At 55.7% G+C, this 229,407-nt stretch carries 232 protein-coding genes, 1 other RNA gene and 1 pseudogene (1 of these 234 only partly in view); 124 read left to right on the forward strand and 110 right to left on the reverse strand.

The window, feature by feature from the left end; genetic code table 11:
* From tuf to J7395_RS12395, 34 genes and pseudogenes are all read left to right on the forward strand, one after another.
* A pseudogene (tuf, locus tag J7395_RS12230) lies at positions 1-155 on the forward strand (elongation factor Tu); the annotation flags it as partial.
* A 118-nt stretch (positions 156-273) separates the two neighbouring features.
* Positions 274-582 (forward strand): 30S ribosomal protein S10, encoded by a 309-nt coding sequence (gene rpsJ, locus J7395_RS12235; protein ID WP_007091508.1) that lies wholly within the window; start codon positions 274-276, stop codon positions 580-582.
* Between the two features lie 16 nt (positions 583-598).
* Positions 599-1,318, forward strand: a complete 720-nt coding sequence (rplC, locus tag J7395_RS12240) for a 50S ribosomal protein L3 (RefSeq protein ID WP_062952329.1) — start codon at positions 599-601, stop codon at positions 1,316-1,318.
* A gap of 5 nt (positions 1,319-1,323) precedes the next feature.
* Positions 1,324-1,944 carry a 50S ribosomal protein L4 gene (gene rplD / locus J7395_RS12245; protein ID WP_062952330.1) on the forward strand — a complete coding sequence of 207 codons (621 nt, stop codon included), beginning with the start codon at positions 1,324-1,326 and terminating at the stop codon, positions 1,942-1,944.
* Positions 1,941-2,243, forward strand: a complete 303-nt coding sequence (locus tag J7395_RS12250) for a 50S ribosomal protein L23 (protein WP_007091505.1) — start codon at positions 1,941-1,943, stop codon at positions 2,241-2,243. Before rplD ends, J7395_RS12250 begins: the two co-directional genes overlap by 4 nt.
* A 3-nt stretch (positions 2,244-2,246) precedes the next feature.
* Positions 2,247-3,074 (forward strand): 50S ribosomal protein L2, encoded by an 828-nt coding sequence (gene rplB / locus J7395_RS12255; RefSeq protein ID WP_062952331.1) that lies wholly within the window; start codon positions 2,247-2,249, stop codon positions 3,072-3,074.
* Between the two features lie 16 nt (positions 3,075-3,090).
* On the forward strand, positions 3,091-3,369 hold the full coding sequence (gene rpsS / locus J7395_RS12260; protein ID WP_007091503.1) for a 30S ribosomal protein S19: 279 nt from the start codon (positions 3,091-3,093) through the stop codon (positions 3,367-3,369).
* 2 nt (positions 3,370-3,371) lie between these two features.
* On the forward strand, positions 3,372-3,752 hold the full coding sequence (gene rplV / locus J7395_RS12265) for a 50S ribosomal protein L22 (protein WP_062952332.1): 381 nt from the start codon (positions 3,372-3,374) through the stop codon (positions 3,750-3,752).
* On the forward strand, positions 3,752-4,438 hold the full coding sequence (gene rpsC, locus J7395_RS12270) for a 30S ribosomal protein S3 (RefSeq protein WP_062952333.1): 687 nt from the start codon (positions 3,752-3,754) through the stop codon (positions 4,436-4,438). Before rplV ends, rpsC begins: the two co-directional genes overlap by 1 nt.
* Positions 4,439-4,450: 12 nt before the next feature.
* Complete coding sequence (gene rplP, locus J7395_RS12275; RefSeq protein ID WP_007091500.1) at positions 4,451-4,870, forward strand: 50S ribosomal protein L16; 420 nt, start codon at positions 4,451-4,453, stop codon at positions 4,868-4,870.
* 6 nt (positions 4,871-4,876) lie between these two features.
* Entirely contained in the window at positions 4,877-5,077 is a 201-nt protein-coding gene (gene rpmC, locus J7395_RS12280) for a 50S ribosomal protein L29 (protein ID WP_007091499.1), read from the forward strand.
* Positions 5,078-5,103: 26 nt separating this feature from the next.
* Positions 5,104-5,337 (forward strand): 30S ribosomal protein S17, encoded by a 234-nt coding sequence (gene rpsQ / locus J7395_RS12285; protein WP_007091498.1) that lies wholly within the window; start codon positions 5,104-5,106, stop codon positions 5,335-5,337.
* A gap of 34 nt (positions 5,338-5,371) precedes the next feature.
* Entirely contained in the window at positions 5,372-5,740 is a 369-nt protein-coding gene (gene rplN, locus J7395_RS12290; protein WP_007091497.1) for a 50S ribosomal protein L14, read from the forward strand.
* On the forward strand, positions 5,740-6,057 hold the full coding sequence (gene rplX / locus J7395_RS12295; protein WP_007091496.1) for a 50S ribosomal protein L24: 318 nt from the start codon (positions 5,740-5,742) through the stop codon (positions 6,055-6,057). Before rplN ends, rplX begins: the two co-directional genes overlap by 1 nt.
* 11 nt (positions 6,058-6,068) lie before the next feature.
* Positions 6,069-6,608, forward strand: a complete 540-nt coding sequence (gene rplE, locus J7395_RS12300; RefSeq protein WP_062952334.1) for a 50S ribosomal protein L5 — start codon at positions 6,069-6,071, stop codon at positions 6,606-6,608.
* Positions 6,609-6,622: 14 nt separating this feature from the next.
* Entirely contained in the window at positions 6,623-6,928 is a 306-nt protein-coding gene (rpsN, locus tag J7395_RS12305; RefSeq protein WP_062952335.1) for a 30S ribosomal protein S14, read from the forward strand.
* 12 nt (positions 6,929-6,940) lie between these two features.
* Positions 6,941-7,339, forward strand: coding sequence for a 30S ribosomal protein S8 (rpsH, locus tag J7395_RS12310; protein ID WP_062952336.1), 399 nt, complete (start codon positions 6,941-6,943; stop codon positions 7,337-7,339).
* A gap of 12 nt (positions 7,340-7,351) precedes the next feature.
* Positions 7,352-7,885: a 50S ribosomal protein L6 gene (rplF, locus tag J7395_RS12315; RefSeq protein WP_062952337.1), complete on the forward strand. Its 534-nt coding sequence runs from the start codon at positions 7,352-7,354 to the stop codon at positions 7,883-7,885.
* A gap of 11 nt (positions 7,886-7,896) precedes the next feature.
* Positions 7,897-8,250 (forward strand): 50S ribosomal protein L18, encoded by a 354-nt coding sequence (gene rplR, locus J7395_RS12320; protein ID WP_062952338.1) that lies wholly within the window; start codon positions 7,897-7,899, stop codon positions 8,248-8,250.
* A gap of 11 nt (positions 8,251-8,261) precedes the next feature.
* The gene (gene rpsE, locus J7395_RS12325; RefSeq protein ID WP_007091490.1) at positions 8,262-8,843 is read left to right on the forward strand and encodes a 30S ribosomal protein S5; all 582 of its coding nucleotides are present in this window, start codon (positions 8,262-8,264) and stop codon (positions 8,841-8,843) included.
* Between the two features lie 6 nt (positions 8,844-8,849).
* A complete protein-coding gene (rpmD, locus tag J7395_RS12330) occupies positions 8,850-9,044 on the forward strand; it encodes a 50S ribosomal protein L30 (protein ID WP_007091489.1) in 195 nt (64 codons plus the stop codon).
* 30 nt (positions 9,045-9,074) lie between these two features.
* A complete protein-coding gene (rplO, locus tag J7395_RS12335) occupies positions 9,075-9,560 on the forward strand; it encodes a 50S ribosomal protein L15 (RefSeq protein WP_062952339.1) in 486 nt (161 codons plus the stop codon).
* Positions 9,561-9,641: 81 nt separating this feature from the next.
* The gene (gene secY, locus J7395_RS12340; protein ID WP_062952340.1) at positions 9,642-10,988 is read left to right on the forward strand and encodes a preprotein translocase subunit SecY; all 1,347 of its coding nucleotides are present in this window, start codon (positions 9,642-9,644) and stop codon (positions 10,986-10,988) included.
* A gap of 33 nt (positions 10,989-11,021) precedes the next feature.
* Positions 11,022-11,666, forward strand: coding sequence for an adenylate kinase (locus J7395_RS12345; RefSeq protein WP_037990968.1), 645 nt, complete (start codon positions 11,022-11,024; stop codon positions 11,664-11,666).
* Between the two features lie 120 nt (positions 11,667-11,786).
* The gene (gene rpsM / locus J7395_RS12350; protein WP_007091485.1) at positions 11,787-12,155 is read left to right on the forward strand and encodes a 30S ribosomal protein S13; all 369 of its coding nucleotides are present in this window, start codon (positions 11,787-11,789) and stop codon (positions 12,153-12,155) included.
* A gap of 15 nt (positions 12,156-12,170) precedes the next feature.
* Positions 12,171-12,563 (forward strand): 30S ribosomal protein S11, encoded by a 393-nt coding sequence (rpsK, locus tag J7395_RS12355; protein ID WP_062952341.1) that lies wholly within the window; start codon positions 12,171-12,173, stop codon positions 12,561-12,563.
* Between the two features lie 120 nt (positions 12,564-12,683).
* The gene (locus J7395_RS12360) at positions 12,684-13,700 is read left to right on the forward strand and encodes a DNA-directed RNA polymerase subunit alpha (protein ID WP_007091483.1); all 1,017 of its coding nucleotides are present in this window, start codon (positions 12,684-12,686) and stop codon (positions 13,698-13,700) included.
* Between the two features lie 196 nt (positions 13,701-13,896).
* The gene (gene rplQ, locus J7395_RS12365; RefSeq protein WP_007091482.1) at positions 13,897-14,328 is read left to right on the forward strand and encodes a 50S ribosomal protein L17; all 432 of its coding nucleotides are present in this window, start codon (positions 13,897-13,899) and stop codon (positions 14,326-14,328) included.
* A 235-nt stretch (positions 14,329-14,563) separates the two neighbouring features.
* Positions 14,564-16,039, forward strand: coding sequence for a DegQ family serine endoprotease (locus J7395_RS12370; protein ID WP_247742104.1), 1,476 nt, complete (start codon positions 14,564-14,566; stop codon positions 16,037-16,039).
* A gap of 39 nt (positions 16,040-16,078) precedes the next feature.
* Positions 16,079-17,389: a replication-associated recombination protein A gene (locus tag J7395_RS12375; RefSeq protein WP_062958921.1), complete on the forward strand. Its 1,311-nt coding sequence runs from the start codon at positions 16,079-16,081 to the stop codon at positions 17,387-17,389.
* A 119-nt stretch (positions 17,390-17,508) separates the two neighbouring features.
* Entirely contained in the window at positions 17,509-18,114 is a 606-nt protein-coding gene (locus J7395_RS12380; RefSeq protein WP_062952344.1) for an NAD(P)H-dependent oxidoreductase, read from the forward strand.
* A 200-nt stretch (positions 18,115-18,314) separates the two neighbouring features.
* Complete coding sequence (locus J7395_RS12385) at positions 18,315-18,842, forward strand: DUF1499 domain-containing protein (RefSeq protein WP_209221640.1); 528 nt, start codon at positions 18,315-18,317, stop codon at positions 18,840-18,842.
* Positions 18,843-18,944: 102 nt separating this feature from the next.
* Positions 18,945-19,337 (forward strand): fluoride efflux transporter CrcB, encoded by a 393-nt coding sequence (crcB, locus tag J7395_RS12390; protein ID WP_062958923.1) that lies wholly within the window; start codon positions 18,945-18,947, stop codon positions 19,335-19,337.
* Entirely contained in the window at positions 19,334-20,425 is a 1,092-nt protein-coding gene (locus J7395_RS12395; protein ID WP_062952347.1) for an RluA family pseudouridine synthase, read from the forward strand. The genes crcB and J7395_RS12395 overlap by 4 nt, the downstream gene beginning before the upstream one ends.
* 90 nt (positions 20,426-20,515) lie before the next feature.
* Here the strand turns inward: J7395_RS12395 and J7395_RS12400 are convergent, their stop codons facing one another.
* Complete coding sequence (locus J7395_RS12400; RefSeq protein WP_062952348.1) at positions 20,516-20,788, reverse strand: hypothetical protein; 273 nt, start codon at positions 20,786-20,788, stop codon at positions 20,516-20,518.
* A gap of 202 nt (positions 20,789-20,990) precedes the next feature.
* Here J7395_RS12400 and J7395_RS12405 point away from each other — a divergent pair, with 202 nt between their 5' ends.
* Both J7395_RS12405 and J7395_RS12410 read left to right on the forward strand, forming a co-directional pair.
* On the forward strand, positions 20,991-21,689 hold the full coding sequence (locus J7395_RS12405) for an HAD-IA family hydrolase (protein WP_062958924.1): 699 nt from the start codon (positions 20,991-20,993) through the stop codon (positions 21,687-21,689).
* Positions 21,679-22,164 carry an SRPBCC domain-containing protein gene (locus J7395_RS12410; protein WP_062952350.1) on the forward strand — a complete coding sequence of 162 codons (486 nt, stop codon included), beginning with the start codon at positions 21,679-21,681 and terminating at the stop codon, positions 22,162-22,164. Before J7395_RS12405 ends, J7395_RS12410 begins: the two co-directional genes overlap by 11 nt.
* A 68-nt stretch (positions 22,165-22,232) precedes the next feature.
* Here J7395_RS12410 and J7395_RS12415 read toward each other — a convergent pair whose 3' ends face one another.
* Entirely contained in the window at positions 22,233-22,847 is a 615-nt protein-coding gene (locus tag J7395_RS12415) for an HAD family phosphatase (RefSeq protein WP_209221641.1), read from the reverse strand.
* Positions 22,848-23,128: 281 nt separating this feature from the next.
* On the opposite strand from J7395_RS12415, the gene J7395_RS12420 reads away from it, so the two are divergent.
* The gene (locus J7395_RS12420; RefSeq protein ID WP_209221642.1) at positions 23,129-23,953 is read left to right on the forward strand and encodes a dienelactone hydrolase family protein; all 825 of its coding nucleotides are present in this window, start codon (positions 23,129-23,131) and stop codon (positions 23,951-23,953) included.
* Positions 23,954-24,029: 76 nt separating this feature from the next.
* On the opposite strand, the gene J7395_RS12425 is transcribed toward J7395_RS12420, so the two are convergent.
* From J7395_RS12425 to J7395_RS12435, 3 genes are all read right to left on the reverse strand, one after another.
* Complete coding sequence (locus J7395_RS12425; RefSeq protein WP_062958928.1) at positions 24,030-24,800, reverse strand: ABC transporter permease; 771 nt, start codon at positions 24,798-24,800, stop codon at positions 24,030-24,032.
* A gap of 16 nt (positions 24,801-24,816) precedes the next feature.
* The gene (locus J7395_RS12430; RefSeq protein ID WP_062958929.1) at positions 24,817-25,602 is read right to left on the reverse strand and encodes an ABC transporter ATP-binding protein; all 786 of its coding nucleotides are present in this window, start codon (positions 25,600-25,602) and stop codon (positions 24,817-24,819) included.
* Between the two features lie 90 nt (positions 25,603-25,692).
* Positions 25,693-26,715, reverse strand: a complete 1,023-nt coding sequence (locus tag J7395_RS12435) for an ABC transporter substrate-binding protein (protein WP_062952355.1) — start codon at positions 26,713-26,715, stop codon at positions 25,693-25,695.
* A 265-nt stretch (positions 26,716-26,980) separates the two neighbouring features.
* On the opposite strand from J7395_RS12435, the gene J7395_RS12440 reads away from it, so the two are divergent.
* The gene (locus tag J7395_RS12440; RefSeq protein ID WP_247742105.1) at positions 26,981-27,700 is read left to right on the forward strand and encodes an ATP12 family protein; all 720 of its coding nucleotides are present in this window, start codon (positions 26,981-26,983) and stop codon (positions 27,698-27,700) included.
* A gap of 16 nt (positions 27,701-27,716) precedes the next feature.
* Here J7395_RS12440 and J7395_RS12445 read toward each other — a convergent pair whose 3' ends face one another.
* Entirely contained in the window at positions 27,717-28,694 is a 978-nt protein-coding gene (locus J7395_RS12445; RefSeq protein ID WP_209221644.1) for an ABC transporter ATP-binding protein, read from the reverse strand.
* A 307-nt stretch (positions 28,695-29,001) separates the two neighbouring features.
* On the opposite strand from J7395_RS12445, the gene J7395_RS12450 reads away from it, so the two are divergent.
* The 7 genes from J7395_RS12450 to J7395_RS12480 all read left to right on the forward strand — a co-directional run bounded on the left by J7395_RS12450 (position 29,002) and on the right by J7395_RS12480 (position 36,372).
* On the forward strand, positions 29,002-30,534 hold the full coding sequence (locus J7395_RS12450) for an acyl-CoA carboxylase subunit beta (protein ID WP_062958932.1): 1,533 nt from the start codon (positions 29,002-29,004) through the stop codon (positions 30,532-30,534).
* 29 nt (positions 30,535-30,563) lie between these two features.
* Entirely contained in the window at positions 30,564-32,570 is a 2,007-nt protein-coding gene (locus tag J7395_RS12455) for an acetyl/propionyl/methylcrotonyl-CoA carboxylase subunit alpha (RefSeq protein WP_209221645.1), read from the forward strand.
* 241 nt (positions 32,571-32,811) lie between these two features.
* Entirely contained in the window at positions 32,812-33,561 is a 750-nt protein-coding gene (locus J7395_RS12460) for an HAD family hydrolase (protein ID WP_209221646.1), read from the forward strand.
* A 16-nt stretch (positions 33,562-33,577) separates the two neighbouring features.
* On the forward strand, positions 33,578-33,937 hold the full coding sequence (locus tag J7395_RS12465) for a DUF1244 domain-containing protein (protein ID WP_062952521.1): 360 nt from the start codon (positions 33,578-33,580) through the stop codon (positions 33,935-33,937).
* Positions 33,938-33,974: 37 nt separating this feature from the next.
* Positions 33,975-34,289: an acylphosphatase gene (locus tag J7395_RS12470; RefSeq protein ID WP_097051454.1), complete on the forward strand. Its 315-nt coding sequence runs from the start codon at positions 33,975-33,977 to the stop codon at positions 34,287-34,289.
* A gap of 192 nt (positions 34,290-34,481) precedes the next feature.
* On the forward strand, positions 34,482-35,336 hold the full coding sequence (locus tag J7395_RS12475) for an HAD family acid phosphatase (protein WP_209221647.1): 855 nt from the start codon (positions 34,482-34,484) through the stop codon (positions 35,334-35,336).
* A 121-nt stretch (positions 35,337-35,457) separates the two neighbouring features.
* A complete protein-coding gene (locus J7395_RS12480) occupies positions 35,458-36,372 on the forward strand; it encodes a DMT family transporter (RefSeq protein WP_209221648.1) in 915 nt (304 codons plus the stop codon).
* A gap of 16 nt (positions 36,373-36,388) precedes the next feature.
* Here J7395_RS12480 and J7395_RS12485 read toward each other — a convergent pair whose 3' ends face one another.
* From J7395_RS12485 to J7395_RS12495, 3 genes are read right to left on the reverse strand one after another with little or no spacing between them, the layout of a single operon-like run.
* Positions 36,389-37,138: a DUF4336 domain-containing protein gene (locus tag J7395_RS12485; RefSeq protein WP_209221649.1), complete on the reverse strand. Its 750-nt coding sequence runs from the start codon at positions 37,136-37,138 to the stop codon at positions 36,389-36,391.
* Between the two features lie 38 nt (positions 37,139-37,176).
* Entirely contained in the window at positions 37,177-38,592 is a 1,416-nt protein-coding gene (locus tag J7395_RS12490) for an FAD-binding oxidoreductase (RefSeq protein WP_209221650.1), read from the reverse strand.
* A gap of 34 nt (positions 38,593-38,626) precedes the next feature.
* On the reverse strand, positions 38,627-39,622 hold the full coding sequence (locus tag J7395_RS12495; protein WP_209221651.1) for an L-threonylcarbamoyladenylate synthase: 996 nt from the start codon (positions 39,620-39,622) through the stop codon (positions 38,627-38,629).
* 259 nt (positions 39,623-39,881) lie between these two features.
* Here J7395_RS12495 and J7395_RS12500 point away from each other — a divergent pair, with 259 nt between their 5' ends.
* Positions 39,882-41,051 carry an MFS transporter gene (locus J7395_RS12500; protein WP_209221652.1) on the forward strand — a complete coding sequence of 390 codons (1,170 nt, stop codon included), beginning with the start codon at positions 39,882-39,884 and terminating at the stop codon, positions 41,049-41,051.
* Positions 41,052-41,352: 301 nt separating this feature from the next.
* Here J7395_RS12500 and cysQ read toward each other — a convergent pair whose 3' ends face one another.
* Both cysQ and ftrA read right to left on the reverse strand, forming a co-directional pair.
* Positions 41,353-42,174 (reverse strand): 3'(2'),5'-bisphosphate nucleotidase CysQ, encoded by an 822-nt coding sequence (cysQ, locus tag J7395_RS12505; RefSeq protein ID WP_209221653.1) that lies wholly within the window; start codon positions 42,172-42,174, stop codon positions 41,353-41,355.
* A gap of 153 nt (positions 42,175-42,327) precedes the next feature.
* Positions 42,328-43,323: a transcriptional regulator FtrA gene (gene ftrA / locus J7395_RS12510; protein WP_209221654.1), complete on the reverse strand. Its 996-nt coding sequence runs from the start codon at positions 43,321-43,323 to the stop codon at positions 42,328-42,330.
* A 134-nt stretch (positions 43,324-43,457) separates the two neighbouring features.
* On the opposite strand from ftrA, the gene J7395_RS12515 reads away from it, so the two are divergent.
* Both J7395_RS12515 and J7395_RS12520 read left to right on the forward strand, forming a co-directional pair.
* On the forward strand, positions 43,458-43,859 hold the full coding sequence (locus J7395_RS12515) for a rhodanese-like domain-containing protein (protein WP_209221655.1): 402 nt from the start codon (positions 43,458-43,460) through the stop codon (positions 43,857-43,859).
* 86 nt (positions 43,860-43,945) lie between these two features.
* The gene (locus J7395_RS12520) at positions 43,946-44,428 is read left to right on the forward strand and encodes a GNAT family N-acetyltransferase (RefSeq protein WP_209221656.1); all 483 of its coding nucleotides are present in this window, start codon (positions 43,946-43,948) and stop codon (positions 44,426-44,428) included.
* On the opposite strand, the gene J7395_RS12525 is transcribed toward J7395_RS12520, so the two are convergent.
* Together J7395_RS12525 and amrB are read right to left on the reverse strand one after the other, a co-directional pair.
* The gene (locus J7395_RS12525; RefSeq protein WP_209221657.1) at positions 44,418-44,798 is read right to left on the reverse strand and encodes a DUF2750 domain-containing protein; all 381 of its coding nucleotides are present in this window, start codon (positions 44,796-44,798) and stop codon (positions 44,418-44,420) included. The two genes, J7395_RS12520 and J7395_RS12525, sit on opposite strands and share 11 nt — an antisense overlap.
* Positions 44,795-46,282, reverse strand: a complete 1,488-nt coding sequence (gene amrB / locus J7395_RS12530) for an AmmeMemoRadiSam system protein B (RefSeq protein WP_209221658.1) — start codon at positions 46,280-46,282, stop codon at positions 44,795-44,797. The genes J7395_RS12525 and amrB overlap by 4 nt, the downstream gene beginning before the upstream one ends.
* A 103-nt stretch (positions 46,283-46,385) precedes the next feature.
* Here amrB and amrS point away from each other — a divergent pair, with 103 nt between their 5' ends.
* Positions 46,386-47,504, forward strand: coding sequence for an AmmeMemoRadiSam system radical SAM enzyme (gene amrS / locus J7395_RS12535; protein ID WP_209221659.1), 1,119 nt, complete (start codon positions 46,386-46,388; stop codon positions 47,502-47,504).
* A 73-nt stretch (positions 47,505-47,577) separates the two neighbouring features.
* Positions 47,578-48,042, forward strand: a complete 465-nt coding sequence (locus J7395_RS12540) for a GNAT family N-acetyltransferase (RefSeq protein ID WP_209221660.1) — start codon at positions 47,578-47,580, stop codon at positions 48,040-48,042.
* 13 nt (positions 48,043-48,055) lie between these two features.
* Here J7395_RS12540 and J7395_RS12545 read toward each other — a convergent pair whose 3' ends face one another.
* Positions 48,056-48,925 (reverse strand): LysR family transcriptional regulator, encoded by an 870-nt coding sequence (locus J7395_RS12545; protein ID WP_209221661.1) that lies wholly within the window; start codon positions 48,923-48,925, stop codon positions 48,056-48,058.
* A gap of 118 nt (positions 48,926-49,043) precedes the next feature.
* Between J7395_RS12545 and J7395_RS12550 the strand changes: the two genes are divergently transcribed.
* Positions 49,044-50,015 (forward strand): quinone oxidoreductase, encoded by a 972-nt coding sequence (locus tag J7395_RS12550; protein ID WP_209221662.1) that lies wholly within the window; start codon positions 49,044-49,046, stop codon positions 50,013-50,015.
* A 37-nt stretch (positions 50,016-50,052) separates the two neighbouring features.
* Here the strand turns inward: J7395_RS12550 and J7395_RS12555 are convergent, their stop codons facing one another.
* The gene (locus J7395_RS12555; RefSeq protein ID WP_247742106.1) at positions 50,053-51,318 is read right to left on the reverse strand and encodes an NnrS family protein; all 1,266 of its coding nucleotides are present in this window, start codon (positions 51,316-51,318) and stop codon (positions 50,053-50,055) included.
* Positions 51,319-51,539: 221 nt separating this feature from the next.
* Here J7395_RS12555 and J7395_RS12560 point away from each other — a divergent pair, with 221 nt between their 5' ends.
* Both J7395_RS12560 and J7395_RS12565 read left to right on the forward strand, forming a co-directional pair.
* Complete coding sequence (locus tag J7395_RS12560) at positions 51,540-53,009, forward strand: leucyl aminopeptidase (RefSeq protein ID WP_209221663.1); 1,470 nt, start codon at positions 51,540-51,542, stop codon at positions 53,007-53,009.
* Between the two features lie 83 nt (positions 53,010-53,092).
* On the forward strand, positions 53,093-53,548 hold the full coding sequence (locus J7395_RS12565) for a DNA polymerase III subunit chi (protein ID WP_209221664.1): 456 nt from the start codon (positions 53,093-53,095) through the stop codon (positions 53,546-53,548).
* Positions 53,549-53,564: 16 nt separating this feature from the next.
* Here J7395_RS12565 and J7395_RS12570 read toward each other — a convergent pair whose 3' ends face one another.
* From J7395_RS12570 to J7395_RS12580, 3 genes are read right to left on the reverse strand one after another with little or no spacing between them, the layout of a single operon-like run.
* On the reverse strand, positions 53,565-54,185 hold the full coding sequence (locus J7395_RS12570) for a hypothetical protein (RefSeq protein ID WP_247742107.1): 621 nt from the start codon (positions 54,183-54,185) through the stop codon (positions 53,565-53,567).
* Positions 54,186-54,212: 27 nt separating this feature from the next.
* Complete coding sequence (locus J7395_RS12575) at positions 54,213-56,540, reverse strand: protein-arginine deiminase family protein (RefSeq protein ID WP_209221665.1); 2,328 nt, start codon at positions 56,538-56,540, stop codon at positions 54,213-54,215.
* Between the two features lie 7 nt (positions 56,541-56,547).
* A complete protein-coding gene (locus J7395_RS12580; protein ID WP_209221666.1) occupies positions 56,548-57,387 on the reverse strand; it encodes a hypothetical protein in 840 nt (279 codons plus the stop codon).
* Positions 57,388-57,700: 313 nt separating this feature from the next.
* Here J7395_RS12580 and J7395_RS12585 point away from each other — a divergent pair, with 313 nt between their 5' ends.
* The 3 genes from J7395_RS12585 to J7395_RS12595 all read left to right on the forward strand — a co-directional run bounded on the left by J7395_RS12585 (position 57,701) and on the right by J7395_RS12595 (position 60,032).
* On the forward strand, positions 57,701-58,501 hold the full coding sequence (locus J7395_RS12585) for an ATP-binding cassette domain-containing protein (RefSeq protein WP_209221667.1): 801 nt from the start codon (positions 57,701-57,703) through the stop codon (positions 58,499-58,501).
* A gap of 2 nt (positions 58,502-58,503) precedes the next feature.
* Positions 58,504-59,163 carry a methionine ABC transporter permease gene (locus J7395_RS12590; protein ID WP_062952387.1) on the forward strand — a complete coding sequence of 220 codons (660 nt, stop codon included), beginning with the start codon at positions 58,504-58,506 and terminating at the stop codon, positions 59,161-59,163.
* Positions 59,164-59,231: 68 nt separating this feature from the next.
* Positions 59,232-60,032: a MetQ/NlpA family ABC transporter substrate-binding protein gene (locus J7395_RS12595; RefSeq protein ID WP_114116175.1), complete on the forward strand. Its 801-nt coding sequence runs from the start codon at positions 59,232-59,234 to the stop codon at positions 60,030-60,032.
* A 97-nt stretch (positions 60,033-60,129) separates the two neighbouring features.
* On the opposite strand, the gene J7395_RS12600 is transcribed toward J7395_RS12595, so the two are convergent.
* From J7395_RS12600 to J7395_RS12645, 10 genes are all read right to left on the reverse strand, one after another.
* Positions 60,130-60,861: a thioredoxin family protein gene (locus J7395_RS12600; protein ID WP_247742108.1), complete on the reverse strand. Its 732-nt coding sequence runs from the start codon at positions 60,859-60,861 to the stop codon at positions 60,130-60,132.
* Between the two features lie 124 nt (positions 60,862-60,985).
* Positions 60,986-61,681: a GNAT family protein gene (locus tag J7395_RS12605; RefSeq protein WP_209221668.1), complete on the reverse strand. Its 696-nt coding sequence runs from the start codon at positions 61,679-61,681 to the stop codon at positions 60,986-60,988.
* A gap of 5 nt (positions 61,682-61,686) precedes the next feature.
* Positions 61,687-63,354 (reverse strand): MFS transporter, encoded by a 1,668-nt coding sequence (locus J7395_RS12610; protein WP_209221669.1) that lies wholly within the window; start codon positions 63,352-63,354, stop codon positions 61,687-61,689.
* A 139-nt stretch (positions 63,355-63,493) separates the two neighbouring features.
* Positions 63,494-63,952 carry an SRPBCC domain-containing protein gene (locus J7395_RS12615; protein WP_209221670.1) on the reverse strand — a complete coding sequence of 153 codons (459 nt, stop codon included), beginning with the start codon at positions 63,950-63,952 and terminating at the stop codon, positions 63,494-63,496.
* A gap of 11 nt (positions 63,953-63,963) precedes the next feature.
* On the reverse strand, positions 63,964-64,332 hold the full coding sequence (locus tag J7395_RS12620; protein WP_062952391.1) for a metalloregulator ArsR/SmtB family transcription factor: 369 nt from the start codon (positions 64,330-64,332) through the stop codon (positions 63,964-63,966).
* A 37-nt stretch (positions 64,333-64,369) separates the two neighbouring features.
* Positions 64,370-65,017, reverse strand: a complete 648-nt coding sequence (locus tag J7395_RS12625; RefSeq protein ID WP_062952392.1) for a LysE family translocator — start codon at positions 65,015-65,017, stop codon at positions 64,370-64,372.
* A 100-nt stretch (positions 65,018-65,117) separates the two neighbouring features.
* Positions 65,118-66,887, reverse strand: a complete 1,770-nt coding sequence (locus J7395_RS12630; protein ID WP_209221671.1) for an ATP-dependent helicase — start codon at positions 66,885-66,887, stop codon at positions 65,118-65,120.
* On the reverse strand, positions 66,884-68,692 hold the full coding sequence (locus J7395_RS12635; protein ID WP_209221672.1) for an AAA family ATPase: 1,809 nt from the start codon (positions 68,690-68,692) through the stop codon (positions 66,884-66,886). Before J7395_RS12635 ends, J7395_RS12630 begins: the two co-directional genes overlap by 4 nt.
* Before the next feature lie 190 nt (positions 68,693-68,882).
* On the reverse strand, positions 68,883-69,296 hold the full coding sequence (locus tag J7395_RS12640) for a DUF1801 domain-containing protein (RefSeq protein WP_209221673.1): 414 nt from the start codon (positions 69,294-69,296) through the stop codon (positions 68,883-68,885).
* 118 nt (positions 69,297-69,414) lie between these two features.
* Positions 69,415-70,701, reverse strand: a complete 1,287-nt coding sequence (locus tag J7395_RS12645; RefSeq protein ID WP_209221674.1) for a calcium-binding protein — start codon at positions 70,699-70,701, stop codon at positions 69,415-69,417.
* Between the two features lie 159 nt (positions 70,702-70,860).
* Here J7395_RS12645 and J7395_RS12650 point away from each other — a divergent pair, with 159 nt between their 5' ends.
* The gene (locus J7395_RS12650) at positions 70,861-71,262 is read left to right on the forward strand and encodes a MerR family transcriptional regulator (protein ID WP_209221675.1); all 402 of its coding nucleotides are present in this window, start codon (positions 70,861-70,863) and stop codon (positions 71,260-71,262) included.
* A gap of 106 nt (positions 71,263-71,368) precedes the next feature.
* Positions 71,369-72,121: an SDR family oxidoreductase gene (locus J7395_RS12655; RefSeq protein WP_209221676.1), complete on the forward strand. Its 753-nt coding sequence runs from the start codon at positions 71,369-71,371 to the stop codon at positions 72,119-72,121.
* Positions 72,122-72,163: 42 nt separating this feature from the next.
* Here the strand turns inward: J7395_RS12655 and J7395_RS12660 are convergent, their stop codons facing one another.
* Complete coding sequence (locus J7395_RS12660) at positions 72,164-74,074, reverse strand: ABC-F family ATP-binding cassette domain-containing protein (RefSeq protein ID WP_062952396.1); 1,911 nt, start codon at positions 74,072-74,074, stop codon at positions 72,164-72,166.
* 376 nt (positions 74,075-74,450) lie between these two features.
* Here J7395_RS12660 and ndk point away from each other — a divergent pair, with 376 nt between their 5' ends.
* Positions 74,451-74,873, forward strand: coding sequence for a nucleoside-diphosphate kinase (gene ndk / locus J7395_RS12665; protein ID WP_007091418.1), 423 nt, complete (start codon positions 74,451-74,453; stop codon positions 74,871-74,873).
* A 115-nt stretch (positions 74,874-74,988) separates the two neighbouring features.
* Here ndk and J7395_RS12670 read toward each other — a convergent pair whose 3' ends face one another.
* The 8 genes from J7395_RS12670 to purM form a co-directional block, all read right to left on the reverse strand.
* A complete protein-coding gene (locus J7395_RS12670; RefSeq protein WP_082824789.1) occupies positions 74,989-75,123 on the reverse strand; it encodes an aa3-type cytochrome c oxidase subunit IV in 135 nt (44 codons plus the stop codon).
* A 179-nt stretch (positions 75,124-75,302) separates the two neighbouring features.
* Complete coding sequence (locus J7395_RS12675; protein ID WP_082824790.1) at positions 75,303-75,431, reverse strand: aa3-type cytochrome c oxidase subunit IV; 129 nt, start codon at positions 75,429-75,431, stop codon at positions 75,303-75,305.
* Positions 75,432-75,535: 104 nt separating this feature from the next.
* Positions 75,536-75,919: a hypothetical protein gene (locus J7395_RS12680; protein WP_209221677.1), complete on the reverse strand. Its 384-nt coding sequence runs from the start codon at positions 75,917-75,919 to the stop codon at positions 75,536-75,538.
* Between the two features lie 85 nt (positions 75,920-76,004).
* Positions 76,005-76,988: a formylglycine-generating enzyme family protein gene (locus tag J7395_RS12685; protein WP_209221678.1), complete on the reverse strand. Its 984-nt coding sequence runs from the start codon at positions 76,986-76,988 to the stop codon at positions 76,005-76,007.
* Between the two features lie 89 nt (positions 76,989-77,077).
* On the reverse strand, positions 77,078-78,076 hold the full coding sequence (locus J7395_RS12690; RefSeq protein ID WP_209221679.1) for an HAD family hydrolase: 999 nt from the start codon (positions 78,074-78,076) through the stop codon (positions 77,078-77,080).
* A gap of 81 nt (positions 78,077-78,157) precedes the next feature.
* On the reverse strand, positions 78,158-79,804 hold the full coding sequence (locus J7395_RS12695; RefSeq protein WP_209221680.1) for an arylsulfatase: 1,647 nt from the start codon (positions 79,802-79,804) through the stop codon (positions 78,158-78,160).
* 428 nt (positions 79,805-80,232) lie between these two features.
* On the reverse strand, positions 80,233-80,907 hold the full coding sequence (gene purN, locus J7395_RS12700) for a phosphoribosylglycinamide formyltransferase (RefSeq protein ID WP_209221681.1): 675 nt from the start codon (positions 80,905-80,907) through the stop codon (positions 80,233-80,235).
* Positions 80,895-81,968, reverse strand: a complete 1,074-nt coding sequence (purM, locus tag J7395_RS12705; protein ID WP_209221682.1) for a phosphoribosylformylglycinamidine cyclo-ligase — start codon at positions 81,966-81,968, stop codon at positions 80,895-80,897. Before purM ends, purN begins: the two co-directional genes overlap by 13 nt.
* A 346-nt stretch (positions 81,969-82,314) precedes the next feature.
* Here purM and J7395_RS12710 point away from each other — a divergent pair, with 346 nt between their 5' ends.
* From J7395_RS12710 to rnd, 7 genes are all read left to right on the forward strand, one after another.
* A complete protein-coding gene (locus J7395_RS12710; RefSeq protein ID WP_231858305.1) occupies positions 82,315-83,439 on the forward strand; it encodes a DUF2066 domain-containing protein in 1,125 nt (374 codons plus the stop codon).
* A 99-nt stretch (positions 83,440-83,538) separates the two neighbouring features.
* A complete protein-coding gene (locus tag J7395_RS12715) occupies positions 83,539-84,636 on the forward strand; it encodes an AI-2E family transporter (RefSeq protein ID WP_097050684.1) in 1,098 nt (365 codons plus the stop codon).
* A 7-nt stretch (positions 84,637-84,643) separates the two neighbouring features.
* Positions 84,644-85,390, forward strand: coding sequence for a DnaA/Hda family protein (locus J7395_RS12720; RefSeq protein ID WP_082832684.1), 747 nt, complete (start codon positions 84,644-84,646; stop codon positions 85,388-85,390).
* Between the two features lie 89 nt (positions 85,391-85,479).
* On the forward strand, positions 85,480-86,016 hold the full coding sequence (locus J7395_RS12725) for a RimK/LysX family protein (protein ID WP_062952403.1): 537 nt from the start codon (positions 85,480-85,482) through the stop codon (positions 86,014-86,016).
* 61 nt (positions 86,017-86,077) lie between these two features.
* Positions 86,078-86,983 (forward strand): 30S ribosomal protein S6--L-glutamate ligase, encoded by a 906-nt coding sequence (gene rimK, locus J7395_RS12730; RefSeq protein ID WP_062952404.1) that lies wholly within the window; start codon positions 86,078-86,080, stop codon positions 86,981-86,983.
* A 3-nt stretch (positions 86,984-86,986) separates the two neighbouring features.
* A complete protein-coding gene (locus J7395_RS12735; protein ID WP_082824792.1) occupies positions 86,987-88,075 on the forward strand; it encodes a succinylglutamate desuccinylase/aspartoacylase family protein in 1,089 nt (362 codons plus the stop codon).
* 89 nt (positions 88,076-88,164) lie between these two features.
* A complete protein-coding gene (gene rnd / locus J7395_RS12740; RefSeq protein WP_114111509.1) occupies positions 88,165-89,334 on the forward strand; it encodes a ribonuclease D in 1,170 nt (389 codons plus the stop codon).
* 82 nt (positions 89,335-89,416) lie between these two features.
* On the opposite strand, the gene J7395_RS12745 is transcribed toward rnd, so the two are convergent.
* Complete coding sequence (locus tag J7395_RS12745) at positions 89,417-90,277, reverse strand: SDR family oxidoreductase (RefSeq protein WP_209221683.1); 861 nt, start codon at positions 90,275-90,277, stop codon at positions 89,417-89,419.
* A 106-nt stretch (positions 90,278-90,383) separates the two neighbouring features.
* Here J7395_RS12745 and J7395_RS12750 point away from each other — a divergent pair, with 106 nt between their 5' ends.
* On the forward strand, positions 90,384-91,298 hold the full coding sequence (locus J7395_RS12750) for a LysR family transcriptional regulator (RefSeq protein ID WP_209221684.1): 915 nt from the start codon (positions 90,384-90,386) through the stop codon (positions 91,296-91,298).
* Here the strand turns inward: J7395_RS12750 and J7395_RS12755 are convergent.
* The 3 genes from J7395_RS12755 to J7395_RS12765 form a co-directional block, all read right to left on the reverse strand.
* Complete coding sequence (locus J7395_RS12755; protein ID WP_209221685.1) at positions 91,295-92,539, reverse strand: DUF1835 domain-containing protein; 1,245 nt, start codon at positions 92,537-92,539, stop codon at positions 91,295-91,297. The genes J7395_RS12750 and J7395_RS12755 overlap by 4 nt on opposite strands.
* Positions 92,540-92,675: 136 nt before the next feature.
* Positions 92,676-94,172, reverse strand: a complete 1,497-nt coding sequence (gene ppx, locus J7395_RS12760; protein WP_062952413.1) for an exopolyphosphatase — start codon at positions 94,170-94,172, stop codon at positions 92,676-92,678.
* A 33-nt stretch (positions 94,173-94,205) separates the two neighbouring features.
* A complete protein-coding gene (locus J7395_RS12765; protein WP_114111506.1) occupies positions 94,206-96,353 on the reverse strand; it encodes an RNA degradosome polyphosphate kinase in 2,148 nt (715 codons plus the stop codon).
* A gap of 194 nt (positions 96,354-96,547) precedes the next feature.
* Between J7395_RS12765 and J7395_RS12770 the strand changes: the two genes are divergently transcribed.
* The 4 genes from J7395_RS12770 (at position 96,548) to J7395_RS12785 (ending at position 101,078) form a co-directional block, all read left to right on the forward strand.
* On the forward strand, positions 96,548-97,084 hold the full coding sequence (locus tag J7395_RS12770) for a histidine phosphatase family protein (protein WP_062952415.1): 537 nt from the start codon (positions 96,548-96,550) through the stop codon (positions 97,082-97,084).
* A gap of 246 nt (positions 97,085-97,330) precedes the next feature.
* A complete protein-coding gene (gene aspS, locus J7395_RS12775; RefSeq protein WP_209221686.1) occupies positions 97,331-99,118 on the forward strand; it encodes an aspartate--tRNA ligase in 1,788 nt (595 codons plus the stop codon).
* 143 nt (positions 99,119-99,261) lie between these two features.
* Entirely contained in the window at positions 99,262-100,182 is a 921-nt protein-coding gene (locus J7395_RS12780) for an SPOR domain-containing protein (protein WP_209221687.1), read from the forward strand.
* A gap of 2 nt (positions 100,183-100,184) precedes the next feature.
* On the forward strand, positions 100,185-101,078 hold the full coding sequence (locus J7395_RS12785) for a DUF1849 family protein (RefSeq protein WP_062958972.1): 894 nt from the start codon (positions 100,185-100,187) through the stop codon (positions 101,076-101,078).
* 83 nt (positions 101,079-101,161) lie between these two features.
* On the opposite strand, the gene J7395_RS12790 is transcribed toward J7395_RS12785, so the two are convergent.
* Positions 101,162-101,479 carry a metalloregulator ArsR/SmtB family transcription factor gene (locus J7395_RS12790; protein ID WP_062952419.1) on the reverse strand — a complete coding sequence of 106 codons (318 nt, stop codon included), beginning with the start codon at positions 101,477-101,479 and terminating at the stop codon, positions 101,162-101,164.
* Positions 101,480-101,946: 467 nt separating this feature from the next.
* Between J7395_RS12790 and J7395_RS12795 the strand changes: the two genes are divergently transcribed.
* Positions 101,947-102,876: a histone deacetylase family protein gene (locus tag J7395_RS12795; protein ID WP_209221688.1), complete on the forward strand. Its 930-nt coding sequence runs from the start codon at positions 101,947-101,949 to the stop codon at positions 102,874-102,876.
* Positions 102,877-102,878: 2 nt separating this feature from the next.
* On the opposite strand, the gene J7395_RS12800 is transcribed toward J7395_RS12795, so the two are convergent.
* Entirely contained in the window at positions 102,879-104,063 is a 1,185-nt protein-coding gene (locus tag J7395_RS12800; RefSeq protein WP_209221689.1) for an O-antigen ligase family protein, read from the reverse strand.
* On the reverse strand, positions 104,050-105,081 hold the full coding sequence (locus J7395_RS12805) for a glycosyltransferase (protein ID WP_209221690.1): 1,032 nt from the start codon (positions 105,079-105,081) through the stop codon (positions 104,050-104,052). The genes J7395_RS12800 and J7395_RS12805 overlap by 14 nt, the downstream gene beginning before the upstream one ends.
* Before the next feature lie 230 nt (positions 105,082-105,311).
* On the opposite strand from J7395_RS12805, the gene J7395_RS12810 reads away from it, so the two are divergent.
* The 4 genes from J7395_RS12810 to dxs all read left to right on the forward strand — a co-directional run bounded on the left by J7395_RS12810 (position 105,312) and on the right by dxs (position 109,503).
* Positions 105,312-105,575, forward strand: a complete 264-nt coding sequence (locus J7395_RS12810) for an exodeoxyribonuclease VII small subunit (protein WP_097050669.1) — start codon at positions 105,312-105,314, stop codon at positions 105,573-105,575.
* Between the two features lie 14 nt (positions 105,576-105,589).
* Positions 105,590-106,486: a polyprenyl synthetase family protein gene (locus tag J7395_RS12815; protein ID WP_062952422.1), complete on the forward strand. Its 897-nt coding sequence runs from the start codon at positions 105,590-105,592 to the stop codon at positions 106,484-106,486.
* A 15-nt stretch (positions 106,487-106,501) separates the two neighbouring features.
* Positions 106,502-107,470: an alpha/beta fold hydrolase gene (locus J7395_RS12820; RefSeq protein ID WP_209221691.1), complete on the forward strand. Its 969-nt coding sequence runs from the start codon at positions 106,502-106,504 to the stop codon at positions 107,468-107,470.
* Between the two features lie 113 nt (positions 107,471-107,583).
* On the forward strand, positions 107,584-109,503 hold the full coding sequence (dxs, locus tag J7395_RS12825) for a 1-deoxy-D-xylulose-5-phosphate synthase (protein ID WP_209221692.1): 1,920 nt from the start codon (positions 107,584-107,586) through the stop codon (positions 109,501-109,503).
* 74 nt (positions 109,504-109,577) lie between these two features.
* Here the strand turns inward: dxs and J7395_RS12830 are convergent, their stop codons facing one another.
* From J7395_RS12830 to dctP, 9 genes are all read right to left on the reverse strand, one after another.
* Positions 109,578-111,887, reverse strand: a complete 2,310-nt coding sequence (locus tag J7395_RS12830) for a TonB-dependent siderophore receptor (protein WP_209221693.1) — start codon at positions 111,885-111,887, stop codon at positions 109,578-109,580.
* Positions 111,888-112,104: 217 nt separating this feature from the next.
* Complete coding sequence (locus tag J7395_RS12835) at positions 112,105-112,887, reverse strand: glucose 1-dehydrogenase (protein ID WP_114122567.1); 783 nt, start codon at positions 112,885-112,887, stop codon at positions 112,105-112,107.
* Positions 112,888-112,984: 97 nt separating this feature from the next.
* Positions 112,985-113,698, reverse strand: a complete 714-nt coding sequence (locus J7395_RS12840) for a YkgJ family cysteine cluster protein (protein ID WP_247742110.1) — start codon at positions 113,696-113,698, stop codon at positions 112,985-112,987.
* A gap of 73 nt (positions 113,699-113,771) precedes the next feature.
* Complete coding sequence (locus J7395_RS12845; protein WP_209221694.1) at positions 113,772-113,966, reverse strand: hypothetical protein; 195 nt, start codon at positions 113,964-113,966, stop codon at positions 113,772-113,774.
* A 1,070-nt stretch (positions 113,967-115,036) separates the two neighbouring features.
* Positions 115,037-116,578: a malonyl-CoA synthase gene (locus tag J7395_RS12850; RefSeq protein WP_209221695.1), complete on the reverse strand. Its 1,542-nt coding sequence runs from the start codon at positions 116,576-116,578 to the stop codon at positions 115,037-115,039.
* Positions 116,579-116,587: 9 nt separating this feature from the next.
* Positions 116,588-117,904: a malonyl-CoA decarboxylase gene (locus tag J7395_RS12855; RefSeq protein ID WP_209221696.1), complete on the reverse strand. Its 1,317-nt coding sequence runs from the start codon at positions 117,902-117,904 to the stop codon at positions 116,588-116,590.
* A 1-nt stretch (position 117,905) separates the two neighbouring features.
* Complete coding sequence (locus J7395_RS12860; RefSeq protein ID WP_062952432.1) at positions 117,906-119,222, reverse strand: TRAP transporter large permease; 1,317 nt, start codon at positions 119,220-119,222, stop codon at positions 117,906-117,908.
* Between the two features lie 12 nt (positions 119,223-119,234).
* Complete coding sequence (locus J7395_RS12865) at positions 119,235-119,933, reverse strand: TRAP transporter small permease (protein WP_209221697.1); 699 nt, start codon at positions 119,931-119,933, stop codon at positions 119,235-119,237.
* 90 nt (positions 119,934-120,023) lie between these two features.
* Positions 120,024-121,031: a TRAP transporter substrate-binding protein DctP gene (gene dctP / locus J7395_RS12870; RefSeq protein WP_062952433.1), complete on the reverse strand. Its 1,008-nt coding sequence runs from the start codon at positions 121,029-121,031 to the stop codon at positions 120,024-120,026.
* Positions 121,032-121,350: 319 nt separating this feature from the next.
* On the opposite strand from dctP, the gene J7395_RS12875 reads away from it, so the two are divergent.
* Together J7395_RS12875 and J7395_RS12880 are read left to right on the forward strand one after the other, a co-directional pair.
* Entirely contained in the window at positions 121,351-122,028 is a 678-nt protein-coding gene (locus tag J7395_RS12875; protein WP_209221698.1) for a GntR family transcriptional regulator, read from the forward strand.
* A 32-nt stretch (positions 122,029-122,060) separates the two neighbouring features.
* Positions 122,061-122,801 carry a TlyA family RNA methyltransferase gene (locus tag J7395_RS12880; RefSeq protein ID WP_209221699.1) on the forward strand — a complete coding sequence of 247 codons (741 nt, stop codon included), beginning with the start codon at positions 122,061-122,063 and terminating at the stop codon, positions 122,799-122,801.
* Positions 122,802-122,832: 31 nt separating this feature from the next.
* Here J7395_RS12880 and J7395_RS12885 read toward each other — a convergent pair whose 3' ends face one another.
* Positions 122,833-123,261, reverse strand: a complete 429-nt coding sequence (locus tag J7395_RS12885) for a heme-binding protein (RefSeq protein WP_062952436.1) — start codon at positions 123,259-123,261, stop codon at positions 122,833-122,835.
* A 96-nt stretch (positions 123,262-123,357) separates the two neighbouring features.
* Entirely contained in the window at positions 123,358-124,287 is a 930-nt protein-coding gene (locus J7395_RS12890) for a LysR family transcriptional regulator (protein WP_209221700.1), read from the reverse strand.
* Between the two features lie 232 nt (positions 124,288-124,519).
* Between J7395_RS12890 and J7395_RS12895 the strand changes: the two genes are divergently transcribed.
* Positions 124,520-125,416, forward strand: a complete 897-nt coding sequence (locus J7395_RS12895) for a DMT family transporter (protein ID WP_209221701.1) — start codon at positions 124,520-124,522, stop codon at positions 125,414-125,416.
* A 51-nt stretch (positions 125,417-125,467) separates the two neighbouring features.
* Here the strand turns inward: J7395_RS12895 and J7395_RS12900 are convergent, their stop codons facing one another.
* The 8 genes from J7395_RS12900 to fabI form a co-directional block, all read right to left on the reverse strand.
* Positions 125,468-126,424: a hypothetical protein gene (locus J7395_RS12900; RefSeq protein ID WP_209221704.1), complete on the reverse strand. Its 957-nt coding sequence runs from the start codon at positions 126,422-126,424 to the stop codon at positions 125,468-125,470.
* 2 nt (positions 126,425-126,426) lie between these two features.
* On the reverse strand, positions 126,427-127,938 hold the full coding sequence (locus tag J7395_RS12905; RefSeq protein WP_209221705.1) for a DUF3696 domain-containing protein: 1,512 nt from the start codon (positions 127,936-127,938) through the stop codon (positions 126,427-126,429).
* A 132-nt stretch (positions 127,939-128,070) separates the two neighbouring features.
* Positions 128,071-128,538 (reverse strand): DUF2269 family protein, encoded by a 468-nt coding sequence (locus J7395_RS12910; protein ID WP_209221707.1) that lies wholly within the window; start codon positions 128,536-128,538, stop codon positions 128,071-128,073.
* A 32-nt stretch (positions 128,539-128,570) separates the two neighbouring features.
* Positions 128,571-129,209: a TetR/AcrR family transcriptional regulator gene (locus J7395_RS12915; protein ID WP_247742111.1), complete on the reverse strand. Its 639-nt coding sequence runs from the start codon at positions 129,207-129,209 to the stop codon at positions 128,571-128,573.
* A 103-nt stretch (positions 129,210-129,312) separates the two neighbouring features.
* Positions 129,313-129,945, reverse strand: coding sequence for an intradiol ring-cleavage dioxygenase (locus J7395_RS12920; protein WP_247742112.1), 633 nt, complete (start codon positions 129,943-129,945; stop codon positions 129,313-129,315).
* Positions 129,946-130,081: 136 nt separating this feature from the next.
* On the reverse strand, positions 130,082-131,104 hold the full coding sequence (locus tag J7395_RS12925; protein ID WP_209221708.1) for a hypothetical protein: 1,023 nt from the start codon (positions 131,102-131,104) through the stop codon (positions 130,082-130,084).
* Between the two features lie 94 nt (positions 131,105-131,198).
* Positions 131,199-132,290 (reverse strand): chorismate synthase, encoded by a 1,092-nt coding sequence (gene aroC, locus J7395_RS12930; protein ID WP_097050651.1) that lies wholly within the window; start codon positions 132,288-132,290, stop codon positions 131,199-131,201.
* Between the two features lie 80 nt (positions 132,291-132,370).
* Complete coding sequence (fabI, locus tag J7395_RS12935) at positions 132,371-133,201, reverse strand: enoyl-ACP reductase FabI (protein WP_062952450.1); 831 nt, start codon at positions 133,199-133,201, stop codon at positions 132,371-132,373.
* 202 nt (positions 133,202-133,403) lie between these two features.
* On the opposite strand from fabI, the gene J7395_RS12940 reads away from it, so the two are divergent.
* Positions 133,404-134,762, forward strand: a complete 1,359-nt coding sequence (locus J7395_RS12940; protein WP_062952451.1) for a YihY family inner membrane protein — start codon at positions 133,404-133,406, stop codon at positions 134,760-134,762.
* On the opposite strand, the gene J7395_RS12945 is transcribed toward J7395_RS12940, so the two are convergent.
* Entirely contained in the window at positions 134,759-136,120 is a 1,362-nt protein-coding gene (locus tag J7395_RS12945; protein ID WP_209221714.1) for a mechanosensitive ion channel domain-containing protein, read from the reverse strand. The genes J7395_RS12940 and J7395_RS12945 overlap by 4 nt on opposite strands.
* Positions 136,121-136,311: 191 nt before the next feature.
* Between J7395_RS12945 and slyA the strand changes: the two genes are divergently transcribed.
* Positions 136,312-136,812: a transcriptional regulator SlyA gene (gene slyA, locus J7395_RS12950; protein ID WP_209221716.1), complete on the forward strand. Its 501-nt coding sequence runs from the start codon at positions 136,312-136,314 to the stop codon at positions 136,810-136,812.
* 21 nt (positions 136,813-136,833) lie between these two features.
* Here slyA and J7395_RS12955 read toward each other — a convergent pair whose 3' ends face one another.
* From J7395_RS12955 to J7395_RS12970, 4 genes are all read right to left on the reverse strand, one after another.
* Positions 136,834-137,088, reverse strand: coding sequence for a hypothetical protein (locus J7395_RS12955; protein ID WP_209221718.1), 255 nt, complete (start codon positions 137,086-137,088; stop codon positions 136,834-136,836).
* The gene (locus J7395_RS12960; RefSeq protein WP_209221720.1) at positions 137,085-137,501 is read right to left on the reverse strand and encodes a DUF411 domain-containing protein; all 417 of its coding nucleotides are present in this window, start codon (positions 137,499-137,501) and stop codon (positions 137,085-137,087) included. Before J7395_RS12960 ends, J7395_RS12955 begins: the two co-directional genes overlap by 4 nt.
* 111 nt (positions 137,502-137,612) lie before the next feature.
* Positions 137,613-138,533, reverse strand: a complete 921-nt coding sequence (locus J7395_RS12965; protein ID WP_062958999.1) for a DnaJ C-terminal domain-containing protein — start codon at positions 138,531-138,533, stop codon at positions 137,613-137,615.
* Positions 138,534-138,703: 170 nt separating this feature from the next.
* Entirely contained in the window at positions 138,704-139,180 is a 477-nt protein-coding gene (locus tag J7395_RS12970) for an RT0821/Lpp0805 family surface protein (RefSeq protein WP_062952457.1), read from the reverse strand.
* A 148-nt stretch (positions 139,181-139,328) separates the two neighbouring features.
* Between J7395_RS12970 and pdxH the strand changes: the two genes are divergently transcribed.
* Positions 139,329-139,949 (forward strand): pyridoxamine 5'-phosphate oxidase, encoded by a 621-nt coding sequence (gene pdxH, locus J7395_RS12975; protein WP_114111488.1) that lies wholly within the window; start codon positions 139,329-139,331, stop codon positions 139,947-139,949.
* Positions 139,950-140,030: 81 nt separating this feature from the next.
* Here pdxH and J7395_RS12980 read toward each other — a convergent pair whose 3' ends face one another.
* Positions 140,031-140,336, reverse strand: a complete 306-nt coding sequence (locus J7395_RS12980; protein WP_062952459.1) for a metalloregulator ArsR/SmtB family transcription factor — start codon at positions 140,334-140,336, stop codon at positions 140,031-140,033.
* A 322-nt stretch (positions 140,337-140,658) separates the two neighbouring features.
* Here J7395_RS12980 and J7395_RS12985 point away from each other — a divergent pair, with 322 nt between their 5' ends.
* Positions 140,659-141,516, forward strand: coding sequence for a universal stress protein (locus J7395_RS12985; RefSeq protein ID WP_062952460.1), 858 nt, complete (start codon positions 140,659-140,661; stop codon positions 141,514-141,516).
* 214 nt (positions 141,517-141,730) lie between these two features.
* The gene (locus tag J7395_RS12990) at positions 141,731-141,919 is read left to right on the forward strand and encodes a hypothetical protein (protein WP_209221722.1); all 189 of its coding nucleotides are present in this window, start codon (positions 141,731-141,733) and stop codon (positions 141,917-141,919) included.
* 24 nt (positions 141,920-141,943) lie between these two features.
* Here J7395_RS12990 and J7395_RS12995 read toward each other — a convergent pair whose 3' ends face one another.
* Positions 141,944-142,636: an SOS response-associated peptidase gene (locus tag J7395_RS12995; protein WP_209221724.1), complete on the reverse strand. Its 693-nt coding sequence runs from the start codon at positions 142,634-142,636 to the stop codon at positions 141,944-141,946.
* Positions 142,637-142,815: 179 nt separating this feature from the next.
* Here J7395_RS12995 and J7395_RS13000 point away from each other — a divergent pair, with 179 nt between their 5' ends.
* Positions 142,816-143,559, forward strand: coding sequence for an SDR family oxidoreductase (locus J7395_RS13000; RefSeq protein WP_209221725.1), 744 nt, complete (start codon positions 142,816-142,818; stop codon positions 143,557-143,559).
* Between the two features lie 92 nt (positions 143,560-143,651).
* Here J7395_RS13000 and J7395_RS13005 read toward each other — a convergent pair whose 3' ends face one another.
* The 8 genes from J7395_RS13005 to J7395_RS13040 all read right to left on the reverse strand — a co-directional run bounded on the left by J7395_RS13005 (position 143,652) and on the right by J7395_RS13040 (position 151,861).
* Positions 143,652-144,158, reverse strand: a complete 507-nt coding sequence (locus J7395_RS13005; RefSeq protein WP_062952464.1) for an N-acetyltransferase — start codon at positions 144,156-144,158, stop codon at positions 143,652-143,654.
* A gap of 76 nt (positions 144,159-144,234) precedes the next feature.
* Positions 144,235-144,774, reverse strand: coding sequence for a hypothetical protein (locus tag J7395_RS13010; protein WP_209221726.1), 540 nt, complete (start codon positions 144,772-144,774; stop codon positions 144,235-144,237).
* A 268-nt stretch (positions 144,775-145,042) separates the two neighbouring features.
* On the reverse strand, positions 145,043-146,260 hold the full coding sequence (gene hemA, locus J7395_RS13015; protein ID WP_209221728.1) for a 5-aminolevulinate synthase: 1,218 nt from the start codon (positions 146,258-146,260) through the stop codon (positions 145,043-145,045).
* A 527-nt stretch (positions 146,261-146,787) separates the two neighbouring features.
* Positions 146,788-148,194 (reverse strand): aspartate aminotransferase family protein, encoded by a 1,407-nt coding sequence (locus J7395_RS13020; protein WP_209221730.1) that lies wholly within the window; start codon positions 148,192-148,194, stop codon positions 146,788-146,790.
* Positions 148,195-148,389: 195 nt separating this feature from the next.
* Complete coding sequence (locus tag J7395_RS13025; RefSeq protein ID WP_062952468.1) at positions 148,390-149,232, reverse strand: universal stress protein; 843 nt, start codon at positions 149,230-149,232, stop codon at positions 148,390-148,392.
* 200 nt (positions 149,233-149,432) lie between these two features.
* Entirely contained in the window at positions 149,433-150,521 is a 1,089-nt protein-coding gene (locus tag J7395_RS13030) for a DUF4062 domain-containing protein (protein WP_209221732.1), read from the reverse strand.
* 76 nt (positions 150,522-150,597) lie between these two features.
* Positions 150,598-151,128 carry a hypothetical protein gene (locus J7395_RS13035; protein WP_209221733.1) on the reverse strand — a complete coding sequence of 177 codons (531 nt, stop codon included), beginning with the start codon at positions 151,126-151,128 and terminating at the stop codon, positions 150,598-150,600.
* 154 nt (positions 151,129-151,282) lie between these two features.
* Positions 151,283-151,861: a TetR/AcrR family transcriptional regulator gene (locus J7395_RS13040; protein WP_247742114.1), complete on the reverse strand. Its 579-nt coding sequence runs from the start codon at positions 151,859-151,861 to the stop codon at positions 151,283-151,285.
* Positions 151,862-152,005: 144 nt separating this feature from the next.
* On the opposite strand from J7395_RS13040, the gene J7395_RS13045 reads away from it, so the two are divergent.
* The gene (locus tag J7395_RS13045) at positions 152,006-152,626 is read left to right on the forward strand and encodes an NAD(P)H-dependent oxidoreductase (RefSeq protein ID WP_209221744.1); all 621 of its coding nucleotides are present in this window, start codon (positions 152,006-152,008) and stop codon (positions 152,624-152,626) included.
* An 80-nt stretch (positions 152,627-152,706) separates the two neighbouring features.
* Here J7395_RS13045 and J7395_RS13050 read toward each other — a convergent pair whose 3' ends face one another.
* Entirely contained in the window at positions 152,707-153,396 is a 690-nt protein-coding gene (locus J7395_RS13050; RefSeq protein WP_209221746.1) for an orotate phosphoribosyltransferase, read from the reverse strand.
* Between the two features lie 259 nt (positions 153,397-153,655).
* On the opposite strand from J7395_RS13050, the gene J7395_RS13055 reads away from it, so the two are divergent.
* The 3 genes from J7395_RS13055 (at position 153,656) to J7395_RS13065 (ending at position 156,655) form a co-directional block, all read left to right on the forward strand.
* Positions 153,656-153,943 (forward strand): helix-turn-helix transcriptional regulator, encoded by a 288-nt coding sequence (locus tag J7395_RS13055; protein WP_209221748.1) that lies wholly within the window; start codon positions 153,656-153,658, stop codon positions 153,941-153,943.
* A gap of 77 nt (positions 153,944-154,020) precedes the next feature.
* Positions 154,021-155,754, forward strand: a complete 1,734-nt coding sequence (locus J7395_RS13060; protein ID WP_209221750.1) for a SulP family inorganic anion transporter — start codon at positions 154,021-154,023, stop codon at positions 155,752-155,754.
* 112 nt (positions 155,755-155,866) lie between these two features.
* Complete coding sequence (locus tag J7395_RS13065) at positions 155,867-156,655, forward strand: enoyl-CoA hydratase-related protein (RefSeq protein WP_209221752.1); 789 nt, start codon at positions 155,867-155,869, stop codon at positions 156,653-156,655.
* Between the two features lie 8 nt (positions 156,656-156,663).
* On the opposite strand, the gene J7395_RS13070 is transcribed toward J7395_RS13065, so the two are convergent.
* The 7 genes from J7395_RS13070 to J7395_RS13100 form a co-directional block, all read right to left on the reverse strand.
* Positions 156,664-157,173, reverse strand: coding sequence for a DinB family protein (locus tag J7395_RS13070; protein ID WP_062952479.1), 510 nt, complete (start codon positions 157,171-157,173; stop codon positions 156,664-156,666).
* 37 nt (positions 157,174-157,210) lie between these two features.
* A complete protein-coding gene (locus J7395_RS13075) occupies positions 157,211-158,467 on the reverse strand; it encodes a multidrug effflux MFS transporter (protein WP_209221754.1) in 1,257 nt (418 codons plus the stop codon).
* Positions 158,468-158,868: 401 nt separating this feature from the next.
* Positions 158,869-160,275: a TRAP transporter large permease subunit gene (locus J7395_RS13080; protein WP_062952482.1), complete on the reverse strand. Its 1,407-nt coding sequence runs from the start codon at positions 160,273-160,275 to the stop codon at positions 158,869-158,871.
* Between the two features lie 19 nt (positions 160,276-160,294).
* Positions 160,295-160,870, reverse strand: coding sequence for a TRAP transporter small permease (locus J7395_RS13085; RefSeq protein ID WP_062959017.1), 576 nt, complete (start codon positions 160,868-160,870; stop codon positions 160,295-160,297).
* A gap of 29 nt (positions 160,871-160,899) precedes the next feature.
* Positions 160,900-161,895, reverse strand: a complete 996-nt coding sequence (locus J7395_RS13090; protein WP_082824795.1) for a TRAP transporter substrate-binding protein — start codon at positions 161,893-161,895, stop codon at positions 160,900-160,902.
* Between the two features lie 410 nt (positions 161,896-162,305).
* Positions 162,306-163,661: a sigma-54 dependent transcriptional regulator gene (locus J7395_RS13095; RefSeq protein WP_209221756.1), complete on the reverse strand. Its 1,356-nt coding sequence runs from the start codon at positions 163,659-163,661 to the stop codon at positions 162,306-162,308.
* A 28-nt stretch (positions 163,662-163,689) separates the two neighbouring features.
* Entirely contained in the window at positions 163,690-165,729 is a 2,040-nt protein-coding gene (locus J7395_RS13100; protein WP_209221758.1) for an ATP-binding protein, read from the reverse strand.
* 205 nt (positions 165,730-165,934) lie between these two features.
* Here J7395_RS13100 and J7395_RS13105 point away from each other — a divergent pair, with 205 nt between their 5' ends.
* Positions 165,935-166,930 (forward strand): mitochondrial fission ELM1 family protein, encoded by a 996-nt coding sequence (locus J7395_RS13105; protein WP_209221760.1) that lies wholly within the window; start codon positions 165,935-165,937, stop codon positions 166,928-166,930.
* 13 nt (positions 166,931-166,943) lie between these two features.
* Here the strand turns inward: J7395_RS13105 and J7395_RS13110 are convergent, their stop codons facing one another.
* A complete protein-coding gene (locus tag J7395_RS13110) occupies positions 166,944-167,867 on the reverse strand; it encodes a LysR family transcriptional regulator (protein WP_209221762.1) in 924 nt (307 codons plus the stop codon).
* 160 nt (positions 167,868-168,027) lie between these two features.
* On the opposite strand from J7395_RS13110, the gene J7395_RS13115 reads away from it, so the two are divergent.
* From J7395_RS13115 to J7395_RS13125, 3 genes are all read left to right on the forward strand, one after another.
* Positions 168,028-169,209, forward strand: a complete 1,182-nt coding sequence (locus J7395_RS13115) for an MFS transporter (protein WP_209221764.1) — start codon at positions 168,028-168,030, stop codon at positions 169,207-169,209.
* A 117-nt stretch (positions 169,210-169,326) separates the two neighbouring features.
* Positions 169,327-170,262, forward strand: coding sequence for a DMT family transporter (locus tag J7395_RS13120; protein ID WP_247742115.1), 936 nt, complete (start codon positions 169,327-169,329; stop codon positions 170,260-170,262).
* A 76-nt stretch (positions 170,263-170,338) separates the two neighbouring features.
* Positions 170,339-171,163 (forward strand): aldo/keto reductase, encoded by an 825-nt coding sequence (locus J7395_RS13125; protein ID WP_209221768.1) that lies wholly within the window; start codon positions 170,339-170,341, stop codon positions 171,161-171,163.
* A 1,070-nt stretch (positions 171,164-172,233) separates the two neighbouring features.
* Here J7395_RS13125 and hemN read toward each other — a convergent pair.
* The 3 genes from hemN to J7395_RS13140 all read right to left on the reverse strand — a co-directional run bounded on the left by hemN (position 172,234) and on the right by J7395_RS13140 (position 174,531).
* Positions 172,234-173,589: an oxygen-independent coproporphyrinogen III oxidase gene (gene hemN / locus J7395_RS13130; RefSeq protein ID WP_209221770.1), complete on the reverse strand. Its 1,356-nt coding sequence runs from the start codon at positions 173,587-173,589 to the stop codon at positions 172,234-172,236.
* A gap of 92 nt (positions 173,590-173,681) precedes the next feature.
* Positions 173,682-174,038: a DUF3088 domain-containing protein gene (locus tag J7395_RS13135; protein ID WP_209221772.1), complete on the reverse strand. Its 357-nt coding sequence runs from the start codon at positions 174,036-174,038 to the stop codon at positions 173,682-173,684.
* A 64-nt stretch (positions 174,039-174,102) separates the two neighbouring features.
* On the reverse strand, positions 174,103-174,531 hold the full coding sequence (locus J7395_RS13140; protein ID WP_209221774.1) for an HIT family protein: 429 nt from the start codon (positions 174,529-174,531) through the stop codon (positions 174,103-174,105).
* Between the two features lie 187 nt (positions 174,532-174,718).
* Here J7395_RS13140 and J7395_RS13145 point away from each other — a divergent pair, with 187 nt between their 5' ends.
* Positions 174,719-176,077: an NAD(P)/FAD-dependent oxidoreductase gene (locus J7395_RS13145; RefSeq protein ID WP_247742116.1), complete on the forward strand. Its 1,359-nt coding sequence runs from the start codon at positions 174,719-174,721 to the stop codon at positions 176,075-176,077.
* A 17-nt stretch (positions 176,078-176,094) separates the two neighbouring features.
* On the opposite strand, the gene J7395_RS13150 is transcribed toward J7395_RS13145, so the two are convergent.
* Positions 176,095-176,796: an NAD(P)H-dependent oxidoreductase gene (locus J7395_RS13150; protein ID WP_209221776.1), complete on the reverse strand. Its 702-nt coding sequence runs from the start codon at positions 176,794-176,796 to the stop codon at positions 176,095-176,097.
* Between the two features lie 130 nt (positions 176,797-176,926).
* Here J7395_RS13150 and gcvA point away from each other — a divergent pair, with 130 nt between their 5' ends.
* The 3 genes from gcvA (at position 176,927) to J7395_RS13165 (ending at position 179,857) form a co-directional block, all read left to right on the forward strand.
* Positions 176,927-177,817 (forward strand): transcriptional regulator GcvA, encoded by an 891-nt coding sequence (gcvA, locus tag J7395_RS13155; protein ID WP_209221779.1) that lies wholly within the window; start codon positions 176,927-176,929, stop codon positions 177,815-177,817.
* A gap of 96 nt (positions 177,818-177,913) precedes the next feature.
* The gene (otnI, locus tag J7395_RS13160) at positions 177,914-178,702 is read left to right on the forward strand and encodes a 2-oxo-tetronate isomerase (RefSeq protein ID WP_209221780.1); all 789 of its coding nucleotides are present in this window, start codon (positions 177,914-177,916) and stop codon (positions 178,700-178,702) included.
* A gap of 243 nt (positions 178,703-178,945) precedes the next feature.
* The gene (locus tag J7395_RS13165; RefSeq protein WP_085645634.1) at positions 178,946-179,857 is read left to right on the forward strand and encodes an AraC family transcriptional regulator; all 912 of its coding nucleotides are present in this window, start codon (positions 178,946-178,948) and stop codon (positions 179,855-179,857) included.
* A 55-nt stretch (positions 179,858-179,912) separates the two neighbouring features.
* Here the strand turns inward: J7395_RS13165 and J7395_RS13170 are convergent, their stop codons facing one another.
* The 5 genes from J7395_RS13170 to J7395_RS13190 form a co-directional block, all read right to left on the reverse strand.
* A complete protein-coding gene (locus tag J7395_RS13170; RefSeq protein WP_209221781.1) occupies positions 179,913-182,141 on the reverse strand; it encodes a molybdopterin cofactor-binding domain-containing protein in 2,229 nt (742 codons plus the stop codon).
* Between the two features lie 3 nt (positions 182,142-182,144).
* Positions 182,145-182,597: a (2Fe-2S)-binding protein gene (locus J7395_RS13175; RefSeq protein ID WP_085645632.1), complete on the reverse strand. Its 453-nt coding sequence runs from the start codon at positions 182,595-182,597 to the stop codon at positions 182,145-182,147.
* 62 nt (positions 182,598-182,659) lie between these two features.
* Complete coding sequence (locus J7395_RS13180; protein ID WP_209221782.1) at positions 182,660-183,631, reverse strand: XdhC/CoxI family protein; 972 nt, start codon at positions 183,629-183,631, stop codon at positions 182,660-182,662.
* Positions 183,632-184,034: 403 nt separating this feature from the next.
* Positions 184,035-185,297 carry a glycerate kinase gene (locus J7395_RS13185; RefSeq protein ID WP_209221783.1) on the reverse strand — a complete coding sequence of 421 codons (1,263 nt, stop codon included), beginning with the start codon at positions 185,295-185,297 and terminating at the stop codon, positions 184,035-184,037.
* 55 nt (positions 185,298-185,352) lie between these two features.
* Positions 185,353-186,102 (reverse strand): FadR/GntR family transcriptional regulator, encoded by a 750-nt coding sequence (locus J7395_RS13190; protein WP_062952497.1) that lies wholly within the window; start codon positions 186,100-186,102, stop codon positions 185,353-185,355.
* Positions 186,103-186,344: 242 nt separating this feature from the next.
* On the opposite strand from J7395_RS13190, the gene J7395_RS13195 reads away from it, so the two are divergent.
* From J7395_RS13195 to J7395_RS13225, 7 genes are all read left to right on the forward strand, one after another.
* On the forward strand, positions 186,345-187,145 hold the full coding sequence (locus J7395_RS13195) for an N-formylglutamate amidohydrolase (protein WP_209221784.1): 801 nt from the start codon (positions 186,345-186,347) through the stop codon (positions 187,143-187,145).
* A gap of 1 nt (position 187,146) precedes the next feature.
* Positions 187,147-188,316, forward strand: coding sequence for a carboxylate-amine ligase (locus J7395_RS13200; RefSeq protein WP_209221785.1), 1,170 nt, complete (start codon positions 187,147-187,149; stop codon positions 188,314-188,316).
* A gap of 125 nt (positions 188,317-188,441) precedes the next feature.
* Complete coding sequence (locus J7395_RS13205; RefSeq protein WP_007090950.1) at positions 188,442-188,687, forward strand: DUF2312 domain-containing protein; 246 nt, start codon at positions 188,442-188,444, stop codon at positions 188,685-188,687.
* A gap of 28 nt (positions 188,688-188,715) precedes the next feature.
* The gene (locus J7395_RS13210; RefSeq protein WP_247742117.1) at positions 188,716-189,216 is read left to right on the forward strand and encodes an MmcB family DNA repair protein; all 501 of its coding nucleotides are present in this window, start codon (positions 188,716-188,718) and stop codon (positions 189,214-189,216) included.
* A gap of 673 nt (positions 189,217-189,889) precedes the next feature.
* Complete coding sequence (locus tag J7395_RS13215) at positions 189,890-191,590, forward strand: methyl-accepting chemotaxis protein (RefSeq protein WP_062960108.1); 1,701 nt, start codon at positions 189,890-189,892, stop codon at positions 191,588-191,590.
* Between the two features lie 48 nt (positions 191,591-191,638).
* Positions 191,639-192,103, forward strand: a complete 465-nt coding sequence (locus tag J7395_RS13220; protein ID WP_209221786.1) for a cache domain-containing protein — start codon at positions 191,639-191,641, stop codon at positions 192,101-192,103.
* Positions 192,104-192,485: 382 nt separating this feature from the next.
* The gene (locus tag J7395_RS13225) at positions 192,486-193,676 is read left to right on the forward strand and encodes a patatin-like phospholipase family protein (RefSeq protein WP_085645623.1); all 1,191 of its coding nucleotides are present in this window, start codon (positions 192,486-192,488) and stop codon (positions 193,674-193,676) included.
* A gap of 68 nt (positions 193,677-193,744) precedes the next feature.
* Here J7395_RS13225 and J7395_RS13230 read toward each other — a convergent pair whose 3' ends face one another.
* A complete protein-coding gene (locus J7395_RS13230; RefSeq protein ID WP_209221787.1) occupies positions 193,745-197,227 on the reverse strand; it encodes an indolepyruvate ferredoxin oxidoreductase family protein in 3,483 nt (1,160 codons plus the stop codon).
* A 432-nt stretch (positions 197,228-197,659) separates the two neighbouring features.
* Between J7395_RS13230 and J7395_RS13235 the strand changes: the two genes are divergently transcribed.
* Positions 197,660-198,100: a VOC family protein gene (locus J7395_RS13235; protein WP_209221788.1), complete on the forward strand. Its 441-nt coding sequence runs from the start codon at positions 197,660-197,662 to the stop codon at positions 198,098-198,100.
* A 56-nt stretch (positions 198,101-198,156) separates the two neighbouring features.
* On the opposite strand, the gene J7395_RS13240 is transcribed toward J7395_RS13235, so the two are convergent.
* The 11 genes from J7395_RS13240 to tkt form a co-directional block, all read right to left on the reverse strand.
* Entirely contained in the window at positions 198,157-199,341 is a 1,185-nt protein-coding gene (locus J7395_RS13240) for a benzoate/H(+) symporter BenE family transporter (protein WP_209221789.1), read from the reverse strand.
* 175 nt (positions 199,342-199,516) lie between these two features.
* A complete protein-coding gene (locus J7395_RS13245) occupies positions 199,517-200,092 on the reverse strand; it encodes a hypothetical protein (RefSeq protein WP_209221790.1) in 576 nt (191 codons plus the stop codon).
* A gap of 151 nt (positions 200,093-200,243) precedes the next feature.
* A complete protein-coding gene (locus J7395_RS13250) occupies positions 200,244-201,407 on the reverse strand; it encodes a peptidoglycan -binding protein (RefSeq protein WP_209221791.1) in 1,164 nt (387 codons plus the stop codon).
* Between the two features lie 4 nt (positions 201,408-201,411).
* Positions 201,412-202,596, reverse strand: a complete 1,185-nt coding sequence (locus J7395_RS13255; protein WP_062952509.1) for a hypothetical protein — start codon at positions 202,594-202,596, stop codon at positions 201,412-201,414.
* A 12-nt stretch (positions 202,597-202,608) separates the two neighbouring features.
* Positions 202,609-203,850 carry an OmpA family protein gene (locus J7395_RS13260; RefSeq protein ID WP_209221792.1) on the reverse strand — a complete coding sequence of 414 codons (1,242 nt, stop codon included), beginning with the start codon at positions 203,848-203,850 and terminating at the stop codon, positions 202,609-202,611.
* Between the two features lie 267 nt (positions 203,851-204,117).
* Entirely contained in the window at positions 204,118-204,927 is an 810-nt protein-coding gene (locus J7395_RS13265; RefSeq protein WP_197467397.1) for an inositol monophosphatase family protein, read from the reverse strand.
* Positions 204,928-204,981: 54 nt separating this feature from the next.
* On the reverse strand, positions 204,982-205,548 hold the full coding sequence (gene efp / locus J7395_RS13270) for an elongation factor P (protein ID WP_062952511.1): 567 nt from the start codon (positions 205,546-205,548) through the stop codon (positions 204,982-204,984).
* A gap of 195 nt (positions 205,549-205,743) precedes the next feature.
* Positions 205,744-206,394 carry a thiamine phosphate synthase gene (gene thiE, locus J7395_RS13275; protein WP_062952512.1) on the reverse strand — a complete coding sequence of 217 codons (651 nt, stop codon included), beginning with the start codon at positions 206,392-206,394 and terminating at the stop codon, positions 205,744-205,746.
* Positions 206,395-206,444: 50 nt separating this feature from the next.
* Positions 206,445-206,891 (reverse strand): hypothetical protein, encoded by a 447-nt coding sequence (locus tag J7395_RS13280; protein WP_209221793.1) that lies wholly within the window; start codon positions 206,889-206,891, stop codon positions 206,445-206,447.
* 90 nt (positions 206,892-206,981) lie between these two features.
* Complete coding sequence (gene gap, locus J7395_RS13285) at positions 206,982-207,989, reverse strand: type I glyceraldehyde-3-phosphate dehydrogenase (protein WP_114124041.1); 1,008 nt, start codon at positions 207,987-207,989, stop codon at positions 206,982-206,984.
* 112 nt (positions 207,990-208,101) lie between these two features.
* Positions 208,102-210,084, reverse strand: a complete 1,983-nt coding sequence (gene tkt / locus J7395_RS13290) for a transketolase (protein ID WP_062960097.1) — start codon at positions 210,082-210,084, stop codon at positions 208,102-208,104.
* Positions 210,085-210,562: 478 nt separating this feature from the next.
* On the opposite strand from tkt, the gene J7395_RS13295 reads away from it, so the two are divergent.
* The 6 genes from J7395_RS13295 (at position 210,563) to J7395_RS13320 (ending at position 213,339) form a co-directional block, all read left to right on the forward strand.
* Positions 210,563-210,829 carry a hypothetical protein gene (locus J7395_RS13295; RefSeq protein ID WP_097050605.1) on the forward strand — a complete coding sequence of 89 codons (267 nt, stop codon included), beginning with the start codon at positions 210,563-210,565 and terminating at the stop codon, positions 210,827-210,829.
* 5 nt (positions 210,830-210,834) lie between these two features.
* Positions 210,835-211,176, forward strand: a complete 342-nt coding sequence (zapA, locus tag J7395_RS13300; RefSeq protein ID WP_209221794.1) for a cell division protein ZapA — start codon at positions 210,835-210,837, stop codon at positions 211,174-211,176.
* A 59-nt stretch (positions 211,177-211,235) separates the two neighbouring features.
* A non-coding RNA gene (ssrS, locus tag J7395_RS13305) (6S RNA) lies at positions 211,236-211,396 on the forward strand.
* Positions 211,397-211,506: 110 nt separating this feature from the next.
* Positions 211,507-212,322 carry a TIGR00282 family metallophosphoesterase gene (locus J7395_RS13310; RefSeq protein WP_062952518.1) on the forward strand — a complete coding sequence of 272 codons (816 nt, stop codon included), beginning with the start codon at positions 211,507-211,509 and terminating at the stop codon, positions 212,320-212,322.
* 122 nt (positions 212,323-212,444) lie between these two features.
* Positions 212,445-212,783 carry a metalloregulator ArsR/SmtB family transcription factor gene (locus J7395_RS13315; protein ID WP_062960093.1) on the forward strand — a complete coding sequence of 113 codons (339 nt, stop codon included), beginning with the start codon at positions 212,445-212,447 and terminating at the stop codon, positions 212,781-212,783.
* A gap of 58 nt (positions 212,784-212,841) precedes the next feature.
* A complete protein-coding gene (locus J7395_RS13320) occupies positions 212,842-213,339 on the forward strand; it encodes an SRPBCC family protein (protein ID WP_209221795.1) in 498 nt (165 codons plus the stop codon).
* Between the two features lie 71 nt (positions 213,340-213,410).
* Here the strand turns inward: J7395_RS13320 and J7395_RS13325 are convergent, their stop codons facing one another.
* A complete protein-coding gene (locus J7395_RS13325; RefSeq protein ID WP_209221796.1) occupies positions 213,411-215,630 on the reverse strand; it encodes a methyl-accepting chemotaxis protein in 2,220 nt (739 codons plus the stop codon).
* Between the two features lie 351 nt (positions 215,631-215,981).
* Positions 215,982-218,153 (reverse strand): methyl-accepting chemotaxis protein, encoded by a 2,172-nt coding sequence (locus J7395_RS13330; RefSeq protein WP_209221797.1) that lies wholly within the window; start codon positions 218,151-218,153, stop codon positions 215,982-215,984.
* Positions 218,154-218,644: 491 nt separating this feature from the next.
* On the opposite strand from J7395_RS13330, the gene J7395_RS13335 reads away from it, so the two are divergent.
* The 13 genes from J7395_RS13335 to ftsH form a co-directional block, all read left to right on the forward strand.
* Positions 218,645-219,391, forward strand: a complete 747-nt coding sequence (locus J7395_RS13335; RefSeq protein ID WP_062951676.1) for a YebC/PmpR family DNA-binding transcriptional regulator — start codon at positions 218,645-218,647, stop codon at positions 219,389-219,391.
* A gap of 79 nt (positions 219,392-219,470) precedes the next feature.
* Entirely contained in the window at positions 219,471-219,989 is a 519-nt protein-coding gene (gene ruvC / locus J7395_RS13340) for a crossover junction endodeoxyribonuclease RuvC (protein WP_062951677.1), read from the forward strand.
* Positions 219,986-220,684: a Holliday junction branch migration protein RuvA gene (gene ruvA, locus J7395_RS13345; RefSeq protein ID WP_114110536.1), complete on the forward strand. Its 699-nt coding sequence runs from the start codon at positions 219,986-219,988 to the stop codon at positions 220,682-220,684. The genes ruvC and ruvA overlap by 4 nt, the downstream gene beginning before the upstream one ends.
* Positions 220,681-221,757 carry a Holliday junction branch migration DNA helicase RuvB gene (gene ruvB, locus J7395_RS13350; RefSeq protein ID WP_062951679.1) on the forward strand — a complete coding sequence of 359 codons (1,077 nt, stop codon included), beginning with the start codon at positions 220,681-220,683 and terminating at the stop codon, positions 221,755-221,757. The genes ruvA and ruvB overlap by 4 nt, the downstream gene beginning before the upstream one ends.
* Positions 221,754-222,215, forward strand: a complete 462-nt coding sequence (locus J7395_RS13355; RefSeq protein WP_280634653.1) for a YbgC/FadM family acyl-CoA thioesterase — start codon at positions 221,754-221,756, stop codon at positions 222,213-222,215. The genes ruvB and J7395_RS13355 overlap by 4 nt, the downstream gene beginning before the upstream one ends.
* Positions 222,216-222,222: 7 nt before the next feature.
* Entirely contained in the window at positions 222,223-222,954 is a 732-nt protein-coding gene (gene tolQ / locus J7395_RS13360) for a protein TolQ (RefSeq protein ID WP_062951681.1), read from the forward strand.
* A 1-nt stretch (position 222,955) separates the two neighbouring features.
* Positions 222,956-223,408, forward strand: coding sequence for a protein TolR (tolR, locus tag J7395_RS13365; RefSeq protein ID WP_062951682.1), 453 nt, complete (start codon positions 222,956-222,958; stop codon positions 223,406-223,408).
* A 6-nt stretch (positions 223,409-223,414) separates the two neighbouring features.
* Positions 223,415-224,371, forward strand: coding sequence for a hypothetical protein (locus J7395_RS13370; RefSeq protein ID WP_062951683.1), 957 nt, complete (start codon positions 223,415-223,417; stop codon positions 224,369-224,371).
* A gap of 49 nt (positions 224,372-224,420) precedes the next feature.
* A complete protein-coding gene (gene tolB / locus J7395_RS13375) occupies positions 224,421-225,791 on the forward strand; it encodes a Tol-Pal system beta propeller repeat protein TolB (protein WP_062951684.1) in 1,371 nt (456 codons plus the stop codon).
* Between the two features lie 129 nt (positions 225,792-225,920).
* Positions 225,921-226,418: a peptidoglycan-associated lipoprotein Pal gene (gene pal / locus J7395_RS13380; RefSeq protein ID WP_097050595.1), complete on the forward strand. Its 498-nt coding sequence runs from the start codon at positions 225,921-225,923 to the stop codon at positions 226,416-226,418.
* 147 nt (positions 226,419-226,565) lie between these two features.
* Positions 226,566-227,708, forward strand: coding sequence for a tol-pal system protein YbgF (gene ybgF, locus J7395_RS13385; protein WP_247742120.1), 1,143 nt, complete (start codon positions 226,566-226,568; stop codon positions 227,706-227,708).
* A 10-nt stretch (positions 227,709-227,718) separates the two neighbouring features.
* Entirely contained in the window at positions 227,719-229,194 is a 1,476-nt protein-coding gene (tilS, locus tag J7395_RS13390; RefSeq protein WP_209221798.1) for a tRNA lysidine(34) synthetase TilS, read from the forward strand.
* Between the two features lie 86 nt (positions 229,195-229,280).
* Positions 229,281-229,407, forward strand: partial view of an ATP-dependent zinc metalloprotease FtsH gene (ftsH, locus tag J7395_RS13395; protein ID WP_209221799.1) — the 5' portion only. 1,817 nt of this gene lie beyond the right edge of the window; 127 of the gene's 1,944 nt are visible here — the first part of the coding sequence; its start codon is at positions 229,281-229,283; its stop codon lies beyond the right edge, outside the window.

Consider the following 229,407-nt stretch of genomic DNA (forward strand, 5'->3'; position numbering starts at 1 on the left):
TGCCGGCAGGCACGGAAATGGTTATGCCGGGCGACAACGTCCAGATGACCGCGACCCTCATTGCACCGATCGCAATGGACGAAGGTCTGCGTTTCGCAATCCGTGAAGGCGGTCGTACCGTCGGCGCGGGCGTTGTTGCCAAGATCATCGAGTAATTTTCTCTTGATCTTTGTGAAGCGGGCGGCTATGTAAGCCGCCCGCAACACTTTTGCGGCAATCGTCAACTCCAGTTGAGGGGCCGGTGTCCTTTTGAGGGCTCCGGTACATAATTACATGGATAGTCAGAACATTCGCATTCGCCTGAAGGCGTTTGACCATCGCGTGCTGGATCAGTCCACGCGCGAGATCGTCAATACGGCGAAGCGCACTGGCGCAGAGGTCCGCGGCCCGATTCCGCTGCCGACCCGCATTGAGAAATACACTGTTCTGCGGTCTCCGCACATCGATAAGAAATCGCGTGAACAGTTCGAAATCCGTACGCATAAGCGTCTTCTCGACATTGTCGACCCGACTCCCCAGACCGTTGATGCTCTGATGAAGCTCGACCTGGCTGCAGGCGTCGACGTCGAGATCAAACTTTAATCGGGAGTAAGCCGCAATGCGTAGTGGACTTATTACCCAGAAGGTTGGCATGACTCGCGTCTTCACGGACGAAGGCGTGCACCTTCCTGTCACCGTTCTGAAAGTCGATAACCTTCAGGTCGTTGCTAATCGTACCAGCGACACCGACGGTTACGTTGCTGTTCAGCTTGGCTATGGCAAAGCAAAAGTGAAAAACGTATCGAAGCCGATGCGCGGTCACTTTGCAAAAGCCAAGGTTGAGCCGAAAGCGAAACTTGCTGAATTCCGCGTTAGCGAAGATGCGCTGATCGAAGTCGGTGCCGAACTTTCGGCTGCCCACTTTGTCGAAGGCCAGTTCGTTGACGTTATCGGCACCTCCATCGGTAAAGGTTTTGCCGGTGCGATGAAGCGCCATAACTTCGGTGGTCTGCGTGCGTCGCACGGTGTGTCTGTATCGCACCGTTCGCATGGTTCCACCGGTCAGTGCCAGGATCCGGGCCGCGTCTTCAAAGGTAAGAAGATGGCTGGTCACATGGGTGCGGCTCGCGTTACCGTTCAGTCCCTGAAAATCGTCTCTACCGACGCTGACAAGGGTCTTGTTCTGGTTCACGGTGCTGTTCCGGGTCATGCTGGTGCGTATGTCCTTGTTAAGGATGCTGTGAAACGTGCTGCACCGGAAGGTCTGCCGTTCCCGGCCGCGCTTAAGGGTGCTGCTGCCCCGGCTGCTGAAGAAGCTGCCGCCGAGGATAAGGAATAAGCATCATGAAGCACGATATTCTGAAACTTGACGCGTCCAAGGCAGGTAACATCGATCTTGCAGAAGAGATCTTTGGTCTGGACGTTCGTCGTGACATCCTTCACCGCATGGTGAACTGGCAGCTGGCAAAGCGTCGCGCCGGGACCCATAAGGTCAAGGAAAAGAGCGAGATCTCTGCGACCACGAAAAAGTTCGTACGTCAGAAGGGTAGTGGCGGTGCACGTCACGGTTCCCGTAAAGCCGTACAGTTCCGTGGTGGTGGTGTAGCGCATGGTCCGCGTGTTCGCGATCATTCGCACGATCTGACCAAGAAATTCCGTAAGCTCGCGCTGAAAACCGCTCTGTCGGCCAAAGCAAAGGACGGTAAGCTTATCGTTCTGGACTCCGCGGAATTCTCGGACGCCAAAACCAAGAATCTGGTCGCAGTTTTCGCTAAGCTCGGCTGGAAATCTGCACTGATCATCGACGGTTCGCAGGTCAATGAGGGCTTTGCACGCGCTGCGCGCAACATCCCGCAGATTGATGTGCTGCCCGAGATTGGTGCTAACGTCTATGACATCCTGCGCCGTGACACCCTGGTGCTGACCAAGGGTGCGGTCGAAGCGTTGGAGGCACGTCTCAAATGACGATCATCAGCAAAGAGCGGATGTACGAAGTCATCCGCGCCCCGCATATCACTGAAAAGTCGACGCTGATTTCTGAACACAACGCCGTTGCGTTCAAAGTTGCGATCGACGCCACCAAGCCGGAGATCAAGGCTGCTGTGGAAGGTCTGTTCGGGGTGAAGGTCAAGGCGGTCAATACCTCTGTGGTAAAAGGCAAGACCAAGCGTTTTCGCGGTACTGTCGGTCGCCGGAGCGATTTCAAGAAAGCGATGGTTACCCTCGAAGAGGGTCAGTCCATCGACGTGACGACGGGAATCTAAGACATGGCTTTGAAGAAGTTTAAACCAACCTCTCCTGGTCGCCGTCAGCTGGTTCTTGTCGATCGTTCCGATCTCCACAAGGGCAAGCCGATCAAAGCGTTGACCGAAGGTCTTCGCAAGAAAGGTGGCCGTAACAACTCTGGTCGTATCACCGCCCGCCGTATTGGTGGTGGTCACAAGCGTCGTTACCGCATCATCGACTTCAAACGTACCAAGTTTGATGTCGTCGGTACGGTCGAACGTCTGGAATATGATCCGAACCGCACGGCGTTCATCGCCCTGGTTCGTTATTCCGATGACGAGTTGGCCTACATCCTCGCACCGCAGCGTCTTGCTGTCGGCGACAACGTTGTTGCTGCCGAACGCGTAGACATTAAGCCGGGTAATGCCGCACCGCTGAAGAATATTCCGGTCGGTACCATCGTCCATAACGTCGAACTGAAAGCCGGTAAAGGTGGTCAGATCGCACGTTCGGCAGGCACCTATGTGCAGCTTGTCGGCAAGGACCAGGGTTACGCCCAGCTTAAGCTGTCCTCCGGTGAGGTACGTTTGGTTCGTGGTGAATGCATGGCTACCATCGGTGCCGTGTCCAACCAGGACCAGCAGAACACAAACCTTGGTAAAGCAGGCCGCAATCGCTGGCTTGGCAAGCGTCCTTCGGTTCGTGGTGTTGCCATGAACCCGATCGATCACCCGCATGGTGGTGGTGAAGGTCGCACTTCGGGTGGTCGTCACCCGGTTACGCCGTGGGGCAAGCCTACCAAGGGCAAACGTACCCGCTCGAACAAAAAGACTGACGCGCTCATCATGCGCCGTCGTCATAAGAGCTAACGGAGGAGGCTAGACTATGGCGCGTTCCGTTTGGAAGGGTCCGTTTGTAGACGGATACCTTCTTAAGAAAGCCGAAACAGTCCGTGCTTCAGGCCGGAATGAGGTAATTAAGACCTGGTCGCGGCGCTCGACGATTTTGCCGCAATTCGTAGGCCTCACCTTTGGGGTTTACAATGGCCAGAAGTTTCTGCCGGTACTTGTGAACGAAGATATGATCGGTCATAAGTTCGGCGAGTTTTCGCCGACCCGTACCTACTATGGTCACGCGGCCGACAAGAAGGCGAAGAGGAAGTAACGATGGGTAAAAAAGCTGACATCCGTCGGCTGGCGGATAACGAGGCCGCGGCTTCGCTCCGGGCAGTACGCATTTCCCCGCGTAAGCTCAACCTCGTCGCCGAGTCGATCCGTGGTATGAAGGCAGAGGCTGCTTTGGCAGAGCTCACCTTCTCCAATAAACGCATTTCGCAGGACGTCAAAAAGCTGCTGGAATCGGCGATTGCTAACGCCGAGAACAACCACCAGCTTGATGTCGACCGTCTCTATATCAAAGAGGCGACTGTTGGTAAGGCATTCGTGATGAAACGTTGGCGGGCCCGCGCACGCGGTCGCGTTGGCAAGATCGTCAAGCCGTTCTCCAACATGCGCATCGTCGTCTGCGAACGTGAGGAGGCCGAGTAATGGGTCAGAAAGTAAATCCGATCGGTCTGCGCGTTGGCATTAACCGTACCTGGGATTCCCGCTGGTACGCCAACAAGTCCGATTTCGCTGGCCTTCTTCATGAAGATCTGGCGATCCGTAAATACATCTTCGACCGTCTGAAACAGGCGGGTGTTTCGAAGGTGATTATCGAACGTCCGGCGAAAAAAGCCCGCATTTCGATCCACTCCGCCCGTCCGGGTGTTGTGATCGGGAAAAAAGGCCAGGACATCGAGAAGCTCAAGAATGATCTGCAGAAACTGACCAAGTCGGAAGTGCAGGTTAACATCATCGAAATCCGTAAACCGGAAATCGATGCCAAGCTGGTCGCTGATAACATCGCCCAGCAGCTTGAGCGCCGTGTTTCGTTCCGTCGCGCGATGAAGCGCTCGGTTCAGAACGCAATCCGTCTCGGTGCTGGTGGCATTCGTATTAATGCTGCTGGTCGTCTTGGTGGTGCTGAAATCGCTCGTACCGAATGGTACCGTGAAGGTCGCGTTCCGCTGCATACCCTGCGTGCGGACGTTGATTATGGCACTTCGGAAGCTCACACCACCTATGGTGTTTGCGGTCTGAAGGTCTGGATCTTCAAGGGCGAAATCATGGCTCACGATCCGTTGGCTTCAGAGCGTAAAGCGCTCGAGTCGGCTGGTTCAGGTCGTAAGTAAGGAGATAGAGAGATGCTTTCTCCAAAACGTACAAAGTTCCGTAAAGCACACAAAGGTCGCCTTAAAGGTGAGGCCAAAGGTGGTACGGAACTTAATTTCGGCGCTTATGGCTTGAAAGCCTTGGAGCCGGAGCGTATAACGGCGCGTCAGATCGAAGCGGCTCGCCGCGCGATCACCCGCCACATGCGCCGTCAGGGCCGTGTGTGGATCCGTGTTTTCCCGGATCTCCCGGTATCGCAGAAGCCTGCTGAAGTCCGTCAGGGTAAAGGCAAAGGCTCGGTCGAATATTGGGCGGCACGCGTAAAACCGGGTCGGATTATGTTTGAACTTGACGGTGTTCCGCTGGATCTTGCACGTCGGGCTTTCGAGCTCGCAGCGGCAAAATTGCCGATCAAGACCAAGTTTGTCACGCGTCTTGGTGAAGGGGAGTAATTAGTGATGAAAATTGCTGATCTCCGCGCGAAAAGCGCTGATGAACTAAAACAGATGCTGCTCGACCTGCGTAAGGAATCGTTCAATATGCGTTTCCAGCAGGCTTCCGGTCAGTTCGAGAACACTGCGCAGGTCCGTAAGGTCCGCCGTGATATCGCCCGCATCAAAACCCTTCTCGGAAACGAGAAGGGTGCTACTGCGGCCTAACTGGACACGCATAGGAGTTAAGACACATGCCGAGGCGTGTATTGCAGGGGACAGTCGTTTCGACAAAAAACGACAAGACCGTGGTGGTCCGTGTGGAACGCCAGGTCATGCACCCGCTGTATAAAAAGTATGTGCGCAAGTCGAAGAAATTCCACGCGCATGATGAAGAGAACCGCTTCAAGACGGGTGACGTCGTTCGTATTCGCGAATGCCGGCCGATCTCGAAATTGAAGTCTTGGGAAGTAGTGGTCGAGGAGTGAGTCCTCAGCCCAACCATAGTCAAGGGGTAAACCCATGATCCAGATGCAGTCCAATCTGGACGTTGCCGATAATAGCGGCGCTCGCCGTGTTCAGTGCATCAAGGTGCTGGGCGGCTCGAAGCGCAAAACCGCTAATGTCGGTGATGTTATCGTGGTTTCCGTCAAGGAAGCCATTCCGCGCGGTCGTGTTAAGAAGGGTGCAGTTCACAAAGCTGTCATCGTTCGGACCGCAAAGGAAATTCGTCGTTCCGATGGTTCGGCGATCCGCTTTGACCGTAATGCTGCCGTTCTTATTAATGCGAACGGTGAGCCTATCGGTACGCGTATTTTCGGCCCGGTGACCCGTGAACTTCGTTCGCGTGGTTACATGAAGATCATTTCGCTTGCCCCGGAGGTGCTGTAATGGCTGCCAAGATTAAAAAGGGTGATCGCGTCATTGTTCTTACGGGTAAAGACAAAGGGAAAACCGGCGAAGTTATCGCCGCTTTCCCGACCGAGAACAAAGTTCTGGTTTCGGGCATCAACCTGGTGAAACGTCACCAGCGTCCGACCGGTGCTGATGCTGGCGGCATCGTCGAGAAGGAAGCGAAAATCAACGTTTCCAACGTGGCGATTGTCGACCCGAAAGAAAACAAGCCGACCCGCGTCGGTTTCAAGACCCTCGATGATGGTCGCAAGGTTCGCGTAGCGAAGCTCAGCGGCGAAGTCATCGACAACTGAGGGACGGAAAAATGACGCGCCTGCGCGAACATTATAAAGAAGTGGTGCGTGACGCACTCCAGAAGGAGTTCTCCTACGAGAACTCCATGGAGGTTCCGCGCCTCGAGAAGATCGTGATCAATATGGGTGTCGGCGACGCCACCCAGGATCGCAAGAAGCTGGAAGGTGCGGCAGCCGATCTTACTGCCATCACCGGTCAGAAGCCTATCTTCACCAAAGCGAAAAAGTCGGTAGCGGCTTTCAAGCTTCGTGAAGGCATGAACATCGGTTGTAAAGTGACCCTGCGTCGCGACCGTATGTACGAGTTCCTGGACCGTCTGGTCACTGTCGCGCTTCCGCGCGTTCGTGACTTCCGCGGCCTGAACAAAAAATCCTTCGATGGTCGTGGCAACTTTGCCATGGGCCTCAAGGAACAGTTCGTCTTTCCTGAAGTCGAGTACGACAAAGTCGACTCGGTTCGCGGGATGGACATCATCATTTGCACCACGGCAAAGTCCGACGCCGAAGCTCTCGCCCTTCTCAAGGGCTTTGATCTTCCGTTCGGAAACTAACTGGAGGTTGGCCCATGGCCAAGAAAAGCGCCGTTCAGCGCGAACTTAAACGTGAGCGCCTGGCTAAGCAGCATGCTGCCAAGCGTGCCGCCCTTAAAGCGGTCATCAGCAACCGCGAGACGTCCCCTGAGGATCGTATCGCGGCTGTGATCAAACTCGCCCAGCTGCCACGCAACTCGGCCCGTATCCGTCAGCGTATTCGCTGCCAGGTTTCCGGTCGTCCGCGCGGTGTCTATCGCAAATTCCGCCTGTCCCGTATCGCCCTTCGTGAACTTGCTTCGCGTGGTCAGATCCCGGGCATGGTGAAGTCGAGCTGGTAAGGAGGACATCACATGTCGATGACTGATCCCGTAGGCGATATGCTCACGCGTATCCGCAACGGTCAGCGCGTTGGTAAATCCAGCGTTGCTTCGCCGGCTTCAAAACTGCGTACCGGTGTGCTGGATGTTCTCCAGCGCGAAGGTTATATCCGCGGTTACAGCATTAATGAAATTCGCAAGGGCGTCAGCGAAATCAACATCGAACTCAAATATTTTGAGGGCGAAGGCGTGATTAAGCAGATCGACCGCGTCTCGACCCCTGGTCGTCGTGTCTATTCGAAGATCAAAGATCTTCCGAAAGTTTACAACGGCCTGGGCATCGCAGTCCTGTCCACTCCGAAAGGGGTTCTGTCGGATCAGGAGGCTCGCGAGCAGAATGTCGGCGGCGAAATCCTCTGCAAGGTATTCTAAGGAGGGCCAACGATGTCGCGAGTAGGAAAAAACCCGGTGGTCGTGCCTAACGGCGTTACCATCACCCTGACCGAAGAACAGATCAGTGCAAAAGGCAAGCTCGGTGAGCTTCGTCTGCCGCTGACCTCGGACGTAACTGTTTCACAGGATGACAACCAGATCACCGTGAAACCGGCCAACGATAGCAAGCGCGCACGTGCCCTTTGGGGTACCACCCGTGCCAATATCGCAAACCTCGTAACCGGGGTTTCGGACGGCTTCACCAAGAAACTGGAAATCACCGGTGTTGGTTACCGTGCGCAGGTCCAGGGCAATAAACTGGTTCTGCAGCTTGGCTTCTCTCATGACGTGGAAATGGAGATCCCCGCGGGTCTTAACGTCGTCGCAGAAAAGCCGACCCTTATCGCCATCTCTGGCGCAGATAAACAGCTCGTTGGTCAGTTCGCTGCAAATGCACGCGGCTGGCGCGGTCCGGAGCCTTACAAAGGCAAAGGTGTCCGTTACGAAGGCGAGTATATCTTGCGCAAAGAAGGCAAGAAGAAGTAAGGACTGGCACGATGAAAAACGCGAGAAACCTCTTCGAGCGCCGCAAACGCCGCGTTCGTTTTGCGATCCGCCAGAAAGCGGCCGGTCGCCCGCGCCTCAGCGTGCACCGTTCCAACGCGCATATCTATGCACAGATCATCGACGATCTGGCAGGCAAGACCCTTGCCTGCGCATCGTCGGCCGAGAAAGATCTCGGTGGCAAAGGCAGCAATGCCGAAGCAGCTGTGCTGGTCGGTAAAGCTATTGCCGAACGTGCCGTTGCCGCTGGTGTGAAAACGGTCGTATTCGATCGTGGCGGGTATTTGTTCCATGGCCGGGTGAAAGCTCTGGCCGATGCCGCCCGTGAGGGCGGTCTGGACTTCTAAGGAGCACGACCATGGCACGTAATCAGAATACACAACAGCAGCAGCAGGCGCCGAAAGCCCGTGAAGAAAACGAACTCGTCGACAAGCTGGTTGGTATCAACCGCGTCGCGAAAGTCGTTAAGGGCGGCCGTCGCTTTGCTTTCTCCGCAATGGTTGTCGTCGGTGACCAGCGCGGTCGCGTCGGATACGGCACGGGTAAAGCCCGTGAAGTTCCGGAAGCGATCCGCAAGGCTACCGAAGCAGCCAAGCGCAACATGATCCGCGTTCCGTTGCGTGAAGGCCGTACCCTTCACCACGATGTGCAGGGCCACTTTGGTGCAGGTCGGGTTATTCTCCGTTCTGCTCCGGCTGGTACCGGTATCATTGCTGGCGGTGCGATGCGCGCAGTTTTCGAAACCATGGGTGTTCAGGACGTCGTGTCCAAATGCACCGGTTCGAACAACCCGCACAACGTTATCCGTGCAACTCTTGACGCTCTGGTCAACGGCGCTTCACCGCGTCAGGTCGCTGCAAAACGCGGCCTGAAGGTTGGCGAGATCGTTGCCCGTCGCGATAGCGGTTCGGCTGCGGCCGCCGTTCTCGAAAAGGAGTAATTCGATATGGCTGCTAAGAAAAAAGCGACCGTACGCGTTACCCAGACGGGTTCGCCGATCGGACGTCCGGCTGATCAGCGCCAGACCCTTGTGGGTCTTGGCCTGAACAAACTGCACCGGACTCGTGAGCTGGAAGATACTCCGGCTGTTCGCGGTATGATCGCCAAGGTCAAGCACCTCGTCCGCGTGGACGAGGCCTGATTGGCCCCCAGATCGAAAAGGTGTTGATTAATGAAACTCAACGAACTTGCCGATAACCCGGGTGCCCGCAAGGCGCGCACCCGCGTCGGTCGCGGTATCGGTTCGGGTAAAGGCAAAACTTCTGGCGCAGGTCAGAAGGGTCAGACTTCCCGTTCCGGTGTAGCGATCAATGGCTTCGAAGGCGGGCAGATGCCAATCTACCGTCGTCTTCCGAAGCGCGGCTTTAAAAATCCGTTCCGGAAACTGTTCGGTGTTGTGAACCTTGGTACCCTTCAGACCGCCGTTGATAACGGTGTTCTTGAAGAAGGTGCGAATGTCACCATCGAAGTTCTGGTCGAAAAAGGCCTGGCCCGTCCGCAGAAAGACGGTCTGCGTCTGCTCGCCAAAGGCGAACTGAAAGCGAAACTGAACATCGAAGTTACCGGTGCTTCCAAGTCGGCTATCGAAGCCGTCGAGAAAGCTGGTGGTTCGGTCAAGGTTCTTGCTCCGGTCGTCGCAGCAGAAACCGCAGAATAAGCCTCTATGACTACGTGAGGGTCCGGTTCCCAAGATTACGGGACCGGACCCTCCAGTTTTAGCGTATTGGGAGATGAGTGCATGGCATCGGCCGCCGAGCAGCTTGCCGCGAACCTGAACTGGTCGTCTTTTTCTAAGGCAACCGAGCTTAAAAAGCGTATATGGTTCACTTTGGGCGCGCTTATAGTTTACCGTCTGGGAACCTATATTCCTATTCCCGGCGTTGACCCGTCCATTCTTGCTGATATTTTCCAGCAGAATGCTGGTGGCGTCCTGGGCATGTTTGACATGTTTGCTGGTGGTGCGCTTGGGCGTATGACCATCTTCGCGCTGAACATCATGCCTTATATCTCTGCCTCGATCATCATTCAGCTGATGACCACTGTTTCGCCAAGCCTTGAGGCTATGAAAAAAGAGGGCGAGCAGGGGCGTAAAAAGATTAATCAATATACCCGTTATCTGACCGTTCTGATCGCCACGATCCAGGCGTGGGGCATTGCCGTTGGTCTTGAAAGCATGAGCGGTTCAACCGGCTCTGCGGTTCATGATCCGGGCATGTTCTTCCGCTTTACCGCGGTCGTGACGCTTGTTGGCGGCACCATGTTCCTGATGTGGCTGGGCGAACAGATCACCCAGCGCGGTATCGGTAACGGCATTTCGCTTATCATCTTTACCGGCATTGTTGCGGGCCTTCCGGCCGCGATCGCGGGCACCCTTGAACTGGGCCGTACCGGTGCGATTTCGGCACTGGTGATCGTTGCGATCCTCGTGCTGGCTGTTGCTGTCATTGCCTTCATCGTGTTCGTGGAACGTGCGCAGCGCCGTGTTCTGATCCAGTACCCAAAACGCCAGGTCGGCATGAAGGTCATGGAAGGTCAGAGCTCGCACCTGCCGCTCAAGATCAACACGGCCGGCGTTATTCCGCCGATCTTTGCAAGCTCGCTTCTGCTGATGCCGCTTTCGGTTGCACAGTTCACTGCCGGTGCGGATGCGCCTGTGTGGCTCAGCACCGTGACGGCACTGCTTGGCCGTGGCCAGCCGCTTTATATCGGTCTGTATATCGCGCTTATCGTCTTCTTTGCCTTCTTCTACACCGCGGTTGTTTTCAACCCGGAAGATACGGCAGACAACCTGAAAAAACATGGTGGCTTCATTCCGGGCATCCGTCCGGGCAAGAATACCGCCAACTATCTGGATTTCATCCTGACCCGTCTGACGGTCATCGGTGCGGCTTATCTGGCATTCGTCTGTATCCTGCCGGAACTGCTGATCGCCGAATGGTCTGTGCCGTTCTACTTTGGTGGGACTAGCTTGCTGATCGTTGTCACGGTAACCATGGATACCGTAGCACAGATCCAGTCGCATATGCTGGCGCACCAGTATGAAGGCCTGATCAAGAAATCCAAATTGCGTGGACGCCGCCGCTAAGGCGGCGCCACCAAGACCGTCAGGGGGACGACAATGAACATTATCCTTCTTGGCCCTCCGGGTGCTGGCAAAGGGACCCAGGCAAAGCGTCTTGAAACCGGACGCGGCATGATTCAGCTTTCGACCGGTGACATGCTGCGCGCAGCGGTCGCCGCCGGTACCGAGCTGGGGCAGAAGGCAAAGGAAGTCATGGATGCGGGCAAGCTCGTCTCCGACGATCTGATGATCGGTCTGATTTCCGAACGACTTGACCAGGACGATACCAAGAACGGTTTCATTCTGGATGGTTTTCCGCGCACCACAGCCCAGGCACATGCCCTGGACGTGATGCTGGAAACCAAGGGACTGGCACTTGATTATGTGATCGAGTTGCGGGTTGACGATGCCGCCCTTGTGGCACGTATCGTTGGTCGCTACACCTGCGCGAAATGCGGGCAGGGATATCATGACGAGTTCCAGAAACCCAAGCAGGACGGTGTGTGCGACGTATGTGGCAGCACCGAATTCAAACGCCGTGCGGATGACAATGCCGAGACGGTCACATCGCGACTGGAAGCTTATCACAAGCAGACAGCACCGATCATTCCCTACTATGAGAATGCCGGTAAGCTGAAAACAGTTGACGGGATGGCCGAAATCGACGAAGTTACGCGCGAGATAGAAGCCATCCTGGGGTAATTTCCCGGGCAGGGCATTTTTTTGCTGGCGGGTTGGCAGTATTGCTGGCCCGCTTTTGCAGCGCCCCGTCCTACCGGATCTGCCGCAGGGTTTGTTAACAGGAAACAGGAGTCTCACACAGTGGCTCGTATTGCTGGCGTAAACATCCCGACCGCTAAGCGTGTCGTGATTGCGCTTACCTACATCACCGGCATTGGCCCGGCGAAAGCTAAAGAAATTTGCGCAAAGGTTGGCATCGAAGCAGCAACCCGCGTTCATCAGCTCTCTGATGACCAGGTTCTCAAGGTGCGTGAAGTCATCGACGCTGATTACACCGTCGAAGGCGACCTTCGTCGTGAAACCGCAATGAACATTAAACGTCTGATGGACCTGGGCTGCTATCGCGGTCTGCGTCATCGTCGCGGTCTCCCGGTACGCGGTCAGCGTACCCACACCAACGCCCGCACCCGCAAGGGCCCGGCTAAGCCGATCGCTGGCAAGAAGAAGTAAGGTAGGGGACAGACAATGGCAAAAGCTCCTCAGACTCGCGTGCGTCGCCGCGAGCGGAAGAACATTACGAACGGTATCGCGCACGTAAACGCGACCTTCAACAACACCATGATCACCATCACCGACGTTCAGGGCAATACCATTTCCTGGTCGACCGCTGGTGGTATGGGTTTCCGCGGTTCGCGTAAATCGACCCCGTATGCTGCACAGATTGCTGCTGAAGATGCAGGTAAAAAAGCTGCTGAACACGGCATGAAAACCCTTGAAGTTCAGGTTAAAGGCCCGGGTTCGGGACGTGAATCTGCTCTTCGTGCGCTGCAGGCGGTTGGTTTCACCATTACGTCGATCAAAGACGTAACGCCGATTCCGCACAACGGTTGCCGTCCGCGTAAACGTCGTCGCGTCTAATCGCGCCGATCTGCGGACGACCCCGCGTTTGGGCCCGGGCGACCGGGCCTCTTCGCGTTTCTCGCGGGGGCCAATTTTGTGCCCCCCTTACCATAGGCTCCAGTTGCGAAGGTGGGTCTCGTGATTCAAAAGAACTGGCAGGAACTGATTAAGCCGACCAAGCTTGATGTTACTCCGGGTACGGATGCCAGCCGCATCGGTACGATCGTGGCGGAACCGCTGGAGCGCGGTTTTGGTCAGACTCTGGGTAACGCGCTGCGTCGCATTCTGCTGTCGTCGCTCCAGGGTTCGGCGGTTACTGCGATCCAGATCGACGGTGTATTGCACGAATTTTCGTCGATCCCGGGCGTGCGTGAAGATGTCACCGACATCATCCTGAATATCAAGACCATGGGTGTGCGCATGCATGCCGAAGGTCCGAAGAAAATGGCGCTTAAAGCGACTGGTCCGGGTGCTGTCACCGCGGGCCAGATCGAAACCGGTGCCGACATCGAAATCCTTAACCCGGATCTCGAGCTGTGCCATCTTGATGATGGTGCGACGCTGAACATCGAATTCACCGTTGATAACGGTAAAGGCTATGTTGCTGCGACCTCGCATCGTTCGTCGGATGCGCCGATCGGTCTTATTCCGATTGATGCAATCTTCAGCCCGATCCGTAAAGTGGCCTACAAGGTGGAAAACACCCGTGTTGGTCAGGATACCGATTATGACAAGCTGTCGCTGACCGTTGAAACCAACGGCTCGGTCACCCCGGAAGATGCAATGGCACTTGCTGCCCGTATTCTTCAGGACCAGCTGTCGCTGTTCGTCAACTTCGACGAGCCGGAAGCGGTTGTCGAAGAGAAGAAAGAAGACGAACTGCCGTTCAACCGCAATCTGCTGCGCAAGGTCGACGAGCTCGAGCTCTCGGTCCGTTCGGCAAACTGCCTCAAGAACGACAACATCATCTATATCGGTGATCTGGTTCAGAAAACCGAAGCAGAAATGCTTCGTACACCGAACTTCGGCCGTAAGTCGCTGAACGAAATCAAGGATGTTCTGGCTCAGATGGGTCTGCATCTTGGTATGGAAGTCGGCGGTTGGCCGCCGGAAAACATCGAAGAACTCGCTCGCAAGTTCGAAGACCCGTTCTAAGAACGGATCTTCGGCCTTCGGGTCGGTACTTTGGACTGCCGGGGCAGGCGTTCTGCCCCAACCAGAAACCCGGTTTTCGGAATTTCTGGCGGGCTGGTGCCCAAAACCGCACGTGCATGACCTGATTTAGTCAGGGTGGCGGCGCGGTATCACAATCGGTTTCGTGAGCGAAGCCAAGGCAATAAGGAGAGTTCCTATGCGTCACGGTATGCAAGGCCGTAAGCTTAATCGTACGTCGTCCCATCGTAAGGCGATGTTCTCTAACATGGCGGTTTCGCTGCTCACCCACGAGCAGATCAAAACCACTCTTCCGAAGGCCAAGGATCTTCGCCCGTATGTCGAAAAACTGATTACGCTGGGCAAGCGGGGCGACCTGCATGCACGCCGTCAGGCCATTTCGATCCTGCGTGACGAGAAAGTCGTTGCCAAGCTGTTCGGCGAAATTGCTGATCGCTACAAAGAGCGTTCGGGTGGTTACACCCGCGTTCTCAAGGCTGGCTTCCGTTATGGCGATGCTGCTCCGGTTGCTGTGATCGAACTCGTTGATCGCAACCCGGAAGCAAAAGGCGCGGAAGACCGTGCTCGCCTTGAAGCAGAGGGCGAAGGCGAAGAAGCGTCTGCTGAATAAGCAACGTTTCGGCCTTTAAGATAGAAACGGGCGGTGCCAATGGTACCGCCCGTTTTCTTTTGGCATTATCGCGCATTGGAAATATTTCGAAATTCATCATATTTCCGCCAAGGTTGCGCGCAAATCCTGATCACCCTAATTTCTGTCGGGGATCTAGAACCCGACCAGACTGTTTTCCGCCCTGATCGGGGCATGTATCCCCTGATACGGCCGATTTTGTTCTATCAAGGGATAGATGCGCTGGCTTTATGAAGAAAAGAGAGAGTTCGACGTGCAGGCACGATTGATTGCGACCGTCATGACCGGGATCATGATTGTATCGGGGGCCATGTTTGGCCAGATTGGGTTGGCATCGGCACAGGATCGGCGCCTGCCCGAAAGCCAGACCGAAATAAAGATGTCCCTGTCGCCGCTGGTGAAGCAAACCGCCCCGGCCGTGGTCAATATCTATACCAAAAAGGTCGTTACCACCCAGCAGCGCAGCCCGTTTTTCAACGATCCGTTCTTCCGCCAGTTCTTTGGTGACCGTTTTGGCGGGGCATTCGGCGCACCGCGCCAACGGGTTGAACGCTCGCTTGGTTCCGGGGTGATTGTATCGTCGGATGGCACAATCGTGACCAACCACCACGTGATCGAAGGGGCCAGCGAAATTCGGGTCGTTCTGCATGACAATCGCGAATTCGATGCCGAACTGGTTGGTTCGGACGAACGCACCGACCTTGCCGTTCTGCGCCTGCGCGATGTGAAGGATGAATTGCCAGCCATTACCCTTGGCGACTCCGACGCGGTCGAAGTCGGTGATCTGGTCCTTGCCATCGGTAACCCGTTCGGGGTCGGGCAGACCGTCACCAGCGGGATTGTTTCCGCATTGGCACGTGCCGGTGTTACGGGGCAGGATTACCAATCCTTTATCCAGACCGATGCCGCGATCAACCCGGGGAATTCCGGCGGGGCGCTTGTCGATATTGATGGCAAGCTGATCGGGGTAAATTCGGCAATCTTTACCAAGTCGGGCGGGTCGAACGGCATTGGTTTTGCCGTTCCGGTCAATATGGTCAAGGTGGTGATGCGCGGCCTGATCAGTGGCGATTTGCGTCGCCCGTGGCTGGGAGCAGCCGGGCAGTCAGTGACCGCCGATCTGGCATCGTCGCTTGATCTGGATCGTCCGCACGGTGTTCTGATCAACGAAGTACGCCAGGGCAGCCCGGCCAATCGGGGCGGGCTTCTGCCCGGTGACGTCGTGATTGCGGTGAATGGCCTGCCGGTCGATAACCCGAACGAGCTTAAATTCCGTATCGCGACGCTGGAACTTGATCACGATGCGGAACTTTCCGTGCTGCGCAAGGGGCAGGAGGTGATGCTTCGGATGCCGCTTGAAGTCGCCCCGGAACTGCCGGCGCGCGAAGAAACCGAGGTCGAAGGCCGCAACCCGTTCAGCGGATCGAAAATCGCCAATGTGAACCCGGCACTTGCCGATGAAATCGGTATTGATACGCTAAGCAACGGTGTGGTTGTCCTTGCCGTAAAACGCGACAGCCTTGCGCGGCGGGCGCGCATCCAGCCCGGCGATTATATCGTCGAGGTCAATGGGGTGCCGATTGACACGGTCGCCCGCCTGAAGGAAGTTGTGAAGGCTGGCGAACGCGCCCGTGAATGGTCGATTGCGGTCAAACGCGATGGCAAGGTTCTGACCGCTGAATTCACGCTGTAACCGGCCGCCGCAACGCTTACCAAGGATCAAAGGCCCCACATGGTATCACTGTTTGAAAGTCAGGCATCCCGGCCCTTGGCCGACAGGCTGCGTCCGGCAAAGCTGGATGAAGTCGTCGGGCAGGGGCACCTGTTTGGGGATGACGGGCCGATCACGCGGATGATCAATACCGGGCGGGTGCCATCGGTGATTCTTTGGGGACCGCCCGGTTGTGGCAAGACAACTCTGGCCCGCCTGATGGCCGATGTTGCCGATATGGCGTTTGAGCCGCTATCGGCGATCTTTTCCGGGGTTGCCGACCTGCGCAAGGTGTTTGATCGGGCACGCGGGCGGCGGGCAACCGGGGCCTCGACCCTGTTATTCATTGATGAAATCCACCGTTTCAACAAGGCCCAGCAGGATAGCTTCCTGCCATTCGTTGAAGACGGCACCATTACCCTGATCGGGGCGACAACCGAAAACCCGTCGTTTGAGCTGAACGCGGCATTGCTGTCGCGCTGTCAGGTGCTGGTGCTTAAACGGTTGGATGATCAGGGCCTTGAAGAGCTTCTGGTGCGGGCGGAAAAGGAAATGGGGTTCGAGTTGCCCCTGTCGCCCGAGGCACGGGTCACGCTGCGCGCCATGGCTGATGGTGACGGGCGCTATTTGCTGAACCTTGCCGAAGAACTGTTTTTGTTGCCGCCCAGTGATGATGGACCGCTTGGCGTTGCCGAACTGTCGCGCACCGTGCAAAAGCGCATGCCGCTTTATGACAAGGGCGATGACAGTCATTACAACCTGATCAGTGCCCTGCATAAATCGGTGCGCGGGTCGGACCCGGATGCGGCCCTGTACTGGTTTAACCGCATGCTGGCCGGGGGCGAGGACCCGAAATTTGTCGCACGCCGCATCACCCGCATGGCGGTCGAGGATATCGGTCTTGCCGATCCGCAGGCGCAGCAGATTTGCGTGGGTGCGTGGGAGGCGTACGAACGCCTCGGAAGCCCGGAAGGTGAACTGGCGCTGGCACAGGCGGTAATCTATCTGGCGCTGGCGCCCAAATCGAATGCCGGTTATGCCGCCTATAAACGGTCATTGAAGGTCGCGCGCGATACCGGGTCGCTGATGCCGCCGGCCCATATCCTCAATGCCCCGACCAAGCTGATGAAGGATATCGGTTATGGCACCGGCTATGCCTATGACCATGATCAGGAAGACGGTTTTTCCGGGCAGAATTATTTTCCCGATGGCATGCGCCGCCAGAATTTTTATGAACCGGTCGAACGCGGTTTTGAACGTGATTTGAAAAAGCGGGTCGAATATTTCGACAAATTGCGCCGGGAACGTCAAAAGCAGCGCGGTGAAGACTAACCGGCAGGTATGTTGTTCTCTTTTGGTCAACAATCTGGTGAAAAGACATCAGATAATCATCGTCATGGAAACTGTTAAAGTCAGGGCAACAGAAACAAACCCGGACTTGGAGAATTCACATGACTTCGATCCTGCATATCAATGCCTCGGTTAACGGCGAAAATTCCAATTCGCGCCAGATCGCATCCAAGCTGATCGAACGCATTGTTGCCGCAACCCCGGCTGCCAACGTTGTTGAACGTGACCTGAACGATAAATCGATCCCGGCCCTGACCGGCGAGATTGTCGGCGCGTTCTATACCCCGGCTGAAAACCGTTCCGGCGCACAGAAAGACGTGATCGCCGTTTCCGACAAACTGGTTGCCGAACTTCAGGCATCCGACGTCGTTGTCATCGGTGCGCCGATGTATAACTTCTCGGTTCCGTCGACCCTTAAGGCATGGGTTGACCTGATCGCCCGCGTCGGCGTGACTTTCAACTATACCGAAAACGGCCCGAAAGGCCTGCTTGAAGGCAAGAAAGCCTATATCGTTGTTGCCACCGGCGGCGTTCCGGTCAACAGCCCGGCGGACTTCGCGACCCCGTATCTGAAACAGGTTCTTGGTTTTGTCGGTATTTCCGACGTTGATGTTATCGATGCATCCGGTTTTGCGGTAAATGCCGAGGAAGCCATGGAACGCGCGATTGCCAATGTTGCTGCCGCACCGCTTCCGAAGGCGGCATAACGTACTGCCTGTTGCCCGCGGAAATCGATAGTCGCACCCATTCCCCCCCGATGTGGCTTGCTGGTTTCCAGATAATGCCCGAACGAGTTCCTCGTTCGGGCATTTTTGCATTTGTTAACTTGACGAATTACAACAATTAACCGGTATTTAGGGAGTCCTGCGGTAGAGCAGGTCTCACAAAACGGGAACGGGGAATTTTTGTGAAACGCTTGGCGATTGTACTTGCATGGCTTCTGTTTGTTGGCGGGCTGACTTTTGCGGTGATCCGTTTTAGCGGGTTGCTCGATAGTATGCTGGTCGCAGGAGAACCGGCGGATATCAGCCTGGGCCCGGATATCGAGCTGCCAAAGTCGCCGACCTATTTCCTGATCTGTCCGCTTGAAGCATGTCCGTCGACGCATCGGAATGCCCAAAGCCCGGCATTTGACGCCGCACCGGATACCGTTGCAACCGCCTTGCAGGCAACGGCGGGCGAGCTGGGCATGAAACTGGTTGAAGGCGATGGCCTGTCGCTTGAACTGCGTTTCCTTGCCCGGACACCAATATTCCGTTTTCCCGACTGGGTTGATGTTAAAGTCATTCCCAGCGAACAGGGGGGCAGCCGTGTCTTTGCCTATTCCCGGTCGGTTTATGGCAATGACGATTTCGGCCAGAATGAAAAACGTCTGAAATCATGGATGGCGGCAACCGTTGCCCTGATCGGTCAGCAGGCAGCGCCGCAAAACTGAGTGTTCCCTTTGGGGCCGGGGCGGCCTGGCGTATTGTTATGCGACCCGCCTATGATGTTTTCACACGTGACTTTTCAAAACCGAAAGACTAGGTTCCGCGCCATGCAATTTTCACCGTTGTTTATCGCATCCATCGCATTGGGCGGAGCTATCGGGGCGGTTGCCCGATATGGTGTTTCGGCCTTTATGGGGGCGACGCTTGGTCACGGTTTTCCCTGGGGAACGTTGACGGTCAATATCGTCGGGTCTTTTGTCATGGGGCTTCTGATCGAGCTTTCGGCGGTCAAGCTATCGCTCAGTCCTGAAATGCGGGCCTTCCTTGTGACCGGCTTTTTGGGGGCGTTTACGACGTTTTCTACTTTTTCGCTCGATGTCGCGACCTTATATGAACGCGGCAACCTTGGCCTTTCGGGGCTTTATGTTGCTGTTTCGGTCTGCGTTGGCATCGCAGCATTGTTCGGCGCGATCGCGCTGGTAAGGGGAGTTCTGCAATGAGTGGTGTCACTCTGCGCAAGGTTAAGAATGACGAAGCCGAAATGCGGCTTGATCGCTGGTTCAAGCGGAACTGCCCGGAATTTACCTTTGGGCAGGTTCAGAAGCTGCTGCGTGGCGGCCAGATCCGTGTGGATGGCAAACGTGCCAAGGCCAATCAGCGGCTTGAGCCCGGTCAGGAAGTCCGTGTTCCACCCGCACCGGTCATGTCGGGTGGCGGACTGGGGCCGTGGGCCGAAGGCAATTACGATGCGGCCAACGCGGCACAGCATGTGAAATCAGGCCCGTCCAAGTCGGATGCGACCGAGGAAGAACTTCAGGCGCTGCGCGATTCCGTTATTTTCTATGACGAGGTGGTTCTTGCGATCAACAAGCCCGCGGGGCTTGCGGTGCAGGGCGGGACCAATACCGATCTGCATGTCGATGGCATGCTGGATGCGCTGAAGCTTGATAGCAAGGAACGCCCGAAGCTTGTTCACCGTCTTGATAAGGACACCAGCGGGGTTTTGCTGCTGGCACGTTCGGCATCGGCGGCCAATGCCCTGACCAAGGCGTTCAAGGATAAAACCACGCGCAAATTGTATTGGGCGATTGTTACCGGCGCACCCGACGAACGCGAAGGCCTGATTGATGCGCCGCTTGCCAAACATGGCGGCAAGGGCGGCGAAAAGATGATGATCGACGAGAAAGAGGGCAAATCGGCCCAGACGATTTATCGTCAGCTTGCCCGCGCGGGGCGTCGTGCGGCGTGGCTTGCCCTGTCGCCATTGACCGGTCGTACCCACCAGCTTCGCGCCCATTGCCAGGCGATGGAATGCCCGATCCTTGGTGATGGTAAATATGGCGGTGCCAAAGCATTCATGGATGGTCTGTCAAACCAGATGCATCTGCATGCGCGTGCGATTGATTTTCCCCATCCGGTGACCGGCCATCGGGTCGTGATCGAGGCCCCCGTGCCCGAACATTTCAGCGCAACCATCAAGGCGCTGAATTTCGATCCGAAAACGCCGACCAAATTCCTGACACCGGAAATCCACCGGGAAAAGGAAGTAAAGCCAAAGCCGAAGCCGTCGAGAACACGCAAAAGATAGGTGTTCGGAAAGCTTTCCGAAACGCGAAAAGCCGACGCAGTGCGTCGGCTTTTTCGTCCCTGTCAACGGTGTTGATGACAAATGGTTTGGTTACGGGCGCGCGACCATTTTACCGAAACGGTTAACAAACGCATCGTGAACCCGGCGTAAATGCTGGGCGTGAACCGTGTTTCCCGTGCGTTCGCAGATTTCGGCCTGACTTTTGATCATGACCGCGATCCGTTTGCGGCCACGTGGTGTGTGCACCATGCTTTCGCCTTCCTCAAGGGCGGTAAGAAGGGGGATGTGTTCACACTCGGCAATCGCGAGAATTTCTTCTTCGCGCAGATCGCTGAAATCGATGCAGTCCCGAAGCGTGAGCATATTTGCCTCCGCAGTTCGCGTGCCAACCCTGTTATCGTATCCCTACCTTGGGGTGTTCGGAAGTGGGATGAAATTCACCATTGGTTTCCATTGCTTGCCGCATAGCAAAAAATGCATCTGCGTTGCATCGGCTAGAGACTCGATCTTTGGTGAAGTTTGGAATAATCTCCGGCCCGATATAAACAGAACGGGATGACTTTTGATGGCGAATGATCCGCTCAGGCTTGTGGTATTTGATTGTGACGGCACCTTGGTTGATAGCCAGCATGCGATTGCACATTGCATGGATCATGCCTTTGCCGCACATGACCTTGATTGCCCCGGCCTTGAAAAGACACGTACCATCATCGGTCTGAGCCTGCCCGAAGCGATCCGCAAGCTTGCCGCACCGGGCATGCTTGATGACGCGATTATCGAAGGCGTTACCGCGGCCTATAAGGCGGCATTCCTTGAATTGCGCCAGACCCCGGATTTCTATGAACCGCTTTTCCCCGGTGTGCGCGAAATGCTGGCCGAACTTGACACACGCAACTGGCTTTTGGGCGTTGCGACGGGCAAGGCGCGCCGCGGGCTTGATGCGGTTCTGGCGCGTAACGCGCTTGAAGGACGGTTTGTTACCCTTCAGACCTGCGACAATCATCCATCCAAGCCCCATCCATCGATGTTGCATGCGGCGATGGATGAAACTGGTGTCGATGCGCCCAATGCGGTGATCATTGGCGATACGGCCTATGACATTGAAATGGGTCGGGCGGCCGGGATGCTGGCCATTGGCGTCAGTTGGGGGTATCACGATGTTGAAACGCTCAACAAGTCCGGGGCACATGCCGTGATTGATCATTTTGATCAGTTGCCCGGGCTGCTGGAAACCATGTGGGGAACTGGCCGCGATGCTGCCTGAAGCCGATCACAAAGACGACGATTTAAAGCCGATCCGGGTGGAAATTACCGTCCCGGTCGAGCCCGAATATGCGTTCGAGGCGTTCACCAACGGCTTTGGCAACTGGTGGCCGACCGACAGCCATTCACTGGCGCGTGAAAACTGCAAATCGGTCGAGATGAATCCCGGGCTTGGTGGCAGGATCGTTGAACATGCCAAGGGCCGCGACCCGGTGGTCTGGGGGACTGTCGATATCTGGCAGGCGGGCGAGCATATCGCCTTTACCTGGCATCCCGGCTGGGAAGAGGGGGCCTATACCCGCATCAGCGTCACGTTCGAGCAGAATGCCTTTGGCCGTTGCGTGATCCGGCTTAAACACTGGGACTGGAAAAATCTGGGTGAAATCGCCCCGATGGTCCGCGACGGGTATGAAAGCGGCTGGAAATATGTTTTCGAACAGTGCTTTGCCAATTACCTGACAGCCAAGCGGCACTGATCGGCTGATCATCGCACAAAAAAGGGCGCCCGGTTTGGCGCCCTTTGTCATTCTGGTTCGGTCCGTGATTACAGAAGACCATATTCCATCAGGTCACGGCGCAGGCGGATCGGGTCGCGGAACCAGTGGGTGGCAAAGCCCATTTCGCGCGCCTGCTGAATGTTCTTTTCGTTGTCATCGATAAACAGGGTTTCGCGCGGATCAAGCTTGAAACGTGCTGCCGTCAGATCAAAAATCTGTGGGTCGGGCTTGGCCAGTTTTTCCTGACCCGATACCAGAATGCCTTCGAAATGGCTTAAGAAACCGAACCGTTCAATCGCATGCGGCCAGGTATCCGCCGACCAGTTGGTCAGGGCAAACAAACGCACATTGCCGCGCGATTTCAGTTCTTCCAGGATGTGAACGGTGCGGTCAATCGAGCCTTTCATCATTTCCGGCCAGCGTTCCATCCATGCCGCGATCTGATCGCTATATTCCGGATAGCGATGCTGAAGATCGGGGATTGATTTGGCAAAGCGAAGCGCACCCTTGTCATGCAGGAAATTCCAGTGCGGATGACAGATCTCGGTCAGGAAGCGTTCCATTTCGGCCGGGTCGGTGAAAATCTTGCGATACAGATGCCGCGGGTCCCAATCGACCAGAACGCCGCCCAGATCAAAAAGAACCGTTTCGATAGTACGCATGATTTCCTCGGGATGAATTGCAGCACGATTGCAGTCGGCTTGTTAAAGCAGGCAAGCGGGGCCGGGGCAAGGGGGCATTTTGATGACAATTGCCGCCATGATCATACAAGGGGTTGATCCGTAACGGATTTGGGCGCGTACTCTTTGCGATGAGCGGGATTTATGACGCGAGTGTGATTTGCAAATTCTTCGCATCTTGCGAAATGATGACGCGAAGAACATCATGTAAAATACAACCTGATAAAATCGCTTGATCGTAACAATACAGAGGAGGCTTGAATATGTGCACGCTTGACGGATGCGGCGTAGACGACCATCTCGGCCCGCCGCCCAAGGCCACGGACGAAGATCGTCGTCTGTTCCTGAAGGGGGCGGTTGCCCTGCCACTCGCAGTCGTTCTGGCCGACCCGATTCTGGCCCATGCCGCCGGGTCGATGTTGGAGCCGGTGACGATCACGACCCCGGGCGGGGAAAAGATGACCGCCGAAATCGCCATGCCCGCAACCCTTCCGGCCCCGACCGTCATTCTGATCCATGAATGGTGGGGGCTTAATGATCAGATCCGTGCGGTTGCCGCCGAATATGCCAAGCAGGGCTATATCGCGCTTGCGGTTGATCTGTATGGCAAACCGGCTGCGACCACGCCGGACGGGGCCAAGGCCCTGATGTCGGCGGTTGATCCGGCGATTGCCACCGAAAAATTGCAGGAATCCGTCAAATTACTGAAAAATCACAAGGATTCAACCGGCAAGGTCGGAACGGTTGGCTGGTGCTTTGGCGGTGGCTGGTCGCTCAATACCGGGCTTGCCGCCGATGTTGATGCGGTTGTGGTCTATTACGGCAATGTCAAAAAGACCGCCGAACAGGTCTCGACGCTAAGCGCGCCATTGATGGGGCATTTCGGCACGCTTGATAAAAGCATCAACAAGCCGATGGTCGAAGGGTTTGAGGAATCCCTCAAAGAAGCCGGAAAAACCGATTATCAGATTTTCTGGTACGAGGCCGATCACGCCTTTGCCAATCCGACCGGCGGGCGTTACGACGCCGAGGACGCGATGCTGGCGTGGGAACGCACGATGGGCTTCTTTGATACCCATCTGTCCTAGGCGTCAATACAATCGTCTGCATATAAAAAAGGCCGGGGTTTTCCCGGCCTTTTGCGTATCTAAGCGGAGCCAGCTATTAATTCGCAGGATTGCCGCGATTGGCCCATTTGGTCGACCGGCGTTCGATGATGTTAAACAGCTCGTACATCGCAATCCCCATCACCGCGATCACCAGCAACCCGGCAAATACCAGCGGCATGTTGAATTTCGACGATGCCGACAGCATCAGATACCCAACGCCAAGGTTCGATGCGACGGTTTCCGAAATCACCGATCCGACAAAGGCCAGCGTGATCGCGACCTTAAGCGATGCAAAGAAATAGGGCATCGCACGCGGGAAGCCGACCTTGACCAGAATATCGCGTCGCGTCGCGCCAAGGGATCGCAACACATCGCGCAATTCGGGTTCAAGGGTCGCCAGCCCGGTCGCCACATTGACCACAATCGGGAAGAACGAAATCAGGAATGCGGTAATGATCGCCGGAACCGTGCCGATGCCAAACCACATCACAAGGACCGGGACCAGGGCGACCTTCGGGACGGAGTTAAACCCGACCAGAAGCGGATTGGCCGCGTCGTAAACCGCCTTGCTCGACCCCACCAGCGCCCCCAGAATGACGCCAAACACAACCGCAATGGCAAAACCCGCAAGCGTTGTATAAAGCGTCTGAAGCGCGTGCATCCAGATGGCGGCACGAAATTCCCAGCCGACCATAATGCTTTCGGACGGTGTTGGCAGGACATAGACCGGGATATTGAAAATCCGCACGATCAGTTCCCACAAAACAAAAAGCCCGATTGCGCTGAGCCACGGTGTTGCTTTCGCGAAGTCTTTTTTCTTGGCCATGATGCAAAGCCTTCCGTTATGCCGCGCGCACGTCACGGATGTGACTGCGCAATTCGTGGACCAGATCGGTGAAAGGCTGCGTGAATGTCGTTTCCTGATCCCGCGGGCGGGGTAGGGTGTTTTCCCGCTGCACCAGAATCATGCCGGGGCGCTTTGACATCACATAGATCGTATCGGCCAGATAGGCCGCTTCGCGCAGATCATGCGTCACGAGGATGACGGTAAAGGGCCGCACCATCCAGAGATTTTGCAGGATGTCCCAAAGCTCTTCGCGGGTGAAGGCATCAAGCGCGCCGAACGGCTCGTCCAGCATCAGAAGATCGGGTTCATGGATCAGCGACCGGCAAAGCGATGCGCGTTGCTGCATCCCGCCTGACAATTCCCACGGATATTTGTCTTCGTGCCCGGCAAGCCCGACACTGGCCAGAAGCTTGCGTGCGCGATCTTCGTATTCGGCACGGTGCTTGCGCAGGCGGTTGCGGTGCGGTTTGACGATTTCCATCGGAAGCAAAACGTTATCAAGGGTGGTGCGCCATGGCAGGAGGGTCGGGTTCTGGAATGCCATGCCAACGATTTTAAGCGGCCCGGAGACTTCCTTGTTATCGACGATAACCGTGCCTTCGCTGGGTGGCATCAGTCCCGATACCAGTTTCAGCAGCGATGACTTGCCACATCCCGAAGGACCGACAACGGCGATAAATTCGCCCTTGTTGATCTTCATGTTTGTTGTTTCCAATGCCAGATCGTCACCTTCGCTGTAACGAAGCCGGACATTGTTAAGTTCGACAAAGCTGTTCGACACGGCAGTCAGTCCCCCTGCGTATCATTATTTGTGATTTCTTATGGATCGGGGCCGGTTCGCCCGGCCCCGTTTGCGTGTCTGACGTGCGGATTATTTCAGCATGCGGTCTTTTTCACCGGGCATGAAGATGTCGGTGAAGATGTCCGCAACGGTTGGCTTGTTTTCAATGCCAAATGCCAGGCTGACCTGATCAATCGCCTTGTTCATGCGATCAGTCTTGATCAGGCCCATGCCTTCTTTGAGCGTCACCTCGGTCACAACGTTTTCGTCAATCGTCATCTGAAGGCGCTGCAATTCAAGGGCCGGGTCAATCAGCGGATCGGTTTCCTTAAGTGCTGCAATGGCTTCTTCGGGGTTGGCAATCGCATCACGCCATCCCTTGACGACCGCACGCAGGAACGCACGCAGTTCTTCCGGATGGTTTTCCATCATGTCGGGCGATGCGATCATCGCATTGCCATAGAAATCCATGCCGTAATCGAAATATTTGAAAACGGTCAGGTCATCCTTGGAAATACCCTGTGCCTGAAGGTTCAGGATCGATGTGAAATAGTGGCCGGTGATCGCATCAACGTCACCACGCACCAGCATCGGTTCGCGCAGCGGCGGGTCCATGCTTTCCCATTTGACGTCATCAAGCTTAAGCCCGGTTGCCTGTGCAAAGGCCGGGAACAGTTTGCGCGATGCATCAAATACCGGTGCGCCAAGCGTTTTGCCAATCAGGTCTTCGGGTTTGGTGATGCCGCTTTTCTTAAGCATGAAAAGCGAGAAGGGCGGGCGGTCATAGACCATGAAGATCGACTTCATCGCACGGTCGGGGTTCGATGCATTGAATTCCAGCATCGAGTTGATATCGGCAAATCCGACATCATAGGCGCCGCTGGCAACGCGCGTGATCGAACCGACCGATCCGTTGCCCGAATCAATCGTGACATCAAGGCCTTCATCGTCGAAATAGCCCTTTTTCTTGGCCAGCACATAGGGTGCTGCCGGGCCTTCGAATTTCCAGTCGAGTGTGAATTTGATCGCCATCTGCGCCATCGCGGATTGCGCACCAAGTGCAACGGCAATGCCGACGGTCGCGCCAAGTAGCCGCGCTTTAAGTCTCACCATTAATGAAGCCTCCTGTTTCGGGTCTTTTTGACGACCCATTGACCGAATGATACCCCTGATCGCACAGCAATGCCTGTGCCAAATCCCTTTTTTGTCGGTTTTCCTGATATGAAGGGACTGTTACGGGCAGAGTACGGTTGTTTAATAAATGGTCAATGGGGTAAATTGACCAAAAATTATACAGAAATTCTTGATAATCGCCTTTGAAGATGGCGGTCCCATCAAATCGCTTGCACATGGAAACGGATTTGGGCATATCGCCATCATGCTTACAAAATCGATCAACCGTTTTTATAAAAAAGCCGAAGCCGTGCGCGACGAAGATGCGCAGGGCTGGCGTATTCATCTGGACGGAAGGCCTGTAAAATCGCCATCCAAGGCCGAATTCGTATTGCCTGCCGAACGGCTGGCGCATGAAATTGCGGCTGAATGGGATGCGCAGGGAGAAAAGGTTCTGCCGACCACGATGCCGATCATGCAACTGGCCGCAACCGCGATTGACCGGGTGCGCCCGCACCGGTTTGCGGTGATTGCGGAGCTGACCGGGTTTGGCCGGTCTGACCTGTTATGCTATCGCGCATCTTTCCCCGATGATCTTGTGCGCCAGCAGGTCGAAGCATGGCAGCCGTTACTTGACTGGGCGCGTCATGAACTGGGTATTTCGCTGAAAGTGACCGAGGGCGTCATGCCGATCACGCAGGAAGACGAGGCCCTTCTGCGCATTCAGGACGAGATCGAGGCGCTTGATGATTACCATCTGACAGCCCTTCACACCCTGACGACAGTGTCGGGATCGGTCATCATCGGTCTGGCAACCCTGCGGCGCCGGATCAGTGCCGAACAGGCGTTTGAAGTTTCCCAGCTTGATGAAAGCTATTCCATCGAACATTGGGGGGCGGATGCCGAAGCCGTCGCACGCCGCGAACGCCATCGGGCCGAATTGCTGGCCGCGGGGCGGTATCTTGATCTGATCGGGCAGCGATAAACATTCGTTGCCCTGATCAATTCATCCATTTCGCGATCATTCTGTGTTGTACGGCTGCCTGTGCCGCCATCCGGTAATAGGACAGCAATTCGCGCATTGGTGATGACATCCGGTCAAAGCCGGAAATGAAGGCGACAATAATCCCGACCGATGTTTCGCCCTTGATCGCAAGATAACCACCGACGACCAGCACGCAAAGCGGGGCCAGGGCATTCAGCAGATTGATCAGGGTTTTCATCCCGAACTTGAGGATGAAAAACCACATGCGGTTGTTATAAAGGTAACTGATGCCGCGGTGGATCGGGTCCAGAAGTTCCTTGTGACTGTCATCTTTGCCGGGGTGGAGTTCGCTTAGCTCGTCGCTGACTTCGCGCATTTTTTCCACGCGCTTTTCAATCAGCCGGTTGATCTGTTTTTGAATGACCGGCACCAGTGCGATTTGCGGGATCAGGGCAAGAATGCCGATCAGACCAATGATCGGCTCGACACTGACCATATAGCCGATCCCGAAAATCAGCATCCCGGCATTGACGACCGGCTGCGAGAGGCCATCGCCCACAAACCCGCCGAGTTTTTCGATTTCTGATCCGATGATCGATACTGCCCGACCGTTTTCGCCTTCGCCATTGCCGGTGCGGTCTTCGGCGTAAAGGCGGCTTAGATGGCGGCGGTTATGGCGGATCGCACTTTCACTGAGCCAGCCTTCGTAAATCCGAAGTGTGAATTTGGCCGCCGACTGCACCAGCACCACCGCCAGATAGATCACCGCCAGCACGGTCAGAAGCGACATGTCCTGTTTGCTGATCGCATCGTCGACAAGCCTGCGTTGCAGTTCCAGCGGCACAATGCCAAGAACGGCAACCGATATGGCAATCAGGCAGACAACGATCTGGTGCCGGCCGCTCATCAGCCAGATATAACGCCATAAGGATTGCGCAGGGCGATCATCGCCGGTGGATTTCGGCTCGTGCGGGCGGATGCGAAACAGCTTCATGAAAGGACCGTTCTGGTGGATATCATAAGGCCTTAACGCGCCAGAACCCGTTTGGTGCCCGCACCGTTCGAAATGCCGGTATTTCCCGATCGGCTTCTAGACTTTAGTCCAGCCCGCCCACACATATCGCAATGACGTTAGGGAAATCAGGCCTTTGCGGGCCATTTTGTTCCTGTACCAGACTGTGAAAAATAATTGGCATTCCAGTACCGAATAATGCTATTTCAATTCATCATTCAGATTGCATCACCGGCATGACCATCGTCATGAATGCATTCCGGGCGGCCCAAAATAAGGATCACGCAATATGCAGGATATTATCGCCAAGCTCGAAGCCAAACGCGCAGAGGCGGCCATGGGCGGCGGCCAGCGCCGCATCGATAATCAGCATGCCAAGGGCAAGCTGACCGCGCGCGAACGGCTTGATGTGCTTCTTGACGAAGGCTCGTTCGAGGAATGGGACATGTTTGTCGAACATGATTGCGTTGATTTCGGCATGACCGAAAACCGCATTCCGGGCGATGGCGTGGTCACCGGGCATGGCACGATCAATGGCCGTCTTGTGTTTGTCTTTTCACAGGATTTCACCGTGTTCGGTGGTGCGCTTTCGGGCGCGCATGCGCGCAAGATCTGCAAGATCATGGATCAGGCGATGAAGGTCGGTGCACCGGTGATCGGGCTTAACGATTCCGGCGGGGCGCGTATTCAGGAAGGTGTCGAAAGCCTTGCCGGTTATGCCGATGTGTTCCAGCGCAATGTCGAGGCATCCGGTGTTATCCCGCAGATTTCCCTGATCATGGGGCCGTGTGCGGGCGGGGCGGTCTATAGCCCGGCCATGACCGACTTCATTTTCATGGTCAAGGACAGTTCATATATGTTCGTGACCGGCCCGGACGTGGTCAAGACCGTGACGCACGAGGAAGTCACCCACGAGGAACTTGGCGGGGCGATGACCCATACCAGCATTTCCGGTGTGGCCGATCTGGCGTTTGAAAACGATGTTGATCTGCTCTTGCAGACCCGTCGTTTCATGGATTTCCTGCCGCTGAGCAATAAGGAAAAGCCGCCCGCACGCCTGTGTGAAGACCCGATCATGCGCGATGATTTCTCGCTTGATACGCTGGTTCCTGAAAATCCCAACATGCCTTATGACATGAAGGAACTGATCACAAAGGTCGTGGATGAAGGCGACTTTTATGAAATTCAGCCCGATCATGCCAAAAACATCATTATCGGTATGGCGCGCATGGATGGCCGCACGGTTGGTATCGTTGCCAATCAGCCGATGGTTCTGGCCGGTTGCCTTGATATTGCATCCTCGAAAAAGGCCGCGCGGTTTGTACGGTTCTGTGATGCTTATAACATCCCGATTGTCACCTTTGTCGATGTGCCGGGCTTTATGCCGGGCACCGCACAGGAATATGGCGGCATCATCAAGCACGGTGCCAAACTGCTTTATGCCTATGCCGAGGCGACGGTGCCGAAGGTCACCGTGATTACGCGCAAGGCATATGGCGGCGCGTACGACGTGATGGCATCCAAGCATCTGCGCGGTGACGTCAACTATGCCTGGCCGACCGCTGAAATCGCGGTGATGGGGCCAAAGGGCGCGGTGGAAATCATTTTCAGGGCCGATATGAACGACCCGGCCAAGATCGAGGCCCGCACCGAAGAATACCGTGAAAAATTTGCCAACCCGTTTGTCGCGGGGCGCAAGGGCTTCATTGATGATGTCATCATGCCGCATGGCACGCGCCGCCGCGTGTGCAAGGCACTGGGCATGCTTCGCAACAAGGACATCAAGAACCCGGCCCGCAAACACGGCAACATTCCGCTTTAACCCGCGACGTCAAATTGGGAGCAAACAATATGTTCAAGAAAATCCTGATTGCCAACCGCGGTGAAATTGCCTGCCGCGTGATCAAATCAGCCCGTAAAATGGGCATTGCCACGGTCGCGGTTTATTCCGATGCCGATAAAAATGCCCTGCATGTGCAGATGGCCGACGAAGCCGTGCATATCGGCCCAGCACCCTCCAACCAGTCCTATCTGGTGATTGATAAAATCATCGATGCCTGCAAATCCACGGGGGCGGAGGCCGTCCATCCCGGCTATGGCTTCCTTTCGGAAAATCAGGCCTTTGCCAAGGCGCTTGATGCCGCCAAAATCGCCTTCATCGGCCCGCCGGTTGGCGCGATTGCCGCGATGGGCGATAAGATCACATCGAAAAAAATCGCTGCAGAGGCCGGTGTTTCCACCGTTCCGGGCTATATGGGCGTGATCAAGGACACCGACGAGGCGATCAAAATCGCCAATGATGTCGGCTATCCGGTGATGTTGAAGGCATCGGCTGGTGGTGGTGGCAAGGGCATGCGCATTGCGCGCAACGATGCCGAATGCCGCGAAGGGTTTGAACGCGCCACGTCAGAAGCCGCAAGCTCGTTTGGTGATGATCGCGTCTTTATCGAGAAATTCGTCGAAGAACCGCGCCATATCGAAATTCAGGTGCTTTGCGATAAACATGGTCATGGCATTTACCTTGGCGAACGTGAATGTTCGATCCAGCGCCGTCATCAGAAAGTCGTCGAAGAAGCGCCGTCACCCTTTATCGACCCCGAAACCCGCAAGGCGATGGGTGAACAGGCCGTGGCTCTGGCGCATGCGGTGGATTACTGCTCTGCCGGGACTGTGGAATTCATCGTTGATAAGGACAAGAACTTCTACTTCCTTGAAATGAACACCCGTCTTCAGGTCGAACATCCGGTGACCGAGCTGGTGACCGGCGAGGACCTTGTGGAATGGATGATCAAAATCGCCAATGACGAAAAACTGACGCTCGCGCAGGATGACGTCAAGCTGACCGGCTGGGCGATGGAAACCCGCATCTATGCCGAAGACCCGTTCCGTGAATTCCTGCCTTCCACCGGGCGTCTGGTGCGGTATCAGCCGCCCGCCGAGAGCGCATCAGTGCGTGTTGATACCGGCGTGTTCGAAGGCGGCGAAATTTCGATGTATTACGACCCGATGGTCGCCAAACTCGTGACTTACGGCGAAACCCGTGATGATGCGATTGCGGAAATGCGGGCCGCCCTTGATGCCTATTACATTCGCGGTATTTCGCACAATATCCCGTTTGTTGCCGCCGTCATGGCCAACAAACGGTTCCAGTCGGGCAATATCACCACCAATTTCATCGCCGAAGAATATCCCAACGGCTTTTCTGCCGATGATCTGCCCAATGATGATCGGGCGATGCTGGTGGTTGTTGCCGGATACCTCAATCAGCGGGTGGCGGAACGCAATGCGCGGGTGACCGGGCAGGTCAGCGATCATCCGTTGCAGGTTGCCGAAAGCTGGGTCGCGGTATCGGGCGATGATCACACCGCATTCGATATCGAAATTGACGGTGTTAACAATGACTATATCGTCGCCATCGGGGATCGCAGCTATGGCGTTTCATCCGACTGGAAAATCGGTGATGCGCTGTTTGTCGGTGAAATTGACGGTGCGCCGGTCTGCGTGCAGATCGATGTCGAAGGGGTGGGTTATCGCCTGTCGGCTAATGGCATCCAGCGCAGCTTCAAGGTGATGCTGCCACGCGTGGCAGAATTGCAAAAACTGATGCCGTTCAAGGCGCCGCCGGATATGTCAAACTTCCTGCTGTCCCCGATGCCGGGCCTGCTGGTCAAGGTGTCCGTTACCGAGGGCCAGACCGTCCAGCCGGGCGAGGAACTTTGCATCCTTGAGGCCATGAAAATGGAAAACGTACTGAAGGCCGAAAGCAAAGGCGTGGTCAAAAAAATCCATGCCGAGCAGGGCGCGAACCTTTCAGTGGATGCGATCATCATCGAGTTCGAAAAGGACGAGGCCGCCTAGGCCGGATTGTCATCTGATCTGGCCTTGACTGAAACGTGATCGGCGTCGGGGGAACATTCCCCCGGCGCTTTTTGTTTCATACCTGTTCGATCGGGCGGGTTTGCAACCCCTTTCGAACAGTTGCAACGCATATTAAATACAGAAAACGGGGCTTTACGGCGATTTCCGGCTGACCTATGGTCGCGGATTGAGGCCCGATGCTTTGACATGGCCATCCAATAACAAGAAACGAGGGCTTGGAATGACCTATAAACTGATTGCCTTTGATGGCGACGATACGCTGTGGCACAACGAACCGCTGTTTCGTGACGCCCATATCCGCCTGCGCGAAATGCTTTCGCATTATGGCGATGCCGATACGGTCAATGATCGGCTCTATCAGGCGGAACTGGCCAATCTTTCGATCTATGGATACGGCATCACGGGCTTTACCCTGTCGATGATCGAAACCGCGATCGAGCTTTCCGACAAGAAAATAAGTGCGGCCGAAATTCATGAACTGGCCGAAATCGGCAAATCGATGCTGCGCGCGCCGACCCGCCTTATTGAAGGGGCCGAGGATGTTCTGCGCCATTATGCCGCCCATCCGGATCGCAAGGTTGTCCTGATCACCAAAGGTGATTTGATCGCCCAGCAGCTTAAAATCGAGCGTTCCGGCCTCGAAAGCCTGTTTGCCGGGGTCGAGATCGTGTCGGAAAAGGATCCGCTGACCTATCGCAATATCTTTGGCCGCTATGGTGTGGAGCCATCCGAGGCGGTGATGATCGGCAATTCGTTAAAGTCCGACATCCTGCCCGTCCTTGCGTGCGGCGGGTCTGCGATCCACATTCCCTATGAAATCACATGGGTCCACGAAATGGTCGATCAGACGGAAATCGATAATGATCATTTCGTCACTGTCGAAAGCATCGCCGCGGTGCCCGAAAGCATCGAGAAACTTGAAGAGGACCTGCCTGCCTATGGCACGGTCGGGAGTATGGAAAATGTCTGATTGCGCCGGTTCGGAAATGTCGACCGAAGCCTCCCTTGCCAATGGCCCTGCGGCAAATCTTGATCCGCAGACCAAGCTGGAACTTGAAGCCGCAGCCTTTCGTGGACTTGTGCAGCATCTTCAGGACCGCAAGGATGTGCAGAATATCGATCTGATGAACCTTGCGGGTTTCTGCCGAAACTGCCTTGCCAAATGGTATCTGGCAGCGGCACGTGAACGTAGCGTTCCGATGGATTATGATGGTGCGCGCGAAGTCGTTTACGGCATGACCTATGATGAATGGAAAGACAATCATCAGGCTCCGGCAAGCGCCGAACAGAAACAGAAGTTTCAGGACACCGCCCATCTGCACGCCAATATTCCCGGCGCGAAATAAAAGTCGCGAAGTGAACATCACACCAAAGGATGTTGTCATGACCACCACCGAACCCGACCCGCAAACCGGTACCGGAAACATTTCCGTCCATGCCCGGATTGAAGGCCGGGTGCAGGGCGTGTGGTATCGCGCGTGGACGGTCGAGGAAGCGCGCAAACGTGACCTGACCGGCTGGGTGCGCAACCGTGCGGATGGCACGGTCGAAGCCCTGTTTTGTGGCCCGGTCGCCGGGGTGCAATCCATGATTGCCGCCTGTCACGAGGGCCCGATGCATGCCAATGTCACCCGCGTGCATGAGGAACCCGGGCTTGAAGACGGGTTCACCACTTTTGAAAAACGCCCGACTGTCTGACCACCGGCCGCCGGGGTGGCGCCTTTATCCAATCGCGTTCAAAGCCTTTTTCCGCCCCGATGCAGAAAAAGGCTTTTTCTTTGGTGCGGTGCGGTGGCATGCTCTTGCAATCCTGTCCGGCTGGTCAGCCCGCTATTTTGCGTATCGGGTGTGTGCAGGCCGGATCGGGAACCAAACAGGGAGAATACAAAGATGAAATTGACGACGAAATCATTTGGCGTTGCCGTTCTTCTGGCGGGTTCGGCCTTTGGCGCGTTTGGCGCACAGGCACAGGAACCGGCACAGAATGACGGTCTGAACGCGTCGCTTTGGTATCAGACCTCGGTCGAATACAAAACCACGGCCCTTTCGGTTTATGCCGGTGCGCAGCGTCTTCTCGATGCCGCGATTGGCGATCATGACTGGACCGCGGCCCTTGAACAGGATGGCAATTATTCCGCCAAGCCGCCGGCGATCATCCTTGATGTTGATGAAACCGTGCTCGATAACTCGGCCTATCAGTCATGGGTTGTGACGGCCAATACGTCTTACAGCTCCAAAACCTGGGCGGCATTTGTCGAAGATGCGATTTCAACCCCGACACCGGGCGCGCTGGAACTGACCAAGGCCGCGGCTGACAAGGGCGTTGAAGTCTTCTATGTCACCAACCGCAAGGCCGCCGAAGAAGCCGCGACCATCAAAAACCTGCAGGAATACGGCTTCCCTTACGCCGATGCGGACCATGTGATGGTGCGCGGTGAAAAGGAAGAATGGGGTTCCGCCAAGGCCACCCGCCGTGCGGCCGTTGCGGCGGATTTCCGCGTCATCATGATGTTTGGCGATAACTTCGGCGATTTCACCGACGATATTGACGGCTCCATCGACGAACGCCTTGAAGTCATGGACAAATACGCGACCTATTGGGGTGAACGCTGGTTCATGCTGCCGAACCCGACCTATGGGTCATGGGAATCCGCGGCATTCGGCAATGACTGGAAAAAATCACCCGAAGCCCGCCGTCAGGACAAGCTTGACGCGCTTGATAGCTGGTCGGGCCCGAAAGAATAATCTTTCGCACATCGTGATATGACAAGGGGTGCGTCATGGTCGACGTGCCCCTTTTTTTGACCGCACGGGATCAATGTGCTTGTGTTGGCTTTCACCAAGTCATGCATCCGAAAGGGGAGTGATGAACCGCACTGATGCCCCAAATGCGAAGGCTGATAATATTCCGCTTGCGGTTGGTACGATCATCTTCACGGTTCTGGCGCTGTCGCTGGGTGATGCGCTGATCAAACAATCCAGCACGTCATTCGTGATCTGGCAGATTTTTGTCATTCGCTCATTGATCGCGATACCGTTTCTGGTTGTTTATCTGGCGATCCGATCCCCGGCATCCCTGCGCCTGAGCGGTGCAGTTAAATGGATGGCGTTGCGAAGCTTCATGCTGGTTGCAATGTGGATCAGCTATTATCTGGCCTTGCCCCATCTGACCTTGTCGGTCGCGGCGTCGACCTATTATACCCTGCCGATCTTCATCACGCTGTTTTCGTCTGTCCTTATCGGAAACCGGATAAGTCGTATGGGATGGACGGCAGTTTTCATAGGATTTCTTGGCGTCTTGCTGATCCTGCGGCCGACGGCGGACAATTTCAATTTTTACGCCCTGCTGCCGTTGCTTTCGGCGATGCTCTATGCACTGGCGATGATCCTTACCCGTACCAAATGCCGGGCCGAACATCCGATCATGCTTTCGCTGGCACTGAATTGCGCCTTTGTGATTGTCGGCGGGATTGCCGCGACCGTTATCAGCACGCTGTCTGACGAGGTGCGCCATGGTTTTCTGCTTGCCCGCTGGGCGGTCATGACGCCTTCTGACTGGGGCATGATGGCGGTGCTTGCGGCCTCGATCCTGATTGGCAGTGTCGGGGCGGCGATTGCGTATCAGAATGGCCCATCCCAGATGATCGGGACGTTTGACTTTGCCTATGTCGGCTTTTCGGTGATCTGGGGAATTATCTTCTTTGCCGAAAGTCCGGATGCACTATCGGTTCTTGGTATTGCGATGATTGTCGGGGCAGGGGTGATATCGCTCCGGCAATGATCGCAATGCGGCTGCTTTATCGCATCGCCCAACGAAAGGCGCGTTTAAGCTCGGCCGTGCCGTTGTGATCATACCAGCGGCCATGCGCCACAATCATCCGTTCCGGTGCCCAGTCGATCATCTGATTTACCGCCTTACGAAGACTTTCCTTGTGTCCGGCAAAGGTCATGCGCATATCGCGTGGCGCGCAGCCATCCGGGTCCATCGAGCCAAATATCCGCACCAGCCACCGCCAGATCGGGCTTTTGATCTTGTGGGCCTCGAAATTCTCGATCAGGTCGGTAAGGACAAGCGTTCTGGATTTCGGGTGGTAAAACACCGCCTCGGACAAATAGCCGCCGCGTACCATCACCTGTTCAATCTCGCCCGCCCATTCGCGTTCAACGCTGTCGGCAAGTTCGGCGTCAAACGATGCCGTCATGCCGACCGATTTCGCCCGTCTGACCACACCGGGCGCACAGAAACTTTGCGCCGCCGGATAGGCCGCTTGCCATTCCGGCACCCCGGCATAATGGATGGTGTTGGGTGCAATCAGACAGGCAACTTCGCCCAGTGCATCAACACTGGCCTTAAGCTCCGCCGTCAAGCGGATCGGTGAATGGACAAACAGCTTTCCCGATGCCAGCCGGATGATCGTCATCCGGGTCGGAAACGGCAGTTTCATGCCCAGATACTGAAACCCGATCACCGGGCCATCCACGATCCAGATATCGTCTCCGACGGCCTTGGGAACGTTTAGCGGATCATAGGTATCAATCGAAAACATCGCGGACCTTTTGGGGATGGGGTCGCTGGCTTTTGGGGTTATTTCACGATCTTGCCGGGATTAAGCATACCATTGGGATCAATCGCATCCTTGATCGCGCACAAAAGCTTCATCTTTTCCGGGCTGGCATAGCGGGCCAGTTCATCAAGCTTCAGCTTGCCAATGCCATGTTCGGCACTGATCGATCCGCCAAGATCGGCGACAATGTCATGGATCAGACGGTTAAGCGTTTCCCAGCAATCGAGAAATGCCTGCTTTTCCATCTCGACCGGCTGGGTGAAGTTGAAATGGATATTGCCATCGCCGACATGGCCAAACGGGCAGGGGCGAATGCCCGGAATGAAATCACCGGCCGCGGCCATGCCGCGTGTCAGCAATTCCGGCACCCTGGAAACCGGAACCGAAACATCATGCTTGATGCTGCCGCCTTCAAAACCTTGCGCCTCCGGGATGCCTTCGCGGATTGCCCAAAGATTGGCGCGCTGGGCCTCGGACTGTGCCAATGTCGCATCGCTGGCAAGGCCCGCCTCAAGGGCGCTTTCGAGAAGGTCGCTTAGAACCTCGTTCAAATCATCCTTGGGCCGTGACGAGGTCAGTTCGATCATCACATACCAGTCCGAAGGGGCGGCAAGTGGGGCAGATAGCCTCGGCAAATGGGCGATGGCCATATCATGGGCAAAGCCGCACAACAGCTCGAACGCGGCAATCGCATCACCGCTTTCACGCCGCGCAAGCGCCAGAAGGTCAAGGGCGGCATCGGGGCTGGGGACAGCTACCCACGCGGTCGCGACATGGCGCGGCTTGGGAAACAGTTTCAGCGTTGCCTTGGTGATAATGCCAAGTGTGCCTTCCGCCCCGATAAACAGATCGCGCAGATCATAGCCGGTATTGTCCTTGCGCAGGGATGACAGGCCGTTCCACACGCTACCATCGGGCAGAACGACTTCAAGCCCCAGAACCAGATCGCGCGCATTGCCATACCGGATGACGTTCAATCCACCCGCATTGGTCGCAAGATTGCCGCCAATCTGGCAGGAGCCCTCCGACCCAAGGCTTAGGGGGAAAAGAAGGTCACGGTCGCCTGCCGCATCCTGCACGGTTTGCAGGATCGCACCGGCTTCGACCGTTGCGGTGAAATCGCGGGCATCAATTTCAATGATCCGGTTCATCCGTTTCAGGTTCAGGATCACCTCGGCCGCGTTGGCAACCGCCCCGCCGCATCGCCCGGTATTGCCGCCTTGGGGCACAATCGCAATGCCATGCGTTGCACAGATTGCGACACATTTGGCGACTTCGTCGGTATTGGCCGGATAAAGCACCATGCCCGCATCACCGGCAAACTTGCCGCGTGCCTCGGCATTGTGCGTGGCCAGAATATCGGCCTCCATGCTCCAGCCTTTCGGGCCAAGGGCATCCTGAAGTTCCTTGATCGCGCTGGCGGGCAGGATGTGCATGGGGCTGTTTTCCGCTCGGCTGAGGTTGGAAGAATTACGGGGTCGGATGAAGGGCGCGGGGCGCGCTGGCGCGTTTCATCCTGTCATTGATCGCAAGCCCAAGACCCGTATCGGGGATCGGCGCAATCGCGATCCCGTCAAAGCGTGGCTGATCGGCTTCGTGCAGCTTGGCAAACAGGTTGGCGGCGGCTTCGCGGTCATCACCGGTTTTCGAAAGCCACAGGACCTTGTCAAACCCCTTGGTCACGCAATCCCCGAATGCCAGCAATATTTCATGGCCGTATTTCTTCTGATCTGGTGCATCGGCATTCAGCCGCACCGGAAGGCCGGGTGCATAATGGCTGGTCAGCATGCCGGGGCTTTTGGGTGCGTTGTCGTCCGTTTCGGCCATCACGACGTCAGTGCCGAGAACCTCGGCCACCTGATCAAGCGTAATCCCGCCGGGGCGCAGCATCACCACCTGATCGGTGGTAAGATCAATCACGGTGCTTTCAAGTCCGACCCCGCACGGCCCGCCATCCAAGATCATGCCAATCGCATTGCCAAGGGATGCTGCCACATGGGCCGCCGTCGTCGGGCTGATCCGCCCGGACCGGTTGGCCGAAGGTGCTGCAATCGGGCGACCGACCGCACGTAATAATGCGCGTGCCATGTCATGTGCGGGGACACGCACCGCGATGCTTGGCAACCCTGCGGTGGTCAATTGCGAAACCGTGCTGTCATCGCGTTTGGGCAAAACAAGGGTCAGGGCACCGGGCCAGAACGCATCGGCAAGCTTATCGGCACGCGCATCGAAAACCGCATGCTGGGCGGCGGCATCGCGATCAGGAAAATGGCTGATCAGCGGGTTGAAGCTTGGCCGTTGCTTGGCGGCAAAAATGCCCGCAACCGCATCGTCATTGGTGGCATCCGCACCCAACCCGTAAACCGTTTCGGTCGGAAACGCGACAAGCTCGCCCGCGCGCAACTTGGCCGCGGCCTGTGTCAGGGCACCTTCGGAATAGGGGCGGATCGTCAAAGCCGGGGACATCAAGCATTCCATAAAAAATATAGCCTTGTGAAATACCTAGCGACGATAGGGCTTAATGACAAGCTGGAACCGACTTTATCGCTGTTTGGATTGATCGAATGATCGTCCCGGTTTAGGGTGTCGGTCGCAGGAAGAACCCGATGATTGATCCGGGTTCGCACGTGGTGCGTGTCAAAGCCTGCATCCCTGATATCCGGCCTGCTGCAAACACCCGCTCAGGTCCTCGAAACGGTGTAATCCATCGCAAGGAGGGCCTTTTATGCCTTTGCACATGCCATCCATTCCGCCGAAAGTTGCCATACCGCTGGCGCTGATTAATCTGGCGTCATTTGTTTCACAGATCATCCAGATCGGCGTGATTGATACGCTTTTGCCCCTGGCACTGACCAATGCCGGCCTGGGGGAACGGCATGGCGGCATGATGCTGTCGCTTTACTGGATTGCCGATCTGATCGGCGGGTTCTTTGTTGCGGCGGTTTTGCGCAAAACCCATCCCTTCGTCCCGCTTCTGATCAGTGGCCTGTCATTCTTCATCCTGATTGTCGTGGTGATGTTTGCGCCGCAATCGGCCCTTGTCCTGCCGGCAACCCTGTTTGCCGGGGTGGGGTTGATCCTGCGGTGGGTGGTGTGTGACGGGCTGATCGTGCAACTGGCCCCGCGCGATAAAATGGGCCGGGTGGTCGGTTTTCATGAAACTTTGATGGGTCTTGGCATTGTTCTGGGGCCGATCCTGATTGGCTGGTTTGGGGATGACGCGTTCGTCATGTCGGGCATTGCCCTTGCGGCGGCCATCATTCCGCTTTTCTGTGCCTTTGCCATGCCGCGCATTGAAATGGCATCGACGCAAAAGGGGGCCAGGGCCGTATTCAGGCGCTGGATCGATCATTGGGATCTGGTGCTGATTGCCTTTGTCGCGGGGTTTGTCGAAATCTGCTTTTTGTCGGTCCTGCCTTTACAATCGCAACGCGACACCGGGCTTGCCGATGCCGGGCTCTGGATGGCGGCAATATTTGTGTTTGGCGGCACGATCTGCCAGCCGCTTGTCGGCTATGTTTCCGATAAAAGCGGCCCGATCAAACTGGCATGGCTATGCTTCGGATTGCTTCTGGCGGGGGCGGTGCCGATGGCGCTTGCAGGCTACGGCATCTTTGCCGGCGTCATTCAGTTCGCATTGGGGATTGCTGTGGCGGGGCTTTATACCGCTGCCGTCCTGATCGCGGCCAGTGGCCGGGGGCAGGGATATCAGGTCGGCGTTCTGGTGATCGTCTCGCAAAGCTATACGCTGGGGGCCATCGTTGGCCCGTCGGCGGGGACGTCGCTTCTGGTGATGGTCGGAAGCTGGGCCTTGCCGATCCTTGTTCTACTGTCGGCAGGCATATCGGTACTGCTTTTGATGATGCGCCGGACCACACCGGCACCGGGAACCTAGCCCCAAACAGCGCAGAGCCGCCATCAAGATGGCGGCTCCATTTACGCTCTAGCCCGGTGGTCGCTCCGCGGCAGTGACCCGGACCGCGTCGCCGTGATTCCGGCGGCTATTTACGTCACCTACACTTTGTGTGGCGATGGCGCGATCATCATTCAAATTGCCAAAAATGTCAAGGTTTCTGCGGTCTGGCATGCATCGTGATATGCGCCATATGCAAGGCTGCCTGCCTTTGATGCGCCGCACAAAAGACAAGCCGCTATGATCGTTCTGTTATTCGGATCGCCTACTGCTTCGCGATAGATCAGGATTGGTAGGTCACCGGCACGGATGGGCTGCGTGCGATGAAGAACGGATTGCGGAAATCGGCCTTGCCATAGGCAAACCGAGTCCCGTCCATATTCTCGACCACGCCACCGGCGGCCGCCAGAACCGCATGACCGGCCCCGATATCCCATTCCATGGTCGGGCCAAGCCGCGGATAAAGGTCCGCCACCCCTTCGGCCAGAAGGCAGAGCTTAAGCGAACTTCCCGCCGGGCGCAGTTCCTTGACCGCAAGATCACCCAGAAACGCCTTCATCGCGTCGGGATCGCCATGCGACCGTGACCCGACAACCACAACGCCGTCTTCGGGCATGTCGCGCACGGTGATGGCGCGCGTGGTGTCGTTACCATCACCACTGCCTTCAATCAGCTTCGCGCCACCCGGCCCGCCGTAATAAAGCTTTTCAATTGCCGGGGCATAAACCACGCCCAGAACCGGTGCGCCCTTGGCAATCAGGGCGATATTGACGGTAAACTCGCCGTTGCGTTTGATGAATTCCTTGGTCCCGTCCAGCGGATCAACCAGCCAGAAGAAATCGGTATCCCCGTTGACATCGGGAATGTCACCTGCGGCCGCACTTTCCTCGGACACGATTTTGACATTCGGGGTCAGGGCGCGAAGACCGGGCAGGATCACCGCCTCGGCGGCGTCGTCGGCCTCGGTCACGGGGGATGCGTCATCCTTGGACCGGATTTCGAAATCGGTGTCATAGATTTTCATCATGGCGGCACCGGCGCGGCGCGCAATTTCAATCAACCCGTTTTCAAGGGCGCTGGCATCGGCCGGAAGGGCAATCGTCATGGCAATCTCGTCTGGTTAATCTTTTGCGTGCAAAGGGCATAGGGAATTTTGCCCATCGCGTCCAGTAAGACCGTCCCATTATGGCGAGATCACGTTCACTTTCCTGTTCACGTTCATCATCGCAATCATCTGCCCTCAGGTCGATATTTCCGGTCACGCCGGTTGACTGACCCGAAACCGGTTGCGATAGCGGGCCGGGGGCACATGGGCGATATCGCGAAACGCGATGCGAAATGTTTCCATCGACTGGAACCCGCATTGCTCGGCAATGTCACCCAGCGGCAAACTGGTTTCTTCAAGCAATTTCATCGCCCGCAATACCCGTTCACGCCGCAGCCATTTAAGTGGTGCCATGCCGGTGCCTTCGCGGAAGCGCCGCAAAAATGTTCTTTCGCTGAGTCCCGAAAAGTCGGCCATTTCGCCGATTTCAATCGGTTCGGTCAGTTTGCCGCGTGCCCAGTCCAGAACGGCTGCAATCGATTTGCCCGGTCGTTCCTGTACCGGTGCTTCGACATATTGCGCCTGTCCCCCATCACGATGAGGGGGCATCACCAACCGCCGTGCGACCACATTGGCAACCTGCGCGCCATGATCGGACCGGATCACATGCAAACAGGCATCAATCCCCGCACTGCTGCCCGCCGATGTGATGATCTGGCTGTTTTCGACATATAAAACATCATCGACAATCTCGATATCGGGATACATCGTGTGCAGCCGGTCGGTATATCGCCAATGCGTCGTCGCCCGCCCGTTTGCCAGCAACCCGCTTGCCGCCAGAACAAACACGCCCGAACAGATGCTTACCAACCGGCATCCGCGGGCATGAGCACGCCTTAACGCATCACAAAGTGCCACATCAGGCATCGCATCCGCCCCGCGCCAGCCGGGGATGATCACGGTATCGGCATGATCAATCAATTCGATCCCGGCATCGGTCGCCACCCGAAAACCGCCCATCGCCCGGATTTCCGGGTCAATTCCCGCAATCGAACAGCGATACCACGGAAAATCAAATTCCGGCCGGGGCAGGGCAAATGCCTCCAGGGCGATGCCAAATTCAAATGTGCAAAGCCCGTCATAGGCCAGCACCACAACATGATGCAGGGCGTCGGTTGGTTCGATATTTGCGGCACGATGATCGGGCATGACCGGATTTGTTTCCGTTAAAATGCGGTTTGGCGAAAAATTACCGAATAATGGCATTTTGGCCACTATCACAAAAAATGGCAATCGTTACGATCATCCCATTACCCATGATGATTGCAAACGGAGCCACCCGAATGAAAAGCCTGATCAATGAAATCGCGCCCGCACCGTCGCATATCGCACGTGCCCATTTTGATGCGATGCTGCAATTTGAAACCGATTGCTGGGATACGCATGCAAGCCTGCAATCAGGGATCGATGATTTCATTCTTGTCGATGTCCGGTCCCCCGCGCTGTATCACGGCGGCCATATCGAAGGCGCGATCAACATCCCGCACGGCAAGATGACCGAACGCCGCATGGCCGAATATCCCGCCGGTAAAACCTTTGTGGTTTATTGCGCCGGTCCGCATTGCAATGGTGCCAACAAGGCCGCCTGTCGGCTGGCCGCCCTTGGTCTGCCGGTGAAGCTGATGATTGGTGGTGTGACCGGCTGGATCGACGAGGGGTTCAGCCTGACGGAACCGGATGCCTGATTTGACGGTAACCACCGCCCGCCAATATGGGCTGACAGGATCGCTGCCTGTCGGCCCATCCTATTCTTTGCCACCGGATCGCACCAATGACGTCATCACCAGTGCCGTATGAAATCCGCACCGCCGTCCCGAATGATCTGCCCCGTCTGATTGACCTGATTGCCGATCACGCGGATTTTGAACGTCAGAAGGTCAATCGCGCCCATCTGGCCGAAAACCTGCCCCGATATCTGTTTGGCGCGGATGCCCGCCTGAGCGTGATGGTGGCGGGCAGGGGTGGGGAGCTGGTCGGCTATGGTGCGGCCAGTATCGAATTTTCAACATGGAAGGCCGCCTGCTTTCTGCATCTGGATTGTCTTTACCTTGCGCCGCAAAGCCGTGGGGCCGGGCTTGGCGCGCGGATGCTGGCCGCGTTTGAAAATCTCGCACGGCAACAAAACCTTGGCTGGATGGAATGGCAAACTCCCGACTGGAATATCGATGCTGCCCGGTTTTATGAACGCAATGGGGCACTGGCCCTGCCAAAGCTGCGCTTTGCGAAAACGCTGTCCCACATCCCTAGCCGGTGATCGATTTCTTTAACGCGGCCATCAAATCATCATGCAATGCCAAATGCCCCGGCAGGATCGGGCCATCATCGCCGGTCGGTGAAATACCGGGTTCAATCCTGTTCCGGGCAAGATCGGGCAACAGATTTTCGGTCAGTTCAACCAGTGTGATGGCGGTCGGGACATAGCCGGTTTGCGCGATCTCGTTCCATGCGTCGGCATGGTCATGGCTTGCGAAAAACGGGCAATATCGGGTGCCATCATTGCCGGGGCACAACAGCCAGCCCTTGTCATAAAGCCCCCAAACCCCTTCCCACGCGATCACGCTTTCAATGAAATCACGATAGCGCGCATCACGGGCATTGATGTTGTCTGATCCGGCACTGCTCATGACATCGGGGGTGGTTGCTGCCAGAAATTCCTGGGCGCGATATCCTTGCCCGATATGCCGCGCGTGACAAACCGTTGGGCGCGCATGCGATCCGACCAGTGATCCGCCGAAAGCCCGGCCTTGCGTTTCAATTGTGCCACGAAATCCGCCGGATCGGGCAATTGCTCCCAGACTTGTGGCAGGAACAAGCCACGATGATTGCCATCCGACAGGATGATGCCATCTTCATGGGGTGTCAGTTTCGCGATCAGATCGGCCTCGTTTTCAAACGGAAAATCACGCGGCGGGGAGAGGACCGAGATCGATAATTCCAGATCGTCATTCAATTCATCCTGGCGAAGGGCTGGAAAACGCGGGTCGCCAAACCCGGCCTTGAAGGCATTTTCACACAGATCCGTCGCCAGATCACGATACGCCATCACCGATCCGATACAGCCCCGAAGCTGGCCAGATTTCTTTAATGTCACAAAGCATGCACCCGGTTGCAGAAGTTCGGGCGAAACCGATGCCGGATCAATGCGAAGCGGCCCGCCATGCTTGATCCCGTGCCAGATCGATTGCCGTGCAAGGTCGATCATCGTCGCCCCGTGATCGGCCAGAAGCTTTTCGGTCATGCCGACAAAGCCGCCTGATGATTTGTTCGTCTTTTCATCCTCGCGCATATCCGCTGACCCCGCATAAACCGCCCACGAGCCATAGCCGACCACGCGCGATTTATCGCCCGTGATATCGCCGGAATTGCACATGCCTAGTGTCCTGATCCGCATGCCGCGCTTGCGGGCCGACATCAACATGCCCGCAACCGGCAACGCGCCGCACGCATCCCCGCTTGTGATGCTTTCGGCGTCAAACCGTTCGATCATTGCACGCGTATTGTCGTCGATGCGTTTGGCGGTATCGTAATCATGAAAATGCGACAGGTCCGATGAAATCACGATCAGGGTTTCCGGCCCGCCCCAAAGGGCCTCGATCACCTCATGCACCTGCCGTGCAGAACACCGGCTGACCAGCAGCGGCACAATGCCGATATCGGCATCTTCGCCAAACAATCGCTGGATAAACGGCAATTCGATCTCAAGCCCGTGTTCCAGCCGGTGCGCCTCGTCCAGAACCTGCACCTGCGGCCATGCAAGGGCGGCCTGCAACCCGGCAAGGTCGCAGCGCACATCGCCAATCGGTGTGGCAAACCCATCCGCCTTGGCAATCGCAATCCCCTGAAACGCCATGCGATGCGCCGGGCCGATGATCACGATCCGTTTGACCGTGCCCTTTAACGCCCGAACCGTGGCAAAACCCAAACCGGCAATCGCCCCTGAAAACATCAGCCCGGCATGGGGCACAATAATCACCTTGGGGATTGGCGTATCATTCTCCGTCTGGCCCTCGACCGCGGCATGGATCAACCCGTCAATCTCGCTGCGCAACATATCGGGTGCTGCGGGATAAAACGTTCCGGCAATGGCGGGCGGGCGGATAATCGTCATGACGCTTCCAATGATGAGCTTCCTTTGAAAAAGATAGCGATCAGGACTACATATTGAAAGGACAAGCTAACAATCGTGAAGTCCCGTCAGGGTCCAAAACGCCATGAATGTCACGACCCCGCAAATCGATAGCGTTCCCGGCCGATACTGGCATCATCTTGAGGATGGTCGTATCCAGTGTGATGTCTGCCCGCGCTTTTGCAAGCTGAAGGACGGGCAACGGGGCTTGTGTTTTGTTCGCGCGCGCGAAGGCGATCAGGTGGTTTTGACCACATGGGGCCGGTCATCGGGCTTTTGCATTGATCCGATCGAGAAAAAGCCGTTAAACCATTTCCTGCCCGGCACCCCGATCCTGTCTTTTGGCACGGCGGGCTGTAACCTGACCTGCAAGTTCTGCCAGAATTACGAGATTTCCAAGGCGCGTGAAATGGACAGGCTGGGATCGCTTGCGACGCCTGAAATGATTGCCAGAACGGCAAAGGAATATGGCTGTTCGGCAGTCGCCTTTACCTATAACGATCCGGTGATTTTTCTGGAATATGCGGTGGATGTGGCGCAGGCCTGCCGCGAAGCCGGCATTCGCACTGTTGCCGTGACGGCGGGTTATATCGGGGACAAAGCCCGCGAGGAATTCTTCCGCCATATGGACGCGGCCAATGTGGATCTTAAGGGCTTTACCGAGGATTTCTATCACAAGCTTTGTTCCGCCCATCTGGCCGATGTTCTGGAAACCCTGAAATACCTTAAACATGAAACCGGTGTGTGGTTTGAACTGACCAATCTGGTGATCCCGGGCGAGAATGACAGCGACGCGGAATTTGATGAAATGACGTCATGGGTACATGATGAACTTGGCCCCGATGTGCCAATGCATTTCACCGCCTTTCATCCCGACTGGAAAATGATGGATCATCCGCGCACCCCGCCCGCGACCCTGATCCGGGCGCGCGAGATCGCGATGAAAAACGGCATTCGGTATGCTTATGTCGGCAATGTCCATGACAAGGCGGGATCAAGCACCTTTTGCCATCATTGCGGGCATATCCTGATCGGGCGGGACTGGTATCAGTTATCGGACTGGAACCTTGATGCGCATGGGGCCTGCACCCATTGCGGCACCCATTGCGCAGGTGTGTTCCAACCACGCCCCGGCACTTGGGGGCCAAAGCGCCAGCCGGTGCGTCTGGCCGTGCCAACTGCGGGTTCGGCACCACCATCCTGATGGTGTTTTTGCTTCCATTTCGGGCAAAGCAGGCTAAATTGCCGCCAGTTTCGTTTGGACCCAACATCACCCCATGAAAATCCGCAAAGCCAGTACCTCTGACGTCAGTGCCATTTTCGCCATCCGAAGCCGGGTGCGCGAAAACCATCTGTCCGTCGATCAACTGGCCGAACGCGGCATCACCAGGGCCGCCTTTGGCAAATGGATTGCCGATGGCTATGGCATGTGGGTGGCCGATCTGGATGGCGCGGCGGCGGGCTTTGCCATTGCCATCCCGCACGAGGCAACATTATGGGCGCTGTTTGTTGATCCCGATTTCGAAGGTCGCGGGGTGGGGCGCGCACTTTTGCGTGTGGCCGAGGAATGGCTGTTTGCAAAAGGTTGCAACGATATATCGCTGACCACCGATGCCGATCCCAAAATCCGCGCGCATGGCTTTTACGAGAGTCACGGCTGGCACTGCACCGGCGATGCGGATAAGGGGCAGGTCGAATACATCAAATCCAACCCGACCCTGTCGCTGTTTGATTTTGGATAGGCGACAAATCCGATCAGTCGTTTGGCGAAACGGGTGTTTCGCGCCTTAAAATTCCAAGTGCTGTATCAACCACCGGCGGCCTGCGGTCATGGGCATAAAGGCCATATTGTACCGTCACGGTATGGGGCACGCCCGCAGGTGGTTTGAACAGCCGCATGGTGGCGGGTCGGATCGCATCGGCGGGCAACAACCCGACACCAATGCCATTTTCAACCGCAGCCTGAAGGGCCGTGATGCTTTGGCTGGTCATTGTCATGCGATGATCAATGCCCGCCGCCACCAGACTTTCCACCATGCGCCGCCGCCAAGGGCAGCTTGACGGAAAGGCGACAAGGTCAAGCGCGCGGGAGAAGTCCATGTCATGATCCCTGGCGCAAACCCAGTGCATCTCGACATTCCAGACCGTTTGCGCATCCGCCGTGGTCACCGACGTTGGCACAATCATCAAATCAAGCCCGTGTTCATCCCAAAGCTGCCCCAGACCAACGCTGCTTTGCACCGTGATATCAAGCCGGATGTCGGGATGGGCACGATGCAACCGGCCAAGGGCAGCCGGCAGGGCAGCCGTTGCGACTTCCTCGGCCAGACCGATGCGGACATTGCCGCTGATTTCTGTCTGGCGCACGCGGGCATGGGCTTCTTCGTTAAGGGCAAGAATGCGCGTGGCATAACCCAGAAACAATTCCCCCTCTGCCGTCGGAATAACACCGCGCCCGGTCCGCTGTAACAAGGGCCGTTCCAGAAGGTTTTCAAGGCGCTTGATCTGCATGCTTAGCGCGGATTGGGTGCGCCCGGTCTGGGTTGCAACACGGCTCATGCTGCCTTGCTGGCAAACCGCGACGAAGGCGCGCAAAAGATCAGGACTGATTTGATCAGATATCATGATACTTGAACTCTGTTATCATCACTATCAGTCTACAGTGATATCGTTGATCGCGCTATATCCCTTTCATGCAAGCCATTCGGGCCCACCCGGGCCCGTGACATGAAGGGAATACCCGATGAAAGCCATTCGATTTCACCGGCATGGCGGGCCGGACGTCCTGCAATATGAAAATATCGAAATCCGCCAACCCGGCCCGGGCGAAATCCGGGTCCGTAATCATGCTATCGGTGTTAACTTTATCGATATCTATATGCGGACTGGTGCCTATCCCGTCCCCGAATTACCATTCATACCGGGCAAGGAAGGCGCGGGAGAGGTTGTTGCGCTGGGTGATGGCGTCGATGAATTTGCCATCGGGGATCGGGTTGCCTATGTCGAGGCGCCCGGTGCCTATGGCGCGGAACACAATGTTCCCGCCCGCGTTGCCGTGCATCTGCCTGATGCCATATCGTATGAAATGGCGGCATCCATGATGCTTAAGGGGCTGACCGCGCAATATCTGTTGCGCCGGACCTATCTGGTCAAACCCGGTGATACTGTCCTGATCCATGCTGCCGCTGGCGGGGTGGGGCAGATCGCCACCCAGTGGGCGAAGCATCTGGGAGCAACTGTGATCGGCACGGTTGGCTCAAGTCAAAAGGCGGAGCTTGCGCACCAGAACGGTTGCGATCACGTGATTGACTACACGACCGAGGATTTCGTGGCACGTGTGCAGGAGATTACCAAGGGACGCGGATGCGACGTTGTTTATGACGGGATTGGCAAGGCGACATTTCCCGCATCGCTCGATTGCCTACGCCCGTTTGGTTATTTCGTCAGTTTCGGCACTGCGTCCGGCCCGATCCCGCCATTTGATATCATGATCCTGGCCGCCAAAGGATCCCTGTTTACCACCTGGCCGTTGCTGCCGACCCATATCGCAAGGCGCGAGGACCTGATTGAAATGAGCCGGGACCTGTTTGACGTCATCGCCAGCGGGGCTGTGAAAATACCAGCACCAAACCGTCTGAAACTGGCCGATGCTGCTATGGCACATCATCGTCTTGAAATGCGGCAAACCACCGGGGCGACGATCCTGTTGCCTTGAAAACGAAAAAGCGGGGCTTGATGCCCCGCTTTTGTCCTTACTTCACCGGAATGCCGCGTGTCTTTTTCTGGCTTGGTCCCAGCAGGATCGGCGCATAACCGATCAGAAATGCCAGCCACCCGCCAAGCCAGCATAAAGTCGCCGCCGCCAGCACCGGAAGGTAAGCATCCGGGAACTGCCCGACCGAGAGCCGCAGTACGGTTGAAATCCACACAAGCCCGAACGCGGCATTCAGGGCAGGGCTTGCGCGCAATTCCCGCCCGGTATGGCCAAGGGCGGCCCGCCCGCCAATCGCGATGATCATGCAGGCCATCGCCCCGCCGGTAAGCCCGTGCAGGGCATCACGCGGCGCAATCACATCCGGCCAGATATGGGCAATGCCAAACAATGCCAACCCGGCCGGTACCCAGAAATAGGCGAAATGCAACATCGCCACCAACGGATCACGCAGCGTCAGATGTCCGCGCCAGCGCACCATGCGAACCCCCTGTAGGGTGGCCGTCATCAGCAACGCAGCGCCAAAGATGGTGCCATCCGTATCCACCATCCCGATCACGATGGTGATGGCAAGGGAGGCAAGGCAGGCACCGTCAAAACGCGAAAACATCACCGGCATCGCGGCATCCGGCTGTTCGCGTTGCAGCCAGTTGCGTGTAAAGGCCGGAATGATCCGCCCGCCAATCAGGGCAATCAGAAGCACAATCAGCAAAATCGCACTTTGGTAAATCACCATCGCATCAAACGCGATCAGGCCAAGTGCGCTTGCGATAAACACCCCGTCAAAGGCGGTAATAAGCCCAAGAATACCGAGGATCTTAAGGTTGCGGTAATTTCGCCCCAGCACAAGCTCCCGCCCGGCAATCACGATAAGGGCGATGAAATAGCCAAGGCCGCCGATGATGGTCAGGGCTGGGGCCAATGTCTCGCCAAAGCCGATTGCCAACCGGGCGATGAGCCAGCACGCGGCAAGCACCATCAGCAATCCGCCCGAAACCCCCGGCCGCCCCGTCCAGTTGGCGATCGCGGTTAGCAGGAACCCGCCAATCGCCGCCCCGCCAAAACCGAAAATCATTTCATGCCCGTGCCAAAGCGACGGCGTACCAAGCGACGGTGTCGCCACCCCATGCGCCATCCCCGCCACCCACCAGATCACGGCCACCACCGCAATCAGCCCGGCAAACAGAAACATCGGGCGAAACGCGCCGCTCCAGAATGGATGTGGTACGGCGATAGGTTCGGAGATCGAGATCGGCGTGGTTTTGGCATTCATCATGGCACCAAGGCAAAGGTTTGAATGCGTCATAATAGCGTCCCGCCATTCCGCCGCCTTGACATCGCGCAATTCGTGAAAAATGTCGGGGCGACTGTCTTCTCTTTGCAATATCGGTAAAATCCCGCAGGTTTTTGAGCAATAAGCCTTTTCTTCGCCATTTAACGCGCTAGATTAGGGAAAGCATTCCAGCATCGGCGGGCTTGCCGGTGCAGACCCCACACATGCCCGAAACATGACAGGAGCCTTTTTTCATGAAGATCACGTTTTCTGATCTCGCCATCCCGACCTCGGGCGCTGTGATCGCCTTTGCCACCGATGGCGGCGATCTGATGCCAAGTGCCGTGGCGCTGGACGAAGCAACCGGCGGGGCACTTGCCAAGGCGATCAAGGGATCGACCTTCAAGGGGAAGGCGGGGCAAAGCCTGCAGCTTCTGGCACCGGCCAATACCGATCTTTCGCGCATCATCGTGTTCGGGATTGGCAAGGAAGCCGAATTTGACGTGATCGCGGCCCAAAAGCTTGGTGGTAATGTCACCGTGCGTGCGCTTTCGACCGGCGAAAAAGACGTCACCGTCCTGTTTGACATGGAAGGCATGGCCTGTGATTTCGCCACCGGTGCGATGCTGCGCGATTATCGTTTCGATAAATACCGCACCACCGAAACCAAGGAAGACAAACCGGTCCTGAAATCCATCGCGATTGCCTCGCGTGATCACAAGGACGCGAAAAAACAGTTCGACAGTGCCAAAAAGGTCGTCGAAGGCGTCTTCTTCACCCGCGATCTGGTATCCGAACCGGCGAACGTGCTTTATCCCGAAAGCTTCATGAAAGAAGTCAGTGCGCTTGAAAAGCTCGGTATCGAGATTGACGTGCTTGACGAAAAGGAAATGAAAAAGCTTGGCATGGGCGCGCTTCTGGGCGTGGCGCAGGGTTCGGCGCACAAGCCTTATATGGTTGTCATGCGCTGGAACGGTGGCAAGAAAAAGGACGCACCAGTCGCGTTTGTCGGCAAGGGTGTGACATTCGATACCGGCGGCATTTCGATCAAACCGGCTGCCGGCATGGAAGACATGAAATTCGATATGGGCGGCGCCGGTGTGGTTTCCGGCCTGATGAAGGCTTTGGCCGGGCGCAAGGCGAAAGCCAACGTGATCGGCGTGATCGGCCTTGTTGAAAATATGCCATCCAGCACGGCACAGCGTCCGGGCGATGTTGTGACCTCGATGTCGGGCCAGACCATCGAAGTCATCAATACCGATGCCGAAGGCCGCCTTGTTCTGTGTGATGCCCTGACCTATGTGCAGGAAAAATACGATCCGAAACTGATCGTTGATCTGGCGACGCTTACCGGTGCGATCATCATTGCCCTTGGTCATGAAAATGCCGGGCTGTTTTCCAACAATGATGAATTGTCCGCCCAGATCACCAATGCCGGTCTTGCGGTCAATGAAACCGTCTGGCGCCTGCCGCTGTCGAAGGCCTATGACAGCCAGCTTAAATCCGACATTGCCGATATGAAAAACGTCGGCGGTCGTCCGGCCGGTTCCATCACGGCGGCCCAGTTCCTGCAACGCTTCATCACCAAGGATCGCCCGTGGGCGCATCTTGATATCGCCGCCATGGCCTGGGCGACGAAGGATAGCGAAGTCACGCCAAAAGGCGGCACCGGCTATGGTGTGCGTCTGCTTGATCGCTTTGTTGCGGACAATCACGAAGCCTGATTTCACGGCGGTTTGACCACAAACTTGCGGGGCAGGGTGATGATCACCTTGCCCCGTTTTCATGTTCGCGATAGAAATCGACCATGGCTGACATCTGGTTCTATCATCTGACCGCGTCTCCGCTGGAACGTGCATTGCCGACCCTGCTGTCCAAGACGTTGGAGCGGGAAAAACGTGCTGTCGTCATGACCGGAACCGAGGAAAGGATCGAGGCGCTCAAGACCCTGCTTTGGACCTATGACGCCGCAAGCTGGATGCCCCATGGATCGAAATCCGATGGTGACCCGGAAATGCAGCCGGTCTGGCTGACATCTGATGATGAAAATCCCAACGGCGCACAATTCCTGTTCTTGACCGACCGGGCCATCAGCGAAAAGATCGCCGATTACGAACGCGTCATCATGCTGTTTGACGACCGCGATCATGAGGCGGTGGCCGAGGCACGTACCCGTTGGAAAGACTGGAAAGACGCCGGGCACAAGCTGTCTTACTGGCAGCAGACCCCGCAAGGCGCGTGGGAAAAAAAGGCCGAAAGCTGATCGGCTTTTACTATGCTTACGGCGTGCCCGTCCCCGATGTCACATCCTCAAACAGGATTTCCACCAGCGCCTTGGTGACGTCATTCTGGCTTAGTTTCCCGTCCGCCATTTCATTGATTGCCGGGAAACTGTCCGCCGACAGGGCAAACAGCTTTGTCTGGATTTCAGATGCCCGCACCGGCCAGTCCGGATCGATTTGCGCCAACCCCAACAACATCGCACGCGCCATCTGATCGGCATTCCCGCTTTTGATCGCGTCCTGTACCTGCGGGATTTGCTTGGCCTCGGACACGGCAACGTCAAGTGTTGCTAGAAGGTCGGCCAGTGCCTTTGCCTGAATCTGAATATCCGTCACCGGATAATTCTGTTCGATGTCACGCAATGGGGCGACGGCGGCCGATGTGCCGTAACTCGACAGATAGGCAATCGCCCCGCCCAACTGCCAGCTTTCCCAGTTCTTCCAACTTCCCTTGCCAAGATCTTCGATCATCGGCGTAGCGATGGTGCCCTGATAACGGCAAAAGATTTGACTGACCTCGTTTGGGGTTGGTTTGGCGGCAACATCTTGCGCCCGGTCTGAGACCAGCGTGGTGATGTCGGTCAGGGCCTGTTGATAATCGGTTTGCGCCGTCATCATTCTTCTCCTTGCAAATCATTGACAGCATCAACCGTCAAGCGCCGTCCACCAGTTGTTAAAGCGTGCATTTCCAAAGGCTACCTGACCATTAAAAGGCGCGCGCGTTTCATTGGTGCCGCAATGAATTTCGCCATGATGGGCGTGATAGTAATCCCAATCGTCGATAAAATCGCAAGCAAGGCCGTTACCAATGGCTACGATTTTTTGCTCAAGATCTCGTTCGAACAGGTCATAACCATTATTGGCTACTGTATTATCGACAACCCAAGGTCCAAATGGCTTGGGAATAAATAAATGATCATTGCCGGAAAACAGATTGGGCATGTCGCCCGTTAGGGCAGAGCAGCGAAATCCGCTGTTCCTGCCGGGATAGATATTGAAACCACCATCGGCACCCGTCCAGATACTGATTTTGTCAGTTAGTCCAAATGCACCATCAATACGGGTTTCGGGGATGAAGATCACCGGAACTTTGATGATGTCGGCATTGCTAAGGTCAAAGGCGCTTTTCATCTTATCGACATTGTCGGTGATGACTTTTTCTACACCGTCAATATTCCATGTTCTGAGTTGCTGATAGCTGTAGGCGTTGGCCTCCATGACCGGAATGCCCCAATACATCGGGACAACACCATTACCAAGAAAGTCGGTGATGGTAGCCGATGCATCGGCTGTTCCAGGGGCAGGCAATCCGGCAAAATTTGCTGTGGCGTTACCCGGTGAATGTGGAGGACGGGCAAGCAATGTGGCATTGCCATGTGCGACTTGATTGTCGCGCATGATCTGATAGGCGGTTGCTGGGCTTGCAACCAAAAGCTTCCATCTTTTGTAAGGATTTCCCGGATTGTTGGCTTTCACGAATGTCATCATCTCATCGACATGGCCGACCCTTAGCCAATCGACATTAAGGACGATTGGGGCTTGCATGTTTTGTGCGGCAAGAAACTGACGGCTGCTGTTATCAAGGGTGCTTTCGCGATGGTGGCCGTAATAAATGCGCCCGAAACGGTAATCGGTTGTGCCGATCAAATGGGATTTCCGTACGGGAGGTGTGACGCTGATATTGCCGCCGGAATTACCATCATTGATGGCATCGGCGGTGCCAACGGCAGGGTAAAACACGCCGATATCGTGATTCAGCAATGTTTGATAGACCCAGTTTTGCAGGTGGTGCCAGCGATGGGCTTTCATAAAGACGTCTTGGCGTTCTATGCCCCCGCCATTGCCAGGCCAGGAACTGTAACCCGATACCATGGTATCGCGTAGCCATTGATCCGATGCTGCTGTTGGCAATCCAGGTTTGCCTGCTGCTGTAAAGTTGTTCCATGCATTGCCGTTGAGATAAGGGACATTGGTTTGGGGGGCGATTGCCGGTGTAGCGGCTGTCAGTGGATATGGTGTGTTTTCTGCTGCTGCCGCAGCAGCCAAGCTCTGAAGGAAATCATCGTCGTTGGAATGTTCGACATAGATGCGAGTCACTGTCTGTTGGTGATGGTTCGCGATCCAGCGTGCGGCAATTACGTGCTCGATGAAAAAATATGCAGGAATGTCCGGGCCGCTGACTTCGGGCTGAATACCTAAAAGGCTGATAATGGCGCGACCGCTCTCAAAACCCTGACCTGCAAAACGCACAGCTTCGATCCCATAGGTCTGTTCTGCGCCGACAGTGGCTATATCTTGTGGAATCTCGGTCGCGACGGTTTCCGGGCCAAGAACTTCGACACTGTTATTGGCAATACCGTCAAATATGCGGAAATGGCGGTTGGCCGCTGCCTCGCCGGCTACGGCTGGGCTGATCCTGAGGCGCAGAGCCCATCCGGGTGGAACGATCGCCGGCGGGCCGAATGATTGCTGGATGATTTTCAGGTGCGCTATGCCGCTATCAAGGTCGTTATCGCCATTGACGTGATTGTCCTGATTGTCGGTATAGCCCGCACCGGTATTGCCACCATCTTGATTGCAATTAACCGGAATGATGGCGCCGGTGCCATTGGGGCCAAACCGGATATTTTCCGGTGTTCTGTGTCCCTGGCGGCCGATTGCGATATCGACGGTTCCGTCGCGGTTCCGGTCGCTGTGCAGGCTATAGAATATCACACTGAGGTTTTTGGCGTTGGTTGCATTGCCTGCAACGTTGATATTGGCTTCGTTGATTGGCGCAAAACCTGCGCCCGTAACTTTTAAATCCCAAGTGCCATTGGCGATGGCAAAGGTATGTGTTTTGGTTCGTGCCTGCGGTGTGAAGGTAAGTTCGCGCGCTTGTTGGGGATGATTCGCCGAGGTAAAAGAGATTCTGACGCGGTTGAATGGGTAATTTCCATCGGGGGCAGTAAGCTGGACGGTGTAATTTGCCATGACGTCCTCAGCGGCTGGTAGGGGCGGGTGATGGGCTGTCATTCATTGCATCGGCCAACAGAAGCCGTGCCTGAAGCGCGTTGTTCAGAATGGCAATCCGGTCATCGATGGTGCCAAGCCCGGTATCTTTCAGGATCGCACTGGCCCACGGCTGGTTGCTGATATCCGGGCCGCCGGTGAATTGCACGGTGGCGTAATCGGTAATCCCGTCCGGCGTTTTGACGCCAAGCTTGATGGCCGCATCCCCGGCCGCCTTGCTGGCGACCGCCAGGCTGTCGGCGTCATATCCGCTAACCGCATCGGGGATGGTGATCTGCAAATAACCGGGAAGCGACGCGATCACATCATCAAGCGACGGCACAGGTGATGGGCTGGGGCCGGGCGAGGGTGTTGGCGTTGGTGTGGGGTGCGGTTTGGGACCGCAGGGCGATGTCGGCAGGGCAGAAACCGCCTGTGATTCCTGCATCATCAGTTTCGCAACCTCATCGGCAAAGCGTTTCTCGGCCTGAAGGCGGCTGGCAGCGCTCGCATCGAATTTCTGTTTGCTCATGATGCTCAGCGTCTTGAGGCGTTCGGCATCCTGCGCGCCAAATGCCGCGAGAAGATTGCCAACCTGCGGGGCGCCATCGGCAATGCGTTGCGACAATGCCTTGGCATCCTTGCCGCTGCCTGCTGCAATCAAGGTATCGCCATCGCGCGCAAGGCTCTGGTCATTGCTGATCTGCGCATTCAGGCTTTCAAGCTGCTTGGCGGTGCGAATGTCGATCTTGCTGCCGGTGATGGTGACACTGGTCGGGTATTGCGCCAGTGTTCGGGCAAGGTCGCTGATCCTGTCGGCATAAGCCATTTGTCCGGTCCCGCTTTGGTGAAGACGTCCTATGACGCGGGCAGGCGTGGTTTGTGACGGGCGGGGTTAATACAAATATTCCCTGTTGATTATTTCGATCTCATGCAAGCCATGCGTAAATTGCATGCGCATCGGGATTGATGAACGGCGTTCGGTTCGCTATACATGTCATATCGAACGCGCCGATTTGCTCCTCAGCTTGCGGGCGCGATAAAAATGCGGCTAAAGCGAGAGGGCGTGCACGCTCCGACATGTACGACCGCCTCGGGAATAGCCGCGGCGGTTTTTTTATGTTCGGAAAAGGTTGGGATCCATGATCAGGCTCTCGAACGTCCAGAAGACTTACCCCGCACGGCGCGGAAGCCCGGCGCATACCGCGCTGCACGGCATCAATCTTGATATCGCAGCCGGTGAAATCGTTGGGGTTATTGGCAGGTCTGGTGCGGGAAAATCCACACTTATTCGCTGCATCAATCTGCTTGAAGTCCCGACAGCGGGCAGTGTCATTGTTGATGGCACCGATGTGACGCAACTGGCAAAACGCGATCTGCCGCTGTTTCGCCGCCAGCTTGGCATGGTGTTCCAGCATTTCAATCTGCTGTCATCACGCACGGTTTACGACAATATCGCCCTGCCGCTTGAACTGGCCGGGGCCAGCAAGGCGGAAATTGCCGCGGCGGTTGATCCGTTGCTGCCGCTGGTCGGGCTTGAAGACAAACGTGACCGTTATCCCGCCGAACTTTCCGGCGGGCAGAAACAGCGCGTTGGCATTGCGCGTGCGCTTTCAAGCAATCCCAAGGTCGTTCTGTGTGACGAGGTCACATCCGCCCTTGATCCGGAAACCACCCGCCAGATTCTCAGCCTGCTGCGTGACATCAACAAACGCCTTGGCCTGACCATGGTGGTGATCACCCATGAAATGGCCGTGGTCAAACAGCTTTGTGACCGCGTGGCGGTCATGGATGGCGGCGTGATTGTCGAGGAAGGCAAGGTTGACGCGATTTTTGCCAATCCGACCCACGCCACGACGCAATCGCTTCTGGCCGATGAATTCCTTGATTACCCGGCGCGGCCGAATGCGGCTGCGAACGCGAATGCCGGGCAGGAGGCTTAATCATGTTTGCAACACTTGCACCGATCCTGCTTCAGGCAACGCTTGAAACCTTTTCGATGGTGATTTCGGCCCTTGTGCTGGGCACGACATTCGGCTTGCCGATCGGGGTGATCCTGGCGACATCCGGGCGTGGCGAACTGTTCGAAGCCCCGCTGTTCCAGAAAATCATTGGTCCGATCGTCAATGCGACCCGGTCCGTCCCCTTCATCATCCTGGCCGTGGCGATCATTCCATTCACCCGTCTGGTGGCGGGGACCTCCATCGGTACGGCAGCGGCGATTGTGCCCCTCACAGTGGCGGCCATTCCGTTCATCGCACGCATCATCGAAGGGGCTATCCGCGAGGTTGATGGCGGCCTTGTCGAAGCTGCCCAGGCCATGGGCGCGCGCCCGTTCCAGGTGGTGACCAAGGTGCTGCTGCCCGAAGCATTGCCGGGCATCATTCACGGCCTGACCTTAACCGCGGTCACCCTGATCGGTTATTCGGCGATGGTCGGTGCGGTCGGTGCTGGTGGGCTTGGCGATCTTGGCATTCGTTATGGTTATCAGCGTTTCCGCCCCGATGTGATGGCGGCGGTTGTCATCACCCTGATTGTGGTGGTGCAGATGGTGCAAAGCCTGGGCGACTGGCTGGCGCGCAAGGCCGATAAACGCAATATCTGATCACTGTTTTTGTTTCTTCATCTTCTTTGAATTCCCGCAAAACACCACAGTAAACAAGGAGTTTTACCATGCGGTTTCTGCTTAAACTGACGGCTGCTGCCGTTCTGGCCGCCGCCCTGACCGGTCAGGCGCTGGCGAACGAGAAAATCAAGATCGGCGTTACCCCCGGTGCGCACGAAGAAGTCATGGAACAGGTCGTCAAAGTCGCGGCCGAAAAGGGCCTTGATATCGAAATCATCAGCTTCTCGGATTATGTCATTCCGAACCAGGCGCTTGATGATGGCGACCTGCAGGCCAACAGCTTCCAGCACAAGCCTTACCTTGATAACCAGATCAAGGATCGTGGTTATGACCTTTCGGTGGTCGGCTATAACATCCTGACCCCGATGGGCATCTATTCCGACAAGATCAAGGATCTGAGCGAGCTTAAAGATGGTGCCGAAGTCGGCATTCCGAACGATCCGACCAATGGCGGTCGTGCGCTTCTGGTGCTGCAGTCCGAAGGCCTGATCAAGGTCGATCCGGCTGCCGGTCTGTCGGTCAGCCCGCTTGACGTGATTGAAAATCCGAAAAACATCAAATTCGTCGAACTTGATGCGGCCCAGCTTCCGCGTTCGCTTGCCGATCTGGATGCCTCGGCGATCAACACCAACTACGCGCTTGAAGCCGGTCTTAACCCGATCAAGGATTCAATCGCGATTGAAGGCAATGACAGCCCGTATGCCAACGTGATCGTCACCCGCACCCAGGACAAAGACGCACCGTGGGTCAAAACGCTGGTTGAGTCCTATCACGATGATTCGATCCGTGAATTCATCGAAACCAAATATGAAGGCTCGGTCCTGCCGGTTTTCAAAATTTCTGAATAATCGCAGCGATTATTCAAAACAAGTAAAGCCCGCGCCTGAAACAGAGCGCGGGCTTTTTTGTGTGGGCATATACCGATTGCTTTACGGCTAATCCCTGCTAGTGACAGCAGGAATGCACCGGTTTGTAATCCTCGTACTGATCATGCAGCTTGACCCAGTCCATGACCCCGTCCTCGTTGCGGCCAAAGGGTGTTATGTCGAGGAAGGCGTGAGCCCCGATCAGGGCATCACCGGCGCGGGCGTAACTGGAATAGGTATGGAAAATCTCGCCGGTTTCGGGATCGCGGACAAAGACGCTTTCGCCGTGAAGGTCTTCCATCTTGCCGGTATAGGGCGCGTAATTATAGGTCGCCTTGCCGGCTTTGACATCATCGGGGCGGAAGGACGCATCGAAATCGTAATTGAAGTCCGAACCCGCCGAGGAAACCCACGTGAAGTCCCAGCCCATGCGCTTTTTGAAATCCTGAAATTCCGCAAGCGGCGCCCGGGAAGCAGCAACCAGCGTCACGTCATGGTGTTGGAGATGCAGGTTGGCACCGTCAAAATGGTCGGCAAGGAACGAACAACCGACACAGCCCTCTTTCCAGCCCGGTCCAAACATGAAGTGATAGACAATAAGCTGGTTGCGGCCGTCAAACAGATCGGCCAGCGATTTTTCACCGTCCGGCGTGTCAAAGACATACTCCTTGTCGACCCGCACCCATGGCAGGGTCCGACGTTCCTCGCACAGGCGGTCATAGGCGCGCATGTGTGCCTTTTCCCGTTCCAGATGCGCCTTGCGGGCATCAAGCCATTCCGCGCGAGAGACGATTTCGGGGCGTTTCATCATATCCTCCTTGTTGATCGGGTGGCGGCGCTGATCAGAAGGCTATGCAAAGACAGTCGTGCCGGGGAAGGTCGGTGGGCAATTCAAACTTGTGTCGGGACCGATCGGATTTCTGACCGGTCCCGGCTTACATTCCCTTGCAGGCGTGTTTTTGCATCTCAGCGGCAGTGCCGGTTTTAAGATTGCAGTTGGCATAGACAAAATTGTCGCTACCGGCATCGGTGCGGCGTGACGCATCGGGTCTGCCGTGGTCCCAAATCGTGCGTTTAAGTGACCAGTCGACCTTTGCGGTGCCGCATTCGGTAGTCCATTCGGGGGAATTTTCCGACCCGTGACGTTCCGCCACGACTTCGGCCCCGAACCAGTCAGCCAGACGGGCAATGCGTTTATTGTCGCTGGCCGTAACGCCCATGATCGATGCAAGATCAAGCTCGCGGAAACCAAAGGCGATCATCATCGTGCTGGCCTCGATGGCGGCGCGGTAACGCCCCCAATGGCTCGGTGACAGCTCGATCCCGAAAATCGCGCTATCCACCGGCAGATCCTTGCCACGCAGGCCGACACATCCCAGAAGATCGCCGGACGATTTATCAAAAATCCCGACCTGGAAATTACGCCGCGGGCGTTCTTCCTGCCATGTCAGGAACCGGTCAAACAGCGCATTGCTGCTCGTACGGGTGCGGTCATTATCCGCGGTGCCGTAAAGGGCGCGATACCGTTCATCCATCTGATAGGCGACAAAGGCCGCCCGGTCCGAGGGCGCGAAATCGCGCAGGATGAAACGTTTGCTTTCAAGTCTTGGGGGGAGTTCCGGACTTCGCATTGTGACTACTCCACAGTTCCGGCGGCACAGGCTGCCTGTTTCAGGGCCGGGTCAAGCGCAGCATCGCTTTTTGCGCCTTCCGCCCCATCATCGTTATTTGTGTCACAACGGGCATCGCGCAACGCGATCAGGGTGCCAATGGCCGACAAAACCATCAAAATTGTGCAAATAATCGAAATAACCTGTAAGCCATCCGTAAAGGCGGCGCGTGCAAGTGGCAGAATGTCAGATGATATTGACGCCGGAAGATCGGAAAGCGCATTGACGGCTCCGCCCAATGTGCTGCGGATGGCATCCGCGGCCTCATCCCCGACGCCCGACGGCACCGCTTTGACCATCACATCGCGATAGATCGCGGTACCGACACTGCCCAGTATGGCAATGCCAAGCGCGCCGCCAAGTTCTGCACTGGTTTCGGACATCGCGGCTGCCGATCCGGCCCGATCCGAAGGTGCAGATGCGACAACCATATCCGTACAGATCATCGCAACCGGCGTAATCCCAAGCGAGAAGATCGTCGCACCCGCCACAAGCACATAAAGGCTGACAACACTGCCCGGCCAGGACAGCATGCCAAAGCCGATTGCCGTCAGGATCAGGGCACCGGTCATGACCTGCCCGGGTTTGAAGCGCCCCATCAGAACAGGCGCCCCCATCGAGCCGACAATTCCGGCGACGGTGGCGGGCAACATCGAAAGTCCGGCCTGAATGGGGGTAAGCCCGATGACCAGTTGCAAGGCCTGCGACAGGAACAGGAAATAGGCCATCCCGGCAAAGATCACGGCGGTCTGGATCACAATCGGCAAAGAGATGGTTTTCTGTTTAAGCAGATCAAGATCAAGCAGCGGATCGGCAAGCTTGCGCTGCCGGCGGATGAAAATCCATGCGCCAAGCAGGCCAAACACGAGTGCGGCAAACGCATCACTGCCAAAGCCATAGGCGGCAATGACCTTGACCCCGTAAATGATCGCCAGAACCGAGCTAAGCGACAGGGCAGCACTGAACAGGTCAAGCCGGCCAAAGCTTTCGGCCTTGTGTTCGGGCAGAAGGATCGGGGCAACAATCAGCAAAAGCACCATCACGGGCACATTGAGCAGGAAAACAGCCCCCCACCAGAAATAGCTGAGAACAAGCCCGCCCAGAAGCGGCCCGGCGGCGGTGCCGACCATAAAGGTCGTCATCCATGCGGCAATGGCAAAGGAACGTTCCTTGTCATTGTGGAACATGGATCGGATCAGCGACAGGGTGGAGGGCATCAATGTTGCCCCGGCAATACCCAGCACGCCACGGGCAAAGATCAGCATTTCCGGCGTATCGGAAAAGGCCGCCAGCACGGATGCCGCGCCAAAGCAGCCACCGCCGATCATCAATAGCTTGCGCCGTCCGATCCGGTCGCCAAGGGTGCCCATGGTGATCAGCGATCCGGCAATGAAAAAGCCATAGATATCGACAATCCAGAGCAACTGGTCGCTTGTCGGATTAAGGCTTGCGGTCAGATGCGGCACGGCAAGGTGCAGAACCGTCATATCCATCGCGATCAGAAGGCAGGGCAGGGCCAGAACCAGAAGGCCAATCCATTCGCGGCGGGTGGCCTTTTTATCGATGGCCGGTGACTTGGCGGGTGACTTGGCGGGTGACGCAAGGGGGGCATCGGGACGTGTCGGGGCGCTCATGTCTCGTGTTTCCTGTATTTCTTGTGGTGGCGCAGGCCGCGATAAATTGGGGCATCGCGGCGTTTATTCTGCGGTATTCATTCGGGGCGATGTTGCGACCTTAACCGTGGTTGAGGTCAAGACGGAAATCGGGGCAAAATCATTCCGAAGTGCAGCAGACTTCCAGCTTGTCGAGTGCGCTGCTCCATCCTTCCTGATGGCCATCACGCGCGCGCTCGTCAAAGAACTGCGTGTGATGGAGGATCAGAATGGTGGCCGCTCCGTGATCCTCGGCCATAAAGGTCAGGGTCACGTGCGACTTGCGTTCGGGCATGGTGATCCATTGCCAACTGAATGACAGCTTCGCATCGGGTTCCACCGCGTCATAGGTGCCGCTGACGTCGTGGATTTCACCCTCGGGGCCTGCTTCCTTGAACCGGATGCGAAATGTACCGCCGGTCCGGGCGTCGATGCTGGCATCGATCATCTCGCATCCCGCAGGTCCCCACCATCTGGCGAGTTTTTCGGGTTCAATCCATGCGGCGTAAACCTTTGCCGGTGGGGCGGCAATCCGGCGCCGGATCGTCAGGCTCGGTTTTTGACTTATCGTTTCAGACATACGTCTTTTCCCTAGTCCGTTATTTCGTCTTTTCCCCGTTCGGGGATGGTGTCTTCTTCTTCAAGGAACGCGGCAAGCTGGTCGAGTTTGTGCGACCAGAAACGCTGATAGCGGGCCAGCCATTCCATGGCGTGCTCCATCGGTTCGGCATTCAGGCGCACATTGACCGTGCGTCCGGTTTTTTGCCGCGCAATCAGCCCGGCATCGGACAGAACATCCAGATGTTTCATCACCGCAGGCAATGAAACGTGAAACGGTCGCGCCAGTTCACTGACCGACAGGTTTTCTTCCGTCTCCAGCCGCGCCAGCAGCGCACGGCGGGTTGGATCGGCAAGGGCGGCAAAGATGTCGTTCAGTTCGGCTTCTTGATACTTAACCATGAGGTTAAGTATTGATCAGGCCACACCGCCCTGTCAATCAAAAGTTGATCCCGGTTGTCGCCATGCCCTGCCACGCGGTCAGAAGGGCAACACCAATAAACAGCAAACCCGCCGTCCGCCCGATGAAAATCGTTGCCACAGGATTGCCAGTAATCAGGTTGCGGCTGGTCCCGGCCGCAAGGGCCAGCGCGCCATAAACCGCAAGCTGTACGGCGGCCGTCATGATGCCCATGACAAGCGCCTGCGACCAAAGCGGCCCGTAATGCGGGCGGATGAATTGCGGATAGACCGCGAAAATGAACAGATAGGCCTTGGGATTGAGCATGCAGGTGATCATGCCTTGACGAAACGCGATCCAAAGCGACGCATCCTTGGCCGCCCGGATGCGATCAACCGTGATGGCGCTGCGCAACAGCGTGATGCCGATCCAGACCATATAGGCCGCCCCGGCAAACAGCATGACATTCAAAAGCCAGGGCGCAATGGCCAGAAGGGCGCTGATGCCGATGGCACCCAGCAACGTGTGATACACCCCGCCCAGCATGATCCCGGCGGTGGCCGATAACCCGGCACGTTTGCCGCCAGTCAGGGAATTGGCAATAACGAAAAACATATCCATGCCGGGCACAATGATAATGCCCGACAGCAGAACAAAGAACAGCCAGAGATTTTCAGCATATGTCATGGGGCGTTCGTAATTTATCCGCCGAACGGCTTGATCGGCAGGGATAAACTAGCAGGGCGCTCCTGACAGGCTCATGTCAGGAAGGTGGAGGATGCTGTTGTTAGCCGCGTTTCAGACCAGATTGAGCGACATATGGAGATGGTTTATTTCTGGGATCGGATTGATCAGATAATACGACTAAATGCTTCTTGGCACGAGTAATCCCAACATAAAACAAACGGCGTGCTTCATCGAACTGCGCTTGATTTCTTGCGGTAAAATGAGGAATGTGGCCGTCGTTGGCGTGAATGATGGCGACAGCGTCGAATTCACGACCCTTTGAGTGATGAAGCGTAATCAATTTAATCGCATTTTCAGGATTTGCGAACAACCCAAGATCAGAGATTTGCAGGTTCTCAATATCAATATTTCTCGCGGTCATATCCGACCACATTTCTTGAACAGAGTTCTTGAGCATTTGTGCTGTTGTCGCATCAATCCATTCGTCTTTGGAGAGAATTTGGCCGACAATATCCGCGCTGGCCTCTAACCAATCCATGCCGTTAGGATACTGATCCGCTGTTTGTTTTGCAGCATATACCAGCTTGAGAGCGGTGCACCTGCCCGCATATGAGAAAACGTCGAATCGTGTTTGTCCCATGGCCTCGCTGACCAGTCTGAATATTGCTTTTTCCACGCCTAGAAGATGCATGAAATCATCGGATTCTGCGCTTGCACCGAGTTGCTCTGCAAGTGAGGCATATAGGCGCTTACGTTGATATGGGCGTGCGCCGGGACCAAAGACAGGTATACCATGATTTCTTAGATGTCGTGCCACGGGAACCAAATGTAACCACCAAGGCGCTAGAATTGCTGCACGACCTAGCGGGATTTGATGCTCTTCAAGTAGCGGTAAAAAACATCTCATAATTCCTTCCGCAGCCGAGGCAACTTGATGGTAAACCACGGACCCAGTGTAGTTTTCGGCTTCTCCTGCTGATTGCATAGGAGGATGTCGCGGAATTAATGTTTCTGCAGGTTGGATCACTTGAGGTGCACACCGAAAGTTGTGGCTCAATGCCAGATTTTCTTCGGCTTGAATATCAATAGCGAAGTTGTGGCCAAGATCGGGGCGTGCACCCGCAAACCCATTTATGGATTGATTCTCATCACCAACAAGAAAGAAACTGCACTGAGAGTGTTGATTGAGTTCTCTCAAAATCGCGACCTGAACGTCGGTCGTGTCTTGAAATTCGTCCACAAGCAGCCACGCAAATCTGCTTGAAAGGCCTTGAGCTATATATGGGTGATTTTGGAGAATTTGTAGGGAGTGATACAGGATCATCGAGAAATCGATGAAGCCACGGTAGCGCATAAGTTCCCAAAACCGAATGGCGTTGGCAGCACTGACGATTCCACCGTCAATACCTGCCCCCGCAGGCTCCCCGTTTACATCTATCCGGATCGAAGCGTAGTCATCAACGGTCCTAGGTTGAATACGACGGCCTATTTCATCTTCAACCGTTTGAACAAGATGTCCAAAGAGGCTCATTTCATTTGTTAGAATCTTGAATTTGCTGGGGAGTTCGGGAACAAGCCAGCAATAAGGCCTTAATATGAAGCGGAGGCAAAATGCATGGATGGTGGCAATCTCGCAACGTTCAAACAGTGTGTTTGACCCCACCTGTTTTACTCGTTCCTCAATCTCGTCCACAGCAGCGTTCGTATAGGTGATGCAAGCGATTGAACGCGGAGAGCCCTCTACTTGCTCGGCAAGTTGGAGGAGTTTGGCGATGATCACCCTAGTTTTCCCGCTGCCTGGACACGCTGATAATATGATATTTCCATCATGCTCAACTGCCCGCTTTTGCTCTGGAGTGAGGGATATCATGCTTTTAGCCAGTCAGTAGCCTTTTGGATGTAGACTGGCAGTTTGGTGCAGAGTGATGCATTTCTCGCAGCAACCTGAGCAAATCGTCCTTTTCCAAAGCGTTTTGCGGTTTTAAGCGTAAGGGTTCCAAGGTGCTCAATGAGGGCACGTTCATCATCCTCATCTAAGTCACCCTTTTGCATGGCCTCAAGCCCGGCTTCTAGTTCCTGTGTAATTTTCGGAGCTCCCAACTGACGAGTAGTTTCGATCAGCATCGGCAGGGTTTCCAGCATCACTAGTTCGTGTTCGAATGTCGTTGCACCAGCAAAGACTTCTACAAATTCTCCACGTAGCGCGGCCAAATCTGGAGCATCAATATCGATGTCAAACTCGTCACTAGCATCCGATGGTTTTAGATCACCGTCTGCGACAATAGCGCATTTTTTCTCGAGGTTACCGGTACTGAAAAGTGATGCGTAAACATCAAAATGAACACCGTGAATAGCAATTATAGAAATGCCTTCACGCTCCAGATTTCCTTTGTGTACTGCTTCATACAATGCCGGAATTAGGTAAAGTTCGGCTGCCCCTTCAACTAGCATGACCTTCCGGGCAAAAAGCAGGTTGCTTTTGGTTGAATCGAGGTATCGTTCGAGGTCGGAAACATCGTCTGGGGTCAAGTTGCTATTCGATGCCAAGTTGCTTGATGCAATTGAAGAATCTGCCCTTTTAGTCAAAGAAATTAGTGAACTAAACGGTGCGAGTGATGTGATTTGGGTACTGTGGCTACTTAGAAGTATTTGAACCCCTTTGGAACGAAGCGCGATTAGCAGAGAAGATTGAAGCTGCGGGTGCAGGTGGGCTTCAGGTTCTTCAAGCAAAACCAGTTGTCCTGCTGAGTTTCCGCGTTTCTTTCTTCGGTCAAGATACTCCATCAAAATTGCGATATAGAGGATATTGTTCATTCCGAGACCGTTTCTGCTTGGCTCGAAAGATTCCAAAGCTAAATCGGAAAGCAGAATTTTCAGGTTGCGAATAATTGCCTGAAAATTTGCAGCCGAAAGGCCTAGTGTTGAATCCATCTCGAATGCGGGGCCGGAGACACCTTTGAAAGACGTGTCTATTGAATTAGCGATTTCTGCGATGGTTTTCGATTGTTCAATTTTCTTGTTGGCGTCGTCCAGAATAGCAATAAGTGCATTCTGCTCTGTTTGATCAATTTCGCACGCTTCAATTAATCTTGTGAGAGGTGATGCCCTGTAATTCCTTAACTCGCCTTCAACATCGCGAAGAGCAGGCAAGTTGACGACCAAGAACGATTGCAAATCGGAAAAGCGGACTGTTTCGCCAACATCGTCGTTGTCCCAATCAATATCTGTAAGGTCTATTGCAGGATTGCCGCCACCTTTTAACTCCCAATGGTAATCCTCAAGAGTTAAATCACCATGCTTAATCTCTTTGTTCTGAAGCGCCTCTCGGATACTGAGACGTGGGCGGAATCTATAGAATATCCTAGCTGTGTCGGCAGCCGTTTTCCAAGTTGCAACCAAGGCTTCTTGATTTACTACTCCTTGGAAGCCAGTAAGCTCCACGCCAATCAGAACTTGGTTGGGACAAGAAATGTCGATGCTGGAATGAATATCTTCGCGAACAAGAGAACGATAAATAGATGGAAATGATACATCGAGACAGATTTGAACTGCGCGTAATAGCGCTGTTTTACCAGTGTTATTCTCACCGATAATGCAAGCGAGGTCGTTATCTACCTTGACATCAACACTCTTTAGCCCGCGATAGTTTTGAACGACTATTCTGGAGATTCTCATAATCCAGACTCCCGCTATACGTGACATTATCATAATATATATTAACGCAGGTTGTGCTGATATATGCAAGAAAGATAATGTGCGCCTTTTTATTGACGCAGCAACTTTTGATGAGATGCGTTCTCTGAGAAACAAGGAGGGAGCCGTAGTGATAAAGGGCAAACGGGTGTTTCGTCTTTGAGGCAATGACTTACAGCTTCAAACCCGGTAACCGGCAGGCCTGTCTGATCCAGTCGGTGAGTTGGGCTTCGTCGAGTTGATCATCCTCGTGGATATTGAGGTAGCGGATGCCTTCGACCTTGGAGGTAACCGGTGGCACCGGGGTCAGAGACGTGCCCTGCATGAAGGTAATCTGGACGTATTTTTTGTAGCAATACATCGCCAGAAACCAGCCGTCTTCCTTGCCATAAAGCGGCGTATTCCATTTGACGGCCTTGCGGACAGTGGGAAAGACCTGCTCGACAAGGGTGTCAATGCGCCGCCCGATCGCGCTTTTCCAATCAGGCATGGCGGCGATATAGGCCTGCACCGGTTCGTTGCCGTCACCCTTGGGGATTTGCGGGTTGGTGCTTGAAAGCAGCTTTAGCGCGCTGGCATTGCTCATGGGGACGGCCGTTTATTTCAGGTTGTTGTGGTGTGGTGGATTTATATATCCGGGCGATAGTGGCGTAAAGGGACGACGGCGGTTTTCAAATATCCGCCGTCGTCGTTTTCTCAACGCCTCAGACCTCGGCGAACATGACATTGTCCGGGGTCAGGTCGGCCTTTGCCGTATCCTCGACAATCACGCCAAAGGTCCAGGGATCGCCATTGCTGAAATCGATGTAAAGATCGCCGCCATCGGTTTCGCTGGCGTGATCGAGCAGGCTGTCGAAATCGGTGATGCCCGAACTGGCCTGAAGATCAGCGGTGAGAAGAAGGGTATCGCCATCATCGCCGCTTTCGAAATCAACCACCCGATCCCGGCTGGAGGCTTCGGCGTCGAAGACGAAAGTATCGTCGCCGATATTGCCCTGAAGCCAGTCATTGCCGCCACCACCCGAAAGGATGTTGTCGGAGAAAACTTCATGAGCTATGGGGCCGGCATCAAGCGTGTCATGGCCATCGCCACCATACAGCGAGACGTCATATCCTTCGCCGGTGAGCGTATCATTTCCGGCTTCGCCATGGATGTTTTCGCCGACAATGAAATCGTCGCCATCGCGGCCATAGATGGTATCGCCGCCCTTGTTGCCGATCAGCCGGTTGTCGTTGTCATCGCCAATAATCAGGTCGCTTTGATTGCTGCCATCGACATTTTCGACGCCGGAAAAATGATCGCCGGTCCGCCCCGATCCGGTTTCAAGATTGATCACCGGCTGCGGACCATATTCCCCATAAGGCGCATCGTTGCCCCAACCGGCGATATAGCTGATGGTATCAGACCCTTCACCGCCGATGAAAAAGCTGGTCTGATCTTCGGAAAAGGTTGAACTGCTGCTGGCGTAGAATTTGTCATCGCCCCCACCGCCCATCATGATGTCGCCTTCACCTGCACCGTTATAGCTCTGGTAAAAGGCGTTGTTGCCGTCATTGCCGATCAGAATGTCGCCATAGCGTGAGTCCCGGATATCTTCGATATTGCTGTAACGGTCGCCTTCGGCATCACCGCCCGAACCGATGCCGGTGGCAAGATTGACAATGACACCTTCCTTGATCGCGTCATTTGAATAGGAAAATTGAATTTCATCCCGGCCAGGGCCGCCATCGATGATATCGGCACCCGGACCGCCATCAAGCTGGTCATTGCCCGAACCGCCGATCAGCGTATCGTTACCGATACTGGCGTGGAAATGATCATGTCCGGCACCACCATCAAGCGTATCGTCCCCCGGCCCGACTTCATAGAAACGGTCATTCCCGCCAAGCCCGCGGATATAATCACCGCCCGCGCGCCCGAAAATCAGTTCGCCTTCTTCCGTTCCGACAAGCACATCTGCCCCGTCGGTCCCATAGATGACATCAGCCATGGTCCGTCTCCCGCATTGTTTGCTTTGCCCTTTGGTCAGGCTGCGGGGTGAATTCGGCGACTTGATGGCAGGGGGATTATCGGGGCCGGGCATTGCGTTTGGCGTGGTTTACCCCATTTTTCCCGGCAGAAACGAAATTCAGCCAAGGAAACAGGTGCCATGCAGATCGGAGAACTTGCGAAAGCAACCGGTGTAAGTGTGCGGGCGTTGCGCCATTACGAAAAGCAGGGATTGCTGGCGTCGCGGCGTGCGGAAAACGGATATCGGGTGTTTCGCGCCGATAGTGCCGACCGGGTGGGATATATCCGGCTGTTTTTAAGTTGCGGTTTTGCCACGCGCGAAATTGCACAATTTCTGCCGTGCTATGTCGATCAGGCCAATTTTGACAAGGAAAGTTGCCCGCTGGGATACGAACAGCATCTGGAAAAACTGGCCGAGATCGAGGAACTGATAGCAGTCCTGAATGATCGCCGGGACAGGCTGCACCATGCGATTGCCAATTTCGGTGCGACGACGGTTGAACGCCTGAGTGTGAGCACCACGGCAAGGCAGGTGGCGTAACACCGGTTTTCGTTGTTTTCCAAACGCCATAAATTGCGCTTGACCCTGACACTAGGGGCAGGGTTGCAGGATCTGACAGTTTCGATTTTCAGACAAAGGAACTGTCATGAACAGATTTGCCGACAAGGCCTATATCATTACCGGCGGGGGTGCCGGGATCGGGTTGGCGACCGCGAAGTTGCTGGCGACACAGGGGGCGAATGTCCTGATTACCGGGCGGCGTGAAGAACCGCTTCGTGCTGCCGAACGCGAGGTGCCGGGGATTGCCGCACTGGTGATTGACGCAACCGCCGAAGATGCGCCGGACCGCACGGTGAAAACCGCGATTGATCGCTGGGGCCGGTTGGACGGGCTGGTCAACAATGCCGGGGGCGGCGTGGTTCAGCCTTTGGTCGATGCAACGGCCGCCGGAATTGCCGATCTGTTGCAGATCAATGTCAGCGCACCAGTTCTTCTGGCTGCGGCTTCATTGCCGTATCTCGTGCAAAGCAAGGGGGCGATTGTCAATCTGTCGAGCACATTTGGCAGTAAGGCCGCCGCCCATCTTGGCCTTTACGGGGCAAGCAAGGCCGCGATCGAACATCTGACGCGGTGCTGGGCACTTGAACTGGCCGGACAGGGTGTCCGGGTGAATGCCGTGGCACCGGGGCCGGTTGAAACGGCGTTTCTGCGCGAACGGATGAAGCTGACCGCCGAACAGGAAGCCGCTGTCAAACAGCAGGAAGCCAAAACCATCCCGTTGGGGCGGCGCGGTGTACCCGAAGATGTGGCACCATCAATCGTGCATTTGCTTGATCCGGCGAATGCGTGGATCACAGGCCAGGTGTTTGGCGTGGATGGCGGTCTTGTGATCAGCTAACGGCGTTGTCAAAAGGCAAGGAAGAAAGCAGAAGGCGGCGGGTTACGCCACCTTCTGTTCGTATTCTTCCTGCTTTTCCATCCAGCGTGTTTCGATCTCGGCCAGTTCGTTTTCGATCTTGCCAAGGTCTTTTTGCAAGGTGGTCAGTTTGGTGGCGTTATCGGGCTCGTAAAGCGCCGGATCGGCCATTTCTTCCTTGATTTTGTCGCGGCGCGCGCTCAGCTTTTCCATCTGTTTTTCAAGATTTTCAATCTCGCGCTTGATGGGGGCTGCGGCCTTGCGCTTTTCGGCGGCCTGTTGACGGAGCGCCTTGCGGTTGCCTTTGTCCTCTGGCCGCGCCGGTTCGCCGTTTTCGTTGGCCTCTGCCTTGTCCGCGCGGCGTTCATCACGCGCCCGGTTCAGCAGATACTGGCGATATTCGGCGACGTCGCCGTCAAAGGCATTGACCGTACCATCGGCCACCAGAATCAGTCGATCCGCACAGGCTTCGATCAGATACGGATCGTGGCTGATGATGATCACCGCACCTTCATAGGCGTTAAGCGCATGGTTCAGCGCATCGCGGCTGTCGATATCAAGGTGGTTGGTCGGTTCGTCAAGGATCAGCATATGCGGCGCATCAAGCGTCATCAGCGCAAACAGCAGGCGCGCCTTTTCCCCACCCGAAAGGTCCTTGACCTTGGTGTCGCCTTTCTGGCCCTCAAACGCAAAGCGGCCAAGCTGGGCGCGGACCTTGTGTTCGATCACATCAGGCATCAGGGATGCCATATGCTGATAGGGCGTTTCATCGGGGCGCAGTTCATCGGTCTGGTGCTGCGCGAAATAGCCGATGCGCAGTTTGTTTGATGAATGTTTTTCGCCCGCCATCAGTTCAAGCCTGTTGGCAAGCAGCTTGGCCAGTGTCGATTTACCGTTACCGTTCGCACCCAGAAGTGCGATGCGGTCATCCATATCGATGCGCAGGCTGATATTGCGCAAGACCGGTTTGCCTTCGGCATAGCCGACATCGCCGCCATGAATATTGATCAGGGGCGGGGGCAGTTCCTTGGGGCTCGGGAAGTCGAACGAAATGCCGCGATCTTCGACCACCGGAATGGCCGGACCCATTTTTTCCAGCATCTTGATACGGCTTTGCGCCTGCTTGGCCTTGCTGGCCTTGGCGCGGAAGCGGTCGATGAAGGATTGCAGATGCTTTTGCTGGGCGATCTGTTTTTCGTAATGCTTTGACGCCAGTTCAAGCTGTTCGCGGCGTGTCTTGGCAAATTTGTCGTAATTGCCACCATACATCGTGACCTTGCCATCGGTCAGATGGGCAATATGTTTGACAACGCGGTTCAGAAGATCGCGGTCGTGACTGATCAGGATGATCGTGCCGGGATAGTTGATCAGATAGTTTTCAAGCCAGATGGTCGCTTCAAGATCAAGGTGGTTGGTCGGCTCGTCGAGCAGCAGCAGATCAGGGCGCAGGAACAGGGTCGCCGCCAGTGCCACACGCATGCGCCAGCCACCGGAAAAATCATCACACGGGCGTTGCTGGGCCTCGGCATCAAAGCCAAGACCCGAAAGGATGGATGCCGCGCGCGCCTCGGCGGTGTGGGCATCGATATCGGCAAGGCGGGTATAGATATCGCCAATCCGGTTCGGGTCGGTGACGGTTTCGGCTTCGTGCAGAAGGGCAGCGCGTTCCGTATCGGCGGCCAGAACCGTATCAAGCAGGGATCGCGAACCGGCGGGGGCTTCCTGCGATACAACGCCCATGCGGGTGCGGTTTGAAATCGATACATCGCCGCCATCGGATGCGATTTCACCCGAAATCAGTTTCAGAAGCGTGGATTTGCCGGCCCCGTTGCGTCCGATCAGGCCCAGTTTGTGCCCGTCGGGCACGGTCAGGGTCACGTGATCAAGGATCATACGGCCGCCAATGCGGTAGGTCAGATCGGTAATTTGCAGCATTTCGGGTCCGCGTTCGGGAATCGTTTGAAAATCTGTGCTTTCAATAGGGCAGGGACGGCCGTGACGCAAGGATTCTTGAAACTGTCATGAGTGGTCGATCACAGGAGGAACGGGGCAATATCGAAGCATCGCGTGGCGGCAAGGGGCGCAGTTTCACGGGATTTGGCGGCTTTCGGGGTGTGTTCAACCGTTGATGCAAGGGGCGCAGGTCTGAATTGCGCGGGCAGAACTATGTGTTGCGTTGCGAACCAAGGGCGTTTATATAGCGCCAACCTTAGGGTCTGCGGATGATAAGGAAGCCTTGTCGTCGGCTTTTTTATCTTCCGCAGTCCCTTCTTGGGGGTAACGAATTTTTACAAGTAGCTAGGTGAAACCAATGGCTATCGAACGCACTCTTTCGATCATCAAGCCGGACGCAACGCGCCGCAACCTGACTGGCAAAATCAATGCCGTCATCGAAGACGCAGGCCTTCGCATCGTCGCGCAGAAGCGTGTCGCTCTGACCCGTGCACAGGCTGAAGGCTTCTACGCTGTTCACAAAGAACGTTCGTTCTTTGGTGAACTGGTAGACTTCATGGTTTCCGGCCCGGTCGTCGTCCAGGCTCTGGAAGGCGAAAACGCCGTTGCCAAATACCGCGAAGTAATGGGTGCGACCAACCCGGCCAATGCCGAGGAAGGCACCATTCGCAAACAGTTTGCAGAATCTATCGAAGCGAACTCGGTCCATGGTTCGGACTCGCTTGAAAATGCTGCAATCGAAATTTCCTATTTCTTCGCCCAGACCGACATCGTCGGTTAAGGCTGTCGCTTCCGACATCGTCGGCTAAGCGACCAGAGATACGGTTTCCGGTTCGCCGGATAAGGAACGCCCCGCTAGATGCGGGGCGTTTTTTATGCCTGAAATATGCCGATGATCAGATCAGGAATGCCGCCAACAGGACCAGAAGGACGACAATCGAAATAATGTTCCAGATGATGAACTTGATAAAACCGTGCCAGCCATTTTCGTGGACCTGGACCAGTTCGGCATCATAGTCGCTTCCTTGCATCGTTTCCTCCCTGACTTGTTACAGGTGTGGCCTAACCCTTTGCGGGAAACACCAAAAGCATCGTAACACATTTCAGGGGTGAATTTGGATGGTGAAAATAACGCATAAGGTTTGTTCGCAGCCAAGAAAAAAGCTGCCGGTTTCGGCAGCTTTGCATTTTTGTTCCGCGATCAGGCCGATCAGAGCAGGAAAATCGCCATCACGATCAGCAGACCGATCACTGAAAGGGTGCCCCACTTCATAAAGACGGTAAAGCCGTTATAGATATCAACGTGGGTCTTGGTCAGTTCGTAGTCGTTACCCTGCAAATTAGCCTCCTGCGTTTGGAATTACTCCAGTGTATAGACGTGAAGTTGTTGCAGCGCAAGACGCAGATTAACCGGCAATATCATCCATTTGGCTAATTATCGGCTTATTGTGCGGCGGGCGTTTTTGGCCCACCCGGACAGCCATAGGGAAGGAACGTTCCCGAAAGGCCGCCGCTCATGACGCGCAGCGAAACCGCGTTGGCATATTGAAGCTGCATTTCGGTTGTCGGGCAGGCATAGGCGCGGCCCCGGCATCCGCCCGCGATATAGTCTTCTTCGGCTTTGATAAAGTCGGCCCCGATATCCTCGCGCGGGATCGATTTCAGAACCTCGGCGCGGATATCGGTATACATCGCACATTTCGTTTCGCGCCAGTTTGCCGGTGCAGGCGGGGCCTCGTTCGCAAGAAGCGGGGCGGGGGCGGCAATCACTGCCAGAACAAGGGCCACGATATGCACCAGGGCAGGGTCAAGGACGGCAATCCGCATTTTCGTCTGTCTTTGTTGTTGTGGTCGGGCGCGCCATTGGCGCAGCAGATTGCGGAGGCATTATGGCTGTGGGGGCAATATCGGGTTACGGGCTGACATCTTTGACAATTCTGAAACCGACGTGATTGGTCGCAAGGCTGGTTTCGGCCTGCTGGCGGGCAGCGGGACGGTATCGCAGGCAATAGGACGGGGCGCAAAGCCACGACCCACCCTTTACCACATGCATCGGGCCGACAGAAGGATCGGCAAAGGTGGCGGCAATTGCCTTGGGCGGCCCCTGCGGGTTGTCTTGCGTTCCGGCGGTGTGGAAGGGTACCCACCAGTCCGACACATGTTCCCAGACATTGCCCGCCATATCAAAAAGACCATAGGCATTGGGGGCGAATGATCCAACCGGGGCGGTCCCGTGATAGCCATCATCCCTGGTATCGGTATTGGGAAATTCACCCTGCCAGGTGTTGGCTTTCCAGCCTTGCGACGGATCGTATCCTTCGCCCCAGGTATATTCGTTGCCATCCATACCGCCGCGTGCGGCAAATTCCCATTCCGCTTCGGTCGGCAGGCGACCACCGGCCCATTTTGCATAGGCCGCCGCGTCTTCGGGGGATATCTGAACCACGGGATGGTTTTCCATGCCGTCAATCGTGCTTTCGGGGCCAAGCGGATGCCGCCAGTTTGCCCCGGCCACGTAACGCCACCATTTGCGGAAATCGCGGCTGTCGACCGGGTTTGGCGGCTGGGCAAAGACCATGGAACCGGCCTTTAGCAGATAGGCGGGCACACCCGGATATTTTTGCGGATCAAGGTCGCTCTCGGCGGTGGTGACGTAATCTGTTTCGGCGACAAATTCGGCGAATTCGGCGTTTGTCACCTCGGTCTTTTTGATTTGGAACGCGCCGACCGTTACCTGATGGGCGGCGCGTTCTTCCTGATAATGGCGATCCGAACCCATCCTGAAGGTGCCACCGTCAAGGCGAACAAAACCGTCGTCCTTGCCGAAAAACCAGATGGCTGCCGCACCCAGTATGCACACAGCAGCCAGCGCAGAACCTGCATAGAGTCTCTTCAACGGGTATGCTCCCAACGGATATGCTTTCGGACCGGCATTTCTGGCCGTTTCCGATGATTGCGGGGCGGACGGGGGTTCCCTGTCGCAGCTTACTGGCCGGGATAGACCTGTTTCCAGTCGTTTTTCATGCTGACGATTGTCCAGCCCAGTCCGGGCCCCTCGTCCAGAGCCTTGTCGAGTTTGCCAAATACCGATTTGCGGTCATAGGCAACTTCGCGGTCGCCATCATCATGATGGACAATAAGGCCAAACCGTTTTCCGTCCCCGGACGTTGCCCATTGCAGCATCTGGAAATCGCCGTCCGAATTGCCAAAGGCGGCAATCGGGCGTTTGCCGATATGGCCCAGAATGCCAATAGGCTTGCCTTCCTTGTCATCGACAAAGTCGACGGCTGGCAGACGGTTGATGACCGGTTTACCGTCGACAACCTTGTATTCGGTTTTGATCGAGGAACCGACAACCCGTTCCGTCGGAATGCCGTAAACCTTTTCCGTCCAGGGGCGCATGAACTCGATACCGCCGCCCGAAACGATGAAGACCCTGAAATCGTTGCTATGAAGATAATCAACCAGTTCAAGCATCGGCTGATAGACCATATCGGTATAAAGTCTGCCGGTTTTAGGGTGCTTTGCAGTCGCGATCCAGTCGGTTGCGATTTTCGTGAATTCATCGCTGGTCATCCCGGCATGGGTGACGGCAACCAGTTCGACCACGCCCTTTTCACCGGTTGCAGCAAGACCCTTCAGGTCCCCGGCAAGGACCGATTTATAGGGTTCCTTGTCCTTCCATTCGGGGTGATCGGGCGCCATCTGTTTGATGCGATCAAGCGCAAAGGCAAGCTGCACATACATGGGCTGCTCGCTCCAGAGCGTGCCGTCATTGTCAAACGTTGCAATCCGGTCGGTTGGGGCGACGTAGTCCGGGCCACCCTCGGTGGTTACGGCCGTCACGAAATCAACAATTGCCTGCTTTGGTGCGCCGTCATTCCACGAAGGAAGCGGATCGGACTGTGCCATCGCACCGGTAACCGACATGCAGGCGGTGACGAGGTAGACCCCGAGCACATGAAAGACTGACTTGAACCACATGGGATAAGCCCTTTCAGGAACAATTTTTCACGGAGACGTCCGCCCCGCTTTGCAACGGGGCGGACATTCGGGTTTGCGGGATCAGTTTCCGCTTGGCAGGCCGATATTGAAGCCTTCGTTCTTCAGGGCATCGCGTACATAGCTGAAGCGCTGATACTGGCTAAGCGTGATCGGGCCGGTATAGACTTCGCTTTGTGCCTTGCGCGGCGGGTACTTGATATAGGTTTTCATCAAATCCGCGACTTCCTGGTTGATCACCGGAAGATACCAGGTGCGTTCGGTGTAGTTGTTCATGAAGATGTCGTAGCGTTCCTGCGGATCTTGCAGGATGTCAAAGATCTGCGGAACCGCAGCGACATAGCTTTCCGGGCCTTTCCAGCCGAGGTTTGAATCAACGGCCAGCCCACCGGTGGCGGCACCGTTATCACCCCGCAGGTTGAAGACGGCCTTGTAGTGACCGACACGGGCGGCACCCGGAGTCAGTTCGTTTTCGGTGAAATAGAACCATGCTTCACGTTCCGACTCACCACTACCTTCCCAGACCGGGGTCATATCGTAACTGTCAAAGATGATCGGCTCGCCTTCCCGGTCTTCTTTCGGCAGTTCGATACCGGCGACGGATGCAAAGGTTGCCATCAGATCAAGGCCGCCGACAACCGCCGCACTTTTGGTGTCAGGCTCGACATGGCCGGGCCAGCGAACAATCGCCGGGACGCGGTTGCCGCCTTCACGAACGGTACCTTTGGTGCCGCGGAATGGCGTATAACCCGCATCCGGGTAAACGTCCTGCCATGCGCCGTTATCGGTGGTCCAGAAGACGATGGTGTTGTCTTTCAGTCCCAGCTCGTCGAGCTTGTTGACGATGTTGCCGATGCGTGTGTCAAGTTCAACAACGGAATCCGCATATTTGGATTTCGAAATCGATTTATGTTCGAAATCGGGATGCGGCATGTTGGGTTGATGCAGCTTCATGAAGTTGACATTGATGAAGAAAGGCGTGTCGGGCTTCTTTGCCGCTTCTTCAAGGAACTCGACAGTGGCTTTTTCAACATAGCCGTCAAAATAGGGAATACCGACGACACCTTTGTCCGGGGTGTCGACATACTGGCCGTTGATTTTGAAATCTTCGGTCGGTTTTTCACCGGCCTTGCCCGAAAGCGAACCCTTTGTCACCTCGGTAAACATTTTACGAAGATCGTCGGGCATATCGGGGAACCAGGTCGGATCGGCATAGGTATAGGCATTGAGGTGGTACAGGCCGACATATTTCATCACGTCATAGCCCTGGGCATTGGGAAGGGCATAATCCTCTTCACCCAGATGCCACTTGCCGGTGAAATAGGTATCATAGCCACCGGTTTTCAGCACCGAGGCAAGAGTCCATTCGGCTGCCGGAAGGCCACCACCCTGTCCCTGAAAGGCCACCGTCGTCATGCCCGAACGGTTCGGAATGCGGCCGGTCTGCATGGCTGCACGGCCCGGTGTGCAGCTTGGCTGGGCATAGAAGGATGTGAACATCATGCCTTCTTCGGCCAGTTTGTCGATATTGGGGGTCGGCATACCGCGGGCCTCGCCGCCCAGATACGGACCGGTATCGCCATAACCGGTGTCGTCCGAAACTATGAACAGGATATTCGGCTTTTGCGCATTTTGGGCGAATGCCAAGCCCGGCAAGGCGGCGCAGGCAAGTCCTGCGGCCATCAGGCCCGCTATGATTTTCGGTTGCATAGCTGTCTAGCTCCCTTCAGTCCGTTAAAACGGGTGGCGGCAAAGCCTCCCTGTGCTCGTGCTCCCATTGGGAGACTTAAGGTTTCCACCTGCATTGTTCGGAAACTGTTGCCCTGATGGCGGGATTGCAGCTTCAGGAGTGCCTGGCAGTTCGTTTTGCTCTTGCTGATTAAGCCGGAGCGGTTCGGCAGCATCCGACAAGGTGACGTTTCTGATACGCTTGAGAGTTATAATTAGTGAAAACCAATAGTTGATTATTGGGTCGCCGCAATAGCTTGGCAAGATGTAAACGATAATTTGTAGTCGACGGTTTTGTTACAGCTGATACGGGCATTCCTGCTGCAGGTGTCGATATCCGCCCAAAGAAAAAGGGGCGAACTTTCGTTCACCCCTTAAAACCATTTGCGGATCGCCCGCCACGGGCGCAGTCAGTTCGGTTCAGGCACCGGATTGATCTGCGCAAAATCGGGTGCATTCGTATCGGCGACCGTTACGACCCCGGCATCATTTGTCGAAACCCGGCCCTCGGCGATCCAGCGGATCACCTGCGGATAGATGCGGTGTTCCTGTTTAAGGATACGCTGTGCGAGCGTACCCGCATCATCACCGGGCAGGACCGGCACCACGGCCTGCGCAATGATCGGGCCGGAATCAACCTCGGGCACCACATAATGCACCGTGCAGCCGGAATATTTTACCCCGGCATCAAGCGCAGCCTGATGGACATGCAGGCCCTTGAAGCTCGGCAGAAGGGACGGGTGAATATTGATCAGGCGACCCTTCCAGCGGGTCACAAAGCTCTCGCTGACCAGACGCAGGTAACCTGCCAGAACCACCAGATCGGCACCGGATTCTTCAATCAGGCTGCTGACCGTGCTGTCATAGGTCTCGCGACCACCTTCAAAGCCCTTGTGCGATATGGCTTCGGCCCGGATACCGGCACGGCGCGCACGTTCAAGCCCACCGGCATCAGGCTGGTTGGAAAACACCAGAACGATTTCGGCCGGATAATCGGACGCCTTGCAGGCATCAATGATCGCCTGAAGATTCGACCCGCCGCCCGATACCAGAACGGCAAGCTTCAGCGGCGTTACTTTTCCCATGCAGCGGCCATGTTTTTGATGATGACCTGCGGGCCATCACCGGCACGCGGGCCGATCACACCGATCTGGCTGACGGTTTCGCCGCTTTCACGCAGCAATGCTTCGGCCTCATTGGCCTTATCGGCCGGAACCACAACGCACATGCCAATGCCGCAGTTAAAGGTACGCGCCATTTCAACCGACGGAATGCCGCCCTGTTTGGACAGCCATTTGAAAATCGGAAGGAATTCCCACGTGCTGGCGTCAAACACAGCCGTCAGGTTTTCCGGCAAAACACGCGGGACGTTTTCGGTCAGACCGCCACCGGTAATATGCGCCAGCGCCTTGACCAGACCGGCCTTATGCGCCGCAAGGCAGCTTTTGACATAGATTTTGGTCGGTTCAAGCAGCGCCTCGCCAACATTTTTGCCCGGTGCGAACGGGGCATCGTCGGCGTAATCAAGTCCGGCAAGTTCAACAACCTTGCGCACCAGCGAATAACCGTTGGAATGAACACCGCTTGATGCCAGACCAAGGATCACATCGCCCTCGGCAACGTTGGAACCGTCCAGCAACTCGCCACGTTCCGCCGCCCCGACCGCAAAACCGGCCAGATCATATTCGCCGTCCGCATACATGCCCGGCATTTCGGCGGTTTCCCCACCGATCAACGCGCATCCTGCCTGTTTGCAGCCCTCGGCAATGCCGGCGACAACATCGGTTGCCTTTTCAACGGCAAGTTTGCCGGTGGCAAAATAATCAAGGAACAGAAGCGGCTCCGCGCCCTGAACCACAAGGTCATTGACGCTCATCGCGACAAGGTCGATGCCGACGGTATCGTGTTTGTCAGCCAGAAAGGCGACTTTAAGCTTGGTACCGACACCATCGGTGCAGGAAACCAGAACCGGATCATTGTAACCGGCAGCTTTCAGGTCGAACAAAGCGCCGAATCCCCCCAAACCACCGGTAACGCCGGTTCTGCTGGTTGCTTTGGCCAGCGGTTTGATTGCATCGACAAGGGCATTGCCAGCATCGATATCGACACCGGAGTCCTTATAGGTAAGGCCGTTGGAGGCGGTCATTGGGTGATCCTCGGCTTAAGCGCATGGATAAAACAAAGCGGGAAACCCCGCGTTTTTCATCAGTACGCCCTGACTTCAAATTGTCATTCGCGCGATGTTCCGGGGCCGGATGAACCAGATACCCGGGAAATACCGCCATAGTGACGCCTTTAATCAGATCGATAACCACAGAAAAAGCGTCATACTGATAAAAAACGCGGGCTTGATAATTTCCGCTGGGCCGAAAATACTCAAACGCGGGCAATATGCAATGCTCAGGTGCGCATGGGAGAGTTTTCTTTCCAGAATGCTTCACTCGTGCCACAAAGAGCATCAAACCATCGAAAAAATGGGCAAAGAGGCAAACGTGCTTACAAGACTCAAAAAATTCAGGCTGTTGGCGGGTATCGCCGGACTTTCGGCGTCCTTATCCTTTCCGGTATTTGCACAGGATATCTTTTCGGTATCGGGCGTGCATGTTGACGAAAGCGCAGAAACCGCCGCGGCCGCACGTGATCAGGCCCTTGCCATCGGGCAGCGCAAGGCCTTCGAAGAGGTTGTCGCGCGCCTGACATTGCCCGAGGACCGCGCGGGAATTGGCAGCCCCAGCCAGGCCGACATCAATAACATGGTGCGCGATTTCGGGGTTTCGAACGAGAAAACATCTTCGGTGCGCTATATCGCGGACATGACTGTGCGGTTCAAGGAAACCGAACTGCGCAACTATCTGCGTTTCCGCGATATCCCGTTTGCCGAACTGCAATCCAAGCCTGTGATCGTTGTGCCGGTCTATCATTCGGGCGGTTACACCAGCCTGTGGGATGATCCAAACCCGTGGCGCGATATCTGGAGCCGCAATTTCGCATCGGGTGGTCTGGTGCCGGTCAAGGCACCGATTGGCGATTTGCAGGATATCGGCACCGTTTCGGCCGAGCAGGCGGAAAATGGTGCGGTGGAACGTCTTAACGAACTTGCGCGGCGCTATGGTGCGAATGTTGCCGTTGTCGCCAGTGCCTCGGTTAGCGGTGAAACCGGATCGGAAACCGTTGACGTGACCGCGACGCGCTATGACACGGGCGGCGCGCCGCAGGTATTTGGCGTGACCGAAACAACCCAGTCGGGCGAAAGCCTGAACGACACGCTGATACGTGCCGCCAAGGGCGTACAGGATCAGCTTTCTGCCGGGTGGAAACGTGCCAACCTGATCAATTACGGCACCGGTGGGCAGTTGATGGTGTTCATCCCGATCACAGGGCTTGATGACTGGGCCCGGATCGAGGACCGCATTGTCGGATTGCCCGTCGTTCGTGCCAGCCGGGTTGTGGCGATGTCGCGCCGCGAAGTGCAGATTTCGGTGGATTATGTCGGTTCGATCGATCAGTTCCGGACCGCATTGGCACAGCAGAATTTAAGCCTGAGCCAGATGGGCGAACTTTGGTTTATCCAGCCAGCCGGTTCGGATCGTTTGCAAAGCCTGTCGATCGGCGGATAATTCCGCCGGTCTTTTTATCATGCAGGATGTACCGCAGATATCTGAGGGGGCGGGCATCATCAAGGCAGCATGACAGCGAAACAAGGGGGTTAAACGGGCATGACCATCCGGCAGCAGGCACGTTTCTGGCTGATTTTCATTGTCGGTTTTTTCCTACTGATCTGGTTGTTTTCCAGCATCCTGTTGCCGTTTGTTGCCGGGATGGCAATTGCCTATTTCCTTGATCCGCTGGCCGACCGGTTGGAAGCGCGCGGATTTAACCGGACGCTGGCAACCACGGTTATCACGGTTCTGTTTTTCCTGATTTTCATTTTCGTCCTGTTGCTCATCGTGCCGATGATCGGCAACCAGCTTGCCGGTTTCCTTGAAAGGCTGCCGGGCTATATCGATACGCTGCGCAATACCATTCTGCCCCATATCCAGCATATCGTTGACCGGGTTGCCCCGGAAACGCTGCAAAACATATCGGACTCGGCCAAGGGACAGACGGCCAATGCCATCAAGTGGGTTGGCAATATCCTGACCAATGTGTTGTCGGGCGGGTTGGCGTTGCTGAATTTCCTGAGTTTGCTGTTCATTACCCCGGTTGTGGCATTTTACCTTCTGCGCGACTGGGACAAGATCGTTGCCAAGGTCGATGGCTATCTGCCGCGCCGTTCGGCAAAGGATATCCGACAGTGCGCGCGCGAAATCGATGAAACCCTGGCGGGCTTTGTACGCGGGCAATCGACGGTCTGCATGCTGCTGGGGCTTTTCTATGCGATTGGACTAAGCCTTGTGGGGCTGGAATTCGGCTTTGTCATCGGCTTGATGACCGGGCTTGTATCCTTTGTGCCCTATGTCGGGATGATTGCCGGTTTTGCCGTCGGAATGGGGGTCGCGCTTGCACAATTCGGGGTCAGTGTCGATCTGGCGCTGGTGGCCCTTGTGTTCGGGGCGGGGCAGTTGATGGAAGGCAATTTCCTGACGCCGAAGCTGGTCGGCGACAAGGTTGGTCTGCATGCGGTCTGGGTGATGTTTGCCTTGCTGGCCGGGGGGGCGGTTTTCGGATTGCTCGGTGTGATGCTGGCCGTGCCGGTGGCCGCTGTGATCGGTGTGCTTGTGCGATATGGTTTAAGGCAGTATCTGGGGAGCCGGTTATATGATCACGGCCCGGATAACCCGGCCTATGATCCGTTAAAAGACGCCGAGAATTGAGTTCACAGTGACCCGCGCGATCAAAAAGACGACCATGGACGATACGCTGGCGGCACCCGAAAAGGGGCCGGATGGTGGATCGCCGGAATTTTCGCCGCAGCAATTGCCGCTGGCGCTGGAACTGCGCCCGGCATTGGGGCGGGCCGATTTCATGGTCGCTGATTGCAATCGCGAAGCCGTTTCCTGGATCGATCACTGGCCCGATTGGCCGGTGCCCGCCCTTTGCCTTTATGGTCCGCGCGGATCGGGCAAAAGCCACCTTGCGGAAGTATGGCGGGCACGCTCGGCCGCGTTAAGCGTATCGGGGCATGATCTTGTCGGGGCGAACCCGGACGTGCTTCTGGGCGATGCCACCGGGCTTGTGATCGAGGATGCCGATCTTGGCCTCGACGAGACGGTGTGCTTCCATCTTTATAATATGCTCAAGGAACGCGGAGGGCATTTGCTGATGACCGCACAGCAACCCCCTGCGCGCTGGAAAGTCGATCTGCCGGATCTGAAATCACGGCTGGGTGCGGCACTGGTCTGCGAGATTTCTCCGCCCGATGACGACCTGATGGTCGGACTTCTGATCAAGCTGTTCGCCGACCGGCAGATGGCACCAAGCCCGCAGATCATTGCCTATATCCTGCCGCGGATCGAACGCAGCTTTGTCGCGCTGACCGAACTGGTGGCAGCCATTGACCGGCAGGCATTGGCGCAAAAGCGGGCGGTGACATTGCCGCTGGTCCGCTCTGTGATGGATGCTCAATAAATCCCGATCCCGGGCAGACGCATTTTCGATAGGCGATGCAAGCTGTTAGGCGTTATATTGGCCCGATTGCAAATTACCGGATAGTGCATGTGACGACGCGCAAGACCAAGGTTAAACCGTCCCTTAAATCCAAGACCGATGCCCTGATCAGTGCGGGGCATGTGCTGGGCTGGCGCGAATGGATCGGATTTCCGGATTTCGACGTACCCTTCATGAAGGCCAAGGTCGATACCGGCGCGCGGACATCGTCGCTGCATGCGTTGAATCCGCGTGTCATTGATCGCGATAATCAAAAATTCGTAAAATTCATCTTGCCGCATTACCGCGGTGACGGGCATGGTCGTATTGAGTGCATGGCACCGCTGGTTGAAACGCGCGAGATTCGCAGTTCAAACGGCGAGGCCGAAGAACGCTATGTCATTTCGACCCATATTGCCGTCGGGCATCATAAAATCCGGGTCGAAATTTCACTGGCAAACCGTTCGTTGATGGGCTTTCCCATGCTGTTGGGGCGGACCGCGATGAAGGCAGGAAGATTTTTGGTTCAACCGTCGAAATCTTATCTGGCGGGGAAACCGGAACAGGTTTATACGGCGCTGAAATCCGACACTGTTTCGGAACAATGATCCGACGCTGTCGTTGAACTTTCGACACATTCAGTAACGCTCGACCACGGGAGTCCATTGCATGAAGATCGCAATGCTTGCGCGCAATCCTAATCTGTACTCCCACAAACGGCTGGTCGAGGCGGCCGAAAGTCGCGGGCACGAAATCGATGTGATCAACACGCTGCGCGTCACGATGAACATCACCTCCCTTAAACCCGAAGTCTATTACGGCGGCCAGAAGCTGAGCGGCTATGACGCGGTGATTCCGCGTATCGGTGTTTCGGTGACGTTTTTCGGGCTGGCGGTGTTGCGCCAGTTTGAAATGATGGGTGTTTATCCGTTAAACGAATCCGTCGCGATTGGCCGGTCGCGCGACAAGCTGCGCTCCCTGCAGATCCTGTCGCGGCGTGGTGTTGGCCTGCCGGTGACGGCCTTTGCCCATGATCCGAAAAAAACCGACGAGGTTCTTTCCATCGTTGGCGGTGCGCCGGTGGTGATCAAGCTTCTCGAAGGCACTCAGGGCATTGGCGTGGTTCTTGGCGAAACCGAAAAATCCGCCAAATCCGTGATCGAGGCCTTCCGTGGTGCCAATGTCGATATCATGGTGCAGGAATTCATCAAGGAAGCGGGCAATACCGATATTCGCTGCTTTGTGATTGGCGGAAAGGTCGTTGCCAGCATGGAACGCAAGGGGGCCGAGGGCGATTTCCGGTCCAACATTCATCGCGGCGGTTCGGCGCGGTCCGTGCGTATTACTCCGCAGGAACGCGCAACAGCAGTTGAAGCCGCCAAGGCGATGGGGCTAAATGTCTGTGGTGTCGATATTCTTCGCTCCAACCACGGTCCGGTGGTGATGGAAGTCAATTCATCACCCGGTCTGGAAGGCATCGAAGGCGCAACCGGCAAGGACATTGCCGGGATGATTATCGATTTCATGGAAAAGGATTACCGCCCCGGCAAGGTGCGGACCAAAGGCAAGGGATAAACTGTGAACGAGATCGGGAAAAAAGTATCCAAAGCCAAATCGGCAAAGGTAGCCAGAACCCCGGACTTCGAGATTGGCGGCAAAAAAGTCCCCGCCGGGACCCGCCAGATCGTTGATATTCCGATCTCGCTTTTATCCAATCACACGCCGGTCAATCTGACGGTCAATGTGGTGCATGGCAAACGGCCCGGTCCGGTTCTGTTCGTCAGTGGTGCCGTGCATGGCGATGAAATCGTCGGGGTGGAGGTCATCCGCCGCGTTCTTAAATCGCCCGCCCTTCGCGGCATGCATGGCACGTTGCTGGCGGTGCCGGTCGTCAATGCGTTCGGCTTTTTGAACCATACGCGCTATCTGCCTGACCGCCGTGATCTTAACCGGTGTTTCCCCGGTCATTCGGCGGGATCGCTTGCCGCACAGCTTGCCCATCTTTTCCTGACCGAGATTGTCGAAAAATCCGACTTCGGCATTGATCTTCATTCGGCAGCCGTGAACCGCGTCAACCTGCCCCAGATCAGGGTCAATGACGATGATCAAGACATTATGGCCTATGCCGAGGCTTTTGGTGCGCCGATCATCCTGACCAGCCCGCTTCGTGAAGGATCGCTGCGTCAGGCCGGCAAAGAGGCCAAAGTCCCGATCCTGCTCTATGAGGCGGGCGAGGGGCTCCGATTTGATGAAATGTCGATCCGGGCCGGGGTTTCGGGGGTTTTGCGTGTGATGCGCAAGCTTGGCATGACATCGGGCCGCTCCATCCGCGACCCGAAAGTTGCCCCCTTCAAATCATCCAGCAGCCATTGGCTGCGCGCACCTGTCGGCGGGATTTTGCGGACGTTCAAGATCGCGGGCGAATTTGTCCATGAGGGCGACGTGGTCGCCGCCGTTTCCGACCCGTTCGGTCTTCGCGATGCCGAGGTGGTGGCGAAACATGCCGGGCTGATCATCGGGCGGACCAATCTGCCCATCGTCAATCAGGGCGATGCGCTTTTCCATGTGGCGGCGATCAAACGGTCATCGGAATTGCAGGAACGCATGGATGCCATCGAAACCCATCTGCAATCCGATCCGTTGCTTGACGAGGATGAAATCATCTGAGGCGGCGGGTTTTCCGTGATTTTTACGCATGATAGCTGCCATATCGAAGCTACTGGCGGATCACGCCCGGCAATGTTATAGCAAGGTTTATGGAACCAATTACAAATACAGAAGAACTGCGCGCGTTGTGCGAAAAGCTCCGGCAGTTCGAATATGTCACGGTCGATACCGAGTTCATGCGCGATTCGACCTATTGGCCGCAGCTTTGCCTTGTGCAGTTGGCAAGCCCCGAAGCATCCGATAATGGTGCGGCGGTTGATCCGCTGGCCGAGGGCATTGATCTTGCCCCGCTGTTCGACCTGATGCAGGACGAAAGCGTGGTCAAGGTGTTTCACGCCGCCCGTCAGGATATCGAGATTTTTGTCCATCTCAGCGGCAAGGTCCCGCACCCGGTATTCGATACCCAGGTGGCGGCGATGGTGCTTGGCTATGGTGATCAGGTCGGCTACGAGACGCTGGTCAACAAGGTGGTGCGCAAGAATATCGATAAATCGATGCGCTTTACCGACTGGTCGCACCGCCCGCTTTCGACCAAACAGCTAAGCTATGCGCTGTCGGATGTGACCCATCTTCGCGTGATTTACGAGGCGTTCCATGAACGGCTCGAAGCCAATGGTCGTGCCTATTGGCTGGCCGAGGAAATGGAACGCCTGACCGATCCGTCGATCTATTCGATTGATCCGAAAGAAGCATGGCTTCGGCTTAAAACCCGCTCCAACAGCCCGAAATTCCTGGCGGTGGCGCGCGCGCTTGGCGAATGGCGCGAGACCGAGGCACAGCGCAAGAACCTGCCGCGAAATCGCGTTCTGCGCGATGATACGCTGCTTGATATTGCCGCCCGGCAGCCATTGACAGACAAGGATCTCGACAAGACCCGCGGTGTCGGTCGCAATTTCGGCAGCAGCAAACCCGGTCAGGCGATCATCGAAGCCATCCAGGCCGCCCTTGATAGCCCGCAGGAAGACTGGCCGCAGCCAAAACTCCGCCCGGACCTTCCTGCCGGGATCGGCCCGACGGTGGAGCTGCTTAAGGTGCTGCTAAAGCTCTGTTCCGAGGAAAAGGGCGTTGCCCAGCGTCTTGTGGCATCCAGCGACGATTTGCAGAATATTGCCGCCGATGACAATGCCGACGTGCCGGCAATGCATGGCTGGCGGCGCGAGCTGTTCGGCCAATATGCCCTCCAACTCAAGCACGGACAGATCGGGCTGAAGCTCAAGAACGGCGAAGTGGTATTTGTCGAGCTTGAAGCTCAGGACTAAATCCCGCGATCCAATCGCAGACATGAAAAAACGGGCCAGATTTGGCCCGTTTTTCGTTTTGTCCATTTTTGACTGCAGCGGATTATTTCAGCGCCGCTTTCAGGAAGTCCGCCGTACTTTGCGGTGCACGACCAACAACCTTGGCGAAATCATCGCTGGTTTGTTCATAATCGCCATTACGCGTGCCGACATACATGCCGCTGAGCGCCTCGATCAGATGGTCGGGCAGGCCAAAGCTTGCCAGAATGCCGGTATGGACTTCGGGCGGCAGATCGACATAACGGATATCCTTGCCGGTTGCGTCGGCAATGATGGCGGCGATATCGGCAAAGCCGATCGGCGTACCCGAAAGGTCATAGGTCTGATTGACATGATCGGACGGATTGGCAAGCACGGTGGCGGCAGCTTCGGCAAGGTCATTACGCGGAATATAGCTGACCTTGCCATTGCCGGCAGGGGCACCAAAATCACCGGTTTCAAGCGCATGCGGAACACCCGCCATCAGAAGATCGGTATAGAAGCTGTTGCGCAGCAAGGTGAAGGACAGGCCGCTTGCCTTGATATAGCTTTCCGTGTCGGCATGGATGGCGGCATAGGTGAACGGGCTTTCGGGACGCGCATCGATGAAGCTGGTATAGACCAGATGTCTGACACCGGCGGCCTTGGCGGCATCAACCGCGGTCCGATGCTGTTTGATGCGGGTTTCAACATCGGTCTCACCCGAAATGATCAGCGCGATATCAATGCCCTTGAACGCATTGGTCATCAGGGCAAGGTCATCAAAATCGCCATGGCGGACATCAATGCCTCCGGCGGCCATTTCCTGTGCCTTGGCAATATTGCGCACGCTGGCCGCGATCTGGCTGGCCGGGACGCGGTCCAGCAGATGTTTGACAACAAGGCTTCCGAGCTGGCCGGTGGCGCCGGTAACGAGGATTTTCATGGTTTCATTTCTCCGGTAATCGGTGGTGGGCATTGGCCCGTCAATGAAATGAAACTGCACCTGATTTCCCATATGATCAATTCGATCAAGGTGATAGTATTCATGCATGAATATCGATGAATTGGACCTTGATTATCGTCTGCTGCGGCTTTTCCTGACGATCTATGACGAAGGATCGGTAACCGCCGCGGCCAATCGCCTTGGCGTCGGTCAACCGACGGTCAGCCACGGGCTTGACCGGTTGCGCCAGATTGTCGGCGATCCGCTTTTTGTCCGGTCGGGGCGGGGCATTACGCCGACCGCCCATGCCGATGAAATGGCCGGGCGGGTGCGTATCCTGTTGCAGGATTTGCGTAACCTTGCCCGCGTTGATGCCTTTGATCCGAATGATCCGGCGCAATCAGCCCGCTTTGTGATCGGCACCAACGATTACGAGGTGGCGGTGATCATGCCCGAACTGTTTCGCATCATCCGCGGCTATGCCGCCGATATCCGGCTTCGGATTTTGCCGATCCATGGCGATACCAACGTGATCGACCGGCTGCGCAGCGGCCAGCTTGATCTGGCGATTGGCCTGCATATGACTGAAAATGTTGGCGATGTCGCGCAGCAGACCCTGTTTCGTGAACATATGGCCTGCTTTTACGATGCCGATTGCCATGACGTGCCACCCGATACGCTGGACCGGTACTGCAACGTGCCCCATGCCCGTGTGATCATCGGTAATAACGATCATTCGGCGGTGGACGATGCATTGCATGCCATCGGGCGCAAACGCCGCACGGTTTTGCAGGCATCAACCTTCGCCAGCATCGCAAGCCTCATCCGCGGGACGGACGTGATCGCATCGCTGCCATCGCGGCTTGAACGCAATGTTATGGCGGGATTTGCCAGTTGCACCTTCCCGCTTGATTTCCCCGAATACAGCTTTGCCCAGTCCTGGCATGTGCGCAACGCCGCCAGCGCCCCGCATAAATGGCTGCGGGGCGAGATTTTCAGGGTAACGCGAAAGCTGGTTTAAGGTCCTTTCGCACCGCTAATCCGGATGCCGCCAACCCATCGTTCTCCGGTGTAAAATTCCATGAAATTCCGCGTGCCGGAAAGGACTTCGTTGCCGGTCTCGGAAAGCGACAGGGTACGGTCCGGCCAGGGCGTCTGGCTCGGGTCTTCGGGGAAGGTGAAAAGCGGCATTTTCGCCCGGCCCATATCAACAAGCACATCCCAGAGCATCAAATCGCCCAGAAACGGCAGCGGGTCATAACTTCGCATCAGGTGGCCAAAGATTTTGCCCGCTGTGATCGGCCCATGATCCCGGATGATTTGCAGCGTCAGTTTCTGCGTCAGGCCAAGACCGCTTTTGGGATCGGGCAATTCACGCAGATGCCGATCAAGGGCCGTGATCATGCAGGGGATCGGCGATTGGCCGTTATCGATGATGGCGCGTAGCGCATCGGGGGTTGAGGCACGGATCGCGGGCCAGACCGTTTGACCGAATGTCAGCATGTCATCCGAAACCGGCGCACGGGCATTTTCCCAGCACCAGATCAGCAGTTCGGGCGAAAGCTGACCAAGGCCGATGAAACGCTCAACCCCCGGCACCCGATCCACACAAATCAGATCAAGCCGCGTTCGCGGGCGGAGTGTGGCGATGAAATCAAGCAGGAAGGCCAGGATCAGTTGATCGTAGCTGTCATGTTCAAACCACAGCACGACATGATCATAATCGCCCAATGTCGCCAGCCCGGCATATTCGCGTTGCAGGCGGGAAAGCGCATCGGGAAAATCAATCCGATAGGACGATGCGATAAAGCGTGCCCGCGTTTCGATGAAGTCGGGCAGGGGCATATCGGGCACCGGTCCCTGACAGAACGGATCGGAAAACTCCATGAAGGCACCAGCAAAACCTGCCAGTTCAAGGCCATGTCTGATGTCCGAGCCGCAGCGCAGATGCAGGGTTTGCGGGGTATCAAGCGTTGGCAGATGCCCCGATGCAATCTGGCGCTGATGTTCGGTAATCCGGTCGATATGGGATTTCAGTTTCGGCCAGCTGGCAAAGCCGTTTTCGCGCGCGATGACAAGCTGGCTATCGGCCAGTTGCAGATCATCAATGCTTTTGCCGGGCAGGTGGGTCGCAATCCGGGTTTGGGCATCGGCCTGTTGGCTCCGGGCGGATTTCAGCAGTTCCTTGGCGCGCTTGCGCTGCTGTTCAAGGTTCAGACGGCCGTCAAATATTCTGGATTTCGATGTGCGCGAAGCAGACATACGATTCCCCTGTGCTTAAGCCTGTGTCCGCCAGACAGGCAAGGAAACCGTGTGGTTTATATGTCATCTAAGACCGGGCGCAGCCCTTTCCGCGGACGGGGTGCTTCGGGAAGCAGCCCCAGCATAGCATGCCCGGTCAGGGTTGGGGAAGCTGATCGACGATGACGACCTGGCTTTCGCAATCCATCAGTTTGGCAAGTTTTGATAAACGCTGTTCGACGACTTCACCATTCAGGGCCGCGAAATCCCTGTGCATCTGAAGCATGAGGACCTTGTCCTCAAGCACAAGCGCCGTACCGGGCAGGATGCCCTCGACCCCGCCTGAAAGCGTATGGCCAAGGCGGATGGCGTGACCGTAAAGGCGGCCGATATTGCGCGTATCATCGTCAAGCAGCCGGTCACTGGATTCGTCACCCTTGAAATTACCGGTATAGCGCGACCCGATGGTATAGGCGAGGAACACCCGGTCATGATGGTTCAGATCAAGATAGGGGTGATGCAGGATACGGTTATAGCTCTGGATCGCACGGTAATCGGGATGTTCGTTCCAGCCGACATCGCCGATGATGCAGGCGGCAAGGCGCAACCGGCCCAGATTTCCCGGTTGTTCGCGGAAGATCGGTGCCGACCAGCGATAAAGTTCCTCGCCATGCTGATGGAAACGTTCGCCGTCTTCGGCAAAGCTGAGACAGGCATCAAGCAACGGGTCGCGTTCGCGCAATTCGTCGGGCAGGGCTTCATACATCCAGCCTTCGCGCAGGCCATGGCTCGAAAAGACAACTTCCTTGGCCTGCATGCGTTCAAGCAGCATGTTCATGACAAGGCCCGCATGCGGCAGGCTATCGATACGGCGTTTGGAAACACCGCCAACCTTGTCAAGCGACACACGGCTTTGCTGGGATATGATATGCGTCAGTTCGGCGATTTCGGCACGTGGCATGGTCAGATTATGCACGACCGAAATCGGATAGTTTTCCTGCGCGATATAAAGCTTGGCAATCGAACGCCACGAACCGCCAACCGCAATCAGCGGTTTGCCCGCACCTTCATGCAGCCAGTCGACCGTATCAAGATGGGTTTTGACCTCTGCCTCAAGCCGGGCACGATCTGCGCCGAATACCGCATGCAGGCGCATGGCGCCCAGGGGGACGCTGACGCTTTTTTTGATCTCGCCTTCCTCAAGCAACACCAGTTCAAGCGACCCGCCACCGATATCCCCCATGATGCCGGTGGCACGACGATCACCGGAAATAATGCCAAAGGCCGAAAGACGGGCTTCTTCAAGCCCGTCAATCACCTTGACGGTCAATCCGGTTTCCGCATGCACGCGATCACAAAATGCCTGCCCGTCGCTGGCCGCACGGACGGCAGCAGTGGCAAGGATATCGACACGTGTGACCTTCATCGCACGCAACAGCCGGGCGAACCGCCGCAGGGCAGCGGTTGCCATTTCAACGCCTTCGGGGTTCAGCCGTCCGGTATTTTCCGGATCACGGCCAAGGCCGCACATCACCTTTTCGTTGAAAATCGGGGCCGGTGCGCGTGTCATGCCATCAAACACAACAAGACGCACCGAGTTCGAGCCAACATCAATGATGGCAATACGGTTGGAAACCCTTTGGTCAGTCAGCATGCGGTTGGTTGAACCTGTCTAGGTATGCACTCGTTAATCATCAAGCTGCAGCACGGGAACATTCGGATCTTCCTCGCTAAGCGCGCTGCCGCGGCCTGAAAGTGACGGGTTGGTCATGAAATACTGATGAGAGGAGAATGAATTTTCGTCTGCTTCGCACCGCTCATATGACCCATCGGGCTGCAGGTACCAAGCCTGCGCCGTATCTTTCAGATTTGCAATCATGATCTGTTCGACAATCTGGCGTTGGCAAGTGGGGTTTTCCACCGGAACCAGCGTTTCGACACGACGGTTAAGGTTGCGCGGCATCCAGTCGGCGGATGAAATAAACGCCTTGGCCTTGCGCGATGGCAGTTTCGCGCCGTTTGCAAAGACGACAATGCGCGAATGTTCAAGGAACCGACCGACGATGGATTTAACGCGAATATTTTCTGACAAGCCCGGCACACCCGGCCGCAAACAGCAAATGCCGCGCACCACCAGTTCGATATGAACCCCGGCCTGGCTGGCACGATAAAGCGCATCAATCACCACCGGATCGACAAGGCTGTTCATCTTGGCCCAGATGCCCGACGGTTTGCCCGCCTGACAATTTTCGATCTCGTGATCGATATGGGCAAGCAGGGTCGGGCGCAATGTATGCGGTGCAATGGCGATTTTCTCAAGCGAGCGCGGGGTGGCATAGCCAGTCATGAAATTAAAGATACTGGCCGCGTCACGCCCCAATGCCGGATCGCACGAGAAGAACGAAATATCGGTATAGAATTTCGCGGTGATCGGGTGATAGTTGCCGGTCCCGAAATGCACATAGGTCCGAAGCCCGTGGCTTTCACGCCGAACCACCAGCGACACCTTGGCATGCGTTTTCCAGTCAAGGAAACCATAAACCACCTGACAGCCCGCACGCTCAAGATCCGCCGCCCAGCGCAGGTTGGCTTCCTCGTCAAAACGTGCCTTAAGCTCCACCATGGCCGTAACCGATTTGCCGGCCTCGGCGGCGGCAATCAGGGCCTTGACGATCGGGCTGTTTTCCGATGTGCGATAAAGGGTCTGTTTGATCGTGACAACATCGGGGTCACGTGCGGCCTGCAACAGGAACTGCACAACGACGTCGAAATCTTCGAACGGGTGATGAACGACGATGTCCTTTTTGCCAATCGCGGCAAAGCAATCACCGCCAAAGTCGCGCACCCGTTCGGGATAACGCGCGCCATATGGCGGGAACAGCAGATCATGATGCAGATCGGAATCGATCAGTTGTTTGACGTCAACAACACCCAGAAGACCATCAACCTTGACGACTTCCTCAGGTGCGACCGAAAGTTCATCGACCACGAAATCCAGAAGGTCTTCGGGCATCTTGGCATTGACTTTAAGCCGGATGATGCTGCCGCGGCGACGGCGTTTCAGGGCGGTCTTGAAAACACGCACCAGATCTTCGGCTTCTTCTTCAATTTCAACGTCCGAGTCACGGATGACACGGAACAGGCCATGTTCGATCATGTCGAAACCGGGGAACAGCTTATCCAGATAAAGAACAATCGCCTGTTCCAGCGGAAGGTAGCGTTCGGTGCGGCCCGGCAGACGCAGGAAACGGCCGATCTTCGGCGGCACCGGGATTAGGCCGCGCATGTTGTGACCATCCGCCGGGTCAAACAGCTGCATGACAATCGCAAAGCCAAGGTTCGGAATGAACGGGAAGGGATGCGACGGATCAATGGCAAGCGGTGTCAGCGTCGGGAAGATTTCGCGCATGAAATAGCCATCAAGCCATTTGCGGTCCGTCTGCGTCAGATCTTCCGGTCCGATCACGGAAATGCCGTGCTTTTCCATCTCGGTGCTAAGCTGCTGCCAGATGCGCTGCTGATCCTGCATCAACTGGTTGGCATCATAGGTGATGGCGCGAAGCTGCTCGGACGGGCTCATGCCATCCTGGCTGACTTTGGTCATGCCTGCGCGCAACTGCCCGACCAGACCGGCAACGCGAACCATGTAAAATTCGTCAAGGTTGCTGGCGGAAATCGACAGGAAACGCACGCGTTCCAGCAACGGGTGACGTTTGTTTTGTGCCTCTTCAAGGACGCGACCGTTAAAGGCCAGCCACGAAAGTTCGCGGTTTATAAAGCGCTTGTCCGAATCAAGTGTGATTGCGCTTGATTGAATAACGGCGGCGTGGGTCACGCTATGCCTCCTGCGAAAGTGGGTTTGTGTCCTTGAAATAAGGCGACAGGCCCCGGTTGCGATTGGAGTATAGGATAACTGCTTGTCGGGGTGCAATTTTCTTAAATTTTTAAGTCAGTTTTTATGATGGCTTCACAGCGCCCTATGTGACATGCAAAAGTCTGCCTTTCGCGAGATTACCGGATACCGATTTTATGAAGACACTGCTCCTGCTCAGGCATGCAAAATCAAGCTGGACCGATCCATCCCGATCCGATCATGACCGGGAACTGAACCGGCGCGGTGAACAGGCAGCCCCGGTGATGGGGCGCTACCTGCAGGATCAGGGACTGGTGCCCGATCTGATCTGGTGTTCGACCGCGGCACGTGCCGTGCAGACACTGACGTTGCTGGGGCGCGATTTTGCAAGCACGTCAGACGTGATCTATAACGAAGACCTCTATATGGCGAGCGAGAAGGTGTTGCTTGACAGCCTTGTCCAGACTCATGACGAAGCGCGTTGCGTGATGATGGTCGGCCATAATCCGGGGATGGAGGATTTCGCCGCACAGCTGTTTGGCGATGGTGACGGCGAGGCGTTGTTGCAGATGAAGCGCAAATTTCCCACCTGCGGGCTTTGTCAGTATGAATTTGACGTTGATCACTGGGCGGATGTCCGCCCCGAAACCGGGCGTCTGATCCGCTTTGTGAAGGTCAAGGATTTGCAGGGCATCGGTGCGCCGCCAACCTGAAATTCCGGCCCGCAATGCAGACCATTGCGACGGGCACTTGACGGCAGGCCTTTGGCAGCGTTTTATACCGCAGAATTTCAAGCGCCGCGTCGCGCAAACAGACAGATCACCCGATTTGACCGCCCCGAATTGACCGGGGTGGTCGGTTTGCGGTGCTTTTTTGTTTGACAGCGCGGTGCAGCCATGCACCTTTGCGCCAAATTTGCGGCCCGAAATACCAAGCATACAAAGCAACCTGGAAAGACCATGCATCCTTATCGTTCACACAATTGTAATGCGTTGCGCGCCTCTGACGCCGATGCGGAAGTGCGCCTGTCCGGCTGGATCCACCGCAAGCGCGACCACGGCAACCTTCTGTTTGTCGATTTGCGCGACCATTACGGCATCACCCAGATCGTGATCGACATTTCAAGCCCGCTTTTCGCGGTTCTTGAAAAGTCGCGCGCCGAAAGTGTGATCACGGTGGATGGCAAGGTCGTCAAACGGACCGCCGAAACCGTCAACCCGAACCTGCCGACCGGCGAGATCGAGGTTTACGCGTCCAATATCGAAGTCCAGTCGTCGGCCGACGTTCTACCGATGCCGGTATTTGGCGATGCCGAATATGGCGAGGAAATCCGCCTGCGTCACCGTTACCTTGACCTGCGTCGCGAAAGCGTTCATTCGAACATCGTTCTGCGTTCGCGTGTGATTTCGGCGATGCGTCAGAAAATGACCGCACAGGGCTTCCTTGAAATCCAGACCCCGATCCTGACGGCAAGCTCGCCGGAAGGTGCGCGTGACTTCCTGGTACCGTCGCGCATGCATCCGGGCAAGTTTTATGCCCTGCCGCAGGCGCCCCAGCAGTTCAAACAGCTTCTGATGGTTTCGGGCTTTGACCGTTACTTCCAGATCGCACCGTGCTTCCGCGATGAAGACGCCCGTGCCGACCGTTCGCCGGGCGAGTTTTATCAGCTCGACTTCGAGATGGCCTTTGCCACCCAGGACGACGTGTTTGACGCGATCGAGCCGGTTCTCCATGACATCTTTGTCGAGTTCGGCGGTGGTCGTGACGTTACGCCGCTTCCGTTCCCGCGCATTCCGTTTGATGAATCGATGGCGAAATACGGCTCGGACAAGCCCGACCTTCGCAACCCGATCATCCTGTCTGACGTGACCGAGGCCTTCCGTGGTTCGAATTTCGGCATCTTTGCCTCGAACATCGAAAAGGGTTCGGTGGTTCGCGCCATTCCGGCACCGGGGGCCGCAGGCCGCCCGCGCAGCTTCTTTGACAAGCTGAACGCCTGGGCACGCGAAGAAGGTGCGGCTGGTCTTGGTTACATCGTTTATGATGAAACCGGCGAAGCCAAAGGCCCGATTGCCAAGAACCTTGATGCCGAACGTATCGCGAAAATCAAGGAAGTCACCGGCGTTGCCAATGGCGATGCGGTCTTCTTTGCCTGTGACAAGGAACTGGCTGCTGCGAAATTTGCCGGCAAGTCGCGCGACAAGGTTTGTGATGAACTGGGACTTCGTGAAGACGGCATGTTCAAATTCTGCTGGATTGTTGATTTCCCGATGTACGAGGAAGACGACGACGGCAAGATCGAATTCAGCCACAACCCGTTCTCGATGCCGCAGGGCGGTCTTGAAGCCCTTGAAGGCATGAACCCGCTTGATATCAAGGCGTGGCAGTATGACATCGTGTGTAACGGTATCGAACTGTCGTCGGGTGCCATTCGTAACCACCGCCCGGACATCATGTACAAGGCGTTCGAGATTGCCGGTTATGGCAAGGACGTCGTTGATGACCGCTTTGGCGGCATGATCAACGCGTTCAAATTCGGCGCTCCGCCGCACGGTGGTTCTGCCCCGGGTGTTGACCGTATCGTCATGCTTCTGGCTGACGAGCCAAACATTCGCGAAGTCATTGCCTTCCCGCTGAACCAGCAGGCGCAGGATCTGATGATGAATGCCCCGGCCGAGGTCGATGACCGTCAGCTCAAGGAACTGCACCTGCGTGTGCAGCTTCCGCCGAAAATCAAAAAAGACTGATTGCTGTCTTTGACGTTAAAAAACGGTCCGGAAATTTCCGGGCCGTTTTTGTTTGTCTATTGACCCTCGATACTTACGTAATCTTAACCCGTCACAATCAACATTCACCGTGGAACAATTTATATCCTGCGGGGGATGACGTTTTGAAAAAGATACTTGTGGTGGCGGCACCGCTGGCACTGGCGGCGTGCGGTGGTCCGGTGGAACTTACGGTGGCCAAGCTGGCCGGCGATCTGATCAGCTATGTCACCACGGGCAAAAGCACCACGGATCATGCGGTCTCGGCCGTTGCCGAACGCGATTGCGCCCTGCATCGCCCGTTATTTGAAGAAGACGTCTGTCAGGACAATGTCCTGCTGGATGATGCCGTTGCCCTGGCCGAGCCGGGCGCACCATCGATCAAACAGAAAATCCGCGACGCCGAACCCGCAATTTATGCCGTTAACGCGCCCGGCGAAGACTGGTCACAACCCAAAGCCGGTGCCCGCACATCGGCCGTGATTGTCAAAACCGATCTGCCGCCGCGCCCGGTGATACATGACGAAGTGTCGCATGACGAAGCGACCGTTGCCCCGGTCGAAATCGCAAGCGCACAGGACCAGTTCACTCCCGACTATAACCGTACCCCGCTTCGAAACGAGGGCTCCCTTGACCCGCAGGGCGAAGCCGATGCCGCAGTTGCCGGGTATGTTGCCGCGCCAAAGCCGGTCGCACCGATTGCCGAAACCCAAACCGCCGCCCTGACTGACACCGGCATCATGACCGACGAGGTCAGCGTGATCGCACCGGAAACCACTGCGCATGACAAGCTTGTTGCAGTGCCGCTTGCGGGGGACTATGTAGTATTGGCAAGCTTTGCCGATCAGTTGCGCGCGCAAAATGTCCTGTCGCTTTACAGTGAATATCAGCCGCGTCTGATCAGTGCGACGGTCAAGGGCCGCGAATATCTTCGTGTCGCGGTTGGTCCGCTTTCGCATGAGCATGCAAAAGATTTACGCCATCTTGCTGCCAAAAAGGGTGTCAAAGATCCCTGGATTGTCGAGATCGACGCCGCCGGAGAATAGATTTGCCAGTTATTACGGTTTGTCCTGAAAATCGACAGCGTTCCGTCTTCGGGGCGCTGATCTTTTGTGTTGCTCTGGCGGGTTGTTCCGCGCAGGCGGGGCAATCTTTTGCCGCCGGTCCCGCCGGTTTTGATCCGGCGCATGTGCGCAAGGCATCCGATACCCAGACGGAACTGGTTCCGCATATGGCGGAATATCGTTTTTCGATGGTCTCGTCGGATGTTGGCAGCTCTGTTGTTGGCGTGCGCGGTGCGCTGGGCTACCGGTTTGAAAAGGTCTGTGATGGCTGGATCACCGAGATGCAGCATCTGATGATCCTTCAGGGGGCAGAAGGGGGCGCGATCAATTCCGCCTATTCGATGACCCAGTGGGAAAGCTTTGACGGATCGAAATACCGCTTCCGCATGCGCGATTATCTGGATGGTGTGCAGGTGGACGAGGTTGTCGGCGATGCGGTGCGCGACAAGGACAAGGTTCTTGTCACTTACGAAGTCCCGGTCGAAATCACCGAGGAACTGCCGGCCGATACCATGTTCCCGACCCAGCATTCCGTAACCCTGCTGAAACGTGCGCTTCAGGGCGACAAATTTGCCAATGATCTGGTCTTTGACGGCAGTGGCGATACGCCGACCAACCGGATTGCCGCGGTGATTTCGGGCGCGAAACAGGCGCAAAATAATGCCGAGGATGCCGATAACATCGCAAGCCAGCCCTATCACAGCCTGAACCTGGCCTATTATCCGCTGGGCGAGGCTGAAAATGGCCCCTCGACCGAGATCGCGGTTGATTTCGGGGAAAATGGTGTCGCCCACGAACTGCGAATGAATTACGGCAGCTTCCGGGTGCGCGGTGATCTTCAGAAAGTGACACGCCTGCCAGCCCCCGAATGCGGCTAGGTCTGTTTCGGGTGTTTAAGAACAACGCAAAAAAGCCTGCCGGGTTTCCGACAGGCTTTTTTGTGGGGGAAGTTCCATAAATCTTAGGCGGCGACGGCGCTGCTGTCGTCGCGGCAATACAGATCATAAAGTGTCTTGATGACGGTGACGGCTTCATCGCCTTGCAGCGAATAAAAGATCGTCTGTGCTTCGCGCCGGGTTTTTACCAGCTTGTCACGCCGCAATCTTGCAAGATGCTGTGACAGGGCAGACTGGCTCAGTCCGACAATGCGTTCAAGTTCACCGACTGATTTCTCGCCTTCGTTCAGTTGGCAAAGAATCATAAGTCTGCTCTGATTGCTCATGGCCTTCAGAAGCGCGCTGGCTTGCTCGGCCTTTTTTTCGAGATGGTTAAGTTCCATTTGGCTCCCTTTAGCCTGGCCATATTCGGCTTTTGTCCCAACTGGGGCATCGGGTGTATCACATTCGTGGTGATAATCTCCGATGGGATATCCCCGATTTTTTCCAACCAACGAGGTCTTTGTGCCTCAAACCCATTAATGAAATTCAAGAATGGGAAGATTCCTATTCTCAAGTATAACATTAAACTGTCAAGACACTCTTTGTCTTGTGAACAGAGATTATGGCGATATTTCGTTCTGAGTCACCGAGTATACAATAGACAGTTCACGCGGTGATTTTGGACCAGTCATTCAAGTTCAAAACTTGCAGTCTTTGACTGATTTATGATGATCTAGAACAAGGCAGCGGATAACTTTGGCTGTCACGATGAAATAATAATAATCAGGATCGTGGTCAATAAGGCCAGTCAGCCTGTAAAGATTCGATATATCTGACGTGCATCTATTCAGGAAGGTTTCCGGAAAACATGGCGACATTATTTGTCACTCACCACAGTTGCATCGACCATGATCCGGGACCGGGCCATCCGGAACAGCCTGATCGCCTTCGCGTGATCCAGCGGGTGCTTGAAGCCGAGGAATTCATGTTCCTGCACCGCGAAGAAGCCCCAAAGGCCGATCTTGACCTGATCAAAAAGGTCCACGATCCGGCCTATGTCGACCGTGTCATGGCCGCCATCCCGCAAAGCGGATATGAAGCCCTTGATGGCGACACCTATGTGTCCCCCGCCTCCGGCGATGCCGCGCTGCGTGCCGCAGGTGGCGTTTGCGTCGCGATCGATGCCGTGATGGCCGGGCATGAACGCAATGCCTTTGTTGGGGTACGCCCGCCGGGCCATCATGCGGAATATGACCGGGCCATGGGGTTCTGCCTGTTTAACAATGTCGCGGTCGGTGCGCGATATGCCCGCGATGCCTATGGCATCAAACGCGTTGCGGTGATGGATTTCGATGTTCATCACGGCAATGGCACGCAGGATCTTTTCTATAACGATCCCGACCTGTTTTATTGCTCGACCCATCAATGGCCGCTTTATCCCGGCACCGGCGCCCCGGATGAACGCGGATGCGCCAACAATATCCTCAATGTCGGCCTGACCGCCGGGGCGGGGACGGCTGAAATGAAAGAGGCCTTCGAACAATCGGTTTTGCCCGGCATTGTCGCCTTCAAACCGGAACTGCTGATCATTTCGGCCGGTTTTGATGCGCATCGCAATGATCCGCTGGCGGGCCTTTCTTTTGTTGAAAGCGACTTCGTCTGGATGACCGAACAGCTCCTCGGCCTCGCGGGCGAGGTCTGCGACAACCGCGTTGTGTCAGTCCTTGAAGGCGGATATGACCTGCCGTCCCTGGCAGGTTGCGTTGCGGCGCATGTGCGAACCCTGATGACCTCCTGAAGTCATTCAATAGAGGGTTGCTGCGCTTGTTGCTTTTGTTCGCGGCGGGATTTAATCGAATGCCCGATAATAATCGTAACCGGAACCCACAGGATATACCATAACTCACCCGGAGATTTGGAGACTTGGGCAAGGTCGGTTAATCCGCCGATAACGGGTACGCATAGCAAACCAAGATGAAATGCCTTTGTGGTTCTATCTTCTGTATTCAAAGCAGCCCAAGCGAGCTGCGCAAACAACGCCAGAAGAAGAAAAAGCCCGATTGCACCGCCGAAAAATGCCGAGGATACATATATGCTGTGGGGGAATTTCTGTTCGATCGCCCCGAAGGTATTCAAGCTTGCCAGGCCATTACCGATGATTGGGGCATCCTGAATATATTTCCATGCATCCATCCATATTTCAAAACGCCATGGGTTTCTGGAAAGTGATTGAATAACCTGGTTTTGGATTTCGTCACTGATAAGGAAAATTGAAGCAATCGAAAACAGTATTCCAACTGCGCACCTACGAACAACTTTTCCAGAAAAAATTGAAAATATGATACCGATGCAAAGTAAAGTCAGAAGTGGCCCTCTGCTTTGGGTGAGTATTACAAATAACACACAGGAAAAGCAAATCGTAGCGTAGAGTATTTTGTCTTTGTTTTTTGTTGATATTTGGGATTGATAAAAGGATATGCAGAACCCAGTCAATACAACTAAGCTTCCCAGTATCGGGTGCCTGGTTTCAGCCCATCCCGTCAACCTATCGCTCAGTGTGTGCGTATCTACTCCATAAAATAAAAAAGTAGATATCAGTGTGTTTATAAGCACCGCGTAAGGTAGAATTTTGAAAAGTAGATTCTCCCACTTGGTGTGGTTTGAAAAGAAGTATGCAGCAGAAAATAGAAATATAAGATTAACTATTGATCTCGTTATGTATTTCTTGATGTTAAATTCTGGTTGATTTACTCCCCATGATATCGACAGGAGAAACCATATTATCAATATGACGCCGGTAATGAATGTCTTGTCTTTAAAAAGGCTGGTGATCTCCTCTTTGTTCTTAAAAGTTATTATCAAGAACGCCGGTATTATGATTGCATAAAATATTATCGCCCACATTGGTGTTGGGTGAATTAAATATCCGGATGTCAGGAAAAAACAAAAAGAGAACGGGAATACGTGTTCTTTAATGGTGTTCATTATATGTATTCTTGATTATGTTATCGGCAATGATTTTTTCGTTGAATTTTCTATGATATTCATGCCATGAGCGCTTCGCAATATTCTGTCTTTCTTTGTCATTGTCGATAAAATAAGAAATTTTTGTAATAAGCTCATCCTTATTTGAGAAAAATGCCATCTGGTCTTCTTCGAAATCGTCGTTCAAACCCGTTGCTCTGTCTACGAAAGTCAAAATTCCATTACCGACGGTCTGAGCAATTCTGTCAGAGGAATATAGATAGGCATCATTTCTACGGCTGAAATTTAAACTCATAGAAGTTTTGCTTAGGTATTTATCGTATTCTTCGCATGTTATGCGGGGACTTGTGTAGCCAGGAAATGATGCTCTTATTCTTGAGCTGGACTTTGCAATATCATCTAAAAGATCCTGAACAATATAATCTTCTCCACAAATATTGCGGATCTCGTTAGGTGTTCCTATCGCCATGCCGAAGTCAAAAGACAGTTCCTCACGGGAATATTCAAAGTTCCGGTGACGTTCAATGCTCATGTCAACCGGATTTGGCATGAAATAAGTACGGTATTTCCCCTCAGACAATTTGGTCAATAGAGGTCCGTCCGTTGAGCAGAAGGTTGCATCAACAAGATCGATCTTGCTTTTTATCCGTCCCACATTATCTGAGGAGAATAATGGATCAACATTCCATTGGGCTATTTTGACACTTGGCAACTTTTCTTTGATTTTTTCCAAGGTCGAGCGAGTAATCATATCAGCGTGGCCGAATACAATCATATCAGGCTCGAATTTCTCAACAACCTCGAGCAATTTTTTATTTAATTGCGGAATCCCAAATTTCCTACTTCTGAATATGTTCAGAAGCCTGGCCAAGTCTCTGTCCCCAAAGGGTAAAACATTATGCCCCAAGCGCGTAAAGCCGTTGGTAATCTTATAAGGTACGCCATAGTAACCGGGTACCTTGGGCGTTAAGCTGTAATTTGTGACATGCAATATGCGCAGGCGGGAAATATCAAGCAATTTGTATACTCTGCAGCAGTTTCAAAGGCACCATATTCTCAATATCGTGGAAGTTAAAAGATATTCAGGATTTGGCAAACCCTTTATGGCCATCGTTTCGTTATAACTTTATCTATTCGTAGAGCGGCACTTGTTTCTGAAAAATAGCCGCATGCTCTTAGTATGCATACCCCTTGTTACTGAGCAAGTCACCGCGTAAACTCCGCGCCAATCAAATCAATGGAGCAGATATGTCCAAGCCAACCCCGTCCACCACGATCCCCGATGATATCGCCAAACTCAGCTTTGAAGAGGCCCTCGGTCAGCTTGAAAGCCTCGTGCGGCAGCTCGAACAGGGGCAGGTGGGGCTTGATGATGCCATTGCATCCTATGAACGCGGTGCGGCGCTGAAACGTCATTGCGCCGATAAACTGCGTGCGGCCGAAGAACGCATCGAGAAAATCACGCTGGGTGCGGATGGCCGTCCGAACGCAACCCCGACCGAAATCGAATAATTCTCGCGGAGAATATGGTGAGTTACGACCTGCTTGCTGAGCTGAGTACTGCTTCTGCTGATCTTGGCGAAACGCTTGATGGCATTCTGCCGCGCCCCAATGGCCAGATCGAGCAACGCCTGTTTCAGGCGATGCGTTATTCGACCCTGGGCGAAGGCAAACGCCTGCGTCCGTTTCTGGTTCTAAGCTCCGCCGGATTGTTCCGGGTATCGCGCCAATGCGCCTTGCGAGTCGCCGCCGCGGTTGAAATGGTCCATAGCTATTCGCTGATCCATGACGATCTGCCCGCCATGGATGATGATGACCTTCGGCGTGGCAAGCCAAGCTGCCACAAGCAGTTTGACGAGGCGACCGCCATTCTGGCCGGTGACGCGCTGTTAACGCAGGCCTTCGAAGTGCTGGCCGATGAAAGCACCCATCCCGATCCGCGTGTCTGTACCGATCTTGTCCGTGCGCTTGCCCGTGCGGCCGGGCCATATGGCATGGTCGGTGGTCAGATGATCGATCTGGCGGGCGAGGGGCAAAGCCTTGACCAGGCGCAGGTCACCCATCTGCATCTACTGAAAACCGGCCGGATGTTCGCCTTCGCCTGCGAAGCCGGGGCAATTCTGGGCAAGGCCCCCAAAAGCATGCGCATGTCATTGCGATCCTACGCCCATGACATGGGGCTGGCCTTCCAGATCAAGGATGACCTTCTGGATGTGGAATCCAGCAGCGCCGAACTGGGCAAGACGGCCGGCAAGGATATCGATCAGGATAAATCGACCTATGTGAAGCTTCTGGGCCTTGAACAGGCGCGCGAGCAGGCCAGAATGCTGTGTGATCAGGCGATCAATCACCTGAACTGCTTTGACGGCGAAGCCGAACCGTTGCGCGAAGTCGCACGTTTCGTGATCGAACGCGGGCGTTAAGGTCCGTCACCTGTCATGAGCGAACAAGCCAGATACACAGCCGGTTTTCGTGACCGGCTGTTTGACAGGGACCCGTTCCCGCTTGCGATCTGGTATCCGTCGCACGCAGATGAACGCCCCGTGCGCCATATGGGCGTGACCTCGACGGCGGCCCGCGATGCGGATTTCGCAGGCGACGGACCCTATCCGCTGGTGATGTTCTCGCATGGGTCCGAAGGGCACCGCTTCAATCAGTTCTGGCTGGCGGAATATCTCGCACGGCGCGGTTATATCGTCGCCGCCCCGCAGCATCATGGCGATAATTACCTTGATCCGTCCGATGCGCGGCAATTGACGATCATCGAACGCCGCCCACGCGAAATGCGTCTCGCGCTTGATCTGTTGCTGGATCATGACGGCATTGCTGCTCACATTGATACGGATCGTATTTATGCGTTCGGCCATTCGGCGGGTGGGGCGACGGTGCTTAAAATGGCGGGCTGGCAGTTTGATGCCGCCGCCTGGCAAAGCTATTGCGCGCTCAATGCCGATCAGGACCGCGTGATTTGCCAGCACGCGCCCGGTGATGATCTAATTGATGAGTTGCATGATCGTTATGGCGGCCCGGTTGTTTCCGCGCGCGATGACCGGATCGCGGGCGTGATTGCCGTAACCCCGGCCTTTGGCGTTGCCGCGACCGATGCGGGCTTTGCCGATGTGACGGTGCCGATGCTGTTTATCGAGGCCGAAACTGATGAAATCCTGCCCGAAACAGCCAATGCCGCACATTTTCGCACGCTGCTGCGCGGCCGGGCAAAATTTGTTAAGGCCAAAGGGGCCGGGCATTATTCATTCCTGCCACCCTGCACGCCCTATATTGCTGAAAACTTTCGTTATTTATGCCGGGATTTCGGGCGCGAACGCACCGATATTCACCGCACGGTCGAGCAGGTGGTGCTGAAGTTCCTCGGTGACATCAAATCAGGTGATTTTCAGGGTCGCTAATTACGGCGAAGCTGTTTATTTTACGCTGCTTGCAATAGGGCTTAGGAAACGTCACCCTGTTGGTTTGAACGCTATATAAAAAACGCCACACAAAACTGAAGATCGAGATCGGTATGAGCACGACCTCCAAGACCCCGCTTTTGGACACGATTAACACCCCGGCTGATTTGCGCAGCCTGCAACCTGCACAGATGAAGCAGGTCGCAGATGAATTGCGTGCCGAGGTGATTGATGCCGTGTCGGTCACCGGCGGGCATCTGGGGGCGGGGCTTGGCGTGGTCGAGTTGACTGTTGCGATCCATTACCTGTTTGATACGCCCGATGACCGGCTGATCTGGGATGTCGGGCATCAATGCTATCCGCATAAAATCCTGACCGGGCGGCGGGATCGTATCCGCACCCTTCGTCAGGGCGGCGGGCTTTCGGGCTTCACCAAACGATCCGAGTCTGAATATGACCCGTTCGGTGCCGGGCACAGTTCGACCTCGATCTCGGCCGGGCTTGGCATGGCGGTCGCCAATCAGCTTTCCGATGATAAACGCAAAAACGTCATTGCCGTTATCGGTGATGGTTCCATGAGTGCCGGCATGGCCTACGAGGCGATGAACAATGCCGCCGCCGCCGATCAGCGCATGATTGTGATCTTGAATGATAACGACATGTCGATTGCCCCGCCGGTGGGCTCCATGTCGGGTTATCTGTCGCGTCTGATTTCGGGCAAGGGCTATCAGGGTCTGCGCAATGCGGCCAAGGGCCTGACCAAACATCTGCCGCGCCAGATCGAAGAAGCCGCCCGCAAGATCGAGGAATATACCCGCGGCATGGTGACCGGCGGAACCCTGTTTGAAGAAATGGGTTTCTTCTATGTCGGGCCGATTGATGGTCATAATCTGGATCATCTTCTGCCGGTGCTGAAAAACGTGCGCGATGCGGATGTTGATGGCCCGATCCTGGTTCATGTCGTGACCCAGAAGGGCAAGGGCTATGGCCCGGCCGAAAATGCCGCCGACAAGTATCATGGTGTCGCCAAGTTCGACGTTGTCACCGGCAAGCAGGCCAAGGCCACACCCAATGCACCGTCCTACACCAAGGTTTACGGCGAAACGCTGACCAAACTTGCCGAAACCGATGACAAGATCACCGCGATCACGGCGGCCATGCCGTCGGGTACCGGGGTCAATATCTTTGCCGAACGGTTCCCGGATCGTGCCTTTGACGTCGGCATTGCCGAACAGCATGCTGTGACCTTTGCCGCCGGGATGGCGTGCGAAGGCTATAAACCGTTCTGCACGCTCTATTCGACCTTCCTGCAACGCGCCTATGATCAGGTGGTGCATGACGTGGTCATCCAGAACCTGCCGGTTCGTTTCGCCATGGACCGTGCCGGGCTTGTCGGCGCGGATGGTGCAACCCATGCCGGGGCCTATGACATTGCCTATCTTGGCTGTCTGCCCAACATCGTTTTGATGGCGGCGGCAGACGAGGCCGAACTGGTCCATATGACCACAACCGCATGGGCGATTGATGACCGCCCCAGCGCCTTCCGCTATCCAAGGGGCGAGGGTGTAGGCGTTGAAATGCCGGCCGAGGGACAGGTTCTTGAAATCGGCAAGGGCCGCATCCTGCGCGAAGGCGGCAAGATAGCCATCCTGTCATACGGCACCCGCCTGGCAGAGGCGATGCTGGCCGCCGAAGACCTCGCTGCACGCGGCCTTCCGGCAACGGTCGCTGATGCCCGCTTTGCCAAACCGCTTGATCATCAGCTTATCGCCGATCTGGCCCGCAACCACGAAGTCCTGATCACGATTGAAGAAGGATCGATTGGTGGCTTTGGCGCGATGGTCCTGCAACATATGGCGGGCAACGGACTGCTGGATCACGGGCTCAAAGTCCGCACCATGGCCTTGCCCGATGCCCTGATCGATCATGACAAGCCCGACATTCAATACGCCAAGGCAGGACTTGATGCGCAAAGCATCGTCAAAACCGCCCTTGGCGCGCTTGGCCTTTCCGAAAGCAAGGCACGCGCCTGATCGTTCAAGCAAGACCCCTTAACGAAAAACGCCGCCCAAAGGGCGGCGTTTTTGTTTGTTTGGACTGGCCCGGATCAGAAATCCGCGGTCAGCGAGATTTTGGCCGTCAACGGCGCACCCATCGTCAGATAGCCGCCATTGGCCGACGCCCAGTAATCGCTATCCGTGACGTTTTCGATATTGGCACGGATGGTAACCGGATATTCGTGCACCTCTGTCGTGTAACGCGCACCAAGGTCAAGGCGCGTCCATGACGGGATCGAAAGCGTGTTGGTCGCATTGACATATTGCGATGCCGTGTGAACCGCCCGCGCATTGACCGTCGCACCCTCAAGGAACGGCAGGTCATATTCAATACCAAGCTTGGCAACATAGTCGGGGATGCCAATCGGCGTGTTGCCGTCATTGGTGCCGTTCTGGGTATCGGACAGTTCCGCATCATAAACGGTGATACCGCCCAGAATACGGGTGCCGGTCACAGGTTCGCCAAAGACCTGGAATTCAACGCCACGGTTCTGCTGCTCGCCGTCTGCGGCAAAGGTGTTGCTGGCGTTTTTATAAGAAAACGGTTTGGAAATCTGGAACAGCGCGATGCTACCGCCAAAGCTGCCGAAATCCGCCTTCGCCCCGATTTCATATTGCTCAGAGGTGTAAGGGGCCAACTGTTCGCTCGGGTTGGTCAGGGTCGCATCACTTGCCGCACTGGCGGCTGTTTCGCCGGGCGACAGGGACTCCATATAGTTGGCATAAACCGATACCTGATCGGTCACATTGCCAACGATCCCGACCATCGGCGTATATTCGTCCGCATCATAGTTGCTCGATTGCGCACCGCTGGTCAGACTGAACTGCTTGGTATTCACCGACTGACGACGAACGCCACCCGTGACACTCAGGCGGTCGTCAAGGAAGCTGACGGTATCAGCCAGAAAATAGCTGGTCAGTTCGTTGATATTGCGAAGTCCCGGATCGCTCAGATTGCCTGATGGCGCTGCCAGCGCCGGATAGCCTGTGGGTGTTGGCCCGTAAATATTGCCGGTAAGCGCCGATGCACCGGGCGAGAACGCCCATGCCTGATGGCTTTTGTTCTGAAGATAGGAAACCCCGGCATTCAGTTCATGTTTGACGACGCCGGTTTCAAATTTAACGCGGGCACCGGTCAGCGCACTGTTGGTCGTATCTTCGCGAACGATGGTCGAACCGCCATAGGTCATGGTGCCATCGGTGCCGGTAATGGTCGGCGTGGAATAAATCCCCGATTCTTCCATATGGCGGGTGCCTGCGGCGGCATAGGCCATGAGATAGTCGTTTACATCATGTTCGATCCGTCCCTGGACAAAGCTGTCCTCCAGATCGGCCCATGTGCCATCCGCATTATAGTTATGTCGGGCATCCGGGGCATCGGGGATGCTGGTCAGGGCGCTGGCAAGGTTTACGGAAGTTCGACCGTGATCAATATTCTTTTCATTATGCCCGGCATCAACCGTGATCCGGGTATCATCGCCGCGATAATCGAATGACAGCGACCCGATCTGGCTATTGCGGTCTTCATCATCGATGGCGGTTTCACCGTCGCTATATTTCAGATTGGCACGAATGCCGAACTGATTGTCCTTGCCAAAACGCCGTCCGAAATCGACATGCCCGCCGGTCTGGCTGTTCATTTCATAGAATGTCGTGACACTGGTGATCGGATCATCTGTTGCGCGCTTGGGAATCAGGTTGATTCCGCCGCCAATGCCGCTGCCGCCCGGTGACATGCCATTGATGAATGCCGATGCGCCTTTGACAACTTCAACCCGGTCATACATCGACATATCGATCAACTGGCGCGGTGCCGTGCCATAAAGGCCGTCCAGCATCACATCATCACCGTCAAGAACGAAGCCGCGGATCATGAAGCGGTCACCCGAACCGCCATAGCTGTAGGATGTCAGCACACCCGGATCGTTATCAACCACATCGGCAAGCGTATCGGCCTGCTGGTTTTTGATCACTTCGCTGGTATAGCTGGTGATGCTGACCGGAATATCCAGATTGTCCTTGTTACCCAAAACACCGGCCCGGCCACCGGTTGCGACCTGACCACCCGCGTAAACCGGCGGGGTGGGATCACCTGCCTTGGCATTGGCTTCACCCTCGACCCGGATCGGGGCAAGATTGATGTCGCTGTCATTTTCGGTCGTTGCGCCATCGCCGGTATCGTCTGATTGCGCGTTTTGCTGTGGCGATGTGTCCTGCGCATAAGCCGGTGTCGCCATCACGGCGAAAATACTCACAGAAGCCAGCAACAGCGTACTGAATGTACGGCGTTTTGTGGTCGACGAGATGTGCATGAAAAGAGCCCCATAGTCGGATTGATCACCGCCCCCGGCGGTTTGCATATGGGGTTCATTATCACTATTGATAATCAATCTCAATATAAATGATTATTATTATCAATTGCGATATAATTGTTCAGAAACTCAACCTGACGTTCAGTGACGTCCAAGTGGGATGATGGGCTGGGGGATGTTAACGGGGTAAACTCGCTCGCAGGAAACCGCAAATCCGCAGAAGGAAGGGGGCAGGAAAAAGGCCACGTCCGCCCAAGGCCTCCGGTCAATCGGCATAGATCATTTTATGCGTCATGCCGCCATCAATGCGGATGGTTTCGCCTGTCATGAAGCCTGATTGTTCATGATCAAGCAGGAAGGCGACCATCTTTGCGATATCATCCGGGGTTCCGATGCGGCCCGCCGGGTGTTGCTGGCGGTCGATGTCACGGTGTTGCGGTTCTTCACGGGCGGATGATTTCTGCCAGTCACCAACTTCGATCCAGCCCGGCGCAATGGCATTGACCCGAACTGCCCCCGAAAGGCTGACCGCCATGGCATGGGTTAATGCCACCATGCCACCCTTTGACGCGGCATAGGCTTCGGTATTGGGTTCTGACTGAAAGGCGCGGGTAGATGCGATATTGACGATTGCCCCGCGGGTCTTGCGCAAATGCTGGGTCGCATGTTTGGCCGCCAGAAACGCCCCGCCCAGATTGACATTGATCACGCGCTGCCAGCTTTCCCAATCCAGATGTTCGAACGATCCCGAATGCGGGTCGGCAATACCGGCATTATTGACCAGTCCGTCAATGCGCCCGAACCGGTCAACGGTCTGCTGAACCGCAATCGCCACATCATGTTCATTGGCAATGTCGCCCTTGAAAAACAGGGCACGTTCCTGCTGTTCTTCGGGAAGGGCCGTGATGGCCTCGTCCCCGGCATCCGCATCCAGATCAAACAGCATGACCTTCCACCCGGTGGACAGAAGATGCTGCGTTATGCCCAGTCCCAGGCCCTGCGCTGCACCGGTGACGAAGGCGACCTTGGGATCGGGAAAACTGTTCATGTGCTGCTGTGTCCGCGTTGATCTGGAAAGGAATGAATTTTGTGAACGTCTTGAAAATGGACCTGTTCCGCAAGGATGCAACAAACAAGCCGAAAATTTAATCGGCTGCCCGATCCTGCGATGGTGCCAGCCGATCAAGAAGCGCGTGGACGAACCCCTTCTGCCGCCCGTCAAGCCCGCGTGCCCTGGCGGCGTCCTGCAGGGCTTCGGTGGCTTCAAGATGCAGGCGAAAATGCCCAGGATTCTGATCAATGCGGTCTTTGCGTTGATGTTCGTCGCCAAAGACCATGGTGTGACAACGCGGCGCACTCGACGATGTAAAGGCCCGGCAGGTCAGGGGCCGAACCTCATAGATCGTGCATCTTTCATCCGCCCCCAGAAGCGGGCAGCGTGCGCGCACTTCGGATGTGGTTTTAGCCTGTTCAATGATCCGTGCTGCATGGTCCAGACGTTCCAGCAATGCCTGCTGTTCATCAGACGGGAATGTCTTGCGGATATGGTCGGCAATCAGGCTTGTGACGCCGGGTGGCACCGCAACAAACAGATGGCAGCACGCGCTGCATCCATCCCGGCAGTCGCAATGGGGTTGATGGGGAAAGCTGTCACGCAGGGTCCGGGATGCCGCATCGACCAGCATCATGGCCGCCTGCGCGGCGTCACTGATGGTCGGTGCCTGTTCAAGCACACGGGCCAGTTCGGCGCGGAAGCCGGGAAACATTTCCTCGTACCGGCGCGACGCTTCTGCGGTCAGCGCACCGGTTTGGGAAATATCACTCGTGATCCGGTTGATTGCGTCGTCAAGTTTCGCCATGGCTATGCGATTGCCTTTATCCCGATCCCTGTCCGCAAAACGGGCAGGCTGATATGTCAGAGCGTGGGGACCTTCATCCCATCATGCTGATTTTGGCACTGTTTTCCAAGTGCATCCTTGGAACCGGCATTTCAGCAAAAAAAATCCACCAGAACTTCCGATCGCTGGCGGATTTGCCAGACGGCGCGGCCAAGCCAAATCCAGTCAGGCCAACCAAGTCCACGCCACACCCGGCCAATCCCCACACCACACCGCTCCAAGCAATCACCCTGATCTCCCCGCCGCCCGATGACCGGCAACCTACCGCGATTCTCCCATGCTGCCTCCGGCACGTGGTTCCGCGAACCCTTGCCGCGCTGCTCCTTCGGTGGATATTCCCCGGCTGGCGAACATGGGAACCCGAACTGCCGCAGGACTCCCGCCAAGTCATCCCAAGCTATCGCCCAGATCTCCCCGCTACCCGAAACCTGCCGCGATCCTCCCATGCTGCCTCTGGCACATGGTTCCGCCAACCTTTGCCGCGCTGGCTCCTTTGTCGGATATCCCCAGTTTGGCGAATACGAAATCCAAACAGCCGACGGCCCCCAGCCCCCAGCCCCCAGCCAGTCGCTCCAGTCGCCCGGACCGCCCCCTCCAGTAGACCCATCTTCCGCCGCTGTTTGCCACCTGCTGCCCAATTCTGCCAGCCGCTGCCGATTGCAATCTCGCTGGCTACCTCGCCACCAAGGCGCACCTCTCCCGTTCTGACCTATCGCCAACGGACCCATCACCAGCTGCTGCTTGCCAAATGATGCCCGACGCAGCCAGGGCGTTGCCGATTGCAATCTTGCAGCCGCTCCGCGAACAAGGCGCACCTCTCCCATCATGGCTCATCATCAGCCACCGCTTGCCTGACGCTGCCCGGCGCAGCCCAGCCGCTGTCGATCACAATTTTACCGGTTGCCTTGCCAACAAGGCGCACTTCTCCCGTCTTGACCTTTGGGTGACCTTGGGGTGGGTTAGGACACGGGCGCAAAACCTCCGTAATGGCTTTTCCACCCGCCGGTCATCGTCCGGCGATGTTGCTGCCGGATCGGTCTGTCTTTATGCTGCTGCATCATCATCACTTTCATCTGGCCCAAAACGCGAAAACCCGCAAAGCGAATCACGCTTTGCGGGTATTGGTCCGGGCGCTTTTGTCCCGTTGACTTTTCTTTTCTAGCATAACAAAAAGAACAAATCAAGAACTTTTTGAGAATCCGCGCAAAAAAATCACCGGCCAGAATTTCCGGCCGGTGAAGGAGTTTGGCTGTCTGCAAGACAGCAGGGAGACACGGGAAAACGAAACAGAGTGTGCAGTTACCCGTTGGCAGATTTGCCCGACGGGGTGGCAAAGGTATCGGCATAATCCTTGCGCAGCTGGGCCTTCTGGATTTTGCCCATGGTGTTGCGCGGCAATTCGTCGAGCATCCAGATGCGTTTCGGCACCTTGAATTTTGCAAGCTTGTCCTGGGTGCGTTTGATGATGGCCTCGGCATCGGGTTTGGCACCTTTGGCCGGGACGATCACCCCGGCAACCGCTTCGCCGAAATCGGGATGCGGCAGGCCAAAGATCGCGACTTCCTCGACCTCGTCATACTCGGCGATGATCTCCTCGACTTCCTTGGGATAGACGTTGAAACCACCCGAAATGATCAAATCCTTGTCGCGCCCGACAATGGTGACATAACCGTCTGCGCCGATGGTTGCGAGGTCGCCGGTGATAAAGAACCCGTCCGTGCGAAACTCGGATGCGGTTTTTTCCGGCATCTGCCAGTAACCCTTGAAAACGTTGGGCCCGCGAACTTCAAGTACACCGATTTCACCGACGGGCAGGACATTGCCATCCTTGTCGCAAACCCGTGCCTCGATCCCCGGAAGGGTCGGGCCGACCGCCCCCGGACGGCGTTCGCCATCCAGCGGGTTTGACGTGTTCATGCAGGTTTCGGTCATGCCGTAACGTTCAAGGATTTTATGCCCGGTCCGCTCAAAGAACGCATCGTGGGTTTCCGCCAGAAGCGGCGCCGAACCCGACACGAACAGGCGCATGTTCGCGACCAGATCCTTATCAAACTTCGGATGGGCCAGAAGGCGGGTATAGAAGGTCGGAACCCCCATCATAACCGTGGCATTCGGCAGGCGTTCAACCACGTCATCGGCATCGAATTTCGGAAGCAGGATCACCTTGCCGCCATTGACCAGCATGATGTTGATCGCAACAAACAGGCCATGCGTATGGAACAGCGGCAGGGCATGCAAAAGCGTATCACCCGGCCTGAAACCCCATGCCTTGTGCAGGGTCAGCGCGTTGGAGCCGAGGTTTCCATGCGTCAGCATCGCGCCCTTGGAACGGCCGGTGGTGCCCGATGTATACAGAATGGCGGCAATGTCATCCTTGGTCACATCTGCGACGTCGCCATGCGGTTTGGCACTGGCGGCCAGATCATTCAGCGTACCATCGCCCTTGTCGCCAAGCGACAGGACCGCACCGACATTGTTCTGTGCGCCAAGGGTTCTGGCGGCATCAATATGGGCCGGGCGGCACACGAATACACGCGGGGCGGCATCGCCAAGGAAATAGGCGATTTCATCGCCGGTATAGGCGGTATTAAGCGGCAGGTGAATGGCGCCAAGCTGCAGGCAAGCCAGATAAAGCGCGATCACATCGGATGATTTGTCGATCTGGGCGGCAACACGGTCGCCCTTGACCACCCCATGATCGGCAAGAACCGTGGCATAACGCCCGGTACGATCCAGCAGCCAGGCAAAGCTGCGTTCAGTGCCGTCGCGTTCGATCAGAAAGGTGCGCGAACGGTCCGCCGGGAAACGTTTGGTAAATTCGTTGAAAAGATTATCCGACATGGTTCTGTCCTAGTTTCCCGTAAGCTGCATGACCGATTTCGAAACGGCGATTTTGCCGTCATTCATCAGCGCTTCGTGGTTTCGTTCAATATCGTCAAGGTGATAGGCGTAATTGACCATCATCCCGCCCGCCTGACGCAGTCCCTTGGACGATGTATCGCCAAGCCAGTTCAGACGTTCAAGCTGCGCGCCATTGCCAAGATGGAAACGTGCGGTGGGATCAAGCGGCGATTTACCGCGCTTGCAGGTCGCAAGATAACGCGCGCACAGCATCATCGCCGGCTTTTTAAGCTCGGTGACTTTTTCCGCGTCATCAATCCAGTCGTCGTCGCTCATGGCGGCAAGGACGGTGGCGGCGATATCGGCATCGTCAGACTTGCTTTTTTGACGGGTGCGCAGCCATCCCATGAAGCCCGGAATGGGCGACAGGGTGGCGAATTGTCTGAGTTTCGGGAACTCGCGTTTAAGTTCCTCGACCACCTGTTTGATCAGGAAGTTGCCAAATGAAATACCCTTAAGGCCCGATTGACAGTTGCTGATCGAATAGAAGATCGCGGTATTGGCTTTTTCCGGGGCGGTTTCGTCGATTTCCGGCGCCAGAAGGGCCTGAACGCTATCGGCAAGCCCGTGAACCAGGGCAACTTCGACAAAGATCAGCGGATCATCGGGGATCGCCGGATGGAAGAAGGCAAAGCATTTCCGATCCGTTGCCAGACGACGGCGCAGATCATCCCAGCCCTTGATTTCATGAACCGCTTCATAGCGGATCAGTTTTTCAAGGATGGCCGCCGACGTATCCCAATCAATATGACGCAGTTCAAGGAAGCCGCGATTAAACCAGCTTGTCAGCAGATGCTGCATATCGGCATCAAGCGGTTCAAGGTGACGGTTTTCCTTGATCAGTCCCAGAAGCGTTTCACGCATATCGACAATCGCGCGCGTGCCGCCCGGTGCCATATTGATCCGGCGCAGAAGCTCCTGCCGGGCCGGTTCTGACGCGTGGGTCAGAACCGCCAGATTGGCTTCGGACGGATCACTGGCAAAGGCCTCGCTTGCTTTCTTGACCTCGGTGCGGTTGGCACTGAAATCATTCTGCATCATTTCGAAAAAGCGCAGATGATCTGCTTCGGGCAGGGTTTCCCACATGCGGACCACTTCGCGGGCAACCGCCGTTCCGCGGGCTTCGCCCTTTTGCGACACAAGGTCCTTGCACATGGCTTTAAGCTGGGCAAACGGGTCCTGCGGTGTCGATAGCGGCAGGTCAAGAAGCTCCCGGCCGCGATCGGCAATGCTGGATATCCAGCTTCTTACGGAAATTCCGGACATTTTAGCGTCCCCCTATGACCGTTTCGGGAAGCCAGGTGGCGATTTGCGGGAAGAAGCACAGGATCACGATGGCAACCACCATGCAAAGCACATAGGGCATCGCACCTTTCAGGATCGTCTGCAGGCGGATATCAGGCGCAATCCCGTTGATGACATAAAGGTTAAGCCCAACCGGCGGGGTAATCAGGCCGATTTCCATGTTGATCGTCAGGATCACGGCGAACCAGTAGGGATCAAACCCGGCATTGACGATCACCGGCAGAAGGATCGGGGCCGACATCAGGATCACGGCAACCGGCGGCAGGAAGAAGCCGCTGATCAGCAGAAACACATTGATGAAGCCCATCAGGACCCAGCGGTTGACGTCAAGGGCGGAAATCCACTGTGCAATCGACTGGGTGATGAACAGCGAGGACAGCATGTAGCTGAACAGACCGGCAGCCCCGATGATCAGAAGGATCATCACTGACTCTTTGGTCGTGTCGCGCATGATGTTCCAAAGCTTGCCCGGCTGCCACATGCGATAAATGATCATCGCGACAATCAGGCAGAACAGCGCACCAACACCCGCCGTTTCAGAAGGCGTTGCCACCCCGCCATACAGCGCGAACAGAACAGCACAGATAATGACGATGAAGGGCAGGACGCGCGGAAGGATTTCAAATTTTTCCTTCCAGCTATAGGTCACCGATGCCAGTGCAACCGATGCATTTCCCTGACGCCAGGTCGAAAAAAGCGACCATGCCATGAACAGTGCCGTCAGCATCAGACCGGGCAGAAGACCGGCAAGGAACAGCCGCCCGATCGATGTATCGGTGGAGATACCATAAACAATCATGGTGACACTTGGCGGGATCAGAATGCCAAGCGTACCGCCCGCTGCAATCGAACCGGCCGCAACCGAGCTCGGGAAGCCGCGTTCACGCATGGCGGGGATGCCCATTTTGCCAATCGCGGCACAGGTCGCCGGTGATGATCCCGACAGGGCTGAAAAGATCGCGCATGCCCCCAGGTTGGAAATAACCAATCCTCCCGGCACGCGCGTTAACCAGCGATCCAGCACGGAATACAGATCACCACCCGCACGGGACGATGCGACAACCGCCCCCATCAGGATGAACATCGGGATCGCGAGAACTTCGAAACTTTCGAGTTTGGAAAACAGGATTTCAGGCAGCAGCGGTAACGCACTTGCGCCATCGAAAATCCAGATAAAGCCGACACCAACCATCAGAAGCCCGATGCCGACCGGAATGCCGGAAAACAGGATCAGGGTGGTGACAATGCCAACGAGTGCTGCGAGTGAAAGCGGATCCATTGCACCAGCTCCTTAAAACGGGTTGTCTTCGATATGGAAGGCTTTCGACCGGTTGGTCAGAAGGCACAGCAGATCGGCGAATAATTGCAGGAACAGCAGGCCAAAACCGACCGGCAGCATCAGGTAGGGCTTCCAGAGTTCAGCCGCCCAGATGGTCGGGGATTTCCAGCCGCCCTGATAGGCTTCGATGACCAGTTCGATGCCGTAAAAGGCAAACAGGCCGCTGATGCCAAGGCCGCACAGCAGGGTCGCAACCGCAAGCAGCTTGCGCGCACCACGTTTCAGATACATCGGCAGCAGATCGACATTCACATGCCCGCGCAGAAGCTGGACATAAGGAAGCCCGATCAGGGTGCCGCCGATCATCAGGTAAATCACGGCCTCCGTCTGCCAGACGGTCGATGAGTTCAGGATGTAACGGATAAAGACAAGCTGGCAGATCAGCAGCATGGCGATGAAGAACATCGACGCTGCGGCAACACCGCAGGCCTTTGACAGAAAGTGGACGAAATTGATCGCATGATCGAGCGGGCCACGCGGTGCCATCGGGGCAGGGCGCGCGCCATTGCCGTTGCTGCCGGGTTTTTCGGGCAGCGGTTCGACATCGGGTGGCGGCGGGAAACTGTTATGGTTGGACCGGGCACGCGGGGCGGGATTGCCATCGTCGGGCAGATCAACCGGCAAGGAATTGGGAAAAACTGCGTTCGCCACGCTGGGACTCCTGAAGATCAAGGTCGTCGCAAAAAAGCGGAAAAGAAGTGGCGCCGGCATGCAGGGCATGCACCCGGCGCCACGACACCATTATTCGACAGAAAGAGCCATATCGAGCATTTCCTGACCGCCCGGGGTTTCTTCGACAAACTTGGCATAGGACGTCTGCTTGGCGAGGTCCTGCCATGCCTTGAAGTCGGCGTCGGTCAGATCTGCGATTTCAACACCGGCATCCTTGAAGACCGTGACACTGGCAGCGTCTTCTTTACGGGCTTCTTCGGAATAGAACGCCTCGGCCTTTTTGGCAGCGGCAGCAAGGGCGTCTTTCTGGGCGTCGTTCAGACCGTCATAGGTTTTCTTCGACATCAGAACCGGCTGATACATGAACCACAGCGCGTTGGCACCCGCCGGGGTATAGCATTTCACCTGTTCGTAAATGCGATACGAAACGAAGCTGGACGAACTGGTGTTGGTGGCATCCAGAACGCCGGTCTGCATCGCCGGATAGATTTCCGAGCTTGGCATTGCGGCGATGGATGCACCGGCACCCTGAAGCATCTGTTCGAAGGATTTACCGGCTGCACGAATTTGCAGGCCTTTGACATCATCCGGAACCCGGATGCAGCCCTTGGTCGAGGCAAAGCCACCGGCCAGCCAGCCCTTGGCAATGGTAACAACCCCGTTTTCGTTCAGAAGTTCTTCCATTTTTGCCATGAAGGGCGAGTTATTCAGGCGATCGGCATGGTCATGGTTTTTCACCAGTGCCGGCATCAGGGTCAGGTTGGTTGCCGGAATACGACCACCGGCATAGGCCAGCGGATAGACGATCATGTCAAGCTGACCGCGTTCCATCGGAGTCCACTGTTCGTTCGCCTTGAACAGCGAGCCGGACGGGAAAATCTGGATTTCCAGATCGACATTGGCGGCTTTGACTTCGTCGGCAATGATCTGCGCGACTTTGTGACGGACATCGCCGGTCGACCACTGGTGCGACAGCTTGAGCGTTTCCGCATCAGCGTTCGAGGACATACCGAAGGCGGCGATGGACAGGGTGATGGCGGCGACAGACGCCGACAGAGTACGTTTGAAAATCTTCATCTTTTCCTCCCGGATGAAGCATGCGTTTCTGGATGCATTCATGACGCGTTTGCACGTCTTTTTATTGGTGCGGATTTCGCAATATCAAAAAGCGTTACAGATTTCTGGCATCCTGTCTACGGGTTTTTGTATACCAGAAATGTGTATTGCGGTGCCACAGATGTGCGCTTAAGGATTGCAGCCATTTTCCCGGTTTTCTGCGATTGAACTTTTGCATCGCAGCAGGATTTCGATGCAGAGCAGCACGGAAAAGGCTTTGCGCGGTACCATTTTCTATGTTCTGGTATACCACGATTGCAGCGTAAGGATGAGGCTTCCCATGTCACGGAACGGCAAGCTCGCCACCGATCTGGTTCAGAAACTTGAACGCGATATTGTCACCGGTGTTCTTAAACCCGGCGACAAGCTGGACGAGCGCAGCCTGTCGGAACGGTTCGGCGTTTCACGCACCCCGGTCCGCGAGGCCCTGCAAACGCTGGCAGGGTCGGGACTTGTCGCGACCATGCCTCGTCGCGGGACCATTGTTGCCTCGATCACGGTGGCCGATCTGATTGAAATGTTCGAAGTCATGGCCGAACTCGAAGCCATGTGCGCGCGTCTTGCCGCACGTCGCATGCCGCGTGCGGATATCGAAAAGCTGATCGCACTTGGTAAGGAATGCAGCGAGCTTCAGGAACATGCGGATGCCGATGCCTATTACGAGGCCAACGTCAATTTCCACGAAGTGATCTATTCCGGATGCCGCAACAGCTTCCTCGAACGCCAGACCAAGAATGTGCGCAACCGGCTCGCACCCTATCGTCGTTTGCAGTTGCACCGGCCTGGCCGGGTGAAAAAATCCAATGCCGAGCATTCCGAAATCCTCGAAGCGATTTCGACCGGCGATGCCGAACGGGCGGGCAAGCTGATGCACCAGCATGTCGCGGTCCAGGGCGAGGCGTTAAACGATCTTCTTGCCATCGTGCCGCGCGGCTATCTGGAACCACTGGCAAGCTAGACGCTTGCGCTGCTTTGCGTTAAAACCCGCGCATGGCAAAGAAACGTTTGGATCAATTGCTTGTCGAACGCGGACTGGTGGAAACCCGGTCCAAGGCGCAGGCTTTCATCATGGCAGGCAATGTCTTTAGCGGCGAGCAACGGCTCGATAAGCCGGGGCTGCAATGCAAGGAAGACATTTCACTGACCCTGCGCGGGCAACCCCATCCGTGGGTATCGCGCGGCGGGCTCAAGCTTGAAAAGGGGCTTGCCGAGTTCGGTGTTGATGTCACCGGTTTTACCGCGATTGATGTCGGCTCCTCGACCGGCGGTTTTACCGATGTCTTGCTGCAAAACGGTGCGGCCAAGGTCTTTGCCGTTGATGTCGGGCAGGGGCAGCTTGACTGGAAACTGCGCAATGACGACCGGGTTGTCGTGATGGAAAAGACCAACGCGCGTCACATCACATCCGAACAAATTCCCGATCCCATTGATATCGTCGTCTGCGACGCCAGCTTCATCGGCCTTCGTACCGTGCTTCCGGCAAGCCTTGATCTGGTCAGGCCGGGCGGCTGGCTGATTGCCCTGATCAAACCGCAATTCGAAGTCGGCAAGGAACGTGTCGGGAAAAAGGGTGTGGTGCGTGAACCGGAACTGCATCAGGAAGTCTGTGATACCATTTCCTGCTGGCTGGAGAGTCTTCCGGGCTGGGAGGTGCTTGGCATCGCGACAAGCCCGATCACCGGGCCGGAAGGCAATGTCGAATTTCTGATCGGTGGGCGGAAATCAGCGTAATCAATGCCGATTCCCGCCAATAGTGGTGGGCTTATTTGCCGATTGCTTTCAGGAAATGATCGATCCCGGCCTGGGCGCAATCCTGATCCTGCGGCGGGGTGCCGGAACTGACACCGATCCCGCCGACAACATCCCCGTCCACCGATACTGGCAAACCGCCAGCCACAATCGACAGGCGACCGCCACATTCGGAATCGATGCCAAATGCCACCATGCCCGGTTGGGCGGCAGCAGCATATTCGTGGGTGGCCTTGCGCGCACCTGCGGCGGTGAATGCCTTGTCCTGGGCGATCGTCGTGCTGGTGACCTTGCCGCCATCCATGCGTTCAAAGGCAATCAGAACACCGGATTCATCGGTGATGGCGATGCACATGGGAATACCGATTTCGGTGGCGCGATTGCGTGCGCCTTCGATCAGTATTTTGGCGTCATCGATCGACAGGCGTTTGATGGTCAGCATCGGGCGTCTCCGGCAGGATGTTATTGAAACGGCTGTTTCTTGCCGGGGCATCTTATGGGCGGCGTTATCGGGCGATCAACCGCATAAAAAGTCTTTTCATATGGTGGAAGAAGCCGGTGCCATGGTAGGCGCAATTGTGCCGGTCAGACTGTGATTGTCTCCGCCGCTATCTGCTGGTGTTGACGGTGCAAGGGCCGCAATCGCACCAAGGGCGAGTTCCCGAACCGCAGGATTGGCCTGTTCGCGCACCAGAAGGGCGATGTCGATCTTTGGCAACGGCGGTAGGGAAGGATCATCGACAATCTGCATTCCGGCATATTCAGCCGTACAGCGCGGCATCGCCCCCAGCGCATGGCCGCCATCAATTGCCGTGATGATCATGGAATTGGAGTCGCTGCTGTGGCTAATGCGAAAGGCGATGTTCTGTTGTGACAGGACTTCGGTCACGGAACGGCGGATCACGCAGCCATCATGGAACATCGACAGGCGAAGCGGACGTGCCTGATGGTCAAACCCGGCATCCGCCACCCAGACCAGTGGTTCGGATGTCACATGCAGGCTGGGTGTTTCGGGGTCTGCCGTCAGGATCGCCAGATCAAGATCGCCATTGGCGACCCGTTTGCCGAGATTGCGACTGATATCCGCATGGCAGCTGATTTCTGTTTCCGGCAGGCGCAGGGCCGCAATCCGCAGGATTTCCGGCAGATAGATCGCGGCATAATCGTCGGGAAGCCCGATGCGCAGCACGGCCGGTGCCGCATCAAGAAGATCGGCCAGCATCTTGTCGTTCAGGCCGATAATCCCCTCGGCATAGGATTTGACGACAAGTCCGGTTGTGGTTGGGGTGATGGCGTTGCGGTCGCGCGTAATCAGCGGTGCGCCAACGGTATCTTCAAGCTTTTTGATCTGCTGGCTGATGGCGGGTTGCGTGCGCAAAAGGCGTTCGGCCGTGCGTGTGAAACTTTGGGTATCCAGCACGGTCAGAAACGTTCTGAGCAGATCGATATCGACATTCAGAAGAGCCATAAGCGCAATTTATCCCGACAATAAGGCGAAGCAATTTCACATCGATATAGCACTGCTGCAAGATAATCGCTATCAGCCAGGGCGCATTTTGCACAACCTGCACCCCGCTATCGTTTCGAAAGACCAGACCATGCCCCGTGCCTTACCTGACATCCTTCGCAATGCCGGAAGTACATCTGTTACTCCCTCCGCCACCACGGACATTGCGCAGCGAGAAGAAGGATTAAAGCTGATGGCTCAGTCATCATTCTGGGCTATTGCGACCCTTGTTGTGGCCGCAATCCTGATGGGGCTCGGTCCGATTTTTGTGCGTTATAGCGGTGTGTCACCCGATGCCTCGGCTTTCTGGCGTGTCGCGCTCGCAGCCCCCGTGTTGGGCGCGACCGTCTTTTTGATGCCGGCAGGATCATCAAAACCAGCCAACGAAAATGGCGTTTCCACGCGCAAGCATGGTGACACGGGGTTGATGATCCTTGCCGGTCTTTTCTTCGCAGCCGACCTTGTTGCCTGCCATATGGCAATTGAAATGACTACGGTCGGCAATGCGATTTTGCTTAACAACCTTGCCCCGGTGATTATCGGGTTCCTTGGTCTGTTTGGCATTGCGCGCAAACCTGGCATGATGTTCTGGTGCGGGGTACCGTTTGCCGTGATTGGCGGCTATTTCCTGTTTCGCGCCAGTGAGACAGGCGCGGGATCCATGCGCGGCGATGCCTTTGCCGTTTTGGCCGCCTTTTTCTATGCTGGTTATCTGATTGTCATCAGCCGGTTGCGCCGCAATCACAGTGCCGCATCAATCATGTTCTGGAGCACCCTGACCACGATGATTGCCTTGGGCGTGATGATGGTGATCAAAGGAAATTTCGTCCTGCCGCCACATATGACAGGCTGGCTGGCGCTGATCGGTCTTGCGATGCTGGTGCATGTTTTGGGGCAGGGGATGGTGTCGGTCGGACTGAAGCGCGTGGACGAGGCGACCGGATCAATGATCCTGCTGTTGCAGCCCTTTGTCGCCTCGATCCTTGGGGCTGTCATCCTGGGCGAGATGTTCAATCAGTGGCACATCATGGGCAGTGCGGCGGTGGTCGTGGCCCTTCTGATTGCTACCCGGCGGCGCCGCACTCTTTAAATTTAGGTTATGTATATTTTGAAATTTCGCTAAGTTCTATACTTAACATACTTAGAATTGTAGTTTCTCAGTTTCTGATTTTTCTCTTAAATGTTGTTCCGTTGATAAGGACTCGGAGAAGTTTCGCGGAGATAGAGTAAATGATATGCTTGATCTTTGATTGCATGTTTCGCCAGAAAATATAGATACGCCTATTCCGATATATGTTACAAAATGTTCATGTCTAATGTATCTATCGTGAGCATTGTTTGGAAATATGCTATCAGGTCCCATGTGTATTATTATATTTTTTAATTTTATGTTTGGGCATGCAAAATGCTGTATTCTATCTACTATTTCTTCTATTTTTTGGTTCTCTTGGTGCGCGGTGAATATCTCAAGAGTATGGCTGGTTGATCCGTTATTTAGTTTTTCAATTATATTTTGCAAGCCACTTTTTCTGGAGTTGTCGAAAATATTAATCCCAGCATATCTGTCCACTATTACCCATTTTTTAAAGCATTTTTCAAGAGGTGAGAACCTCTCTTCCCAGATGGTAGAGGTTCTTGTACCTTGAGATATGGTTGAAACTTGATTTTCTGCTGTTGAGTTTATAACATTTGACTGATCAAAGTTTTGAATAGGAGTTATCTCTATATCATCTGATAAAATAGAAAATTCAGAATCATCGTTAAGTCCTTTATCTATTGCCGTGAGTTCGGTAACTAATGCCAAGCTTGTTAAGCTTTTGTAGCGTAGGTGTGATGGTTCATTTTCATAAAACCCATCAAAAACATTATCTTCGCACAAGTTTATTTGGCTCTTCGATATATTTTTTAAAAACTCTAAAGTTGACGGATTCTTTTTAAGTTCATTTAAGATAATATCTTTGCCTTTTGGTGTTGTGACTAGAATCCCAAATTTTTGCCACGTTTTTACAAAACACTTTAGTGCGAGTTTCTTATCTCGCGCATTTCCGGTGTGGTCCATTGAAATAGAATCTTGTTCTAAAATGAAGTTCGCCAGCATAACTAAAGAAATGACTCCAAAAACCTTTCTTCAAAGAACCCGTTTGGCCATTCGTCGATAAAGTCTCCATCTTTATCTATACGAATTTGTGTTGCTCTGCTGTTATCTCTATTTGTGCGATCTACATAAATAACTGATATATCTTCTAACGGAATTGGATTTGAAGACTTGCGTTCTCTTATTCGTCTTTGGAGACGGAGCATTAGCGATTCACTGTGTGTTTCGATTACCCATTGAACGCCTTCTGGGTTTGTGCGGGGGTGGTAAGCGGTTTCTAAGAAAAAATCAGCAAGATGGCCTTGGAGGCGCGGATGCAAGTGAATTTCTGGCTGTTCTACGCAGATGGTTTTTCGTTTACTTGATAAGCCTTCGACAAGAATCGGCAATACTTGTCCTATGCCAAAGCCTACGTCTAATGGGGTTAGCTCCACGCCTGAGTTTGTGTCGATTAAGTTTACAGACACAATCTCTCCAGTTAACTCGTTTCCTACGTGGCGGATTTTTGTACGATAGTTTATTTCGAACCTAGATAGCCAGGCGTCTAGTTCATTCGTTAGTGTTGATTGCTGCCGTAATAAAATCTTGGCGGTGTTTTCACCTTTGGGCCCTACTTGATCAGGTAAGTCCTCTGTCAGAATGTATTGACGTTCCGGATGGCTTCGGATCGGTCCCAAGTACGAGATTTTGGATATTTCTCTTATGAATTCTAGGTGGAATTGCCATACCGGTGATCTCCGATATTTGGGCGCCAACATCGCATTATAATTGAGAAACTCTTCGTCAGCGTCCATTTGAAATGGGAGTAAACCTCTTGTATGGAAAATTGCTCCTTTTAGAAGTTCTAGCGTTTCTTTAGTTGCTTCTGGAAATGATGCAGACTGCTGATCTAGAAGACTTAGCTGAAGTTGATGGCTCCTGTAACTTGCGGGTCTTTTTATTCTTCTCTCCCATAATGCATCTACAAGGCTGCAATATGCGTTCAGGTCGTCTTTTGTTTTCCAGTTGAAGAAACGCATGCCTTCTTTGTATGCGTCAAAAACTCTGTGAGATTTATCCGGTATCGTTTCTATTAGTGATACGTTTAGTAGCCGTCCTTGATCTAAGCGATATCGGACCTCATCCAACTGTGATGAATTGAATTTTCTTGAGCCAATACCCTTTGCACTCTTGAAAAATAAATCTAAACCTCTAGGTAGCTCTCTTGGCATTGAACTTAAAGGTGTTACGGATCGCTCTTTCACCGTGTAATCAATTGATATTCTTATCCTATTTTTCTTGTCATGATTATGTACGATTGATCGATAGCTACCCAAATCAACCAAGTCACCACGAAAATTCAGCCGATCAGAAAATATTGCTTTTTGACCAAGTGTCTGGCGTAAAAGAGCCAAAGATTGAATGATTGAACTCTTGCCCGCTGAGTTTGGGCCGTAGATCAATGTTAGCGGAGCAAGATCAAATGTTTGTAATTCTTTGAAAGCCTTGAAGTTTTCTAAGGTCAGTCTGGCTAACATTTTTCAGGATTCTCTAATGTGTTTTGTCTAAGCTATGGTTGTGACTGGTGGTGTGTCAACTTGTAATTGTGCTTGAGGGGGCTGGCTTGTTCTCGACCTACAGTTTATTTTGTGCCTCGTTGGGATAATGTCCTATCGCGCAATCATGAACCAAAGCGTACCAACCGGCAGCAACGTTGCCGCGATGCCCAGCACCATCCAAAGCTTTACGCACTTATCATAGGCCACCGGCATGGTGGCTTCGCCTGCTGCCACCGTTTGGGCGGCAATCCGCGACATATAGAGCTGCAAGGGCAAAAGCCCGACCAGCCACAGCACAGCCGCCATGGCAAACAGACTGATACCCATCGTCAGATGCGGGCTATCGGAAAGTGAAGTACCGCCGGCATGAAACAGCCCGACACCGCCAATCACCACCAGTGCCGCGCCAAAGGCGGTAAAAGCCAGATCGGTGACATTCACCAGCCTGCAGGCAAAGGCAATAACCACCGGATTTTTCGTGCGATCCGCCAGGCTTTTCCAGACTGCGGTGACGATGATATTGCCCAGAAACAGCACGGCACCCAGAAGGTGAATGAATTTGACGGTGGTGTATTCCATCTTTGGCGGCCTTTGATTTGCGGATATCGGGATCAGGAATTTTCAGGGGCTGTCAGGTCTTCGGCAAGAAGCCCCAGCACAAAATCATCAAGTTCCTGATCGGCAGGCGGAACAATCATCCCGTCAATCACCAGCATGGCGATGCCGTGTGCGCGGCTCCATGCCGCAAGGGCGCGGTTATAGGCGGTGGCTGCTTCGTTCAGGGTCATATCGGCACGACGATCAACTGATGTAACGGCGCGTTGCAAAACGTCAAACGCGTTATCGGCCGCCTCGCGAAGTTCTGGATATTGATCGAGCGGCGGGCGTTCCCGGCCAAAGATCAGGCGAAAATGCTGCGGGAAATCGACCGCGAAATGCACATAAGCCGCACCAAGCGCCATGATCCGTTCTTCGTGCTTCTGGACATTGGCCGCGACATTTTCCAGCCGTTCTGCAAAGCGTTCAAACGCATTAATCGCCACTGCCGCCAAAATGCCATCCTTACCGTCAAAATGACGATAGGGCGCTGCTTCCGACACACCGGTCATGCGCGCCAGCCGCCGCAGCGAAAGCCCGCTCGGACCTTCTTCGTTCAGGATGTTTTCGGCTTTTTGCAGCAGGACATTGCGGACGTCACCGTGGTGGTATTTTCCCATAAGCTCGTATTCCGGTTTCTTGTATTCTTGCATATGTTAATATTGTTAACATAGACGTTTGACGCGACACGATGCAAGCCAAAAATGCCCGAAAGGAGATTCTTGGTGTCGGAATTCTTCGGAAAAACGGTTCTGATCAGGCCAGAATAAAATCGAACCGCGCGATGTCGCCGTCAGATGCCTTCTGAATATCCATCAGCAGTGCCGGGTTAAACAGAAAGTCCCGCGCGTTGCGGGCTTCGCCGGGGAAGTAAAGCTGTGTGGTCAGAACCCTGTCGTCCCCGTTTCGCACCTTGACGTGATAATGCGGGGTGCGGCTGCCATATTCGGCGGGGCGGATGGTTTCGAAAAAGTACCGGCCATCGGCATCGGTTTTCTGATAACCGCGTAACCGGAAACCGCGATTGTCATATTCGCCGTCGCGATTAGCATGCCAAAGATCGACGATTGCGCCGCTGATCGGCTGGCAATCGCGGGTCAGGACAAACCCGATCAGGGTTACCGGATCGCCATCTGCATCGCCACGAAAATCGGATTTTTCCGGGGGCTGGTTGCTGTAAAACGGACCTTCAGTGCTGCTGCGGGTTGGTTCATCATCGGAGCCACAGGATGGCGTGATGTCGCGTTTTATTGGCTGGGCGCTCAAGATTGGCGCAAACATCCCCACGGAAATGCCGGAAATGCCGGCCGCGCTGGCGGCAAGCCAGCCTTGCAGCAGGCTGCGGCGGGTTGGCATGGCATGACTTTGCTCAGGTCCTGATAACAGCATGCGGTATTGCCCCTTTCATCACCATCAGGCATCTAACCGCACGTGGAATGCGGGCTGCCTGATAAAAGCGAGATAGCGGCTTTGGTCCAAAAATCAACGCCCCCATGCAATTTGTGATGAAAAGCGATTGGTGAATTCAGGCAGGCGTTGTCGATGTTGCCTTATCAGCTTCGACCGGTTGCGAGGCAGCAGAAGCATCGCCCCCTTGGTCCGTCGATGGTGTCGCGGGGGGCGGTTGAGTTGCTGGGGCGGTGTTGCCATTCGTGCCATCCGGTACGGCGGTGGTACTGCCTGATATATCGGCCGCAGGCGCAGGTGCCGCGCCCTGATCTGCGGTTGGGGTAGGCGCATCTGGAACTGGGGTGGGCGTTGGAGTTGGAGTGGTTGCCGGTGCTGATGCCGCCTCGCTTTCCGACGGTACAGGCACCGGTGGCATATCCGGGCTGGATGCGGCGGATTGGGGCGCTGCGTTGCTTGTATCCGGTGCTTTTCCCGGTTCTGCTGGTGTTGCTGTTGCCGGTGTCGGGGCAGGATCAACCGGTTTTGCCGGTGCGGCGGGCTCGTCCGGCGTGATCGAAAGCGTTGCGGACGGCGACGGGGTCGGGGCGGCTTTATCATGATCAGGGCGGATCAGGAAGCGGTCGGACAGGGTATCGCGCCCGACCAGAAGCGGTTGGGTAATGCCCGGTACTTCCAGCAGGCCAAGTTCAACATCACAAATAACACCGCGCAGGACCAGCTTCGTTCGGATCACGGGGGCTCGCACCGGGGTGCTGTTGGCGCTGGTTGTGATCTGCCGGAAGGTGCTTGCTGGCATGGCAAGACGCCAGGTGATCTGTCGCTGGATCAATTTGGAATTGTCATCAGGTGCGCTGTCGACAGTCAGCGAAAAGGATACTTTGACAGGCGCAGGTGTGTCCGCGTCACCGGGCGTTCCGGCACTGTTTTCCGCGTCGTTTTCGGGTTCCTCTACCGTCAGGTCGCTGACGAAAAGGCAGCTTTGCGGGGCTGCGCCAAGGATCATCGAGGGCAGGGCCGCAATTCCCCAATCGGGCAAATCGACCGGTTCATCGGCATAAAGGACGGTGCGATTGCCCAAGCCACCATCCCGCCCGGCGGGCTTTGTGGCCGATGCCGGTTTGCTGTTGGATGCAAGCATAATCAGGGCTTTGTACAATGTCGGGTTCATGCACCATTGACGGTGCACGATCCCGCTTGTGACAGACTAATGCAGGAAAATAATGCCGCCGGAATTACTTGTTGCGATTCCAGCCATCACACTGCCCGCGATGGCGCAGCAGATGATCGGCCAGAACGATGGCAGCCATGGCTTCGCCAACCGGAACGGCGCGAATGCCAACACACGGGTCATGGCGGCCCTTGGTCACGACATCGACATCCTTGCCGAAAATATCGACACTTTTGCGCGGTGTCAGGATCGAGCTGGTCGGTTTGACGGCAAAGCGCACGACAACATCCTGACCGGAAGAAATCCCGCCCAGAATACCGCCCGCATGGTTGGAGCCAAAGACCGGTTTGCCATCTTCGCCCATGCGCATTTCATCGGCATTTTCGATGCCGGTCAGTTCGGCGGCTTCGAACCCGTTGCCGATTTCAACACCCTTGACGGCATTGATCGTCATCATCGCCTTGGCCATATCGGCATCAAGCTTGTCATAGACCGGATCGCCAAGCCCGACCGGCACACCGGAACAGACAATTTCGATCACGGCGCCGACGGATGATCCATCCTTGCGCAGGCCATCAAGATATTCTTCGAAAACCGGAACGGCGGCTGCATCGGGGCAGAAGAACGGGTTGTTATCAACTTCGTCCCAATTCCAGTTGTCGCGATTGATTTCCTTGGTGCCCATCTTGATCAGGGCGCCGCGGATTTTGATGTCATCGCCAAGGATTTTGCGCGCAATCGCCCCGGCCGCAACCCGCATCGCGGTTTCGCGTGCCGATGAACGCCCACCGCCACGATAATCGCGAATGCCGTATTTTTCCCAATAGGTGTAATCGGCATGGCCCGGACGGAACTGGTTTTTAATCTCGCCGTAGTCCTTGGATCGCTGATCAACATTTTCGATCAGAAGCCCGATCGGGGTGCCGGTGGTTTTGCCTTCGAACACGCCTGACAGGATTTTGACCTGATCGGGTTCGCGGCGCTGGGTGGTAAAGCGCGACTGGCCCGGTTTGCGTTTTTCAAGAAACTGCTGGATGTCTTCCTCGGTCAGGTCAAGAAGCGGCGGCACACCGTCAATGACGCAGCCAATGGCCGGGCCGTGGCTTTCGCCAAAGGTGGTGAAGCGAAACAGGGAGCCAAAACTGTTGCCAGCCATTTCCGATATCCAGAATTCAGGTGTTTGAAGACAAAACGGGCTGCCAGCAAGGCAGCCCGCAAGATCATATCATGTTCAGATCAGGCTTTCTGAACATTGATGTCAGGTGCGTCTGCCTGCTTCATGCCAACGGTGTGATAACCGCAATCGACATGATGGGTTTCCCCGGTGACACCGGTTGACAGGTCCGACAGGAAATACAGGCCCGACCCACCAACATCATCAAGGGTAACGTTGCGGCGCATCGGCGAATTATATTCATTCCATTTCAGGATATAGCGGAAATCGCCAATCCCCGACGCGGCAAGGGTCTTCATCGGGCCTGCCGAAATAGCATTCACACGGATGCGATCCGGACCAAGGTCATTGGCAAGATATTTCACGCTGGCTTCAAGGGCCGCCTTGGCAACGCCCATGACGTTGTAATGCGGCATCACCTTTTCCGCCCCGTAATAGGACAGGGTCAGAAGCGAACCACCATCGGTCATCAGCTTTTCCGCGCGCTGTGCAACGGCGGTAAAGGAATAGACCGAGATGTTCATTGAAAGCGCGAAGTTTTCAGGCGAGGTATCTACATAGCGACCACGAAGTTCGTTTTTATCGGAAAATCCAATAGCGTGAACCACAAAGTCCAGCTTGCCCCATTTTTCTTTCAGCGTTTCGAACACGGCATCAATGCTTGCCGCATCGGTCACGTCGCAGGGCAGGACGATATCGCTGCCGACAGACTCCGCCAATGGCCGAACACGCTTTTCAAGTGCTTCGCCCTGGAAGGTAAAAGCAACTTCGGCGCCAGCGGCAGCCACAGTGCGTGCAATACCCCAGGCGATGGATTTATCGTTCGCGACGCCCATGATCAGGCCACGCTTGCCAGCCATCAGGCCGGAAATGTTTTCGGCGGAAAAGCTCATTTTCCCTCTCGTTCCCACGATCTCTCTCTGGCAGGCATGCAGCGCGGAACAAAGCTGTGACCCACACAGGAGGCATTTGACATTGGGCGCATCCTACACAAAGCGAAGCCAAGGTCAATCTGGCCTGTTTTATCTTGTGCCGGCGCGCTATCCTGTTGATCAATTACACTATAACCGGAAATCGCGCAGGGATAAGTGTTTAATGGTTCCAATCGGGCAAATACTGAACGATCGCACCGGATTTTGGCGCTATGCGATCATGCGCTTTATCCATGATAAATCCATCCAGCGCGCAGCAGGCCTGTCTTATACAACTCTTCTTGCAATGGTGCCGTTCCTTGCCGTGGCTCTTACGGTTCTTTCGGCCTTTCCGGTCTTTGACCAGTGGAAGGACCAGATCACGGGCGTGGTCCTGAACAATTTCCTTCCCGAAACCGGCGAACAGGTAACCGATTATCTTGGTGGGTTCCTTCAAAATACCGGCCAGATGACAGCAATAGGCACGATTGTTCTGGCTTTGACGGCCGTCATGCTGCTTGGTGCGATCGAAGGTGCAATGAACGATGTCTTTCGTGTTACCACCCCGCGCAAGCTTTTGGCGAAACTAGTTGTTTTCTGGACCCTGCTGACGGTCGGGCCGATGTTGTTGGGGCTAAGCCTTTCGGTGGCATCCTACATTTTTGCCATGCGCTATATGGTCGGGGCCGATGGGCTGGGCGAACATATCGGGCAATTGACGTTTTTGGCACCGTTCCTGTTATCTTCGATTGCCTTCTCGCTTTTGTTTATCGGTATGCCGAACCGTTCGGTCGTGATCATTGACGGGATTTTGGGTGGGTTGGTAGCGGCCGGTCTGTTCGAGGCACTTAAAAAGGGATTTGGTTTTTACGTCATTAATTTCCCGACCTATCAGACGATCTATGGCGCGGTCGCGATTGTGCCGATCTTCCTGTTATGGATGTATCTGACCTGGATTGTTGTCTTGCTGGGCGCCCAGGTCGCCGCGGCACGGTCCGAATGGCGTGCGGCGCGCGCCGCCGGACTGATCCCCGATCCGCGTGGGGCGGTGCCGGGGCAGATGGAACGCATCATCGCTGTGTTGCGGGTTCTGGAATATCTACAACACCGTTTCCACGAGGCCTCCAAACCGCCAACCTATCGTCGGATGTTACGTGAAACCAAACTTGGCGGACGGGATCTGAACTGGGCGCTGGCAGCACTTCGTCGTGAAAAGCTGATTGAACGATCCGAAAGCCATCGCTGGCTGCTATCGGGGGATTTGTCGCGGATTACGCTCGTGGATTTGATGACCCGACTTGGCCTGTTTCTGGATTATGACCGGTTACTTCTGGTCAATGCCGATGGTGGCTGGCCGGTTGCGATGCGCGAACGTTTGGTCGAACTGGAAAAAACACGCAAGACCGTACTTGATGTCAATGTTGCCGAGCTTCTTGATTTACCAAAATCCGAGGACAAGGTACCCGAAACGGTGGAACCGAAGCGGGAACAGGAATCATCAGGGGAAATCGGGCCAAAAGATATGACGCAGATCGTTGATTAATCCCGGCTGTCCAGTGTTGGATCACCGGATGCGTCATCCGGACGGCTCATTTCGACCCGGATATCGCCATCACTACTGCGCAAATGCAGATCGCGTTGCGGGAACGGGATTTCGATCTCGTTTTCCTTAAAGCTGTCCCAGACGTTCAGCAAAACTTCGCTGATGATATTGCCACGTCCGTTTTGTGGGTCCGTGATCCAGAAACGGATCTCAAGATCGACCGAATTGTCGCCAAAGCCGCGCAGCAATGTATTCGGGCCCGGATTGTCCAGAACGCGGGTGCATTTTGCCGCGGCTTCATTGCACAATTTGATCGCGAAATGTGGATCGCAGCGATAGGCGATGCCGACCGGAACCTTTAGGCGCAGCTTGACGTCCGAGTGGCTCCAGTTTTCGACCTGATTGGTGATCAGGTCTTCGTTCGGGATCAGGAATTCGGTGCCGTCACGGGTGCGGACCGCTGTGTAACGCGCGCCAAGCGACTGTATCCAGCCAAACGTATCGCCAATCGCGATCACATCCCCCGGCTTGATCGACCGGTCCAGCAACAGGATTACACCGCTGATCAGGTTGGCGACAATCCGTTGCAAACCAAACCCGATGCCAACACCGATCGCACCGCCAAACACCGCAAGGGCAGTCAGATCAACACCGATGGTCGATAGCGCGAACAAAACCGCAATCGACAGCAGCACGAGTTTCAGAAGCTTGGACATCAGCACCTGAACCGAGGGTGTCAGGCGATGAACCTTCTGGATGCGTTGTTCGAAAATGCGCGAGGCAAAGGATGCAACCCATAGCAGGATCGCCAGCGACAGCATCGCTTTGAGGATGCCAAATACCGATATCCGGAATTGCCCGATTTGAAGGGCAAGACTGTCCAGCAGGTCAATCGTCGGATCAAGCCAGCCGACGATGTTAAGCGCAGCCAGCCCCCAGGCGATGATCGTAATGCTGCGTGCCCAGACTGGATCATTGACAACGGCTGTACCCAGACGAATGAAAATCCACGCATTCAGAAGGCTTGCAACGAGACGCAGGATATTATGCCGAAGCCCTGCCTGTATCGCGACGGCATCAATAAACCAGATCAGCAGAACCAGAATGATCGGAAATGCCAGGTCGGGCAAAACTGCAAGCAATCGCCGGAACCCAGCATAATGCAAAAGCGCCCGCCAGTTTTGCAAACGGGCCAGTTGATGCGAAAGCGGACGGCGCAGCAACAGGGCCGGGATCACCGCAAGCAGGCAGGCAACAATCTGCAACAGGATCGGGACAAGCAGGACATTGGTTTCCACCCATGCGGCGGCCTGTTCAAGCCAGATCACGAGCTGGTCGGGATTCCAGAATTGTTCCATGCGTGCCCTGTGTCTTCCCTGTATGACGATTGGCGAATGGAAAGTGTTTTATTTCATATGGTAACGCGAACCCGCCCCTGCGAGATAGGGTTGTGTTGTTCCTGGTTGGGATTTTCAAAGCAGCTTCCTTGACGATAGATAGCTATCTATCTAAATCTTTAGGATCAAAAATCCTCCCGCAGGTGTTTCCCATGACAAATCCCCCTGATAGCAATGCGTCACGTGAACAGTTCGGTATCTGGCTGGGTATGCTTGCCCGACAATGGCGCGCCGAAGTTGATCGGCGTCTATCGCCCTTTATTTTGACCGAGGCACGCTGGATCATCCTGTTTCGCCTCAGCACGGCGGATCTTGACCTGACCCAAAAGGAACTGGCGCGTGTGGCCGGAGTGCAGGGGCCGACATTGGTGCGAACACTGGACTGGCTGGAAGAGAAGGGACTTATCGAACGGCGCGAAGTTCCTGATGACAGGCGGGCAAAAACCGTCCATCTGACGGCGAAGGCCGAACCGGCATTGCGTCAGATCCAGGCGGTGATACAGGGTGTGCGCGCCCAGATTTTCGCCGATGTTTCCGACGAAGAACTTGAACAATGCCTTGCCGTGTTCAAAAAAATCGGCCGACAGTTCGATGCTTTTGCCGGAAGCGCAGAGGACAGGGACATGATAATGGTCGGGCAGAGGAAGAAATAGGGGCCTGCTACCGGCCCCAACCTAGGACCGGTTTGATGACCGGTTTCTAAGGCTTTCATTTTCCCAGCGTTCGGTCAAAACCGCCGCTCCAAAGCCAAGTCCGCCAAAGATCGCGAGACTGATCGCGATTGCGGGCAAAAGGCTGTCTGCTGGCAGGAAAGTTGGCGATCCGTCCGGCAATGAGAGCCAAACCATGGCCGCACTGCCCCACAATACGCCAGCCGTCACCACTCCGATCCCGGTGAAGGCAAGCCGCAACCGCGAAATACCCCTCATTGCGATGACCTGCTGCGTTCGACGGAGCCGTCATAATGGATCGCGACTGTTTCGTCGGTTTGATCGTCACGGGCAAGAGCGATGACATCGGCCGGTTTGCGCCGCAAAAGCATTACGATATCGCCCGACGGAACTTCGCCGATCACGCTGTAACCCGCAACCCGTCCGATCTTGCAATCGCGCATCGATGCCGGGGTAATCATCATCGCCTGCTGTTCCGAAAGCGACAGGTTGCTGACCTGTGCGGCATGAACATCGAAACCTTCGGCCTCAAGGAGGCTTTGCCAATCGGCGCTGTTTTGGCAATCTGCGGTATAGGAAAGTTCAAGTGTCGGACGTGACGTGCCGACAAATGCCGTAAGTCCGACCAGGGCAACACCGGCCAGAACGGTCGAAAGTGCAATGGGTCGCATGGTTTCTGCCTTTGTCAGATGAAACTGCAAAGGCAGAATGCCTGTGAAAATCCGATCAGGTCTTGAGTCCGGTCAAACCGTTAACGGTGCAGGGGGCACCGGATCAGTGTATCAGCGCGCCTTATAGGGATGCTTTTCCGACCACTCGCGAACGAAATCGATCAGTTCGTCATCTCGATTTTCCGGCAGCTTGACAGTCAGATGGACATATTGGTCGCCGCGTTTGTCACCCCGGGCATAGGCCGCCCCCTTGCCGCGGAGGCGCAGTTTCGTGCCGCTATTGGCATTGGCCGGCAGCTTCATGCTGACTTTGCCATTGATCGTTGGGACTTCGATAGAGCCACCCAAAACTGCCTCGGCGAGACTGATAGCCAGATCGCAATGCAGGTCATTGCCTTCGCGGCGGAACGTTTTATCGGGATGGACATGCAGCTTGATCAGCGCATCGCCTGCCTCCCCGCCATTCATGCCCGCCATCCCCTGGCCTTTCAGGCGCAGGGTCTGGCCATCTTCGCTTCCGGCGGGAATGCGGACTTCAAGACTTTTGCCACTGGCAAGGTTAATGCGCTTGGTCGTGCCGATAATTGCCTCGGCCAGATCAAGGCTCAGTTCATAGGAAATATTGGGTCCCTTGACCTTTTCGGCCTGTCTGCGACCGCCAAAACCACCAAATCCGCTACCACCACGGCCGGCTTTGCCGAAAATCTCGTCAAAGATATCCTCGGCATTGGCACCGGAAAATCCGAACGGATCGCCACCTGCCTGACCGCTGTAACGCGCGCCACCACCACGGCCAAACGGCCCGGTTTCACGGCCATCGGCATCAATTTCGCCCGCATCATATTTCTTGCGACGTTCGGCATCCCCCAGAAGATGATAGGCGGCCGAAACTTTTTTGAACCGCTCTTCGATCTTGGTGTCGCCGGGATTGACATCCGGATGAAGCTCGCGCGCAAGTTTGCGATAGGCTTTCTTGATTTCGTCCTGGGTGGCGTTTTTGGCAACGCCCAAAGTCTTGTAGGGATCCTGCATCGCCTGACCGGTTGGATAAAGGGAAACTCTATAGATGTATTATAAGCCTGTATCGGCTGTGGCAAGGAAGCCATTTGTTTTAATTGCAGTCCTTGACATGGCTCAGATATGAAAAAGCGGCGCTGTCCGCAAGGAACGCGCCGCTTTTTTTAAATGTCATGCCGTGAAGATCAGTTCACAACTTCCCAACTGCCATCCGGCTTGCGGCATGCGGTGCCGTAAGCTTCTTCCTGCTTGCCGCCAATGGTGACGGTTTGCTGGTATTCACGGCAATATTCCTGGGTTTTGGGCTCCTGATAGGTGCGAACCGGGGTTACCGTACCCCGCGCACCTGTATCGGGATTGTTCCAGGTCGAAGTCTGGCCCGTGGGGGCACTTTCAAGTGTCCGCTGAGTGTTCTGCGCCATGATGGCACGGTCCGCATTGTCAAGCGACCGGCCTACTTCACTACCGATGAAGGCACCGGCAAGCGTACCAAGTGCAACGCCTACAAGCTGCCCCGATCCTTTACCGAACTGGGCACCGGCAACAGCACCACCAACCGCGCCCAGAAGGGTGCCTGCGGTCTGTTTCTGGCCCTGATCCTGTGCACAACCGGCAATGAATGCGGTCATCATGACGGGGATAACGATATGACGGAATTTCATATTTATTTGCCTACCTTGTCTTTCCTGTCCCAACCGATATGTTCTGTATCTACGGAACGATCTTGAGTGCGTCGTTTCACGTATATCCAAAACCCGTATCTTTCGAATTTGGTGCGGATTTTGAACTATCAAAGGAATCCTGACCCCAATGGACGAAAAAAATACGCCAAAAATTGGGCATGAAGCCCACGCGGTTCCGTTCGATCTTTTTGACGTGTGGTTTAACGAGGCGAAAAACAAGGAGAAACCGTATCCCGATGCGATGACGCTGGCGACAGCTGATGCCAACGGGCGGCCTTCGGCACGTATCGTTCTGCTAAAGGGGTTCGACGAGCGCGGCTTTGTTTTTTATACCAATTATGAAAGCCGCAAGGGCGATCAGCTTGCCGAAAACAGCTTTGCCGCACTGTGCTTTCACTGGAAGTCGCTAGAAAAATGCGTGCGTATCGAAGGGGCAGTTACGCGCGTTGACGGTGCGGAATCAGATGAATATTTCGCATCGCGTCCGCGCGGTAGCCAGCTTGGTGCCTGGGCTTCAATCCAGTCCCGCCCAATGAGCGGCCGGTTCGATCTGGAAAAACGGGTTGCTGAATTTACCGCCAGGTTCGGACTGGGAAAAGTGCCACGCCCAGACCATTGGGGCGGTTTCCGCCTGATCCCTGATCGTATCGAGTTCTGGTCCGAGGGTAAGTTTCGCCTGCATGATCGCCAGCTTTACACCCGCGATGCCGACGACAAGGGGTGGAACCTGCAGAAGCTGTTCCCCTGAGAGGTTTCGGAAACGTTGCCAGATTCCGGAAATGCAAACGCGCGGCCCCCGGGATCTGCGCGTTTCGGGTCGGAGGAAGTCTTAAGCTTCCTCGGGAGGGCAGAATACTTCCTGCAATACGCCGATGATCTTCATGATATCGGGATTGGCCAGTGAGTAATAAATCGTTTGCGATTCCCTGCGCGTTTTCACCAGCCCGTCACGGCGTAATCTGGCAAGGTGCTGTGATAGAGCCGATTGCTTGATGCCCAGTTCACCTTCCAGTGTGCTGACCGATTTTTCGGTTGTTCCCAGTGAACAAAGAACCATAAGGCGCCATTCATTTCCCAATGTTTTCAGGAACTCTGCGGCATCGCGAGCGTTTTTGTGTAAATTGCTATAAGGCATCAGGCGCAGTATCCATTCTCGCAGTCGGTTCGGCTATTTTCTGGCGCGTCGAATTCGACAAACCGGTTAATCTATTTAATCTTCGTCGTTCGGCAACGCATTGGTTTGATGTTACACTGGATTTCGTCACCAGCTAAGCAATTCGTAGCGGAAAGGCCGGTTTCGTTGATTAAAACGGGTTCTTTTATGAAAGTTTTGATCTTGAACAAGGAAAGATGCGTTTTGCGGTTGCAGACTGGCCCTGCATGACGTCTTGACGCGTTGAACTGACCGCAACAAGACATATGTGTCGAAAGACACACCAATCTCGGGAGTGAGTGCGATGGCAGTAAGAACGATTCTGGCTCCGGTGGCAGGTTCGAATATAGATCAGCGTGTACTTGATCTGGCGTTTCGAACGGCCAAAAGATTTAATGCACATCTCGAAGCATTGTTTGTCGCGGCCGAACCCCAGGATGCGATCCCGATTGTGGGTGAAGGCATGTCGGGTCTGATCATCGAAGAAATGATGCGGGCAGCCGAAAGCGAAACCCAGCGACGTGAAACCCGCGGGCGTGCAGCCTATGACGCGGCACGTGATGCCGCTGCCGTCGCGGAGGCTGCGGTTCCGATGCCTGACCTTCAGGCGACCTGCGCATGGCGGCGTGATAACGGTCGCGAGGACGAAACGGTCGCACGACGCGGTCGTTTGTTTGATCTTGTCGTGATTGGCCGCGATCCGCGCGAAGCTGCCGCGTCGCTAACCTTTGATGCCGCCCTGATGGAAACCGGTCGCCCGTTACTGGTTGCACCGGAAAAAACACCGGAAACCGTTGGTGAAAAAGTCGTGATTGCCTGGAATGGCGGGGTCGAAGCCGCGCGCGCCGTGACATCGGCCATGCCGCTTCTGCGTACGGCCAAGGAAGTCACCATCGTCAGTGTCGGCGAGGTCCCTCATGGCCGGGCCTGTGCCAAGGCATTGGCCGAACAGTTTGTCTGGCACGGAGTCGAGGCAAGGGTGTCCGAATTACCCGAACAGTCGCATGTTGCTAATGCCTTGATATCGGAGGCGGAAAAGGTTGGTGCCGATAGCATCGTTCTGGGCGCGTACAGCCATTCACGTTTCAAGGAAATGATTCTTGGCGGTGTGACCCAGGACATGCTGGCAAAATGCACTTTGCCGCTTTGGATAATGCATTGACCCAACGGTCACGTAACATCCTGAAATCCGGATGATTATTTGTATGATCATTGGTATATGACACTAAAGGCGCAGTCTTCTGCGCCTTTTTTTGTTGCGTCTGCGAAGAAAACCGGCCACCGTTACTGAAATCTTACAAAGACGGAAGCCCGATTAACGAGGCTCTCCGCCCGATAAAAGAACAGTGGAAGAAACGTCTGGCAGGGGAATTCCCATGTTATCACTTCGCGATGTCATTGATTTCGCTTCCATGTCCGAGGATCTGGCCCGGGAAATCGCCCGCCAGAATGTCGGTTTGCCCGATCTTGGTGCGGTTGTGGCCGGTTATGGCAATGTTGCCACCGGCACTGTTAGCGCCTGCAATGCAACGCCCTGTGCGGCGAATGACGCGGATAGCGAATAACCCGCCAGATCCATGACCGGCCGATCAGAAAAGATCGATCTGGCCGTCGTCCTGCTTGACGGTTTTGGTGCTGTCCGGCAAATCTTCGGACCATTTCAGAACATGATCGGGCACCGGGCCCAGCATGTGATGCACGGTGTCAAACTGGTTGGCGGGATCAAGCCATCCAGCGATATGGTTCGGTCCGATCACGGCGGGCATTCTGTCATGGATATGCGCGATCGAGGGCGCGGGGGCACAGGTGATAATTACTGCCTCCGTCCCGTTTTCAAGCCCGGCAAACAGCACCGGCTGATGATCGGGCAAGGTAATACGGGTTTTGTGTTTGACTGCGCCGTCCTTGCGCCATTCAAACCAGCTTGTCGCCGGGATCAGGCAACGCCGTTCGAGCAACGGTCGAAAGGTCGGCTTTTGATCAAGGGTTTCGGCGCGTGCATTGATCAATGGCGCGTTCAGTGTCGCAACGCTTAAACCCCAGCGGCGCAAGACGGGTTTTTGCCCCGGCAGGATGACAATCACCGGATCGGTCGGGCGGCGAATGCCTGACAGTGTTTCAAAGACGGTTTCGTCCGTCTCTGTTTCCAGTTCTTCCTGATCTTCAGGGACGGTTTCATTGGGAAAATCCGATGCTTCCTTTCGAATGATATCCGTAAGGTCGATGGCCAATTGCGCCTGAAACGCATTCATGTCGCTGATAAGCTGGTATTGGCTGCACATCGGATGTCCGTTCCTGAATTGACAATGATCATAGCCGTTTGACTGGTTTTGGCACAACCTTCATCCTATATAGGAACGCGTGTTGCGACAGGTGCCTGCCGCGGATAGCAATGCTATAAGAAGATTATTGCACTATATAACGCGCCATTTTGGCGCGCGGGATTTGAAAGAGCCGCCCAATGAATGCCAATGCCCCGAAAACTGTTGTCCTGACCGGCGCAAGCCGCGGGATTGGCCATGTTACGGTCGGTTATTTTGCCGCGCGTGGCTGGCGGGTGATTTGCTGCTCGCGCGAGGCCCCGCCGCCCAGTTGCCCGCGTGATCCGGCACAGGGTATTCATATTGCCGCCGATCTTTCCAAACCCGAAGATGTCGAATTTTTCATCAAACAGGCCAACGAAGTACTGGGCGAAGATCCGCTTCATGCGTTGGTGAACAATGCAGGTGTATCGCCCAAAACGCCCTATAAAGAGCGGCTGGGCTGCCTGAATGGCGATATCGAGGCATGGCGTGATGTGTTCGAACTGAACTTCTTTACCCCGCTGACTTTGTCGCGTGGCTTTGCCGCTGCCCTGCACCGGGGCAAGGGGGCAATTTGCAACATTACCTCGATCGCAGGCCACTATGTCCATCCCTTTGCCGGATCGGCTTATTCCACGTCGAAGGCCGCCCTTTCGGGGCTGACACGTGAAATGGCGGTGGAGTTTGCCGAACTGGGTGTGCGGGTTAATGCTGTCGCCCCCGGGGAAATCAAAACGGCAATGATTTCCCCTGAATACGAGGCACTGGTGCCCCGCATCCCGATGAACCGAATGGGCACCCCCGAAGACGTGGCCGCCGCCGTGCATTATCTGGTCGGCGACGACAGCAGCTATGTCACCGGCACGGAAATCTTTGTCACCGGCGGGCAGCATTTATACTGAGCCGAAATCCGGATCAACGGGGGGCACAATAGCTGTTGATGATAAGCTATCAAACGGCTGACGGCCGGGAATTTCCGGCTGTTTTCTTTTGTTCAGTGCTGCGGGGCGATGTAAAAGGCCGGGTCGTAATCAACATTTCCTGCCGGAATAGTATCGATCAGCGGTCGAGCCATGAAATACTGGTCGGGAACGCCTTCCAGTTTCAGATCGGGCAGGGGCGCAAAGCCAAAGCGGCTGTAGTAGTCCGGTTCGCCAAGGACCACGCAACCAGCTGCATCATTGATACGCAGTCTGGCGATTCCGGCCTGGATTAACTCTGATCCGATCCCCAAGCCCTGCCGGTCGGGGTTGACCGCAACCGGGCCAAGACCGAACCAGTCGCTTTCTTGGCCGTCGATTTTTACCGGTGAAAAGGCAACGCAACCGACAAGTTCGTCATCTTCGATTGCCACAAGCGACAGGCTTAAACGGCCCTTGTCGCGCAATGCATCCACGATCAGATGTTCGGTTTGCTGGCTATGTGGTGCGGTTGCAAACGCATTCGCCAGCAATGCGTGGATTGCCGGAATATCGGCCTCTGTCTCATCGCGGATAAGCATGATCGGACCCGTCCCATCCTGTGACTTGGCACCCGCTACCTGCAGGTCTATCTCTCGACTATAACGGGAATTGGAATTAGGCCAACAGACTTTTCAGCCAATCGCGTTTTTGTTCCAGTCGACGTGCTTCCATGTCAAGCCATCCGGTGAACGGGGCAGCTTCGTTCGCGTGCTCTTCGCGAAGTGCCAGAACGCGATCAAGTTCCAGTTCGCAAACGTCATGCAGGATTTCGATCTGGTCGCGGCGCGTCTCGTCATCCAGCAGATGCAGGAACCGCATTTTAAGTGCCATCACAAGGCGCGAAAGCTCGCCTGATGTATCGCGAAGTGTTCCCTGCATCAGTTCCTGGAACTTGTCATGTCCGGCCTTGGTCAGCGACAATTGCGCATCCGAATATGACCCGCTGTTGCAATCTTCGCGCACCAGCCCTTCAAGCTTAAGAAGCTGAAGCGAGCTCCCCATCATATCAAGCGACGGCCCCATGATATGGGCGGTAAAATGGCGCACTGAATTGGCCAGATCGGCATAGCTGATCGGTTTATCGGAAAGGGCAAGGGTGCCAAGTGCGCATAGGCGCAGACATTCTTTGGGCAGCAAGGTTCTATCCGAATACATAAACGGTCCCTGTCATGTTGCAGACACCGAAGTTAACGCGAACGGTTCTTAATTGCAAGATGGTAAATGGTTGCTGTGCCAACACCGTGTGATAGCAATCGCTTCAATATAGGATGGGAAGTTTCGAAAGCAAACAACCACATCACGAGAACAATCATTTCCCGATCTGCCGAAGAGGGGTTCCGCAATGATTGGCTGACACAAAAAAGAAGGCCGTCGATAATCAACGGCCTTCAGTATTCTGTCATATGCAGTGGGATTTTAAGCTTCAAGCTGCCTTGGCAATACCAAGCTGGCCCCAAACCACCAGAAGCGAGTCGATCAGATGATCTATCAGTTCATCATTGTGAAGCGGGCCGGGGGTAAAGCGTAGCCGTTCTGTGCCGCGCGGTACGGTCGGATAGTTGATCGGCTGAACATAGATGTCGTGATCAAATAGCAGACGGTCGCTGGCTTCCTTGCACATTGCCGCATCGCCCACCATCAGCGGCACGATATGGCTTGGCGCATCCATCACCGGAAGACCGGCCGTCCGCATGCGTTCACGCAGCGTTTCGGCACGTTCTTTCTGGGCTTCGCGTTCTATATTGCTGTCCTTGAGGTGGCGGACCGAGGCCAGTGCTCCGGCCGCGATGCTGGGCGGGTGGGAGCTGGTGAAGATAAAGCCATTCCCGAAACTGCGCACGAAATCGACGATGTCATGTTTGGCCGCGATATAGCCACCGATCACGCCAAATGCCTTGGCAAGCGTGCCCTGAACGATATCGACACGATTCATCACGCCGTCGCGTTCGGCGACGCCGCCGCCACGCGGGCCATACATGCCGACCGCATGCACTTCGTCGAGATAGGAGATCGCGTTGTATTTTTCGCAAAGATCAAGGATTTCTGCGATTGGCGCGATATCGCCATCCATTGAATAAACGGACTCGAACGCAACGATCTTGGCCCGGTTCGGCCCGAGATCGCGCAGGATTTCTTCAAGATGTTCGACATCGTTATGTTTCCAGATCCGGCGTTCCGCTTTGGAATGGCGCATGCCTTCGATCATGGAATTGTGGTTAAACGAGTCGGAAATGATCACACAATCCGGCAGTTTCGAGCCAAGGGTCGAAAGCGTCGTCCAGTTGGCAACATAGCCCGATGTCATCAAAAGGGCCGCTTCCTTGCCATGCAGGTCGGCGAGCTCCTGCTCTAGCGCGACATGCAGATGGTTGGAACCGGAAATGTTGCGCGTGCCACCTGCTCCGCCACCCTGACCGGTGATGGTGTTTTGCATGGCTTCAAGAACCTTTGGATGCTGTCCCATGCCAAGATAGTCGTTTGAACACCAGACCGTAATTTTGCGCGGCGCATCACCGTTTCCCGGATGATACATGGCTTTGGGGAATTCACCGACAATGCGTTCAAGATTGGCGAATACGCGGTAACGGCCTTCAGCCTTGAGGCCGGACAACGCGTCTTTAAAGAAGGTGTTATAATTCATCTTTTGTGTCTTTCGCCTGTCTCTTTACCGCAGGTACGGGCTGTCTTTCATCCCGTTCTCTCACCCTTGGCAAAGCTCTGGTCCTGGCCGGATATGCGTACATCTCCGGATCAGCATGGTCCCGTTTGACCGGGTCTTGATGACTTCCTTATCGGACATGGCTTCCGACTTGGCATTGACCCTTGTCAAAAATTTTAAAGCGATTCCAGTTTCACTTCGATTGTCGTTTTCAGTGTCGCTGCGAACCACGCTGTCAAAGAAGGCGTCCATTCATTGTTTGTCGATCTCGCCATCACTCATGGCGTTGGGTGGTTCCCTGTTCAATTCCTGTTCCCAATTTGGCGCTATTGATCGCATTTGGCAAGGTTTTGAAAGGACTTCCGACCCACAATTAAATCAATTCAAACAAGCAATAAAATCTATCAACCGCCATTAATTGAAAGTTTCTTGCTATGGCGATGCCGCTGCGTCTTCATCGATGCAGCGGCATCTATTTGTTTTGTAAAGGTTTTCTGTTCTGGGACAGTTCAGCCGAGGCTGTTGTGCCAGTCCCCAAGAGCAGCCTCGACCTTGTCGAACATATCGTGGACCTGCTGTTCGGTAATGATCAGCGGCGGGCAGAAGGCGACACTATCGCCAAGTGCACGCAGGATCACACCGTGGTCCATACATTTTGCAACAACCGCCTTACCGGCAGCACCGACAGGCTGCATTGGTGTTTTCAGGCATTTGTCTTGGACCAGTTCAAATGCGCCAATCAGCCCGCGTCCGCGGGTTTCGCCGACATGTTCGAATTTATTGAGGTCCTTGAGGCGTTTCTGGAATGGTGACATGACATTGCGGACATGGTCGATAATGCCATCATCCTCATAGATTTTAAGGGTTTCAAGCGCAACGGCAGCCGCGACCGGATGGCCGGAATAGGTGAAGCCGTGGCCAAATGTACCGATCTCGTCGGATGCCCTTTTCGCAGCCTGATAAATCCTGTCATTGATAAACAGGGCCGAAATCGGCTGATAGGCCGATGAAAGCTGCTTGGCGACCGTGATCATGTCGGGTTTAAGCCGGAAGGTTTCGGTGGCAAACATCCGTCCGGTCCGGCCAAATCCGCATATGACCTCGTCAGCGATAAACAGGATGTCATACCGGTCCAGAACTTCTTGCACCTTTTCGAAATAGGTGCGCGGCGGCACGATCACGCCACCAGCCCCCATGATCGGTTCGGCGATAAACGCCCCGATGGTTTCCGGGCCTTCGGCCTGAATCAGGTCTTCAAGCTGTTCGGCAAGACGGGTCGCGAAATCCTCTTCTTCCTCGCCGGGCTGGGCCTCGCGCCAGTAATGCGGGGTTTCGGTATGGATGATGCGGTCAATCGGCAGATCAAACATTTTGTGATTGCCCGGAAGCCCGGTCATTGAGGCCGCAGCCACCGTCACCCCGTGATAACCCTTCTTGCGCGAGATGATCTTTTTCTTTTCCGGTTGGCCAATTGCATTGTGATAATACCAGACCATCTTGACCGCGGAATCCGTTGCTTCTGATCCGCTATTAGCAAAGAAAACCTTGGACATCGGGACAGGTACAAGTTCCAGAAGCTTTTCGGCCAGATCAATCGCCGGGTTGGTGCTGCGCGATGCGAAGGTGTGGTAATAGGGCAGGGTTTCAAGCTGCTTTGTCGCGGCTTTCACAAGGCGATTTTCGCCAAATCCCAGCGACGCACACCAAAGACCGGCCATGCCTTCGATAAAATCGCGGCCATTGTCATCGGTCACATAAATCCCGTGACCGTTTGAAATGATATGCGGCCCGGTTTTTTCGTGAGTAGCAAGGTTGGTATAGGGATGAAGATAGCTTGCGATATCGCGGCTGGCTGCGGAATTGCCTTTGGCGGTCGGGGCAGTATCGATTGTCGTGGTGGTGGCGTTGGTGGTCATGGCGAACCTCTGTTTCGTGCAGGAAAGATCCTGATGCTTTCAGGCACTTTAGTCAGCTATTTCCGGCATGGGAATCAATAGTTGGACCATGCTTTGGCGAAGATCTTTGGCGCGATCGGCAAAAACGAAACCGACAAACAAAACCGGCCGGGCAAGGGCACCGGCCGGCTTGGTAACGATGTCGTTGGTCGCAGCCTAGTGCGACATCAGAACCGGCACCGTCATGTGACGCAGAAGATGCTGTGTCACACCCCCCATCATCAATTCACGCAGGCGCGGGCGGCCATAGGCACCGCAAACGATCAGGTCGATGCTTTCATCAGCCGCACGCGACAGCAGAAGGTCGCCAACGCTGATGCCGCTGGCATTCATGTTCTCCTTGCGGACATTCACCCCGTGGCGTTCAAGCCGCGAACCGATATCGACACCGGGAACAGGAATGGAGTCACGGGCGCCCTTGTTAGGATCGGCACAAAGAACGAGGGCCGATTTTGCATTTTCAAGAAAGGCCATGCCGTCATTCACCGCACGGACAGCTTCGCGATACGGCTTCCACGCAACCATAACGCGTTCGCCAATCGTTTCGAACCGACCGGCATAGGGGACGACCAGAACCGGGGTGCCAGCGGTCAGAATTGCCTTGTCAGGCATTTCCGAGGTTGAGGACGGATCGGCACTGTCCGGGTCATATTGCCCCAGAACCGTCAGGTCATGATGGCGGGCATACATGGCAACCGTGTCGGCAATCTCGGCTGCCGAGCATGGCGTTTCCTGCCAACTGAAGGTAACACCGGCGTCTTCGCAGGCTTTGGCGAAGTCGCGCTTGGCTTCCTTGGCTGTTTCGGCCATGGCCGCGCGCTGCTGATTGACGATTTCCTGGGAAATCTGAACTTCCATGAAACGCGGAATTTCGGCATAGGGCAGAAGAAACAGCCCGGTCAGATGGGCTTTTTGCGCCTTGGCAACTTTCAGGGCAACTGAAAGGCGCTGTGCGCAAGGGGCTGAATTGTCGATATGAACAAGGATATCCCGATACATCTGCCAGTCTCCTTTTCCGGGCAGCACCGCCTTCGATCAAGGCGGCTAGCGTGGTTATGAGAAGCAGTCTAATGCGATCAGTAGTGGCGTTCTTTGTTCTATCTCAAATTGCACTTATCGCGTGTATCTGAGTGTCGCGTGACCCTGTGGCGAGAAAATGACCTTCCCCAAAAGGCTCGACCGTCTGCAGGGTGACATTATCAGAATGGAATTTCATCATCCAGGCCATCGACGGTCGGTTTTGCTATTGGTGTTATATTGATTTCTCCTTGCACAATTTTGAAAGACGTCGAGGGATTGCCCGAAATACTATGCCTGCGAGCGATTTTTTGCGCCGTTTCTGTGAAAGGTTCTTCATGTCCTATCGGGTTCATTAGTCCTGCTTCGATATAGTAATCCATTAGTCGCTGAAAACCGCTTTTATTGATCTTGAAGCTGCCCGACGTATCAATAGAAGCTAAGTTTTCTGCTATTGCAGAACCAATAGCTACATAGGACTCAGTTTCCTCGACATAGTACTTGTATTCTCCATCCCAATCGCTCGTCCGCCATTTCAAGTTGCTATGGAAAATAGGAAAAAAAGCAATCCAAGAGGCTTGTATTGTTACGTCAGTCCCTTGATTCCAGCCGGTGTTGTTCGCCAACAAGTCAATCATAATGGTACTGTTTGGATCGGGAATAGGGGGCATGGAGAGTTCAATCTCCAAATCGCCTAAAGCTTTTTTGAATTTATCATTTTCTTTCCGAACTTCATTCAGTTCTTCCAACGCTTCAACGCTTGTGACTGCGTTGCCTCTTATCCAACCAATCCTCGGTTTGGTGGCTTTCGCGTTGTCCAGAGCTTCGCGAACGGCGAGCTTTAAGCCTTCCAAACTTGACCATGTCTTGCGTAGCCTGCCAGTCTGTGCCTCGGCTATAAAAGCTGTAAGGCGTTGTCTGCCATCATCAGATTTTTCGGATTTTCCCGCTTCAATTTTATTGAGGTCGTTGTGTAGCATTACAAGAACGGGCACCTCTTGCGATACCGCGTAGCGAAATTCCTTATGCGTATAACTCAGTCCATCGTCAGAAATCGTTCCGTATCGCCCCGCAATAATTAAAATGTAATAATCACACATATTTATAAGCGATTTTATGAACTCGAACTGATCTTCGTCTGCTGCGGGGAAAGACTCCATTTGAACTGGGAAATCACCGGTGCTTATTACGACATCCTGTACAGCACGGCGTTCATCTTTTAGGTCCTCGAAGGTAGAGCTAATAAAAACCTGATAGCGTTTTTCGTGCAACTCTTCCTCCTGATCTCATTTTCGCTTTCATTAAAAGAAATTGTCTTTTTCATTTATTCTGAAATTTCTATTGATGTTAACCGTCAGCAGGCCAGGACATCATCGGAATGGTTTTTTCCATGGTCGGGGCCGCGGATGTGCCGGGTATTGTTTCGGTGGTGGTCGGATCGCTCATTATTGGCGCACCGGCCGATGGCATTACCCCCATGTTGTCACCCGAAATGATCGAAAGGCTTTTGTGCAATTGCTGTGACAGGGTTGACCAGTTGGTCTGAAGTGTATTGCAGGCTGCCGGGTCATTTTGCTGCACACAACGTTGTGCCATGCGATCAAGGATGTCGAGCGCGATGCGTGCCTCGTCGATCTGTTGGCGCTGTATGTCGGTGATTGCGGCCTTTTGGGGATTTGGAGTCATGACGAATTTGTCATTTGCGGTATTGGCTGTCGCATTCGCGGATGTTGCCGTGGTCGGGCCACCCCACGGAGTTACTATTTCCGCGGTGGTATCGGCGGCGGGGCTGTTTTGTGCGGTGGGTTGCACGCACCCCGACAGTATCAAAGCGGAAACAACAAGACCGGAAAGGGGGCCGGCTCTTCTGATCTTCATGAGTTGCTCCTTTGGCCGCAAAGCGATGATGCGCCCGGGCCGTTCCCATAACCTGACAGTGCCATTTATCATACGGCCTTGCTTTTGCTTTGGAATATATTGGACCTTGTTAAACCCGATGTCCAGAAAAGGGCATGTGACAGCACTGGCGCCATCAGTTCCCGGAGTCATGGTTATCACGCGATACCATGGCGATGATGGTTTCAAACAATTCCTGCTTTGCCTGATCGGCGGTGATTTCACCGGTTGCCGCGGCATAGGAGAGGGCCTCGGCGGCACCCAGAAAGCCCCAAAGACGCGGCATGGGGATTTTCCCCGTCGGGCTGAAAGACGACAGGATATCGCGGCATTTATCAATAAACAGAAGATGATAGTCCCGCTTGACCTGTTCGAGTTCCGGCGATCCGGCAAGCGATGCGATCACGCCCGAAATTTCGCGTCCCTGTGACAGCACACAGTCAACATAGGATGCCGCGATGACCGATGCCTTGTCGCGCAAGGTCGGGCTGCTTTGGGCCAGAGTGGCGTCCATCAATGCGGTCTGGCGCTGGTCGTAATCCTGATAAAGCGCGATCAGCAAACCAGACCGGGTGCCAAAATGATCATAGACCACCGGTTTGGTAACCCCGGCCTGTTCGGCAAGATTTCCAAGGCTAAGCCCCTCGGTTCCGCCGTCATGGATCATCTTCCAGGCAACGTCGAGAAGTTGCCGGTTGCGATCTTCGCGGGTCATACGTTTACGGGGCTTATGCAACGGAGACTTTTTTGCACCGAGACTTGACATGGCTATATACCAAACGTAACTTACGGATAGTAACTTACTTATAGTATATAATGATTGCCGTTAAGAGGCAATCACTTAGCAAGGAGATAAGCCATGCGTGCGCTTGTTGTTGTCGCCCATCCAAATTCCTGTTCGTTCAGTCATGCGGTCGCCAATCAAATTGGCAAGGGGATTGAGGATGCCGGGGCCGAACACAGTTTCGAGCTTGCCGATCTGTCGGAGGAAGGATTTGATCCGCGTTTCAATCAGGACGATATCGCGGCCTTCGAGATGAGGTCACCGTTCCCGGACGATGTGCTTGCCGAACAAAGGCGGATTGATGCCGCCGATACGCTGGTGCTGGTTTTTCCGATCTACTGGTGGTCGATGCCCGCAATCCTGAAAGGCTGGATCGACCGGGTGTTTTCAAATGGCTGGGCCTATGAGGATATCGACGGTGAAAAGGTGATCAAAAAGCTGAACCATCTGAAGGTTCATCTTGTCGCGATTGGTGGGGCAGGGCTTGGGACCTTTGCCCGGCATGGATATTTCGGGGCGATGAAGCTGCAAATCCATCAGGGTATTTTTGATTATTGCGGAGTGGAAGTTGCAACTTCGGAATTGATGTTGCTGGCCGACGGCAATAACCCTGCGGAGCTCTTGAAAAAAGCACGCGAGGTCGGGGCGGCGATCCCGGCAAAGGTGACAAAGCCGGAATTGGATATGGCGGGATAAATCTCGTTAGACCGGCCATCAAAAGCAAAACGCCCGCAGGGAAAATCTGCGGGCGTTTGTATTGGCAATGTGTTGCCGGCTTAGTCGTGCTTTCCGCCATTGGCTTTTGACCAGCCGATTGGATCAGCAAGGAAGGCCCGAACGCCTTCGATGGCTTCTTTGGGGAAGTATTCGCCTTCTTCGGCAACGGCCAGAACATCGGCCCAGGTTGCCAGGTAATGCAGTTCGATGTCGTCCTTTTTCAGTTCCTCAAGCGCGTTGGGGAACACACCATAGAAGAACACGACAAAGGCATGTTTGCATTCGGCGCCGGTTTCGCGGATGGCATTGACGAAATTGACTTTTGATGCGCCGTCGGTGGCAAGGTCTTCGACCAGAAGAACGCGCTGGCCTTCGTGGATGTCGCCCTCGATCCGTGCCTTGCGGCCAAATCCCTTTGGCTTCTTGCGGACATACTGCATCGGCAGGTCCAGGACATCGGCCAGCCAAGCGGAATAGGGGATGCCCGCGGTTTCACCACCGGCGACCGCATCAAATGCCTCGTAACCGGCCTTGTCGGAAACCTGACGCGCGGCAAGTTCCATGACCTTGCGGCGTGCGCGCGGGAAGGAAATCAGCTTGCGGCAATCGATGTAGACCGGGCTTGCCCAGCCGGATGTCAGGATATAGGCCTCTTCCGGGCGGAAATTCACAGCCCCGATATCAAGCAAAATCTTTGCGACGGTTTTGGCGGCATACGAGCAATGCGCGGTCGAAGTTTCGTTGGTCATGGCGACTATACCCTTTTCCGGATCGAATATTTGCGCACCTCTTAACGTTTTTGAACGCAAAGCGCAAAGAAAAGCCGCTGTCCGGCTGGTCAGGATCAGGTGCCCGGTGTTGCCGGGGCCAAATTTGCGGGCAGCAGGACCGGATGCGAATAACACAATGCTGACCTGAAATATCACTATTGATATCTGAGGTATCATAATTGCAGTTCAAAATGCCTTTTGTTAGGCTTCGGTCATGTTTGGATAGAGGGTTTGCTTCATGATCACCGCAGGACAAATGCGCGCGGCGCGTGCGTTGCTGGGCATTGATCAGAAAACACTGGCCGAGATGGCCGGGATTTCTGTGCCGACTATCCAGCGAATGGAGTCCAGCAAGGGCAATGTGCGCGGTGTGGTCGATACGCTGGCCAAGGTGGTTGATGCACTTGACCGGGCCGGGATCGAGCTGATTGGTGATCAGGCACCGAGCATTGCGACAGGGCGCGGTGTGCGCCTGAAGGAACCCGAAACGCGACCTGCCCGGGATAACGGGCAGGGCGAGGAATAAAACGCAACGAATTTTGCGACGGCGACCGCCGACTTATGCCGACGATCCCGCCGCCTTTTGCAAGGCTGCCGGAGACTATGGAAACCAGAACCTCGAAGATCAATCCGGCATCCGAACCCGGATATGCCGACCTGTTTACACCGAAACTTGTTACCGTCCTGCGCGAAGGATACGGACTTAAAGAGCTTCGCGCTGATGCGATTGCCGGTTTGACGGTGGCGATTGTTGCCCTGCCACTATCAATGGCGATTGCAATTGCATCGGGCGTTTCTCCGGCGCAGGGGCTTTATACGGCGATTGTTGGTGGCATTCTGGTGTCGCTTCTGGGCGGCAGCCGTTTTCAGATCGGTGGACCGGCGGGGGCGTTTATCGTTCTGGTTGCGGGCACGGTGCAGGCGCACGGACTGGACGGGTTGTTTATTGCAACCATCCTGTCAGGCGTGATGTTGCTTGCCATCGGGGCATTGAAGCTTGGCACCTATATCAAATTCATTCCCTATCCGGTGACGGTTGGCTTTACCGCCGGGATTGCGGTGATCATTTTCGCAAGTCAGATCAAGGATCTGCTGGGGCTGACCCTGTCGGGGGCGGAGCCGGGGCCGCTTTTGGAAAAGCTTCCGGCGATCTGGGCCGCCTTGCCGGGGATTGATCCGGTAACGGTTGCCCTTTCCGGGGCGACGATCCTTGTGATCATTGGCACCAAACGGGTGCGTCCGCACTGGCCGGGCATGTTGATTGCCGTCGCCGGGGCCGGGTTGGCAACAGCATTTTTCAGTTTGCCGGTATCAACCATCGGCAGCGTCTTTGGCGGTATACCATGCGATTTTCCGGCACCGGCCCTACCGGAATTCACCCTTGAGAAAGTGCAGGCGGTTTTGCCCAACGCAATTGCATTTGCACTTCTGGGCGCCATTGAATCGCTGCTATCCGCCGTGGTGGCCGATGGCATGACCGGGCGGCATCACCGGTCGAACTGCGAACTGGTGGCCCAAGGCGTGGCCAATATGGCATCGGGCCTGTTTGGCGGCATATGCGTGACCGGCACGATTGCGCGCACGGCGACCAATATCCGTGCGGGTGCACATGGTCCGGTTGCCGGGGTTCTGCATGCGCTGTTTTTGCTGCTGTTCATTCTGGTGGCGGCCCCGCTGGCAAGTTTCATTCCGCTGGCAAGTCTTGCCGGGGTGCTGGCGGTCGTCGCGTGGAACATGATCGAAAAACATGCCTTTGCTACCTTGCTGCGTGCATCGCGCGGTGATGCGGCGGTGTTACTGGCGACGTTCCTGCTGACGATTTTCCGTGATCTGCTGGAGGCCATTGTGGTCGGCTTTGCCTTGGGATCGGTCCTGTTTATCCAGCGGATGTCAAAAACGACCGCAATTGCCACCCACAGCCCGTTTGTGTCCGAAGACCGGGCGGATGGCACGACCGGCGGGGCCGGGGCATCGGGTATTTCATCGACAACCGATCCTGACATCATGATTTACCGGATTACCGGCGTGTTCTTTTTCGGGGCAGCGGCATCGATCGGATCGGTTCTGGACCGGATTGGCGATACGCATAAGGCGCTGATCATTGATTTTGCTGCCGTGCCGTTTCTTGATTCAACCGCGGCCAATACGATTGCCGGGCTGGCAAGCAAGACTCATGGACGCGGGATCGAGGTCATTCTGACCGGCACATCGCATGACCTTCGGCGGGAACTGTTTGCGCACGGCGTCAAGCCGCCGCTGGTTCATTATGAAACTGATATCGAGATGGCGCTAGCGCGGCTTCGCGCGCATGGGGTGCGTGACGTCCCTGCATCCTGATTTGTCGCCACGAAGACAGGGATAACCCCCCAAACCCTTGTCAGGCATTGGCAAAGTCCGGTTTTGGGTTTATTTGGTATAGCTTTACCGAATTAAGCTGAAAGGCACTGCCATGTCGCAGGAAACCGGACTCGTCGTCGATATCAATGACGGCGGTATTGCAACCATCACCATTTCACAGCCGGAGCGCAAAAATGCGCTGACCAAGCCGATGTGGGGGGAACTTGCCCGGATTGCCGACGATCTTGGCGGGGACAGCAACCTGCGTTGCATCGTTATTCGCGGCGGCAGCGGGGCCGGATTTGGGGCCGGGGCGGATATTCATGAATTTGTTCGCGAACGTGACGGGTTTGAAAAGGCGCGCGATTACGGAATGCTCCATGCCGAGGCCTTGCAGGCGCTTCGGGTTTGCCAGCATCCAGTGATTGCCGCGATTGACGGGCCGTGCATCGGGGCGTCGTTTGTATTGGCTGCGGCCTGCGATTTGCGGATTGCAGCCGATAATGCAAAATTCGCTGTGCCGCCGATGAAGCTTGGCGCGACGCTGGGCTATCCGGAATTGCAGATCATGCTGGATCTGCTGGGCGAAGCAGCCCTGTTTGAAATCCTGCTGGAAGGGCAGGTTTTTGACGCCGCGCGTGCGCGCGAAATCGGCTTTATCGCCCGCCATGTGCCATTTGATGCATTCGATGCGGAAGTAACGGCGACAGCAACCCGGATTGCCGGGGGCGCACCGATCACCCAGCGCCTGCACAAAAAAATGATCAACCGCCTGAAAGAAGGCGGTTCGATTGACGCAAGGGAATTTGACGAAGGATACCGCGCCTTTGACAGTGCGGATTTCAAGGAAGGCTACACCGCCTTCCTTGAAAAGCGAAAAGCGGTGTTTGAAGGCAGATAATCGTCAGGTTATAACGGCAAATCCGGCGTCAGTGGGACGTCGGTGATGCCGTAATCCAGACCCATCTTGTAAAGCTCGCTTGTGATTTGCGATCTGTGATGGGTTTGGTGATTGAAAAGCTGCATCAGGAAAAGCTGGCGCGGTAATTTGCGGGTTACACCATCCAGCCCCATCAATTCGCGAATGTCATCCTGCCAGCCATGATCGCTGGAATCGACGAATTCGGCGATTGCCGCGTCGGTTTCGATCCGCATTTTGCCAAGAGTTTCGAAATCATCGGCCATGACGGTGCGGGCATCAAATGGCTCGGCCTGTCCGGTTTTCAGAATGCCGAGGATGCGGTGATCTATATACAGCAGATGATTAAGCGTTGCGTGGATCGAGCCAAAAAACATGCCGCGGTCACGGCGGCGTTCCTCGTCACCGATCTGATCACAAAGATCGTACAGAACACCATTTTGCCAGCTGTTATATTTGGCCATGGCGCGGCCGTAATCGTTGAAATTCATCTTTGCCATCTGGTGGGGCTCCTTGTTGGCATTAACCGGTCTGTACTTAATCTGCGGCAACCGCGACGGCATCGTCGGTTTGGGTTGGGGCAGGCTGTTCGATCTGTTTTGCCTCGGCCACAAAATGAACCATGACATTGGCGAAAATGCCAAAGGCCAGCATCGATGCTGTCACGGGCAGAAGACTGCCGTCATGGACCTGTCCGATAATGGTGCCTGCCAATGCGCCGGTGGCAAACTGTATGGTCCCCATCAAGGCGGTGGCCGTCCCGCCGATATGTGGGAAATACTGCATGAAGGCCGCGGTTGCGTTTGGTGCGGTTAGCCCGATCATGCCGACAGCAACCATCACCAGCGGTACCACAGCATATAGCGACGGCTCGAACGCATTCACCGCAATGAACAATCCGATCACGGCCGCCAGTTGAAGGGCGGTGCCAATCGCAAGTATCTGATGGCATTCAAGCCGTTTCAGCAACGGATTGTTCAGGCGGTTGCAGATCACGATGACAATGACATTCGCCCCGAACAGATAGGGGAACTGGCTGGGTGACACGCCGAAATAATCAATATACATGAACGGGCTGTCGGTCAGGAAACTGAACATGACCGCACTTGCCCCGGTGTGGGCCAGCATGAAACCAACTGCCTTGCGGGTACGCAGGACTTCCAGATAGGTCCACCACACCCGTCGCGCCGGCCCGGCATAGCGCGGGCGCAGCTTGGTGGTTTCGGGTAACTTGAACCACACAATCACCAGCATGACGCTGCCATAGATGACGAGCAGGACGAAAATCGCCTGCCACTGGAAATAGACCAGCAGGGCCGAACCAACCGTTGGAGCGACCAGCGGGGCAATCATCATGATCACCGCGATCAGGGCAAACATGCGCGCGGCATCCTTGCCATCGAACAGGTCGCGGACCGATGCACCGACAATCACAAGGGCAAAACCGCCGCCAATCGCCTGGATAAAGCGCATGACGTTGAGCGAAAAAGAACTGTCGACGAAAATGATGATCGCACTGGTGATGATGTAAATCACAAGCCCGATCAACGCGACCGGGCGACGGCCAACGCGATCCGAAAGCGGTCCGCCAATCAGTTGCCCCAGGGCAAAACCAATCAGGAACATGCTGATTGATACTTCGACATTATGCGTCGGCGCGCCAAAATCTGCTGCCATCGCCGGAATGGCAGGCAGGTAGGTATCAATCGCAAATGGTGCGGTCGCGATCAGGGCGGCAAGCAGGATCGCAAGGCGCTGCGTGTTGATCGGGGCGCTGGCATCTGTATTCGCCATGACTTCCGTATCCGTTTCTTATGGTGGCAGGTGGGGCGTGATCTGTCCGGTTTCCAGTATCGGTCTTTAACGGACTTCCTTAAGGCCGGCCGGAATGACAGGAAACGGGACATATCGCCAACACCCGGATAGAGGGCGGGGCAAAAATTCCGGTCAGATATGGCAGTGGCATCAGGAAGGCCGCACCGTTGCGGATGGCGGGGCCGGGTGGATCGCAGCCTGAAACGATTCAATTTGTGCCATTATCCACGGAAATTCTGTTTTTTCCAGCCCGGCGATTTTGACAGCCTGAATATCAGCTATGCATATAACCGTCTGAAGCGGCAAAAGAATACAGGCCGCAAAAGAAAACGGCACCCGTGATGGGGTGCCGTTTGCAAGGTTTTTAGTTCTCGCCTGATCTAATAGTTCATGACCTTTTCCGGGCCCATCAGCATGGTCGGAAGCCATGTCGAAATTGCCGGTATGTATGTCACGATGATCAGGAATACCAGAAGGATCATCAGCCAAGGCAGGGCTGCACGAACCACCTGAACCAGCGACATGCCGGTGATACCCGACGTCACGAACAGGTTAAGCCCGACCGGCGGCGTGATAAGGCCGATTTCCATGTTCACAACCATGATGATGCCCAGATGGATCGGATCGATACCAAGCTTCATCGCAATCGGGAACAGGATCGGTGCCATGATCAGAAGGATGGCCGAAGGTTCCATGAAGTTGCCCGCGATCAACAGGATGATGTTGACCACGATCAGGAAGGCCCAAGGTTCTAGACCCCAGTTGATGATGGTTTCAGCAATGGTGTGCGGAATGCGTTCGGATGTCAGCACATGGGCAAACAGCATGGCGTTGGCAATGATGAACATCAGCATGATGGTCACTTTGCCGGACTCCAGCAACACGTGGCGGATATCCTTGTCGAACGGGATCAGCGCGATGGCCTTGCCGATTTTAGGCAGGTTGTAGCCAATGATAGCGCCCACACCCATGCCTTTTTCCGGAACCCAGGCAACACCCTTGATCGGGCCCATATCGCGATAAAACACGATAGCGACCAGCAGGGCATAGACGGATGCGACGGCTGCGGCTTCGGTCGGGGTAAAGATCCCGCCATAGATACCACCCATGATCACAACCACCAGAAGCAGGCCACCGGATGCGGAAAACAGGCCTTCAAACCATTCCGAAGCGCTCGGACGATCCTGTTTGGGCAGCTTTTTGATCCGGGCGACAACATAGATCACCGCCATCAGCATCAGACCGGCAATCAGGCCGGGAATGACACCGGCCAGGAACATGCGGCCGACCGACACCTGGGTTGCCGCGGCATAGACCACCATCACGATGGATGGCGGGATCAGAATGCCAAGCGTACCGGCGTTACAGATCACACCGGCGGCAAAGTTGCGCGGATACCCCGATTTGATCATGCCGGCGATCACCACCGAACCAATGGCAACAACCGTAGCCGGGCTGGAACCAGAAACGGCGGCAAACAGCATACAGGCAAGGACGGACGCCATGGCAAGACCGCCATGGAACCAGCCAACCGTATCGACCGCAAAGCGGATCAGACGACGTGCCACCCCGCCGGTCGACAGGAAGGTCGAGGCAAGGATGAAGAACGGAATGGCCAGAAGGGTGTAATGTTCCATCCCGTTGAACAGTTTTTCGATCAGGGTCGCAAGCGAGTCCGATCCGAAGAACAGGATGGTGGTGATGGATGACAGGCCCAGCGCCACGCCGATCGGGGTGCCAAGCGCCATCAACGCAAACAGCGTGATGAACAGATATGCGATTGTCATTTAAGGCGTTCCCCCGCGATCATTTATCGTTGTCGCGACGGACCATGCCGTCGGCCATGGCTTCGGCTTCATCGCCCTCGCCAATGGTTTCGATCGCCTCGCGTGCCTCGTCTGCAAGCGAGAATCCGTTTTGCTGACCCGAAAGAATACGCCACAGAACCTGTCCGAGACGGAACAGCAGTAACGCACCGCCAAGCGGCAGGATCAGATAGACCACCCACATCGGGATCGGGGAATCTTCGGCCTCGATACCGATCATGTGATAGAAGGTCATGCTTTCCCAACCGCCATAAAGAATGAGCGCGGCATAGGTCATGCAGACCAGGGCAACAAAGATACCGGTGATGCGCTGGGCGGGTTTTGCAAACAGCTGCACAAGGGCATCGACCCCGATATGGGATCCGACCTTGACGCCATAAGACATGCCGAAAAGCACAAGCCAGGCAAACAGAAATTCGGTGATTTCCATCGACCAGGTCATACCGGAATTGAAGCCGTAACGAAGAACGACATTGACGAAAGTCAGTACCGTCATAGCGGCGAGAAGGAGGGCAATAATGCCCTCCTCCAGCCGGTCAACGACCGTTTTAATCATAGCGGTAACGGTCCTCTAGGTTCGAGGAATTACTTGTTGCAGGCGGCGGCGGCTTCGATCAGATCGGCACCAATATCACCTTCGAACTGAGCCCAGACAGGCTTCATGGCTTCGCGCCATGCTTTGACATCGTCAGGAGACGGTTTGACGATTTCGGTTTCGCCCGAGTCAACGATCAGCTGGCGCTGTTCGTCGGCCAGTTTGCCCGACAGACCGTTCGAGTATTCGGTTGCTTCGTCCATGGCCTGTTTCAGGCCAGCCTGGATTTCCGGATCAAGACCGTCCCACCATTTGGTCGAGGTCACGACCAGATAGTCGAGCAGACCGTGGTTGGATTCAGTGATGTAATCCTGAACTTCGAAGAACTTCTGGGAATAGATGTTCGACCAGGTGTTTTCCTGACCATCAACAACGCCGGTCTGAAGTGCCGAATAGGTTTCGGCGAATGCCATTTTCTGCGGGACGGCATCAACAGCTTCGAACTGGGCAGCAAGAACGTCCGAGCTCTGAATACGGAATTTCAGGCCAGCGGCATCAGCCGGGGTCAAAAGCGGCTTGTTGGCCGAAAGCTGTTTCAGGCCGTTGTGCCAGTAACCAAGACCGGTGAGGCCCTTGTCAGCCATCGAAAGCAGAAGCTCCTGGCCTTTTTCACCTTTCTGGAAGCATTCAACAGCTTCCATGTCGTTGAACAGGAACGGAAGATCGAACAGGCCGAGCTTCGAGGTCCATTTGCCGAATTTCGCAAGCGACGGTGCAGCAAGCTGAACGTCACCGCGGAGCATTGCCGGCAGAACCTTGTCGTCATCGAACAACTGCGAGTTCGGATAAATTTCGACTTTAACCTTGTCACCAAGGATTTCTTCAGCACGCTTTTTGAAGAACTCAGCGCCCTGACCCTTCGGGGTGTTCGGGGCAACCACGTGAGCGTATTTGACAACAACCTGTGCGGATGCTGCGCTGGTCATGCCAAGAACGGCTGCCATTGCAACGCTGGTTGCGAGAAGTTTTTTGGTAATCGGACGCATCAATAGTCTCCCTATAAGCTTTGTGCGTTTTCCCAGTAGCGCGCCAGTTCTCGGCGTCGTTCAGGTCGCCGTCTGGCGCTGGGGTGCAATACTGCAATTGCCGGGCCAGTTCTGCATATCTGCCATTACGATAAGTAATATCAGCGGTTTGCGGTGTATTTCACGATGGTGCGGTGCAGCGTAAGTTCTTATTTTTGTTATCTTTCCCGCACATCCCTCTTTCGCAATGTGCGGTCTTCCGCACAATATCTCAAGTTGAAAATGCAATTTTTTTATCGATTACGGGATTTTGGGCGCAATCAGGGTCTGCCATTGGTAGGACCAATACCAAAACCGTCCGGAAAAGCGGTTCCCGGACGGTGACGTTGGTCAGCCATGATCGACGCCTAAGGGCACATTGCCAAGTGGTGTCAGCCGTCCGATTTATTGCGGAATTCAGCCGGGACGATGCCGTATTTGGCAAGTTTGTCATAGAAGGTTTTGCGCGGGACACCCAGCGCATTGACCGTTGCCGTGACATGGCCGCCATGCTGGCGAAGTGCCTCGCAAATCACGCCTTTTTCAAAGGCTTCGACCTGTTGGGGCAGGGACAGGACATTTTCGATTGTCTGTGCGCTGTCACCGGCAAACGGATCAAGGCCCAGCACCCGGCGTTCAGCGGCATTGCGCAATTCGCGGACATTCCCCGGCCAGTCATGCGCGGTCAGACGGGCGATTTCGGTGCCGTTTAGCGGCGCAAATTCCCGCCCGAACCTTCCTTGCGCCTCTTTCATGAAATGCTGGAACAGAAGGGGGATGTCATCCTTTCGATCACGCAATGGCGGGATATGAAGTTGCACGACATTCAGGCGGTAATACAAATCTTCGCGGAATGCCCCGCGTGATGATGCCTCGCGCAGGTCAACCTTGGTCGCGGCAACCACGCGCAAATCAATCGGTTGCAACTTGTTCGATCCCAATCGTTCCAGCGCGCGTTCCTGCAGCACACGCAGCAGCTTGACCTGCAAGGACAACGGCATGCTTTCGATTTCATCCAGGAACATGGTGCCCTTGTCGGCAAATTCGAATTTGCCGATGCGCTTGTTTTCAGCCCCGGTAAAGGCACCTGCTTCGTGGCCGAAAAGTTCGGATTCAATCAGGTTTTCAGGCATCGCGCCGCAATTGACCGCGACAAACTGCCCGGGGCGACCGGATGCCTCGTGCAGGGTGCGCGCAACGACTTCCTTGCCGGCACCGGTTTCACCATTGATCAGGACATGGGCATCGGTCGCGGCGATATTGCCAATCAACGTGCGCAGCTTTTCCATGGCAGGCGTGCGCCCGATCAGGCCCGATACTTCCTTGCTGTGGCGGGCCAGTTCAGCCTTGAGCGTCCTGTTTTCAAGAACCAACTGCCGATGGGCCATGGCCCGGCGTGCGACATCGATGAAATGGTCCGGATCGAAGGGCTTCTCGATGAAATCAAACGCGCCTTCGCGCATGGCGCGCACCGCGGTGGCAACGTCGCCATGCCCGGTGACAAGGATCACCGGCATTTCCGGTTCGATTTTACGGATCTGGGACAGCAATTCCATGCCATCCATGCGTGGCATGCGGATATCGGTAATCAGGATTCCGGGCCAGCCGCGGCGAACACGTTCCAGCGCCGAACCGGCGTCGCTGTGGCATTCGACAGGGATGTCGGCAAGCTCCAGCGTTTGCTGTGCGGCTTCCCGCACATCTTCGTCGTCATCGACAAACAGAACGCAATGGGCCGAGTTGTTCAAATGCCTTCCCCTTTTAATCCGTTCCGGATCATGGGGCGATCATACGATGTACCAGCAGATCCGTTTCCATGCCTTCTGTTTCGGCGATTTGGGCGGATGTTGTATCAGGCATCGGCGATGACGTCGAGGTTGATGTGCCGTCATGCCCGGTCATCTGTTCAACACATCGCAATTCAATTGTGAAACAGGCCCCGCCCGTCGGGCGGTTTTCCGCACGTATCGTGCCGCCAAAGCTGCGCATGATGCCATAACAGATCGAAAGCCCAAGCCCCAACCCGTCGCCAAACGGCTTGGTGGTGAAGAAGGGATCGAACAGTTTGGGCAGGTTTTCGGGCAGGATACCGGGGCCGTTATCGGTAATCGCGACCAGAACGCGGCCATCCTTTTCTTCCAGCATAATGCTGATCTGCGGGAATTCCTCATCCCGGCAGGCATCGGCGGCGTTGCTCAGGATATTGAGGAAAACCTGTTCGAGCTGGTTTTCCCCGGCGGTCACCAGTGCGATGTTTTCAGCTGCCTGATACCGGATATCGGCCAGTCCGGCCCGCCCGGTTTCGCGCAAAAGGTCAATCGCCTTTTCAAGTGGACCAGCAAGAGCAACGGGGTGCGTGTCGTGTTTGGGGCGGCGGGCAAAAGTTTTCAGATGGTTGGTGATCCGGCCCATGCGTTCGGTCAGTTCGGAAATCCGGCCCAGATTGCGACTGGCGGTTTCATCATTGCCGCGCGCAATGAATTTCAACGCATTTTCGGCATAGCTTCGAATGGCGGTCAGCGGCTGATTGATTTCGTGTGCGATCCCGGCCGACATCTGGCCAAGGGCGGCAAGCTTGCCTGCCTGTACCAGTTCTGCCTGTGCGGTACGCAGCGCGTCCTCTGTCCGGCGGCGTTCGCTGATTTCCTCGGCAAGGCGCAGGTTGGTGCTCATGAGGTCGGCGGTGCGAAGCCGTACCTGACGTTCCAATTCGCGTTGCGACCAGTCACGAATTTCGATTTGTTCAAGCATCGCGCGGCGGCGTTGCAGCAGAACAAATATCGTTCCCATGATGATGATATGCATCGCCCCGCCAATGAAACCGGCGGTCAGGATCGACTGATCCAGAACCGCCTTGTCGGTCAGCAGGTAAATGTTCCAGCCCTGTTTGGGCAGGGGGCTTCGGATTACCAGATAGGGTTTGGCATCTTTTGGGGCTTTTTCCGTGGCTTCCGTCTCTGCATTTGTGGTGGCGGGCTGGCCTGATTGCAGGGCTTCGGGCGTTATGATCTGTGCCGGGGCAAGGGACAGGATGCCGATCCCGTCATTGCCGGGCCATTCGCCCTGGTGAACCGGCATTGGGTCCAGGGGATATTCACCGTATTTGCGCGACAGCATTAATTCCGGGCGGTCTTCGGGGGAGATGCCAATCAGATCGCGGAACCGCCATTCGGGGCGGGATGTAATGATGACAATGCCGTTTTCGTCGGTCACCAGAACGTTTTCATTCCCACGTGCCCAGCGTTGCACCAGCGTTTCCAGATGGGTTTTCACCACCATTACACCTTCGAATTCCGTGCCGTTCGGGCGCACCGGATGCGATATGTAGTAGCCCGGCACATTCGATGTGATGCCAAATGCAAAATAGTGACCGGTCAGTCCGGCTTCGGCCTGTTTGAAATAGGGGCGAAACGCGAAATTACGCCCGACAAAGGATGCGTCGCTGTTCCAGTTGCTGGCTGCAATTGTCGTCCCGTTGCGATCCATGAAATAGATGTCGGATGCACCGCTGTCGGCGGCGAGTTTTTCCAGATAGACATTGACCTCGGCCGCGTCTGACGGGCTGGAATGCAGGGCAAGGTCGATGATGCGTTTGTCACTGGCAAGCGTGATAGGAAGATATTCGTGTTCCTTGATCGCGCCCTGAAGGTTGGAACGGTAAAGTTCCAGCTTGTTGCGACCGTCTTCGGTGATTTCGACAAGACGGGTTTCGCGCCACAGTTCCGTGGTCAGCCAGACGGTAACAGGCAGCAATATCAGCATGCCGGCCAAAACCAGCCGTGCGCTTCGCTTTGCGGATATTGATGTCTTGAGCATTTCCCGTCGGACCGTTTTTCAGATTATGCCGATGTATTATGATGACATATTGGTAACAAAGCATAGCCGAAAAAGGCTGTGCGCGTCAGGTGCTTGATAAAAGTGCGGACTGTCTGTACCAATCAGAAAGTGACCGGTGCCCGCGTTGACCCAGCACTTCCTGCCTGCACGGGAAATCAATAGTCCGACAAGGATGCGACCCTGAATGACCGATGATGATGCACACCTGATCTGGGTTCTGGCCGATGATCGCGCCGGAAACGTCAATCAGGCCGTCGGCGTGGCAGAAGCACTGGCCCAGCCCTTCAAGCGGATCGATATCGGTTATACCAATCTGGCGCGCCTGCCCAATGTTATCCGCCGCGCCAGCCTTTTGGGGGTGGATATCGCGTCGCGCGCGCGTCTTGTCGCGCCCTGGCCCGATCTGGTGATTGCCGCAGGGCGGCGGACCGCACCGATTGCGCGCTGGATCAAAAAGCAAAGCAACGGCCATACACGGATTTGCCAGATCATGCGTCCGGACGGGGGCGAGGGGGCGTTCGACCTGATTGCCGTTCCCGCCCATGACCGGATGGCGGCACGTGACAATGTTCTGGAAATTCCCGGTGCCCCGCATCGCGTGACCGAAACGCGCCTTCTGATCGAAGCCGATACCTGGCGCCCGCATTTCAAGGGACTGCCAAAGCCACATATCGCCCTGATCATTGGCGGCAGCACCAAGGCCACGGTTTTCACAGCCAGCATGGCGCGTGAACTGGCCGGGCGGGCGATTGATGCCACAAAGGCGATTGATGGCAGCCTGCTTGTCACGACCAGTCGCCGCACCGGGCAGGAAAACGAGGCGATCATTGCAGAAATGCTGAGCGCATCTGGTGTGCCCTATCACCTGCATGACTGGAACGCGAAGGCGGAAAATCCGTATTTCGGCTATCTGGCGCTGGCGGATATCCTGATTGTTACGGGTGACTCGGTTTCAATGTGTTGCGAGGCCGCCGCCGCACCAGGCGGGGTTTATATCTATGCCCCTGACGGTATCGCAAACCCGCGCCATCAGCTTTTGCATCAGGCATTGTATGATGGTGATTATGCCCGACCGTTGTTGCCAAATACCGAAATCGTACCGTTCAAACATCCGTCCCTGCAACCGGCCCGCATGGTGGCACAGCGTTGCCTTGAATTGCTGAGCGCGCCGGTTTCTTAAGCCGCTTTAATCGTTACGGAATTCGGATGCCGTTTCCGTACGGGTCGATATGATTAACCAGAAAATCGATGAAGGCCCGGATGCGCGCGGCAAGATGTTCATGCCCGGCAAAGATCGCATGGATCAGCTGTTCTTCGTTCGGGTTCCAGTCCGGCAGGATTTCAACCAGCGTTCCGGCCTTGAGATCACCCTGGACATGGAACCGGCCAAGCCGCGCCATGCCCAGCCCCGAAAGGCAAAGGCGGCGCATGGCCGCGCCGCTGTCGCACTGGAAGTTTCCGGTGATCGTCCGGCCAATCCGTTCCCCGGTTTTGGGATTGATGAACGGCCATTCACTCATCGGGACGGGAAAGTTAAATCGCAGGCAGTTATGATCCACGAGATCATCCGGGTGGCGGGGCAGGCCGCGTTTGGCAATATATTCCGGTGATGCCACGATGGTGCGGCTGCTTTCGACCAGTTTGCGGGCCTTTAGTGATGAGTCGGGCAATGATCCGGACCGGATGGCGATATCGGCCCGTTCTTCAAGCAAATCAATGATCCCGTCGGTCAGGGAAAAATCCAGTTCGACTTCGGGATAGCGTTCAAGAAAGGCCGGGATCAGCGGCTGAACATACATCACACCAAACGCGATGGATGCATTGACGCGCAATCGGCCACGCGGGGCGGCCTTGCCGCCGCTGGCGACGGCACGTTCGGCATCATCAATTTCATCGAGAACACGCTGGGCGCGGACCAGATACATTTCGCCTTCGGGGGTCAGTTGCAATCCGCGTGTGGACCGCACCAGAAGCCGGGTTGCCAGCCGGTCCTCGATCCTTGTCACCAGCTTGCTGACAGCCGATGGTGACAGATGCAGTTTTCGCCCGGCTTCGGAAAAGCTTCTGAGTTCCGCAACCCGGATGAAGACTTCCATTTCCCCTGCGCGATTATCCAACTGATCCTCCGGCTTTGAATTCAATTCAAAAGCATTTGTCGCGCAATCCGGATTATCGTGCAAGCATTCCATCGGCATAGTGGGCGGCAATGAAGGGGGCTGGATGCCCCACCAACCATTTGCGCCCGCAGTCGCATGGCGCGCGGGACGGAGAATTGAAATGCCGCTTGCTTTATTTGCGTTGACGATCGCGGCCTATGCGATCGGCACGACGGAGTTTGTCGTCGTCGGCCTTTTGCCGACCGTGGCAAACGATCTTTCGGTGACCCTGCCGATGGCCGGGTTGATTGTCAGTGTCTATGCCCTTGGCGTTACATTCGGTGCACCGGTTTTAACCGCCCTGACCGGGCGGATGCATCGCAAGACCCTGATGCTGGGTTTGATGGCTTTGTTTGTGGTCGGCAACAGTGCCGCCGCACTTAGTCCGACCTATGAAATGCTTCTGGTTGCGCGGGTGATTTCGGCCTTTGCGCATGGTGTTTTCTTCTCCATCGGGGCGACGATTGCCGCCGATCTGGTGCCGGAAAACCGCCGGGCATCAGCGATTGCCATGATGTTCATGGGGCTGACGGTTGCGATTGTAACCGGCGTGCCGCTGGGAACTTTCATCGGTCAGATGCTGGGATGGCGTGCGACTTTCTGGGGTGTTTCGCTTCTTGGTGTGATTGCCTTTGTCGGGATTGCGGCTTTGCTGCCCTCGAACCTTAGCCGGGCGGAGCCCGCACGCCTGATTGATCAGGTGCGCGTGCTTGGCAGTGGGCGGTTGTTGCTGGTGTTTGGCATGACCGCGTTTGGTTATGGCGGCACGTTTGTCACCTTCACCTATCTGTCTGCCGTGCTTCAGGATATTACCGGGTTCAGTGAGTCCAGTGTCAGTCTGATCCTTGTGTTCTATGGGCTTGCGATTGCGGTTGGCAACCTTGCCGGTGGGCGTGTTGCGGACCGGAACCCGGTCCGGGCACTGACCATCCTGTTTGCCTTGCAGGCCGTCACACTTGTGATCTTTACCTTTACCGCCGTCTCGCCGATCCTTGCGGTTATCACGCTGGCCGCCCTTGGTTTTCTGCAATTTGCCAATGTTCCGGGGCTTCAGCTTTATGTCGTGCAACTGGCAAAGCTGCACCGGCCGGGCGGGGTAGATGTTGCATCGGCGCTTAACATTGCGGCCTTTAACCTTGGCATTGCGATCGGGGCGTGGGTTGGCGGGATTGTTGTTTCCTCGTCGCTTGGCCTGTCGGCAACGCCGTGGGTTGCGGCCCTTCTGGTCGCGTTTGCGGTTGGTCTGACCATGATCAGCGGTGCGCTGGATCGCCGGTCCGATAACGTCCTTCAGACCGCATAACCGATATCGGGGTTGCCACGTCCTGTGCACCGGATGTGGCACCCTTTGCCGGAAAGGCTTGTTTTAATGGTCTTTCTGGCGTTTTCTGATTGTTCGCCCCACAAAACCGGTTTTGATATGTCCTTATCGACTGCGCTGCCTGCTGCCGTTCCCGCACATTTCCCCCGCCAGATTGCGGTTCTGATCCTTGTTGTTGTTGCCTGTTCCTTTGCCGGGAACCATGTGGCGGCAAGGCTGGCGTTTGAAAACGGTACCGGGTTGCTTCTGGCGATCCTGTGCCGGTCGGGTGTGGCATTGGCGATCCTGATTACGCTTGTGATCTGGCAACGCCAGACGATCCGGCTTCCGGCCGGGACGCGCAGATGGCAATTGCTGCTGGGGCTTCTGGTCACGATCCAAAGCCTGTGCCTGTATTCGGCGGTGGCGCGCATTCCGGTCGCACTTGCCCTTCTGACGGCCAACAGTTTCCCGATCATTCTGGCGTTGCTGACCTGGGCGTTGGGCGGGGCAAGGCCGACGCTCAAATCGGCGGCCCTGATGCTGTTCATCCTGTCGGGGCTTGTTTTAGCACTTGATGTGCCAGGTGTTCTGGCAATGGATGGTGATGTTGGTGCGAACTGGTGGCAGGGGATTGGTTTTGCGCTGGGGGCGGCAACGTCTTTTGCCGTCGCCCTTTGGGTGACCGATCACAAATTATCGGCATTGCGCGGATCGGTGCGCAGCATGTTCACCATGGTGATCGTGTTTGCATCGATGATCATTGCCGGTTTTGCCGAACTGGTGCCGGGCGGGATGGCATTGCCATCCGCAACACCGGGCTGGTTCGGGCTTGGTGCATTGGTACTGCTTTATGGTGGTGCCTTTTCCGTCCTGTTTATCTCGGTGCCGCGGCTGAATATGGCGCGCAATGCGCCGGTGATGAATATGGAACCGATTGCCACCCTGCTGTTTGGCTGGGTGGTGCTGGAACAGATGATCAGCCCGGCCCAGATGCTGGGCGGGTTGGTCGTGATTACCGGGATTGTCATCCTGACGGTGCGCAAATCGGCCTGAGTGCCGGAATTATCGGAACCTTCGGGTTTGGCAGCCGTTGCGAAGACAGTCGCGACATTTCCAATGAGGAATTCAGATGTTTGATGTATCTGCAAATGGTGCGGTGATTCCCGCCCTTGGCTTTGGCACGTTTCGCATGCCCGAAGCCGACGTTCTGCGTATCGTTCCCAAGGCGATCCAGACCGGCTTTCGCCATATCGATACGGCCCAGATTTACGACAATGAAGCTGCCGTCGGGCAGGCGATCCTTGATAGCGGTGTTCCGCGCAAGGACATCTTCCTGACCACCAAGGTCTGGGTCAGCAATTACAAGCATGATGCCTTTATCAAGTCGGTCGATGAAAGCCTTGAAAAGCTTAAAACCGATTATGTCGATCTGCTGCTTTTGCATTGGCCGAACAATGATGTGTCGCTTGCCGATCAGATTGGCGCGTTAAACGAGGTCAAGCAGGCAGGCAAGGTGCGCCATATCGGGGTGAGCAATTTCAACATTGCCCTGATGGACGAGGCCGTTGCCCTGTCGGATGCGCCGCTTGTGACCAATCAGGTCGAATATCATCCCTTCATTGATCAGACCAAGGTCATGGATGGCGCGCGCAAGCATGGCATGGCGCTGACCGCCTATTATGCGATGGCCGATGGCAAGGTGCTGGAGAATGAGCAGCTTGGCGAGATCGCCAAATCGCATGACAGATCGGTCGCACAGGTTGTTCTGCGCTGGTTGTTGCAGCAGAATGACGTCATCGCCCTTTCGAAAACCGCAACCGAAAGCCGGGTTGCGGAAAACTTCGACATCTTTGATTTCGAACTGAGCGGCGAGGAAATGCAGGCCATTCATGGTCTGGCCGATAAAAACGGCCGGATCGTCAGCCCCGACGGGTTGGCACCTGATTGGGACTGATCCTGCTTTCAGGAAGCGACAGGGCCGGCGAAGCTGATTTACTTGATTAAGGTATTGAGAAATATACCTTTTATATCGAGGTGAATTTTCGTCGGGAACTTTTTCCGGTTTTCTGGAAAATTGTTCTTGATTTGTTCTTTATCTTGTGGCATAAAGATAAAGTCAACAGGACAAATGGGTCCGGAGACAAAACCCGCAAAGCGTGATTCGCTTTTGCGGGTTTTTTGCGTTTCGGGCGGCAAGGACAGGAATGGGATGATGATGGAGCAGCGATCTGATCGTCTGAAAGGACGACGGCGGTATCGCCAAAGGAGCATCACTGGCGCATGGAAAAGCCATTACGGCGGTGGTGCGTCCGGGCCGTAAGGCTGCGGGAAATTTACGAAAAACTGTGATTTGTCATGACGGGAGAGTTGTGCCCTTGGGGCAAGGGCCTCTGTTCGGGGCAGCGAGAACCGGGGCGAGGCGAAGTTGGTCCGGTCCAGTTCAGTCCGGGGCCAGTCCGGTCGGTGAAGTCTGGCAATGCCGAGGATCAGCAGGCCCGAATTGCGTCTGCACTGGATCGGCTGCCTGAATTGGCTAGCTTGGCCTGGCGATGGGGCCGCTGGTGCCGCTGGTGCATTCGGAGATGCCGAAAGGCCGGTCGTCGATGGCGGGATTTGTGCCTGCCATGCGACAGCGTTCCTGCTTTGGGGCGAGGTGCGTTTGCGGTGTCCATCGAGAGCCCGAGGTGCTTGTTCGGGACAGCCGGGGATTGAGGCGAGGTCGGTGTGGTTCAATCCGGTTCAGTTCCGTTCCGTTCCGTTCCGTCCTGTCCTGTCCTTCCAGCCCACCCGGTCGGTGGCGTTTGGTGATGTCGAGGGGCAGCAGGGCTGGTTGGCTGGATTGGCGTGTCGATGGATCAAAATCGTCATTCCGGGCAGAGCAGAGCGCAGACCCGGAATCCATGCCCGATTGAAAGAGACTGGATTCCCGCCTTCGCGGGAATGACGATCAGGTTGGGAATGACAATCGGATCGGGAGGGCTTTGTCAGCGGTCTGAGGGCCGGGTTCTCCGGCCCTTTTGTGGCTTAGACCGCCTGTGAATGCCGCCCGTGGGCGTGATCCAGATAGGTGTCGAACGCCGCACACACCGCACGGACGAGCGGTCGGCCGCTTTCGGTAAGGGTGATGTGTGTGCCGTTAACTTCGACAATGCCATCCTGTGTCATGGCGCGGACCCGCTCGATCTCCCAGGTGAAGCGGTCTGCTGAAATGCCGTGATCGGCGCAGATGGCGGCGACGTCGACCGTCAGGTTGCACATCAGTTCATTGATGATATCGCGCCGGATGCGGTCCTCGTTGCTGACCGCAATGCCCTTTTCAATGCCGCATTCGCCCGCCTCGACCGCGCGTTGCCAGCGGGCAAGGGCCGGGTCATTCTGGGCATAGCCCTGCGGCAGGGATGAAATGGCCGAGGGGCCAAAGCCGATCAATGCTTCGGCGCGGTCGGTGGTGTAGCCCTGAAAGTTCCGGTGCAAAAGGCCGCTTTTCTGCGCGATGGCCATGGCGTCGTCATCGCGGGCAAAATGGTCAAGGCCGATGGCGCTGTAACCATGCGAGGTCAGCCGGGTCTGGATGGCCTCGTACTGGGCCCAGCGTGCAGCGGTGTCGGGCAGGGCTTCGGTCGGGATCAGGTTCTGGTGCTTTTTCATCCATGGCACATGGGCATAACCGAATACCGACAGGCGGTCGGGATTGAGCGTGACCGTCTGATCGACGGTTTCGATGATGCTATCCACGGTCTGGAACGGCAGGCCATACATCAGATCGACATTGATGCCTGAAATCCTGTGCGCACGCAGACGGGCAATGACATCTTCGACCAGCTCAAACGATTGCACGCGGTTGACCGCACGTTGCACAAACGGGTTGAAATCCTGAATGCCGATGCTGGCACGGGTAAAACCGCAATCGGCCATGGCATCGATAAATTCCGGTGTGGCCGTGCGCGGATCCATTTCAAGGGCGACTTCGGCATCGTCAAGAATATCGATGCGGTCCGTCAGGTCGGCCATGATCGCGCGCAGGTCTTCGGGTTTCAGTGCCGTCGGGCTGCCGCCGCCAAAATGAATGTGCGAAACCTTGAAACGATGGGCGGGGTCAAGCTTTGACAGCAGGCTTGCGATTTCAGCCCGAAGGGCGACAACAAAATTGCCGACCGGGTCATATTGTTTGGTGATTTTGGTGTTGCAGCCGCAGAACCAGCACATTTCCCGGCACCACGGAATATGCAGATAAAGCGATAAGGGTTGTGCGGGATCAAGGTCACCCAGCCAGCTTTCGAAAACCTTGCCATTCACCGATGCGCTGAAATGCGGTGCGGTCGGATAGCTGGTATAGCGCGGCAGACGCAGATCGTATTTTTCGTAAAGGGCGAGTTGCATGACGGACATCCCGAAAATTCGTTCTGTCCGTCTTTTGCATTATTCCAAATTCATCTTCCTTGATATGCGTCAAGGAGGGAAGACGCCGCGTTTCAAGGGTGCGGTGCAGGGAAACCATGTCTTTCAGTCAGGGCGGTTAGAATAGCATCCTTGTTGTCGATAAAAGCATGATCATTGATGAAACCGGTTTGAAGGGGCGAGGTGGTGCCGGTCTTAAGGATCATGACCGGCATGGATTGGTGATCCTCGCCCAGTAATTCAATGACATCCATTCTTGGGCGGGGCCACGCGATATGGCGCACATCAAGATTTGATGCAAGATCAGGAAAGGCGTTGAGAACGCCATCAATCAATGTGCAGTGCCAACAGTAAAAATCCGTTCCGGGGTAAGCCGGGTCGGTGAAGCCCGGTTTTAAAAGAAAAAGTGTGTCGCGCGGAAGAGTTTCCAATGACGTTCTCCTTGGAGAATGGGCATCGATGAGGGGGTAAACTGATTTTACCGGAAGACAGTGATTAAAGATGCTTGAAAGCCGAAATCAGATCAGCGCGCAGGATCGCCAGCCGTTCATTGCCGGTTTCCTCGTCATAAGGTTCGGCCTTGCCGACACCCCAGATCGGGCCGGGCCAAGCGGCATCATTTTTGAACCGGGCGACGACGTGGCAATGCAGTTGCGGAACCATGTTGCCCAGCATCGCGACATTGGTTTTATGTGCGTCGAAGCGACGTTTCAGTGTTGCTGAAACAGCGGCGCATTCATCGCCCAGCAATTTGCGTTCATCAGCGCTCAGGTCGTCATAATCGACCAGATTGGCGCGTTTGGGGACCAAAATCAGCCAGGGATAGCGGGCGTCATTCATCAGCAGCACGTGCGATAGCGGCCCGTCGGTGACGAGATCGGTATCGGCGGCAAGTTGCGGATGAAGGGCGAATTCGTCGGTCATAGCGGGCCTCTTTTGGGGCTTGGTGAACTATGTGATCCTTATAATCGGAACGCATCAGCTTGTCGCGCGTTCCGGTAAGGGACAAAATTGTCCATCCGATTGTTCTTTTTGAATAACTTGCAAATAACCCCGTTCCTGACTAGCTAGAACCGGGGTCGGACAAATGCATGACAGGAGCATGACCGGCATGACGGACAGAAAACGGGTGGTAATTGTTGGCGCGGGTTTCGGGGGCATGAGTGCCGCCAAGAAACTTGCGGGCAAGGATGATGTTGATGTCATCCTGATCGACAAACGCAATCATCATCTGTTTCAGCCGCTGTTGTATCAGGTGGCGACCGCCGACCTGTCACCGGCCGAAATCGCCTGGCCGATCCGCAGTATTTTCAGCCGTTATCCCAATGTTTCCGTCTTCATGGGCGAGGTCACCGGGCTTGATTTGCCGGGGCGGCGGATCATCGCGGGGGATCGCGACCTTTCATATGATTATCTGGTGATCGCGACCGGGGCGGTGACATCCTATTTCGGGAATGATCACTGGGCGATGGTCGCACCGGGCCTTAAAAACATTACCGAGGCGACCGATATCCGCAAAAGCCTGCTTCTGGCGTTTGAGCGTGCGGAAAACAGCGAGGATGCGGAAGAACGCCGTCGGTTGCTGAACTTTGTTGTGGTTGGCGGCGGGCCGACCGGGGTTGAGATGGCCGGGGCGATTGCCGAGCTTGCCAAGCAGGCATTATCCCATGATTTTCGCCGGATCGATCCGCGCGATGCACGCATCATCCTTGCCGAAGGCGGCCCCAGATTGCTGGGCGCATTCCCGGAGGATCTATCGGAATATACCCGCAAATCCCTTGAAAAAATCGGGGTCGAGGTCCGGGTCAATCAACAGGTTTCCGACATTACCGCGATGGGTGCGCAGATTGGCGATGAGTTTATTCCGAGCGCCAATGTGATTTGGGGTGCGGGGGTCCGGGTTGATCATCTGGCCGACTGGACCGGGCGGGAATGTGATCGGGGTGGCCGGGTTATGGTCAATACCGACCTTTCGGTGCCGGGTTATGAGGATGTTTTTGTCATCGGTGATGCGGCGCATGTGCCGTGGCGCGATGGCATGACGGTGCCGGGGATTGCGCCAGCAGCCAAGCAACAGGGCAAATATGTTGGCGGGCGTATTCTTGATCATATGGCAAGCCGTGAAACGCCGCCATTTGCCTATCGCCATGCCGGAAATCTGGCGACGATTGGCCGCCATCGGGCGGTGATTGACCTGAACGGGTTGAAGCTGCGCGGCTGGCTGGCGTGGTGGTTCTGGGGGCTTGCGCATATCTATTTCCTGATCGGTCTGCGCGCGCCGGCCCTTGTGATGGTGCAGTGGGTCTGGAGTTATCTGTTCCGTAAAAAAGGCGCGCGCCTGATCACCGGGCTGATGTCGGGCGAGGTATCGGATCAGGCAAGCCCCGCCCAAAGCGCAGCATCAAGCCCGGTGCAGAAAAACGACAAGAACACCACCGGGGGAATGAGGGGGCGATCCATTCCCCGGTGATGGGGCCATCAGGCTTTTCATGCCGTCATGGCGATATCGGACACCTGCGTGTGACGTGCCTGTAGTTGCATGACGATGTCGGTAACCTTTGCCTCGGCATCGGCGATGGATTTTTTTGTGCGTTCATCGCCGAATTCGTCATATTCGATGGCGGTGCTGTATTGATCGGTGATGCCGATATATTCCAGCGGGGCAAAGACGCCGCCTTCGACATGGTTAAGATGGGCAACACGTCCACCCGGATCATATCCGAAATCACCGCGCGAGGATAAGACCACCACCGATTTGCCACCGGTCAGCATCGGCCAATATGGTTCGCCATCGCGCGACCGGTCAAAGCCGAAGGTGACGCCGACGCGGACGATGTTTTCGATCCATGCCTTCATCTGGGCGGGCATGCCGAAATTATACATCGGCACCCCGGCAACAATCACATCGGCACGCAGCAATTCGGCAAGCAGTTCGTCGCTTTCGGCCAGAACCTGATGCATCCAGTCTTCGCGCTGGGCCGGTTTGGTGAAGGCCGCATGAACCCAGTCACCGGTCACCGGATTGGGGGGATTGGCGCCGACATCGCGATAGATGATTTCGTCATCCGGGCGGGTGGCGCGCCATTGTTCGATGAATTTGGCGCTAAGGCGGCGCGAGTGGGAGCCATGGGCGCGGGTGTCGGATCGGCCGGGGCGCGCACTGCTGTCGATATGAAGGATGGTTGTCATGGGGCACCTTTGATCTGTAATGATGATCTTTGTTCATCTGTTTCGATTTGCGTTACCCAATATTTGACTTGGATACAGGTTTTGATCAAAATCGAATATCTCAGCCAATAGATGAATTGAGTTCATCCATATGCCCTTGCCCCCGCTTGCGACCCTGCGCGCCTTTGAAGCCGCCGCCCGACACCTTAGTTTCAAGCGGGCGGCGTCCGAACTTGCCGTAACACCGACCGCGATCAGCCATCAGGTGCGATTGCTTGAAGAAACGCTTGGTGTGCGATTGTTTGACCGCAAGCCAAGGCAGGTGACACTGACCGCCGCCGGGCAGGAACTTTATCCCACATTGCGCGATGGCTTTGCCGGTTTTGCCGTTGCCATTGATCGGGTCAAAGCGCGCAAGCAACAGCGCAGCCTGACGGTATCGGTGTTGGCGTCGTTTGCGGCCAAATGGCTGTTGCCGCGCCTTGGCGGTTTTCAGGCAGCACATCCCGATATCCATTTGCGGCTGCATACTTCGGCCGAGGTGGTTGACCTTAATTCGGGGATGGCCGATGCCGCGGTTCGATATGGACGGGGGCCTTTTGCGGGCATGGTGGTGCAAACCCTGTTTGCCGACCGGTTCGCGCCGGTGTGCAGCCCGATGCTGAATATCCAGCAGCCCAACGACCTGCGCGGACAGACCTTTTTGCATCTGGAATGGTTGCGCCCGGACGAGGCGACGCCGATCTGGGCGAGGTGGTGCAAGCGGGCCGGGTTGGATGATGTCGATTTATCAAGCGGGCTTAGTTTCAGTGACGATACCCATGCCATTCAGGCGGCCATCGCAGGCCAGGGTGTTGTTCTGGCCAGTTCGGAAATGGTGCGTTCGGAAATCGCCGCAGGGCTTCTGGTGCAGCCATTCGGCCCGGTGATGGAAGGGCATCATTATCATCTGATCCATACCGGCAAGAGTGCCAATATCAAGGAAATCGAGGCATTCGGTGCGTGGCTTGCGGACGAAATTGCCAAAGATGGTGCCGTGTGATGAAGGTGTCCGGGATGCCGTCCTGCTTTGGCATTGACGCGGCGGCGGTGATGCGAAACCATGACGACCCGAACCCATGCTTCGATCAGGTGTCCAATGCCCCGTTTCAGCGCCAATCTTTCATTCCTGTTTGCCGATCTGCCGTTTGAAAAACGTTTCGCGGCGGCGGCAGCGGCCGGGTTTGGCGGGGTCGAATATGTCGGCGCCTATGACATGCCGATGGCAAGCGTCAAATCGCTACTGAGTGACAATGGGCTTGAACATGTTTTGTTCAATATGCCGACCGGCGATTGGGAAAAGGGCGAGCGCGGGCTTGCCTGCCGACCGGGGCGCGAGGATGCGTTTCGCGATTCCGTGGTCAGGGCGCTTGATTACGCGGCCGCGACCGGGTGCGGCATGCTGCATTGCATGGCGGGCCTGATGGGCAAGGGCGAAGATGCCGGGGAACTGGCGCGGCTTTATTGCGACAATCTGCTTTATGCCGCCGATCTGGCCGAACAGGCCGGGGTCAAAATCCTGATCGAGCCGATCAATCCGATTGATATGCCGGGTTATCTGCTTAATTCCGTCGAACAGGCCGCCATGATCCTTGATCAGCTTGATCATCCCAATCTGGCGCTGCAATTCGATATTTACCATGCGCAGATTGTCGGCGGGAATATCGCGGCCCGTCTGGACAAGCATCTGGACAAAACCGCCCATATCCAGATTGCCGGTGTGCCAGGGCGGCACGAACCCGATAGCGGCGAGCTTAATTACCCGTTCCTGTTCTATATGCTGGACCGGGTCGGTTATGACGGCTGGATCGGCTGCGAATACAAGCCGCATGGCAATACCGATGCCGGTCTTGACTGGATCCGCCCGTGGATGCCTGCGGCCTCATAGGTTCTCGGTGGCCTTTGGACGCAGAAGAACGGATGTTTTCAACTTGTATCTGATAGCAGGATAATTGCCGGGTTCGGACGTTCTCGACAGGAATCTGGACGTTGCAGCATGGAGAATTCCGAGCAAGTGCCATAATTTCCACGCCGAAATATGAAGATAACGTCAGAGTAAAATTCGTTGACCCCAGCGTGAACGCCAAAAGCATTCAGAGGCGGACTGTCATTAAATTTTGAGGAATGTCTTATGGATCCACTTTCGGACGTTTTGGCGCTTCTGAAGCCGCGCAGTTATGTATCCGCAGGCTTTGATGCGGGTGGGGACTGGTCGATACAGTTTTCCGGCCAGCAGGACCGCATAAAATGTTACTCGGTCATTTCCGGAAACGGGTGGCTTTCTGTAGAGGGTGTTTCTGATCCCGTGCGTCTGCAGGAAGGCGACTGTTTTGTGTTGCCGAGTGGTAAACCTTTCCGTCTTGCAAGCGAGATGTCGGTGCCATCGGTTTGTGCCAGTACGATTTTCCCGCCAGCACGGGATGGTGGTGTCGTTACCTATAACGGCGGCGGCGATTTTTTTCTTGCGGGTAGTCGTTTCGGCGTAAGCGGCGGCGGCGCGCCGCTTCTTATGAAAATGCTGCCGCCTATTGTCCATATTCGTAAAAAGTCAGAACGAGAAGCTTTGCGATGGTCTGTCGAGCGGATGATGGAGGAACTGCGTCAGAGAGAGCCGGGAGGTTCTTTGATTGCGCAGCATCTTGCGCATATGATGCTGGTGCAGGCGTTGCGGCTGTATTTGACGGAAATGGTTGATTCCGGTGATGTGGGATGGTTTTCAGCCCTTGCCGATAAACGACTGGCGCAGGCAATTCAGGCGATGCATGAAAGCCCGGCGCGACGTTGGACGCTGCAGGAATTAGCCGAGTATGCCGGAATGTCGCGTTCAATCTTTGCGCAGAGATTCAGGGAGAAGGTTGGGGAAACTCCGATCGAGTATCTTACGCGCTGGCGTATGCTTCTGGCTGTCGATCAACTTGAAACTTCCAATGAGCCGGTTTCCGTCATCGCGCTATCGGTCGGTTACGAAGCTGAAAGTGCATTCAGCACGGCGTTCAAAAGGGTCATGGGCTGTTCGCCACGACAATATGGTGTTGGCAAATAAATAGCCGCCTGCGTTGTGCAGGCGGCTTGATGATGCAAGAAAAATCGCCGGATCATCAGGCGTTCAATGCTTCCAGTACCCGTTCAGGAAGGAACGGATAATGCCGAAGCCTGACACCACCGGTTAGCCGGGCGACTGCATTGGCAATCGCGGGACCGACGGGCGGAAGGCCTGCCTGACCTGCGCCGCCGACCGGGCTGCCCGGTGTCGGCACAACAGAGACCTCGATTTCCGGAGCATCCGACATGCGTATGACCCTGTAGGTGTCGAAGTTTCCTTCCTGTACTTCGCCGTCGACGATGTTTATCTGCTCGAACAATGTCTGGCTTACGCCGTTCGTTATGCCGACGATCATCATTCCCTCAAGATGGCGTGGCTGGACCGCGACGCCGGTATCAATCGCACACCAGACCTTGTGCACCCGGATTTCGCCTGTTTTCCGGTTGAGAGATACTTCGGCCACTTGGGCGCAATGTGAACCGAACGCATCAGCATAGGCAATGCCCAGTGCGCGATCATCGCGGGGGCGGTCCCAGTCCGCCATACGGGCAACGGTTTCGATGACGTTTCTGGCGCGGGGCTGATCCTTTAGAAGCTCTAGTCTCAGTTCCACGGGATCACTGCCTTTGACAGCAGCGATTTCGTCAATGACGCATTCGATGCCGAACCGGGTGTAGCCGACCCCGACAGCGAACCAGAAACCGATGTCCAGACCATTATCCTGACGGATATAATCGATCCGGTGCGCGGGAACGGCATAATTGAAATGTGCGCCTTCGGTTACGACATCGTCGTGACCACCCATGTCTTTGAATAATTCGGGCATTGTGCGAGCGAAAATAGAGTCGGCAACAATTCTGTGCCGCCAACCGGTAATATTGCCATCAGCGTCAAGTCCGACCTGAATATGTTGTGCTTCAAGAGGGCGAAACTTGTCATGTCTCACATCGTCTTCGCGGCTCCAGATGACTTTGACTGGCCGTCCCCCGGATTCCTTGGCCAATGACACCGCGTCGATAATGAAGTCTGCTTCTGCCTTGCGGCCAAACCCGCCACCAAGCAGAGTGGTGTTCACTTTGACCTTGTCAGGCGTTGTGCCGATGACATTGGCGGCAAAGCGTTGGGTGCCTGTCGGGCCTTGTGTCGGAGCCCAGACTTCCACGGTGTCGCCGGTAACCTGAGCTGTGGCATTCATCGGTTCCATCGTTGCGTGATAGATAAGGTCGCTCATGTAATCGACCTTGATCACGGTTGTGGCATTGCGTATGGCGGTTTCGGTATCGCCTTGCGCATGGGCTTCAACACCCGCCTGAGACAGGTCATTCCCCACCTTGCGATACTGTTCGAGTAGCTGGTCGCTTGTGTAGTTTCGCACCCTTGATGATGTGGTCCAGCTTACCTGCAAAAGGTCCTTTGCGCGCTTTGTCGCCTCGACCGTTTCACCAATAATCCCGACACCATAGGATAGCGGAACGATATGTGTGATACCCGGTACCGCCCGTGCCGCTTCGTCATCAATGGTTTCCGGCTTTTCACCCTGTACTGGTGGTCGCAATACCGCGCCATAGAGCATGTCCGGAAGCTGGACATCGATACCATATATTCCGCTTCCATTGACTTTTGCCGGGACATCGATGCGCGGGATATCGCGCCTGCCAATATAGCGCCACTGTTCCGGTGTCTTGAGGTCCGCTTCGGTGACCTGTGGCAGGATATCGGGAAGAACACCCTTCGCAGCGATATCACCAAACCCAAGGGAGTGGCCCGAGAGCGAGTGTACGACCCTGCCGGGTTCGGTGGAAAGCTCGCTTTGCGGGACGTTCAAAAGGGTTGCACAGCTTGCCAATATTACCTGGCGTGTTTGCGCACCGATCAATCGTAACGGGGTAAAATATCCGCGCGTGGATTCGCTGCCACCTGTCAATTGAACGCCGTAAAAACCCGGGTTCCCGAATGTTTCAGCGTCAGAGGGCGCTTGCACAATTTTCACATCATCCCAATTGGCATCCATTTCCTCGGCGATCAGGAGCGGCAGCGTTGTCATGATGCCTTGCCCCATCTCGGAGGCGGGAGACATGATCGTAACGGTCCCGTCAGTCGAAATGGACACCCAGGCATTCGGAAGATAACTGCCTTCGACCGACGACGCCATCATCGCACCAAATGCCTGACCCGGCAGACTACCGAAGGCAACCGCGACACCGACGCTGCCTGCTGAAATCAGAAAGCTGCGCCGCGAGATCGCCCGGCAGCGAAGGTTTACCGGTTCTGTTGTTCTGGTCATTTTTCAAACCTCCTTTGCGGCGCGCTGGATGGCGGCAATGATCCGGACATACGTGCCACAGCGGCAGATATTGCCATCCATATGTTCGATGATTTCCTCGCGGGTGGGGTTGGGGGTGTTTTCAAGGAGGGTTGCTGCCTGCATGATCTGTCCTGACTGACAGTAACCGCATTGTGGGACCTGCTCGGCGATCCAGGCCTTCTGTAGCGGATGACTGGCATCCGGCGACAGGCCCTCGATGGTGGTGACTTCGCTGCCTTCCACGTCTTCAAGCCAGGTGACGCAGGAACGTGTTGCTTCCCCGTCAATATGAACCGTGCATGCGCCGCATTGTGCTACACCGCAACCGAACTTGGTGCCCGTAAGTTTAAGGTGTTCACGTATGACCCATAGCAGTGGCGTATCTGGTGCTGCATCGACATCTACTGCACGTCCATTTAGCTTAAACGCTGTCATGGTTTATTCCTTTATGAGGGTTGGCTATCTGCGATAAGGCTGCCGGTAGAAAAACTGCCAGTTCAGGTCGAATGACTGGCAAAAAGGGCTGAGTGCACGCCTGCCAGTATCGAAAGAGCGATGCTTTCGGGAAGGCGTCCGCCAATAGGCAGTCCGGCGGGGCTTGCTACTGTGAACGGCAGATCACTGGTACGAATGCCTGCGTGCTGAAGGATATCGGCAAAGCGGTGCCTTGGGCCGAGTGCAGCCAGATAACGAAGTGGTGCATGGCTCAGAATTGCGAGTGCCCGAGCATCAATGGTGACACTGTGTGCCATCAGGATGGCGGCTTCGATCCTCTTGTCCTGCACATAGGTTGCGAGACTGTGATCAATGGTTCGAAGGATATTGGAAGCAGGCGGAAAATGTTCACGTCGCGCATTGGCGCTACGAGGATCAACAAGTGTTACCTGCCATCCCATTTCCAGAGCGATATTCACCACCGGGCGAGCATCGACACCGCCACCAACAACCAGTATGTGAGGTTCTGGTAAAACCGGCGTCACCAACCAGTCGCCATCTTCGTGATTTTCAATCCACGACGCCGACTGCCCGGATACATGGTCCGGTTCGAAGCGACTGATCACGTCGCCGATTTTCTGCCGGTAGAAACCGCTTTGACGTAGGGAAAGTGCTGTGTGAAGGCTGCTTAGGTCAAGGTCATTGGCGGGTGTGACGGGCTGGAGCATTATATAGACCGTGCCGCCACATCCGATACCGAGCCTGAAAGACAAATCGTCCTCGTCACTGCCATCGTAGACAAGCATGACAGTTTGGCCGGTGACGATTGCCTTGCGGGCATTCCGGGCAATGTCGGCCTGAATACAGCCACCACTGAGCAGCCCGAATTGCTGACCTTTTCCATTTATCAGCATCATTGTCCCGGCTTTGCTGTAGGCGGAGCCTTCGGTACGATAAACGGTACCGAGGACCCATTCGGTTTCGTCCCTGTGCTGTCGCCATAGGGCCAGTAAAGCGGAAAGTTGATTGCTCATGGCTTGCTCTTGCTTCCCACAAAGGAATGCTGTCCGGGTGACAGTTGGGGGACTTGATAGATATCACCCGGACAACGCAGCCTTGTTCGGGATCACGACCGTCAGAGCGCGGTTCAACTCGACGTGATGCAATCCGGCTTCAGGCATCTCTTCAACACGTAGCAGCTTGTCAGCTTGGCTTTTCTGCTATGAAAAAGACTATGTCCGGACTTGGGAGAGCTTTCCATAAGTCAGCGTATGGAGTTTGTTCGCCAGCGTATGAAACAGGGTGAACCGGTTAACATCCACCAGTTCGGGACATCATTGCCGGTTGAGCCGCCCGATGTTATCGGGCGTGAAAGGGCATGCCTGCTGATACAACGAGCTATTGTAAAAGCAGGGTTGGTGGGGGTGCAGGTCCCGGTTATTCGATCAGGATGGCGCGGAAGTCGTTTACGTTGGTCAGCGTCGGGCCGGTGATCAGGAGGTCGTCGATTTTGGCAAACGCGCTATAGGCGTCGTTATTGGCCAGATATTCCCGAAGGTCGATTCCGGCCGATATCGCCTTTTGCCAGCTTGTCGGGTCGATGAGGGCACCGGCGTTATCTTCGCTGCCGTCAATGCCGTCGGTATCGATCGCAAGCGCGCTGAACCCTTCGTGATCGCGGAACTGGATCAGGAGGGAGAGCAGAAATTCGCTGTTGCGGCCACCACGGCCCCCCTTGGCGCGGACCGTGACGGTTGTTTCACCGCCCGATAGCAGCACGCAGGGTCTGGCGGCGGGTTGGCCGTGATGGGCGACCTGATGGGCGATCCCGGCATGGACGATGGCGACCTCGCGGGCTTCGCCTTCGATGGCATCGCCCAGAATGACCGGATTGATGCCAAGGTCGCGGGCGACCTTTGCTGCGGCCTCCAGGCTATCCTGCGGGCGTGACAGCATGATCACTTCATGCCCGTCAAAGCATTTGTCGCCCGGTTTGACGGTTTCATGGATGTCGTTATTCAAAAGTTCGGTCGCGGCCAGCGGGATTTCGATCCGGTAGCGGCGGATGATATCAAGCGCATCCTGCCCGGTTGTCGGATCGGCAACGGTGGGACCGGATGCGATGATCGCCGGATCGTCGCCGGGGACATCGGATACCAGATAGGTCACCATGCGGGCGGGTGCACTGGCGGCGGCTAGCCTGCCACCCTTGATCGCGGACAGGTGTTTGCGCACACAGTTCATTTCGGAAATGGTCGCACCGCTATGGAGCAGGGCCTTGCTGATTGCCTGTTTGTCTTCGAGTGTCAGGCCCGGACCGGGCAGGGCCAACAGGGCCGATCCGCCGCCCGAAATCATGCAGACCACCAGATCATCGGGACCAGCGGATTTGACGATATCAAGAATACGCTGGGCGGCCTTTTGCCCGGCGGCATCGGGGACCGGGTGGGAGGCTTCGACAATTTCGATTTTTTCGCACGGGACGGCATGACCATAGCGGGTGACAACCAGACCGGAAATATCGCCATCCCATGCCTTTTCAAACGCCTGCGCCATATTGGCCGATGCCTTGCCCGCACCGATGACGATGGTTTTGCCCTTGGGCTTTGTCGGCAGGTTGCGCGGAATCTGGACCGCAGGATCGGCGGCCTTAAGGGCGGCATCCATCAACTGCAAAAGCGTGTCGCGCGATGTCGTCATGTCTGGTTTCCCTGAATGGTCGTATTTTTATCGTTCTTGAAATTGTATTTGCGGCTCAGTTCGGTTTGTTGACTGCGGCCAGTTTGAAATATTCGATGACCGCCTGCAAATGTTCGGACATGGCCTTTTCCGAGGCGTCCGGGTCACGGGCGGCGATGGCTTCGACAATCGCATAATGGTGTTCCTGCACCATCCGGTCAAAGGACGGGCCGGACAGATTGTTAAAGCGGATTTCGGTCAGGGCCGCCTGCAGGACATCGTGCAGCATTTTCATGACGTGGTAATAGATGATTGATCCGCTGGCGCGGCCGATCATCATATGCAGGCGATGGTCATCATCGGCACGGTATTTTGGCGCGCGGCGCGGATCGTGGGCCTGCCGGTAGGCGATGCGCAGCAGTTCGATATCCTCGTCACTGGCATTGATGGCAGCGCGCCTTGCGGCCCAAGTTTCGAGCGTGCAGCGGATTTCCTGCAGGTCGCGCAAGTTGTTAAGCGAGTCACGGACAAGATCGGTCATCGCGGTATCCATTTCGACCCCGGTGGAAGACAGGACTTCGGTGCCGCCGCCCTGAACCGCGCGCAGATAGCCACGGGTTTTAAGCTTTTGCAGGGCCGCACGGACCGAAACGCGGCTGACTTTCATGTCCTCGGCCAACTGGCGTTCGCCCGGCAGACGATCACCGGGCAGGAACATGCCCGCAGTGATCATGTCGAGAAGCTTGTCGGCAACCTGATCGGCAATCCTTTTGGGCCGGTTGGCATCAACCGTGTCCGAAGACGGTACAGGTTTGACAGGCGGCATGTTCTGAACACTCCAGCAGCGACTGTACTCCAGCCGACAAACGCGTTTGATTTTATTGGTCATACCACTTTACGGGATGTTTGGCGTTGCTGCAAAGTGTCCGTTGAACTGTTGTAAAGGGGACGTGCGGGCGACCTTGTCAGTCCAGCAATAAATTGATAGTTCAACAGGGTCCGATGTGCCGGTTCGTGCCGGTTTCGGAGCCGAAAATTTCAAGCTGCCCCAATTTCAGGAGAATTCGCGTGAGCCACCATACCGGGTCGCTGCTGGGTCATGATGATCCCGCACCGTTTGAGGTTTTGAACGAGAACGGCAAGGGGCATTCGCTTTTTGTCTGTGACCATGCTTCGCGCGAGATCCCCAAAAGCCTTGGCACGCTGGGCCTGCCGGAAGAAGAACGCAAGCGCCATATCGGTTGGGATATCGGGGCACGCAAGGTGACCGAAATTCTGGTGGAACGGTTTGATTGCCCGGCGGTTCTGGGCGGTTATTCGCGGCTGGTGATCGATTGCAACCGGCAGCTTTGGGACCCGACCGGGATGCCCGAAATCGCCGATCAGACGGTGGTGCCGGGCAATAAAAACGTTTCCCCTTCTGATCATATGAAACGCATCCGCGAGATTTTCCTGCCCTATCACGGGGCCATCGAGGAACGGATTGCCAACTTCCATGCCCATAAAATCGTCCCGGCCCTGATCGCCATTCATAGCTTTACCCCGGTGTTCCAAGGGTTTGAACGCCCGTGGGAGATCGGCGTGTTGTGGGATCAGGATGACCGTATTCCGGTGCCGTTGCTGGCAAAGCTTCGCGAACAGAATCCCGATCTGACGATTGGTGATAACGAACCCTATTCCGGGCAGCATATGGCCGATTACACCATCGATCATCACGGCGAGGCCGGTGGATTGCCCTGTGTGTCGATTGAAATCCGCCAGGATCTGATTGATACTGATGCGGGATGTGAGAAGTGGGCCAAAATCCTTGGCGATGCCTTTGTCGACATCCTGGCCGACCCGAACCTTTATAAAATCAGGAGAGACTGATTTGGCGGTGTCCCATTCGCGCGAACCGGGCTTTTCCATCGGGATCGAGGAAGAATTCTGGCTGGTGGACCGCGAAAGTCGCGATCTGGCGACGGACCCGGCAGCGGATTTTCTGAAAGACTGCAAGGCCGAACTGGGCGATCAGGTTTCAAGCGAGTTCATGCGATGCCAGGTCGAAACCGGCACCAAGGTTTGCAACAGTGCCGCCGAGGCCCGCGACCAGTTGACGCATATGCGCAGCACGGTTGCCGATATTGCCGCACGTTATGACATGGCGTTGCTGGCGGCATCGACCCATCCGTTTGCGCAATGGGACAGCCAGAAACACACCGAGGGAGAGCGTTACAGCACGATTGCGCGCGACCTTCGCACGGTTGTTGATCGGCTTCTGATTTGCGGCATGCATGTGCATGTCGGGATCGAGGATGACGACCTGCGGATCGAACTGATGGCGCAGGCGAGCTATTTTCTGCCGCATCTTCTGGCTCTGACGACCAGTTCGCCGTTCTGGCGGGGGCGGGATACCGGGCTTCAGACATTTCGGCTTTCGGTGTTTGATAATCTGCCGCGTACCGGTTTGCCCGAAGTGTTCGGATCATGGGCGGAATATCGCCGCCATGTCGATATGCTGATCCAGGCCGGTGTGATCGAAGATGGCACCAAGCTTTGGTGGGATTTGCGACCATCTGACCGTTGGCCGACGCTTGAAATGCGGATTGCCGATGTCTGCACCGATCTGGAAGACGCGGTCTGTGTGGCGTCGATCACGCGATGCCTGATGCGGATGCTGTATCGCTTGCGGCGTAATAACCAGCGCTGGCGGATTTATTCGAACATGCTGGTGCGTGAAAATCGCTGGCGGGCGTGCCGGTATGGCAGCGACGCCGGGGATAAAACCGGGCTGATCGATTTTGGCCGGGCGGAGATTGTGCCCTATGCCGATCTGCTTGAAGAAATCATTGAACTGATCCGCCCGGATGCGGAGCATTTCGGCTGTGTTGCCGAAGTCGAACATGCGCGCACCATTATCAAACGCGGCACAAGCGCACGCCGCCAGCGCGAGATTTATACCGATGCGGTGGAAAACGGCGCCAGCCCGCGCGATGCGTTGCTTGCGGTGGCCGATCACCTGATCATGCATACGGTGCCCGGCGAAAAATCGGCAGTTTGAAAGCCGTCTGAAATTTGCCGGGCGAACGGGTCTTGTCATGGCAAAGCGCATTGAGTATCGTCGCGCCGCATTGAAATTCAGCGCACCGGTTTCCGCTGCGCAAACATGATCGGAGAATATCAGGAATGACCGAAGTCGGTGGAATCGCAGCCGATCAGCTTGCGAGCTATGTCGAACGCATCGAACGCCTTGAAGAAGAAAAAGCCAACCTGATGGCTGATATCAAGGAAGTTTACGGTGAAGCCAAGGCGCTTGGTTATGACGTGAAAATCTTGCGCCAGATTATCCGTCTGCGTAAAATGGAAGATCACGAACGCACCGAACAGGAAGAAATCCTTGAGGTTTACAAACGTGCACTTGGCATGAGCTGATCTGCTTTGTCAGGAGTGTCGCGCCAAGATGCAAAGCCCGCTTTCGAGCGGGCTTTTGTTTTTGTATCCTGTGGCGATGAATGACCGCAATCGCCCCCAAATCACAAGCGAAGTCACAGAAGGCGTTTGCCGTCTTTTGTATCATCACCGCATGGCGTGCCTGACCGAGCTCAGACTTGGTAACGGGCGGAGGCTTGATGTGCTGGCCCTTGGGGAAAAGGGTGATCTTTGGGCGGTCGAGGTCAAATCATCAATCGAGGATTTTCGCGTTGATCAGAAGTGGGAAAGCTATCTTGATTATTGCGACCGGTTTTTCTTTGCCGTGCCGATGGAATTTCCGCGCGACCTGATCCCGGTTGATGTCGGATTGATCGTTGCCGACCGGTTCGAGGCAGCCATTGTCCGCCCCGCGCCGGAGCCGGATCAGAAACTGTCAGCAGCGCGCAGAAAGAAATTACTGATTTCATTCGGAAGGACGGCAGCAGGCCGAATGACTCCGGAAGCGGACAGTGAAATCTTCGTTCTGTAAAGTATGAAAAACTAAATTAGAAAACAGTATAAATCTGCGAATGTATAAGTCTTTGCGATGTAATACTTATACGATACCCCGATAGGAAACGGATACCTTAGGGTAGTATTTCTTGTCTCATTTTTGAACTAATATCCTAACAAACATGTCACTTGGTTGCGCTAGTGGTCGCTGACTACACTCTGCCGCGCGGTCAGGTGATAGAAGAAAATATCCCTGGAAACGATCAAGATCGGTTTATGCCGCGGAAACCTGTATGACGGGGTGCATTTTTGCGCGCCTGTCGGATCGTGGGGGTACGATGGCGGGGATGGGACGTGCTGCGAGAGCGGCTGCAAGCCTTGCGCTTGTATCGGGGGACGGCATCGGGACGCGGGGGCGTCATATCCGATATGCCGATCCGAACTTTATCCGGTGCGGAACTGCGCACCTGTCTGTGGCTATCCAAGCCCGGCATATCATCAGATTTTCAATAAAAACAAACAATCGGCATTTGCCGCGCACGCATTTCGCATCGGGCGGAATGGGGCCGGCGGATGATCGTTGTGTTGCCAATGACGTGGTTAAGGGACATCGCAAAAACAAGGGTGACACCATAGTCACCATCTTCCGGGAAGCTGTTGGGGCAGTTGCCTGATATCCTTGTAGTTACAATTGGTTAGAACGTTACAGAATGAAAACTTTCGTCAATCTGAATATCGGTACCAAGTTGGCGGTTCTGCCGCTGATCGGGGTTATCGCCATTGCCATTGTGGGCGTCATCGGGGGACGCGCGATTGTATCACTTAGCAACGGTCTGGAATTTGCCGTTTCGGAGGCCTATCCGGAGGTCCGCGATATCGGCAATATCGACCGTAATGTCACCAAGGTTCATCAGACGGTTTATCGCCTGCTGTCATGGTCGGCCGCAGGCGTTGACGAAGACCGCATGAGCAGCGTGAATGCGGAATTGCAGTCGCAGATTACGGCGGCCCGCGATGCCTTTACCCAGATGCTGGGTGATCAGAACCTGCCGGGGCCGGAACGCGAAATCGCGGAAGGTGCGGCCAAGCTTTACGAAGATTACCTTGCCAAGATTGATCAGGTTCTGGGGATGCTTGATATCGAGTATACCGGGGCGCTGAGTTTTTCATGGTCGGCACAGTCGGATTACGAAAGCCTGATGGCAACCTTGGCCGAGCTTCGTGAAACGGCGGAAAACCGCATGGATGTTGCCAGTTCGGATGCGATGGCAGCCGGCATGACAGCCCAGAACCAGACAATCATTGCATCGGTTGTTGCCGTCCTTGCGATGGTGCTGATCAGTTTTGCCATCACACGCGTGATCGGTGTGCCGGTCAAGCGGTTGACCGCGACCATGCGCGAACTGGCCGATGGAAGGGCTGATATCGATGTGCCCTTTACCGGGCGGACCGATGAAATGGGCAGCATGGCAGGCGCGGTTGAAGTGTTCCGCCAGAATGCCGAAAGTTTGCAGGAAGCCGAGCGCAAACGCATAGAGGACGAAGCCAAGGCGGCCGAGGAAAAACGCCGCACCATGCAGGAACTTGCCGCCGAGATCGAAACATCGGTGCAGGGAACGGCAACCGCGGTCAGTGCCGCGATCGAACAGATCGGGGCATCGGCCAGTGCGATGCTGACCAATGCCGAACGCACCGATCAGCAAAGCGAGAATGCCTATGATGCGTCGGGCAAATCCAGCCGCAATATGGGCGAGATTTCAGAGGCCGCCAACAGCCTTGCGGCCGCGATTTCCCAGATCAGTAATGAAATCCAGGAAAGCAGCCGCCGCGCACAGGCCGCAAGCGAGCAGGCATTGGATGCGGATGCCAAAATCCGCAAGCTTGAAGAAGCCAGTGTCCGGATCGAGGATGTGGCGGCACTGATCGGCAATATTGCCGAACAGACCAACCTTTTAGCACTTAACGCGACGATTGAATCGGCCCGTGCCGGGGATGCCGGAAAGGGCTTTGCGGTTGTTGCCAACGAGGTCAAGAACCTTGCCAGCCAGACGGCACGGTCGACCGAGGAAATTGCATCCGAAATCGCCAATGTCCGTACCGAAACCGTTCTTGCGGTCGAGGCGATCCAGACGATTGTTGCCAGTGTCAATGACGTCAACGGTATCCTTAAAGCCATCGCCGATGCCGTGCTGGAGCAGGGGACGGCCACCGGCCAGATCAGCAACAGCATTTCCGAAGCCGCCGGGTACGCCGAAACCGTATCAGGCGGGATTGGCGATGTGCGTGAAATCGCCCGTGCCACACGCGAGTCAGCCGATTCCGTCGGGCAGGCAACCGGCGAGCTTGGTCGTCAGATGACCGGTCTGAGTTCTTCCGTGGACGGGCTTGTCGCCCGTTTGCGGGCGGTCTGATCCATTTTCCATTTTTCTTCCAACAGGTTCATCAAAGGGGATTACCTGATGAAAACACTTATGCGTCTTTTTGTATCTGCCATGACCGCACTTTGCCTGACCACCGGCCTTGCACAGGCCCAGGACAAGGCGGCAACCGCACAGGGGCTGGTTGATAAGGCCATCGCGCTTTATGACGAAGTTGGTCAGGACAAGTCCTTTGCCACCTTCAACGACAAGGACGGCGAATATGTTTTTGACGAATATTATGTGATTGTCGCCGACGGCGAAAAGGGCACGTTCCTGACCCATGCGATCAATCCGAAGCTGATCAATAATCCGAAAATCTGGGATCTTCAGGATGTGAACAGCAATTTCATCATTCGCGACATGGTGGAAACCGGCAAGACGAACCCGGATGGCGGCTGGTCCAACTATACCTGGACCCACCCGGAAACCAAGAAACTTGCCGAAAAGAAGACCTGGGTAAAGCCGCATGACGGCAAAATCTTTATGGTCGGTTATTACGAATAACGGATAGCCGAATCCCGTGATTACAGAAGGTCGCCAAATTGGCGGCCTTCTTCATTTTGTAATGTGGCAATCATGGAAGTATACTTTTTCCTGTGACGGTCATCACACTAATAGTGAAATAAAAGTTACGAAGCATTTTACTGGTATAGATATTTGAGTTTCGACACTATTCGATGGTCTATATTTGTTCCAAACTTTCATAAGTTTGATGTCGAATGGTAAATTATCTTAAATATTGAATAGGTTATAATGCTTCTCAGCTTCAGAGGCCCGCGCAAGACGGGCTGATATCTCCTGGGTGGAAGCGCTGGCAACTGCGGCGTTATTCCAACGCAGCGTTCGGGTGTTCAGTCGTTTAACGACAAATGAGTGGGAGATAGCTGTGAGAAAAATCAAGCGGGCAATCTTTTTGTCCGGCGGTGGACCTGCCGTCGGATTAAGTATCGGGGTTCTGAAACGACTTCAGCAGGAACCCGATATCACGTTCGATATCTGGTCATCTGCCTGCATCGGTGCGTGGCTTTCGGTGGCCTGGCATCAGGCGGACGAAGGACAGGAACTTGATCAGACGATCGGGTTTTTCCGCAAGATATTCCGCCCGGCAAGCGTTTATGAACGCTTTCCGATTGCATCGGCCTTTGCGCCGGATTTCTTTTCCGATTTCGCCAACCGGCTTTCCTATTTCTTTAACCCGGGCAGCTATCAGGGGCTGATCGTCCCCGAAGCCATCGGTGAGGCCGCCGAGCATGTCCGCCATTTCATGGGCAATCCGAAATACTGGACGCCCCATAACCTTAACGATGTGCTGTTGAATGGTATTCTGGCGGTCAATCCGCTGTCGCGCTTCATGATCGGTGCGATGTACCAGACCAAGACCAAGGGATTGGCGAAAATCTATTCGCCAGACAGCATGTTCCTGGATCGGCTTGATTTCGACCGGTTGTATCAGCCTGATAAACCGGCCCTTTTCCACAATGCCTATAACCTGACACAGCAGCGGTTGGAGCTGTTTACCAACAAGCCCGATCATTACAATCTGCCGCAGATGAATGCGCAGACGCTTTGTGCCTGTTCGGCCCTGCCGTTTATCGAGGAACCGGTTGAAATAAACGGCGATACCTATTGCGAGGGGGCGACGGTTGATACGGTCAATTTCTTTGACTTCCTGCACCATCATCCCGATGTCGAGGAAGTCTGGGTCAGCCGTATTCTGGACCTTAAGCAGGTGCGTCAGCCGGAAAACCTTTATGACGCGCTTAACAACCTGATCATGCTGTTTGCCGCATCGGCGAGCGAGGATGCCGTCAAGGCCTTCAAGCGTGAAGTCGCCGAAAGCGGGCGGAAGATCGACATCATCGAAATCCCGGTTTCACCGCATATCAATTACGACTGGACGTGGGAGAACCTTGATCGCGGGATTGACGATGGTTATCAGGCGACCGATGACATGATCGCCAGTTACCGCAGCCGTCAGCTTCGCGAACATCCGGTGCGTGATCTTCGCCGTCGGGCGGCACGGGTTCTGCCCGATCTGCATTTCCCGCTGGGCGGGCCGCGACCGCGACTGGCGTAACATCAACATAAAAAAGGGGCCGCTGATCATGCGGCCCCTTTGTTTTCTGGCAGATTTTGCCAAGCGGATTATTCCGCAGCTTTCAGATGTTCCGGCGGGTTGCGGAACTGTTCCAGCAGTTCGGCCTCGCGGGTTTTTACCTTGTCGATATTGCCATCCTTGATATGGCCATAACCCCGGATCTGTTCGGGCAGGGCCAGAAGGGCGTTGGCAATCCGGGCATTGTCATGGTTAAGGCCATTAATGATCTCGCCCACCAGTGCCTCGTAATCGGCAATCAATTGACGTTCCATTTTACGTTCATGGGTACGACCGAACGGATCAATTGCCGTGCCGCGCAGGAACTTGAATTTCGCAAGAATGCCAAAGGCACTCATCATCCAGGGGCCAAAGGCCTGCTTTTTCAGGTGGCCGGTTTCCGGGTCCCTGTCGGCAAGGGCCGGTGGGGCCAGATGGAACCGGATTTTGTAATCGCCGGTGAAGTTTTTGGCGAGTTTGGCCCTGAAGGCCGGATCGGTATAAAGGCGGGCGACTTCATACTCGTCCTTGTAGGCGAGCAGTTTGAAGTAATATTTCGCCACCGTCCGGGCGAGATCATCCCCCCCATCAAGACGTTTTTCAGCCGCTGCAACCCTGTCGACCAGTGCGACAAACCGGTTGGCATAGGATGCGTTCTGATAATCGGTCAGGAAGGCCTTGCGTTTGGCAACCATGTCGGAAAGCGTGGTGGCAATCGGATGTGCTTCGGCCTCGTTCGGGCCGATGACATCAAGCACGCGTTTCGGATCATGGGCAAACAGGCGGCCCCAATAGAAGGACTGCTTGTTCATATCAATCGCGACACCGTTAAGGTCGATCGCCTGCATCAGGGCTTCTTCGGTGATCGGGATCAGGCCGCGCTGCCATGCAACACCCAGCATGAACAGGTTGGTGGCAATCGAATTGCCCATCAGGCGGGTGGCGATATCGCTGCCTTCGACGAAATTCACCGCATCAGCACCACAGGCGTCCGAGATGACCTTCATATGCTCGTTCGATTTCAACTGGAAATCGGGGTTGCGGGTAAAGGCACCGGTGACGGTTTCATGGGTGTTGATCACGGCCTGGGTAAAGTTGCGGCGCATCTTGGCAAGGCCTTCGAAGCTTGCCGCGACCAGAAGATCACAGCCCAGCACGACATTGGCCTCGCCCGCCGGAATGCGGGCGGCATGGAGTTTTTCCTGCGTATCGGCAAATCGGATATGGCTTACGACCGCACCGCCTTTTTGCGCCAAGCCCGCCATATCAAGACCGACAATTCCCTTGCCCTCGATATGGGCGGCCATGCCAAGCAGCGCACCGATGGTAACGACACCCGTGCCGCCAACACCTGTGATCAGAACCGACCACGGATCGGTGATATCGGGCAGGGTCGGGCGCGGCAGGCTGGCGAAGATGGCATCGCCCGCATTACCGCTTTTGGCGGCGGCTTCGGGTTTGCGCAGCGATCCGCCTTCGATGGTGACGAAGCTTGGGCAGAAGCCATTCAGGCAGGAGAAATCCTTGTTACAGGCCGACTGGTCAATGGCGCGTTTGCGGCCAAATTCGGTTTCGACTGGCACAACCGCAAGACAGTTGGATTTTTCACCGCAATCGCCGCAGCCTTCGCAGACCAGATCATTGATGAAGACCCGTTTGGGCGGATCGACCATCAGTTTGCGTTTGCGACGGCGGCGTTTTTCGGCCGCACAGGTCTGATCAAAGATCAGGATGGTCACACCTTCGATTTCACGCAGTTCTTTCTGGGTGTTTTCCAGTTCGTCGCGATGGCGGATATCAACGCCATCGGCGAAATGCGATGCGACCGGATATTTATCGGGTTCATCGGACAGAACGATGATGCGTTTCACCCCTTCATCGGCCATCTGACGGGTGATTTGCGGCACGGTCAGCGGACCGTCAACCGGCTGGCCGCCGGTCATGGCGACCGCATCGTTAAACAGGATTTTATAGGTGATGTTGACACCGGCGGCGACGGCGGCGCGCACCGCAAGCGATCCGGAATGGTAATAGGTGCCATCACCAAGGTTCTGGAAAACGTGCTTTTCATTGGTGAACGGGGCCTGCCCGATCCAGGTGACACCTTCGCCGCCCATATGGGTAAAGGTTTCGGTCGACCGGTCCATCCAGTTGACCATGTAATGGCACCCGATCCCGGCCATGGCGCGGCTGCCTTCGGGCACCTTGGTGGAGCTGTTATGCGGGCAACCCGGGCAGAACCACGGAATGCGCGCAACATCCGGGCGCGGTTCGGCGATTTCGCGTTCTTTCTGTTCCAGCCAGTCGATGCGTTCGTGGATTTTCGGGCTGTCATAGAAACGGTTGATGCGTTGTGCGAGGACAACCGCGATACGCGCCGGGGTCAGTTCATCCATCGAGGGCAGAATCCATTCGCCCTTTTCATCGAATTTGCCGATCACGGTCGGGCGGACATCCTCGCGCCAGTTATAAAGCTGTTCCTTGACCTGGTTTTCCATCACCGCGCGTTTTTCCTCGACGACGATGATTTCCTCAAGGCCCATGGCAAATTCGCGCACATCGTCGCGGTTGAGCGGCCAGCTCATACCGACCTTCAGCACACGAATACCGATCTTGGCGGCATCGGCTTCGGATATGCCAAGGTCATCGAATGCCTGCATGACATCAAGATAGGCCTTGCCGGTCGTGATGATGCCAAGTCGTGCATTCGGGCTGTCGATGACGGTTTTGTTCAGCTTGTTGGCGCGCGCATAGGCAAGGGCGGCATAGAGTTTGTATTTCATCAGGCGGTGTTCCTGATCCTTTGGCGTATCGGGCCAACGGATATGGAGCCCGCCTTCGGGCATGTCGAAATTATCGGGAATGATCGGTGTGATGCGATCGGGCGCGACATCGACCGCGGCCGAACTTTCAACCGTTTCGGCGATGGTTTTCATCGCAACCCAGCAGCCGGAATAGCGGCTCATGGCCCAGCCATGGATCCCGAAATCAAGGATATCCTGCACCCCCGACGGATTCAGAACCGGGATTTGCGCATCGATAAAGGCATATTCGGTCTGATGGGGCAGGGTGGATGATTTGCAGGAATGGTCATCACCGGCCAGAACCAGAACGCCGCCATGTTTGGACGTACCGGCATAGTTGGCGTGTTTGAAAACATCGCCCGACCGGTCAACACCCGGTCCCTTGCCATACCACATGCCAAAGACGCCATCATATTTGGCGTCCTTGTACATATTGACCTGCTGGCTGCCCCAGACGACGGTGGCGGCAAGGTCTTCGTTTACACCGGCCTGAAATTCGATCTGCTGTCGGGTCAGGAATTTTTTGGCGCGCCAAAGCTGCTGATCAAGGCCGCCCAGTGGTGATCCGCGATAACCGGAAATGCATCCGGCAGTGTTCAGGCCTGCGCGCGCGTCAAGCTGGCGCTGCATCAGGGGCAATCGAACCAACGCCTGGATACCGGTCAAATAGACCCGGCCTTCTTCAAGCGTATATTTGTCATCAAGGCTAATTGCCGCCAATTGTGCCATGACCAGTCTCCCTCGGGATCTCTCTCTGATTGCGGGGTCGTGTGGGCCAGTTGCGCTGCTTTTATTGATATAAGTTTACGCGCAGCGTTTTGGTATGGCCCGTAAAATTCTCTTTGCTGTCATTGGCGTTCCGGCTTTGGCGTTTGGTCGGGACGGATCGCTGTCTGACAGGATAATGGTAATGAATGCTGACCTTTTTTCAAATCAACTCGCATTGCAATGTGCAAAACGCTTGATTGCATAGGTTGACGTTGGGTCAACTTAATATTTACTTATTCCGGTACCGATTTACGCGCAATTTTATTGCGAACATGCTGCGACGCGAAATTTCGGCTGTGGCCGAGTCCGGGCTCGGCAATGGGGAAACGGGGTGTTAGTCTCGTGTCGGGTTTGGGTGCTTTAGGGGTTTGACCCTGAGAGCAGGAGCATGAAATGGATCAACGTGTATCGCTGATTACGCTTGGCGTTGCGGACCTTGACCGGTCGCGGCGGTTTTACGAAGACGGGCTTGGCTGGAAAGTCACCCAGATGGTCGAGGGGCAGGTGGTTTTCTATCAACTGTCCAACGGCCTTGCGCTTGGACTGTTTGGCCGGGATGACCTGATCAAGGACGGGCAGTTTGATGATGATACCGGTGCCCGTTTTGCCGGTCTGACGATTGCCTATAACACGCGGGACGAGGCCGAAGTCGATGCGGTGATGGCAGAGGCAAGGAAAGCCGGTGCCGTCATTCAGAAACCGGCGGAAAAGGTGTTCTGGGGCGGGTATTCGGGATATTTCCGCGATCCGGACGGGCATGCCTGGGAAGTGGCATATAACCCGTTCTGGGAACTCGATGCCAATGGCAACCTGACGATCCCGCAGCCGGAATGATTTTTGACTGCGCCACTAAAAAAGGCCCTGCTGATAATCAGCAGGGCCTTTTGTTTTTAGTTGGTTTTATCTTTGCGCAGATGGGTCAGGAAATGGATCAGCCCACCGGCCAGCAATCCCCAGAACGCCCCGGCGACCCCGAAAAAGGATAGACCGGCCGCCGTGACAAGGAAGGTTACGGCGGCGGCTTCGCGGGCGTCATCATCCTTGAACGCGGCAACCACCGACCCGGAAAATGCCCCGATCAGGGCAAGGCCTGCGACTGCTTCGATCAGGATCGAGGGGGCGAGACTGACAAAGGCGGTGACAAGCCCGGCCAGCAATCCGAACAGGATGTAAAACACCCCGCCAAAGACCGCGGCCCAATACCGTTTTTTCGGATCGGGATGGGCATCTTCGCCCGCACACAGGGCGGCGATGATCGCGGCAAGGTTGACGGCATGCCCGCCAAAGGGGGCGGCAAGTAACGAGAAAAAGCCGGTGGTGGCAAAAAGCGGGCCGGGCGGGGTATCGTAATTATTGGCGCGCAAAACGGCCGTGCCGGGAATGTTTTGCGATGCCATGGTGACGATAAACAAAGGCAGGGCAATACCGACCAGACCGGCCAATGTGAATTCCGGCATGACGAATTCGACCGGCGGCACGATGGCACCGCCAAGGCTGCCAAGCGTGTTTTCGGGGAATTCGACACCGACCACCATCACAATGATAAAGGCCAGCAAGGCCGCAGGCACGGCAAACAGGCGATTGATCCGCCCGACCACCAGCCAGGCAATGACAATCGGCAGGCCAAGAAGCGGATTGAACGCAACCGCCTTGATAGGTGCCAGACACAGGCCCAGCAACACACCGGCCAGCATGGCATTGGCAAGCGGGGCGGGAATGGCGGCAACCGCACGGCCCAACGGCTTCCAGATGCCGCAGATGATGATCAGGATCGCGCAAACGATAAATGCCCCGACGGCCACGGCAAAACCGCCGTCAATCGCGCCGGATGTTGCCAGCAAGGCCGCGCCGGGGGTGGACCATGCGATGCTGATCGGCATGCGGGTGCGCAGCGACAGATAGATTGAGCACAGACCCATGGCGACCGATAGCGCCATCAGGCCCGATGCCGCCTGATCGGGCGTTGCACCAACGGCACCAAGCCCCTGAAGGACGACGGCAAAGGAACTGGCCGATCCGACAAAGGCGGCAAGAATACCCATGAACAGATTTTGGGGCGAGATATCGCGCAGCATGGTGGCTCCGTCAAACAGGTAAAACGGATGGATGGGAAATGCGGTGGCAGCGCAGTGAATTTAGTGGCATGGCGCGATACAGACCAGAAAAAAAGAAAGCCCCACAGGCATTTGCCGGGGGCTTCTTTGGTAGAAGGTTATTCAGGGCAGGTGACAATAGCGGTAGGGATGGTGGTCAAAGCATATCGCGCTTGGTGTGCGGATTTGCCACCTCATGGGTGCCGATCAGTTTGGCCTGATGCCGGGCAAGGATATCTTTGGCGCGGTTTTCCTTTGTCTCGTCGGGGGTTTGTACCCAAAGCAGCAACCCGCCATGATCCAGCTCGTCCTGCAATTCGCCGGAATATCGTTTGCCGATCATGGCCGCGACCACACCGCCCGCCGCGGCACCAACGCCGCCTGCACCGACAATGGCCGCGATGGTCAGGGCAATCGGGCCACCCGCGGCGATCATGACACCCGCCGCGCCAAAGGCGGCGGCATACATGGGGGCACCGACCAGGACCCCCTCGGCATTGCCAATCGGGGTGGGTGCGGTATAGGCGAGCGGGGGCATGTCGGGATCGTTTTCGATATCCTCGACCTTGCTGTAAATATGACCCAGCTTGTCCTCGATGGTGCGTTCGGTTGCAAGCAGGCTTAGGTCGGAATGTTTGAAACCGGCTTTTTCCAGATCCTCTGCGGTTTTTTGCAGGGCAGGAAGGTCATCAAAAACACCAACGGTTTCGTTTCGGGTCCTGAGGATGGACATTTGTGGCCTCCTTTTTATTGAAAGGCTCCCTTAAGCCACCAACGTGCCGGTGCGGTGATTGGTTCCGAATTTTTCCCGATCCAGTGAAATGCGCCAGAAAAGACAACGGCACCCACTAGGGGTGCCGTTGGTGATCTTTATGGTGCCGATCTTACCGTTCGGTGATCTTGAATTCGATGCGACGGTTGCGGCGATAGGCGATTTCGTCGTCGCGGTTATCAAGCGGCTGATATTCACCAAAGCCCGCAGCAACCAGCCGGTTTGGCGGAACGCCGCGTTCGATCAGGAATTTGACCACCGAAATGGCGCGTGCGGCCGACAGTTCCCAGTTCGATGCGAATTTCAGGTTACGGATCGGAACCTTATCCGTGTGACCATCAACACGCATGACCCAATCGATATCGTCGGGGATTTCGGCCGAAATGGTTTTCAGCGTATCGCCAAGCTTTGCCAGCTGTTCCTGACCTTCTTCGCCAAGATCGGCGGAGCCGGATGTGAACAGGACTTCGGACTGGAAGACAAAGCGGTCGCCCACCACGCGGATATCCTGACGATCGCCCAGAACTTCGCGCAGGCGGCCAAAGAATTCCGAGCGATAACGCTGCAATTCGGCAACCTTGGTGGCAAGGGCGGCATTCAGGCGCTGTCCAAGATTGACGATCTGGGCCTGTTTGTCTTCGTTTTCGCGTTCGGAGACTTCGAGGGCTGCCTGGATTTTCTGAAGCTGCTGGCGCAGGGCCAGCATTTGCTGATTGAGGGCCGCGACCTGTGCCTGTGCCTCGGTGCTGAGCTTTTTCTCGTCTTCAAGTTCGGCTGCGCGCGAGGCCAGCAGGGCGGACAGTTCGGCGATGCGGCTTTCCTGATCGGCCATCTGTTCGTCGGCTTGTTCGCGTGCAGTGCTAAGCTCGGCCTCTTTTTCCTCGAGATTGGCGAGGGCGGCCAGAAGTTTCTTTTCCATCTCGTCAGCGGACAATTCGGCGGCGGAAAGCTGGCTTGCGAGGGCGGCGGCACGGTCGCGCAAATCGTCGCGCTGGTCGCTGGTGTTGGAAAGCTCGGTCGTGAGCTGTGTCAGTTCGAGTTCCATGCGCTGATTGTTGGTGCGTTCGAGCGACAGCAGATTTGTCAGCTCGTTCACCTGTGCGGTGAGGTCGTTCAATGCCTGGTCACGCCCGGAAAGGGCAGCACCCAGATAGACCTGCGCGACGACGAAAATCATCAGCAGGAAAATGATCACCATCAACAGGGTGGCCAAGGCATCAACAAAGCCAGGCCAGGTGTTGACGTCGCGATTTCGGCGGCGTGACAACCCGGTCATGCGATCAACCCTCCTCGGCGATCGCGGCGATGGTACGGGCCAGAAGCTTGATCTCGCTTCTGATTTCCTGGGTCGATTGCTGACGGCCCATTGTCAGTTCCTCGCCAACGCGCGAAAGGGTGTTGTCGAGGGACCGGATATGGGCGCGTGTATTGTCGTCAATGCCGAAGCTGCCGATTTTCATGGAATCGGAAAGCTGATCAAGCACCGGTTTCAGGTGCATCTGGTTTTCCGCCAGCTTGACCATAAGCTGCTGTTCGGCCTTCATCTGATCGGTCAGGGTCGAGAGTTTGTCGGCCAGATCGATCAGGGTGTTATGCGATTTGATCTGCGAGCTTTCGGAGCGCTGGATCGAGTTTTGCAACCCTTCCATATTGTCCGCCATCTGTTCGATCAGGGCCGACAGATAGGCCGGAACCGACTGTTCCCCATCCGAAACCGGACCGCCCGACGACAGGCGGGTGAAGCCTGAAAGCCATTCTTCAAGTTCGTTAAAGAAGCGGTTCTGTGCCTGACCGGCCTGCATGTCGATCAGGCCAAGGGCCAGTGAGCCTGCAAGACCGAAGAGCGAGGACGAAAACGCCGTTCCCATGCCGCCAAGCGGCTCGGCCAGGCCTTCCTTGAGTTCGTTGAACCACAGATCAATATTCTGGCCCGAGCCGACATTGACATCCCCGATCACATTGGCGACCGAGTTGACGGTCTGAAGCAGGCCCCAGAAGGTACCGAGCAGACCAAGGAACACCAGAAGACCAACGACATAGCGCGACAGTTCGCGGCTTTCATCCAGACGGGAACGGATCGAGTCCAGAATGGTGCGGGTTGCCATGGTCGAGAGTTGCGGGCGGTCGCGGCGCTGTTCGGCCATCATGCGTGCCATCGGCAACAGCAGTTTTGGCGGAACCTGCGATGTCAGGCCGGGACGGTTGCGGCGGAAATCTTCGATCCAGGTGACTTCGGCCGACAGGCTTGCGACCATACGGAACGTATAGATCACGCCGACGACAAACACGCCAAGGATCAAACCGTTCAGAACCGCGTTGGCCATGAACGCATCGGACAAAGTCGGAAACAGCAATGCACCGACGGCAGCGATAACGGCGATGAAAATCCCCATCCGCGTCAGATAGCTTCCCGGTTTGGTAACAGCAGGAAGGGTTGCCATGCCGTTGGCCGAATTATTGCTCATGACGGATCAATCCTAGCGTTGAACGGTTTTGATATCGACACGATCCGCCGGGCCGGAAGGAACATTGGCACCCAGCGCACGGACATCGATGCGCGTGGACCGCACACCTTTGTCGATCAGATAGGAACGGACCTGCAGGGCGCGCGAAAGCGACAGGCGGCGTGCCTTGCTGGCGTTATTGGAATCGCCTTCGGCATAGGCCTGAAGCTGGATCCGCATGTTTTCATCACTGCCCATGCTTTTGACGATGCTGTCAAGCTGGCTGCGTGCGGCGTTGTTCAGCTCGAAACTGCCCGAACCGAATGCCAGGCTGTATTCGCCAGCACCGGATGGTGCAGATGCAACCGGGTCCTTGGCGGCTGGTGGTACTGCGGCGGCTTCGGCGGCCGGTTCTGGTGCCGGGGCCGGCGCGACAGGCGTTTCGTTGCTGGAACGCTGTTCAAGCATTTCCTGCGGCGATGTTGTGGTATCGGGTGCGGGGCTTGGTGCCTCTGGCACGTTTGACTTGTCCGGTATAACCGGTTCCGGTGCCGGAGGAGGCGGTGCCTGTCTGGTTTCCTCGGCCGGAAGCGGCGGGGCTTTTGGTGGTTCGATTTCGGCCGGTTTTGTTTCGACTTTCGGTGCTTCGGGAGCCGGTTCGGCCTTCGGTGCCGCAGGGGATTCGGATGCCTGGGCCATTTCGGCGGCAGGAGCCGGGACCTGTGTCGGTGCCGGTTTGCTTAGCGGAACCGGTGCGCTGCCACTGCCTGCTTTTGCGGCTGCCACCGGGGCCGCCGGTTTGGCGCGCGGGGCTGCAGCCGGTTCAGGCCGGTTAAGCGTGATCACCTGATTTGCGCCATCATCATAGGACGGGCTGGTTGTGACACCGGGGACGCCGTAAAATTGCGACCGGGTCGGGATATCGTTGCTGCCGGCACCATCAATGACGACGGTTTCAAATCCGTCACCATATGTCGTGCCGCTGACATCCTGCGCAAAGCGGTCTGCGGCAAGGAATTCCGAATGCGGGCGGGTTTCGGGATAGATCAGATCGCTGCCAGCGATCGAAATATGTTCGCGCGAAACCGAGGGTGAAAGATAATTCGGTACGGTCGGTTGTCCGCCGATACCGTCGGCAACGTCCCAGTTTACCTGTACGCTGTCGTCAACGGATACGGGGGTGTATTGCTGTGCGGATGCACCGCCACTGACAACCGCATTACCGCCCAGTGCTGCCATGAATGCCAGCACCGAAATCTTGGAATACCCCTTCATCAAATCGCAGGCCCCTTGTTACCCTGTGTTTGAACACGTTGTTTTATAACGCACAGTTTTGTGTCGATCTTTTGGCACATTGTTCTTTGTTCATTGTGCCACCCCGATCCAGCCACCCCGATATATGGTTGGCCAGACGGCAAGTACCATAGCTTAGAGCTTGATGATGAACAACCGCTTTGACCTTTGGCAAGGGGCGGGATGCAAAAAGGGCATCCGTGCCAAAGCAGGGATGCCCTTTCAAAAAACGGTAATAAAAGCTGATACTTACTCGGTAACGGCTTTTTTGAGCGTCTTGGCCAGCACGGGCTGGATATAGTCGTTGGCGGCAACGACGCTGCCGGTGCCAAGCATGTTGGTGCCACCTTTGGCATCACGGACATAGCCGCCTGCTTCGGTGATCATCAGAAGGCCCGCAGCGATATCCCACGCATTAAGATGGGATTCCCAGTAACCGTCAAAGCGACCGGCCGCAACATAGGCCAGATCAAGCGATGCGGCACCCATACGGCGCACACCGGCACAACGATCCATGACCGAATGAAGCTGTTTTTCGAACGCGGCGTGATCGCCATGTCCGATATGCGGGACACCGCATGCCAGAACGCATTCATTCAGGCGACGACGGCCCGAAACACGCAGGCGACGGTTATCAAGATAGGCGCCAACGCCTTTTTCGGCCCAGAAGAATTCATCCTTGGCGACATCGTAAATGATGCCGGCAATGATTTCGTCACCCTTTTGCAGGGCCACGGAAATCGCAAAATGCGGAATGCCGTGCAGGAAGTTGGTGGTGCCATCAAGCGGATCGATGATCCAGCGATGCTCCGGATCGGAGCCCTTGATTTCGCCGCCTTCTTCCAGAAGGAAACCATAGCCCGGACGCGCACGTTCAAGTTCTTCGCGCAGGCGTTTTTCGGCGCGGTGATCGGCAGCAGATACGAAATCCGCCGGGCCTTTCATCGACACCTGAAGGTTTTCGACTTCACCGAAGTCGCGTTTAAGTCCATAGGCCGCCTTTTCGACGGCCTTGAACATGACATTGATATTTGCTGAACGACGGGCGGCGCCACGCACGGCTCATCTCCCGGTGTTTGAAAGTAAAAAAGGAAGGCCCAAGGACGAATGTCCTTAGTCTTTTGCACGCTCGAGATAGGTGCATTCGGTCGTGTTCACGACAACGCGCGTACCCGATTCAATATGCGGCGGCACCAGAATGCGAACGCCATTATCAAGAACGGCCGGCTTGAAGGAAGAAGACTGGGTCTGCCCTTTGACAACCGCGTCGGCTTCGACGATCTGGCAGACAACATGTTCGGGCAGGGTAACTGCAAGCGGTTCGCCTTCGAAGGATTCGATGGTGACAACCATGCCGTCCTGAAGGAATACAGCCGGTTCACCGACGAGTTCCGCATTGACTGTGATCTGTTCGAAAGTTTCGCTGTCCATGAAGGTGATCATGTCACCATCGGCAAACAGATAGGTATATTCATTCTGTTCCAGACGAATACGTTCGACGGTTTCCGAGGCACGGAAACGTTCGTTCAGCTTGGTGCCGGTACGAATGTCTTTGAGTTCAACCTGGTTAAACGCACCGCCTTTACCCGGCTTCACAGCCTGGCATTTTACCGCACGCCACAGGGCACCTTTATGTTCGATAAGGTTACCCGGACGGATTTCGTTGCCGTTGATTTTCATGGCACCAACCGTTCTTTCAGATCACAGATTCACGATGTAAGCGGGACACCCGTCCCATTAAAGTCGGGCTTAACTACCAGTTTGGCGAATTTGCTGCAAGCAGATTGATCAGGGTTTGCGTGCATGGCAAACCGTCATTCGCGCATGGCTGGCGCCAAATCCCCGCGGTTAAAAGGGGATAAACCGGGCTGGATTTCAGTCCGAGGCAGCGGCAATCGCGGCCTTGATCGCCTTTGCCCCTGCCTCGGGACCGTCCGGATGGCTCCAGACTCCGCCCGTGACAGCGATGAAATCGGCACCGGCTTCGACGATCGGGCCAAGGTTATCAGCCGTGATGCCGCCAATCGCAACGCAGGGGACGGTTGTAAAGGTCGTCCAGATTTCGATGATTTCCGGGGTGACGCTGGTTTTGGCTTCTTTGGTTTGCGTCGGATAGAACGCGCCAAACGCCACGTAATCAGCCCCTTTTTCACCAAGTTCCATGGCGCGATGGCGGCTGTCATAGCAGGACACGCCGACGATGTGTTCCTCGCCCATGATCGCGCGTGCCTCGGCGTAGCTGGCGTCTTCTTCGCCGACATGAACACCGTCAACACCCGATTTTTTGGCGATGTCGGGGCGGTCATTGAGGATCAGGGGAATGTCGCGGTCTGAGCACAGCGGCAGGATCGCATCAATCGCCTTGCGGATTTCATCATCGGAAACGTCTTTGAGACGAAGCTGCAGACAATCAATCGCACCGGTATCAAGCACGGATTTCAGAAGGTCCGGAAACACGGCCAGATCGATTTTTGGCGGTGTCAGAAGATAAAGGCCGGTTTGGTCGTCTGCGTTCACAATGGTCATTCCTGATCAAAAACTGCGTATCATGTAACGTTTCATCACCCTTTTGGCAATCACCCAGCCAAAAACGCCGAAAGCCGCCGGTCAAGTTCCGTATCGGGCAGATGATCATCACCGGTTTCGTAAATCCGGTCGGGGTCGGGCAGGGCGGTGATGACCCGGCATCCCGACTTTGATCCGAGATTTTCAAGCCGGGCTTTCAGATCATCAGGCAGATCATCATCAAGCAATACCGCATCCAGCCCGGTTTCCATCGCGGCCAGGGCCGATGCGCGGCGCCCGCGACAGTCAAGAATGCCGCGAATGACGGCATCGGGAAATTCGGTTCGTAATCTTCCGATCAGGGTGGCAAACCACTGCGCGCCAAGTGACGCGCCGGCATTTTCCGGCGACAGCAGATTGATCCGCGCATGCCCTGCCACAAGACCAGCGACACGGCAGGCTGATTGGCCGCCTGCCATGCCATGGATGCGAATGAAAAGTTTTGTGGTGTCTTTCATCGGGGCAAAATATCACCGGGTCGGGATTTGCCAAACAGAAAGGGCGACCCGAAGGCCGCCCTGATCCGGATCGATAGCTTCAAGTTCCGATTAAAGGAACTTCGCCATGGCAACGGCGGTATCGGACATACGGTTCGAGAAGCCCCACTCGTTGTCGTACCAAGACAGGATACGGACGAAGTTGCCGCCGATAACCTGGGTCTGGGTGACGTCGAAGGTCGAGCTGTTCGGATTGTGGTTGAAGTCAATCGAGACCAGCGGTGCATCGCAAACGCCAAGAACACCCTTGAGCGGGCCGTTTGCGGCTTCCTTGATCGCGGCATTGATTTCATCAGCCGTGGTGTCGCGACCGGCAACGAAGGTCAGGTCAACCATCGAAACGTTCGGGGTCGGGACGCGGATGGCGGTGCCATCAAGCTTGCCTTTGAGTTCCGGAAGAACCAGACCAACGGCCTTGGCCGCACCGGTCGAGGTCGGGATCATCGAAAGCGAAGCGGCACGGGCGCGGCGCAGATCCTTGTGCAGGCTGTCGACCGTGTTCTGGTCGCCGGTGAAGGCGTGAACGGTGGTCATGAAGCCCTTGGTGATGCCAACGGTCTTGTTCAGAACGTCTGCAACCGGTGCCAGGCAGTTGGTGGTGCAGGATGCGTTCGAAACGATGATGTCGGATGCGCTGAGCGTATCGCTGTTAACACCGTAAACGACGGTTTTGATGTCGCCCTTTGCCGGGGCGGAAATCAGAACGCGCTTGGCACCTGCGGTCAGGTGTTTGCCTGCGCCCGCTTCGTCAAGGAAGATGCCGGTGCATTCGAATGCGATATCGACATTCAGAGCGCCCCACGGCAGGTTCGCCGGATCGCGTTCCGAGCAGACCTTGATCGCCTTGCCGTCGATGACAAGGTCGTTGCCTTCGGCTTTGACGTCATTGGCAAGAACGCCATGAACGGAATCGTATTTCAGAAGATGTGCGTTGGTGGCGACGTCACCCAGGTCGTTGATGGCCACGACTTCAACATCGGTACGGCCGCTTTCAACGATGGCACGCAGAACCAGACGGCCAATACGACCAAAACCATTAATCGCTACGCGAATAGCCATTCATCCCTCCAAAATTATGATGATTGGTACCTGGGGAGTATCAATCACGGCTTGGGGTTCAACCCCATAGAAAAAAGGCCGGATCGGCATATTACCGATCCGGCCCCTTGAATTAAACGAGTTCTTTGGCTGCCTTGACCAGCGCCTCGGCAGTGATGCCGAAATGCTCGTAAAGGACTTCGGCCGGTGCCGAGGCACCAAAGCCGTGCATGCCAATGACTTTGCCGTTGTCGCCAACGTATTTTTCCCAGCCGAACACCGAAAGGGCTTCGATGGCGATGCGCGGTTTGTCGCCAAGGACTTCCTTGCGATATTCCGGCGACTGCGCGTCGAACAGTTCCCAGCTTGGCAGGGAGACGACGGCAGCATTGATGCCATCGGCCTTGAGTTTCGCCTGTGCGTTTACGGCAATTTCGACTTCGGAGCCGGTCGCGATCAGGGTGACCTGACGATCACCGTCGCAATCGGAAATCACGTAACCGCCGCGCGCGACAAGGTTGTCTTCGCGGTATTCGGTGCGCAGGGTCGGCAGGTTCTGACGGGTCAGCGCCATGACGGTCGGGCCGGTTTCATTGGTGATCGCCATTGCCCATGCTTCGGCGGTTTCAACCGCATCGGCCGGGCGGATGACGGTAACGTTCGGCATTGCGCGCAGGGACGCGACATGTTCAACCGGCTGATGGGTCGGGCCGTCTTCGCCAAGACCGATGGAATCATGGGTCATGACATAGACAACGCGCTGGTTCATCAGGGCCGACAGACGGATTGCCGGGCGGCAATAGTCGGTGAAGACCAGGAAGGTACCGCCATAAGGCAGAACGCCGCCATGAAGTGCGAGGCCATTCATGGCCGCAGCCATACCGTGTTCACGGATACCGTAATAGATATAGCCGCCATGATAGCCGCCATCAGCGGTGATCGGGGCCTGAACGCCGGTTTTGGTGTTGTTCGAGCCGGTCAGGTCGGCAGAACCGCCGATCATTTCCGGAATGGCCTTGGTCAGGACTTCAAGAACGTTCTGCGACGATTTGCGGGTTGCGACTTTCGGCAGTTCAGCGGTGATCTGCTTTTTGTAGTCGTTGAACGCGTCGATCCAGTTTTCCGGCAGTTTGCCTTCGACGCGACGCTCGAATTCGTCCTTGAGGGAGGCTTCGAGATTTTCGAAACGCGAACCCCATGCATCGAAATCGGCCTTGCCGCGTGCACCGGCATTGCGCCATGCGTCGAGAATGTCGGCGGGAATGTCGAACGGCTCGGCCGTCCAGCCGAGTTTTTCACGCGCACCGGCAAGTTCGGTTGCGCCAAGCGGCGAACCATGCGTTGCCGAGGTGCCACCCTTGGTCGGGGCGCCAAAACCGATTTCGGTCTTGCAGGCGATCATCGACGGTGTGTTGGTGGTTTTTGCCTTGGCAATGGCGGCTTCGATGGCGACCGGATCGTGGCCGTCAATCTGCTGCACGTCCCAGCCAGCGGCTTCGAAACGTTTTTTGTGATCTTCGGACGTCGACAGCGAGGTCGGGCCATCGATTGAAATGCCGTTATCGTCAAACAGGACGATCAGTTTCGACAGTTTCAGGTGACCGGCCATCGAAATGGCTTCCTGCGAGATGCCTTCCATCAGGCAGCCGTCGCCGGCAATCACGTAAGTGAAGTGATCGACAACGTCATTGCCAAAGCGCGCATTCATGATGCGTTCGCCAAGCGCGAAACCGACCGAGGTTGCAATGCCCTGACCCAGCGGGCCGGTGGTGGTTTCGATACCGGCACCATGGCCGTATTCCGGGTGACCCGCGGTGCGGAAGCCCATCTGACGGAAATTCTTGATCTGATCCAGATCGAAATCTTCGTAACCCGTAAGGTGCAGAAGCGAATAAAGCAGCATCGAACCGTGACCTGCGGACAAGATGAAACGGTCGCGGTCGGGCCAGTTCGGGTGCTTGGGATCAAATTTCAGGAATTTGGTATAAAGAACAGTCGCGACGTCTGCCATGCCCATCGGCATGCCGGGATGTCCGGAGTTGGCTTTTTCGACGGCGTCGGCCGAAAGAAAGCGAATGGCATTGGCCATGCGGTTGTGTTCTGATTGCGTCGTCATTGGATGCGGTTCCTGGGGGTTTCGCGGTCGGGCGATGAAAACACTTTTAATACATGTATTCCATGTTAACGGAATTCGCGCGGAACATGCCCGCACAGGGGGCATCCGTCAACCGCTTCTGTGGAAAAACTGCGCCTGTTGTCCTGATTGCGGTTAACGAAAATGACAAACATGTCATGTGGCGATGGTGCTTGTTGACGCGTCCCGATCTTGACCCCTATGTTGCCAGTCGGTCCTGTGTTCCTTGTATCCTGTTGGTTCAGTGGACGGACCACATATCGTGCAGCATGTCATGGCGGGCTTTTCCATACGATTTTCGGGCATTAATCCCCAAGGCTGATATTTGAAGCCACGGGTTTGTTCGGGAATAAATCAGCCTTTTTCATGACAAAGTCGGTTGGCAGGGTGGCCGATCTTGTGATCAGGAACAGGTTTTGCCTGTGCTGACCGGGTAGTTTAACAAAGCTGGATATTGAATATGTCGCGTTTGCTAGAAGCGAGTAACCGACTAAAAGCGGCCATCGACAGTCTTGATGCTGCCGCGGAGTCGCGTATGGCCAAGGACATCGGAAACCAGTCCGATGCTGCCGGTGAAGTCGAAACCCTGAAAAGCGAGCTGGCTGCCTTGCGTCAGGATTATGACAAGCTCGCAACAGCAACCCAGACCGTTTCGGCCCGCCTTGATGGTGCGGTCGGGCAGTTGCGTCTGGTCCTTGATGATGATCGCGAACAAAAGCAGGCATAAATTCCATGGCACAGGTTTCAGTACGAATTAACGGGCGCAGCTATGATGTTGCCTGCGACGATGGTCAGGAAGAACGCCTGATAAATCTTGCGCAATATGTCGATGAGCGGGTTCGCGAGATTGCCGGTGCGGTTGGTCAGATTGGCGAGCAGCGCCTTCTGGTGATGACCAGTCTTCTGATTGCCGACGAGCTTGGCGACGTGCATGAAAAATTGCGCAGTCGCCAGACAACGGCTGCACCGGAGCCCGGCAGTGTCAGTGCCGCCGAAGGTGACGCGATTGCGGAAAACATGGAAAGCATGGCTGTTCGCATCGAAGCTATTGCGCAAAAGCTTTCGCAGGACTAAGTTCCGGACGCTGACTGTTTTCGATGCGCCGTTCGCGGCGATCGGGCGCAGCAGCAATTCGGGGGCTGCCCTGTTCGTCAGGTTCGCTAATTCCCGGGGCCGATGCTCATTTCTCTAGGGAGCTGTCCCTGTCGAGGCCGTGGTCTCGTTATACGGCGCCCACCTGCACACGCAGGTCACGAGGAATTACCACATGGCCAACGGCAGCGGTGGCTCCCACTTAATTCATATCCCCATCTCATTTATGTTGTGCATCAAACGGTGCGTCTGACAGGGGCATCGGTTACAGTCATGTCCGAATTTCGGGCGTGCGACGAAACAGGAAATACAATGCGTTTACTCCATCTCGGCGACGTTCTTGGCCAATCCGGCCGTACCGCAGCACTTGAAGCGTTACCGATGCTGCGGGACCGTCTTTCGGTCGATATCGCGGTGGTGAATGTCGAAAACGCGGCCCACGGTTTTGGCGTTACCGCCAAAATCTGCAAGGAATTCTATGACGCCGGTGCGGATGTCCTGACGACGGGCAATCATGTCTGGGATCAGCGCGAAATCATTGCCTATATCGACGAGGATGAAAAACTTCTGCGTCCGTGGAACTTCCCCGACGGGACGCCGGGTAAGGGCGATTATGTTTTCAAAACCCGGTCGGGCAAAAAAGTGTGCGTTGTTAACATGATGGGGCGGCTGTTCATGGACCCGCTGTCCTGCCCGTTCCAGGGGGCGAACAAACTTTTTGCCAAACATAAGCTCGGCAAGAATGTTGATGCGATCATCATCGATTTCCATGCCGAAACCACGTCGGAAAAGATGGCGTTTGGCCATCATTGCGATGGGCGGGCGTCGCTTGTTCTGGGAACGCATACCCATGTGCCGACGGCAGATGCCCAGATATTGCCGGGCGGAACGGCCTATCAGACCGATGTCGGCATGTGCGGCGATTTTGATTCCGTGATCGGGATGAAAAAGGAAAATTCGGTCCGCAAATTCATCACCAAAATGCCGACCGGCCGGTTTGAACCGGCAGACGGCCCGGCAACGGTGTGCGGCATTTATGTTGAAACCGATGATGCCACCGGCCTTGCCAAACGGATCGAGCCGGTTCGTATCGGCGGACGGCTTAAGGGTAGCTGGCCCAGCGCGTAACAGCCGAACATTTTCAATGATTTAAAACCCTGCCGGTATCGGCGGGGTTTTATTTTCGGAAATAGTTAGCAAAATACCTAACTATTTCTTGTGCGCGACGTTCGGATTTGTTACTTAGGCATATGACTAACAATAATGAACAACTCGACCAGATGTTTCACGCCCTGTCGGATGCCACGCGCCGTGGCATGGTTGACAGGCTGTGCAAAGGCCCCGCGACGGTCAGCGAACTTGCCGAACCGCTTGATATGGCGTTGCCGACCGTGATGGGGCATTTGCGGGTGCTGGAAAACTGCGGGCTTGTCCGCAGCATGAAACGGGGCAGGGTTCGCACCTGTGAACTTGAACCCGAACAGCTGACACAGGTTGAAATCTGGATCAATGAGCGGCGATCCCTTTGGGCGCGCCGGTTTGACCGATTGGGAGAATTCCTGGCGAAATCCGAACCGCCAAACGAATAGCCCGTCATGCAAGAACCGCGAAAATGGACCGGGCCAGCATAACAGCAGGAGCAGTACAATGACGTACGCCACCAATAAAGCAGATGACAAGATCGCACGTTCAGTTACCCATGCCATGTTCACAATCGAACGGGTTTATGACGCAAGCCCGGCCCGCGTTTTCAGGGCGTTTTCCGACGCGGACGCCCATCATCGCTGGTTTGTTGCCGAAGAGGGATGGGACGTCATCGAATATAGTCACGATTTCCGGGTCGGCGGGCGCGAAGGCGGCCGTTTCAGTCAGGATGGCAAGGTGTTTTATCATAACGACACGCTTTATCAGGATATCGTGCCCGATAACCGGATCGTCTTTGCCTACACAATGGATCAGGACGACAAACGCATTTCCGCCTCGGTCGCGACGGTGGAACTGAAACCCGAAGGGGACGGCAAGACGCGCCTGAAATTCACCGAGCAGGGGGCGTTTCTGGACGGTTTCGACAAGGCGGAATTTCGCGAAGAGGGCTGGCAGGGATTGCTGGAAAGACTGGCGGTGGAAATCACGGAACATGCCTGATTTCAGGTGCCGGAACGCGAAAGAGGCCCGAGATATCGGGCCTCTTTTTTGTCGGGATACAGGTTTTGGGGTCAGGCGGCGCGACTGCGGGCCTGCTCGCGGAGGTCTTCGAGAATACCGTTGATGCGGGCACGCAGGGCTTCGACCTTGTGCGAGGCATCCTGCGCGGTGGTCAGAACTTCGCCCGACAGTTGACCGGTTTTGCCGGTTTCACTTGCCACATCATTGATCGAGGCGGAAACGGTGCGGGTGCGATCTGCTGCACTGCGGACGTTTCGCGTGATCTCGTCGGTTGCCGCCCCCTGTTCCTCGACCGCAGCCGAGATGGTGGTGGCAATCTCGTTGATGTTTTCGATGATGCGACCGATATCCTCGATGGCGGTGACAGATTCGCCAGTCGCCTTCTGGATACCGGAAATCTGACCGGCAATTTCCTCGGTCGCCTTTTCGGTCTGGTTGGCGAGGTTTTTGACCTCGGCCGCGACAACCGCAAAGCCCTTGCCCGCATCGCCGGCACGGGCCGCCTCGATGGTGGCGTTAAGGGCCAGAAGGTTGGTCTGTTCGGCAATGTCGGTGATCAGTGCGATCACCTCGCCAATGCGGTTTGCCGATTGCGACAGGCTGACCACCAACTGGTTGGTTTCCTGTGCCCGATCCGCAGCATCGTTCGAGATACGGGTCGATTCCGCCATCTGACGGTTGATTTCCGCATTCGAGGCCGAAAGCTGTTCGGTGGCCGCAGCCACGGTTTCAACATTGCCGGTGGCTTCCTGTGCCGAGGATGCAACATCTTCGGTCTGGCCGGAAACCAGTTCGGCGCTTTGGCTCATTTGACCAGATACACCCTGAAGCTGTTCGGCGAGGGCAGCGATTTCGCCGACCGCACTTTCGACTTCGTTTTGCAGGGTATCGGCAAGGCCGAGCAACTCGTCACGGAGTGCTTCGTTACGTTCACGGTTGAGGCGCTCTTCTTCGGCCTGAAGTTCACGGACTTTCAGGGCGTTATCCTTGAACACCTCGACCGCGCGGCCCATGGCGGTGATTTCGTCGTTACCCTTGACCGGGACGTCGATATCGAGATTGCCATCGGCCAGTGTGACCATGGTTTTCTGCAGACCGGCCAGGCGGCGCAGAAGGTTGCCACGGACATAGACGACATAAATGATCAGCGAAATCAGGATGGCCGCACCGGCGACGCCATACATGATCTGCGAGCTTTGCGCATTCAGGGTCTGGGTCGATGCGGCGGCGGTGTCGACATCCGATTGCAGGCTTTCAACCAGTGCCTTGACGCTGCTTTCCATGTCGGCGGCGTATTGCGCGCCTTGATCGACAATCTGCTGCTGGGTTGCAGCGGCTTCAAGATCCTTGATACGCAAGGCCGGGAGGCTGGCATCGCCGATTGACAGTTCAAGCATGTCACCGACGATGTTGGTGTAGAATTTTTTGAGTTTTTCGTTCTCGAGGCTTTCGATCAGTTTCTGCAGCGACGCGAAGCTGCCACGGACCTGCACGCTGATGACCGAAAGCCGGGTCGTATCGTTAAGCGAGCTTGATGTCAGGATCGTATTGACGATGTCGCTTCCCATACGGCTGAGTTCCAGCACCGGACCACGCGATGCAACGGCATCGTTCAGGTCATAAAGAAGTTTGGTGGTGCGGACCTGATCTTCGTAGGGCAGGGGGGCGCCGGATTTGCGCAGGTCTTCGACGGAAGCATTGATCCCCGAAATGGTCGTCTGGGTAAAGGACAGGAGCGGGGTGATCATGCTGCTGTATCGCCCGCTTAGCTGTTGAAACTTGTTGAGTTTCTCGGCGATCTCGTCTGCGATGGCAAACCGGTTCAACGTTATTGAATGCAGATTTTCCAGGGCATCGCGCAGATTGGCACTGTTGGTATCAATACCATCGAGAATTTCGGGTTGCAGATTTGTTGCGCGCAATTGCCCGACATTGTCATCAAGCCCGGCCAGCAGCGTATCAAGTTCTGCTTTGACGATCTGTTCTTCGTCGGGGGTTTTCGATGCGATGATCCGCGGCGCGATGGCCACGATCTTTGCGCTGTCGGTTGCCAGTTGCTGTGCCGCGAACATCGGCGGCAGCTTTGAATGTGTGATGTTGGCAAGTTCGGTGCCGAATTTGCCAAACGATATGACGGCGACGGTGGCCGCCACGACGGCCATCAGGCCGACAAGGGCAAATGATGCCGCCAGTTTCCCCTGAACGCCGAAGCCTTTTGCGGTCTTTTTGACCGGCTTCTGGCGATCATCAGATTTGATAGTCTTTCCCATTACTCACCTAACCCCGATTACGCATAACCAGCGCACCGGCTTCTGTCATGCCGGTAACGCATCTGTTTGATTTTCCTGGATGGAACCTTCCTGTGGTTTCCGCATTCGGGGATATCCGCGATATCGGTTAGGAACGATAAGGATGCGGATAATTGAAGGCGGAAGTTTTTGTTTTTCTTATGTTGGGAAATTCTATAGCACACGCATCTGTGTAGAATAACCGAAATGTTTTACTTATTTTACAGTCCTGTCCATCTGGATAATTCTTTTTGTACAAAAGCTTGTGGTTATGGTGCCAAACAAAAAGGCCCGCCATAAGGCGGGCCTTTGCACAAGAAGAAGTCTGATGGATCAGGAGGCGCGATCACGCGCCTGCTGACGCAGGTCTTCGAGGATGCCATTGATCCGCGAACGCAGATTTTCGACCTTTTCGGATGCGGTCTGTGCGGTTGACAGAACCTGACCGGAAAGCTCACCGGTTTTACCGGTTTCGCTTGCCACATCATTGATCGAGGCGGAAACGGTGCGGGTGCGATCTGCTGCACTGCGGACGTTTCGCGTGATCTCGTCGGTTGCCGCACCCTGTTCCTCGACCGCAGCCGAGATGGTGGTGGCAATTTCGTTGATGTTTTCGATGATGCGACCGATATCCTCGATGGCGGTGACAGATTCGCCCGTCGCCTTCTGGATGCCGGAAATTTGACCGGCAATTTCCTCGGTCGCCTTTTCGGTCTGGTTGGCGAGGTTTTTGACCTCGGCCGCGACAACCGCAAAGCCCTTGCCCGCATCGCCGGCACGGGCCGCCTCGATGGTGGCGTTAAGGGCCAGAAGGTTGGTCTGTTCGGCAATGTCGGTGATCAGTGCGATCACCTCGCCAATGCGGTTTGCCGATTGCGACAGGCTGACCACCAACTGGTTGGTTTCCTGTGCCCGATCCGCAGCATCGTTCGAGATACGGGTCGATTCCGCCATCTGACGGTTGATTTCCGCATTCGAGGCCGAAAGCTGTTCGGTGGCCGCAGCCACGGTTTCAACATTGCCGGTGGCTTCCTGTGCCGAGGATGCAACATCTTCGGTCTGGCCGGAAACCAGTTCGGCGCTTTGGCTCATTTGACCAGATACACCCTGAAGCTGTTCGGCGAGGGCAGCGATTTCGCCGACCGCACTTTCGACTTCGTTTTGCAGGGTATCGGCAAGGCCGAGCAACTCGTCACGGAGTGCTTCGTTACGTTCACGGTTGAGGCGCTCTTCTTCGGCCTGAAGTTCACGGACTTTCAGGGCGTTATCCTTGAACACCTCGACCGCGCGGCCCATGGCGGTGATTTCGTCGTTACCCTTGACCGGGACGTCGATATCGAGATTGCCATCGGCCAGTGTGACCATGGTTTTCTGCAGACCGGCAAGGCGGCGCAGAAGATTGCCACGGACATAGACGACATAAATGATCAGGGAGATCAGGATGGCGGCGGCGGCAACGACAGCCAGTGCCGTCAGGCTCTGTTTCTCGACCACTTTGGCCTGTGCGGCGGCATCCTGGACTTCGGAGTTCAGGGCAGCGACCAGTTCGGCGACACTGCTGCGCATCGCGTTGGCGAATTCACCGCTCTGGATGACCAGACGCTGGCTTTCCTCGGCAGCGGCCAGTTCGCGTTTGCGAAGTTCGGGCAGGCTGTCATCACCCACCGAAAGCTTCGACATCTTGTCGATCAGTTCGACATAGAAGTTTTTAAGCCGTTCGTTGCCAATCGATTCCAGTGCGGCAAGGGCATCGGCATAGGTGCCGCGGATGCGCACCGGAATGATCGACAGGCGGACGGCCTGCGTTTCGGTGGTGGACGCGATGATCATGTTGGCAGCGGACGAACCAAGGCGTTCGATTTCCAGCACCGGTGAACGTGCGCTGATCGCGTCGTTCATTTTTATGAAGTTCTCGATCACTTCTTCGGTGCTTGCCGTGTATTTGGCGGACGGATCGTCTTTGAGCGACTGTGCATAGGCATTGCCCTGTGCGATGTCGTTCTGGGTATAGGACAGAACCGGTTTCAGCGTATCGCCATAACGTTTGGCAAGATCCTGGAATTCGCCCAGTTTTTCGGCCTTTTCGGCGGAAATGGCAAAACGTTCCTGGGTTACGGTGTGTAACTGGCCAAGGGTGTCCTGCAACTGAATGCGGTTGTCATTGATCGTGGCAATGACTTCGGGCATGAAGCCGGTGGCTTCGATTTCGTTGATCTTGTTGACCAGTTCCAGCAGGCGGAAATCAAGTTCTTCCTTGATGGCCAGTTCTTCGTCGGTGGAATTGGATGCAACGATGCGTGGTGCGATCGCCACGATTTCCGCGCTTTCGGTCGCCAGTTGCTGTGCGGCGGCGATTGGCGGCAGTTTTTCTTCTGTGATGGTTGTCAGAGCTTCGCCGAACTTGTTGAAAGAAACGGCACCCACAACGGCAGATACAACTGCCATTAAACCGACCAAGGCAAACGATATCAAAAGCTTGCTTTGGACCCCGAACTTAGTTCCCATTCTGTCCTACCTTCTTGTGCTGTTTTCCCCGGGCGGCTTCTTCGTCCGACCGGGTTTCTTGGATCAGGCAACGGGCATTTTGTTGTTTTCGCCGCCCGGTTCGTAACCCCCGAGAGTTATACTTTAGAGTTGTTTTTTCTTATTAAGGGACATTATTGAAATATTATTCACAGAACTGCAAGATGTAAGCAGTTCTGCGACAAAAAATCACGATTAAATCCATAAGTTGTATAAATCACAGGTGATGCGACCGGGTTTCCGGTGCGTGCCGGTTGATGGATGCGAACAGATGACGGATAGCTGGACCTTGTGTCGCAAACAGGATATAGGAGCGGTCGAAATTTCTGCCTGCCAGTTGTCCGGTCCGGTTCGGTCCGCCCGACTGGCGCGCAATCATCGCGAGACCGGTCTGCCCGGGAAGATCCCGCAGTTACCGGCCGGTGCCCGATTTGCACTGATCGACAACACGAAAAGAATACAGGTTTCAGGTTATGGCCGGCCATTCCCAATTTAAAAACATCATGCACCGCAAAGGCGCGCAGGATAAAAAGCGCGCCAAAATCTTCACCAAACTCGCCCGTGAAATCACGGTTTCGGCGAAAATCAGTGACGATATCAACAGCAACCCGCGTTTGCGCGCGGCCATTGCCGCCGCGCGTGTTCAGAACATGCCCAAGGACAACATCGATCGCGCCATCAAAAAGGCGACCGGTGCCGGCGAGGGCGACAATTATGAAGAAGTCCGTTACGAGGGTTACGGTACGGCCGGTGTTGCCGTTATCGTCGAGGCCCTGACGGACAACCGCAACCGTACCGCATCCGAAGTCCGTGCCGCATTTGCCAAAAGCGGTGGCAACCTTGGCGAAACCGGTTCGGTCGGCTTCATGTTCAACCGTCTTGGCGAAATCGTTTACCCGTTGGACAAGGCCGGTGCGGACGAAATGTTTGAAGCCGCCCTTGAGGCCGGTGCTGCGAATGCGGAAACCGATGATGAGAATCACATCATCGAAACCGAGATCGAAGATCTTAACGCCGTTCGTGAGGCCCTGACCGAGAAGTTCGGCGATCCGGAAAGCGCGAAGCTTGTTTTCCGTGCGGTTACCGAGGCCGATATCAACGTTGAACAGGCACAGAGCATCATGAAGCTTGTTGATGTGCTTGAAGATAACGACGATGTGCAGAATGTCTGGACCAATGTGAACTGGACCGACGAGATCGTTGCCGCGCTTGATAACTGATTACGCTTGCTTACGCCCGTCATTCCCTTTTGAATGACGGGCGTATTTTATTTTGCTCATAATAATAAGGTGGGGCGACGTGGTCAGGGTTCTTGGTATCGATCCCGGTCTTCAACGCACGGGCTGGGGGGTGATCGACCTTACAGACAACCGGATGCGTCATGTTGCCAACGGTGTCGTGACCTCGACACAGACGCTGTCGCTGGCGGAGCGTCTTGACCAGCTTCATAGCGGGCTTATGGATGTGATTGCGACCTGGACGCCCGATGAGGCCGCGGTCGAGGAAACCTTCGTTAACAAGAACCCTGTTTCGACCCTTAAACTGGGGCAGGCGCGCGGTGTTGCACTGCTCGCCCCGGCACGCTGTGGCATTCCGGTAACGGAATATACACCCAATGCCGTCAAAAAGACGGTGGTGGGTGCCGGTCATGCGGCCAAGCAACAGGTTGAGATGATGGTGTCCACGTTGCTGCCGGGATGTCAGATCCATGGCGCAGATGCGGCCGATGCCTTGGCTGTGGCGATTTGTCATGCACAACATGCGGGAACCCGTGCGCTTGCGGGGATAACAGCCGGTCCGGGGAGAAAATACAGGTGATCGCAAAACTTCGCGGAATTGTCGATTTCATCGGCGAGGACAGTGTCATCATCGATGTGAACGGGGTCGGATACCTTGTTTTTGCATCGCGCAGAACATTGACCATGCTGCCGCAAAAAGGTGGCGAGGCGGGGTTGATGATCGAAACCCATGTTCGCGAAGATCACATTCATCTGTATGGATTTGCCGATAACGCGGAAAAACAGTGGTTCGCGCTTTTGACAACCGTTCAGGGGGTGGGGGCCAAGGTGGCGCTGGCTCTTTTGTCCGTTTTAAGCCCGACCGATCTTTTGCGGGCACTTGCCGCACAGGATACCACCGCCCTTTGCCGTGCGCCGGGGATTGGCCCGAAGGTCGCGACCCGTATCGTTGGCGAGCTTAAAGACAAGGCCGCGCGTCTTAATCTTGGTCCGGTGGCGGCACCAGCCGCACCGGCAGCATCACCTGCCGCAACTTCGTCAAAAAAATCTGCCAAATCTGCCAAACCGGTCAGTGATGTGAGCATCGACACAGCCGATGCCGCGCCGGTTGTGGATGATGGTGCGGTTCTGGCCGATGCGGTTTCAGCACTGGTTAATCTGGGCTATGGCCGGTCCGAGGCATTTGGCGCGGTTGGCAAGGCGGCCCAGCAGGCCGGTGAGGACAAGACACTTGATACCCTGATCCGACTGGGATTGAAGGAGCTTAGCGCGTGAGCGAGGAAGAAGACCGTTTACTCAGCGGGGAACGCCGCGAAGAGGATTATCAGGACGGTTCGCTGCGCCCGCGTCGGCTGGACGATTTTACCGGCCAGAAGGAAGTGCGCGAAAATCTTGATGTTTTCATTCAGGCCGCGCGTGGCCGCGAAGAAGCCATGGATCATGTGCTGTTTTTCGGGCCACCGGGCCTGGGGAAAACCACGCTTTCGCAGATTGTTGCCAGCGAACTTGGTGTTGGTTTTCGGGCGACATCCGGCCCGGTCATTGCCAAGGCTGGCGACCTTGCAGCCCTTCTGACAAACCTTCAGCCGCGCGATGTTCTGTTTATTGATGAAATCCATCGCCTGAACCCGGCGGTCGAGGAAATCCTTTATCCGGCGATGGAAGATTTCCAGCTTGATCTTATCATCGGCGAAGGACCGGCAGCACGTTCGGTGCGGATTGACCTTCCGCCCTTTACCCTTGTCGGGGCGACGACACGGTCGGGGCTTTTGACCACGCCGCTTCGTGATCGTTTCGGCATTCCGTTGCGGTTGCGATTCTACGAGCCCGAAGAGCTGGTCGAGATCGTCGCACGCGGGGCGCGGTTGCTTAATTTCGATATGACGCGCGAGGGGGCGATGGAAATCGCCCGCCGGTCACGGGGAACACCGCGTATTGCCGGGCGTTTGTTGCGGCGTGTGCGTGATTTTGCGGTGGTTGCAGGTAAATCGCCGGTCGATAAATTCATCGCCGATGCGGCCCTGACGCGGCTTGAGGTCGATAATCTTGGCCTTGATAGTCAGGACAGACGTTACCTGAACTGTATCGCCGGGAATTACGGCGGCGGGCCGGTGGGCGTTGATACGCTGGCCGCGGCCCTGTCGGAAGAACGCGACACGATCGAGGATGTGATCGAGCCGTATCTTTTGCAGCAGGGGCTGATACAGCGCACCCCGCGCGGCCGTATGCTGGGCATCAAGGGGTACAAGCATCTGGGCCTTGTGCCGCCACGTGAAGGCAATGGTGTGCCGCTGGCGGATCTGTTTGATCAGCGCGCGGCCAATGCCGCAGACGGGACAGACGAATGACGGATACGCACGATACCGGCCTGCTCGGTTATATCGAAGGCAAGCGGCATATCTTCCCGTTAATGGTGTTTTACGAGGATACCGATGCGGGCGGGGTTGTGTATCACGCCAACTATCTCGCCTTTGCCGAGCGGGCGCGTTCAGCGATGCTTAACCTGTTGGGGTTTAGCAATAGAAGTGTTGCAGAGCGCCACAAAGTTGCCATAGCCGTTCGACACTGTACGCTCGATTTTCGCCGGGCGGCCCGGTTGGAAGACAGGCTGATTGTGGAAAGTCGCCTGATCAAACTGGGGGGCGCGTCGCTGGGATTCGAGCAGAAGATCATGCGGGACGACGAGGTACTCGTGGTTATCGAGATATATCTCGCCTGCATGTCACTGCAAGAGTTGCGGGCGCAAAGGCTGCCCGAAGAATTGAGAATGGCTTACGCAACCTATCTGGATGTGAACGAGGACTGAAGAGAATATGGAAAATCAGGTGGTCGACGCGGTAACGCTGGGGCAGTCGGTCATGGCTCATGACATGTCCATGTGGGGCCTGTTCATGCAGGCCGGGATTGTCGTCAAAACGGTGATGATCGGGCTGATGCTGGCATCGGTCTGGGTATGGGCAATTGTTTTTGAAAAACTGATGCGGTTGCGCAAACTGCGCGCCCAGGCAAATACATTCGAAGAAGCATTCTGGTCGGGCGGGTCGCTTGAAGACCTGTATGATCGTATCGCCGATCAGCCGCGCGATCCGATGTCGGCCATTTTTGTATCGGCCATGCGCGAATGGCGTCGGTCGAACGCGCGCGGGGTCAAGGGCGAAACAATGCGCGCCCGCCTGCAGCAGCGTCTTGAACGGTCGATGGAAACCACGCTGGGCCGGGAAATGGACCGGGTTGAACGTTACATGACGTTCCTGGCGTCTGTCGGCTCGACCGCACCGTTTGTCGGCCTTTTTGGTACCGTCTGGGGCATCATGGTGTCTTTCCAGTCGATTGCAGCATCGAAGAACACATCGCTTGCGGTTGTCGCACCGGGTATTGCCGAGGCGTTGCTGGCAACGGCGATGGGCCTTGTCGCGGCTATTCCGGCGGTGGTGGCCTATAACAAGATTTCCAGCGACCTGAGCCGTTACGGTAATCGCCTTGAGGCGTTTGTCGACGAATTCACGTCGATCCTGTCGCGCCAGCTTGACGACGCGAGAGACTGATATGGGCGCACAACTCGCATCCGGATCGGGCGGAGGACGCCGCCGCGGTCGTCGCAACCGCCGCAAGGCCATGAGCGACATCAACGTCACCCCGATGGTTGACGTGATGCTTGTCCTGCTTGTGATCTTCATGGTTGCCGCACCCCTGATGACGGTCGGGGTCGAAGTCGACCTGCCGGAAACATCGGCAGCCCCGATGACCGGTCAGGACGAACCGCTGGTCGTGTCGGTCACCGGTGATGGCACCCTTTATATTATGGATAGTGAAGTCCCGCAGGACACGCTGGCCGAGAAGCTTTCGGCCATTACCGAGAACAAACGCGATACCCGCATTTTCGTGCGCGGTGACCGGGCAATCGATTATGGCCGTGTGATGGAAGTCATGGGCCTGATCAGTGAAGCCGGGTTTAGCAAAGTTGCGCTGATCGCGGAGCTGCCCGAAAAGGGCAAGTAAACCGACATGTTACGCAGTGTTCTGATTTCCCTGGCAGCCCATCTGGCGATCTTTTTGATTGCCTGGTTAGGCCTGCCGGAACTGTTCGAGGAAACGCCGCTGGAACTGCAGTCGATTTCGGTCGAGGTGGTCACGGTCGATGAATTCTCGGCGGCTCCGACCAAGGCGCTGCCAAAGCCGAAAGCCGAAGAAAAGCCGAAACCGAAACCGGCCCCGAAGCCAGAGCCAAAGCCCGTTCCGAAGCCGGAGCCAAAACCGGAACCCAAGCCGGAACCAAAGCCAGCGCCGAAACCGGAACCAAAACCGGAGCCGAAGCCAGAGCCAAAACCCGAACCGAAGGTCGAACCGAAACCACAGCCCAAGCCGGAACCAAAACCCGTTCCGAAGCCGGAAGTGAAGAAGGAACCGACCCCGACCCCGGAAAAGCCGAAACCGAAGCCGGTTGAAGCCAAAAAGCCGGAGCCAAAACCGGAACCGAAGCCTGAGCCGAAGAAGCAACCCGATCCGGAACCGAAGCGGACGCTTGCCGATATTCTGAAGGATGTGCGTAAAACCGAACCGAGTGCACAGCCGACACCACAGGATACACCGGAAGATACGCCCGAGGACAATGCCAGCGAGGTTGTCGCGACGCGTCTGGACGCACGTTTGACTATGAGCGAGCTTGACGCCGTCAAAAGACAGATCGAACGCTGCTGGAGCCCACCGGCCGGAGCCAAGGAAGCCGGGAACTTCGCGGTTGAAATTCATGTCAGCGCGAACCCGGACGGTACCGTCCGACAGGCACGAATTAGCAACTCTGGCGAGATTGGTGGTGATCCATCACGCCGTACGATTGCAGAAAGTGCCCTTCGAGCTGTGCTAAATCCGCAATGCAGTCCTCTAAAACTGCCGCTGGATAAATACGAAATGTGGCGCACATTCACGTTCAATTTTGACATGCGTGAAATGCTGGGCCTGTAATGAATAAAATCATAAGTCCCTCAAAACGCGTGGAAAATAGCGAGGCAGGATGACCATCAAGACCAACGCATTCAAACGATATTGGGTTACACGCAGTCTGGCCGGACTGTGTGCCCTTGCCGTTGTCGCTGGCCTGGCCGTTGTACCCTCGGCACCGGCGCATGCCGAACTCCGTATCGACATCACCCGCGGTGAAGTCAAGCCGATGCCGATCGCCATTACCCGTTTCCCGGGTGAAGGTGTTTCGGAAACCGAAGTCGGCCAGAACATCACATCGGTGATCAGCAATGATCTGGCGCGATCGGGTCTGTTTGCGCCGATTGACGAAAAAGCCTTTATCCAGAGTGCTAGTTCGCTGGCGGTTAATCCGAACTTTGCCGAGTGGCGCGCAATCAACGCGCAGGCACTCGTCAATGGCCGGGTCGTAACCGAACCGAACGGGCTTCTGCGTGTCGAATTCCGCCTTTGGGATGTTCTGGCTGAAAACCAGATGGCAGGGGTGGCCTATCGCACCCAGCCGAACAACTGGCGGCGCATCGCACACAAGATTGCCGACGAGATTTATAAACGCATTACCGGGGAATCGGGCTATTTCGATACCCGTATCGTTTATGTCTCCGAATCGGGCCCGGGCGATAAACGCGTCAAGCGGCTTGCCATCATGGATCAGGACGGTGCGAACCACCGTTTCCTGTCAGACGGCAAGTTTCTTGTCCTGAACCCGCGTTTCTCTCCGACGGCCCAGGAAGTGGTTTATATGTCGTACTTCAACGACAAACCACGTGTCTATGTTCTGGATATCGATACCGGCGAGCTTGAATTGCTTGGCGATTTCCCGGGCATGACCTTTGCCCCGCGCTTTGCCCCAGATGGCAATTCCGTGGTGATGTCCCAGGCTTTGGACGGCAATAGTGAAGTCTACGAGCTGGATCTGCGTACGCGTGAAAAACGCCAGTTGACGCGGCATCCTGCAGTTGATACATCGCCGTCATATTCTCCTGATGGTTCGCGAATCACGTTCAACTCTGACCGTAGCGGATCACAGCAACTTTACGTGATGAATGCGGATGGTAGCGGCGTCCAGCGCATCAGTTTCGGTGGTGGTCTTTATGCCACACCGGTCTGGTCGCCACGCGGAGACCTGATCGCCTTCACCAAATCACAAGGAGGTCGGTTCTATATCGGTGTCATGCGTCCGGATGGCAGTGGAGAGCGGCTTTTGGCCGAGGGCTTCCTTGTCGAAGGCCCGACATGGGCACCGAACGGAAGAGTGTTGATGTATCACCGCCAGCACCCGTCCAGGGACGGGACCAAGGATCGATACCGTCTGTATTCGATCGATTTGACCGGTTATAACGAACGAGAGATCGTTACACCGGCGGATGGATCAGATCCAGCATGGTCGCCCTTGATTCCCTGATATCTCAAGAGTATAGTCATCGCGAAGCACTGAATGCGATTCGCATTAATCGCGGGCATTTTCGGTGTCGCGAGACATGGAAAACACCACAATCGGGCGAATGTGTCCGGTGTTAAGGGGAAAACTTAAATGAAACTTCGGATTCTGAGTGTTTTTGCTGCTGCCGCACTTCTGGCTGCCTGTGAAACCGCACCTGACAGCTCTGCAACCTCTGCTGGCGAAGGTGTCTCGACCACCAATCAGCCGTCTTCCACTTCGAGCGCGCTTTCGGAAAGCAGCCCGGAATGGTTCGCGGTTAATGTTGGCGATCGCGTATTCTTTGGCTTCGACAAATATGACCTGTCGGGCGAAGCACGCCGTACGCTGGAACTTCAGTCTGCTTGGCTGAAAAAATACCCGCAGTACAAAGTCGTTGTCGAAGGCCATGCCGACGAACGCGGCACGCGTGAATACAACCTTGCACTGGGTGAGCGTCGCGCGAACTCCGTGAAAGATTACCTCGTTGCTCTGGGCATTGATCCGTCGCGTGTCGAAACCATTTCCTATGGTAAAGAACGTCCGGTCGCTCTGGGCCACGACGAAGAAAGCTGGGCGAAAAACCGCCGCTCTGTTTCGGTTATCCGTTAAGAGCGTGCAGGTGAAAGCCTGAATTTCAAGGCGCCTGTTCCGTAAGGAACAGGCGCCTTATTTTTGCCGCCTGAAAATGTTGCAACATTAGATATTCCTTGATGACACGGGAATATGATGTTCGAAATTACGACGAAGGACCCGAAAATGATCCGAGTTGGCCCGAAAACCGGTTACCGAAATGACGCCCTGCCGCCCCGTATGTCGGCCGTTGCGATTTCACCAACCGTTGGGGGGAAACAGGGGGCGTTGCGACGCAGCCCGATCGGCTATCTGTCGGTGTTTGCCGTCACGGCCCTGATGGGAATGACTGTTCTTGGCAGTGCGCCTGTGCATGCGCAGGACGCCAATATGACCCGTCAGGTCGAACAGCTTCGCAATGATCTTGATCTGTTGCAGCGTTATGTCTATCGCGAGGGTGTTCCTTCGGGTGGCGTGCCTGACAGTGGTGGTGCAAGTGGCGGAAGCCCGGCCGCGGCCCGTCAGCAGGTTCAGATCAACGATATCGAGCGCGCCGTCACACAGTTGACCGGCCAGATCGAGGAATTCGATTTCCGTATCCGCAAGATCGAAGATCGTCTTGAACGGTTGGTGTCCGATGTCGATTATCGCCTGAGCCAGCTTGAAGGCGGTGCTGCGACCGGTACCCAGACGGGCGCCGTTGCGCCATCTGCGGCGGCGGGGGCTGCGGCAGGGGCGGCTGCGAATAATGCAACCGGTTCGGCGGCACAACCCAATACCGCAGGCGCGGGGCAACGCGTTGATGATCGTGGCACCCAATTGTTTGGCGTGATTGAAAACGAAGGCTCGCCGCCCTCTGTACCATCTGGGCCGGCAAATACGTCTTCGGCGGCACCGGCCCGCACGGCAAGTGCCGCGGCCGGTGGTGCAGCACTTCCGGCCGGTACACCGGAAGAGCAATATCGTTACGCTTTTGATCTTTTGCGCCGGCAGGATTTCGCCGCGGCAGAAACGGCACTTGCCGCGTTTGTCAAAAGCCATCCGGACAATCCATTGGCCGGTAACGCGCAATACTGGCTTGGCGAGACATTCTATGTTCGCGAACAGTATGATCAGGCGGCTGTTGCCTTTACCGAGGGCTTCCAGACATATCCCGATAGCAGCAAGGCGGCGGATAACCTGCTGAAACTTGGTATGTCGTTGGGCAATCTTGGCAAGAATGAGGATGCCTGCACGACTTTTGGCCATCTGATTGCGAATTTCCCGAACGCGTCGGCGGTGGTGCTTGACCGTGCCCGCCAGGAACGCAAAACACGCGGCTGTTCGTAAAAGCAGACTGATGACAGATCGATCAAACGATATGATCAAATATGATCCGGCGTCCGATGGAACCCCATTGGACGCCGTTGTCTTTTCGCGCCTGATGAATGCGTTTGCGCCGTTTGAGGACAGCCCCAAAATTGCCGTGGCTGTTTCCGGTGGTGCGGACAGCATGGCGCTGGCGTTGCTGGCGAATGAATGGTGCCGGTTAAACGATGGCGAATTGATCGCTATGACGGTCGATCACGGTTTGCGAGCCGATGCTGCGCAAGAAGCCATCTGGGTCGGTGAGCAGCTTGAAAAGCACGGTATTGCGCACCGCATCCTGCGCTGGGACGAGGAAAAGCCGCAAAGCGGCATTCAGGAAGCGGCGCGCCAGGCCCGTTATGAATTGCTTGATCGAGAATTGGGTGCGTTGGGTATCTTGCATCTGCTGGTTGCCCATCACCGGGATGATCAGCGTGAGACGCTTGTGATGCGGCAGAACCGTGAAAGTGGCGTCATTGGACGGGCAGGGATGAGCGCACGTCGTTTTCTGCGCAATGCGCGCCTGTTGCGACCGTTATTGCCCATTGCCAAGGCCGACCTGATCGCAACGGTGCAGGCATACCGGCAGGATTGGGTCGAAGACCCGTCAAATCGCAATACCGGCTTCGAAAGGGTTCGCATCCGGCACGGTGCGATCCTGACGGATGATGCAGGCGGGGCTGATCCGGATCGCGGCACGGAAGAACGTCAGGCGGCTGAATATCTTATCGGTGATCTTCTGGCCGCGACGGTTCAGGTCGCGAATTGCGGTATTGCCCAAGTTGCATTTTCAAAATGGCGGGATGCCGGAACCGGTGAAACCACGGCTTGCTATGGGCTTGGACATATTGTTCGGGTAATCGGCGGTGAAAATTACATGCCTGCTTTTGATGCGTTGGCGGCCGCCTTGTTGCAATTGAGGGGGCAGGAAGGCGCGCGCGTCAGTCTGGGCGGATGTGTGTTGCACCGCCGCGGCGATATTTTACTGGTTTATCGCGAAGTCGGGCGGATGGATATCGCAGCGGTTCGTATCAATCCGGCATTGGTGACGGGGCCAACCGGTCAGCGCTGGGACAATCGTTTCGAGCTGTTTTTTGACGGTATCAGGCAGGTTGCAACCGCTGATTATGCTGATTTTGGCCGGTTTGTGATTGCGCCGCTGTCTGCTTGTGATGCGTTTCACACACGGGCATTTCGGGCCGCCATTGGCAAAATCGCGCCGTTTGTTGATCGTTTACCGCGCGCCGCCCTTGCATCCATACCCGCCCTTTATGATAAAGAAGTCCTGCTTTCCGTTGGCGGGCTTGAGGTTTCGGGCATTTCCGACGTATTATCCGCCGCCGGTTGCCGGACGGCCCCGATGGGAGCAGAAAACGCAATCGGAATGCGATGGCGGTTTGCACCCCCGACACCTTTGTGGGAAAGTGGGTTTAAATCGTCGCCGAAACCCGACGTCCTACTTGCGTAAAGGTACCTTATCATTATCTGATGATCAGGCCGTGCGCAGGGCGATTGCGCGTCATGGCGAACACAAATTGCGATCAGTAGCTTGGAATGAATATGGGAAAAAATCTCGCACTGTGGGTTATCATTGCCATCCTTTTGGTGGCTTTGTTTAACCTGTTTCAGTCGCCATCAGGACGGAGCGGCCAGTCAACGCTGGCGTTTTCGGACTTCCTGG

This window comes from Thalassospira sp. A3_1, from assembly GCF_017744215.1.
GTDB lineage: Bacteria > Pseudomonadota > Alphaproteobacteria > Rhodospirillales > Thalassospiraceae > Thalassospira > Thalassospira lucentensis_A.

Bases quoted from the DNA above. Each gene is read 5' to 3' on its own strand.
- rpsJ (WP_007091508.1), top strand. From the start codon at position 274: ATGGATAGTCAGAACATTCGCATTCGCCTGAAGGCGTTTGACCATCGC.
- rplC (WP_062952329.1), top strand. From the start codon at position 599: ATGCGTAGTGGACTTATTACCCAGAAGGTTGGCATGACTCGCGTCTTC.
- rplD (WP_062952330.1), top strand. From the start codon at position 1,324: ATGAAGCACGATATTCTGAAACTTGACGCGTCCAAGGCAGGTAACATC.
- J7395_RS12250 (WP_007091505.1), top strand. From the start codon at position 1,941: ATGACGATCATCAGCAAAGAGCGGATGTACGAAGTCATCCGCGCCCCG.
- rplB (WP_062952331.1), top strand. From the start codon at position 2,247: ATGGCTTTGAAGAAGTTTAAACCAACCTCTCCTGGTCGCCGTCAGCTG.
- rpsS (WP_007091503.1), top strand. From the start codon at position 3,091: ATGGCGCGTTCCGTTTGGAAGGGTCCGTTTGTAGACGGATACCTTCTT.
- rplV (WP_062952332.1), top strand. From the start codon at position 3,372: ATGGGTAAAAAAGCTGACATCCGTCGGCTGGCGGATAACGAGGCCGCG.
- rpsC (WP_062952333.1), top strand. From the start codon at position 3,752: ATGGGTCAGAAAGTAAATCCGATCGGTCTGCGCGTTGGCATTAACCGT.
- rplP (WP_007091500.1), top strand. From the start codon at position 4,451: ATGCTTTCTCCAAAACGTACAAAGTTCCGTAAAGCACACAAAGGTCGC.
- rpmC (WP_007091499.1), top strand. From the start codon at position 4,877: ATGAAAATTGCTGATCTCCGCGCGAAAAGCGCTGATGAACTAAAACAG.
- rpsQ (WP_007091498.1), top strand. From the start codon at position 5,104: ATGCCGAGGCGTGTATTGCAGGGGACAGTCGTTTCGACAAAAAACGAC.
- rplN (WP_007091497.1), top strand. From the start codon at position 5,372: ATGATCCAGATGCAGTCCAATCTGGACGTTGCCGATAATAGCGGCGCT.
- rplX (WP_007091496.1), top strand. From the start codon at position 5,740: ATGGCTGCCAAGATTAAAAAGGGTGATCGCGTCATTGTTCTTACGGGT.
- rplE (WP_062952334.1), top strand. From the start codon at position 6,069: ATGACGCGCCTGCGCGAACATTATAAAGAAGTGGTGCGTGACGCACTC.
- rpsN (WP_062952335.1), top strand. From the start codon at position 6,623: ATGGCCAAGAAAAGCGCCGTTCAGCGCGAACTTAAACGTGAGCGCCTG.
- rpsH (WP_062952336.1), top strand. From the start codon at position 6,941: ATGTCGATGACTGATCCCGTAGGCGATATGCTCACGCGTATCCGCAAC.
- rplF (WP_062952337.1), top strand. From the start codon at position 7,352: ATGTCGCGAGTAGGAAAAAACCCGGTGGTCGTGCCTAACGGCGTTACC.
- rplR (WP_062952338.1), top strand. From the start codon at position 7,897: ATGAAAAACGCGAGAAACCTCTTCGAGCGCCGCAAACGCCGCGTTCGT.
- rpsE (WP_007091490.1), top strand. From the start codon at position 8,262: ATGGCACGTAATCAGAATACACAACAGCAGCAGCAGGCGCCGAAAGCC.
- rpmD (WP_007091489.1), top strand. From the start codon at position 8,850: ATGGCTGCTAAGAAAAAAGCGACCGTACGCGTTACCCAGACGGGTTCG.
- rplO (WP_062952339.1), top strand. From the start codon at position 9,075: ATGAAACTCAACGAACTTGCCGATAACCCGGGTGCCCGCAAGGCGCGC.
- secY (WP_062952340.1), top strand. From the start codon at position 9,642: ATGGCATCGGCCGCCGAGCAGCTTGCCGCGAACCTGAACTGGTCGTCT.
- J7395_RS12345 (WP_037990968.1), top strand. From the start codon at position 11,022: ATGAACATTATCCTTCTTGGCCCTCCGGGTGCTGGCAAAGGGACCCAG.
- rpsK (WP_062952341.1), top strand. From the start codon at position 12,171: ATGGCAAAAGCTCCTCAGACTCGCGTGCGTCGCCGCGAGCGGAAGAAC.
- rplQ (WP_007091482.1), top strand. From the start codon at position 13,897: ATGCGTCACGGTATGCAAGGCCGTAAGCTTAATCGTACGTCGTCCCAT.
- J7395_RS12370 (WP_247742104.1), top strand. From the start codon at position 14,564: ATGCGCTGGCTTTATGAAGAAAAGAGAGAGTTCGACGTGCAGGCACGA.
- J7395_RS12375 (WP_062958921.1), top strand. From the start codon at position 16,079: ATGGTATCACTGTTTGAAAGTCAGGCATCCCGGCCCTTGGCCGACAGG.
- J7395_RS12380 (WP_062952344.1), top strand. From the start codon at position 17,509: ATGACTTCGATCCTGCATATCAATGCCTCGGTTAACGGCGAAAATTCC.
- crcB (WP_062958923.1), top strand. From the start codon at position 18,945: ATGCAATTTTCACCGTTGTTTATCGCATCCATCGCATTGGGCGGAGCT.
- J7395_RS12395 (WP_062952347.1), top strand. From the start codon at position 19,334: ATGAGTGGTGTCACTCTGCGCAAGGTTAAGAATGACGAAGCCGAAATG.
- J7395_RS12400 (WP_062952348.1), bottom strand. From the start codon at position 20,788: ATGCTCACGCTTCGGGACTGCATCGATTTCAGCGATCTGCGCGAAGAA.
- J7395_RS12405 (WP_062958924.1), top strand. From the start codon at position 20,991: ATGGCGAATGATCCGCTCAGGCTTGTGGTATTTGATTGTGACGGCACC.
- J7395_RS12410 (WP_062952350.1), top strand. From the start codon at position 21,679: ATGCTGCCTGAAGCCGATCACAAAGACGACGATTTAAAGCCGATCCGG.
- J7395_RS12415 (WP_209221641.1), bottom strand. From the start codon at position 22,847: ATGCGTACTATCGAAACGGTTCTTTTTGATCTGGGCGGCGTTCTGGTC.
- J7395_RS12420 (WP_209221642.1), top strand. From the start codon at position 23,129: ATGTGCACGCTTGACGGATGCGGCGTAGACGACCATCTCGGCCCGCCG.
- J7395_RS12425 (WP_062958928.1), bottom strand. From the start codon at position 24,800: ATGGCCAAGAAAAAAGACTTCGCGAAAGCAACACCGTGGCTCAGCGCA.
- J7395_RS12435 (WP_062952355.1), bottom strand. From the start codon at position 26,715: ATGGTGAGACTTAAAGCGCGGCTACTTGGCGCGACCGTCGGCATTGCC.
- J7395_RS12440 (WP_247742105.1), top strand. From the start codon at position 26,981: ATGCTTACAAAATCGATCAACCGTTTTTATAAAAAAGCCGAAGCCGTG.
- J7395_RS12445 (WP_209221644.1), bottom strand. From the start codon at position 28,694: ATGAAGCTGTTTCGCATCCGCCCGCACGAGCCGAAATCCACCGGCGAT.
- J7395_RS12450 (WP_062958932.1), top strand. From the start codon at position 29,002: ATGCAGGATATTATCGCCAAGCTCGAAGCCAAACGCGCAGAGGCGGCC.
- J7395_RS12455 (WP_209221645.1), top strand. From the start codon at position 30,564: ATGTTCAAGAAAATCCTGATTGCCAACCGCGGTGAAATTGCCTGCCGC.
- J7395_RS12460 (WP_209221646.1), top strand. From the start codon at position 32,812: ATGACCTATAAACTGATTGCCTTTGATGGCGACGATACGCTGTGGCAC.
- J7395_RS12465 (WP_062952521.1), top strand. From the start codon at position 33,578: ATGTCGACCGAAGCCTCCCTTGCCAATGGCCCTGCGGCAAATCTTGAT.
- J7395_RS12470 (WP_097051454.1), top strand. From the start codon at position 33,975: ATGACCACCACCGAACCCGACCCGCAAACCGGTACCGGAAACATTTCC.
- J7395_RS12475 (WP_209221647.1), top strand. From the start codon at position 34,482: ATGAAATTGACGACGAAATCATTTGGCGTTGCCGTTCTTCTGGCGGGT.
- J7395_RS12480 (WP_209221648.1), top strand. From the start codon at position 35,458: ATGAACCGCACTGATGCCCCAAATGCGAAGGCTGATAATATTCCGCTT.
- J7395_RS12485 (WP_209221649.1), bottom strand. From the start codon at position 37,138: ATGTTTTCGATTGATACCTATGATCCGCTAAACGTTCCCAAGGCCGTC.
- J7395_RS12490 (WP_209221650.1), bottom strand. From the start codon at position 38,592: ATGCACATCCTGCCCGCCAGCGCGATCAAGGAACTTCAGGATGCCCTT.
- J7395_RS12495 (WP_209221651.1), bottom strand. From the start codon at position 39,622: ATGTCCCCGGCTTTGACGATCCGCCCCTATTCCGAAGGTGCCCTGACA.
- J7395_RS12500 (WP_209221652.1), top strand. From the start codon at position 39,882: ATGCCTTTGCACATGCCATCCATTCCGCCGAAAGTTGCCATACCGCTG.
- cysQ (WP_209221653.1), bottom strand. From the start codon at position 42,174: ATGACGATTGCCCTTCCGGCCGATGCCAGCGCCCTTGAAAACGGGTTG.
- ftrA (WP_209221654.1), bottom strand. From the start codon at position 43,323: ATGCCCGATCATCGTGCCGCAAATATCGAACCAACCGACGCCCTGCAT.
- J7395_RS12515 (WP_209221655.1), top strand. From the start codon at position 43,458: ATGAAAAGCCTGATCAATGAAATCGCGCCCGCACCGTCGCATATCGCA.
- J7395_RS12520 (WP_209221656.1), top strand. From the start codon at position 43,946: ATGACGTCATCACCAGTGCCGTATGAAATCCGCACCGCCGTCCCGAAT.
- J7395_RS12525 (WP_209221657.1), bottom strand. From the start codon at position 44,798: ATGAGCAGTGCCGGATCAGACAACATCAATGCCCGTGATGCGCGCTAT.
- amrB (WP_209221658.1), bottom strand. From the start codon at position 46,282: ATGACGATTATCCGCCCGCCCGCCATTGCCGGAACGTTTTATCCCGCA.
- amrS (WP_209221659.1), top strand. From the start codon at position 46,386: ATGAATGTCACGACCCCGCAAATCGATAGCGTTCCCGGCCGATACTGG.
- J7395_RS12540 (WP_209221660.1), top strand. From the start codon at position 47,578: ATGAAAATCCGCAAAGCCAGTACCTCTGACGTCAGTGCCATTTTCGCC.
- J7395_RS12545 (WP_209221661.1), bottom strand. From the start codon at position 48,925: ATGATATCTGATCAAATCAGTCCTGATCTTTTGCGCGCCTTCGTCGCG.
- J7395_RS12550 (WP_209221662.1), top strand. From the start codon at position 49,044: ATGAAAGCCATTCGATTTCACCGGCATGGCGGGCCGGACGTCCTGCAA.
- J7395_RS12555 (WP_247742106.1), bottom strand. From the start codon at position 51,318: ATGACGCATTCAAACCTTTGCCTTGGTGCCATGATGAATGCCAAAACC.
- J7395_RS12560 (WP_209221663.1), top strand. From the start codon at position 51,540: ATGAAGATCACGTTTTCTGATCTCGCCATCCCGACCTCGGGCGCTGTG.
- J7395_RS12565 (WP_209221664.1), top strand. From the start codon at position 53,093: ATGGCTGACATCTGGTTCTATCATCTGACCGCGTCTCCGCTGGAACGT.
- J7395_RS12570 (WP_247742107.1), bottom strand. From the start codon at position 54,185: ATGATGACGGCGCAAACCGATTATCAACAGGCCCTGACCGACATCACC.
- J7395_RS12575 (WP_209221665.1), bottom strand. From the start codon at position 56,540: ATGGCAAATTACACCGTCCAGCTTACTGCCCCCGATGGAAATTACCCA.
- J7395_RS12580 (WP_209221666.1), bottom strand. From the start codon at position 57,387: ATGGCTTATGCCGACAGGATCAGCGACCTTGCCCGAACACTGGCGCAA.
- J7395_RS12585 (WP_209221667.1), top strand. From the start codon at position 57,701: ATGATCAGGCTCTCGAACGTCCAGAAGACTTACCCCGCACGGCGCGGA.
- J7395_RS12590 (WP_062952387.1), top strand. From the start codon at position 58,504: ATGTTTGCAACACTTGCACCGATCCTGCTTCAGGCAACGCTTGAAACC.
- J7395_RS12595 (WP_114116175.1), top strand. From the start codon at position 59,232: ATGCGGTTTCTGCTTAAACTGACGGCTGCTGCCGTTCTGGCCGCCGCC.
- J7395_RS12600 (WP_247742108.1), bottom strand. From the start codon at position 60,861: ATGATGAAACGCCCCGAAATCGTCTCTCGCGCGGAATGGCTTGATGCC.
- J7395_RS12605 (WP_209221668.1), bottom strand. From the start codon at position 61,681: ATGCGAAGTCCGGAACTCCCCCCAAGACTTGAAAGCAAACGTTTCATC.
- J7395_RS12610 (WP_209221669.1), bottom strand. From the start codon at position 63,354: ATGAGCGCCCCGACACGTCCCGATGCCCCCCTTGCGTCACCCGCCAAG.
- J7395_RS12615 (WP_209221670.1), bottom strand. From the start codon at position 63,952: ATGTCTGAAACGATAAGTCAAAAACCGAGCCTGACGATCCGGCGCCGG.
- J7395_RS12620 (WP_062952391.1), bottom strand. From the start codon at position 64,332: ATGGTTAAGTATCAAGAAGCCGAACTGAACGACATCTTTGCCGCCCTT.
- J7395_RS12625 (WP_062952392.1), bottom strand. From the start codon at position 65,017: ATGACATATGCTGAAAATCTCTGGCTGTTCTTTGTTCTGCTGTCGGGC.
- J7395_RS12630 (WP_209221671.1), bottom strand. From the start codon at position 66,887: ATGATATCCCTCACTCCAGAGCAAAAGCGGGCAGTTGAGCATGATGGA.
- J7395_RS12635 (WP_209221672.1), bottom strand. From the start codon at position 68,692: ATGAGAATCTCCAGAATAGTCGTTCAAAACTATCGCGGGCTAAAGAGT.
- J7395_RS12640 (WP_209221673.1), bottom strand. From the start codon at position 69,296: ATGAGCAATGCCAGCGCGCTAAAGCTGCTTTCAAGCACCAACCCGCAA.
- J7395_RS12645 (WP_209221674.1), bottom strand. From the start codon at position 70,701: ATGGCTGATGTCATCTATGGGACCGACGGGGCAGATGTGCTTGTCGGA.
- J7395_RS12650 (WP_209221675.1), top strand. From the start codon at position 70,861: ATGCAGATCGGAGAACTTGCGAAAGCAACCGGTGTAAGTGTGCGGGCG.
- J7395_RS12655 (WP_209221676.1), top strand. From the start codon at position 71,369: ATGAACAGATTTGCCGACAAGGCCTATATCATTACCGGCGGGGGTGCC.
- J7395_RS12660 (WP_062952396.1), bottom strand. From the start codon at position 74,074: ATGCTGCAAATTACCGATCTGACCTACCGCATTGGCGGCCGTATGATC.
- ndk (WP_007091418.1), top strand. From the start codon at position 74,451: ATGGCTATCGAACGCACTCTTTCGATCATCAAGCCGGACGCAACGCGC.
- J7395_RS12670 (WP_082824789.1), bottom strand. From the start codon at position 75,123: ATGCAAGGAAGCGACTATGATGCCGAACTGGTCCAGGTCCACGAAAAT.
- J7395_RS12680 (WP_209221677.1), bottom strand. From the start codon at position 75,919: ATGCGGATTGCCGTCCTTGACCCTGCCCTGGTGCATATCGTGGCCCTT.
- J7395_RS12690 (WP_209221679.1), bottom strand. From the start codon at position 78,076: ATGTGGTTCAAGTCAGTCTTTCATGTGCTCGGGGTCTACCTCGTCACC.
- J7395_RS12695 (WP_209221680.1), bottom strand. From the start codon at position 79,804: ATGCAACCGAAAATCATAGCGGGCCTGATGGCCGCAGGACTTGCCTGC.
- purN (WP_209221681.1), bottom strand. From the start codon at position 80,907: ATGGGAAAAGTAACGCCGCTGAAGCTTGCCGTTCTGGTATCGGGCGGC.
- purM (WP_209221682.1), bottom strand. From the start codon at position 81,968: ATGACCGCCTCCAACGGCCTTACCTATAAGGACTCCGGTGTCGATATC.
- J7395_RS12715 (WP_097050684.1), top strand. From the start codon at position 83,539: ATGACCATCCGGCAGCAGGCACGTTTCTGGCTGATTTTCATTGTCGGT.
- rimK (WP_062952404.1), top strand. From the start codon at position 86,078: ATGAAGATCGCAATGCTTGCGCGCAATCCTAATCTGTACTCCCACAAA.
- rnd (WP_114111509.1), top strand. From the start codon at position 88,165: ATGGAACCAATTACAAATACAGAAGAACTGCGCGCGTTGTGCGAAAAG.
- J7395_RS12745 (WP_209221683.1), bottom strand. From the start codon at position 90,277: ATGAAAATCCTCGTTACCGGCGCCACCGGCCAGCTCGGAAGCCTTGTT.
- J7395_RS12750 (WP_209221684.1), top strand. From the start codon at position 90,384: ATGAATATCGATGAATTGGACCTTGATTATCGTCTGCTGCGGCTTTTC.
- J7395_RS12755 (WP_209221685.1), bottom strand. From the start codon at position 92,539: ATGTCTGCTTCGCGCACATCGAAATCCAGAATATTTGACGGCCGTCTG.
- ppx (WP_062952413.1), bottom strand. From the start codon at position 94,172: ATGCTGACTGACCAAAGGGTTTCCAACCGTATTGCCATCATTGATGTT.
- J7395_RS12770 (WP_062952415.1), top strand. From the start codon at position 96,548: ATGAAGACACTGCTCCTGCTCAGGCATGCAAAATCAAGCTGGACCGAT.
- aspS (WP_209221686.1), top strand. From the start codon at position 97,331: ATGCATCCTTATCGTTCACACAATTGTAATGCGTTGCGCGCCTCTGAC.
- J7395_RS12790 (WP_062952419.1), bottom strand. From the start codon at position 101,479: ATGGAACTTAACCATCTCGAAAAAAAGGCCGAGCAAGCCAGCGCGCTT.
- J7395_RS12795 (WP_209221688.1), top strand. From the start codon at position 101,947: ATGGCGACATTATTTGTCACTCACCACAGTTGCATCGACCATGATCCG.
- J7395_RS12800 (WP_209221689.1), bottom strand. From the start codon at position 104,063: ATGAACACCATTAAAGAACACGTATTCCCGTTCTCTTTTTGTTTTTTC.
- J7395_RS12810 (WP_097050669.1), top strand. From the start codon at position 105,312: ATGTCCAAGCCAACCCCGTCCACCACGATCCCCGATGATATCGCCAAA.
- J7395_RS12815 (WP_062952422.1), top strand. From the start codon at position 105,590: ATGGTGAGTTACGACCTGCTTGCTGAGCTGAGTACTGCTTCTGCTGAT.
- J7395_RS12820 (WP_209221691.1), top strand. From the start codon at position 106,502: ATGAGCGAACAAGCCAGATACACAGCCGGTTTTCGTGACCGGCTGTTT.
- dxs (WP_209221692.1), top strand. From the start codon at position 107,584: ATGAGCACGACCTCCAAGACCCCGCTTTTGGACACGATTAACACCCCG.
- J7395_RS12830 (WP_209221693.1), bottom strand. From the start codon at position 111,887: ATGCAAACCGCCGGGGGCGGTGATCAATCCGACTATGGGGCTCTTTTC.
- J7395_RS12835 (WP_114122567.1), bottom strand. From the start codon at position 112,887: ATGAACAGTTTTCCCGATCCCAAGGTCGCCTTCGTCACCGGTGCAGCG.
- J7395_RS12840 (WP_247742110.1), bottom strand. From the start codon at position 113,698: ATGGCGAAACTTGACGACGCAATCAACCGGATCACGAGTGATATTTCC.
- J7395_RS12850 (WP_209221695.1), bottom strand. From the start codon at position 116,578: ATGTCGGATAATCTTTTCAACGAATTTACCAAACGTTTCCCGGCGGAC.
- J7395_RS12855 (WP_209221696.1), bottom strand. From the start codon at position 117,904: ATGTCCGGAATTTCCGTAAGAAGCTGGATATCCAGCATTGCCGATCGC.
- J7395_RS12860 (WP_062952432.1), bottom strand. From the start codon at position 119,222: ATGGATCCGCTTTCACTCGCAGCACTCGTTGGCATTGTCACCACCCTG.
- dctP (WP_062952433.1), bottom strand. From the start codon at position 121,031: ATGAAGATTTTCAAACGTACTCTGTCGGCGTCTGTCGCCGCCATCACC.
- J7395_RS12875 (WP_209221698.1), top strand. From the start codon at position 121,351: ATGTCACGGAACGGCAAGCTCGCCACCGATCTGGTTCAGAAACTTGAA.
- J7395_RS12880 (WP_209221699.1), top strand. From the start codon at position 122,061: ATGGCAAAGAAACGTTTGGATCAATTGCTTGTCGAACGCGGACTGGTG.
- J7395_RS12885 (WP_062952436.1), bottom strand. From the start codon at position 123,261: ATGCTGACCATCAAACGCCTGTCGATCGATGACGCCAAAATACTGATC.
- J7395_RS12890 (WP_209221700.1), bottom strand. From the start codon at position 124,287: ATGGCTCTTCTGAATGTCGATATCGATCTGCTCAGAACGTTTCTGACC.
- J7395_RS12895 (WP_209221701.1), top strand. From the start codon at position 124,520: ATGGCTCAGTCATCATTCTGGGCTATTGCGACCCTTGTTGTGGCCGCA.
- J7395_RS12900 (WP_209221704.1), bottom strand. From the start codon at position 126,424: ATGCTGGCGAACTTCATTTTAGAACAAGATTCTATTTCAATGGACCAC.
- J7395_RS12905 (WP_209221705.1), bottom strand. From the start codon at position 127,938: ATGTTAGCCAGACTGACCTTAGAAAACTTCAAGGCTTTCAAAGAATTA.
- J7395_RS12910 (WP_209221707.1), bottom strand. From the start codon at position 128,538: ATGGAATACACCACCGTCAAATTCATTCACCTTCTGGGTGCCGTGCTG.
- J7395_RS12915 (WP_247742111.1), bottom strand. From the start codon at position 129,209: ATGCAAGAATACAAGAAACCGGAATACGAGCTTATGGGAAAATACCAC.
- J7395_RS12920 (WP_247742112.1), bottom strand. From the start codon at position 129,945: ATGCTGTTATCAGGACCTGAGCAAAGTCATGCCATGCCAACCCGCCGC.
- J7395_RS12925 (WP_209221708.1), bottom strand. From the start codon at position 131,104: ATGCTTGCATCCAACAGCAAACCGGCATCGGCCACAAAGCCCGCCGGG.
- aroC (WP_097050651.1), bottom strand. From the start codon at position 132,290: ATGGCTGGCAACAGTTTTGGCTCCCTGTTTCGCTTCACCACCTTTGGC.
- fabI (WP_062952450.1), bottom strand. From the start codon at position 133,201: ATGAGCTTTTCCGCCGAAAACATTTCCGGCCTGATGGCTGGCAAGCGT.
- J7395_RS12940 (WP_062952451.1), top strand. From the start codon at position 133,404: ATGGTTCCAATCGGGCAAATACTGAACGATCGCACCGGATTTTGGCGC.
- J7395_RS12945 (WP_209221714.1), bottom strand. From the start codon at position 136,120: ATGGAACAATTCTGGAATCCCGACCAGCTCGTGATCTGGCTTGAACAG.
- slyA (WP_209221716.1), top strand. From the start codon at position 136,312: ATGACAAATCCCCCTGATAGCAATGCGTCACGTGAACAGTTCGGTATC.
- J7395_RS12955 (WP_209221718.1), bottom strand. From the start codon at position 137,088: ATGAGGGGTATTTCGCGGTTGCGGCTTGCCTTCACCGGGATCGGAGTG.
- J7395_RS12960 (WP_209221720.1), bottom strand. From the start codon at position 137,501: ATGCGACCCATTGCACTTTCGACCGTTCTGGCCGGTGTTGCCCTGGTC.
- J7395_RS12965 (WP_062958999.1), bottom strand. From the start codon at position 138,533: ATGCAGGATCCCTACAAGACTTTGGGCGTTGCCAAAAACGCCACCCAG.
- J7395_RS12970 (WP_062952457.1), bottom strand. From the start codon at position 139,180: ATGAAATTCCGTCATATCGTTATCCCCGTCATGATGACCGCATTCATT.
- pdxH (WP_114111488.1), top strand. From the start codon at position 139,329: ATGGACGAAAAAAATACGCCAAAAATTGGGCATGAAGCCCACGCGGTT.
- J7395_RS12980 (WP_062952459.1), bottom strand. From the start codon at position 140,336: ATGCCTTATAGCAATTTACACAAAAACGCTCGCGATGCCGCAGAGTTC.
- J7395_RS12985 (WP_062952460.1), top strand. From the start codon at position 140,659: ATGGCAGTAAGAACGATTCTGGCTCCGGTGGCAGGTTCGAATATAGAT.
- J7395_RS12990 (WP_209221722.1), top strand. From the start codon at position 141,731: ATGTTATCACTTCGCGATGTCATTGATTTCGCTTCCATGTCCGAGGAT.
- J7395_RS12995 (WP_209221724.1), bottom strand. From the start codon at position 142,636: ATGTGCAGCCAATACCAGCTTATCAGCGACATGAATGCGTTTCAGGCG.
- J7395_RS13000 (WP_209221725.1), top strand. From the start codon at position 142,816: ATGAATGCCAATGCCCCGAAAACTGTTGTCCTGACCGGCGCAAGCCGC.
- J7395_RS13005 (WP_062952464.1), bottom strand. From the start codon at position 144,158: ATGCTTATCCGCGATGAGACAGAGGCCGATATTCCGGCAATCCACGCA.
- J7395_RS13010 (WP_209221726.1), bottom strand. From the start codon at position 144,774: ATGTATTCGGATAGAACCTTGCTGCCCAAAGAATGTCTGCGCCTATGC.
- hemA (WP_209221728.1), bottom strand. From the start codon at position 146,260: ATGAATTATAACACCTTCTTTAAAGACGCGTTGTCCGGCCTCAAGGCT.
- J7395_RS13020 (WP_209221730.1), bottom strand. From the start codon at position 148,194: ATGACCACCAACGCCACCACCACGACAATCGATACTGCCCCGACCGCC.
- J7395_RS13025 (WP_062952468.1), bottom strand. From the start codon at position 149,232: ATGTATCGGGATATCCTTGTTCATATCGACAATTCAGCCCCTTGCGCA.
- J7395_RS13035 (WP_209221733.1), bottom strand. From the start codon at position 151,128: ATGAAGATCAGAAGAGCCGGCCCCCTTTCCGGTCTTGTTGTTTCCGCT.
- J7395_RS13040 (WP_247742114.1), bottom strand. From the start codon at position 151,861: ATGACCCGCGAAGATCGCAACCGGCAACTTCTCGACGTTGCCTGGAAG.
- J7395_RS13045 (WP_209221744.1), top strand. From the start codon at position 152,006: ATGCGTGCGCTTGTTGTTGTCGCCCATCCAAATTCCTGTTCGTTCAGT.
- J7395_RS13050 (WP_209221746.1), bottom strand. From the start codon at position 153,396: ATGACCAACGAAACTTCGACCGCGCATTGCTCGTATGCCGCCAAAACC.
- J7395_RS13055 (WP_209221748.1), top strand. From the start codon at position 153,656: ATGATCACCGCAGGACAAATGCGCGCGGCGCGTGCGTTGCTGGGCATT.
- J7395_RS13060 (WP_209221750.1), top strand. From the start codon at position 154,021: ATGGAAACCAGAACCTCGAAGATCAATCCGGCATCCGAACCCGGATAT.
- J7395_RS13065 (WP_209221752.1), top strand. From the start codon at position 155,867: ATGTCGCAGGAAACCGGACTCGTCGTCGATATCAATGACGGCGGTATT.
- J7395_RS13070 (WP_062952479.1), bottom strand. From the start codon at position 157,173: ATGGCAAAGATGAATTTCAACGATTACGGCCGCGCCATGGCCAAATAT.
- J7395_RS13075 (WP_209221754.1), bottom strand. From the start codon at position 158,467: ATGGCGAATACAGATGCCAGCGCCCCGATCAACACGCAGCGCCTTGCG.
- J7395_RS13080 (WP_062952482.1), bottom strand. From the start codon at position 160,275: ATGACAATCGCATATCTGTTCATCACGCTGTTTGCGTTGATGGCGCTT.
- J7395_RS13085 (WP_062959017.1), bottom strand. From the start codon at position 160,870: ATGATTAAAACGGTCGTTGACCGGCTGGAGGAGGGCATTATTGCCCTC.
- J7395_RS13090 (WP_082824795.1), bottom strand. From the start codon at position 161,895: ATGCGTCCGATTACCAAAAAACTTCTCGCAACCAGCGTTGCAATGGCA.
- J7395_RS13100 (WP_209221758.1), bottom strand. From the start codon at position 165,729: ATGCTCAAGACATCAATATCCGCAAAGCGAAGCGCACGGCTGGTTTTG.
- J7395_RS13105 (WP_209221760.1), top strand. From the start codon at position 165,935: ATGACCGATGATGATGCACACCTGATCTGGGTTCTGGCCGATGATCGC.
- J7395_RS13115 (WP_209221764.1), top strand. From the start codon at position 168,028: ATGCCGCTTGCTTTATTTGCGTTGACGATCGCGGCCTATGCGATCGGC.
- J7395_RS13120 (WP_247742115.1), top strand. From the start codon at position 169,327: ATGTCCTTATCGACTGCGCTGCCTGCTGCCGTTCCCGCACATTTCCCC.
- J7395_RS13125 (WP_209221768.1), top strand. From the start codon at position 170,339: ATGTTTGATGTATCTGCAAATGGTGCGGTGATTCCCGCCCTTGGCTTT.
- hemN (WP_209221770.1), bottom strand. From the start codon at position 173,589: ATGCAACTCGCCCTTTACGAAAAATACGATCTGCGTCTGCCGCGCTAT.
- J7395_RS13140 (WP_209221774.1), bottom strand. From the start codon at position 174,531: ATGACCGACGAATTCGCCCTTCATCCGCAACTTGCCGCCGATACCGAT.
- J7395_RS13145 (WP_247742116.1), top strand. From the start codon at position 174,719: ATGACGGACAGAAAACGGGTGGTAATTGTTGGCGCGGGTTTCGGGGGC.
- J7395_RS13150 (WP_209221776.1), bottom strand. From the start codon at position 176,796: ATGACAACCATCCTTCATATCGACAGCAGTGCGCGCCCCGGCCGATCC.
- gcvA (WP_209221779.1), top strand. From the start codon at position 176,927: ATGCCCTTGCCCCCGCTTGCGACCCTGCGCGCCTTTGAAGCCGCCGCC.
- otnI (WP_209221780.1), top strand. From the start codon at position 177,914: ATGCCCCGTTTCAGCGCCAATCTTTCATTCCTGTTTGCCGATCTGCCG.
- J7395_RS13165 (WP_085645634.1), top strand. From the start codon at position 178,946: ATGGATCCACTTTCGGACGTTTTGGCGCTTCTGAAGCCGCGCAGTTAT.
- J7395_RS13170 (WP_209221781.1), bottom strand. From the start codon at position 182,141: ATGACCAGAACAACAGAACCGGTAAACCTTCGCTGCCGGGCGATCTCG.
- J7395_RS13175 (WP_085645632.1), bottom strand. From the start codon at position 182,597: ATGACAGCGTTTAAGCTAAATGGACGTGCAGTAGATGTCGATGCAGCA.
- J7395_RS13180 (WP_209221782.1), bottom strand. From the start codon at position 183,631: ATGAGCAATCAACTTTCCGCTTTACTGGCCCTATGGCGACAGCACAGG.
- J7395_RS13185 (WP_209221783.1), bottom strand. From the start codon at position 185,297: ATGACGACATCGCGCGACACGCTTTTGCAGTTGATGGATGCCGCCCTT.
- J7395_RS13190 (WP_062952497.1), bottom strand. From the start codon at position 186,102: ATGCCGCCTGTCAAACCTGTACCGTCTTCGGACACGGTTGATGCCAAC.
- J7395_RS13205 (WP_007090950.1), top strand. From the start codon at position 188,442: ATGACCGAAGTCGGTGGAATCGCAGCCGATCAGCTTGCGAGCTATGTC.
- J7395_RS13210 (WP_247742117.1), top strand. From the start codon at position 188,716: ATGCAAAGCCCGCTTTCGAGCGGGCTTTTGTTTTTGTATCCTGTGGCG.
- J7395_RS13215 (WP_062960108.1), top strand. From the start codon at position 189,890: ATGAAAACTTTCGTCAATCTGAATATCGGTACCAAGTTGGCGGTTCTG.
- J7395_RS13220 (WP_209221786.1), top strand. From the start codon at position 191,639: ATGAAAACACTTATGCGTCTTTTTGTATCTGCCATGACCGCACTTTGC.
- J7395_RS13230 (WP_209221787.1), bottom strand. From the start codon at position 197,227: ATGGCACAATTGGCGGCAATTAGCCTTGATGACAAATATACGCTTGAA.
- J7395_RS13235 (WP_209221788.1), top strand. From the start codon at position 197,660: ATGGATCAACGTGTATCGCTGATTACGCTTGGCGTTGCGGACCTTGAC.
- J7395_RS13240 (WP_209221789.1), bottom strand. From the start codon at position 199,341: ATGCTGCGCGATATCTCGCCCCAAAATCTGTTCATGGGTATTCTTGCC.
- J7395_RS13245 (WP_209221790.1), bottom strand. From the start codon at position 200,092: ATGTCCATCCTCAGGACCCGAAACGAAACCGTTGGTGTTTTTGATGAC.
- J7395_RS13250 (WP_209221791.1), bottom strand. From the start codon at position 201,407: ATGACCGGGTTGTCACGCCGCCGAAATCGCGACGTCAACACCTGGCCT.
- J7395_RS13255 (WP_062952509.1), bottom strand. From the start codon at position 202,596: ATGAGCAATAATTCGGCCAACGGCATGGCAACCCTTCCTGCTGTTACC.
- J7395_RS13260 (WP_209221792.1), bottom strand. From the start codon at position 203,850: ATGAAGGGGTATTCCAAGATTTCGGTGCTGGCATTCATGGCAGCACTG.
- efp (WP_062952511.1), bottom strand. From the start codon at position 205,548: ATGAAAATCAACGGCAACGAAATCCGTCCGGGTAACCTTATCGAACAT.
- thiE (WP_062952512.1), bottom strand. From the start codon at position 206,394: ATGACCATTGTGAACGCAGACGACCAAACCGGCCTTTATCTTCTGACA.
- J7395_RS13280 (WP_209221793.1), bottom strand. From the start codon at position 206,891: ATGAAAGACACCACAAAACTTTTCATTCGCATCCATGGCATGGCAGGC.
- gap (WP_114124041.1), bottom strand. From the start codon at position 207,989: ATGGCTATTCGCGTAGCGATTAATGGTTTTGGTCGTATTGGCCGTCTG.
- tkt (WP_062960097.1), bottom strand. From the start codon at position 210,084: ATGACGACGCAATCAGAACACAACCGCATGGCCAATGCCATTCGCTTT.
- J7395_RS13295 (WP_097050605.1), top strand. From the start codon at position 210,563: ATGTCGCGTTTGCTAGAAGCGAGTAACCGACTAAAAGCGGCCATCGAC.
- zapA (WP_209221794.1), top strand. From the start codon at position 210,835: ATGGCACAGGTTTCAGTACGAATTAACGGGCGCAGCTATGATGTTGCC.
- J7395_RS13310 (WP_062952518.1), top strand. From the start codon at position 211,507: ATGCGTTTACTCCATCTCGGCGACGTTCTTGGCCAATCCGGCCGTACC.
- J7395_RS13315 (WP_062960093.1), top strand. From the start codon at position 212,445: ATGACTAACAATAATGAACAACTCGACCAGATGTTTCACGCCCTGTCG.
- J7395_RS13320 (WP_209221795.1), top strand. From the start codon at position 212,842: ATGACGTACGCCACCAATAAAGCAGATGACAAGATCGCACGTTCAGTT.
- J7395_RS13325 (WP_209221796.1), bottom strand. From the start codon at position 215,630: ATGGGAAAGACTATCAAATCTGATGATCGCCAGAAGCCGGTCAAAAAG.
- J7395_RS13330 (WP_209221797.1), bottom strand. From the start codon at position 218,153: ATGGGAACTAAGTTCGGGGTCCAAAGCAAGCTTTTGATATCGTTTGCC.
- J7395_RS13335 (WP_062951676.1), top strand. From the start codon at position 218,645: ATGGCCGGCCATTCCCAATTTAAAAACATCATGCACCGCAAAGGCGCG.
- J7395_RS13355 (WP_280634653.1), top strand. From the start codon at position 221,754: ATGACGGATACGCACGATACCGGCCTGCTCGGTTATATCGAAGGCAAG.
- tolQ (WP_062951681.1), top strand. From the start codon at position 222,223: ATGGAAAATCAGGTGGTCGACGCGGTAACGCTGGGGCAGTCGGTCATG.
- tolR (WP_062951682.1), top strand. From the start codon at position 222,956: ATGGGCGCACAACTCGCATCCGGATCGGGCGGAGGACGCCGCCGCGGT.
- J7395_RS13370 (WP_062951683.1), top strand. From the start codon at position 223,415: ATGTTACGCAGTGTTCTGATTTCCCTGGCAGCCCATCTGGCGATCTTT.
- tolB (WP_062951684.1), top strand. From the start codon at position 224,421: ATGACCATCAAGACCAACGCATTCAAACGATATTGGGTTACACGCAGT.
- pal (WP_097050595.1), top strand. From the start codon at position 225,921: ATGAAACTTCGGATTCTGAGTGTTTTTGCTGCTGCCGCACTTCTGGCT.
- ybgF (WP_247742120.1), top strand. From the start codon at position 226,566: ATGATCCGAGTTGGCCCGAAAACCGGTTACCGAAATGACGCCCTGCCG.
- tilS (WP_209221798.1), top strand. From the start codon at position 227,719: ATGACAGATCGATCAAACGATATGATCAAATATGATCCGGCGTCCGAT.